Source organism: Iodidimonas sp. MBR-22, from assembly GCF_029946565.1.
Lineage (GTDB): Bacteria > Pseudomonadota > Alphaproteobacteria > Sphingomonadales > Rhodothalassiaceae > Iodidimonas > Iodidimonas nitroreducens.
On record NZ_JARKVQ010000003.1, the window covers coordinates 57,275 to 259,733 of the forward strand.

186 protein-coding genes and 1 other RNA gene (1 of these 187 only partly in view) are annotated in these 202,459 nt (G+C 57.1%); 107 read left to right on the forward strand and 80 right to left on the reverse strand.

Features of this window, described 5'->3' with window-relative positions; all coding sequences use genetic code 11:
• The 3 genes from QK300_RS03300 to QK300_RS03310 all read right to left on the reverse strand — a co-directional run.
• A protein-coding gene (locus QK300_RS03300) for a UvrD-helicase domain-containing protein (RefSeq protein ID WP_281300428.1) crosses the window boundary here: on the reverse strand, positions 1 to 1,395 show its 5' portion. Its footprint begins 1,044 nt before the window's first position; the window shows 1,395 of its 2,439 coding nt (coding positions 1-1,395); the start codon lies at positions 1,393 to 1,395; the stop codon falls past the left edge of the window.
• Positions 1,396 to 1,471: 76 nt separating this feature from the next.
• Positions 1,472 to 3,268 (reverse strand): chloride channel protein, encoded by a 1,797-nt coding sequence (locus QK300_RS03305; RefSeq protein WP_281300427.1) that lies wholly within the window; start codon positions 3,266 to 3,268, stop codon positions 1,472 to 1,474.
• A gap of 32 nt (positions 3,269 to 3,300) precedes the next feature.
• Positions 3,301 to 3,795 (reverse strand): pentapeptide repeat-containing protein, encoded by a 495-nt coding sequence (locus QK300_RS03310; RefSeq protein WP_281300426.1) that lies wholly within the window; start codon positions 3,793 to 3,795, stop codon positions 3,301 to 3,303.
• Positions 3,796 to 3,896: 101 nt separating this feature from the next.
• Between QK300_RS03310 and QK300_RS03315 the strand changes: the two genes are divergently transcribed.
• Positions 3,897 to 7,598, forward strand: a complete 3,702-nt coding sequence (locus QK300_RS03315; protein WP_281300425.1) for an AsmA family protein — start codon at positions 3,897 to 3,899, stop codon at positions 7,596 to 7,598.
• Here the strand turns inward: QK300_RS03315 and QK300_RS03320 are convergent.
• The 3 genes from QK300_RS03320 to QK300_RS03330 all read right to left on the reverse strand — a co-directional run bounded on the left by QK300_RS03320 (position 7,544) and on the right by QK300_RS03330 (position 10,035).
• Complete coding sequence (locus QK300_RS03320; RefSeq protein WP_281300424.1) at positions 7,544 to 7,825, reverse strand: ribbon-helix-helix domain-containing protein; 282 nt, start codon at positions 7,823 to 7,825, stop codon at positions 7,544 to 7,546. The genes QK300_RS03315 and QK300_RS03320 overlap by 55 nt on opposite strands.
• Before the next feature lie 7 nt (positions 7,826 to 7,832).
• Positions 7,833 to 9,260: a class II fumarate hydratase gene (fumC, locus tag QK300_RS03325; RefSeq protein ID WP_281300423.1), complete on the reverse strand. Its 1,428-nt coding sequence runs from the start codon at positions 9,258 to 9,260 to the stop codon at positions 7,833 to 7,835.
• A gap of 133 nt (positions 9,261 to 9,393) precedes the next feature.
• A complete protein-coding gene (locus QK300_RS03330) occupies positions 9,394 to 10,035 on the reverse strand; it encodes a ClpXP protease specificity-enhancing factor SspB (protein ID WP_281300422.1) in 642 nt (213 codons plus the stop codon).
• Positions 10,036 to 10,269: 234 nt separating this feature from the next.
• Here QK300_RS03330 and QK300_RS03335 point away from each other — a divergent pair, with 234 nt between their 5' ends.
• Positions 10,270 to 13,275: an insulinase family protein gene (locus QK300_RS03335; RefSeq protein ID WP_281300421.1), complete on the forward strand. Its 3,006-nt coding sequence runs from the start codon at positions 10,270 to 10,272 to the stop codon at positions 13,273 to 13,275.
• A 31-nt stretch (positions 13,276 to 13,306) separates the two neighbouring features.
• Here QK300_RS03335 and ssrA read toward each other — a convergent pair.
• Positions 13,307 to 13,724: a transfer-messenger RNA gene (ssrA, locus tag QK300_RS03340) on the reverse strand.
• Positions 13,725 to 13,768: 44 nt separating this feature from the next.
• On the opposite strand from ssrA, the gene QK300_RS03345 reads away from it, so the two are divergent.
• The gene (locus QK300_RS03345) at positions 13,769 to 14,677 is read left to right on the forward strand and encodes a LysR family transcriptional regulator (RefSeq protein WP_281300420.1); all 909 of its coding nucleotides are present in this window, start codon (positions 13,769 to 13,771) and stop codon (positions 14,675 to 14,677) included.
• A gap of 20 nt (positions 14,678 to 14,697) precedes the next feature.
• On the opposite strand, the gene QK300_RS03350 is transcribed toward QK300_RS03345, so the two are convergent.
• A complete protein-coding gene (locus QK300_RS03350; protein ID WP_281300419.1) occupies positions 14,698 to 16,098 on the reverse strand; it encodes a globin-coupled sensor protein in 1,401 nt (466 codons plus the stop codon).
• A 246-nt stretch (positions 16,099 to 16,344) separates the two neighbouring features.
• On the opposite strand from QK300_RS03350, the gene QK300_RS03355 reads away from it, so the two are divergent.
• A complete protein-coding gene (locus QK300_RS03355; RefSeq protein WP_281300477.1) occupies positions 16,345 to 17,139 on the forward strand; it encodes a thymidylate synthase in 795 nt (264 codons plus the stop codon).
• A gap of 93 nt (positions 17,140 to 17,232) precedes the next feature.
• Positions 17,233 to 17,517 (forward strand): hypothetical protein, encoded by a 285-nt coding sequence (locus QK300_RS03360; protein ID WP_281300418.1) that lies wholly within the window; start codon positions 17,233 to 17,235, stop codon positions 17,515 to 17,517.
• Between the two features lie 23 nt (positions 17,518 to 17,540).
• On the opposite strand, the gene QK300_RS03365 is transcribed toward QK300_RS03360, so the two are convergent.
• Positions 17,541 to 18,359, reverse strand: coding sequence for an alpha/beta fold hydrolase (locus QK300_RS03365; RefSeq protein WP_281300417.1), 819 nt, complete (start codon positions 18,357 to 18,359; stop codon positions 17,541 to 17,543).
• A gap of 69 nt (positions 18,360 to 18,428) precedes the next feature.
• Between QK300_RS03365 and QK300_RS03370 the strand changes: the two genes are divergently transcribed.
• Positions 18,429 to 18,932, forward strand: a complete 504-nt coding sequence (locus QK300_RS03370) for a dihydrofolate reductase (RefSeq protein WP_281300416.1) — start codon at positions 18,429 to 18,431, stop codon at positions 18,930 to 18,932.
• A gap of 9 nt (positions 18,933 to 18,941) precedes the next feature.
• Here the strand turns inward: QK300_RS03370 and QK300_RS03375 are convergent, their stop codons facing one another.
• The gene (locus tag QK300_RS03375) at positions 18,942 to 19,865 is read right to left on the reverse strand and encodes an alpha/beta hydrolase (RefSeq protein WP_281300415.1); all 924 of its coding nucleotides are present in this window, start codon (positions 19,863 to 19,865) and stop codon (positions 18,942 to 18,944) included.
• Positions 19,862 to 20,767, reverse strand: coding sequence for an MBL fold metallo-hydrolase (locus QK300_RS03380; protein ID WP_281300414.1), 906 nt, complete (start codon positions 20,765 to 20,767; stop codon positions 19,862 to 19,864). The genes QK300_RS03375 and QK300_RS03380 overlap by 4 nt, the downstream gene beginning before the upstream one ends.
• Before the next feature lie 288 nt (positions 20,768 to 21,055).
• On the opposite strand from QK300_RS03380, the gene QK300_RS03385 reads away from it, so the two are divergent.
• From QK300_RS03385 to QK300_RS03400, 4 genes are all read left to right on the forward strand, one after another.
• Complete coding sequence (locus QK300_RS03385) at positions 21,056 to 22,177, forward strand: saccharopine dehydrogenase C-terminal domain-containing protein (protein WP_281300413.1); 1,122 nt, start codon at positions 21,056 to 21,058, stop codon at positions 22,175 to 22,177.
• A 14-nt stretch (positions 22,178 to 22,191) separates the two neighbouring features.
• Positions 22,192 to 23,895, forward strand: a complete 1,704-nt coding sequence (locus QK300_RS03390; RefSeq protein ID WP_281300412.1) for a thiamine pyrophosphate-dependent enzyme — start codon at positions 22,192 to 22,194, stop codon at positions 23,893 to 23,895.
• Positions 23,896 to 23,950: 55 nt separating this feature from the next.
• Complete coding sequence (locus QK300_RS03395; RefSeq protein WP_281300411.1) at positions 23,951 to 25,468, forward strand: aldehyde dehydrogenase family protein; 1,518 nt, start codon at positions 23,951 to 23,953, stop codon at positions 25,466 to 25,468.
• Positions 25,469 to 25,579: 111 nt separating this feature from the next.
• On the forward strand, positions 25,580 to 26,080 hold the full coding sequence (locus tag QK300_RS03400) for a hypothetical protein (protein ID WP_281300410.1): 501 nt from the start codon (positions 25,580 to 25,582) through the stop codon (positions 26,078 to 26,080).
• 8 nt (positions 26,081 to 26,088) lie between these two features.
• Here the strand turns inward: QK300_RS03400 and rpoD are convergent, their stop codons facing one another.
• The 3 genes from rpoD to QK300_RS03415 all read right to left on the reverse strand — a co-directional run bounded on the left by rpoD (position 26,089) and on the right by QK300_RS03415 (position 30,816).
• Positions 26,089 to 28,221, reverse strand: coding sequence for an RNA polymerase sigma factor RpoD (gene rpoD, locus QK300_RS03405; RefSeq protein WP_281300409.1), 2,133 nt, complete (start codon positions 28,219 to 28,221; stop codon positions 26,089 to 26,091).
• A 93-nt stretch (positions 28,222 to 28,314) separates the two neighbouring features.
• Complete coding sequence (gene dnaG, locus QK300_RS03410; RefSeq protein WP_281300408.1) at positions 28,315 to 30,225, reverse strand: DNA primase; 1,911 nt, start codon at positions 30,223 to 30,225, stop codon at positions 28,315 to 28,317.
• A gap of 132 nt (positions 30,226 to 30,357) precedes the next feature.
• On the reverse strand, positions 30,358 to 30,816 hold the full coding sequence (locus tag QK300_RS03415) for a GatB/YqeY domain-containing protein (RefSeq protein WP_281300407.1): 459 nt from the start codon (positions 30,814 to 30,816) through the stop codon (positions 30,358 to 30,360).
• 267 nt (positions 30,817 to 31,083) lie between these two features.
• Between QK300_RS03415 and carA the strand changes: the two genes are divergently transcribed.
• From carA to greA, 3 genes are all read left to right on the forward strand, one after another.
• Positions 31,084 to 32,262: a glutamine-hydrolyzing carbamoyl-phosphate synthase small subunit gene (gene carA, locus QK300_RS03420; RefSeq protein WP_281300406.1), complete on the forward strand. Its 1,179-nt coding sequence runs from the start codon at positions 31,084 to 31,086 to the stop codon at positions 32,260 to 32,262.
• Positions 32,263 to 32,291: 29 nt separating this feature from the next.
• Entirely contained in the window at positions 32,292 to 35,597 is a 3,306-nt protein-coding gene (gene carB, locus QK300_RS03425; protein ID WP_281300405.1) for a carbamoyl-phosphate synthase large subunit, read from the forward strand.
• 119 nt (positions 35,598 to 35,716) lie between these two features.
• On the forward strand, positions 35,717 to 36,190 hold the full coding sequence (greA, locus tag QK300_RS03430) for a transcription elongation factor GreA (RefSeq protein ID WP_042086039.1): 474 nt from the start codon (positions 35,717 to 35,719) through the stop codon (positions 36,188 to 36,190).
• A 31-nt stretch (positions 36,191 to 36,221) separates the two neighbouring features.
• Here the strand turns inward: greA and QK300_RS03435 are convergent, their stop codons facing one another.
• A complete protein-coding gene (locus tag QK300_RS03435) occupies positions 36,222 to 36,599 on the reverse strand; it encodes a hypothetical protein (protein WP_281300404.1) in 378 nt (125 codons plus the stop codon).
• Positions 36,600 to 36,783: 184 nt separating this feature from the next.
• On the opposite strand from QK300_RS03435, the gene QK300_RS03440 reads away from it, so the two are divergent.
• On the forward strand, positions 36,784 to 37,353 hold the full coding sequence (locus QK300_RS03440; RefSeq protein WP_281300403.1) for a carboxymuconolactone decarboxylase family protein: 570 nt from the start codon (positions 36,784 to 36,786) through the stop codon (positions 37,351 to 37,353).
• A gap of 156 nt (positions 37,354 to 37,509) precedes the next feature.
• Here the strand turns inward: QK300_RS03440 and rpmF are convergent, their stop codons facing one another.
• The gene (gene rpmF / locus QK300_RS03445) at positions 37,510 to 37,692 is read right to left on the reverse strand and encodes a 50S ribosomal protein L32 (protein WP_042086163.1); all 183 of its coding nucleotides are present in this window, start codon (positions 37,690 to 37,692) and stop codon (positions 37,510 to 37,512) included.
• Positions 37,693 to 37,975: 283 nt separating this feature from the next.
• Between rpmF and QK300_RS03450 the strand changes: the two genes are divergently transcribed.
• Positions 37,976 to 39,961 carry an acetyl/propionyl/methylcrotonyl-CoA carboxylase subunit alpha gene (locus QK300_RS03450; protein WP_281300402.1) on the forward strand — a complete coding sequence of 662 codons (1,986 nt, stop codon included), beginning with the start codon at positions 37,976 to 37,978 and terminating at the stop codon, positions 39,959 to 39,961.
• Between the two features lie 50 nt (positions 39,962 to 40,011).
• On the opposite strand, the gene QK300_RS03455 is transcribed toward QK300_RS03450, so the two are convergent.
• The 3 genes from QK300_RS03455 to groES form a co-directional block, all read right to left on the reverse strand.
• A complete protein-coding gene (locus QK300_RS03455; protein WP_281300401.1) occupies positions 40,012 to 40,485 on the reverse strand; it encodes a DUF302 domain-containing protein in 474 nt (157 codons plus the stop codon).
• A 198-nt stretch (positions 40,486 to 40,683) separates the two neighbouring features.
• Positions 40,684 to 42,345 carry a chaperonin GroEL gene (groL, locus tag QK300_RS03460; RefSeq protein WP_281300400.1) on the reverse strand — a complete coding sequence of 554 codons (1,662 nt, stop codon included), beginning with the start codon at positions 42,343 to 42,345 and terminating at the stop codon, positions 40,684 to 40,686.
• Between the two features lie 69 nt (positions 42,346 to 42,414).
• On the reverse strand, positions 42,415 to 42,702 hold the full coding sequence (groES, locus tag QK300_RS03465; protein WP_281300399.1) for a co-chaperone GroES: 288 nt from the start codon (positions 42,700 to 42,702) through the stop codon (positions 42,415 to 42,417).
• Positions 42,703 to 43,131: 429 nt separating this feature from the next.
• Between groES and QK300_RS03470 the strand changes: the two genes are divergently transcribed.
• From QK300_RS03470 to msrB, 4 genes are all read left to right on the forward strand, one after another.
• Positions 43,132 to 44,178: a DUF3179 domain-containing (seleno)protein gene (locus QK300_RS03470; protein WP_281300398.1), complete on the forward strand. Its 1,047-nt coding sequence runs from the start codon at positions 43,132 to 43,134 to the stop codon at positions 44,176 to 44,178.
• A 63-nt stretch (positions 44,179 to 44,241) separates the two neighbouring features.
• Entirely contained in the window at positions 44,242 to 45,654 is a 1,413-nt protein-coding gene (locus tag QK300_RS03475; protein WP_281300397.1) for an FAD-dependent oxidoreductase, read from the forward strand.
• 20 nt (positions 45,655 to 45,674) lie between these two features.
• Positions 45,675 to 47,531 carry a signal peptide peptidase SppA gene (gene sppA / locus QK300_RS03480; RefSeq protein ID WP_281300396.1) on the forward strand — a complete coding sequence of 619 codons (1,857 nt, stop codon included), beginning with the start codon at positions 45,675 to 45,677 and terminating at the stop codon, positions 47,529 to 47,531.
• Positions 47,528 to 47,956: a peptide-methionine (R)-S-oxide reductase MsrB gene (msrB, locus tag QK300_RS03485; RefSeq protein WP_281300395.1), complete on the forward strand. Its 429-nt coding sequence runs from the start codon at positions 47,528 to 47,530 to the stop codon at positions 47,954 to 47,956. The genes sppA and msrB overlap by 4 nt, the downstream gene beginning before the upstream one ends.
• Here the strand turns inward: msrB and QK300_RS03490 are convergent.
• Positions 47,953 to 48,933 carry a glutathione S-transferase family protein gene (locus QK300_RS03490; protein ID WP_281300394.1) on the reverse strand — a complete coding sequence of 327 codons (981 nt, stop codon included), beginning with the start codon at positions 48,931 to 48,933 and terminating at the stop codon, positions 47,953 to 47,955. The genes msrB and QK300_RS03490 overlap by 4 nt on opposite strands.
• Before the next feature lie 180 nt (positions 48,934 to 49,113).
• On the opposite strand from QK300_RS03490, the gene QK300_RS03495 reads away from it, so the two are divergent.
• Positions 49,114 to 49,629 (forward strand): N-acetyltransferase, encoded by a 516-nt coding sequence (locus QK300_RS03495; RefSeq protein ID WP_348651816.1) that lies wholly within the window; start codon positions 49,114 to 49,116, stop codon positions 49,627 to 49,629.
• A gap of 11 nt (positions 49,630 to 49,640) precedes the next feature.
• On the opposite strand, the gene QK300_RS03500 is transcribed toward QK300_RS03495, so the two are convergent.
• Genes QK300_RS03500 through QK300_RS03515 form a run of 4 tightly spaced genes read right to left on the reverse strand, consistent with a single transcriptional unit; the run spans position 49,641 to position 56,586 of the window.
• Positions 49,641 to 51,710: a hypothetical protein gene (locus QK300_RS03500; protein ID WP_281300392.1), complete on the reverse strand. Its 2,070-nt coding sequence runs from the start codon at positions 51,708 to 51,710 to the stop codon at positions 49,641 to 49,643.
• A 7-nt stretch (positions 51,711 to 51,717) separates the two neighbouring features.
• Complete coding sequence (locus tag QK300_RS03505) at positions 51,718 to 54,600, reverse strand: DUF4159 domain-containing protein (protein ID WP_281300391.1); 2,883 nt, start codon at positions 54,598 to 54,600, stop codon at positions 51,718 to 51,720.
• Positions 54,600 to 55,562, reverse strand: a complete 963-nt coding sequence (locus QK300_RS03510; RefSeq protein WP_281300390.1) for a DUF58 domain-containing protein — start codon at positions 55,560 to 55,562, stop codon at positions 54,600 to 54,602. Before QK300_RS03510 ends, QK300_RS03505 begins: the two co-directional genes overlap by 1 nt.
• Positions 55,563 to 55,575: 13 nt before the next feature.
• Positions 55,576 to 56,586, reverse strand: coding sequence for a MoxR family ATPase (locus QK300_RS03515; protein WP_281300389.1), 1,011 nt, complete (start codon positions 56,584 to 56,586; stop codon positions 55,576 to 55,578).
• 126 nt (positions 56,587 to 56,712) lie between these two features.
• On the opposite strand from QK300_RS03515, the gene QK300_RS03520 reads away from it, so the two are divergent.
• From QK300_RS03520 to QK300_RS03545, 6 genes are all read left to right on the forward strand, one after another.
• A complete protein-coding gene (locus tag QK300_RS03520) occupies positions 56,713 to 57,312 on the forward strand; it encodes a DUF1285 domain-containing protein (RefSeq protein ID WP_281300388.1) in 600 nt (199 codons plus the stop codon).
• Positions 57,313 to 57,405: 93 nt separating this feature from the next.
• The gene (locus QK300_RS03525) at positions 57,406 to 57,948 is read left to right on the forward strand and encodes a CoA pyrophosphatase (protein ID WP_348651817.1); all 543 of its coding nucleotides are present in this window, start codon (positions 57,406 to 57,408) and stop codon (positions 57,946 to 57,948) included.
• Complete coding sequence (locus QK300_RS03530) at positions 57,945 to 58,265, forward strand: hypothetical protein (protein ID WP_281300386.1); 321 nt, start codon at positions 57,945 to 57,947, stop codon at positions 58,263 to 58,265. The genes QK300_RS03525 and QK300_RS03530 overlap by 4 nt, the downstream gene beginning before the upstream one ends.
• A 6-nt stretch (positions 58,266 to 58,271) precedes the next feature.
• Positions 58,272 to 59,549 (forward strand): CCA tRNA nucleotidyltransferase, encoded by a 1,278-nt coding sequence (locus QK300_RS03535; protein WP_281300385.1) that lies wholly within the window; start codon positions 58,272 to 58,274, stop codon positions 59,547 to 59,549.
• Positions 59,542 to 60,093 carry an SRPBCC family protein gene (locus tag QK300_RS03540; protein ID WP_281300476.1) on the forward strand — a complete coding sequence of 184 codons (552 nt, stop codon included), beginning with the start codon at positions 59,542 to 59,544 and terminating at the stop codon, positions 60,091 to 60,093. The genes QK300_RS03535 and QK300_RS03540 overlap by 8 nt, the downstream gene beginning before the upstream one ends.
• A gap of 121 nt (positions 60,094 to 60,214) precedes the next feature.
• The gene (locus QK300_RS03545; RefSeq protein ID WP_281300384.1) at positions 60,215 to 60,697 is read left to right on the forward strand and encodes a peroxiredoxin; all 483 of its coding nucleotides are present in this window, start codon (positions 60,215 to 60,217) and stop codon (positions 60,695 to 60,697) included.
• Positions 60,698 to 60,778: 81 nt separating this feature from the next.
• On the opposite strand, the gene QK300_RS03550 is transcribed toward QK300_RS03545, so the two are convergent.
• Positions 60,779 to 61,204 (reverse strand): SufE family protein, encoded by a 426-nt coding sequence (locus QK300_RS03550; protein ID WP_348651818.1) that lies wholly within the window; start codon positions 61,202 to 61,204, stop codon positions 60,779 to 60,781.
• 194 nt (positions 61,205 to 61,398) lie between these two features.
• Here QK300_RS03550 and QK300_RS03555 point away from each other — a divergent pair, with 194 nt between their 5' ends.
• On the forward strand, positions 61,399 to 62,775 hold the full coding sequence (locus QK300_RS03555; RefSeq protein WP_281300382.1) for an MFS transporter: 1,377 nt from the start codon (positions 61,399 to 61,401) through the stop codon (positions 62,773 to 62,775).
• Positions 62,776 to 62,817: 42 nt separating this feature from the next.
• On the opposite strand, the gene pspC is transcribed toward QK300_RS03555, so the two are convergent.
• The 4 genes from pspC to QK300_RS03575 all read right to left on the reverse strand — a co-directional run bounded on the left by pspC (position 62,818) and on the right by QK300_RS03575 (position 64,366).
• Entirely contained in the window at positions 62,818 to 63,204 is a 387-nt protein-coding gene (pspC, locus tag QK300_RS03560; RefSeq protein WP_281300381.1) for an envelope stress response membrane protein PspC, read from the reverse strand.
• The gene (gene pspB / locus QK300_RS03565) at positions 63,191 to 63,427 is read right to left on the reverse strand and encodes an envelope stress response membrane protein PspB (RefSeq protein WP_042086015.1); all 237 of its coding nucleotides are present in this window, start codon (positions 63,425 to 63,427) and stop codon (positions 63,191 to 63,193) included. Before pspB ends, pspC begins: the two co-directional genes overlap by 14 nt.
• 12 nt (positions 63,428 to 63,439) lie before the next feature.
• A complete protein-coding gene (gene pspA, locus QK300_RS03570; protein WP_042086014.1) occupies positions 63,440 to 64,123 on the reverse strand; it encodes a phage shock protein PspA in 684 nt (227 codons plus the stop codon).
• A gap of 78 nt (positions 64,124 to 64,201) precedes the next feature.
• On the reverse strand, positions 64,202 to 64,366 hold the full coding sequence (locus QK300_RS03575; protein ID WP_161760497.1) for a hypothetical protein: 165 nt from the start codon (positions 64,364 to 64,366) through the stop codon (positions 64,202 to 64,204).
• Between the two features lie 210 nt (positions 64,367 to 64,576).
• On the opposite strand from QK300_RS03575, the gene pspF reads away from it, so the two are divergent.
• From pspF to QK300_RS03590, 3 genes are all read left to right on the forward strand, one after another.
• Entirely contained in the window at positions 64,577 to 65,617 is a 1,041-nt protein-coding gene (gene pspF / locus QK300_RS03580; protein ID WP_281300380.1) for a phage shock protein operon transcriptional activator, read from the forward strand.
• Between the two features lie 49 nt (positions 65,618 to 65,666).
• On the forward strand, positions 65,667 to 65,918 hold the full coding sequence (locus tag QK300_RS03585; protein WP_281320812.1) for a hypothetical protein: 252 nt from the start codon (positions 65,667 to 65,669) through the stop codon (positions 65,916 to 65,918).
• 118 nt (positions 65,919 to 66,036) lie between these two features.
• Positions 66,037 to 67,782: an amidohydrolase gene (locus tag QK300_RS03590; protein WP_281300378.1), complete on the forward strand. Its 1,746-nt coding sequence runs from the start codon at positions 66,037 to 66,039 to the stop codon at positions 67,780 to 67,782.
• A 6-nt stretch (positions 67,783 to 67,788) separates the two neighbouring features.
• On the opposite strand, the gene QK300_RS03595 is transcribed toward QK300_RS03590, so the two are convergent.
• The 4 genes from QK300_RS03595 to pip all read right to left on the reverse strand — a co-directional run bounded on the left by QK300_RS03595 (position 67,789) and on the right by pip (position 70,549).
• Positions 67,789 to 68,613 (reverse strand): MipA/OmpV family protein, encoded by an 825-nt coding sequence (locus tag QK300_RS03595; RefSeq protein WP_281300377.1) that lies wholly within the window; start codon positions 68,611 to 68,613, stop codon positions 67,789 to 67,791.
• Between the two features lie 135 nt (positions 68,614 to 68,748).
• Complete coding sequence (locus tag QK300_RS03600) at positions 68,749 to 69,216, reverse strand: copper chaperone PCu(A)C (protein ID WP_281300376.1); 468 nt, start codon at positions 69,214 to 69,216, stop codon at positions 68,749 to 68,751.
• 45 nt (positions 69,217 to 69,261) lie between these two features.
• Complete coding sequence (locus QK300_RS03605) at positions 69,262 to 69,435, reverse strand: hypothetical protein (RefSeq protein ID WP_281300375.1); 174 nt, start codon at positions 69,433 to 69,435, stop codon at positions 69,262 to 69,264.
• 139 nt (positions 69,436 to 69,574) lie between these two features.
• The gene (gene pip, locus QK300_RS03610) at positions 69,575 to 70,549 is read right to left on the reverse strand and encodes a prolyl aminopeptidase (protein WP_348651819.1); all 975 of its coding nucleotides are present in this window, start codon (positions 70,547 to 70,549) and stop codon (positions 69,575 to 69,577) included.
• A 390-nt stretch (positions 70,550 to 70,939) separates the two neighbouring features.
• Here pip and QK300_RS03615 point away from each other — a divergent pair, with 390 nt between their 5' ends.
• On the forward strand, positions 70,940 to 73,042 hold the full coding sequence (locus tag QK300_RS03615) for a bifunctional 3-deoxy-7-phosphoheptulonate synthase/chorismate mutase (RefSeq protein WP_281300373.1): 2,103 nt from the start codon (positions 70,940 to 70,942) through the stop codon (positions 73,040 to 73,042).
• 93 nt (positions 73,043 to 73,135) lie between these two features.
• Here the strand turns inward: QK300_RS03615 and QK300_RS03620 are convergent, their stop codons facing one another.
• Positions 73,136 to 75,259 carry a methyl-accepting chemotaxis protein gene (locus QK300_RS03620; protein WP_281300372.1) on the reverse strand — a complete coding sequence of 708 codons (2,124 nt, stop codon included), beginning with the start codon at positions 75,257 to 75,259 and terminating at the stop codon, positions 73,136 to 73,138.
• 378 nt (positions 75,260 to 75,637) lie between these two features.
• Here QK300_RS03620 and QK300_RS03625 point away from each other — a divergent pair, with 378 nt between their 5' ends.
• The 5 genes from QK300_RS03625 to QK300_RS03645 all read left to right on the forward strand — a co-directional run bounded on the left by QK300_RS03625 (position 75,638) and on the right by QK300_RS03645 (position 80,659).
• Entirely contained in the window at positions 75,638 to 76,855 is a 1,218-nt protein-coding gene (locus QK300_RS03625; protein WP_281300371.1) for an acyl-CoA dehydrogenase family protein, read from the forward strand.
• A 106-nt stretch (positions 76,856 to 76,961) separates the two neighbouring features.
• Entirely contained in the window at positions 76,962 to 78,140 is a 1,179-nt protein-coding gene (locus QK300_RS03630) for an ABC transporter permease (RefSeq protein WP_281300370.1), read from the forward strand.
• Positions 78,140 to 78,952 carry an ABC transporter ATP-binding protein gene (locus tag QK300_RS03635; protein ID WP_281300369.1) on the forward strand — a complete coding sequence of 271 codons (813 nt, stop codon included), beginning with the start codon at positions 78,140 to 78,142 and terminating at the stop codon, positions 78,950 to 78,952. The genes QK300_RS03630 and QK300_RS03635 overlap by 1 nt, the downstream gene beginning before the upstream one ends.
• A 73-nt stretch (positions 78,953 to 79,025) precedes the next feature.
• A complete protein-coding gene (locus QK300_RS03640) occupies positions 79,026 to 79,973 on the forward strand; it encodes an MlaD family protein (protein ID WP_281300368.1) in 948 nt (315 codons plus the stop codon).
• Complete coding sequence (locus tag QK300_RS03645) at positions 79,970 to 80,659, forward strand: ABC-type transport auxiliary lipoprotein family protein (protein WP_281300367.1); 690 nt, start codon at positions 79,970 to 79,972, stop codon at positions 80,657 to 80,659. Before QK300_RS03640 ends, QK300_RS03645 begins: the two co-directional genes overlap by 4 nt.
• Here QK300_RS03645 and QK300_RS03650 read toward each other — a convergent pair.
• Both QK300_RS03650 and phaR read right to left on the reverse strand, forming a co-directional pair.
• Positions 80,607 to 81,848 (reverse strand): MFS transporter, encoded by a 1,242-nt coding sequence (locus tag QK300_RS03650; RefSeq protein WP_281300366.1) that lies wholly within the window; start codon positions 81,846 to 81,848, stop codon positions 80,607 to 80,609. The two genes, QK300_RS03645 and QK300_RS03650, sit on opposite strands and share 53 nt — an antisense overlap.
• 54 nt (positions 81,849 to 81,902) lie before the next feature.
• Positions 81,903 to 82,517, reverse strand: a complete 615-nt coding sequence (gene phaR, locus QK300_RS03655; protein WP_281300365.1) for a polyhydroxyalkanoate synthesis repressor PhaR — start codon at positions 82,515 to 82,517, stop codon at positions 81,903 to 81,905.
• A gap of 194 nt (positions 82,518 to 82,711) precedes the next feature.
• On the opposite strand from phaR, the gene QK300_RS03660 reads away from it, so the two are divergent.
• From QK300_RS03660 to QK300_RS03680, 5 genes are all read left to right on the forward strand, one after another.
• Positions 82,712 to 83,872: a hypothetical protein gene (locus tag QK300_RS03660; protein WP_281300364.1), complete on the forward strand. Its 1,161-nt coding sequence runs from the start codon at positions 82,712 to 82,714 to the stop codon at positions 83,870 to 83,872.
• A gap of 176 nt (positions 83,873 to 84,048) precedes the next feature.
• Complete coding sequence (locus tag QK300_RS03665; RefSeq protein ID WP_281300363.1) at positions 84,049 to 85,224, forward strand: acetyl-CoA C-acetyltransferase; 1,176 nt, start codon at positions 84,049 to 84,051, stop codon at positions 85,222 to 85,224.
• A 60-nt stretch (positions 85,225 to 85,284) separates the two neighbouring features.
• Positions 85,285 to 86,007 (forward strand): acetoacetyl-CoA reductase, encoded by a 723-nt coding sequence (phbB, locus tag QK300_RS03670; RefSeq protein ID WP_281300362.1) that lies wholly within the window; start codon positions 85,285 to 85,287, stop codon positions 86,005 to 86,007.
• A 122-nt stretch (positions 86,008 to 86,129) separates the two neighbouring features.
• Positions 86,130 to 87,836 (forward strand): methyl-accepting chemotaxis protein, encoded by a 1,707-nt coding sequence (locus QK300_RS03675; RefSeq protein ID WP_281300361.1) that lies wholly within the window; start codon positions 86,130 to 86,132, stop codon positions 87,834 to 87,836.
• A gap of 73 nt (positions 87,837 to 87,909) precedes the next feature.
• Positions 87,910 to 88,686, forward strand: coding sequence for a class I SAM-dependent methyltransferase (locus tag QK300_RS03680; protein ID WP_281300360.1), 777 nt, complete (start codon positions 87,910 to 87,912; stop codon positions 88,684 to 88,686).
• 28 nt (positions 88,687 to 88,714) lie between these two features.
• Here QK300_RS03680 and QK300_RS03685 read toward each other — a convergent pair whose 3' ends face one another.
• Positions 88,715 to 89,866, reverse strand: coding sequence for a homoserine O-acetyltransferase (locus tag QK300_RS03685; RefSeq protein WP_281300359.1), 1,152 nt, complete (start codon positions 89,864 to 89,866; stop codon positions 88,715 to 88,717).
• Between the two features lie 124 nt (positions 89,867 to 89,990).
• On the opposite strand from QK300_RS03685, the gene hisC reads away from it, so the two are divergent.
• Positions 89,991 to 91,076 carry a histidinol-phosphate transaminase gene (gene hisC, locus QK300_RS03690; protein WP_281300358.1) on the forward strand — a complete coding sequence of 362 codons (1,086 nt, stop codon included), beginning with the start codon at positions 89,991 to 89,993 and terminating at the stop codon, positions 91,074 to 91,076.
• Between the two features lie 20 nt (positions 91,077 to 91,096).
• Here hisC and QK300_RS03695 read toward each other — a convergent pair whose 3' ends face one another.
• The 4 genes from QK300_RS03695 to ftsE are packed head-to-tail and all read right to left on the reverse strand — an operon-like array spanning position 91,097 to position 94,539.
• Positions 91,097 to 92,125, reverse strand: a complete 1,029-nt coding sequence (locus QK300_RS03695; protein ID WP_281300357.1) for a DUF2125 domain-containing protein — start codon at positions 92,123 to 92,125, stop codon at positions 91,097 to 91,099.
• A gap of 22 nt (positions 92,126 to 92,147) precedes the next feature.
• Complete coding sequence (locus QK300_RS03700; protein WP_281300356.1) at positions 92,148 to 92,744, reverse strand: YdcF family protein; 597 nt, start codon at positions 92,742 to 92,744, stop codon at positions 92,148 to 92,150.
• Positions 92,744 to 93,781, reverse strand: a complete 1,038-nt coding sequence (locus QK300_RS03705; RefSeq protein WP_281300355.1) for a hypothetical protein — start codon at positions 93,779 to 93,781, stop codon at positions 92,744 to 92,746. The genes QK300_RS03700 and QK300_RS03705 overlap by 1 nt, the downstream gene beginning before the upstream one ends.
• Positions 93,778 to 94,539: a cell division ATP-binding protein FtsE gene (gene ftsE, locus QK300_RS03710; protein ID WP_281300354.1), complete on the reverse strand. Its 762-nt coding sequence runs from the start codon at positions 94,537 to 94,539 to the stop codon at positions 93,778 to 93,780. Before ftsE ends, QK300_RS03705 begins: the two co-directional genes overlap by 4 nt.
• 332 nt (positions 94,540 to 94,871) lie before the next feature.
• On the opposite strand from ftsE, the gene QK300_RS03715 reads away from it, so the two are divergent.
• From QK300_RS03715 to QK300_RS03725, 3 genes are read left to right on the forward strand one after another with little or no spacing between them, the layout of a single operon-like run.
• The gene (locus tag QK300_RS03715; RefSeq protein ID WP_281302264.1) at positions 94,872 to 96,089 is read left to right on the forward strand and encodes an MJ0042-type zinc finger domain-containing protein; all 1,218 of its coding nucleotides are present in this window, start codon (positions 94,872 to 94,874) and stop codon (positions 96,087 to 96,089) included.
• Entirely contained in the window at positions 96,089 to 96,685 is a 597-nt protein-coding gene (locus QK300_RS03720; protein WP_281300352.1) for a phosphoribosyltransferase family protein, read from the forward strand. The genes QK300_RS03715 and QK300_RS03720 overlap by 1 nt, the downstream gene beginning before the upstream one ends.
• Positions 96,663 to 97,037 (forward strand): response regulator, encoded by a 375-nt coding sequence (locus tag QK300_RS03725; protein ID WP_281300351.1) that lies wholly within the window; start codon positions 96,663 to 96,665, stop codon positions 97,035 to 97,037. The genes QK300_RS03720 and QK300_RS03725 overlap by 23 nt, the downstream gene beginning before the upstream one ends.
• Before the next feature lie 6 nt (positions 97,038 to 97,043).
• Here QK300_RS03725 and QK300_RS03730 read toward each other — a convergent pair whose 3' ends face one another.
• Genes QK300_RS03730 through QK300_RS03745 form a run of 4 tightly spaced genes read right to left on the reverse strand, consistent with a single transcriptional unit; the run spans position 97,044 to position 100,238 of the window.
• Positions 97,044 to 97,790: a 2OG-Fe(II) oxygenase family protein gene (locus QK300_RS03730; RefSeq protein WP_281300350.1), complete on the reverse strand. Its 747-nt coding sequence runs from the start codon at positions 97,788 to 97,790 to the stop codon at positions 97,044 to 97,046.
• Positions 97,787 to 98,545, reverse strand: a complete 759-nt coding sequence (locus tag QK300_RS03735; RefSeq protein WP_281300349.1) for a 2OG-Fe(II) oxygenase family protein — start codon at positions 98,543 to 98,545, stop codon at positions 97,787 to 97,789. Before QK300_RS03735 ends, QK300_RS03730 begins: the two co-directional genes overlap by 4 nt.
• 2 nt (positions 98,546 to 98,547) lie before the next feature.
• Positions 98,548 to 99,213, reverse strand: a complete 666-nt coding sequence (locus tag QK300_RS03740; protein ID WP_281300348.1) for a hypothetical protein — start codon at positions 99,211 to 99,213, stop codon at positions 98,548 to 98,550.
• Positions 99,210 to 100,238, reverse strand: a complete 1,029-nt coding sequence (locus tag QK300_RS03745) for an L-threonylcarbamoyladenylate synthase (protein ID WP_281300347.1) — start codon at positions 100,236 to 100,238, stop codon at positions 99,210 to 99,212. The genes QK300_RS03740 and QK300_RS03745 overlap by 4 nt, the downstream gene beginning before the upstream one ends.
• A gap of 236 nt (positions 100,239 to 100,474) precedes the next feature.
• Here QK300_RS03745 and QK300_RS03750 point away from each other — a divergent pair, with 236 nt between their 5' ends.
• From QK300_RS03750 to QK300_RS03805, 12 genes are all read left to right on the forward strand, one after another.
• On the forward strand, positions 100,475 to 102,271 hold the full coding sequence (locus tag QK300_RS03750) for an acyl-CoA dehydrogenase (RefSeq protein ID WP_281300346.1): 1,797 nt from the start codon (positions 100,475 to 100,477) through the stop codon (positions 102,269 to 102,271).
• Positions 102,268 to 102,981, forward strand: coding sequence for a 2OG-Fe(II) oxygenase family protein (locus tag QK300_RS03755; protein WP_281300345.1), 714 nt, complete (start codon positions 102,268 to 102,270; stop codon positions 102,979 to 102,981). Before QK300_RS03750 ends, QK300_RS03755 begins: the two co-directional genes overlap by 4 nt.
• Positions 102,978 to 104,150, forward strand: a complete 1,173-nt coding sequence (locus QK300_RS03760; protein WP_281300344.1) for an MBL fold metallo-hydrolase — start codon at positions 102,978 to 102,980, stop codon at positions 104,148 to 104,150. The genes QK300_RS03755 and QK300_RS03760 overlap by 4 nt, the downstream gene beginning before the upstream one ends.
• Positions 104,138 to 104,959, forward strand: coding sequence for an NAD(P)-dependent oxidoreductase (locus QK300_RS03765; RefSeq protein WP_281300343.1), 822 nt, complete (start codon positions 104,138 to 104,140; stop codon positions 104,957 to 104,959). The genes QK300_RS03760 and QK300_RS03765 overlap by 13 nt, the downstream gene beginning before the upstream one ends.
• Before the next feature lie 46 nt (positions 104,960 to 105,005).
• Positions 105,006 to 106,709 carry a long-chain fatty acid--CoA ligase gene (locus QK300_RS03770; RefSeq protein ID WP_281300342.1) on the forward strand — a complete coding sequence of 568 codons (1,704 nt, stop codon included), beginning with the start codon at positions 105,006 to 105,008 and terminating at the stop codon, positions 106,707 to 106,709.
• Positions 106,710 to 106,859: 150 nt separating this feature from the next.
• The gene (locus QK300_RS03775) at positions 106,860 to 107,117 is read left to right on the forward strand and encodes an exodeoxyribonuclease VII small subunit (RefSeq protein ID WP_281300475.1); all 258 of its coding nucleotides are present in this window, start codon (positions 106,860 to 106,862) and stop codon (positions 107,115 to 107,117) included.
• Complete coding sequence (locus QK300_RS03780) at positions 107,114 to 108,025, forward strand: polyprenyl synthetase family protein (RefSeq protein WP_281300341.1); 912 nt, start codon at positions 107,114 to 107,116, stop codon at positions 108,023 to 108,025. The genes QK300_RS03775 and QK300_RS03780 overlap by 4 nt, the downstream gene beginning before the upstream one ends.
• A gap of 121 nt (positions 108,026 to 108,146) precedes the next feature.
• Entirely contained in the window at positions 108,147 to 110,075 is a 1,929-nt protein-coding gene (dxs, locus tag QK300_RS03785) for a 1-deoxy-D-xylulose-5-phosphate synthase (RefSeq protein WP_281300340.1), read from the forward strand.
• A 31-nt stretch (positions 110,076 to 110,106) separates the two neighbouring features.
• Positions 110,107 to 110,853 (forward strand): TlyA family RNA methyltransferase, encoded by a 747-nt coding sequence (locus QK300_RS03790; RefSeq protein WP_281300339.1) that lies wholly within the window; start codon positions 110,107 to 110,109, stop codon positions 110,851 to 110,853.
• Entirely contained in the window at positions 110,843 to 112,222 is a 1,380-nt protein-coding gene (locus QK300_RS03795; protein WP_281300338.1) for a hypothetical protein, read from the forward strand. Before QK300_RS03790 ends, QK300_RS03795 begins: the two co-directional genes overlap by 11 nt.
• 20 nt (positions 112,223 to 112,242) lie before the next feature.
• Positions 112,243 to 112,701 (forward strand): TIGR01244 family sulfur transferase, encoded by a 459-nt coding sequence (locus tag QK300_RS03800; protein ID WP_281300337.1) that lies wholly within the window; start codon positions 112,243 to 112,245, stop codon positions 112,699 to 112,701.
• Positions 112,702 to 112,742: 41 nt separating this feature from the next.
• Positions 112,743 to 114,287: a phospholipase D-like domain-containing protein gene (locus QK300_RS03805; protein WP_281300336.1), complete on the forward strand. Its 1,545-nt coding sequence runs from the start codon at positions 112,743 to 112,745 to the stop codon at positions 114,285 to 114,287.
• On the opposite strand, the gene kynU is transcribed toward QK300_RS03805, so the two are convergent.
• On the reverse strand, positions 114,282 to 115,538 hold the full coding sequence (gene kynU / locus QK300_RS03810; RefSeq protein ID WP_281300335.1) for a kynureninase: 1,257 nt from the start codon (positions 115,536 to 115,538) through the stop codon (positions 114,282 to 114,284). The genes QK300_RS03805 and kynU overlap by 6 nt on opposite strands.
• A gap of 187 nt (positions 115,539 to 115,725) precedes the next feature.
• On the opposite strand from kynU, the gene QK300_RS03815 reads away from it, so the two are divergent.
• The 7 genes from QK300_RS03815 (at position 115,726) to QK300_RS03845 (ending at position 122,847) form a co-directional block, all read left to right on the forward strand.
• A complete protein-coding gene (locus QK300_RS03815; protein WP_281300334.1) occupies positions 115,726 to 116,751 on the forward strand; it encodes an amidoligase family protein in 1,026 nt (341 codons plus the stop codon).
• Entirely contained in the window at positions 116,748 to 117,476 is a 729-nt protein-coding gene (locus QK300_RS03820; protein WP_281300333.1) for a gamma-glutamyl-gamma-aminobutyrate hydrolase family protein, read from the forward strand. Before QK300_RS03815 ends, QK300_RS03820 begins: the two co-directional genes overlap by 4 nt.
• An 11-nt stretch (positions 117,477 to 117,487) precedes the next feature.
• A complete protein-coding gene (pgi, locus tag QK300_RS03825; protein WP_281300332.1) occupies positions 117,488 to 119,167 on the forward strand; it encodes a glucose-6-phosphate isomerase in 1,680 nt (559 codons plus the stop codon).
• A gap of 102 nt (positions 119,168 to 119,269) precedes the next feature.
• On the forward strand, positions 119,270 to 120,769 hold the full coding sequence (rmuC, locus tag QK300_RS03830; RefSeq protein ID WP_281300331.1) for a DNA recombination protein RmuC: 1,500 nt from the start codon (positions 119,270 to 119,272) through the stop codon (positions 120,767 to 120,769).
• A 277-nt stretch (positions 120,770 to 121,046) separates the two neighbouring features.
• A complete protein-coding gene (locus QK300_RS03835; RefSeq protein ID WP_281300330.1) occupies positions 121,047 to 121,640 on the forward strand; it encodes a YceI family protein in 594 nt (197 codons plus the stop codon).
• 44 nt (positions 121,641 to 121,684) lie between these two features.
• Positions 121,685 to 122,269, forward strand: a complete 585-nt coding sequence (locus QK300_RS03840) for a cytochrome b (RefSeq protein ID WP_281300329.1) — start codon at positions 121,685 to 121,687, stop codon at positions 122,267 to 122,269.
• Positions 122,266 to 122,847 (forward strand): YceI family protein, encoded by a 582-nt coding sequence (locus QK300_RS03845; protein WP_281300328.1) that lies wholly within the window; start codon positions 122,266 to 122,268, stop codon positions 122,845 to 122,847. The genes QK300_RS03840 and QK300_RS03845 overlap by 4 nt, the downstream gene beginning before the upstream one ends.
• Positions 122,848 to 122,985: 138 nt before the next feature.
• On the opposite strand, the gene QK300_RS03850 is transcribed toward QK300_RS03845, so the two are convergent.
• Both QK300_RS03850 and QK300_RS03855 read right to left on the reverse strand, forming a co-directional pair.
• Positions 122,986 to 124,602: a SulP family inorganic anion transporter gene (locus QK300_RS03850; protein WP_281300327.1), complete on the reverse strand. Its 1,617-nt coding sequence runs from the start codon at positions 124,600 to 124,602 to the stop codon at positions 122,986 to 122,988.
• A 95-nt stretch (positions 124,603 to 124,697) separates the two neighbouring features.
• On the reverse strand, positions 124,698 to 125,342 hold the full coding sequence (locus QK300_RS03855) for a carbonic anhydrase (RefSeq protein WP_281300326.1): 645 nt from the start codon (positions 125,340 to 125,342) through the stop codon (positions 124,698 to 124,700).
• A gap of 118 nt (positions 125,343 to 125,460) precedes the next feature.
• Between QK300_RS03855 and QK300_RS03860 the strand changes: the two genes are divergently transcribed.
• Entirely contained in the window at positions 125,461 to 126,441 is a 981-nt protein-coding gene (locus QK300_RS03860; RefSeq protein WP_281300325.1) for a hydrogen peroxide-inducible genes activator, read from the forward strand.
• A 34-nt stretch (positions 126,442 to 126,475) separates the two neighbouring features.
• Here the strand turns inward: QK300_RS03860 and aroC are convergent, their stop codons facing one another.
• The 4 genes from aroC to QK300_RS03880 form a co-directional block, all read right to left on the reverse strand.
• A complete protein-coding gene (gene aroC, locus QK300_RS03865; RefSeq protein WP_281300324.1) occupies positions 126,476 to 127,549 on the reverse strand; it encodes a chorismate synthase in 1,074 nt (357 codons plus the stop codon).
• 27 nt (positions 127,550 to 127,576) lie between these two features.
• Positions 127,577 to 128,413: an enoyl-ACP reductase FabI gene (gene fabI, locus QK300_RS03870; RefSeq protein ID WP_281300323.1), complete on the reverse strand. Its 837-nt coding sequence runs from the start codon at positions 128,411 to 128,413 to the stop codon at positions 127,577 to 127,579.
• A 132-nt stretch (positions 128,414 to 128,545) separates the two neighbouring features.
• Entirely contained in the window at positions 128,546 to 129,478 is a 933-nt protein-coding gene (locus tag QK300_RS03875) for a YihY/virulence factor BrkB family protein (protein WP_281320813.1), read from the reverse strand.
• Between the two features lie 11 nt (positions 129,479 to 129,489).
• The gene (locus tag QK300_RS03880) at positions 129,490 to 130,407 is read right to left on the reverse strand and encodes a DnaJ C-terminal domain-containing protein (RefSeq protein WP_281300321.1); all 918 of its coding nucleotides are present in this window, start codon (positions 130,405 to 130,407) and stop codon (positions 129,490 to 129,492) included.
• A 65-nt stretch (positions 130,408 to 130,472) separates the two neighbouring features.
• Here QK300_RS03880 and pdxH point away from each other — a divergent pair, with 65 nt between their 5' ends.
• From pdxH to QK300_RS03910, 6 genes are all read left to right on the forward strand, one after another.
• Positions 130,473 to 131,084: a pyridoxamine 5'-phosphate oxidase gene (gene pdxH, locus QK300_RS03885; RefSeq protein WP_281300320.1), complete on the forward strand. Its 612-nt coding sequence runs from the start codon at positions 130,473 to 130,475 to the stop codon at positions 131,082 to 131,084.
• A gap of 26 nt (positions 131,085 to 131,110) precedes the next feature.
• Entirely contained in the window at positions 131,111 to 132,058 is a 948-nt protein-coding gene (locus QK300_RS03890; RefSeq protein WP_281300319.1) for a cation diffusion facilitator family transporter, read from the forward strand.
• Between the two features lie 74 nt (positions 132,059 to 132,132).
• Positions 132,133 to 132,492 (forward strand): Spx/MgsR family RNA polymerase-binding regulatory protein, encoded by a 360-nt coding sequence (locus QK300_RS03895; RefSeq protein WP_281300318.1) that lies wholly within the window; start codon positions 132,133 to 132,135, stop codon positions 132,490 to 132,492.
• Positions 132,489 to 133,307 (forward strand): PhzF family phenazine biosynthesis protein, encoded by an 819-nt coding sequence (locus QK300_RS03900; protein ID WP_281300317.1) that lies wholly within the window; start codon positions 132,489 to 132,491, stop codon positions 133,305 to 133,307. Before QK300_RS03895 ends, QK300_RS03900 begins: the two co-directional genes overlap by 4 nt.
• A gap of 6 nt (positions 133,308 to 133,313) precedes the next feature.
• The gene (locus QK300_RS03905) at positions 133,314 to 134,423 is read left to right on the forward strand and encodes an ATP-binding cassette domain-containing protein (protein WP_281300316.1); all 1,110 of its coding nucleotides are present in this window, start codon (positions 133,314 to 133,316) and stop codon (positions 134,421 to 134,423) included.
• Positions 134,420 to 135,190 (forward strand): ABC transporter permease, encoded by a 771-nt coding sequence (locus tag QK300_RS03910; RefSeq protein WP_281300315.1) that lies wholly within the window; start codon positions 134,420 to 134,422, stop codon positions 135,188 to 135,190. Before QK300_RS03905 ends, QK300_RS03910 begins: the two co-directional genes overlap by 4 nt.
• An 8-nt stretch (positions 135,191 to 135,198) precedes the next feature.
• Here the strand turns inward: QK300_RS03910 and QK300_RS03915 are convergent, their stop codons facing one another.
• Both QK300_RS03915 and nadC read right to left on the reverse strand, forming a co-directional pair.
• A complete protein-coding gene (locus QK300_RS03915) occupies positions 135,199 to 135,585 on the reverse strand; it encodes a DUF423 domain-containing protein (protein ID WP_281300314.1) in 387 nt (128 codons plus the stop codon).
• A 13-nt stretch (positions 135,586 to 135,598) separates the two neighbouring features.
• A complete protein-coding gene (nadC, locus tag QK300_RS03920; protein ID WP_281300313.1) occupies positions 135,599 to 136,465 on the reverse strand; it encodes a carboxylating nicotinate-nucleotide diphosphorylase in 867 nt (288 codons plus the stop codon).
• 75 nt (positions 136,466 to 136,540) lie between these two features.
• On the opposite strand from nadC, the gene QK300_RS03925 reads away from it, so the two are divergent.
• The 16 genes from QK300_RS03925 to QK300_RS04000 all read left to right on the forward strand — a co-directional run bounded on the left by QK300_RS03925 (position 136,541) and on the right by QK300_RS04000 (position 154,786).
• Positions 136,541 to 137,308 (forward strand): cyclic nucleotide-binding domain-containing protein, encoded by a 768-nt coding sequence (locus QK300_RS03925; RefSeq protein WP_281300312.1) that lies wholly within the window; start codon positions 136,541 to 136,543, stop codon positions 137,306 to 137,308.
• Positions 137,309 to 137,417: 109 nt separating this feature from the next.
• Entirely contained in the window at positions 137,418 to 138,296 is an 879-nt protein-coding gene (locus QK300_RS03930) for a bile acid:sodium symporter family protein (protein WP_281300311.1), read from the forward strand.
• Positions 138,293 to 140,062, forward strand: coding sequence for an amidohydrolase family protein (locus tag QK300_RS03935; RefSeq protein WP_281300310.1), 1,770 nt, complete (start codon positions 138,293 to 138,295; stop codon positions 140,060 to 140,062). Before QK300_RS03930 ends, QK300_RS03935 begins: the two co-directional genes overlap by 4 nt.
• Before the next feature lie 125 nt (positions 140,063 to 140,187).
• Positions 140,188 to 141,501, forward strand: a complete 1,314-nt coding sequence (locus QK300_RS03940) for a hydrolase (protein WP_281300309.1) — start codon at positions 140,188 to 140,190, stop codon at positions 141,499 to 141,501.
• Positions 141,502 to 141,503: 2 nt separating this feature from the next.
• A complete protein-coding gene (locus QK300_RS03945) occupies positions 141,504 to 142,559 on the forward strand; it encodes an arginine N-succinyltransferase (protein WP_281300308.1) in 1,056 nt (351 codons plus the stop codon).
• Positions 142,560 to 142,625: 66 nt separating this feature from the next.
• The gene (gene astD, locus QK300_RS03950; RefSeq protein ID WP_348651820.1) at positions 142,626 to 144,107 is read left to right on the forward strand and encodes a succinylglutamate-semialdehyde dehydrogenase; all 1,482 of its coding nucleotides are present in this window, start codon (positions 142,626 to 142,628) and stop codon (positions 144,105 to 144,107) included.
• Between the two features lie 2 nt (positions 144,108 to 144,109).
• On the forward strand, positions 144,110 to 145,450 hold the full coding sequence (gene astB, locus QK300_RS03955) for an N-succinylarginine dihydrolase (RefSeq protein WP_281300306.1): 1,341 nt from the start codon (positions 144,110 to 144,112) through the stop codon (positions 145,448 to 145,450).
• A 270-nt stretch (positions 145,451 to 145,720) separates the two neighbouring features.
• A complete protein-coding gene (locus tag QK300_RS03960; protein WP_281300305.1) occupies positions 145,721 to 146,302 on the forward strand; it encodes a YfiR/HmsC family protein in 582 nt (193 codons plus the stop codon).
• 32 nt (positions 146,303 to 146,334) lie between these two features.
• Positions 146,335 to 148,371: a TonB-dependent receptor gene (locus QK300_RS03965; protein ID WP_281300304.1), complete on the forward strand. Its 2,037-nt coding sequence runs from the start codon at positions 146,335 to 146,337 to the stop codon at positions 148,369 to 148,371.
• 108 nt (positions 148,372 to 148,479) lie between these two features.
• Entirely contained in the window at positions 148,480 to 150,204 is a 1,725-nt protein-coding gene (locus QK300_RS03970) for a methyl-accepting chemotaxis protein (protein WP_281300303.1), read from the forward strand.
• A gap of 157 nt (positions 150,205 to 150,361) precedes the next feature.
• Entirely contained in the window at positions 150,362 to 151,273 is a 912-nt protein-coding gene (locus QK300_RS03975; protein WP_281300302.1) for an SDR family NAD(P)-dependent oxidoreductase, read from the forward strand.
• 119 nt (positions 151,274 to 151,392) lie between these two features.
• On the forward strand, positions 151,393 to 152,019 hold the full coding sequence (locus QK300_RS03980) for a 50S ribosomal protein L25/general stress protein Ctc (RefSeq protein ID WP_281300301.1): 627 nt from the start codon (positions 151,393 to 151,395) through the stop codon (positions 152,017 to 152,019).
• Between the two features lie 11 nt (positions 152,020 to 152,030).
• Positions 152,031 to 152,618 carry an aminoacyl-tRNA hydrolase gene (gene pth / locus QK300_RS03985; RefSeq protein ID WP_281300300.1) on the forward strand — a complete coding sequence of 196 codons (588 nt, stop codon included), beginning with the start codon at positions 152,031 to 152,033 and terminating at the stop codon, positions 152,616 to 152,618.
• Between the two features lie 36 nt (positions 152,619 to 152,654).
• Complete coding sequence (gene ychF / locus QK300_RS03990) at positions 152,655 to 153,758, forward strand: redox-regulated ATPase YchF (RefSeq protein WP_281300299.1); 1,104 nt, start codon at positions 152,655 to 152,657, stop codon at positions 153,756 to 153,758.
• 124 nt (positions 153,759 to 153,882) lie between these two features.
• On the forward strand, positions 153,883 to 154,359 hold the full coding sequence (locus QK300_RS03995) for a MaoC family dehydratase (RefSeq protein ID WP_281300298.1): 477 nt from the start codon (positions 153,883 to 153,885) through the stop codon (positions 154,357 to 154,359).
• Between the two features lie 76 nt (positions 154,360 to 154,435).
• Complete coding sequence (locus QK300_RS04000; RefSeq protein WP_281300297.1) at positions 154,436 to 154,786, forward strand: hypothetical protein; 351 nt, start codon at positions 154,436 to 154,438, stop codon at positions 154,784 to 154,786.
• 103 nt (positions 154,787 to 154,889) lie between these two features.
• On the opposite strand, the gene QK300_RS04005 is transcribed toward QK300_RS04000, so the two are convergent.
• The 8 genes from QK300_RS04005 to QK300_RS04040 form a co-directional block, all read right to left on the reverse strand.
• Entirely contained in the window at positions 154,890 to 155,516 is a 627-nt protein-coding gene (locus QK300_RS04005; RefSeq protein ID WP_281320814.1) for a hypothetical protein, read from the reverse strand.
• On the reverse strand, positions 155,516 to 156,007 hold the full coding sequence (locus QK300_RS04010; RefSeq protein WP_281300295.1) for a hypothetical protein: 492 nt from the start codon (positions 156,005 to 156,007) through the stop codon (positions 155,516 to 155,518). The genes QK300_RS04005 and QK300_RS04010 overlap by 1 nt, the downstream gene beginning before the upstream one ends.
• 117 nt (positions 156,008 to 156,124) lie before the next feature.
• Entirely contained in the window at positions 156,125 to 156,352 is a 228-nt protein-coding gene (locus tag QK300_RS04015) for a F0F1 ATP synthase subunit C (protein ID WP_042085892.1), read from the reverse strand.
• 92 nt (positions 156,353 to 156,444) lie between these two features.
• On the reverse strand, positions 156,445 to 157,191 hold the full coding sequence (locus QK300_RS04020; RefSeq protein WP_281300294.1) for a F0F1 ATP synthase subunit A: 747 nt from the start codon (positions 157,189 to 157,191) through the stop codon (positions 156,445 to 156,447).
• A gap of 37 nt (positions 157,192 to 157,228) precedes the next feature.
• The gene (locus QK300_RS04025) at positions 157,229 to 157,516 is read right to left on the reverse strand and encodes an AtpZ/AtpI family protein (RefSeq protein ID WP_281300293.1); all 288 of its coding nucleotides are present in this window, start codon (positions 157,514 to 157,516) and stop codon (positions 157,229 to 157,231) included.
• Positions 157,517 to 157,739: 223 nt separating this feature from the next.
• Positions 157,740 to 161,225 carry a chromosome segregation protein SMC gene (gene smc / locus QK300_RS04030; RefSeq protein ID WP_281300292.1) on the reverse strand — a complete coding sequence of 1,162 codons (3,486 nt, stop codon included), beginning with the start codon at positions 161,223 to 161,225 and terminating at the stop codon, positions 157,740 to 157,742.
• A 15-nt stretch (positions 161,226 to 161,240) separates the two neighbouring features.
• On the reverse strand, positions 161,241 to 161,993 hold the full coding sequence (locus tag QK300_RS04035; RefSeq protein ID WP_281300291.1) for a DsbA family protein: 753 nt from the start codon (positions 161,991 to 161,993) through the stop codon (positions 161,241 to 161,243).
• 97 nt (positions 161,994 to 162,090) lie between these two features.
• Positions 162,091 to 162,690, reverse strand: coding sequence for a DciA family protein (locus QK300_RS04040; protein WP_281320815.1), 600 nt, complete (start codon positions 162,688 to 162,690; stop codon positions 162,091 to 162,093).
• 73 nt (positions 162,691 to 162,763) lie between these two features.
• Here QK300_RS04040 and mutY point away from each other — a divergent pair, with 73 nt between their 5' ends.
• Positions 162,764 to 163,813: an A/G-specific adenine glycosylase gene (gene mutY / locus QK300_RS04045; protein WP_281300289.1), complete on the forward strand. Its 1,050-nt coding sequence runs from the start codon at positions 162,764 to 162,766 to the stop codon at positions 163,811 to 163,813.
• A gap of 18 nt (positions 163,814 to 163,831) precedes the next feature.
• Here mutY and QK300_RS04050 read toward each other — a convergent pair whose 3' ends face one another.
• The 7 genes from QK300_RS04050 to QK300_RS04080 all read right to left on the reverse strand — a co-directional run bounded on the left by QK300_RS04050 (position 163,832) and on the right by QK300_RS04080 (position 171,962).
• Positions 163,832 to 165,364, reverse strand: coding sequence for a M20 family peptidase (locus tag QK300_RS04050; RefSeq protein WP_281300288.1), 1,533 nt, complete (start codon positions 165,362 to 165,364; stop codon positions 163,832 to 163,834).
• Between the two features lie 69 nt (positions 165,365 to 165,433).
• Positions 165,434 to 166,462 carry a site-specific DNA-methyltransferase gene (locus QK300_RS04055; RefSeq protein ID WP_348651821.1) on the reverse strand — a complete coding sequence of 343 codons (1,029 nt, stop codon included), beginning with the start codon at positions 166,460 to 166,462 and terminating at the stop codon, positions 165,434 to 165,436.
• Positions 166,463 to 166,684: 222 nt separating this feature from the next.
• The gene (locus tag QK300_RS04060; RefSeq protein ID WP_281300286.1) at positions 166,685 to 167,290 is read right to left on the reverse strand and encodes a ribonuclease HII; all 606 of its coding nucleotides are present in this window, start codon (positions 167,288 to 167,290) and stop codon (positions 166,685 to 166,687) included.
• Between the two features lie 77 nt (positions 167,291 to 167,367).
• Entirely contained in the window at positions 167,368 to 169,329 is a 1,962-nt protein-coding gene (gene uvrC / locus QK300_RS04065) for an excinuclease ABC subunit UvrC (RefSeq protein WP_281300285.1), read from the reverse strand.
• A gap of 416 nt (positions 169,330 to 169,745) precedes the next feature.
• Entirely contained in the window at positions 169,746 to 170,162 is a 417-nt protein-coding gene (gene folB / locus QK300_RS04070) for a dihydroneopterin aldolase (protein ID WP_281300284.1), read from the reverse strand.
• A gap of 1 nt (position 170,163) precedes the next feature.
• A complete protein-coding gene (locus tag QK300_RS04075; protein WP_281302265.1) occupies positions 170,164 to 170,949 on the reverse strand; it encodes an SDR family oxidoreductase in 786 nt (261 codons plus the stop codon).
• 11 nt (positions 170,950 to 170,960) lie between these two features.
• On the reverse strand, positions 170,961 to 171,962 hold the full coding sequence (locus QK300_RS04080; RefSeq protein WP_281302266.1) for a calcium/sodium antiporter: 1,002 nt from the start codon (positions 171,960 to 171,962) through the stop codon (positions 170,961 to 170,963).
• A 142-nt stretch (positions 171,963 to 172,104) separates the two neighbouring features.
• Between QK300_RS04080 and QK300_RS04085 the strand changes: the two genes are divergently transcribed.
• The 6 genes from QK300_RS04085 (at position 172,105) to QK300_RS04110 (ending at position 177,460) form a co-directional block, all read left to right on the forward strand.
• On the forward strand, positions 172,105 to 173,856 hold the full coding sequence (locus tag QK300_RS04085; protein ID WP_281300281.1) for a monovalent cation:proton antiporter-2 (CPA2) family protein: 1,752 nt from the start codon (positions 172,105 to 172,107) through the stop codon (positions 173,854 to 173,856).
• Between the two features lie 71 nt (positions 173,857 to 173,927).
• The gene (locus QK300_RS04090; RefSeq protein ID WP_281300280.1) at positions 173,928 to 174,947 is read left to right on the forward strand and encodes an alpha/beta hydrolase; all 1,020 of its coding nucleotides are present in this window, start codon (positions 173,928 to 173,930) and stop codon (positions 174,945 to 174,947) included.
• Complete coding sequence (locus QK300_RS04095) at positions 174,944 to 175,600, forward strand: LysE family transporter (protein ID WP_281300279.1); 657 nt, start codon at positions 174,944 to 174,946, stop codon at positions 175,598 to 175,600. Before QK300_RS04090 ends, QK300_RS04095 begins: the two co-directional genes overlap by 4 nt.
• 92 nt (positions 175,601 to 175,692) lie before the next feature.
• Positions 175,693 to 176,172, forward strand: coding sequence for a (2Fe-2S)-binding protein (locus QK300_RS04100; RefSeq protein WP_281300278.1), 480 nt, complete (start codon positions 175,693 to 175,695; stop codon positions 176,170 to 176,172).
• Positions 176,172 to 176,975 (forward strand): xanthine dehydrogenase family protein subunit M, encoded by an 804-nt coding sequence (locus tag QK300_RS04105; RefSeq protein WP_281320816.1) that lies wholly within the window; start codon positions 176,172 to 176,174, stop codon positions 176,973 to 176,975. The genes QK300_RS04100 and QK300_RS04105 overlap by 1 nt, the downstream gene beginning before the upstream one ends.
• A gap of 11 nt (positions 176,976 to 176,986) precedes the next feature.
• A complete protein-coding gene (locus QK300_RS04110) occupies positions 176,987 to 177,460 on the forward strand; it encodes a PaaI family thioesterase (RefSeq protein WP_281300276.1) in 474 nt (157 codons plus the stop codon).
• A 12-nt stretch (positions 177,461 to 177,472) separates the two neighbouring features.
• On the opposite strand, the gene QK300_RS04115 is transcribed toward QK300_RS04110, so the two are convergent.
• Positions 177,473 to 178,171, reverse strand: coding sequence for an autoinducer binding domain-containing protein (locus tag QK300_RS04115; protein ID WP_281300474.1), 699 nt, complete (start codon positions 178,169 to 178,171; stop codon positions 177,473 to 177,475).
• Positions 178,172 to 178,499: 328 nt separating this feature from the next.
• On the opposite strand from QK300_RS04115, the gene QK300_RS04120 reads away from it, so the two are divergent.
• From QK300_RS04120 to QK300_RS04135, 4 genes are all read left to right on the forward strand, one after another.
• Entirely contained in the window at positions 178,500 to 179,417 is a 918-nt protein-coding gene (locus QK300_RS04120) for an MBL fold metallo-hydrolase (RefSeq protein ID WP_281300275.1), read from the forward strand.
• 141 nt (positions 179,418 to 179,558) lie between these two features.
• Positions 179,559 to 180,608 carry a quinolinate synthase NadA gene (gene nadA / locus QK300_RS04125; protein ID WP_281300274.1) on the forward strand — a complete coding sequence of 350 codons (1,050 nt, stop codon included), beginning with the start codon at positions 179,559 to 179,561 and terminating at the stop codon, positions 180,606 to 180,608.
• A gap of 17 nt (positions 180,609 to 180,625) precedes the next feature.
• Positions 180,626 to 180,826: a hypothetical protein gene (locus QK300_RS04130; RefSeq protein ID WP_152550402.1), complete on the forward strand. Its 201-nt coding sequence runs from the start codon at positions 180,626 to 180,628 to the stop codon at positions 180,824 to 180,826.
• 134 nt (positions 180,827 to 180,960) lie between these two features.
• Complete coding sequence (locus QK300_RS04135; protein WP_281300273.1) at positions 180,961 to 182,472, forward strand: FMN-binding glutamate synthase family protein; 1,512 nt, start codon at positions 180,961 to 180,963, stop codon at positions 182,470 to 182,472.
• A 144-nt stretch (positions 182,473 to 182,616) separates the two neighbouring features.
• Here the strand turns inward: QK300_RS04135 and QK300_RS04140 are convergent, their stop codons facing one another.
• Both QK300_RS04140 and QK300_RS04145 read right to left on the reverse strand, forming a co-directional pair.
• On the reverse strand, positions 182,617 to 183,657 hold the full coding sequence (locus tag QK300_RS04140; RefSeq protein ID WP_281300272.1) for a Fe(3+) ABC transporter substrate-binding protein: 1,041 nt from the start codon (positions 183,655 to 183,657) through the stop codon (positions 182,617 to 182,619).
• A 35-nt stretch (positions 183,658 to 183,692) separates the two neighbouring features.
• Positions 183,693 to 185,432: an iron ABC transporter permease gene (locus QK300_RS04145; RefSeq protein ID WP_281300271.1), complete on the reverse strand. Its 1,740-nt coding sequence runs from the start codon at positions 185,430 to 185,432 to the stop codon at positions 183,693 to 183,695.
• 161 nt (positions 185,433 to 185,593) lie between these two features.
• Here QK300_RS04145 and QK300_RS04150 point away from each other — a divergent pair, with 161 nt between their 5' ends.
• Positions 185,594 to 185,914, forward strand: coding sequence for a DUF4212 domain-containing protein (locus tag QK300_RS04150; RefSeq protein WP_281300270.1), 321 nt, complete (start codon positions 185,594 to 185,596; stop codon positions 185,912 to 185,914).
• Between the two features lie 5 nt (positions 185,915 to 185,919).
• Positions 185,920 to 187,716 (forward strand): sodium:solute symporter family protein, encoded by a 1,797-nt coding sequence (locus QK300_RS04155; protein ID WP_281300269.1) that lies wholly within the window; start codon positions 185,920 to 185,922, stop codon positions 187,714 to 187,716.
• A gap of 13 nt (positions 187,717 to 187,729) precedes the next feature.
• Here the strand turns inward: QK300_RS04155 and acs are convergent, their stop codons facing one another.
• A complete protein-coding gene (gene acs, locus QK300_RS04160; protein WP_281300268.1) occupies positions 187,730 to 189,685 on the reverse strand; it encodes an acetate--CoA ligase in 1,956 nt (651 codons plus the stop codon).
• Positions 189,686 to 189,834: 149 nt separating this feature from the next.
• Entirely contained in the window at positions 189,835 to 190,761 is a 927-nt protein-coding gene (locus tag QK300_RS04165) for an N-formylglutamate amidohydrolase (RefSeq protein ID WP_281302267.1), read from the reverse strand.
• A gap of 202 nt (positions 190,762 to 190,963) precedes the next feature.
• Here QK300_RS04165 and QK300_RS04170 point away from each other — a divergent pair, with 202 nt between their 5' ends.
• Entirely contained in the window at positions 190,964 to 191,725 is a 762-nt protein-coding gene (locus QK300_RS04170) for an A24 family peptidase (protein WP_281300266.1), read from the forward strand.
• A gap of 34 nt (positions 191,726 to 191,759) precedes the next feature.
• On the forward strand, positions 191,760 to 192,080 hold the full coding sequence (locus QK300_RS04175; RefSeq protein WP_281300265.1) for a DUF1244 domain-containing protein: 321 nt from the start codon (positions 191,760 to 191,762) through the stop codon (positions 192,078 to 192,080).
• Between the two features lie 35 nt (positions 192,081 to 192,115).
• On the opposite strand, the gene QK300_RS04180 is transcribed toward QK300_RS04175, so the two are convergent.
• Genes QK300_RS04180 through QK300_RS04195 form a run of 4 tightly spaced genes read right to left on the reverse strand, consistent with a single transcriptional unit; the run spans position 192,116 to position 194,613 of the window.
• Entirely contained in the window at positions 192,116 to 192,601 is a 486-nt protein-coding gene (locus QK300_RS04180) for a DoxX family protein (RefSeq protein WP_281300264.1), read from the reverse strand.
• Positions 192,602 to 192,627: 26 nt separating this feature from the next.
• Positions 192,628 to 193,440 (reverse strand): DNA-binding domain-containing protein, encoded by an 813-nt coding sequence (locus tag QK300_RS04185; protein WP_281300263.1) that lies wholly within the window; start codon positions 193,438 to 193,440, stop codon positions 192,628 to 192,630.
• Positions 193,433 to 194,329 carry a DUF692 domain-containing protein gene (locus tag QK300_RS04190; protein WP_281300262.1) on the reverse strand — a complete coding sequence of 299 codons (897 nt, stop codon included), beginning with the start codon at positions 194,327 to 194,329 and terminating at the stop codon, positions 193,433 to 193,435. The genes QK300_RS04185 and QK300_RS04190 overlap by 8 nt, the downstream gene beginning before the upstream one ends.
• 8 nt (positions 194,330 to 194,337) lie before the next feature.
• Positions 194,338 to 194,613, reverse strand: a complete 276-nt coding sequence (locus QK300_RS04195; protein ID WP_281300261.1) for a DUF2282 domain-containing protein — start codon at positions 194,611 to 194,613, stop codon at positions 194,338 to 194,340.
• A gap of 338 nt (positions 194,614 to 194,951) precedes the next feature.
• Between QK300_RS04195 and QK300_RS04200 the strand changes: the two genes are divergently transcribed.
• Complete coding sequence (locus QK300_RS04200) at positions 194,952 to 195,230, forward strand: DUF2312 domain-containing protein (protein WP_281300260.1); 279 nt, start codon at positions 194,952 to 194,954, stop codon at positions 195,228 to 195,230.
• Here the strand turns inward: QK300_RS04200 and QK300_RS04205 are convergent.
• Together QK300_RS04205 and QK300_RS04210 are read right to left on the reverse strand one after the other, a co-directional pair.
• A complete protein-coding gene (locus QK300_RS04205) occupies positions 195,210 to 196,100 on the reverse strand; it encodes a hypothetical protein (RefSeq protein ID WP_281300259.1) in 891 nt (296 codons plus the stop codon). The two genes, QK300_RS04200 and QK300_RS04205, sit on opposite strands and share 21 nt — an antisense overlap.
• 96 nt (positions 196,101 to 196,196) lie before the next feature.
• Entirely contained in the window at positions 196,197 to 197,660 is a 1,464-nt protein-coding gene (locus tag QK300_RS04210) for a sigma-54 dependent transcriptional regulator (protein ID WP_281300258.1), read from the reverse strand.
• A 202-nt stretch (positions 197,661 to 197,862) separates the two neighbouring features.
• Here QK300_RS04210 and QK300_RS04215 point away from each other — a divergent pair, with 202 nt between their 5' ends.
• From QK300_RS04215 to QK300_RS04230, 4 genes are all read left to right on the forward strand, one after another.
• On the forward strand, positions 197,863 to 199,203 hold the full coding sequence (locus QK300_RS04215) for an AarF/ABC1/UbiB kinase family protein (protein WP_281300257.1): 1,341 nt from the start codon (positions 197,863 to 197,865) through the stop codon (positions 199,201 to 199,203).
• A gap of 194 nt (positions 199,204 to 199,397) precedes the next feature.
• Complete coding sequence (locus tag QK300_RS04220; protein WP_281300256.1) at positions 199,398 to 200,540, forward strand: Re/Si-specific NAD(P)(+) transhydrogenase subunit alpha; 1,143 nt, start codon at positions 199,398 to 199,400, stop codon at positions 200,538 to 200,540.
• A 28-nt stretch (positions 200,541 to 200,568) separates the two neighbouring features.
• Positions 200,569 to 200,889 (forward strand): NAD(P) transhydrogenase subunit alpha, encoded by a 321-nt coding sequence (locus QK300_RS04225; protein ID WP_348651822.1) that lies wholly within the window; start codon positions 200,569 to 200,571, stop codon positions 200,887 to 200,889.
• 10 nt (positions 200,890 to 200,899) lie between these two features.
• Positions 200,900 to 202,321 carry an NAD(P)(+) transhydrogenase (Re/Si-specific) subunit beta gene (locus QK300_RS04230; RefSeq protein ID WP_281300254.1) on the forward strand — a complete coding sequence of 474 codons (1,422 nt, stop codon included), beginning with the start codon at positions 200,900 to 200,902 and terminating at the stop codon, positions 202,319 to 202,321.
• The last annotated feature ends 138 nt before the right edge of the window (positions 202,322 to 202,459 follow it).

Genomic DNA, 202,459 nt, shown 5'->3' on the forward strand with positions numbered 1-202,459 from the left:
GGCCAGCCGGTTGATCATCTGCAAGGCTGCCGTGCCCAGCCCGCGTTTGGGCAGATTGATGATGCGTTCAAAAGCCAGATCATCATCGGGCTGCACCAAAAGGCGCAGATAGGCAAGGGCATCGCGAATTTCCGCCCGCTCATAAAAGCGCGGCCCGCCGATCACCCGATAAGGAATGCCAAGGGTGATCATCCGCTCTTCAAATTCGCGGGTTTGAAAACCGGCGCGCACCAGGATGGCCATCTCCGATAAAGGGTCGCCCTGCCTTTGCCGATCTTCCACCAGATCGCCCACCGTGCGGGCTTCTTCATTGGCATCCCACAGCCCGCGCAGGTCGATCTTTTCGCCCGCGCCCGCCTCGGTCCACAGGCTTTTGCCAAGGCGCGATGCATTGGCGGCGATCAGGGATGAAGCGGCCCCCAGAATATGCCCGGTGGAGCGGTAATTCTGTTCCAGACGGATCACCTTGGCCCCCGGAAAATCCTGATCAAAGCGCAAGATATTGCCCACTTCCGCGCCACGCCAGCCATAGATGGATTGATCGTCATCGCCCACACAGCAGATATGCCGGGGCTCAGTCTCCGGCCTTTGCGCCAAAAGCCGCAGCCACAGATATTGCGCCACATTGGTATCCTGATACTCATCCACCAGCAAAAAGCGCGCGCGTCGCTGGATACTGGCCAGAATATCCCGATGATTTTGCATCAGGGTGATCATATGAAGGATCAGATCGCCAAAATCGCAGGCATTGATCTGTAAAAGCCGCTCCTGATATTGCCGGTAAAGGCTGAGGCCCTTGCCCTCGGCAAAGCTCATGGCTTCGGCTCGGGGTACGGTTTGTGGGGTGAGCGCCCGGTTTTTCCAGCGATCGATCAGCCCCGCCAAAAGCCGCGCGGGCCAGCGTTTTTCGTCGATATCCTCGGCCCGGATCAGTTGTTTGAGCAGGCGGATCTGATCATCGCTATCAAGGATGGTGAAATTGGATTTGAGCCCGGCGCGTTCGGCATAATGGCGCAGCCAGCGGGCAGAGATGGAATGAAAGGTGCCCAAAGCCATGCCTGCGGCCGGGCGGCCCAAAAGATGCTCCACCCGCTCACGCATTTCCCGGGCGGCTTTGTTGGTAAAGGTGACAGCCAGAATTTCCCCGGGATGGGCATGGCCGGTGGCGATCAGATGGGCAATGCGGGTGGTGAGCACGCGGGTTTTCCCGGTGCCGGCGCCAGCGAGCACCAGAACCGGCCCCAAAAGGCTTAAAACGGCATCGCGCTGGGCCGGATTGAGCCCCGAAAGCCATGGCGGCTCGCCAGCAGGATTGGCCCCAGAAGCGGCCCCAGAAGCGGCCCCGGTTCCACCAGACGGCGCATCATCTTGAAAATCAAATGGATCAGAATTCATGGATGGCTTTGTAATCATTTGCGGGGCTTTTGACTAGAGCGCATCGGCCTTATCCTTGCGGACCTGCGCCTTAAACTCAACCTTGGCCATGGCTGTGGAGCAGAGCACGGGTATAGGCTTTCAAAACATCCTCATGATGCAAAAGCCCGATCAGGATGCGATCATTGGGATCAGACAGCACCGGCAGGATCGGCTCGCCCGTCCGCTCCAAAAGCCCAAGGCTTTGTTCCAAACTATCAAAGGCATAAACCACCGCCGGATTGGCGCGCACAATCTCGGCTGCGCGCACCAGATGATCAAGCTCGGGATCAAAGGCTTCATCAGGCAGATCAGAGAGGGAGATGATGCCCAAAAGCGCCCCAGCATCATCGGTCACCATCAGCTTGCCGCCGCCCTGAGCCATCAGAACATGGCGAACCTCGAATATGCTGGCCTGGGGTTTGACGGAAATCACCTCCGTGCGCATCACTTCCTTGGTGCCGGTGGATTTCAGAAGATAGGATGCCTTGCCCGCTTCCAAACTCAGCCCCCGGCGCAAAAGCTGCTTCAGGAAAAAAGAGGGCGCATAGGAAAAATGGGTAATCATCGATGAAATGGCAGCGGCGACCATCACCGCCAAAGTCACCTCATAATCGCCGGTCATCTCGAAAATGATCAGCATGGTTGACATCGGTGCCCCTAAAATGGCCGAAGCAAAAGCCCCCATGCCCACCACCGCATAAACCCCGGGATCAGAGACCAGACCGGGAAAAGCCTGCGCGAGGCCGAGGCCAAAAGCTCCCCCCAGCATGGCCCCGATGAACAGGGATGGGGAAAAAACCCCGGTGCCGAAACCGGCAGCAAAGCACAGGGCCGTGAGCAGGATTTTGCCCCCCAAAAGCACCAGCAGGATAGTGAGTTCATAGCTGCCTTTGAGCGCCAGATCGGCCCCTTCATAGCCCACGCCGATGATTTCGGGCAGCCAGATCGCCACCATCCCCACACAAAGCCCGGCCAAGGGCGGCAAGCTCCATTCGGGGAGGGTTTTCCGAGGGCGGGAAAGCAGCGCCTGCCGGGCATCGGTCATTTTAAAGATGAGAAACATGAAGAGGATGGCCACAAGCGCCGAGACGATCCCCAAAACCCCGAAGGCGGGAAATTCCCACAAAGACATGATCTGCAGATCGGGCAAGGTGAAGGCGGGGGTATTACCCAGATGGATGCGCGAGACCACGGTGCCCGCCACACCGGCCAGAACAATGGGCGCAAAGGCATGAAGGGCATAATGGCCGACCACCACTTCCAAAGCAAACAGCACGCCCGCAATCGGCGCATTGAACGAAGCCGCAACACCGCTGGCCACCCCACAGCCGATAAGGGTGCGGGTGATGGCCGGGGTGAGATGCAGGCGATCCCCAATGAATGCAGCCAAAGCCGCTGCCAGATGCACCACCGGGCCTTCGCGCCCCACCGATGCGCCAAAGCCCAAAGCCGTGGCATTGGAAAAGGCATTGGCAAGGGCGGATCGGATGGGCATCCGGCCATCGCGCAGGGCCACCGCTTCAATCACCTCCGCCACCCCCAGCGGGCGTTTTTCGGGCATCAGAAAGCGCAAAAGCCCGGCCACCAGAAACCCTCCGGCCACGGGGATCAGCATGATCTGCCACCATGGCATCAAGGCCAGCCCGCTGATCAGATGATCGCCATCGGCGCCATAAAGGGTAAGGCTCCAGCCATTGATCAAAAGCCGAAAGCCAATCGCCCCATAGCCTGCGAGAATACCGGTGAGCAAAGCGAGGAGAAACAGGATGGAATGATCAAAGCGCAGCCGTCCCAAAAGGCGCTTTGCGCCGCCGCGCAGCTTCAGGATCGATCGTTTTTGGGACCATTTCATCCGAAACCTCATGGATCGGCGGAAAGAAGCCGTTATTTGCAGCGACCAATCGAGCCTTCGGCGCAGCGGGTGGTGCCATCCACCCACAGGCTTTCGGAAAAATCGGTTTGATAAAGATCGGCCCCATCGAGCCGGGCCCCGCTCAAATCAGCCCCGCGCAGGATGGTTTGATAAAGGCGCGCCCCCCTGAGATCGGCCCCGCTTAAATCGGCTTTGCTCAGATCCGCCTTGGTGAAATCGGCATTGGCAAGGTTCGCCCCATCAAGCCGCACCCCCAGCATGATCGCGGAAACGAATTTGGCATTGCGGGCATCCACATCGCTCATCACCGCCCCGGTGAAATTGGAGCGCGTAAAGGTGCTTTCCCGCAGGATGGCATTTTTAATATCCACCTCCTGATATTGGCTGCCGGTCATGAAGCATCGGATCCATGAAGCCCCGGGCCGGGCGGCATCGGTGCATCCCGCATGAACCGGAGCGGCCAATAGCAGGAACAGGAGGACGATAAGATATTTGATGAAGGGCATAATCAATGCAGCTCTTTCCTGATAGCCTTTGGGGCATGGGATGTGCCATTGATCACTGATAGGCAGTGCGGGGCGCGGTTGCAAGTACGAGGCGACGAGGGATGCAGGAAGACGAGCAGCAAAAACCCCCTAAATCCAGCCTGAACAGTGTCTTTTGGCGCAGGGCGGGCTGGGCAATGCTTGGCCTTGTTCTCAGCCTGCTGGCGCTGGCGATGATCGCGCCATTGTTCATCGATTGGAATGCTTATCGCCCCCGGATGGAGGCAGCCCTTGCCGCGGCCACCGGGCGGGATGTGGTGATCGGCGGGGATTTATCTGTGCGCACCGTGCCTGCTTTGGCCCTGCGCGCGGGGGATGTGCGGATCGGCAATCATGAGGGAGGTGTGGCCGCCAATCTGGTGGCGATGGATCGCTTTGATGTGGTGATCGCGCTTTTCCCGCTTTTAAAGGGTGATCTGAAAATCCGCCGGATCGCGCTTCTTGCCCCCATCGTCGCTTTGGAGCGGAGCGCGGATGGCCGGGAGAATTGGCGGCTGCCGATCTTTATGTCGCCTGAAGCCGGAGAGCCTTCCGCAGTCGCAACGCCAAGCGGGACGGTGGGCGATCGCGATCGCTTCAGCCTTGATGATCTGCGAATCAAAAACGGCGTCGTGCGCTATCATGATGATCAATCGGACAGGACTTTCCATCTGAATGAGATCGATATCGCGCTTGAGGTGCAGGCTTTGGCGGGGCCTTATCGCCTTCAAATGGCGGCGCAATCAGGCGATATTCCCCTTGAACTGGAGCTGAAAGCGGATCGCTTTGCCCCGGATCGGCGCACGCCTTTATCGGTGCGGCTCGAAATTGATGAAGCGCGGCTCGGTCTTTCAGGTTGGATCAGGCAAAAGGCCGTCCCCCTATCCGATGCCGATCCTCTTTCATCCATGAAGGCTTTGCCCGATTTTTCGTTCAAGCTCGATGCAAAAACCGATGATCTGGGCCAATTTCTGGGGAATTTCGAGGCGGTGGCCCGCGCTTTTTTGCCCATCGCATGGCTTCAGGCGATCCAGAATCTGCCCCAAACCCCCGGGCTGGACAAAGCTTTTGATCTGAAGGCCCGCTTGCTGTCGGATGGATCGCTGACACTGGATGATCTGCGCGGCAAATTTGGCAAAACCGGATTTGATGGCCGGGGCCAATATGTGCCCGGCGCGGCCCCCCGGCTGGCCGTGGATTTTCATGCCGATCAGCTTGATCTCGATCCTTTTTTCGCCGCCTCCCCGGCAAAAACCGATGGCCGCACCGCGTTTAAACCTGATGTGGGGGATGAGACATCGCTTCTGCCCACTGATCTGGCGCTCGATCTTTCGGTGGCCATCGATGCCGCACGCTATCGCGATCAGGTGATCAGCCGCATCGGGCTCAAAGCCCATGCCGATGAAGGGGCTGTGGTGATTGATCAGGCATCAGCCAATCTGCCCGGCGCATCCGATCTGTCTTTCAAGGGGCGGATGGGCGGATCATGGGCCGTGCCAAAGCTTGCGGGCGAGATGGCTGCATCCTCAAGCAATCTGCGGGCTTTGCTCGGCTGGTTGGGGATCGAGCCCTTATCCGCATCCGATGGGCGGCAGGAGGTGCTCAACCGTTTTTCAGTCTCCGCCCATGTCGCTGCCGACCCCACAATGCTGGCGCTTGATGATCTGGCTTTGGTGCTCGATGCCAGCCGCATCAGCGGGCGTCTGGCCCTCAGCGGTTTTGATGGCCCTTTGGGATTGGCCGCCGATCTCGATCTTGATCGCCTTGATCTTGATGATTATCTCGGCCCCGCCCCGGCCGATGCTCCGCCTTTCAGCCTCAAATCCATGGCGGAAATGGCCAATGAGGGCTTAAGGCTGCTTGCGCCTTATGATCTGGATATGAAGCTCAAGGCCCGGCGATTGACCATCATGGGCCAAATCCTGCGCGCTATCAGCCTTGGTGCGCAAACGCTGAATGCGGGGGGCCAACAGGCGGCATTCACCATCGAATCCCTCGATCTCAAAGGCCCGGCAGACAGCAGCCTTGGCTTATCCGGCAGCTTTCGCGCGGGCGATGGGGGGCCTCAGATCGATGGCTTGATCCGGCTCGCGAGCCCCGATCCCGCCGCCCTTCTGGCGCAGTTGAAAGCGGGGGGGGCGGATATATCCGCGCTTGAACTGATCGCTGATCTGGGGCCTGTGGCGATTGAGGGGCGCATCACCGGGCCCTTGGCTGATACCGAGATGGACATGACCGCCCGGCTGGCCGGGGGGCGGATGACCCTGCGCGGCAAGCCCGGGCCTTTGGGTCTGGCCCCGGATGGCCCCATTGATCTTGCTCTTGGCTTTGATCATCCCTCCCATCGGGCGCTGGCCGAACGCTTTCATCTGCCCGCTTATGCCACGGGCGATGCCTTGCCCGTGCATCTGGATATGCGCTTGGGCGGCCTGCTTTCAGCGGCTGATTTTGCGGGCGAGGGGCGGTTGCTGGGCGGTCAGCTGGAATTTTCGGGGCATGTTTCCCGGGGGTTTTCGACGGATCGCCTGATCGATGTCACCCTTCGCGCCCGGCATCCTGCATTGGGGGCTTTCCTGCGGCAATTGATCCCCGATCATCAGCCCCCGGCCCGGGATTTGGGCGCTGTTGATCTGGCCTTGAAAGCCCGCCACAGTGGGGATGAAGGGCTGGCGATCAATCTGCAGCCATCGCATCTGGGGCAAACCACGCTTGCGGGCAGCTTGCACATCAAACCACAGGAAAAGCGGCCTTTCTGGCAGGTGGATCTGGAATTGGGGGATGTGGTAGCGGCGGATTTTGGGGGCGCTAAGGGGGCGGGGGCTCCATCCTCAAAAAGCCCCATGGAATGGTCCCATGTGCCTTTTGATGCATCGGCACTGGCGCAGATCGATGGCCGGTTTCAGATCCGGGCGAAAAGCCTGCGCCATGGCGCTTTTCTTTTAACGAACCCGGCCTTTGATGGCCGCCTTCAGGATGCAGTTTTAACCATCGAAAGCATCGATGCCGGGCTTTTTGGCGGTCATTTTCTGGCCACAGGGCAGGTGGATGCCACAGCCATGCCCGCGATTGCTTTTGATTTCGATGGGCAATCTTTGGCGATGGCTGAAGTGATGCAAAGCCTTTTTGGCTATCAAACCTTATCCGGGCAGGCGGCGATCAAGGGGAGCCTTTCGGCACAAGGGGCCTCGCCCTTTGATCTGGTTTCGGCCCTGAAGGGGCGGGCGCGGCTCGATATGGCCGATGGGGCGATCAGGGCTTTTGATCTGCCCGGATTGATCAGCCGCATTCAATCGGCCAAAAAACCGGCCGATCTGGCGGGTCTGGCGCAGCGATCCTTTGGCGGGGGGCGCACCGCTTTCAGCCATTTGGGGGCGGATTTAGTGGCCGACAAAGGCATGATCAGCAGCGATCAGATCAGGGCCGATCTGGCGGGCGGTGTGCTCGATGGTCGCGCCACCCTTGATCTGGCGGCCTGGGCCCTGTCGATGAAGGGCAAGGTGGCATTGGGTGCTTTCCCCAAAGCGCCGGCCATCGGCTTTGATCTGGGGGGATCGCTGGCGGGGCCACGGGCGGCTTTTGATACCGATCCCTTGCAGCGCTGGCTGGCGGGGCGCTTGGTTGATGATGTGTTCAGGCGGCTTCAACTGCCCGGCAAAGGGCAATTGCGGGCGCCCGAAATCGTGGGGGGGCCAGAAGATGGGCCGGAAAGTGTCAATGACAAGGATCGCGATCAACCCCCCGATGCATCTGCATCCTCTGTTCCCGATCCATCCGGGACCGATTGACGGGCTCGCGCCTTTAATTGATCGAGCACGAACAGGCGCAGGGCGCTGGATAGATTGCCGCGCCTTTCATGATCGATGTCGGTGATGAGCGCATTGATTGATTGATGGCGGATGGCGGCGAGATTTTTCAGTTCCGACCAGAAGGCAGGTTCCAGCGAAATGCTGGTCCGGTGCCCGCTGATCATTACCGAGCGCTTGATCGGGCCAATGTCATCGCCCTCATTCATCTTTTGCTCAGGCTTTGGGGTGAACCATATCCGCCGGGCGCACCGCCTGATCGAATTCCTCGGCGCTGACATAGCCAAGCTTCAAGGCCGCTTCTTTTAAAGTGGTGCCGTTTTTATGGGCATCTTTCGCCACCTTGGTGGCCTTGTCATAGCCAATGCTGGGGGCAAGGGCGGTGACCAGCATCAGCGATTCATTGAGCAGGGCATCAATGCGATCTTCATTGGCGGTGATCCCCTGAACGCAACGATCGGTGAAGGATCGCGCCCCATCGGCCAAAAGGCGGATCGATTGCAAAAGATTATAGATCATCACCGGCTTGAAAACATTCAGCTCCATATGGCCGTTCGATCCGGCGATGGTGATGGTCATGTGATTGCCCATCACCTGCGTGCAGACCATGGTCAGGGCTTCGCATTGGGTGGGGTTCACCTTGCCCGGCATGATCGATGAGCCGGGTTCATTTTCCGGCAGGCTCAATTCGCCAAGGCCACAGCGCGGGCCGGAGCCAAGCAAACGGATATCATTGGCGATCTTCATCAGGCTGGCGGCGATCACATTCATCGCGCCCGAGGCTTCGATGATCGCATCATGGGCGGCCAAAGCTTCAAATTTATTTTCGGCGGTGATGAAGGGAAGGCCGGTGCTTTGGGCGATTTCCTGCGCCACGCGCACGGCAAAATCGGGATGCGCATTGATGCCGGTGCCAACCGCCGTGCCGCCCTGGGCGAGCTGGTAAAGGGCGGGCAGCACATCTTTGGCCCGGCGCAGGGCATTTTTAAGCTGATGAGCATAGCCGGAAAATTCCTGGCCCAAAGTGAGGGGGGTGGCATCCTGCAGATGGGTGCGGCCGATCTTGATGATCCCCTCGAAAGCGGCGGATTTTTCGCTGAGCGCCGCCAGCAGATGCTCAAGAGACGGGATCAGGCGGTGGTGGATTTCCTCGACCGCAGCGATATGCATGGCGGTGGGGAAGGTATCGTTCGAGCTTTGCGAGCGATTGCAATGATCATTGGGATGCACCGGATCTTTCGAGCCGATGACCCCGCCGAGAATTTCGATGGCCCGGTTGGAGATCACCTCATTGCTGTTCATATTGCTTTGGGTGCCCGAGCCGGTTTGCCACACCACCAGCGGAAAATGATCATCAAGGGTGCCATCGATCACATCCTGCGCCGCCTGATCAATGGCCTTACCGATGGTCGGTTCCAGCATCCCCAGCGCCATATTGGCCCGGGCGGCGGCCTGTTTGATGATCCCCAAAGCCCGGATCAGGGGCACCGGCATGATTTCGCCGCCAATGGGAAAATTCATCAGGGATCGCTGGGTTTGCGCCCCCCAATATTTATCGGCAGGCACTTTCAATTCGCCAAAACTGTCGCTTTCAAGACGCACGGCATCGGATTTTTGGGAGCCAGTGGCGAGAGGATCAATCATGGCGTTATTCCTTTTTCGTTCAGCCGTTTTTTAAAACAGAAAGAGGCTGGATTTTGAAACGATCAGGTCGCCCGGGATCAGGCGACATCAAGGATGGTCTTGGGCAAAGAAACCGGGATCAGGGAAACCGGGATCAGGGTTTTTTGCGAAAAGCATCAAGGGTGACGACATTGTCGTCGCCGCCGCTTTTGCCCCCCGTTTCGTCTGTTTTGTTGGCACCGCTTTTGCTTTTGGCCGTGTTTTTATTGGGGGCGGCTTTGGGGCTTTTACTGCTTTTGCCCGGCTTGCGGCCCGGGGCTTTGGGATCGGCTTCATCTTCGTGATTGGCGGCGCTATCGGTGGATGTTACCGCGTCGAACGCCGGGAAATCGAGCATATCCCCCGCCCCATCATCATCATGGGCTTCATCCTCGCCAATGGGATCATCCTGAAATTGCAGGGCAAATTGCACCGAAGGATCGACAAAGCCAACCACCGCAGCAAAAGGAATTTCCAGCCGTTCGGGCTTGTGATTGAACGACAGCCCAATGACAAAATGATCATCATGAACCTCAAGCCCCCAGAAGCGATGCTGGACCACGATGGTCATATCATCGGGATAGCGTTCCTGCAGATGGCGGGGGATCATCACGCCGGGGGCGCGGGTGCGAAAGGCGATGTAGAAATGATGGGCGCCGGGCAGGCCATGGTCAACGACCTGCTGCAATATCTCGCGCACCACGCCGCGCAGGGCGTTTTGAACCATTTCATCGTAATTAAACAGGGATTGTGACATAGTTTCAACTTGTTCCGAGGTCTTGTGGTCTTTTTCACGGCTGCCCATGGCAACAGTTCGCAAAAAACATCGTGTTCGGGGCCCTTATAATCTTTCAGCCATAAGCTTACCAGACGCATTATCACAGTTGCACGGAAAAGTCGGCTTGATGGTATGATTTGCCGATCAACTTTGCCACAATGCGATTGATCATCCGCCGTTTTTATATCGTTTTTTTCATCAGAGAGTTCGTTCATGGTTTTGGCAAAATCGCCCCCTCTGTCTGTTTTCGCCGCTCCCTTTTCTTGTTTTTTCCTCGTTCTTTTTTTTGTTGTGGCGGGCCTTGGTGGCGCTGTTGTGCCGGGGGCGAGGGCGGGCGACGATCCTGCTTTCTCAGATGCCGAGGCGGCTTTCCCTCATGCGCTTAATCCTTTTGGATTAAAGCCCGATCCGGCGGTGCGCTGGGGGCGGCTTGATCATGGCCTGCGCTATGCCCTGATGCGCAATGAAACCCCGCGCGATCAGCTCAGCTTTTATCTGCGGGTGGATGTGGGATCATTGGATGAAGAACCCGATCAGGGGGGGATCGCCCATTTTCTGGAACATCTGGCTTTTCAAAAATCGCGCCGGCACCCTGATGAGGGCCTTTTTTCCGAATTGGAACGCATGGGCCTGCAATCGGGGGCCGATAGCAATGCCAGCACCGGATTGGAGGCGACCACCTATCATCTGACCCTGCCCGGCAGTGATTTTGCCCGCGCAGAGCAGCTTCTGGCCGTGCTGCGCGATATTGCCGATGGCCTGCTGATCACCCCCAAGGATGTGGCGCAGGAACGCGCTGTGGTGATCAGCGAACTCATCGCCCGCGATAGCACGGCGGCCAAGGCTTCGCGCGCTTTCATGCGCTTTCTGGCCCCCGATAGCACAGCCGCCGAACAATGGCCGGGGGGTACAAGGGAAAGCCTTGAAACCATTGATGCCGATGATCTCAAAGCTTTTTATCAGGCCCATTATCGGCCTGAGAAAATGATTCTGGTGGTGGTGGGCGATCAGGATGTGGAGAGGATGGAAGCGGCTATTGTGAAGCATTTTGCCGATTTTAAAGGCCGTGGCCCGGCGGCCCCCATGGCGGATGAAGCGGCCATTGCCGATCTGCCCGCCCCGCCGCGCGCTGCCAGCCATATCGCCCCCGGGCTGCGGCCCATGGTGGCGGTCAATTTCGAGCAGGATCGAACAGCCCTTTTGCGCCGATCCATCGCCTATAGCGGGCGCTATCGGCTGGAGCCAGCTGATGCGGATCGCCGGGACGAGATATTGCGCCAATCTTTTGCCTTGGATTTTGCATTGGCCGCCTTTCAGCGCCGGGTGCAGGATTTGATGTTTGGCGCGGATGCGGGCTTCAGCGCGGGCGGGGCCTCTTTCGATCATATTCCAAGGGCGGCCTATTTTTTCGGCTTCAGTTTCACCCCGGCGGGCGATGATTGGCAAAAGGCATTGGCCGTACTTCGGCGTGAAGCGGACCGCCTGCGCCTTTATGGGATCACAGAAGCCGAGCTTGATCTGATGCGGATCAGCCAGAAAAAAGCGCTGGAAACCGCTGCCGAACGGGCGGATACCCGGTCATCGGGGGCATTGGCGTCGCAGATCCTGTCGTCTGTCGCGTCGTCTTATGTGTTTCGCCATCCCCGCGATCAATTGGCGGATTTCGCGCGGGTGGCCGATGCCATCACGACTGATGATGTAAAAACGGCGGTGCGGGGCCTGTTTTACGCTGGTGATCATGGGGCGCTGCGCCAACCGCTGATTTTTGTGCGCCAGGGTGAAAGCGCGCCCGAGGATGCCGGGGGAAAGGATCTGGATGCGGCCGGGATCATGGCGGCGTGGGATCAAGCCGGGGATCAAAAGCCCCCGCCATGGGAAATGGCCGCCCGCAGTGATTTTGCCTATCAATCCTTTGGCCCCCCGGGCACGGTGATCCAAAGGGAAGAGATCGCGGATTTCGGGATTTTTCGCCTGCATTTTGCCAATCAGGCGGTGGCCCAGATCAAGGAAAGCGATCTGGAACAAAATCTTGTGCGCTTTTCGATCCGTGTGGGGAATGGCCTTTCCCTTTATCATCCCGATGAAGCCGGTTTGATCCTGAAAACCCGGCAATTGGCAGTTTTGGGCGGTTTGGGCGCGCATGATTTTCAGGCATTGGCGGCGATCATGGCCGATCAATCACTATCGGTTTCCCTGTCCATTGATCCTGAGGGCATCAGGATTTTGGGGGCGGCCATCGTGGAAGATTTACCCTTGGCCCTGAATTATGCCACGGCGATGCTCAGTGATCTGGCGTTTCGCGCCGAAGCCGAGCCCCTTTATGAACGGGGGGTGACCCAGCTTTATACCGGGCTGCGCTCCAGCCCGCAGGCGGTGATGCAGGTGGATGGCCTGCCCTTTGTTCTGGCAGGGGATCGCCGCAAAATCGGCCTGCCCGAAAGCCTTGAAAAAGCCCTGGCCCCGGATCGTGAGGCGATCATGGCGCGGATCAAGCCTTTCCTGCTCAGCGATTTTCTGGAAATATCGCTGGTGGGGGCGATCGGGCTGGCGGAAGCGGAAACCCTTTTGGCAAGCACCGTGGGGGCCTTGCCCGAACGCGCGGCACAGCCCGCCCAAAGCCTGCCCATCATCCCCAGCTATGCCGAAAATGGTGCCAGCGCCTCGTTCACTTATAGGGGCGAGGATGCGGGATCGCAAAATGTGCTGTTCTGGCCGGTGCGTGATGAAATCCCAAGGAAAAAGGCGCTGGCCCTGCATCTGCTGACCAGCGTGCTTTCGATCAAAGCGCGGGAGGATGTGCGGGAAATGGATGGCCTGTCTTATGCGCCCCGGGCTTCGTGGCAGCTTGCCTCAGGTTTAAGCTATCGCGGGTTGATCAGCCTGTCTGCCGATAGCGATGCCCTGCGTAGCGATGCGGTGATAAAGGCGTTAAAGGCTTTGCTCGATGATGTGGCGGATCATCCCATCAGTGATGATCTGCTGGATCGGGCACGATTGCCCGTTGTGGAACAATTGAGCCGCTGGCGCGATAGTAATGAAGGCTGGCTTTTCGGGGTTTTGGAAGGGTTGAGCCATGCCCCGGATCGCCTTGATCGCTATCGCACCGTGGCGGCCGATTATAGCGCGATCACCGCCCGGGATGTGCAGGAAGCCGCCCAATGGCTGCGGCAAACGGGGGCACCGATCAAGGTGATCGTGGAGCCCGATCAGAAATCATGAGGGTGTGAAGATATAGGGGGATGCAAAAATGCGTGGAGGGCTTCTGTTGCCCGGTGCCCTCCGAACCGCGGGAATGCTTCTGTTACCCGGCGCACCCCATAAACCGTGCTGATTGCTCTGTAACTTAAACCGCTAGGTTTTTGTTACGCTGCAACAGCAAATGCCTCATTATCATTGGCATTTGTGAATATGGCCCATCAACGGCGGAACCATCCCGGGCAGAAAGTATCGTCTTTCAGCACATGTCGAGCCTATTTCGCCCCCATCAGCAAGGATCGTACTTTTGATCAATTCATGGCCACAAAGCCATTTCATGAAGCCGATCCCTGATGGTGGAGGCGCCGGGTACCGCCCCCGGGTCCATAATGCCTATTTCACGCACCGTTTACTGCCATAGTCGGTTGCCCGACAGGATCTATATAGGCATGTTTTGGTTTCTGTTAAAGAGGCAAAGACGGCAAAATCGATGGGCCGATAAGGGGAAGATCAGGCAATGGATCAATTGACCGCTTTGCGGGTGTTTATCAAAATTGCTGAAAGCGGCAGCTTTTCAAAGGCGGCGCGCAAGCTGGGGATGTCGAAATCCGCGGTCTCGAAAGCGGTGTCATCTTTGGAAGATCATCTGGGCGCCCGGCTTTTATATCGCACCACAAGGCAGGTGAACCTGACCGAAGAAGGGCGGGCCTATCGGGATCGGGCACTGCGGATCATCGAGGATCTGGCCGATGCCGATACGGCGGTCTCAAGCCTCAATGCCGAACCGCGTGGCACATTGCGGGTGAGCAGTGCGCTCAGTTTCGGGATCAGGCATATCGCGCCCGCCTTGCCGGATTTTTTGCTTCGCCATCCTGATCTGACCGTGGATATGGATTTCAATGATCGATTCGTCGATCTGGTGGAAGAAGGCTATGATATTGCCATCCGCATCGGGGCGATGGCCGATTCAAGCCTGATCAGCCGCAAAATCGCCAGCGCCCGCATGGTGATCGCGGCTGGTACGGGTTATCTCGAACGCTTTGGCACTCCTCAAAAGCCCGAGGATCTGGCCCACCATGATTGCCTGATCTATCGCGGACGCCACAGCCCCGATGAGTGGATTTTCCATGATCGCGCGGGCACGCGTGCATCGGTCAAGGTATCGGGGCCGCTTTTTGCCAATAATGGCGAAGCCCTGAAGGAAGCGGCGCGCCATGATCTGGGGATCGTGGCCATCCCCAGTTTTTTACTGAACCCCGATCTGGAGCAGGAGGGGCTGGTGGAAATCCTTGCCCATTATTCGCAGGAAGATCTGCCGGTTCAGGCGGTTTATCCCCCCAATCGCCATTTGAGCACGAAAGTCAGGCGGTTCATCGATTTTCTGGCGGATCGCTTTGCCACGGCGCAGGGCTGGTCCAATCGCTGACCGCAAAGATTTTTAGAGGATCAGGCCGGTTTCGCGCTGTCATTGGTGATGGCGGTGAGGAATTGATTGATCTTGGTCGATAAGGTTTCCGTGAGGCCGAACACATCTTCGGCCAATTGCCGCACATCCGCCATTGAATGGCCGATATTGCCCGCCGCATCCGAAACTTCGGAAATATTGCCCGAAACATCCTGGCTGCGCTCTGAAGCCACGGTCACGGATCGGGTGATTTCCTCAATGGCCTGGGTCTGTTCATTGATCATCGCGCCGATTTCTTCCGAGATCGAGGTGACCCGTTCAATCGCCGAGCCAAGGCGCTGATTGGCATCCACGGCTTCCCGCGTGGCCGATTGCACCGATGAAACCTGGCTGGCGATTTCCTTGGTCGCCTGCGCGGTTTGCCCGGCCAACGCCTTCACCTCATTGGCCACCACCGCAAAGCCGCGCCCGGCTTCCCCGGCGCGGGCGGCCTCGATGGTGGCATTCAGGGCCAGAAGATTGGTTTGGCCGGCAATATCATCGATCAGCTTCACCACATGGCCGATTTTATTGGCATAGCCCGCCAGACTATCGATTACCGAACGGGCGGTGCTCGCCTCCACGGATGCCTCGCCAGAGGCCGAAGCGGATCGCTGGACATGCTCATTCATCGCATTCACCGATGCCGATAATTCTTCGGCGGCAGCGGCAGCGGTGCGCACATTATCGGCGCTGGAATCGGCGGCGTCCGAAACGGTGGCGCTGGTGGCGCTCATCTGTTCGATGGCGCTACTCACATCAACGGCATTGGTGCGCATGCTTTGGGCGGCGTCTGTCACCTGTTTCAGGGCGCTGACCACATCCTGTTCAAAACGGGTGCCATGCTGCTTTAAAAGCGCTTCGGCTTCTTCGCGCACCAGTTCATGATTGGTGGATGACATGATTTCGTTCATCAAAAAATTATGCCGGTTCAGCGCCACAATCGCCCGGGTGCGTTCGCCGCGATCCTCGATCCCTTCGATTGATGCTTTGATGAATCGATCATAAAGGGTGGCATAAGCGGGCAGATAAAAACGCGGCCCCAAACCAATGCGGTGCATATAGGCGCCGCGCTCGGAAATGACCTGCCCATAGCGGCGATCCATCCGCCCGGTAAACATGAATGACCAGAATTCCACCTGACGGGCCTTGATCCTGGGCAGCCGTGATGTATCGATGGCCTGGCGCGCTTCTTCATGCACTAAAAGCGTGTCGAAAAATGCGGTGAGATAGTCATCGATATGGGGGGCAATGATTGGCCAGATGGGGGCCAGATCATCAGACAGTCGTCCACCATTGGCAAAGCTATCGAGCCGGGGCTGCATTTCCAGCTTTGTGGTGATGTCGCTCACTTCATCCAGAATGCCGGTCGCCGTGGAGATCGTATGTGGTTGGTCGGTCATGATGCGGTCGTGCCCCTTCAGATTGCACCCTCAATCGACCCCGACTATCAGCGCTCAGGGTTAAAAGCCTGTTAAAAAACAATGAGATTAAAATTTTATCTTTTTTATCCGCCTCATCGGCAGCGGCTTTCGAGGGTTCCCTGGTCTGGCTCTTGCCTGCGGGGCATGAGTGGGTTATTTCGACATGTGCTTGTGGTATGAAGCCCGGATGCGGCCGTGATGGCCGAGATAATCGAGATTGAAATCATGCAGCAATATCTGGATCTTTTGCGCAAAATCCGCACCGAAGGGGCGGAGAAAGAAGATCGCACCGGCACCGGCACGCTGTCGATTTTCGGGCATCAGATGCGCTTTGATCTGGCCGAAGGCTTCCCCCTGCTCACCACCAAAAAGCTGCATCTGCGGTCGATCATCTATGAATTGCTGTGGTTTTTGCGCGGCGATACCAATATCGGCTGGCTACAGGATCATGGGGTGGGCATCTGGGATGAATGGGCCGATGCCAAAGGCGATCTGGGGCCGGTTTATGGCAAGCAATGGCGATCATGGGAGGCTGCCGATGGCCGGGTGATTGATCAGATCAGCGCGGTTGTGGATGCGATCAAAAGCAATCCCGATAGCCGCCGATTGATTGTCAGCGCCTGGAACCCTGCCGATGTCGATCAGATGGCCTTGCCGCCCTGCCATTGCCTGTTTCAATTTTATGTCGCCGATGGGCGCTTGTCGTGCCAGCTTTATCAGCGCTCTGCCGATGTGTTTTTGGGCGTGCCGTTCAATATCGCCTCTTATGCCCTCATCACCATGATGATCGCTCAGGTCAGTGGCCTTGAGCCGGGGGATTTCGTGCATAGCCTGGGCGATGCGCATCTTTATAAAAATCACCTGAAACAGGCCGACGAGCAGCTTTTGCGCCTCCCGCGCCCCTTGCCCCGGATGGAGATCAATAAGGCGCGCACATCCCTGTTTGATTTTTGCTATGAGGATTTCAAACTCAAGGATTATGACCCCCATCCCCATATCAAGGCACCGGTTGCGGTGTGAAAAACGTCTCGGATTTTCCCGAAGATGAGAACTTTTGCCGCTGCCCCGGCGTTCATAAGGCATCGGATCATGATGAAGGGAAAGGGGCACGCCATGGCACCGAATGTCTATTATGAAAAGCTGAAGGCAAGCCTGGATGAATGGGAAGCCGAATTGGATAAATTGCAGGCCAAAGCCAGAAAATTTCAGGCAGGCCAGCAGGAAGATTTCAAGCGGCAGGTGGATGAGGTGCGCCGCCAGCGCGACAAGGCCCATGATCTGATCAAAGGCTTGGAAAGCTCCAGCGAAAGCGCCTTCAACGAGATGCGCAAAGGGGCGGAAAAGGCCCTTGATGATATGAATGAAGCCCTCAAAAAGGCCCGCAGCCACTATCAATGAATGATGGGTTTTTTGATCGTTCCTCAGGATGAGGAAGCCGCCAGCGTTTCATAAAAGCGCAGGATCAGCGCATGGCCGCGCGGCTCGAAAAGATCCCAGCCATGGCCCGCGCCATCGATCACATGGCGGGTGATATTGTCATTCCCCGCAGCGGCAAGCCTGACCGATTGATGGGCGGGCACGGTTTGATCATCGCTGCCGTGCAAGATCAGCACCGGTTCCGTTACATCCTTGATATGGCCGATGGAATCGAAGCGATCCGTGAGCAGGGCATCAACAAACCAGCGGGGAAACTGATCATAGCCCATTTCAGCGATCGAGGCGAAGGGGGCGGCCAGAACTACCGAGGCCACATCGCGCTTTGCCGCCAAAGGCACCGCCACCCCGGTTCCCAAAGAATAGCCATAAACATGCACATCCGCTGAGGCGATGCCCCGGGCCTCCAGCCAATCAAGGGCGCTTTGGGCATCGATGAGGAAGCCATCATCGGATAAAGCCCCCGGATTGCCGCCATAGCCGCGATATTCCAGCATCAAAACGCCATAGCCCGCCGCCACCAGGGGGGCTGTGCCCCGCAGATAGCTGCCGATGCTCTTGGAATTTCCATGCAGATATAAAATGCTGGCCATGCCATCGCGGGGCGGGCTCCACCAGGATTGCAAATCCAGCCCATCGGCGGTTTTGATGGTGATCACCTCAACAGGAAAAGGTGATTTTTCGACATCGGCGCGATCAGGGGATGGATTGAAAATGCGATCCTTGTAATAAAGATGCAAACCATAGCCCGAGGCTCCACTCAGGAAAAACAGGGCCACAAAAGCAATGAGCAGTCGTTTGAGCATGGAAAATCCTGATGGAGCGGGGTTATCGATGAAAACTGAAGGCCCTAAGAAAAGCAGGAAGCGCGCCCCTTGGCAAGATTATCACTGATTGTAGCCGCCGCCGAAAATGGCGTGATTGGCGATCAAGGCCGGATGCCATGGCACCTGCCGGCGGATTTGCGCCATTTTCGCAAGCTGACCATGGGAAAGCCGGTGATCATGGGCCGCAAAACCTACGAATCGATTGGCAAGCCCTTAGCGGGGCGCAAAAATATCGTGATCACCCGGCAAATAATGGCCGATGTTCATCCCGATATCATGCTGGCCCATAGCCCTGATGCAGCCCTTGAGCTTGCGCAAGCCTCGCTTGTCGATCCCTGTGATGAGGTGATGATCATCGGCGGTGCTGAAATTTATCGCGCCTTTCTGGATCAGGCGGATCGTATCTACCTCACCCGCGTGCATGGGGTTTATGGAGGCGATGCGGTTTTTCCCGCTTTATCGCCCGCACATTGGCGCGAGATCGGGCGCGAGGATCATCCCGCCAGCGATGGCCAACCGGCTTATTCTTTTATCGAACTGGAAAGAGCCTGATTGTGTGAATCACAGGGCAGGGAGCCGATCATTGGTCCCAAGCTGCTGATCAAGATCAAGAATGGCATCGAGCATGATCTCTTTGGCGTTCCAAGGCAGGAAATGGTCGCCTTCATCGATTCGCACCAGCTTGAAGGGCAGCGCCGGATCGATCATGCGGCGCAGGAAGGCCACATTGGCATAAGGCACCAGATCATCATCGGTGCCATGGACCATGATGGTGGGGGTGGTGAGTTGGGGCAGGCCCAAAGCCAATTCCTTTAATTCGGCCTTGAGGGCGATCAATTCGCGATTGGCATTTTTAAGGGCCCGGGGCAAAGCCCATGACAGCAGAAAACTATCGCCAAGATATTGGATCGCATACACTTTTTCGAGATCGGGATCAAAGGCCCCGGCGGCGAGCACCAGCCCCCCCACCGCATCGGGATAATCAAGCCCGGCCCGTGCCGCCACCGGCCCGCCCAGACTATGGCCTAAAATGATCGGCTTTTGGCCATTTTCGGCAACCAAAAGCGGGGCGAGAGCGGCGGCCTGATCCTTGAGCGAGACCATGGCCCCCTTGGGCTCGCTCTCTCCAAAGCCGGGGCGATCAATGGTGATGAAGCGCAGATTTTGAGCCCGGGGCTGATCCTCGGCATATTGGATGAAGTCTTTCCAAACCTTGGCCGAGCCCGGTGTGCCATGCACCAATATCACCGCGCGTCCATCATTCGGGCCAGCAGCATAGCCGTTGATCCTGATGGTTTGGGGGGTTTCACCGCCAATTTCGACACTATATCCCAAAGGGATGGCATCCCATGCCACGCGCGCAGATGAAATCCCCGGTGGTGAGGCGCAGGCATAAACGCCGCCCAGTATACCTATAATGCCAGCGATCAGCAGGGCGATTTTTCCGGCGCTGCGCCAGCCTCGGCTCCGGGCGGATCGGGTCATGATGCCAGCGGGCTTGAAACAGCCGCCTGCTGGCCCCGAAGCCGATCAAGGGTTCCGGGATCGATCAGCCCGCGCGCCGCCAGATAATCCAGATGCGCCTGCACCGATTGCGCTGCCGCCTGTTCCAGCCTTGGCGACAGACCTTCATAAATATCTGCAACAATCGCATTCGGCGTGGTGCAGCCCCTGGCAAGGCAGGTGATGATCTGCTGTTCGCGATGATGGCGATGCCGGATCAAATCCTGCACATAGGAATGCGGATCATCGATCTGCGGCCCGTGGCTTGGCAGATAGAGCCGATCATCGCGGCCCAGCAGGCGATCAAGGGAGGCCAGATAATGTTCCAGATTGCCAAGGGGCGGCGAGATGACGGTAGTGGACCAGCCCATCACCTGATCGCCGGAAAAAAGAATGCGATTATCATCAAGGGCATAGCATAAATGATTGGGGAAATGCCCGGGCGTGTGAACGGCCCGGATGATCCGCCCATCCACCGCGATTTCATCGCCATCGCCAAGAGCGCGATCGGGGGAAAATTCCAGATCCACATCTTCTTCGGTGAGGGCGGCAATGGCCGGATCAAGGGGGCGATGGCCCATGATCGGGGCACCGCATCGTTCGCTTAAAATCTGCGCCGCCGGGGAATGATCGGCATGGCTGTGGGTGACCAGAATGGCGCACACCGGGCGTTCGTCAATGGCTTTGATCAGCGCTTCAATATGGCTTTCGAGCAGCGGACCGGGATCGATGATCGCCAGTTCCTGTCTGCCGATCAGAAAGCTGTTGGTTCCTTTGAAGGTATAATCCTTGGGATTATTGGCGAGAACACGGCTGATGCCGGGCGCAATATCGATGGCGATGCCATAGGGGATGTCAAAATCACGATTGAATCTGGGAGGCACTGACTTTTGACTCTTCCGGTTTTTTACTGTTCCACCCGATTGCTTCGGGCTTCGGGCTCCTTGTGCCTTGCCATCAGGCGCAGGCACAAGATCTTGGTTTCAAACTGCATATAAGGCATCTTGTTCAGAAGTGAAATCGCCTGTGCACAGATAAGCCCAAATCAGGGGTTCACAAAGTTGTCAGGGGCAGCGTATCAAGGCTGTCTATATAATCTTGATAATCTTTGGGGCGGGATCATTGATAAACCGTAAAAGCGATGATGATCCCCATGCATTCGGGAGCACAAAATGAAGCAGATTCTTTTGCTGGGGGCGGGCAAGATCGGTGAAATGATCGCCACCATGCTGGCGGAAAGCGGCGATTATCAGGTGCGTGTGGCCGATCGCGATGCGGCGGCCCTGGCGCGCATTCTGCCTTCGGGGCGGATCACCACCCAATGCGTGGATTGCACCGATCCCAAGGATCTGGCGGCGGCCATGGCGGGCTGCTTTGCGGTGATGTCGGCGATGCCCTATCATCTCAATCCCCTGATTGGCGAGGTGGCAAAGCAATCGGGATGCCATTATCTTGATCTTACCGAAGATGTGGCCAGCACCCGGGCGATCAAGGCTTTGGCTGAAGGGGCTGCCACCGCCTTCATCCCCCAATGCGGCCTGGCTCCGGGCTTTATTTCCATCGTGGCCCATGATCTGGCGCGGCGGTTTGATAGCCTCCACAGCGTGCAGATGCGGGTGGGGGCCTTGCCGAAATATCCCACCAATGCCTTGCAATATAATCTTACATGGTCAACCGATGGCCTGATCAATGAATATTGCAATCCTTGCGAAGCGGTGGTGAATGGTGCAATGCGCGAGGTGCCGCCTTTAGAGGAAATCGAGCATTTTTCTCTGGATGGGGTGAATTACGAAGCCTTCAACACATCGGGCGGGCTGGGCACTTTGGCCGAAACACTGGCCGGCAAGGTGCAGTATCTCAATTATCGCACGGTCCGCTATCCCGGCCATCGGGATCTGGTGAAAATGCTGTTGCAGGATTTGCGGCTGGCAGAAAATCAGGGGCTTTTAAAGCAGATTTTTGAACATGCGATCCCGGTGACGATGCAGGATGTGGTGCTGATTTTCGTTACCGTTTCGGGGCAAAGGGATGGCCGTTTCATGCAGGAAAGCCATGCCCAAAAGATTTATGCCCATGCCTTGGGCGGACGGGTGTGGAGCGGGATTCAGATCACCACGGCGGCGGGCATCTGCGCGGTTCTCGATCTTTTGGCGCAGGGAAAAATTGCTCAAAAGGGCTTTGTGAAACAGGAAGATATCGGCCTCGATCAGTTCCTTGCCAATCGATTTGGCTGCCATTATGCCCTTGATCAGCCTAATGTTGCCGATGCCCATGCCGGGGCGGCGGTGGCCTGAAGGGGCAAAATTCCATGACATCGAACCCTGATGATAGCATGACCACGGGGGCGCGCCTGCTGGTCGATGCCCTGATCCATCGGGGCGCGCGCATGGCTTTTGGCGTACCCGGCGAAAGCTATCTGGCCGTACTCGATGCCCTTTATGATCAGCAGGATCGTCTGCGCTTCATCACCTGTCGCCATGAAGCGGCCGCCGCCAATATGGCTGAAGCCTATGGCAAGCTGACGGGGCAGCCCGGCCTTGCCTTTGTCACCCGGGGTCCGGGGGCGACCCATGCCAGCATTGGCCTTCACACCGCTTTTCAGGATTCCACCCCGATGATGCTGTTCATCGGGCAGGTGGCGCGGCAGATGATCGACCGCGAAGCCTTTCAGGAAATCGATTATCGCCGGTTCCTGTCGGAAGTCACGAAATGGACCGGCGAGGTGGGTGAGCCCTCCCGCATGACCGAATATGTGGGCCGCGCGTGGTCAACCGCCCTTGCCGGGCGTCAGGGGCCGGTGGCTTTGGCCCTGCCCGAAGATGTGCTGAGCGCCGAATGCGGGGCTGATCCTCATGAGGCTCGCGTTCAAGCATCCCGGCCCGCCCATAAAGCGGTGCAGGCCTCCCCCCATTCTGATGATGTGAGGGCTGTGGCCGAACTCATTTCGCAGGCGAAACGACCATTTATTTTAGCGGGTGGCGGGCCTTGGACAGAACAAGAAGCCAAACAATTGCGGCAGTTTGCGGAAAAGGCGGGGATTCCGCTGGCGGTGTCTTTTCGCGCCCAGTCGCTTGTTGATAATCGCTCCAGCGCTTATGCCGGGCATCTGGGGATCGGGGCTGATCCTGGCCTTGTGGCGCATGTGCAAAAGGCTGATCTGCTGCTGGTTCTCGGCCCCCGTTTGGGGGAGATGACCACCGATGGCTATCGCCGGTTGAAGCCGCCTTATCCGGCGCAAAAAATGGTGCATGTTCATGCCGGGGCCGAAGAATTGGGCCGGGTTTATCAGCCCGATCTGGCGATTAATGCCGCACCCGGGCTGTTTATCGATGCCCTGGCCAATGAAGGCGTGCCAAGGGATGTGGCAGGGCGTTGGGCGGATTGGGGGGCATTGAATGTGGCGCAGGAACGCGCCTGGCGGGCCCCCGTTTCCAATCCGGGCGGGGTGCAGTTGGCCGCCCTTTATGCGCATTTGCGGGCTGCTTTGCCCGATGAGGCGATCATCACCAATGGGGCGGGTAATTATGCCGCTTTTTTGCATCGTTTTTTTGAATATCGCGGCTTTCGCACCCAGCTTGCCCCCACATCCGGGGCCATGGGCTATGCGGTGCCAGCGGGTATCGCCGCCGCCCTTGTGCATCGGGATCGCCCGGTGATATCGGTGGCGGGCGATGGCTGCTTTTTGATGAGCGGCAATGAATTGGCCACAGCGGTGCGCTATCAGGCAAAGCTGGTGTTTTTAGTGCTCAATAATGGCTTTTATGGCACCATCCGGATGCATCAGGAACGCCATTATCCCGGGCGGGTGAGCGGCACCGATCTCAGCAATCCCGATTTCGTGGCCTATGCCCGATCTTTTGGGATGGAGGGATTTCTGGTGGAACACAGCGATGATTTTGCCCCCGCTTTGGCCCGCGCCCGGGCAACGGATGGCCCGGCTTTGATCGAAATCAGGGTGGACAGGGAAGCGATCAGCCCTACCGCCCGGCTTGGAAACCTTGGCCGCGCCTGACATTTTTCACCGCCACAGCGGCGCAGAACAAAACCATTAAACGGAGACAATCCCCATGACGATCAAAGAGCTTTTTTCATCCCTGCATCTGGGGCCATTTGATCATGCTGGCGATCAGGCCGGTGATCAGGCCGGAACTTTGGCGGTTACCAGCCCCATCGATGGAAGCCTGATTGGTCATGTGGAGATGGATAGCCCCCAATCCGTGGCCGAGAAAGTGGGGAAGGCGGTGGAAGCCTTTGCCATCTGGCGGCAGGTGCCGGGGCCCCAGCGGGGTGAACTGGTGCGGCTTTTGGGCGAAGAATTGCGCGCCCACAAGGATGCGCTGGGGCGGCTGGTGAGCGTGGAAAACGGCAAGATCCTTGAAGAAGGCAAGGGCGAAGTGCAGGAAATGATCGATATCTGCGATTTTGCCGTGGGCCTGTCGCGCCAGCTTTATGGCTTGACCATCGCCTCCGAGCGGCCCGGCCATGCCATGCGCGAAAATTGGCAGCCTTTGGGCCCCGTGGGGGTGATTTCCGCCTTTAATTTCCCGGTCGCCGTCTGGTCATGGAATACGGCTTTGGCGCTGGTTTGCGGCGACCCGGTTTTATGGAAACCATCCGAGAAAACGCCTTTCACTGCTTTGGCCTGCCAAGCCCTGTTTTTGCGTGCTGCCGCTAAATTCGGGGCGGCCCCCGATGGCTTGTCGCAGATTGTGATCGGGGCGGCCGATATTGGCGAAGCTTTGGTGGATGATCCCCGGGTGCCGTTGATTTCAGCCACCGGCTCCTGTGCCATGGGGCGCAAGGTGGCACCAAGGGTGGCCAGCCGTTTTGGCCGCTGCCTTTTGGAACTGGGCGGCAATAATGCGATCATCGTCGCCCCGTCGGCGGATCTCGATCTGGCGGTGCGGGCGATTGTGTTCGGGGCCGTGGGCACGGCGGGCCAGCGCTGCACATCCACCCGCAGGCTGATCATTCATCGCAGCATCTATGATGATCTGATGCCCCGGCTGAAGGCGGCTTTCGAGCGGGTGACGGTGGGCAATCCCCTGGAAGGCGCGCTGGTGGGGCCGCTGATCGATGGGGCGGCGCTTGGTGCCATGGACAAAGCCCTTGAGCGCGCCCGGGCCGAAGGCGGCGTGGTTGAGGGCGGGGGGCGTGTGCTGGCCGATCGCTATCCCGATGCCTTTTATGCGCGCCCGGCGATTGTTGAAATGCCCGCCCAAAAAGGGGTGATGATGGATGAAACCTTCGCCCCCATTTTATATGCCGTGAAATATGATGATTTCGATGCGGCGATTGCCTTGCAAAATGCGGTGTCGCAGGGTTTATCATCGGCTTTGTTCAGCAATGATGTGCGCGAGGCCGAGCTTTATCTGTCGGCCACCGGATCGGATTGCGGGATTGCCAATATCAATATCGGCACCTCGGGCGCTGAAATCGGCGGGGCTTTTGGCGGCGAGAAAGAGACCGGCGGGGGCCGCGAATCCGGCTCTGATGCGTGGCGGGTTTATATGCGCAGGCAAACCTCCACGGTGAATTATTCCACCCAGTTGCCTTTGGCCCAAGGCATCAGCTTCGAGCTTTGAGCGGGCATCAAGGCTGCCGCCGCTTCTCAATGGGGTGATCGAACACGCCAAACTCTTGTTTCAAGGCCAAAGCATCATAGCTTTAGGATGTGAAGGCGAACAGGGAGGGCTATGATGATCAGGCAATGTGGCGTATTAGGACGCTTGGAGGGTCGCGCTGTTTTTTATGGCGCGGCTTTGTCTTTCGGTCTTTTGGTCTCAAGCATGCATGGCTGGGCGCAAGAGACGGCGAAAGAGCCAGAAAGTGCACAAGAGCAAAGCGACAAGGACGAAAGCGAGCAGGCCCCGCAGGATCGCTATCCTGCGATGAAAGGCTATGTCCCGAGGGGTGAGAGCGAGAATTGCATCCGGCTCAGGCAGATCAGGCAAAGCCATGTTTTGTCGGATCGTGAGATTTTTTTTGAAATGCTGGGTGGGGGCGGCTATCTCAGCACGCTTTCCCATCGCTGCCCGCAACTGGGTTTTTATGAAAGCTTTTCCTATTCCACCAGCACTGGGCGGCTTTGCAATACCGATCTGATCACGGTGATCAATCACAGCCCGGTTGCGGGCACGACCTGCGGCCTTGGCCTGTTTCAAGCTTATGAAAAAGCCGAACAGCCGCAGGATTGAGCGGCGGATCAGGTATCGAGGAAGCTTCTGAGCTTTCTGGATCGGCTGGGATGTTTCAGCTTGCGCAGGGCCTTGGCTTCGATCTGGCGGATGCGTTCGCGGGTCACCGAAAATTGCTGGCCCACTTCTTCCAGAGTGTGATCGGTGTTCATGCCGATCCCAAAGCGCATCCGCAAAACCCGCTCTTCACGTGGGGTGAGGGAGGCCAGCACCCGGGTCGTGGTTTCGCGTAAGTTCGATTGGATCGCCGCATCCACGGGCAGAATGGCGTTTTTGTCTTCGATGAAATCGCCCAGATGGCTATCTTCTTCATCGCCGATGGGGGTTTCAAGGCTGATCGGTTCCTTGGCGATTTTCATCACCTTGCGCACCTTATCCAGCGGCATCGACAGGCGCTCGGCCAGTTCTTCGGGGGTTGCTTCCCGGCCGATTTCATGGAGCATCTGGCGGCCCGTGCGGACCAGCTTATTGATGGTTTCGATCATATGCACAGGAATGCGGATGGTGCGCGCCTGATCGGCAATGGAGCGGGTGATCGCCTGCCGGATCCACCATGTGGCATAGGTCGAAAATTTATAGCCCCGGCGATATTCAAATTTATCCACCGCCTTCATCAGCCCGATATTGCCTTCCTGAATGAGATCGAGGAATTGCAGGCCGCGATTGGTGTATTTCTTGGCGATGGAGATGACCAGCCGCAGATTGGCTTCGACCATTTCCTTTTTGGCGATCCGGGCTTCTTTTTCGCCTTTTTGCACGGTGTGCACGATGCGCCGGAATTCCGCGACCTGCAAACCGGTTTCATTGGAAATTTCGGCGACCTGATCGCGGATATTGGCCACGGCCGTGGCTTCGGCTGCGGCGAATTTGGCCCATTTCTTGTCTTTGGTGGAGACCCGGTCGAGCCAGTTTTCTTCGAGTTCCTGGCCCATATATTCATTGAGAAAATCGGAACGCGGGATTTTATAGGTTTCCGCCATGCGCAAAACCCGACCCCCCAAAGCCAGAAGCCGCTTGTTCAGGGAATATAATTGATCCACCAGTTCTTCGATGCGCAGATTATTGAACCGCACGGATCGCAACAGCGCCACCAGTTCGGCATGCAATTTCGTGTATTTGCGTTCACTGGCGGTGGTCAGTTCCTCGCCTGCGGCGGCGGCTTCAAGCCGGGCATCCTGCAGGCGATAAAGCTTTTTATAGGTGGCGGTGATGGCCTCGAATTTTTCCAGTGTTTCCGGCTTTAAATGCTCTTCCATGGCGGCCAGCGACATATTCGATTCGTCGTCGTCATCATCATCATCGGTATCGCCGATGCGGGCTGCGGGCTGCTCGTCCTCAGGGCCGCCCTCATCAGCCGATGCGGGTGCATTTTTGGCCGTGGCGGCGCTCGCCCCTTCTTCATCAGCGGCCTTTGGAGCGGCCGTCGGATCGTTTAAAGCATCGTCATCCGCGCTTTGCGGGGCATTATCTGCGCTGGCAGCCGCTACAGCGGCGTCCGGCCCGCCGCCCATGGTGGCATCAAGATCGATGATATCGCGTAAAAGCATCCGGCCTTCATTCAAAGCCTGCGACCAGGACACCAAAGCCTGAAAGGTGAGGGGGCTTTCGCACAGGCCCTGAATCATCGTTTCGCGGCCGGCTTCGATCCGCTTGGCAATGGCGATTTCGCCTTCGCGTGATAACAGCTCCACCGATCCCATTTCGCGCAGATACATGCGCACCGGATCATCTGTGCGATCGCTTTCGGATTTCACTTCCGAAACTTTGAAGGCCTCTTCCTCATCGCCCTCATCATCGTCTTCGTCGTCATCATCAGCCTCGGCGGCGGGGGTGCGGCTGCCGGGGGTTTTCTTTTTGGTGGTGAGGATGGGTTCCTGATCGCTGTCGCTGTCTTCTTCAGGCTCGTCGCCTTCGATCACATTGATCCCCATTTCAGAGAGAAGGCTCATGATGTCTTCGATCTTTTCAGATGAAATTTCATCGCTGGGCAGGGCTTTATTGATCTCGTCATAAGAGATATATCCGCGCTCGCGCGCACGGCTGATCATCTTTTTGACAGAGGCCTCGCTCATATCAAGGATCGGGCTATCACCGTCTTCGCGGGCGTCGATGGCGTCATGTGCGTCGGGGCTGGATGCCATTATTTGTGTCTCTTGTTTTCAAAAACGTCAAAAGTCGTCACGTCCATCTTTCATCCTCGATGCGCCATGAGGCCCATACCCTCATTTGCCACATCATTGCCGAAAGACATAGCCTTCCAATTCGGCCTCGGTCCCTTCGGTCCGGTCATATTCCTGCTTCAAATGAATAAGCTGTCGCAGCGTTTCATCGCTTCCATGATCCCTATAGGCTGCTTCTGCGGCAGCAATCTCATCGCTCAAAGCCAGCCGCCGCAACCGCGCCATCACATGATGCCAGCCGATGGCGGCTTCTTCAGCCGTGGCTTCGGGCCAAGCCGACCATGCCGGTCTCAGCAGTGGCGAACTCATAAGCTGCGCAACAATCCCCTTGAAACCGTTCTTTGCCAAATGGTCCTTCAGTGCGCCTTGATCAAGACCTTTCCCTGAACTCAGGGTGACTAGGATTTCCTGACGCAATTTGTCAAGCGCGCTGTCGGTGAAATCGACCAGAGCCAAAGCCTCGGCATGGCTTTCCGCCAGCAAAGGATGGTTAATGGCATAAAGACAGAGCAATTGTTCAAAAAGAATACGGTCCGGCCCGGTGCTATTGCGACCCAGACGACTCGCTTTCAACTGCGGTGATGCGGGGCCGGGAGCCATGCCCTGATGGCGAAAACGGCTCACAGAGTTGCCCAAAGACTGAGTTTGAAACCGGTTTTGGAAAGCCCCCCTGCCCGAGGCCCGGCCCGATGCAGCGGGGCGCCCTAGCCGATAGAAACGATCCCGGAAATCGCGGATATAAAAGCCCCGGATTTTGTCATCGGCGATATTTGAAAGCATGTTGAAAACCGTTTGCTCCAAACCGGCGCGGCGTTCGGGCGTTGCAATATCTTTGCCGGTGATCAGGCTGCGCCAGAGCAGTTCGGACAGGGGTTCGGCGGCATCCAGCACGGCCTGAAGGGCCTTGGGGCCATCCCGGCGCAGCAGATCATCGGGATCAAGCCCTTCGGGCAGGATCGCAAAGCGCAGGGATTTTCCCGGTTTGAGCAGGGGCAGGCAGCGTTCGGCGGCACGCAGAGCGGCCCGCTGGCCGGCCTGATCGCCATCAAAGCACAGGATCGGTTCGGCGCTCATCGTCCATAGCAGGGCGATCTGCTCAGGCGTCAGCGCGGTACCCAAAGGGGCGACGGCATGATCGATCCCGGCTTGAGCCAGCGCGATCACATCCATATAGCCTTCCACCGCTACCACGCTGCCCGCCTGATGGGCGGGTTTGCGGGCATCGGCCAGATTATAAAGGCTGTGGCCCTTGTGAAACAGCTCGGTTTCAGGGCTATTGAGATATTTGGCCGGATTATCCGGTTCCATCGATCGCCCGCCAAAGGCGATCACCCGGCCCTGACGATCGCTGATGGGAAAGATGATCCGGTTTCTGAACCATGAATAGGGCGCGCCGCCCTTCTCCGATGGTTTCAAAAGGCCCGCGTCGATAAGCTGGGGCACGTGCAGCCCCTGTGCCACCAGGGCATCTTTCAGGGCTTCATAGGAATCGGGGGCAAAGCCCAGCCGAAAACGGCGCATGATTTCGGTATCAAGGCCGCGATCAAGCAGATAGCGCCGGGCCGCGCGCCCCGATGCACCGCCCAATTCTTGCTGAAACCAATGGGTCGCCGCCTCTAAAACTTCAAAAAGGCTGGCCGATTTTTCCGCCTTCTGGCGGGCTTGGGGGTCGGGTTTGGGCAGGGCCACGCCCGCAATCTGCGCCAGTTGCTCCACCGCTTCGGGAAAGCTCAGCCCTTCACTTTCCATCAACCAGCTTATGGCATCGCCATGGGCCCCACAGCCAAAGCAATGATAGAAATTCTTGTCTTCCACCACATGAAAAGACGGCGTTTTCTCGCTATGAAAAGGGCACAGGCCCTTCAGATCGCGCCCCGCCCGGTTGAGCTTGACCTTGCGATTGACCAGATCGCCAAGGGGCACCCGATCGCGCAATTCATCCATGAAGCGGGGCGGAAAACGCATCTTTGAGTTCATCCATCGCGATGGGGAGCCAAAACAGCCCCAAGGCAGAGGCCAAAGACTAAGCGACCCGGCATTGGGGAGGCAAGATCATCGGGTCTTCATATCTTCAGGCCAGTTAATCACGCGCGTTCTTCAGGCTGACAGGATGGCCTTCACCTTTTGGCTGGCTTTGGCGAAATCCATTTGCCCGGCATGGCGTTCTTTGAGCACGGTCATGCAGCGGCCGATATCTTTGAGGGCCGTGGCCTCCAACTCATCAACCACCGCATGACAAGCGGTTTCGATTTCTTCGTCCCCCAATTGGCGGGGCAGAAACGCCGAGATGATGTCGATTTCCTCGCGTTCCTTTTCCGCCAGTTCAAGGCGACCGCCTTCTTCATAGGCTTTGATGCTGTCATGCCGTTGTTTGATCATGCGGGCCATGATTTCGCTGATGATCAGATCATCATCGCGTTCATCCGATTCTGTGCGGCGCACGATATCCCGATCCTTCACGGCAGCCAGAATCAGCCGCAGGGTGGAAAGTTTGCGCTGCTCTTTGGCGCGCATGGCATCCTTCACGGCGGCATTCAATCTTTCACGTAAAGTCATGGCTTTATTCCTGTCCCTGTTGGTCTTTTTTGGCGCTCGAAGTTCAGATCGTTTCCAAGTCCTGAGCGTTAATGGGATGGGTCTTCAAGGGGGCCCACTCCGTCTTGACCTTGGCCGCTGCATTCACTAAGGTCCGCGCCGGTTTGGCCCATCCTTGTTGCGCAGTCAGGATGGGACTCCCTAAACCTATCTGCCCGTGGCTGCAACATTCCAGTGCGGTTCTCTACCTCCCGAGCGATACCAAACCCATAAACCGGAAGTTCTGACATGGATGATCACCCGACGCCAGACCTCTCCAGCCGCCCAAAAACAGCCGTTCTGGTTCTGGCGGATGGCAGTGTTTATCATGGCGAAGGCATAGGGGCTACCGGCGAGGCGGTTGGGGAAATCTGCTTCAATACGGCGATGACAGGCTATCAGGAAATTCTCACCGATCCATCTTATGCCGGGCAGATCATCACCTTTACCTTTCCCCATATCGGCAATGTGGGGACCAATCACGAAGATATGGAAAGCGCCAAACCCGCAGCCCGTGGTTTTGTGGTGCGCGAGCCGATGCCCGCGCCATCAAGCTGGCGATCCGAACACAGCCTTGAAGATTGGGCCAAAGATCAGGGCCTGATCGGCATCAGCGGTGTGGATACAAGGCGGCTGACCCGGCATATCCGCGCCCATGGGGCCCCCAATGGGGTGATTGCCCATGATCGGGCAGGCCAATTCGATTTGCCGGCGCTTGTGGAAAAGGCCCGGGCATGGCCCGGTTTGCAGGGGATGGAACTGGCGCGCGATGTCAGCACATCCGATCCCTATCCCTGGCAGGAAACCCTGTGGCAACGCCAAGGCGGCTATGGCCAGCTTGATCAGGCGCGGGCCCATATCGTGGCCGTGGATTTCGGGATCAAGCGCAATATTCTGCGCAATCTGGCCTCGGCGGGGGCGCGGGTGACGGTGGTGCCTGCCGAGACCTCATTCGACGCCATCATGGCGCTGGCGCCCGATGCGGTGTTTTTATCGAATGGACCGGGCGACCCGGCGGCAACGGCGGTCTATGCCCTGCCGATGATCAAGGATCTGATCGCATCCGGCCTGCCGGTTTTTGGCATCTGCCTTGGCCATCAGATATTGGGATTGGCGCTGGGCGGGCACACGGTGAAGATGCAGCAGGGGCATCGCGGGGCTAATCATCCGGTGCGCGATCTTGAAAGCGGGCGGGTTTCGATCACCGCGATGAACCATGGCTTTGCGGTCGCCAAAGACAATCTGGCCGAACAGGGTGTGGAGATCACCCAGCTTTCCCTGTTCGATGGTACGATCTGCGCCCTGAAAGCCAAGGATGGCCGCATCTTTTCGGTGCAGCAGCATCCCGAAGCTTCGCCCGGGCCGCAGGATAATTTCGATCTGTTCAGCCAGTTTGTGGATCAGGCCGCCTCGGCCTCCCAAACATAGCCTTTGCGTTATTCGCTCAAGGAAAAGAAATGCCCAAGCGCACTGATATATCCTCGATCCTGATCATAGGGGCCGGGCCGATCATCATCGGGCAGGCCTGTGAATTCGATTATTCCGGCACGCAGGCGGTGAAGGCTTTGCGTGCGGAAGGCTATCGCATCATTTTAGTGAATTCCAATCCCGCCACGATCATGACCGATCCTGAATTGGCCGATGCCACCTATGTGGAGCCGATCACGCCTGAAATCGTTGAAAAGATCATCGCCAAGGAACGCCCCGATGCTTTATTGCCCACAATGGGCGGGCAAACCGCGCTCAATACGGCGCTGGCGCTGTCGAAAAGCGGGGTGTTAAAGCGCTATGGCGTGACCATGATCGGGGCCAATGAAGAGGCGATCAACAAGGCGGAAGATCGCCTTTTGTTTCGTCAGGCCATGGATAAAATCGGCCTTGAAAGCCCAAAATCGGCAGTGGCCCACAGCCTGGCCGAAGCGCAGGACATCCTGCTTGAAACCGGCTTGCCAGCGATCATCCGGCCTTCGTTCACCATGGGCGGCACCGGCGGCGGGATCGCTTATAACAGGCAGGAATTCGAGGCGATCGTGAAATCCGGGATCGATGCCTCGCCGGTGAATGAGATCCTGGTCGAAGAATCGGTTCTGGGCTGGAAAGAATATGAGATGGAAGTGGTGCGGGATCGCGCCGATAATTGCATCATCATCTGTGCCATCGAAAATCTTGATCCCATGGGGGTTCATACCGGCGATTCGATCACCGTGGCCCCGGCGCTGACCCTGACCGACAAGGAATATCAGGTGATGCGCAATGCATCGATTGCGGTGCTGCGCGAAATCGGCGTGGAAACCGGCGGATCGAATGTGCAATTTGCGGTCAATCCCAAAGATGGGCGGCTGGTGGTCATCGAAATGAATCCACGGGTATCGCGCTCATCGGCTCTGGCTTCGAAAGCTACCGGCTTTCCGATTGCGAAAATCGCCGCCAAGCTGGCGGTGGGCTATACCCTTGATGAATTGGATAATGACATCACCGGCGTCACCCCGGCATCTTTTGAGCCGACCATTGATTATGTGGTGACCAAAATCCCGCGCTTTACCTTTGAAAAATTCCCCCATACCAACAATACCCTTACCACTTCGATGAAATCGGTGGGCGAATCGATGGCGATTGGCCGCTCTTTTCCTGAAAGCCTGCAAAAAGCTCTGCGCTCGATGGAAACCGGGCTCACCGGGCTCGATGATGTGGAGATCGAAGGCTATGATCCCGAAGCCCCCGATCTGGATACCATTCGGGCGGCTTTGGTGCAGCCGGTGCCTGAACGCCTGTTGCGGATCGCCCAGGCCTTTCGTTTGGGGATGGATGTGGCCGATGTGGCCGCCATCACCCATTATGATCCCTGGGTTCTGGGCCAGATCAAGCGCATCACCGATGCCGAGGAAACTGTGCGCCGCCATGGCCTGCCTCAGGATGCCCGGGGGCTCCTGGAATTAAAGATGCTCGGCTTTTCCGATGAGCGTTTGGCGCATCTGGGCAGCCTGATGGAAGCCGATGTGCGCAGCCTGCGTCATCGCCTTGGGGTGACCCCGGTTTATAAGCGCATCGATAGCTGTGCGGCGGAATTCGATGCCCAAACCCCTTATCTTTATTCCACCTATGAAACCGGTATCCTGAATGCCCTGACCGGCAAGATGATCCCCCCCGAAGACGAAGCCGATGTCAGTGATCGCAGCAAGGTGATGATTTTGGGTGGTGGGCCCAATCGGATCGGGCAGGGTATCGAATTCGATTATTGCTGCTGCCATGCCTGTTTTTCTTTGTCTGAGGCTGGCTATGAAACCATCATGGTGAATTGCAACCCGGAAACCGTCTCCACCGATTATGATACATCGGATCGCCTGTATTTCGAGCCGCTGACCCATGAAACCGTGCTTGATATCGTCCGCGCCGAACAGCGCCGGGGCACGCTGGCCGGGGTTGTGGTGCAATTTGGCGGGCAAACGCCTTTGAAGCTCGCCAAGGGGCTGGAACAGGCGGGCGTCCCCATTCTGGGTACCAGCACCGATGCCATTGATCGCGCCGAAGATCGGGATCGCTTTGCCACCATGCTGAAAACTCTGGGCCTGAAACAGCCGCCCAATGGCATGGCGCGGTCCGCTGCCGAAGCGATCACCATTGCCGAACGCATCGGCTTTCCGGTTTTATTGCGGCCCTCTTATGTTTTGGGCGGGCGGGCGATGGAAATCGTCAATGATCATGCCCAGCTCGAACGCTATATCCGGGAAGCGGTGAAGGTATCGGGGGATAGCCCGGTGCTGGTGGATGGCTATTTGCGCGATGCCATCGAGGTGGATGTGGATGCCTTATGCGATGGTGAAGATGTGCATGTGGCCGGTATCATGGAACATATCGAGGAAGCGGGGATTCATTCCGGCGATAGTGCCTGTTCCCTGCCCCCTTATAGCCTCTCCGATGCCATCGTTGCCGCCATCGCAGACCAGACAAAAGCGCTGGCCTTGGAATTGGGCGTGCGTGGGCTGATGAATGTGCAATTTGCCGTGGTGGGCGAGGAGATTTATCTGATTGAGGTGAATCCCCGGGCCAGCCGCACGGTGCCTTTCGTGGCCAAGGCCACAGGGGTGCCCATTGCCAAGATCGCCGCCCGGCTGATGGCAGGGGCCCGGCTCGCCGATTTCGATCTCAGCCCCTTTCCCCGCCGCCATGTGGCGGTGAAGGAAGCGGTTTTCCCCTTTGCCCGCTTCCCCGGTGTGGATGTGATTTTGGGCCCGGAAATGCGCTCCACCGGCGAAGTGATGGGAATCGACAAGGATTTTGCCCGGGCCTTTTTGAAAAGCCAGATCGCGGCGGGCACCATTCTGCCCGAAAGCGGGCTGGTATTCGTTTCCGTGCGCGATTCCGATAAAGCCGCAATCATGCCGGTGGTGCGCGATCTGGTGGCTTTGGGGTTCGAGATCATCGCCACCCGCGGCACCGCCGGTTTCTTGGCCGAGCATGGGATCGAGGTGCGGGTGGTGAACAAGGTGGCGGAAGGGCGGCCTCATATCGTCGATCTTTTAAAGGATGGCGAAATCGATTTGATGTTCAACACCACATCGGGCAGTCAGTCCCTGTCGGATAGCTTTGAAATCCGGCGCAGTGCGCTGACCATGGGAACACCCTATTACACCACATTGGCCGGGGCGCGGGCTGCGGTGATGGCTTTATATGCCAGCCAGCGAGGAATGCTTGAAGTCGCGCCCTTACAATCATATTCTCAGGAATTGGGCGCAAAAGACATGAGCGCCGAGAAAACGGGTTGACTTGAAGGATCGTTTCAGGCGAAGACCCACAGCTTTGCCGGTCGCATAAGGGCAGGATGATCTGCTTTCGATGCGCCCGGCTTTTGATTTCCATCATTGCAACAATAAGAGCACGAGAGATGACCGAAAAAATCCCGATGCTGGTTTCTGGTTTTGAAAGCCTCAGGACGGAGCTTCACCGTTTGAAATCGGTGGATAGGCCCGCTGTGGTGCGTGCGATTGAAGAAGCGCGCGCCCATGGTGATCTGTCGGAAAATGCCGAATATCATGCCGCCAAAGAAAAACAGGGCCTGATCGAAGCCCGGGTGATGGAGCTGGAAGATCAGCTCAGCCGCGCTGAAGTGATCGATCCCACGACCTTGAAGGGCGATAAGGTTATGTTTGGTGCCACCATCACCTTGCTCGATGAAGATGATAAATCAACGATTTATCAGATTGTAGGGGTGGAAGAAGCCGATGTGAAACAGGGCCGGATTTCCTATAGCTCGCCGATTGGGCGGGCTTTGATCGGTCGCTCTGTGGGTGATGAGGTTGAAGTGACTACGCCATCGGGTGAGAAATATTTCGAGATCGAAAAGGTCGATTACCGCTAAGCGCCTCAGCTAAGTTCTTCAGCTAAGCTCTTCAGGGGCTGATGGGGGCGCGGGCCTGCCTGTGCGCATAATCCTGTGTCATCTTATCAAAGGCTGCCATCACGGCGGCCCGCCCATTGGGCGCAAAACCGGTTTGGCGATCAAGGGGATCGCCATTCACCGGCTGTAAAAGCCAGATCACGCCATCGGGGGCCGGGGTCAGCTCCAGCGCATAGCCATCGGCAAATCCGCCAGCCTGTGCTGTCGAATCAGGATCGCTGTGCCGGGGCCATAATAAAGCGATATGGCTTAGCCGCCAAAAGCGCGTGCGGGGCACAAGGGTGATTTCGCGGGCCAGATCATCGGCGGTGACGGGGGTGCCGTCTTCCAGCTTCCAGCCTTCCATGCTTTGCACTATTTGATGTGTCATGAAATTGACATATCACGCGGCGGGTAAAGCGAAAGCATGGATTTCGCGCTTTTTGGCCCACACATTTTTGTGAGGGGGTGGTTATCGCCGCCATAAACACCAGATTGTAGCATGACGCCGGTTCTGGCGCCTTTATGATCACCTCAGGCTTTATTGTCGAAGCTTTCCCAAACAGGAGGATGAGATGTCCGACTTCAAATTCCATGATGCCGCAAGTGCCCCGGAAGGATCGCGCCCGATTCTTGAAAAAGCCAAAGAAAAATATGGCTTCCTACCCAATATTCTGGGGGGTTTGGCAAATGCGCCTGCAGCTTTGGAAGGCTATGCCACCTTGGCCGGGATTTTTGATAAAACCAGCTTTTCACCGGTGGAACGCCAGGTGGTTCTGCTCACCGTGAGCCGCCGCAATGGCTGTGATTATTGCATGGCCGCCCATTCCGGTGCTGCCAAAATGGCAAAAATCGATGAGGATGTGCTGAGCGCCCTGCGCGGCGATAAAACGCTGCCGGATGAAAAGCTCGAAGCCCTGCGCCGCTTCACCGATGCCGTGGTTGAAAAGCGCGGCTATGCCGATGATGCGGATGTGAAGGCCTTCCTTGATGCCGGCTATAATCATCAGAATATTCTGGAAGTGGTGTTGGGCGTGGGTGTGAAAACCCTGTCGAATTACGCGAATCACATGATGGAGCCCAAGCTCGATGATCAGTTCAAGCCTTTGGAATGGACTGAACCCAAAAGCCACGCTGCCGAATAAGCCTCATCAGGCATAGAACAGAAAAAGCCGACCGGAGACACTCTCTGGTCGGCTTTTTTATGGGTCGGCTTTTTATAGGGTTGGCCATTTGTGAAGAGGCACAAAGCCCCCATGGAGACTGAATCCGTTCAGGCCCCTTAGGGGATTATTGATCCCTTATTGACCTTTGGGGGTAATCACCTGACGGCCGCGATACATGCCGGTTTTCAGATCCACATGATGGCGCAGAACATATTCGCCGGTGTGCGGATCTTCCTGATAGTTCACAGGTTCCAGTTTATCATGTGACCGACGGTTACCGCGGCGCATGGGGGACACTTTTCTTTTAGGTACAGCCATCTCGTCCTCGCTTGCTCGATGCCGCACCGTCTGTCGGCGCGAGCCAAATTCCATGGAAGTTCGGGGAACGGATTTCTGCCAAGGCAGCAATCCATATGCCGATAAGGCGCGGACAATAAGAGCGCTTTGCATGAAAATCAAGGTTGATCTTGTTTATCCCGGCGGTCTTTTATGATCAACGCTGCCAATAAGCATAACCAAGGCCCCGATAGCATTGCCTGACGGTTCAGATCAAGCTAGCAAGGGACAAGATAACAAGGCCGATCCCGGGAAAGACCGCATCATGTTCAAAAAGATCCTCATTGCCAATCGTGGCGAAATCGCCTGCCGAATCATCAAGACAGCCCGCAAGATGGGGATCACCACGATTGCCGTTTATTCCGAGGCGGATCGCGATGCCCTGCATGTGGAGATGGCGGACGAGCATGTGTTCATCGGCCCGGCGCCGGCAGCGCAAAGCTATCTTTTGGGGGATGTGCTGATCAAGGCGGCCCTTGATCATGGGGCGGAAGCGATCCATCCCGGCTTTGGGTTCCTGTCGGAAAACAAGGCTTTTGTCGAAGCCGTGGAGGCTGCCGGATTGGTGTTCATCGGGCCGCGCCCCCATGCCATTGCGGCCATGGGCGACAAGATCGAATCAAAGCGCCTGGCAAAGGCTGCCGGGGTTTCCACAGTGCCCGGCCATATCGGCGAGATAGCCGATGCCGATGAAGCCGCAAAAATCGCCGCCGATATCGGCTATCCCGTGATGATCAAAGCCTCGGCCGGGGGCGGGGGCAAGGGGATGCGCATTGCCTGGGATGATGCGGAATGTCGGGAAGGCTATGTTTCGGCCCGCTCGGAGGCAAGATCGAGCTTTTCCGATGATCGGGTGTTTATCGAGAAATATATCGTCGAGCCCCGCCATATCGAAATTCAGGTGCTGGGCGATAGTCATGGCAATCTGGTGTATTTGTGGGAGCGGGAATGTTCCATTCAGCGCCGCCATCAAAAGGTGATCGAAGAAGCGCCCTCGCCCTTTTTGGATGAAGACACCCGCAAAGCCATGGGGGCGCAGGCCGTAGCGCTGGCCCGGGCGGTGGATTATCAATCGGCGGGTACGGTTGAATTCATCGTCGATAAAGACCGCAATTTCTACTTCCTTGAAATGAACACCCGCTTGCAGGTGGAACATCCGGTGAGCGAAATGATCACCGGCCTCGATCTTGTGGAACAGATGATCGAGATCGCCGCCGGAAAGCCTTTGGGCTTTGCTCAGGATGATGTGCGCCTTCATGGCTGGGCGATGGAATGCCGGATTTATGCCGAAGATCCCTATCGCGGTTTTCTGCCCTCGATCGGTCGGCTCAAACGCTATCGCCCGCCCCATGAAAGCGACCGGGTGCGTAATGATACCGGCGTTTTTGAAGGGGCTGAAATTTCGATGTTTTACGATCCGATGATCGCCAAGCTCGCCACATGGGGGGAAACACGCGATGCCGCCATCATTGAAATGCAAGGGGCGCTGGATCGCTTTTATATTCGCGGCATTGCCCATAATGTACCCTTTCTGGCGGCGATGATGGCGCATCCCCGGTTTCGCGAAGGGCGATTGACCACCAATTTCATCGCCGAAGAGTATCCCGATGGCTTCAAAGGCGGGATGATGACCGATGCCATCAAAACCACCATGATGGCCGTTGCTGCCTATATCCATGGGCTGAGCACGGCCCGAGATGGCCGTATTTCGGGGCGGATTTCCAGTGTGCCGATGATGGATGCGGTGGATTGGATCATCCGGCTGGATGATGCGAAGGCCACCGCCAAAATCACCCCCACCACAGAAGGGGCGCGGATCGCGCTTGATGGCAAAGATCACGTGCTTGAAAGCGATTGGACCCCCGGCGCGCCGGTTTTTACGGGCACGCTTGATGGGCGCGCGATCACCCTGGAGGTTGATCGTCTGAAGTTGGGCTATGGCTTGTCCACGGCCGGGGTGCACCAGACTGTGGTGGTGGTGCCGCCGGTGATTGATGCTCTGATGGGGCATATGCCCGTGAAGGAAATCGCCGATACCTCAAAGCTGCTGTTGTGCCCGATGCCGGGGCTGATGGTTGCTTTGAATGTTGTGGTTGGCGAAGAGGTGCGGGCCGGTCAGGCGCTGGCCGTGGTGGAAGCCATGAAAATGGAAAATATCCTGCGCGCCGAACGTGATGGGGTGATCGAAAAAATTCATGCCCAAAAAGGCGATAGCCTTGCGGTAGATCAGGTGATTTTGGAATTTGCCTGAAAGTTGATTCTGAAGCCGATTTGGCGGGAATCGGCTGTTCGGGGTGAGTCTTATTGTGCGGCTTGGGCCAGCGCCTTTAAAAGTCCGGTCATTTTCTGGATCATCGGTTCGGGATCGGGCAGCCCATGGCGTTGGGCAAGGAAGCGGGGATCATTGAAAGCGATTTTGACCGCGCCCGTTTCATCCTCATAAACCAAAGCCTTGAGCGGCAGATCGATACCAAAGCTTTGCGCCGCCTGCATCAGGGGTGTGCCACCGGCGGGATTGCCAAAGATCAGCAATTGCGTGGGGCGGAGCACCTGATCGATGCTTTTGGCACCCGCCTGATGATCGATCCGGGCAAAAATTTTGAAGCCCCGAGCCGTGGCTGCCTGTTCGAGCTTATCCATGGTTACAGCAACACTGTCGCCACCTTCAAGGATCAGCAGGCCATTGGTCTGTTCATGAGGGTGGTCCTTGCCTTCGGATGTGCAGGAACCGAGCAGAAACACTATAAACGCGATGAGAATGAATACAGGACGCATGGTCTTGATCCTTGATCAATCAAAAGAAGAGCGATTATGGGGAGGCGCGGGTCATTTGTCCATGCCGCTCCTGCGCTCATTCGGCACTGAAAGTTCGGCACTGAAAGCGGGGCGCATAAAAAAACCGCGGAGCACGATGGCTCCGCGGGGTCTTGTCGGCTTGCAGCGATCCCCTGAAAGGATCGGTGAGGGCGGGGCTTAAAAGCCCATGCCGCCCATACCACCCATGCCGCCCATATCGGGCATGCCGCCGCCATGAGAATGACCGGAGTCTTTATCTTCCGGCGCATCGGCGATCAGCGCTTCGGTGGTGATCAACAGACCGGCGATAGAGGCCGCATCCTGCAGGGCGTGGCGCACGACCTTGGTGGGGTCGATGATGCCGCGTTCCACCAGATTGCAGTATTCTTCCTTTTGGGCATCGAAGCCGAAGGATGTGTCTGTTTGCTCCAAAAGCTTGCCGGCAATCACCGCGCCATCAAAACCGGCATTGCTGGCGATCTGGCGAACCGGGGCTTCAAGGGCCCGGCGCACGATGGCGATGCCTTTGGTTTCATCGTCATTCTGGCCTTTGAGATCGATCAGAACGCGGGTGGCATAAAGCAGAGCCGTGCCGCCACCGGCAACGATGCCTTCTTCCACCGCGGCGCGGGTGGCATGAAGCGCATCATCAACGCGATCCTTGCGTTCTTTCACTTCCGATTCGGTGACACCGCCAACCTTGATCACGGCCACACCGCCGGAAAGCTTGGCAAGACGTTCCTGCAGCTTTTCCTTGTCATAATCGGAATTGGTGTTTTCCACCTGTGCGCGGATCTGTTCGCAACGCGCTTTGATGTCGTCGCTATCGCCGGCGCCGCCCACGATGGTGGTGTCGTCTTTGGTGATGGTCACTTTCTTGGCGGTGCCCAGCATGTCGAGGGTGACATTTTCAAGCTTGATGCCCAGATCTTCGGAAACCACTTGGCCCTTGGACAGGATGGCGATATCTTCGAGCATGGCTTTCCTGCGATCGCCAAAGCCGGGGGCTTTGACCGCCGCAACCTTCAGGCCACCGCGCAGCTTGTTCACCACCAGCGTTGCCAAAGCTTCGCCTTCAACATCTTCGGCGATGATCAGCAAAGGGCGGCTGGATTGCACAACGGCTTCCAGAATGGGGAGCATCGCCTGCAGATTGGACAGCTTCTTTTCAAACAGCAGGATGTAAGGGTTTTCAAGCTCGGTCACCATCTTTTCGGAATTGGTGATGAAATAAGGCGAGAGATACCCGCGATCAAACTGCATGCCTTCAACGACATCAAGCTCGCTTTCAAGGCCTTTGGCTTCTTCGACGGTGATGACGCCTTCCTTGCCCACTTTATCCATGGCTTCCGAGATCATACGGCCGATCGCGGCTTCGCCATTGGCGGAAATGGTGCCAACCTGCTCGATTTCGCTGGAGGAAGAAATATCCTTCGAGCGGGATTTGATATCGGCAACGGCGGTGGAAACGGCCAGTTCGATGCCGCGCTTCAGATCCATCGGGTTCATCCCGGCGGCAACGGCTTTCGCGCCTTCCTGAACGATCGATTGGGTGAGCACGGTGGCGGTGGTGGTGCCATCGCCTGCCATATCATTGGTGCGCGAGGCGACTTCTTTCACCATCTGGGCGCCCATATTCTCGAACTTGTCTTTCAGTTCGATTTCCTTGGCAACAGTCACCCCATCCTTGGTGATGCGCGGGGCACCAAAGGATTTGTCGATGACGACATTGCGGCCCTTGGGGCCAAGGGTGACTTTAACGGCATTGGCCAGAGCATCCACCCCGCGAAGAATGCGGGCGCGGGCATCGGCGTGGTATTTGATTTCTTTAGCAGCCATGAACTGACTCCTTGATACGACATGAAATTAAATTATCGAAAGCGATCTCGGCATACAGGGTGATGGCGTTCAGCCAATGATCCCCAGAATGTCTGATTCTTTCATGATCAACAGGTCTTCCCCGTCAACCTTGACTTCGGTCCCGGACCATTTGCCAAACAGAACGCGATCACCGGCCTTGACATCGAGCGGGGTGATTTCACCCTTTTCGTTTTTGGCGCCAGAGCCAACGGCGACGATTTCGCCTTCTTGCGGCTTTTCTTTGGCGGTATCGGGGATGATGATACCACCCCGGGTTTTTTCTTCGCTTTCAACGCGACGGACCAAAACGCGGTCATGCAGCGGACGGAATGCCATGAAGTTTCCTCCTACAGGCTAAAAGGTGCGGAATGCCCCTTGAAATTATGTGTGCGGCCTATGCCGCGGATCATATTAGCACTCACCATTGATGAGTGCTAACGGGTGCCCTGTAATTACGCTGCCAAGGGCGGATGTCAAGGGCGGGAGAGAAGAAAATTTATAAAAGCCGCCAAGGGGCTGGCATTTTTTCGCCAGGGCTTTTGACGCTGTGCATGAAGACGCTTAATTCATAGCGCAGGATTTTGACGCGATCGTTACAAGCTGATGCGGATATGTGACCGGAATGGCCTTTTTTATGAAGATCAGGAGCCTCATCTATCATAAGAGGCTGACCTGCGCCACCATCGCGGGCATACAGCTGGAAATATATGGCCGGAAATATATGGTAAGCCAGAAACTTGGCCAGAAACTTGGTAAGGATGTGACATGATAAAGGCTATGACAGGATCGATGATCACCCCCCGGCAGGTCCGCCTGCTTTTTGCCAGTGCTTTGCTGGTCGGTCTTGCGGTTGTGCTCGCCCCCGTGCCGGGCTTTAGCCAAAATCTTGTGTCCCAATCATTCCAGGCATCATGGCCCGATATCGATCTGGCCAAAGAGGGGATCGACGGCACCGCCCTGCGGGTTTTGAGCGATGATGAAACGCCCCTCGCTTATGATGATCCGGCCCTGATCCCGGTGGCTATCGATGGCATAACGGGCAATCTGGAACCGGTCATCGCCGTTGAGATCAATGGGCAATTGCGGGCCTATCCCATGCGCATCGTGGCGGCGCATCGGATCGTTAATGATACATTGGGCGGCGTGCCGATTGCGGTGACCTATTGCCGGGTTTGTTCCTCGGCCATGGTGTTTCGCCGGGTGGTGGATGAGCAAAGCACGCATTTGCGGCTGACCGGGGCCTCTTATGATCAGAATATCATCCTTTATGATGAAGCGAGCCGCACATGGTGGCAGCAGATCAATGGTCTTGGCCTTGCTGGTCCCCATGCCGATGGGGCGCTGGATGTGGTGCCTTCGCATCTCATTTCTTTTGCATCCTTTCTAAAGCAGGCGGCCAAGCAGCCGGGCACCCTCATTCTTGCCGATTCCGATTATAGCCGTCAGCCCTTGAGCCTCAAACAAACCGTGGACTTGCCTCCCTTGCCCGGCATGGCCGCAGGGCTCAACAGCACGGATCGCGTAGTGATCGTGGGGAAAGAGGCATGGCCCCTGGAATTATTGCGCAAAAGCGGGCGGATCGAGCAGGATGATCTGCTGATCATCTGGGAGCCGGGGCGCATGGCGACCCCCGATTATTATGGCGCCGATCAGGGCCAGGATGTTGGCAATATCACCGCCTATAGCCGCCGGGGCGATGATCTTCTGGAGCGGGAAACGCGCATTCAGCTTCTGCATGCCTTTTTCCAGTTTTCGGATGGCGAAAAGCTTCATTTAAAGCGTGGTCAGGAACAAAATGAAGTGATCGATTGAGGGATCGATTGATAGCCAGCCCCCGTTTCTTGTGGTTTGATAAGGGATCAGGGGTTTGGGGCGATGGATATGATGAAAGAGCGGCAGATCGCCATCATCGGATCGGGGCCGGGTGGTTTCTATACCGCCCAGGCCTTATTGGATCAGACCGATAAAGCGCAAAGAGCCGATCCCGCAAGTCCGGGGATCAGGATCGATGTGATCGACAGCCTGCCCACCCCCTATGGCCTGATCCGGGCCGGGGTTGCCCCCGATCACCAATCCATCAAGCAGATCACCGGACGTTTTGATGAAACGGCCAAAGATGATCGGGTGCGCTTCATCGGCCATCTCTGTGTGGGGCGGGATATCAGCCTCGATCAATTACTGGCACTTTATGATGCGGTGGTGCTGGCCACCGGGGCGGGAAAGGATCGCCCTTTGGGCCTGCCCGGCGAAAATCTCAAAGGCGTTTATGGCTCGGCGGCCATTGTCGGCTGGTATAATGCGCATCCCGATTATGCCGATCTCGATCCTGTGGGCGAGGGCACTGCCATGGCGGTGATCGGCAATGGCAATGTGGCCATTGATATTGCCCGGATTTTTGCCAAGACGCGGGACGAACTGGCGCAATCCGATATCGCTCTGAAAGCCGAGCGAAGTCTGGCCGCCATGCCCATGCATGATATTCATATCCTTGGGCGCCGAGGCCCGGCCCAGGCCAAATTCACCATCAAGGAAGTGCGGGAACTGGGGGCGCTCAGCCATGCCATTCCGGTGGTCGATCCCGCCGATCTGCCCTCCCTTACAGAAGAACAGGCCCTGCCGCCGGGCCAGCGCAAGGTGCTGGCCACATTGCGGGAATTTTCCGAAATTGCTGAAGCCGATGCATTGGCGGCGGATGTGCGGGTGCATTTTCATTTTCATGCCCGGCCGGTGGAAATTCTGGGCAATGATCAGGGCCGGGTGCGGGCCTTGCGCCTTGAGCGCACCCGGATCGAGGCGGGCGCCGTGCGCGGCACGGGCCGGTTTTTCGAATTGCCTTGCGCCTTGGTGATCAGTTGTATCGGCTATCAAAGCAGCCCCATCAAGGGCGCGGTTTTTGATGCGCGCTCGGGCCGTTTCGTCAATGATGCGGGCCTTATCCGACCCGGTCTTTATGCCACGGGATGGGCCCGGCGCGGCCCTACGGGCACCATTGGCAGCAACAAGCCCGACGGAGCCGAGATCGCCGCTCGTATTCTTGCGGAAACAAGCCCCCGGGACAAACCGCAGCCTTCCGGTCCCGATCATCCGCCGACAAAAAGCGGGGGAGCCGCTTTGGATGCCTATATCGCGGCCCACGGGCTTCAGGTGGTGAGCTTTGAAGATTGGCTGAAAATCGATGCCCGGGAAAAAGAAGCGGCGAGGGGCGATCATCCGCGATTGAAATTTGCCCGCTTACAAGACATGCTGGATGCAATCGAGGCTGAAGATATCCCTCAGCCAAGCACCTAAATAGGGACCATGTTCATCTCATGAAAGCCATATTCCGTTTTATCTGGTCGGCCATTCGCGCGTTTAATACATTGGCGGCGCTGGTTTTTTTCATCCTGTTTTTGACCTTGATTATTTCCGTGAGCGGGATGATGGGCGATAAGCCCTCAGCTGAAATCGCCAAAGGCGGGGCGCTTTTGTTCAATCCTGAAGGCCGGATCGTTGAAGAAAAGGCAGCGCCCTCCTTCGATGACGTGCTGCGTGGTGAAAAGCCCGAAGAAATGGCTTTACGCACTGTTCTCGCAGGGCTTGATCGTGCGGCGAAAGATGATCGGATCGGCTTGATGGTCATGGATCTCGAACGCTTTAACGGGGCCGGCCCGGCGACCCTCCATAGCCTTGGGAAGGCGCTGGATGCCTTCAGGGACAGCGGCAAAAAAATTATCGCTTATGGCGATAGCTATACCCAATCCCAATATTATCTGGCCGCCCATGCTGATGAGATCTGGCTCAATCCGGCGGGCGGAATGACGATCACGGGCTATGGATCGTTCCAGCCCTATTTTGCCGAGGCGCTTTCAAAGCTGAAAGCCAATGTGCATGTTTTCCGTGTTGGCACCTTTAAATCGGCGGTGGAGCCCTATATCCGGGATTCGATGTCGGATGAAGCCAAAGAGGCCAATCGCGCGTTCCTCGATAGCCTGTGGCAGAGCTATGAAGCCGATATCACCCGCCTGCGCGGCCTTGATGATGGGGCTTTGTCGGGGCATCTGGCCAATATCGTTGAAGCCCAGGCGGCAGCGGGCGGCGATATGGCGCAAATGGCGGTGGATCTGAAATGGGTGGATGCCTTGAAAACCCGCCATGCAGCGCTTGCGGCCTTGCAGGATCTGGCCGGTAAGAAAGACGACGGCTATCGCCATATCGGCCTCAAGGCTTATTTGAAGCAGACAAAGCCCGCTACCTCCGAACAGAAAGAGGGACCGCTTCTGGCCGTGGTAACCTTGCGCGGCACCATCATCCCGGGCGAGGCGCCGGTGGGGGATATCGGCTCGGAAAGCGCCCTGAAGCTGATCCATGAAGCCCGCACCAATGATCGGGTGAAGGCGCTGGTCTTGCGTGTCGATAGCCCCGGCGGCAGCGCTTTTGCCTCGGAATTGATCCGCCAGGCGGTGCTTGAGGTGAAGGCGGCGGGCAAGCCGGTGGTGGCGTCTTTTGGCTCGGTGGCGGCATCGGGCGGTTATTGGATTTCCGCCAATGCCGATCAGATCTGGGCCATGCCGGAAACCATTACCGGTTCCATCGGCATTTTCGGTTTGGTGGCAACCTTTGAAGAGTCGCTGGCGTCATTGGGGGTGCATAGCGATGGTGTGGGCACCACCCAATTGGCCGGAGCTTTTGACATAACGCGGCCGCTATCGCCTGCAGTGGCGGCTTTGGTTCAGGGTTCCATCGAAGATGGCTATGAAAAATTCCTCTCTATCGTGGCTGAAGGCCGGGGAATGAGCATTGAGGCCGTGGATAAAGTGGCGCAGGGCCGGGTGTGGGCAGGCAGCACCGCTCGCGATCTGGGCCTGGTGGATGAATTGGGTGGGCTCGATGCGGCGATCAAGGCGGCAGCCAGCCTTGCCAGCCTTGAAGACGGGGCCTATCAAATCCGCCATATCACGGAAAAGCCCGATCCTTTTGAAGCCTTTTTGATGCAGCTGATGGCGGAAAGCGATGCGGCGGCTTTGTTGCCCCGATCTCTGCTGGCCAGCGGCAACAAGGGCGGGCTGATGCAGGCTGTGGCCGGGATTGAACAATCGATCCTGCGGCATCTGCAAAGCCTTGGCTGGATGCGCGATCCAAAAGGCGCCTATAGCCTGTGCTTTGCCTGCGAGGTGAGTGGCGGATGAGCAGGGATCAGCAGACTATCCCTGAGAGCGATTCCCAATGGCTGGCGCGATTGGGCGAAGAACGCTTTTATGTTTGTCGCCGCCATGGCACCGAGCCGCCTTTCAGCGGGGCCCTTTTGGGGGAAAAAAGGCCCGGTCGCTTTCATTGTGCGGGGTGCGATGCGATTTTATTCTCATCCGATGGCAAATATGACAGCGGATCGGGCTGGCCATCCTTTTTCGATGCCATCGAAGGGGCTGAGATCGATGAAATCCGCGATACCAGCCATGGCATGGTGCGGATAGAATTGCGCTGTGGGCAGTGCGGAAGCCATCTGGGGCATCTGTTCCCCGATGGCCCGCCGCCCACCGGCTTGCGCTATTGCGTCAATTCCCTGTCGCTGGTTTTTCACCCCGAAAACAATGCGCCCTCAAAGCAGCTTTAAGCCGCTTTGAGATGATCGCGATTATGGGGCTGCCCTAAATCCAGATCCGGGCCTTTGGGCACGATGCCGGTGGGATTGATGCTGCCATGGCTTTGATAATAATGCAGCTTGATATGATCGAAAACCACCGTATCGGCAATGCCGGGCATTTGATACAGCTCGCGCAGATAGGCTGAAAGATGCGGATAATCGGCGATTCGTTGTTTGTTGCATTTGAAATGCCCCACATAAACCGCATCAAAGCGCACCAGGGTGGTGAAAAACCGCCAATCGGCTTCGGTCAATCTGTCGCCCAATAAATAGCGCCGGGTGGCCAGCCGCTCATCCATCGCATCCAGTGTTTCAAACAAGGCATCAAAGGCCTCTTCATAAGCGCTTTGGGTGGTGGCAAATCCCGCTTTGTAAACGCCATTATTGATCGCATGATAGATGCGTTCATTGATGGCATCGATCTCCAATTGCAGATCTTTGGGATAATAATCGCGCTCGGGATGGCCGATCCCCGGTACTGTATCAAAAGCGCTATTCAAAATCCGGATGATTTCCGCCGATTCATTATTGACGATCCGGCTGGTTTTTTTGTCCCACAAAACCGGCACAGTTACCCGCCCGCTATAATGGGGATCGGACTTCGTATAAACCTGATGCAGGCGCTGAAAGCCATGGATATGATCGATGGTGGCGCCGGGGGTGCTGTCATCAAAGCGCCAGCCCTCATCATCCATATGCCAATGCACCACGGAAACGCTGATGATATCCTGCAATCCCTTTAAATGGCGCAGGATCATTGCCCGATTGGCCCAGGGGCAGGCATGGGCGATATAAAGATGATAGCGCCCTGCCTCGGCCGGGAAATCGCCACTGCCATCCGCGCTGATCCCATTGCGAAAGCGGGTATCGGGGCGCTTGAAGGCCCCGCCATTGGATTTGGTATCATACCAGGCATCCTGCCATTGTCCGTCAACCAAAAGACCCATTGTGCTTCTCCTTGATGAGATCGATCCCTGATCGGGTACATGGTTCCAAGATGGCGTCGTCCTTGGCTTTTGTCATGGGCTGTGAACGAAACGCAGTGTTGCGAAATGCCAAACAATGCCGCAAAAGGCGATCACACACTGTTATTTGGGGGGCATTTGAAAGGGGATGGCAAAAAGGTGATGCGACAGCTCGATCAGGAACATGCGGGCGATGCGCCCGCTATTGATGCTTTACTCGATGATCTTTTTGGGGCTGATCGTTTTGGGCGCACGGCCTATCGCTTTCGCGATCATTGTCCGCCTTTGCAGGATATGGGCTTTGTAATGCGCGAAGGGGATCGGCTGCTGGCCTCGGTGCGCTTTTGGCCGCTGCTGATCAGGGCTGTGGATTTTTGCCATGATGGCCTGCTTTTGGGGCCCTTGGCTGTGGCAAAGCATAGTGCAGGCACCGGGGCGGGTACTGCGCTCATGCGCCATGGCCTTGATCTGGCATCGGCCAAAGGCTTAGGCCCGGTTTTTCTGATCGGCGATCCCGGCTATTATGGCCGGGTGGGCTTTCGCCCGGTTCTGCCAAAAACATGCCATTTGCCCGGGCCGTTTGATGCCACCCGCCTGCTTTATCATCCGGCAGGCGGGCCTTTTGGCAACCTTGATGATCTGCCCGATCCTTTGGCGCTGGAGCCCGTGAAGCAATAAGCCTCAGGCGTTCAGCGGCTTTCGCGCCACCATGTGATCGCCAGCAGGCCGCCCAGCAGCAAAGCCCAGATTAAGGGCGGCAAAAGCGGCCTTTGGCTGAGCGCATCGGTGCGGCTGGCATTGCGCTTGGGCAATCCAATCCAATTCGCGCCAAAAGCGGTGGCCTTCTCAGATGGATGACGAATATCGGGCAGGCCATCCTGGAGCCAGAAAATTCCGCCGCCGGTTTTCTGCGCCAGATCCCGCACGATCTGATCGGTGGGCAGAATTTGCGACAATTCATGGCCGCCTGCAGGGCCGGTGCCCACCACCGCTTCGTCTTCATTGTCAAAAACCCGATAAAGCCCCGGATCGGGGGCGCTGATGGTGGCGCGGGCCAGCCCATCGGCATCAGGGGTGAGGGTCACGGTGCGGCGCGTGCCATCGGGGGCTTCAACCTTCACCTCGGTTTGTTCGGGCATCAGGCTGCGGCGTTCGATCCTGATCTCATCGCCATCGGCGGTGGCTTCAAGGGCGGTTTCTTCCAGATCGGGTTCTTTCATCAGCCAATGAACCGAGCGGCGCAATAATTCCTGATAGGGGCCGCCGCCTTCGATCCCCCGCGCCCATAGCCAGATATGATCCGACATCAATTGAGCGATACGCCCTTCGCCAGCATGGTTCAAAACCAGCAAAGGCATGGCATTGGGGCCTTCCAAAAGCACCTGTCCCTGATCCACATTGCTGTCGATCAGGCGAAACCAGCGCCCCCATTGGGCTTCATCCCCAATCGCCACGCTTGCGCCGGCTTCAAAGGATGCAAGGTTTTTGCTGACCGGATGGCGGCGGCCGATCATTGTGAGCGCGGGGCGATAGCCATTTTCGCTCACAAGGCCGGTGGGGCGGGCGGGCAGAACACTGGCCAGCGGGGTGTTATAAAGGCTCAGGCTTTCGGCATATTCCGGCCCATTGGCCACGAAAAGGGCACCGCCCTGTTCCACATAATCCAGCAGATTGGTGAAATAGCGGGGCTGCAATACCCCCCTCAAGGAATAGCGATCAAAAATCACCAGATCGAAATCATGAAGCTGTTCGGCAAAAAGCTGTTCGGTGGGAAAGGGGATCAAGGAAAGCTGGCTCACCGGCGTGGGATCTTGGGATGAGGGCAAGCGCAGGATGGTGAAATGAATGAGATCCACCGCCGGATCGGAATTGAGGGTATCGCGCCAGACCCGTTCCCCGGGATGGGGTTCGCCCGAAATCAGCAGTACCCGCAGGCGATCCCGCACCGCATTGATGGAAAAGAGCGCGCGATTATTGACAAGGATCGTTTCCCCCGCAGCGGGGGCGGCATCGACCTCCACCAGCATCTCGCCCCGCCGTTCGGGCATGAGGGTGATGGAAACCGGCTTGCCGGGCTCGACCATCCTTGTTTGCGCGGGTTTGCCATATTGCCGAATGGTCAGGGCCACCGGCTCGGTGCCGGCGGCGGGGTATTCTTCAACGCTCAATTCCAATGTCACCGGGCGATCCACCAGCCCGAATTCCGGGGCGCGAATGATCCTGATCCGCCGATCGATGGCGCTGCGATCCCCGGTGATCAGGCTGTGGATGGGGCGGTCGGCGGCGATCAGGCGGTGCGCTTCTTGTGCATCATCGATGCGGCCATCGCTGATGATCACAGCGGCTGAAAGCTGATCTTTGGGCACCGCCGATAAAGCTTCGGCCAAAGGCTCAAACAGCCGGGTGCGATCTTCATCGGGATTGCTCGTCACCACCCGCAATTCGCCGCCCTGTTCGCGTATATTTTGCGCCAGCGCTTCCAGCGCCCGGTCGGTTTCATCCTTGCGGCCATCCAGCCGATTGCTGGCACTGCGATCCACCATGGCCAGGGTGATATCGGGCAGGGCGGTTTGTTCTTTTTTGATCAATTGCGGGCCGGCAAGGGCCGCCAGCAGGACACTGATGAACAACAGCCGCACCCAGCGCCCGCGCGCCCGCCGGATCAGGGCATAAACACCGGCAAACCCGAGCAACAGCCCCAGAAGGATCAGGGCCCATTGGGGAAAGATGGGATCAAAGCTGAGCGATAAAGCGGTCATCACCGGATCATTCCCCCAGCCTGTCGATCAGGGCGGGCAGATGAAGCTGATCGGCTTTATAGGTGCCGGTCAGGGCATACATCACCAGATTGACCCCAAAGCGAAAGGCCAGTTCGCGTTGGCGCGCCCCTCCGGGCAGACGAGGCACGATGAAATGATCGAATTCATCGAGCGCCCAGGCCGAAGCCCAATCATGGCCGCCGATTAAAATCGGGCTGACAAGGGCATCCTTGCCAAAAGAGTCCCGGGTCGCCCATAAGGTGCGGCCAGCGAGCCGTCCGGGAAAATCATCGAGCAGATAAAAGCTGCGGGCCAGCACATGATCGGGGTCCACCGGCAATAATTGGGGCAGATCAAGCATCCCCACGGTGCGCTGCAGGGCCTCGCGGGCGGCTGGATTTTCAAGGCCCAAAGGATCGCTGGTGCTGTCATCGATGCCGGTATCCATTAAAACAATGCCGCCATTGCGCAAAAATCGGCTTAAATTATCAAGGGCTTTGGCGTCCAAAGCCGGGGCATCCGCCGTGATCGGCCAATAAACCAGCGGAAACAGCGCCAAAGGGTCGCGGGTGGGATCAAGGCCGATGGGCTTGCCCAGCTTGACCGCCGTGCGCAGGCCTAAAACACGCTGCAAACCATAAAGGGCGGCATGGCTGCGGGCATCGATTTCGGGATTGCCGGTGCGGATATAGGCAATGCGTGTGGATGTGGTGGCATCGATGGCGAATTGCTCATCCAGAATCGGGCGATCCTGCGCCTTCAATGGTGAAGACCATGATAAGCCCAGCATTAGGCCTATAACCGAAAGACCGATCACGGCCAGCACCCCCAGCCCGCGCCCGCTGAAGGCTTTGGATGCACCCCTTCTGGCCCGCCCAAAAGGCAGCAGCCCGCGCAGACCAAGGCTGATCAGCATATCGGCGATGATCAACAGGCTCATCAGGAAAAACAGCATCGGCGCAAGGGGGCGTTCCCCGCGCGCATCGCCACCAAAAAAGATCATGGGCCGGGTGCTTTCCTTGAAGCTGAAATCTGCATCCACCGGGCCATTCGCCGCCACAAGAGAGAGGGCGAGCGGAGCCTGTGCCTCCCCATAAAGGCCGGGGGGATGCTGGGGAGAGGCGGCGACATCACCAAAAGCATTGCTGGGGATAGGGGCAATGCCGGAGGCAGCCGGTTCCAATCGGCCAAAGCCATCGAGCAGAGCCTGATGGGCAAGACTGCGGTTTCCGCCGCTTTGAAAGACAGCATCAAGGCGGCCCTGAGCAAGGGGCAAAAGCCGTTCCAGCATATCCACAAACAGGCCCGATAAAACCAGAGATGACCAATCGGCATTGGCGGTGGTGTGGAAGAATACGATCCAGCCCCGGCCTTCGCGGGCGGCCGTTACAAGGGGTGTGCCATCGGCCAGCCGGGCCCATGTTTTTTCTGCCAGATCGATATTCGGGATGGCCAGCAACTGGCGGCTGACAGTGACATCACCGGGCGCGACCAGCCCATCAAAAGGCCCATCGGGATTAAAGCTGCCAAGGGACTGCGGTTTTTCCCATGAGAGCGCGCCACCCACCGCCCGATCCCCTGATCGCAAGGCAACAGGGATGAGCTGATTGCGGCTGGCCGCCATATGCGGACCGGCAAAGCGCAGCAAAAGCCCGCCATCCTCCACCCACAGCTTCAGGCTTTCGGCGGTCTGTGGCTCGATCTGGCCAATATCGGCAAGAATGATGGCCCCCGGCTTTTTCCGCAAGAGGGCGGCAGGCGGGCCTTCAGAAAGGTCGGCAAAGGGCTCAAGGGCGCGGCGCAGATAAAAAAGCGGTGATTGCAGGGGCTGAAGCGCTGATCCGCTTTCCCCGGAGAACAGCCCGATGGCGGGCCTGCCGGATCGCCCATCGAGCAGGATCGTCGCCCCGGCGCTTTGCTCATCGGCAATGTCGATGCGCGCCACCTGATTGCGGATTTCCCGGGGCAGATCAAATGTCGCCTCGGCAGTGGTTTCATTGGCGGCAAAAAGCGCCGATATTTGGGCCAGAAGGCGGCCATCAGCCCCCCGCGCTTCCAGAATGGCCCCGGCGGGCGTGGGGCGGGACGGACGCTTTATGGTGGTGGCCATCCCGCTGCCCGTTGATCTGAGGGGAGACAGCGCCAGCGGATAATCGGCAGGCTGATCGGTGAAAATGCGCAGCGGCCCCCTATCCTCGAGGCGTGATAAAAGCGCATCGCTGCCGGGATGATCCAGACCATCGCTGATCCAGATGCTTTGGGCAATCGGCCGGTCGATGCTTTCGAGAATACGGGCCAGATGGCGATGATCCGGGGCCCAGGGGCGGGGGGTGATGCCGGGCAAAGCGGCCCGCAGATCGCTGGCGGCCTGCGGTTCGATGCTGATGCTTTTGCCTTCTCCATCCCCATTCCCATCCTTATCTTGGGGCCAGCCATTGATCGGCGGGGCGGTCCGCAGCCAAAGAACCGGCCTTTGCTGCCGGGCGGCTGTGGCCAGCAGGCGATCCAGTTCAGCGATCCGAACGTCCCAGCGGCTCGCGGCCTGCCAGCCATCATCCAGCACAATCAAAAGGGCGGCTTCATCAGCCACGGCTGTTGGCGTGCTGCCATCCGCTTTCCCGGTGCTGGGGTTTAAGATCGGGCCACTGAAGGCCAGCACCAGAAGCGCTGCCAAAAGCAGCCGCATGATCAAAAGCCAGGGCGGGGTGCGGGCGGGGGGCGGGGCGCTGTGCGCCAGATCACCCAATAAAACGATGGGGGGGAAGTGATGGCGCTTGGGCTGGGGGGGCAAAGCCCGCACCAGATAATAAATCACCGGCAGGGCCAGCAGGCCCAGCAGCACCAAAGGCGCGGTAAATCCCAGCACACCAAGGGGGCCTAAACCAATCATCAGCCCCTCTTGCCGGTAAGGGCGATCAGGCCGAGCAAAGCCTGGGCCGGGCTGTGATCGGTGCGATGGATGCTATGGGTCCAGCCGGCGCGGCGGGCCATCGCCCCCAGATGATCGATCCAGGCCCGCATCCGGCTGCGATAGGCGGCGGCTTCCTGTTCGGCGCGTTCCATGATCAGGGGGGCCTCCTGTTCCATTCCCGAAAATCGGATGCGGCCTTCAAAGGGGAAATCGTCTTCGATGGGATCGATGATCTGTAAAAGATGGCCATTCACCCCCAAACCCACCAATTGGCGCAGGCGATTTTGGGTCGCATCGCTTTCCCCCAGAAAATCGCCGATCAAAATCAATTGGGCATGACGGGGCAAAGCGGTGGCGGTGGGAAATGGCGGATCATCATGCAGGCGATCTTTTTCAAGGCTTTCCAGCAGGCGCGACAGGCCAAAGCGCCCGCCCATGGCCTGATCATGCACCCCATAAAGCCCAACCCGTTCGCCCGCAGCTATGAGCAGGCGGGCGGTGGCCAGCCCTAAAAGGATCGCCCGATCCGCCTTGCTATCGGCCATGGGGCGCGATCCGAACTGCATGCTGGCGGAACGATCCATCCAGATCCAGATATTCTGGGCCGTTTCCCATTCCTGTTGGCGCACATAAAGGGTATCGGATCGCCCCGAACGCCGCCAATCGATCTGCGCTGCGTGCTCGCCTTGTTCATAGGGGCGAAACTGCCAGAAACTATCACCCGGCCCCGCCCGGCGGCGGCCATGCACCCCGCGGGCGGCGGCCCGCAGGCGCGGATCGGCGCGCACATTATGGGCGGGCAGGCGATCAGCCAGGCTTTGCGCCCTTTGCCACAGATCGCTGATCGGCACCGGATCCCGGCCGGAAGCCGCACCCAACCCATCAGCGCTTGCCGGTTGCAAGGCCGTGGCGGATAAAAAGGAGCGAAGCCATGCCATCATTTGCGGGGCCGGCTCAAAGTTTGGCCGCCAGATCGGCGATCACCTGATCATTGGTCAGGCCATCGGCGCGGGCCGGAAAGCTGAGCGCCATGCGATGGCGCAGGATCGGCACCGCCAGATCTTTTACATCATCCACCGATGGCACCTGCCGCCCATCGATGAGGGCGCGGGCCCGGCATCCCAGCATCAAAGCCTGTGCCGCCCGGGGGCCGGGGCCCCAGGTGATTTCAGGATGATCGGCGCCCGGGCGCGCCCCACGCACCAGATCGAGAATGGCATTGACCACGCTTTCGCCCACCGGCAGGGATCGCACCAGCCTTTGCAAATGCATCAGGCGCTGGCCATCGATGATCTGTTTGGGCGCATGGCTTTGGGTGCCGGTGGTGTGCAAAAGGATTGCCCGTTCCGCCTCGCGATCAGGATAATCCACATGAATTTGCATCAAAAAACGGTCGAGTTGGGCTTCGGGTAGGGGATAGGTGCCTTCCTGCTCGATGGGATTTTGGGTGGCCAGCACATGAAAGGGTTCGGGCAATTGATGGCGCACCCCGGCCACCGAAACCTGCTTTTCCTGCATTGCCTGTAAAAGCGCCGATTGGGTGCGCGGGCTTGCCCGATTGATTTCATCGGCCATCAGAAGCTGGCTGAAAACCGGCCCGGGCAGAAAGCGGAAATGGCGTTTGCCGCTTTCATCTTCTTCGAGCACTTCGCTCCCTAAAATGTCGGCGGGCAAAAGATCGGGGGTGAATTGCACCCGCTTTTCAGATAGCCCTAAAACCGTGCCATAGGTTTCAACGAGCAGGGTTTTGGCCAGCCCCGGCACCCCCACGATCAGGGCATGGCCGCCGCCGAGCAGGGTGGTCAGGGTTTCTTCGATCACCCGATCCTGACCAAAGATATGCTGCCCGATTTCGGATTTGATCTGCTGGATGGCGTGGATGGCGGCTTCAGCATCCCGCCCGCTATCGGGAAGGGGAGAGCGATGCGCGGGAGCGCTTGTTGCCTGGCTGACGTGCTCGTTCATAAAGGCGGGCCTTTTCATGGTCGGTCTGCGGAATGGCCATGCCATGAAAAACCCATGACAGTCCATTTGGTGACATGCTGTTCCCATACTATATAGAAAGGATAAGGCGCGACGAAAGGCGGAACTATGACGAGAAGCAAAATCAATCCCACAAAAGCGCCACAGGCGGAGGCCCCAAACCGGCTGAAGGATGTGTTCGAGGCGATTTCCAAGCAGCGCTATCCGCCGGTTCATCTGTGGGAGCCCGATCTGTGCGGTGAGATCGATATGCGCATCAAAAGCGATGGCACATGGCATTATATGGGCACGCCGATCAACCGGCCTGAAATGGTGCGGCTGTTTTCCAGCGTTTTGCGCCATGATGATGATGGCACTTATCTGGTGACCCCGGCGGAAAAATTGAAGATCACCGTCGAAGATGCCCCCTTTCTGGCCATATCTGTGGATGTGGAGCGGGAAGGCGATCAACAATTGCTGGTTTTTGAGACCCATGTGGGGGATCGGGTGATCGCCGATGATGAGCATCCCATCTGGATGAGCGCCGATGAAGAGGGCCATAAACGGCCCTATATCCTTGTTCGCAACCGGCTTGAGGCGCTGATCGCCCGCCCGGTTTATTATGAGCTTGTGGATTTCGCCGAAGCCCTCACAATAGATGGGAAAGAGATGCTGGGCCTGTGGAGCCGGGGATCTTTTTTCGTGCTCGACGAGATGACAAGGGACTAGGCCGTGCTTGAATTGATCCGCCAGCGATTGCAACAGGGGCCGCGCCGGGCCCTGCGCAGCGATTATGATCTTTATGAAGGCCCTGATGCCCCGATCAAACAAGGCGATGCGGTGCGCCGGGCGGCGGTTCTGGTGCCGATCATCCAAAGGGCCGAAGGGGCTACCATCCTGCTCACCCGGCGGGCCGAACATTTATCTCACCATGCGGGGCAGATCAGCTTTCCCGGGGGCCGCGCCGATGAGGGCGATGCCAATGCCATTGCCACGGCCCTGCGCGAAACCCACGAAGAAGTGGGGCTGACGCCGGATCGGATCGATATTTTGGGGCGGCTCGACAGCTATGAAACGGTCACGGGTTTTCGGATCGTGCCGGTGGTGGGGATGGTGGCCCCACCCTTTGATTTGAGGCTTGATGCCCGCGAGGTGGCAGATGCCTTTGAGGTGCCTTTGGATTTTATCCTCGATAGCACCAATCATCAGCGCCATAGCCGCATGTTTCGCGGGCAGCGGCGGCATTTTTATGCCATGCCTTATCAGGATTTCTATATCTGGGGGGCCACGGCCCATATGCTGGTCAATCTGGCCGAAGTGCTGGGCGATGAGCGGCCTTTAGAACAATCGGAACCAAAGCTATGAGCGCTTTATTGATCAGGCTGGGGCTGTTTTTACTGCCTTTCGTTTTTTTCTTTTTATGGCTTTTACTGGTGCGCCATCTCAAGCGCGCAGGGGGCAAAATCAACCCGAAGCTGGATTATGCCATCATGGGCGCGGGTTTGGGCTTTATCGGCCTTTATGGGGCGATTTTCTATCTTTATGCCCAATCCACGCCCCCGGCACAGGATGATCTGCGCTATGTTCCGGCCCGGATGGTGGATGGGGAAATGGTGCCCGGACATTTTGAAAAACGCGGCGCCGAGCCGCCCCAAAGCCCTGTGGCCCCACAAGAAAATTGATCGGGCATGGAGGTGATCACACGCCATGCGGATCGATTGAAGCGGGCCTTTGCCCATGATCGGGCGCTGGTGGCGGTGATCATGGCATTGGGGGCTGATCAGGCCCGGATTGTGGGCGGGGCGGTGCGCGATGCCCTTTTGGGCCGGGTTGTTTCAGATATCGATATTGCCACATCCCTCGATCCCCACATGGTGATGGAGAAGCTGGGGGCGGCGGGTTTGAAAACCGTTCCCACCGGGCTTGCCCATGGCACCATCACTGCGATCAGCGGTCATCGCCCGTTTGAAGTCACCAGCCTGCGCCATGATGTGGAAAGTTTTGGCCGTCATGCCCGGGTTCGCTTCACCGATGATTGGGCCGCCGATGCCGCGCGGCGGGATTTTACCATGAATGCCCTTTATGCCGATCTTGATGGCCGCCTTTATGATGAGGTGGGCGGCCTTGAGGATGCTCAAAAGGGGCGGGTGGTGTTCATTGGCGATCCGGTCCAGCGGATTGCCGAAGATGCCTTGCGGATTTTGCGGTTTTTTCGCTTTCACGCCCATTATGGCCGGGGCGAGCCGGATCGGAAAAGCTTGCAGGCTGCCATCGAACTGGCGGATCGGCTGGATATTTTATCGGTGGAGCGTATCCGCGCCGAAAGCTTGAAACTGCTGGCGGCTGCCGATCCCTGCCCGGTGATGATGCTGATGGATCGGGGCGGGATATTGGCGCATATCCTGCCCGAAAAGCGGCCCGATCCCGAATTTGGGGTTTTGCGCCGGTTGATCGCGCGGGAAACATCTTTAGGCATCGGCGATCCCCTGCGGCGTTTGGCGGCGGTGATCCGGGTTGGTGCGCGGGCGCAGGTGGGGGCGCGGCTCAAATGTTCGGGGGCAGAGCAAAAGCGCTTGGCGGCGATGGATGGGCCGGTTCCGGCGTTTGACCCCCCAGCGCTGGGCCGGGCGGCCTATGCATTGGGTGTTCCCACGGTTCTGGATCGTCTGCTGCTTGGGGATCAGGATATGAGCCTGTCGGCGCTGGCCGCAATCCGCGATCAGCTTGATGCCATTGCGGCCCGGCCCGCACCTCGGTTTCCTGTTTCGGGAGCGGATCTGGCGGCCTTGGGCGTGCCTGCCGGCCCGCAGATGGGGGAAATTCTGGGGTTGCTGCAAAAGCACTGGGTGGCGAGCGATTTCAGCCTGTCGAAAAACGCGCTTCTGGCTCTGGCAGAAAAACAGGCGGGCCTTAAATCTGAACAACCGAAGCCCGGAAAAAAAGCGGGAGACAGCTTTGATGCATAAAAAAGAGCCATGGGAATGGGCGATTTTAGGCGGGTTGGCTTTGGCCGGGCTGCTGATCCTTGGCTTTTTCACCCATGCTTATCTGAAATCCCAATGGGTCATTGAAATCGCCCTTGATCTGCCCGCCCCCCCTGAGGCTGCTTTTCATCTGCTGAGCGACCCTGAAAGTCGCGTGGCCTGGCAATTCGGGGTGACGGATATTGCCCCCCTCACCGGCGAAGGCCATGCCATTGGCGCCACCCGGATGATCTATCTGCGGGTGGATGGCAAGCCCCGACAGATCAGCGAAACCCAAAGGGTTTATGATCGGCCCCGCCTTTGGGCCGTGGTCCAAGAGGCTGCGGATGCCGAGATCGAGGTGCGGGCGCAGCTTCAGCCCGCCCCCCTTGGCAGCCATCTGATCTGGCGCGAAACATGGCGTTATCAAACCCCCATGGCCCGTTTTTTGGCCCCCTTTGAAACGGGCACCCGGAAAGCCCAGATCGAGCGCGCCCTTGATCGCTTGGCTGATAGAGCGGCCAAAACCGAGGGGCAGGGCGACTGATCCCATTTTTTCGTGGAAGATGGCTGGACAATGACGCCAATCGCGCTATCCTCCAGCCGCATTATCAGATGAATATGGTCTGATTTATGATCCCCGTTCATCATGGCTCAAGGAGAACCTCATGACACTGCAAAAAGGCGATAAAATTCCATCCGTAGAATTGGCCCATATGGGCGAAAAAGGGCCTGAGAAAATTGCCAGCGATGCCCTGTTTGCTGGTAAAACAGCCGTGGTTTTTGCCGTTCCGGGGGCGTTTACCCCTACCTGTTCGGCGCGCCATCTGCCGGGTTTTGTGGATCAGATCGATGCGTTGAAGGCAAAGGGCGTGGATCTGGTGGCCTGTCTTTCGGTCAATGATGTGTTTGTGATGAATGCCTGGGGTAAATCCGCCCATGTTGATGACAAAATCCTGATGCTGGCGGATGGGAATGGCGCCTTTGCCAAGGCCGCCGGGCTGGAAATGGATGGCACCGGCTTTGGCATGGGTATCCGCTCCAAGCGCTATGCGATGATCATCAAGGATGGGGTCGTCAGCGATATTTTCGTTGAAGAACCCGGCGCTTTCGAGGTGTCTTCCGCCGAATATGTGCTGAAGGCGCTTTAAGCTTCTGTTCGTAAAGAATGATCTGCTTCTGGCCGGTTTCTCACAAAGGGGCCGGCCAGAATTTTTGGCAGCAATATCCGCTCAGGCTTTGGCGGCTTGGGCCATATCCCTGATTCGTTCGAGCATGGAAAACAGCCCATTGGCCCGCATGGGCGATAGATGCTGGCGCAATCCCAAATCATCGAGAATGGCGCGGGCATCAATATCGAGAATGGCATCGGGGCTTTTGCCGGAAAAGATCAGCAGCATCAAAGCCACCAGCCCTTTGACGATATGGGCATCGCTGTCGCCTGCCAGATAAAGTCTTGGCCCGGTTTCATCTGCGGTTTGATCCGCACCATCCTCATCCAGCCGGGCGACCAGCCAAACTTGGCTGGTACAGCCGCGCACTTTATTCTCGTCGCGATAGGCATCCTCGGGCAATTTGGGAAGTTTGCGCCCTAAATCAATGATATAGCGATAGCGATCTTCCCAATCATCCATCAGATCAAAGCTATCGCGCACCATTTGCAGGTCCGTATCGCCAAGGGCGATGGAGGGGGATTGTGCATTTAGTGTTTGTGATTGGGTCATAGGCCTGTTCAACTTTGTTTCTCTTGAGGATTTGGCCCGCCTGAACGTCAATGTCAATGTGCGGGGGCATTTTCACTCACCGTCACTCGATCACAGGGACCAGAGGTCATAAGGAAAGGGACTGCCGCGTGACTATAAATTCGGATCATGACAGGCCAGAGGATGCCGCCGCTACAAGCGATAAAACACAGCCCATCCCCTATCCATCGCAGCCCGTTGCCTGGGGCATCGTGGCTTTGCTGCTTTTGATCTACACGGTTTCTTTCATCGATCGCCAGATATTGGCGCTTTTGGTGGGGCCGATCAAAAGCGATCTTGGGGTCAGCGATCTGGAATTCGGGTTGCTCACGGGCTTGTCTTTTGCCTTGTTCTATACATTTTTCGGTATTCCCTTTGCCCGCCTAGCCGATAGCAGAAGTCGCCGGGGTCTGATCGCCTTTGGCATTGCCTTCTGGAGTCTGGCCACCGCCGCCTGCGGCTTGGCCCGTAATTTCGGGATGCTCTTCATCGCCCGCATGGGGGTGGGCATTGGCGAGGCGACCCTTACCCCTGCGGCCAATTCGCTGATTTCCGATCTGTTTCCTCCGCATCTGCGGGGGCGGGCGATCAGCATCTATACGCTGGGCATCCCCCTTGGTTCGGCCCTTGCCTTTTTATTCGGGGGGGCGGTGATTGCGTGGGTGAGCGCCAGCCCCACCCAAAGCCTGCCTTTTTTTGGCGAGATTCGCGGCTGGCAGATGACATTCATCGTTGTTGGTCTGCCGGGGGTTTTGCTTTCGGTGGCGATGCTTTTGTTCGTTAAGGAACCCCCCCGCCGGGAAAGGCTGAACCAAAGCACCGAACCGGTCCCCATCAAAGACGTGGCCCGCTATTTTCTCGCCCGTTGGCGGGTTTATGGCTTGGGCTTCACCGGGATCGCTTTTTTGTCGGCTTTGGGCTATGGTACGATCTATTTCATCGGGGCTTTTTTTGGCCGGGTGCATGGCTTTAGCCCTGCCGAAATCGGCCTGACCTTTGGCCTTATCCTGCTGATTTTCGGCACCGCCGGGATTGTTTTTGCCGGGATTTTAGCGGATCGCTGGGTGGCACAGGGGCGCAGCGATGCCCATGTGCGGATTTTAATTCTGTCGATTGTGTTCGGCGCCCCTTTTGCGCTCAGCTTTCCCCTTGTCAGTTCGCCTGCGCTGGCGATTGCCCTGCTTTCGGGGGCGGTGTTTTTTTCCAATTGGGTGTGGGGCACGGCTTATGCCGGGGTGGCGGCGGCCAGCCCCAATGAATTGCGCGGGCAGGCGACGGCCATTTATCTGTTCGTCATCAATCTCATCGGGCTGGGTTTGGGGCCAACGCTGTTTGGCTTTCTCACCACCAAGGTTTTCGCCGATGATCAGATGATCGATTGGGCCTATGTGGTGGTGGCGCTGATTGCCATGCCCATAGCCTTTATCTGCCTGATGATCGCTCGCCCGGCTTTTGCCCGACAATTTGATGAGGTGAACAGGCTTTAGGATCTGATCCCAGCCTGGCACCCCATCATTTTACAGTCCGGCTCAGTCTTCAAGGCTTCGTAATTCGCGATCGAGCTTGAAGCGCTTTGAAGTGAGATAGGATTCCATCGATTGGATGCGCCGGTCGATGGATCGAAAGCGCTTTTTCAGATCCACGGCCATCACATCGGGATGGGTGCGGGCGGTGCGCCAGAAGCGCTCTTCTTCTTCATTGGCGTACAGATCTTTCGGTTTTTCATCGAGGACGAAATACAGCACGATATATCCGACCACGAGAGGGCCAAACCATCCAATGACACTGCCAATCACAAGGGCGGCGCGCAGGATATTGGCCTTGATCCCGCTATAATCGGCAAGACCGGCGCAAATACCCAGAATCTTGCCATTTTTCGGATCTTTATAAAGCTTGTTGGGGCTAAAGCGTGTCATGGCGACGTGATCTCCAATCTGGCACTTCATCATCAAGGATGCGCTCAAGGGTTTCCATACGATCTTCAAGCTTTTCGGAAAGCTTGCGCAGTTCATCCAATGTCGCTTCGTCCTGGGCGGTCAGCCCCTTGGTCTTTTTCATTTCGGTTGCATAATGAAATATGACGATCAAGGGGATGACAACGGCGAAGAGCAAGATGAGCGGAACTTCAAGAAACGACATGGGAGGCTCCGATCATTGGGCTGATTTTTTGCTGGGGGTGATTTTTTTCTTCAGGGCATCAAGCTCGGCTTCGATGGCATCCTCGGTTTCCAGATTGGCAAATTCATCTTCCAGGCTGTTGCTTTTGGATCGCCCCAGATCAAGGGCCTGTGCTTCACCTTCAATGCGGTCGAGGCGGGCATCCACCTTGTCGAAGCGTTCAAAGGCGGTTTCCACCCGATTATCATAAAGCGTCCGCTTGATCCGCAGATTATTCTGCGCGGTTTTATAGCGGGCCTCAATGGTCGATTTCTTGGCCTTGGCCTCGCGCAATTTCGTTTCCAGCTTCAGCGCGTCTTCTTCATGACGCCCCAAAGCTTCGCTTAAATGATCAAGCTCTTCCTGCAGATGGGTGGCAATTTCGCCCAGCTTGGCTTTTTCCTGCAAAGCGCCGCGCGCCAGATCATCCCGATCCTTTGAAAGCGCCAGTTCGGCCTTGCGCTGCCATTCGGCCTGAGCTTCGATCAAACGGTTCAACCGGCGTTGATTGTCTTTTTGATCGGCGATGGTTTTGGCTGCGGCTGAACGCACCTCCACAAGGGTGTCTTCCATTTCCTGAATCATCAGCCGGATCATTTTTTCCGGTTCTTCTGCATGATCGAGAAGGGCATTGAGATTGGAATTGATGATGTCGGTCAAACGGGAAAAAATACCCATGGTTCATTATCCTTTTTTATTGTCTCGCTGTCGTCACTCGGGCTGGTTTATCGGGCGCTTTTCACATCGCCTCTGGTTTTAGCGGCTGCGGCGATTGCGATCGCGGCGGCGTTGCCGGGGCGCCCATGTCTGGTCGGCGCGGTGGCGGTTGGTGCTTGTCAGAAACCGGGCCATGCCATCGGTTTCGGATTGCAGGCTATCGGTGCTGGAAAGGGCGGCCCCCACATGTGTCAGGATATTCATTGATCGGTTCATCCTTGTTTTATGCTCTATCGGTATCGACCGATTTGCTGTGTCGATATCACGTATTAAGCAAGGGCCGTGCCAGTTTTGAAAAAAAATGTTAATACACTGATTATAAACGAATAATTTAGAATAATCATCTTTTGCTGGTATTAAGCCAAATGGTGTAATATCCTATATTAATGGAAAAAATACTGATAATTGGTAAAGATGCCAAAAACTGATATTCATATTCTGGGCAGTGATCCGGCTTTTCTCGACCTCATGGATAAGGTGAGTGTGGCGGCAGCGCTCAATCGTCCGGTTCTGGTGATCGGCGAGCGGGGCACCGGCAAGGAACTGATCGCGGCGCGGCTGCATTATCTGTCCCGGCGCTGGGATCAGGCTTTTATCAAGCTGAATTGCGCGGCCTTGCCCGAAACGCTGGTGGATAGCGAATTATTCGGGGTGGAACCCGGGGCTTTTACCGGCGCTGTGCGGCGGCGTGCCGGGCGATTCGAGCAGGCGGATGGCGGCAGCCTTTTTCTTGATGAGATCGCAACCTTATCCATGGCGGCGCAGGAAAAGCTGTTGCGGATCATCGAATATGGTGAATTTGAACGTCTGGGCGGCACGGATACGCTGTCGGTGGATGTGCGCATCATCGGGGCGACCAATGTCGATCTGCCTGCTTTGGCCGATGAGGGACGGTTTCGCGCCGATTTGCTCGATCGGCTGGCTTTTGATGTGCTGACCGTGCCGCCCTTGCGCGCGCGGCCCGATGATATCTTTGATCTATCCGAGCATTTTGGCCGCGCCATGGCCCATGAACTGGGCTGGTCGGCTTTTCCCGGCTTTACACAATCGGCCCGGGATCGTTTGTTGGCCTATCCATGGCCGGGCAATGTGCGGGAGCTGAAAAATCTGGTGGAGCGCGCGGTCTATCGCTGGAGCACCCCGGACCAGCCGATAGATCGCCTGCAATTTGATCCTTTCGCCTCGCCCTATCGTCCGGCGGCCATGCTGCCCGAAGATGTGCTGAAGCCCTCCGCGCCCGCTCCCCTTCAATCTGAGGAAAAGGACGAAGGGCAAGCGGTTCAAAAACCGCTGGATTTACCCTATGATTATCGGCAGGCTGTGGCCGATCATGAACGGATATTGCTGCATGATGCCTTGCGTCGGTGCAAATTCAATCAGCGTGAAACGGCGCAAAAGCTGGGGCTGAGCTATGATCAATTGCGCCATGCTGCCAAAAAGCATGGCCTGCTCTAAATCGTGAAAGGCCATTATGGGGAAAAAACCGTCCGGATCTATGCTGCGCTTGGGCATCACAGCGGCTGCTTTGGGCATGACCTATGCGGCATGGCGGCTTTATCTGCGCTATGGGGCCAGCGATGTGACACAGGCGGAAACCATCATCTATGGGATGCTGCTTTTTTTATTGCTGATCATTGTGATGGCTTTTTTGGTGGTGGCGCTGCTCAGGATCATCGGGGGATTGCGCAAGCGCCGCTCGGTGTTTCACCCCGATAGTGGGCCTGATGACCCCGAGGATCGCGCCCGGAAACACTAGGGCCCGACTCTAAGCCATCCTGTTAAAATTCTTGCTAAAATTAGAAAATTTGGCACCATGGGTGCATTGGAATAAGGGGGCCATGATGCCTCCTGACAAGAAAGAAGCGGAGCAGAGAATGCAGCACGTGCCAAGCCCGAAACAAAAGAGGCAATCTGCCGCAATCGGCCTGTTCATGGCCCTGATCACGGCCTTGGTGTTTGCATCGATGGGCATGACGGCGGCCCGGGCATCCAGCCTTTTGCTTCATGGCGGGCCGATCCACACTGCCGATGATGCCCAGCCCATGGTGGAAGCGGTTCTGGTGGATCAGGGGGTGATCATTCATGCCGGTTCTTTGGCCGATGCCAAAGCTCTGGCCACGGATGAAACCAAGATCATCGATCTGGCGGGGGCGGCCCTGTTTCCCGGCTTTGTGGATGCCCATGCCCATATGCATGGCATTGGCTTGAGGGAATTAACCCTTAATCTTGAGGGGACGACCTCGATCAGCGATCTGCAAAAGCGGCTCAAGGCGCATCTCAAAAGCCTGCCCGCTGATGATCGCAGCCTTGTTATCGGGCGGGGCTGGATTGAAACCCATTGGCCGGAAGGGCGCTTTCCCAATCGCGGGGATCTTGATGCGGTGAGCACGGATCGCCCGATTGTTCTGGTGCGGGCTGATGGCCATGCAGCGGTGGCTAATTCCATGGCCCTTGAGGGGGCCGGGATCGACGCTGAAACAAAGCCGCCTTTCGGGGGCGATATCTTGAAAAACGAGGCGGGCGTGCCCAACGGCATGCTGATCGATACCGCCATGGGGCTGGTGGTGGATGAGGAGAGCGCCGATGGCGACCGCGATCTGGCGCAGGTTTTTCTGGCGGCCGATGCGGTTTATCGCTCTTATGGCTGGAGCGGGATGCATAATATGTCGGTGGTGCCCGATCATGTGCCGGTTCTTCAGCGCTTGTCCGATGAGGGGGCGATCGGGATCAGGGTTTATAATTCCATCGAACGATCCGGGGCCGAGGCCCTGATGGTCCAAGGCCCGCTGCAATCGGCGAATGGCCTGATCCGTACCCGGGCGGTGAAGCTTTATATGGATGGAGCGTTGGGATCGCGCGGGGCGGCTTTGCTCGAACCCTATGCGGATGCCGATGGCACTGGCCTTTTAATGATGAAAGAGGCGGAAACGCTGGCTTTTTTGAAGCAGGCGCTGGTGGCGGGCATTCAGGTGAATACCCATGCCATTGGCGATAGGGCAAACCGGCTGGTGCTGGATTGGTATGAACAGACCTTTGCCGCCGTGCCACCCGGCAATCGTGCGCTAGCCAAACCGCGCTGGCGGATCGAACATGCGCAGGTCATCAGCCCTGCGGATCTGGGACGTTTTTCCGCACAGGGGATCATTGCCTCGATGCAGCCCAGCCATGCCATTGGCGATCTGCATTTTGCCCCCGATCGATTGGGCATGGAGCGTTTGGCCGGAGCCTATGCCTGGCGCGATCTGCTTGCCGATGGCACGATCATTGCTGCCGGATCGGATGCCCCGGTGGAACGCGGCGATCCGATGATCGAATTTTATGCCGCCGTGGCCCGCATGGATCTTTCGGGCTATTCGGCCGAGGGTTGGCACTCCGAGCAGGCGGTTGATCGGCAAACCGCTTTGAAAATGTTGACTCTGTGGCCTGCTTTTGCCGCCTTCCAGGAAGATGAGCTGGGCAGCATCACCAAGGGCAAGCGCGCGGATTTCAGTGTTTTTTCACGCGATATTATGAGCATCGATCTCGCCGATATCCCCAAAACAAAAGCGGTGATGACCATCGTGGATGGCCAAATCATCTGGCGCGATGCGGGCTTTGCGGGGGCTGATGGGGGGCTTTGAATCTTTTTAAAAGCGATAGGCAATGGCGGCAAATAGCCCGAACTGATCTTTATCGAGGGAAACCGGGCTGTCGGCGCTATCAGAGACCAGACGGAAATATCTGATTGCGCCCACCGCATTCCAATTGCCAAAGAGCGGATAGCTTAAAAAGGCGCGCCCGCCAATGGATTGCAGGCCAGCATCGGCATCAAAGGGTCTAAGCCCCGATGCAATGCTTTGATCGGCGGTGACACTGAAGAAGCTATCCATATAATCACCCGAGCCAAAGCGAATTTGCGGCCCGATCCGAAACAGGCCCTTTTTGCCTTCCAGCCTTTGGGTATAATTAAGGCCCAGATCGCCTGTCAGCCCTTCATGGCCTTCGCCCAGCATATCTTTGGAAAGGGTCAGCTCCACCGACCAGTTATCGAAAAAGACCTCGCCAAAAACCCGGCCTTCCGCCGTCAGCCCCACGCGGGGCATGCCTGCGATATCATTGCGGCTGCGATTATCAAGGCTGGGGCCCACACTGATACCCAGCATATATTTCAGGCGGCCATTTTTATCGCCATAGAGAAATGTGCCCAAACCCCGCCCAGAATTCAGGAAAAAACGCTTTTTATAGGTCAGATCGATAAAAGGAACCGGGGTGATGATATGATTGGATGCGCCCGGAAAATCCGGCCTTAAAGCCGCTCCCATGCCTAATTGCGCATTCCAGTCTTCAGGATCGCCGGGAATAAACCATTGGGCGCGAGCCGATGGGGTAAAGCCAAGGATTAAAAAAAACGCAATCAGGGCATAATGACTAAATTGCCGGATTGAGCGGGTGCCGATAAAACGAAAAGCCATAAGGAACTCCGATAAAATCATATGAACGCACCAACGTTTTTTCGCGTTTAAAAGATCTCTAAAAAAGCTCACTCATAAAAACGGACTTATATGGCATCATCATGGCTAATGTCTGGGCCAATCTTTGGACCCATATCAGGGCTGTTCGCCCATGCCCAGAACCGGAATGCGGATCATCTGCTCGCCGCTTTCCTCGAAAATCAGATTGATGCTGATTTCATCGCCTTTCACCAATGGCTTTTCCAGCCCCATCAGCATGATATGCAGAGCCCCCGGGGCGAGGCTGATTGTTTCATGGGCGGGGATGCGAAGCGCATCAACCGAACGCATCCGCATCATGCCATCCTCTTCGCTGCTGCTATGAATCCCGGCATGGGCGGCAAGGTCCGTGGCCACGCTCAGCAGGCGATCATCAATGTCGCCTTCATTGGCTATGGTCAGATAAAGGGCGGCATTGGGCGCGCCTTGAGGGGTTTCTCGGGCCCAGGCCTCGCTGATCTGGATTTTCGCCGGAGATTGAGACGGGGCTTCGTCTTGGGAGCAGGCGGCAAGGGAAAGACTGCCAAAAGCAAGCAGCAGGATAAAGCGGGGAAGGCGCAGCATGATCGTTCCTTATATCAGGATGAACAGATCATCAGACTGACGCATTCAGCGAATGAGTGCAATCTCTGCTCGCTTCTTCGGACGCTTTTGCGGGCGATTTCGGGTACCTTTGATCAGTTTCAGATCAGGCCTTTGTCTTAAATTGTCAAAACCCTGATTATGCTGCTCCAAACTGATGAGGGCAGCAAGCTGAGCGGGACTGAGGCCAAGAATTTGCATGAATATCTCTTTCAGAACAGAGTCGCTATGGATGGACATATAATATGCTAGTGATAATCAATATCAATAAAAAACAACAGGGCTTGCAATGGAAAAATCATCCAGCCTCATCGGCTGTGTCGTCCTGCGGGAATTGGGCCTATCCGCGCCTGTTAAGCCGGGCGAAATGATCGGTGGCATTCACCAGTTCATGCACGATCCCGGGCTCAAACGCGGAATGGCCAGCCACCGGTACCAGCCGCAAATCGGCATGGGGCATGGCTTGCTTTAATTCATAGGCGGAAACTGGCGGGCAGATGGCATCATAGCGGCCCTGCACCAACACGGTAGGAATATCGGCCAGATGATGAACATTGGCCAAAATGGCCTCGCTTTGATCCAAAAAGCCCAGATGCTTGAAAAAATGGCATTCGATCCGGGCAAAGGCGAGGGCAAAGCGGCTATTGTCGGCGGCTCTGATCTGCTGGTCTTCGGGCACAAGGGTCACACAGCTGCTTTCCCAGCGGCTCCAGGCTTTTGCGGCTTTTAATTGGATATGCTCGTCATCCGATGTCAGCCGCCGATAATAGGCTTCGATCAGATCGCCCCGTTCTTCGGGCGGGATATCCGCGATGAAAGCCTGCCAGGCTTCGGGGAAAATGGCATTGGTGCCGCAGCGATAAAACCAATCGATTTCGCTTTCACGCATCAGAAAAATGCCGCGTAAAACCAGCCCGATCACATGCTCGGGATGTTTTTGGGCATAAAGAAGCCCCAGCGTGCTGCCCCATGAGCCGCCAAAAACCAGCCAGCGATCAATGCCAAGGCTTTTGCGCAAATGCTCGATATCGCGGATCAGGTGATGGCTTGTATTGGCTTCAAGACTGGCGAAAGGCTCGGATTTCCCGCAGCCGCGCTGATCGAATAAAATAATGCGATAGCGTTTGGGATCAAAAAAACGCCGCTGCACCGGCGATGTGCCGCCCCCCGGTCCGCCATGCAAAAAAACCACCGGCAGGCCATTGGGATGGCCCGATTCTTCATAATAAAGCCGATGGCCATCTCCGGTATCGAGAAATCCTGTGTCATAGCAGGCAATCGGGGGGTAAAGGCTGCGCTGGTCTGATCTGGGCATATCCATAATATGTGCGCCTGGTTCAAATGATTTCAATCACATCGTCATCTTAATATCAGCTTCGGTCCTATACAAAAACACCATTTGGTCATGAGGATTTAACGACATTGTATCTCATGACCAATCAGCCATAAAAAAACCCTGCGATCAAGGAAATGACCGGTTATTGCGTGAAAGGGTGAAAAGCTTTATTGACATTGCGTGGATATGGGGATAGTGATGCCCTATGAATAGAAACATCAGCAGCTTTTATTTTGGGTTCTTTTTTACACCCCCCATCCGGGAGGTTGCGAATCCGTTCGGCTGCTGATCAGCACACAGCATCTTTGAAACGAGCAAACCTCCCGGAACCCCCGGGAGGTTTTTTTTATGTGAAGGACACCACAGATCATGAGCACGCCATCCACGAAAGAGCCAGTCCACGGCAAAAATGCGAGCATTGGGCTGGATGATACCCGCGCCAGAATTTCAGATGTCGATCAAAAGCTGCTGGAGCTTTTGGCCACCCGGCGCGGTTTGAGCCTCAAAGTCGCTGAAACCAAGCAGCAAAGCGGCCAGCCGGTGCGCGATACATCCCAGGAACGCAAAAGCCTTGTGTCGATGATCCGGCGGGGCCGTGATCTGGGGCTTGATGCGCATCTGGTGACCAGACTGTTTCAGGGCATTATCGAGGATTCGGTTTTGTTGCAGCAGGCGAGCCTGCATGCCCGGGAAAATGCCGAAGATGGCAGCAAGCTCAAGCGGGTGGCGTTTCTGGGTGGGGCGGGATCTTATAGTCAGGCGGCGTGCCAGAAATATTTTGCCCGGCGGGCGGGAAAGATCGTGGAACTGGGCTGCGATACCTTTGAGGGCGTTTTCAAAAAGGCCGAAAGCGGCGAGGCGGATTATGCCGTTCTGCCGATTGAAAATTCCACATCAGGCAGCATCAATGATGTGTATGATCTGTTGCAGCACACTGGCCTTTCCATTGTGGGCGAGGTGACGCACAAGATCGAGCATTGCCTTTTGGCGGCCGATCCCGATCAGAAGATCGAGCAGATCAAAGCCCTTTATGTGCATCCGCAGGTGCATGCCCAATGCAGCCATTTCCTTGCCCGGCTTGGCGATGTGGAAATCGTTTATTGCGAAAGTACATCCCATGCCATGGAGCGGGTGGCCGATGCCGGCCCTGAAGCGGCGGCCATTGGCTCGCGCGAAGCCGGGGCGCTGTGGGGCCTTTATGATATCAAAAGCGATCTGGCCAATCAGCGCCAGAATCACACCCGCTTCATCATTGTGGCGCGCACCCCTGCCACTGTGCCCGAAAGCGTGCCCGCCAAAACCACGCTGGTGCTTTCGGTGGATCAAAAGCCCGGGGCGTTGGTGGATGCCCTGCTGGTCTTCCGCAATCATGGGATCAATATGCTCAAGCTGGAATCCCGGCCCCTGCATGGCAATCCATGGGAAGAGCTTTTCTATATCGATCTTCTGGGCAATGCCCGCGATAGCGAGGTCCGCGTCGCCCTTGATGATCTGGCCCGGCGCACGCGCTTTTTAAAGGTTCTGGGCTGCTATCCCTCCGAAGATGTGGCCCCCACCGAAATATCGCCCGATCAATTGCGCCATGATGTGCAGGCGGTGGATCTGGCAGCGGGGAAAGCCGCAAAAATCACCACAGAAAAAGCCCCGGAAAAGGCTAAAGCCGATGCCGCCCCGGTGGCCGCCGCGCCCAAGGGCTGGAAGCTGGCCAGCCGTCAGCATAAGCCCGATGATACCGTCATCCATGTGGGATCGGCGAGCATCGGCAAAGGCTTCACGGTGATTGCCGGGCCGTGCTCGGTGGAATCGGCAGAGCAGGTGATGGCCTGTGCCGCGCATGTGCGGGCAAATGGGGCCACACTTTTACGCGGCGGCTGTTTCAAGCCTCGCACCAATCCCTATAGCTTCCAGGGTTTGGGCTTTGAAGGGCTCGATCTTTTGAAACAGGCGGGGGATCGCCATGGCCTGCCGATTGTAACGGAGGTGCTCTCCACCGATCAGGTGCTCGAGGTGGCCAAACACTCCGATATCTTGCAGATCGGGGCGCGCAATATGCAGAATTTCCCGCTGTTGAAGCTGGTGGGGCGCACCCATCGCCCGGTGCTTTTGAAGCGCGGCATGATGGCCTCCCTCGATGAATTATTGCAGGCGGCGGAATATATTCTGTCGGAAGGCAATCAGCAGGTGATTTTGTGCGAGCGCGGTATCCGTACCTTCGAGCCGGCGACCCGCAATACCCTCGATCTCTCTGCGGTGCCTTTGCTCAAGCAGATGAGCCATCTGCCGGTGATCGTTGATCCCAGCCATGCGGTGGGGCGGCGTGATATGGTCATCCCCATGGCGCGGGCGGCCAAAGCCGTGGGCGCGGATGGCCTGATCGTGGAATTCCATCCCAATCCGGAAGTAGCCTTGTCGGATGGCCCGCAGGCCCTCACCTTCCCGATGTTTGAACAGATGATGGAAGAACTGGCCTGATCAGGTTCAGGGTAGCTCAATCACAGATGAAAACCGGCCGGTGCCCTGCGCCGACCGGTTTTTTGCGGTGGGGCTTGTGTCAGACGGGAAAGATCAGCCCTTGCCGCGCAGATTGGCGGTGACCTTGCTGACTTCGGCACGCAATGTCTCCACCTGATCGGCGACAAGCCCCGCCGCTTTGGTGACATTCCCAACAGATTGCCCTGATCGTTCGGCAAGCTTACGCACCGTTTCAATGGAATGGCCAACGCCTTCCGCACCTTGGGCGGCTTCATTGGCACTGGCGGAAATTTCTGAGGTGGCGGCGCTTTGCTGTTCCACGGCCGCTGCAATCATGCCAGATATTTCATTCAGTTTCTGGATGATCTTGTCGATTTCATCCACGGCAAGATCCGCCCTGCCGGATGCTGATCGCATGGCGTCCACTTTGCTGCTGATGGTCTCGGTGGCCTTGCCGGTTTGGCTGGCCAGGCTTTTGACCTCGCTTGCGACCACGGCAAAGCCTTTGCCTGCTTCGCCTGCGCGGGCAGCTTCGATGGTGGCATTGAGCGCCAAAAGATTGGTTTGCTCGGCGATATCATTGACAAATTCCACCACCTTGCCAACTTCAGCAGCGGCTTCGATCAGAATTTTCATCTCGGAATCGGCTGTTTTGGCCTTATCCACGGCATGTTGTGTGAAGCTGGCAATTTCAGCAATGCGATGGGCGATTTCGTTGATCGATGCCGACATTTCTTCAGAAGCCGATGCCACGGTTTGCACGGCACCCCCCGCCTGCCGGGCCGCGCTTGCCACAGTTGCCGATTGCGATTGGGTTTGCCGGGCGCTTTCATCCATGTCTTTGGCGGCGGATTGCAAGCTGTCTGTTGCATCGGCAAGGGTACGGATAGTGCCATTGATCTGCTGCTCGAAACGGTTGGCGATCTCTTCCCGGTCGGCCTGTCTTTGGAAACGCGCCTGTTCTTCCCGGGCGCGGCGTTCTTCAGCTTGGCGGGCTTCGTTTTCAGCGCGCTGCACGCTTTCGCTGGCCTTTTGCTGTTCGGCGGCTTTGCTCTGCGCCTCGCTTTCCGCGCGCAGGCGGTCGTTTTCCACCACCTGTTCCTTGAAATATTGCACTGCGCGCGACAGGCTGCCGATTTCGTCTTTCCGCCCCGCATGAGGAACGATGGTTTGAAGCGCCCCGCCCGCAAGGCTGTTTGCCGCACTTTCAATGGCCGATAAAGGCCCGGCCAAGCGCCGCGCATAGCTGATGCCGATCACCCATGCCACAATGGTGATGAAAATCACCGCATAGAGCAAATTCATATCCAGCCGTCTAACCGGGGCCATGGCTTCCGCCTGATCGATTTCAGCCAGAATGGCCCAGCGTTCACCAAAGGCATCAAAGGGAAGATAGGCAGCCAAAACCGGCATATCGCGATAATCCCAGCCCAGAATCGCCCCGGATTTGCCGCTGAGAGCGGCTTTTGTCTGCTCTGTCTCGATTTTAAGGCGCAAGATCGTGCTGCTATCTGAAAAGCGGCTGTCAGAGCGCATCAGGCCATCCCGGCCCACAAGATAGGTTTCGCCGGTTTCCCCAAGCCCTGTGGTATCATGAAGCAGATTATTGATTCGACCAATCGGCATTTGTGCGGCAAAAACACCGCGCCTTGTGCCCTCAGCATCGATGATGGGTGTGGCGATGAAGGCTGCCGGTGCATCATTGCTGGGGGCATAGGCTTCGAAATCCCTGAAGGCGATGGCCCCTCTCTCCAATGTGCGCGCTTCGCGAAAAACATCGGCTAGCCCGCTGTCTTTCCAAAGGCCACTATTCATATTGGTGGCGAAATCGGCCTCTTTTGCCGCTGTATAAAGCAGGTGTCCATCAAGATCGAAAATAAACAGATCATAATAGCCACGGCCATGGCGAAATTGATTGATCCAAGGGTGAAAGCGCGCATGAGCGGCGCTGTATGCAGACCCGTCGCGAGGATCGACCCATTGATCGCGGGCTTCAAGGGGATGGGGATTGTTCGTGATATAAAGCTCTGTCAGCCGCTGCTCGAAATCTGCACCCAAAGCATCCACGCCGCTTTTAAAGGCATCCAGCGTTTCGACCATTTGTTCCTGAGCGGCGATCAGAATCAGATCTTCGCGGATCGTCGTCAGATAAAGATCGAGCTGTGCCGCGCGGTTATCCACAAGGGCAATGAGCTTTTGCGTGATTTCCGTTTGCATAGCAGTGCGCGCCATAGTCGCAGCCAATATACCTAAAGATATGGCCCCAAGGAGGCTGATCAGTCCAAAAGCCGCAGGCAGGCTATATTTGATGAGATGCAGACGGGAAAAAACAGATCGATGCATTGTTTATCGCCCCTTGCAAGGATACGCGCATATGGTCCTTGATTGTCATCAGTCACCGATTTGGTTTTATCATTGTAATATGGGTGTCAGTAAAGATAATTCTCCTTATAGTTGAAACACTTTTTTTATTGTAAAAAGAGTCTCATCTGAAAAAGCCGTGCTTATAGAAAAGGCTCCGGTTTTTGGCGGTGGCTTTCCCGGCAGGCAGGGCCGATAATGGGGGCAGTCACATGGCTTTGAGGATCGCATATCATGGATTTTGCCTATTCGCCCCGTTGCAAGGATATTCTCGCCCGCCTGCGTGCTTTCATGGAGACGCATTATTATCCGCGTGAAGCCGATATGTTTGCCGAAGTGGCGAGCGGTGATCGCTGGCAGCCCCTGGCCATCATCGAAGAGCTGAAAGACAAGGCAAAGGCCGAAGGGCTGTGGAATTTATTCCTGCCCGAAAGCGATCAGGGGGCCGGTTTAACCAATCTCGATTATGCCCCTTTGGCCGAAGAAATGGGCCGCTCGTTTTTTGCATCCGAAGTGTTCAATTGCTCGGCGCCTGATACCGGCAATATGGAGGTGCTGACCCGCTATGGCACGCCCGCCCAGCAGGAACGCTGGCTGAAGCCGCTTCTGGCCGGCGAAATCCGCTCTGCCTTTGCGATGACAGAACCCGATGTGGCTTCATCCGACGCCCGCAATATTCAATCGAGTATCCTGCGGGATGGCGATCATTATGTGATCAATGGCCGCAAATGGTGGACATCGGGTGCCGGCGATCCGCGCTGCAAGGTGCTGATCTTTATGGGTAAATCGTCGCCCGATCACAGCGATCCCTATCGCCAGCAATCGATGATTCTGGTGCCGATGGATGCGCCCGGCGTTGAGGTGAAGCGGATGCTGCCGGTTTTCGGCTATGATGATGCCCCACATGGCCATGCAGAGATGACCTTCACCAATGTGCGGGTTCCCGCCGATCATATGCTTCTGGGCGAGGGTCGTGGCTTTGAAATCGCTCAGGGCCGTTTGGGGCCGGGGCGGATTCATCATTGTATGCGGCTGATCGGTTTGGCAGAACGCGCGCTTGAGAAAATGTGCGCCCGACTTGCCGCCCGCGAAGCCTTCGGCAAGCCGGTTTTGCGCCAAAGCATCTGGTCGGAACGCATCGCTGAAGCCCGCATCCGCATCGATAGCGCCCGGCTTTTGACCCTGAAGGCCGCCTGGATGATGGATGAGGTGGGCAATAAGCTGGCGAAAAAGGAAATCGCCATGATCAAGGTGGCCGCCCCCAATATGGCGTGCGAGGTGATCGATTGGGCGATCCAGGCCCATGGCGGCGGCGGGGTTTCGGATGATTTCGGCCTTGCCTATGCCTATGCGCAGGCCCGCACCCTGCGTTTGGCCGATGGCCCCGATGAGGTGCACCGCAATCAGATCGCCAAGCTTGAAGCGGTGCTGCACACCGGCGCCAATCGCTGATCGGAGGATGAAGGAATGATGCGGCGGGCAACTGCTGCATTGGAAATATCGGCTGGGCGCGCTAAGCTCGTTTCATGGCACCGAAAATGGATAAACCGTGAGTTCCATGGATAGAGTTGCGCCCATCGCTGAAAATCAGGATCATGAGGGTCTCAGGGCTGATCGTCCCGGTCTTGATCTGGATGGGCGGGGCGATGTTTTGCGCCTTGTGGCCTGTGGGCGTTGGGTGATTGCGCAGGCCAATGCTTTGGAAGAAATCGTCGCCGGTGTGAAACCGATGACCCAAAGCAAGGCGGAGATCGACCTCACGGCTTTGACCGGGCTCGATACGGTGGGGGCGTGGCTTTTATATCGCCTGCAAACCCAATTGGAGAAAGACGCGATCACCGTTGATTTCCGCTTTCGGGATGAGCGCCAGAAACGGATCCTTGCCCAGATCATCAAAAGCAATGTGGCGTGCGATATCGAACCCCCCGAAGAGCCGGGCCTGCTTAAATTGATCGAAGAAATCGGGCTGGCCACGGTTTTATTGGTGACCAATTTCGGCGCTTTGCTGTCGTTTTTGGGAAATGTTTTTGCCCGCATTCTCGATTCCATCCTCAATCCCTCGCGCATTCGGCTCAATCCGCTGGTTCATCAGATGGAGGTGGTGGGCCTGAGATCGCTGCCCATTGTGGGGCTGATTTCTTTTCTTATCGGGGCGGTGATCGTTAATCAGGGCGCGGTGCAATTGCGGCAGTTCGGGGCTGAAATTCTGGTTGTGGATATGGTCAGCATCGGTGTCTTGCGGGAATTGGGGGTTCTGCTCACCTCGATCATCGTTGCCGGGCGTTCGGGCAGTGCCTTTGCCGCGCAGATCGGATCGATGGTCATGCGCGAAGAAGTGGCGGCCCTCAAAACCTTAGGCATCAGCCCCATTGATGTGCTGGTTTTGCCGCGTTTCGTGGCCATGGCGCTGGTTTTGCCCCTGCTCACCTTTTTTGCCGATGTGATGGGGCTTTTGGGCGGCGGGTTGATGGCTTGGGCGACTCTGGATATCGCGCCTTTTCAATTTCTCAACCGGATGGGTGATCTGTCTTTATTGAGCGAGCTTTATATAGGCCTCATCAAATCGGTGTTTTTTGCCGGGGTGATTTCGATCAGCGGCTGTTTTCAGGGGCTGAGCGCTAAGGGTACTGCGGAATCTTTGGGGCAAAATACCACAACAGCAGTGGTGGAATCGATTTTTCTGGTCATCGTGCTCGATGCCTTTTTTGCCATTTTCTTTACAACGATCGGCTGGTGATGCCCGAGGATAAGAGCCTGAAATCCAACGAGAATGCGCCAGATGATGATCTGGTTGTTTCCGTGCGTGGCTTGCGCAATCAATTTGGCAGCCTTGTGGTTCATGATGGTCTGGATCTTGATCTCAGGCGTGGGGAAATTCTCGGCGTGGTGGGGGGATCGGGCACCGGCAAATCGGTTTTGCTGCATTCGATCATCGGCCTGCATAAGCCCAATGCCGGAAAGATCGAGGTTTTTGGCCGGGATCAGGCAGGCCTGAGCCGACAGGAAATGAAGGAAGCGCGCGGGGAATGGGGTGTTTTATTTCAGGAAGGGGCGCTGTTTTCATCCCTGACCGTGGCGCAGAATGTGCAGGTGCCCTTGCGCGAATATTTCGATCTTTCGCCCCAACTGATGAAGGAAATCGCCGCCTATAAAATTGCCATGGTGGGGCTGGCGGCCCATGCCGGGCCGAAATATCCATCCGAAATATCAGGCGGCATGAAGCGCCGGGCGGGCCTGGCCCGGGCTTTGGCGCTCGATCCCGATCTGGTGTTTCTGGATGAACCCACCGCCGGGCTCGATCCCATCGGGGCTGCGGCTTTCGATGAAATGATCCTGTCTTTGCGCGATACTTTGGGGCTCACCGTTTTTTTGGTGACCCATGATCTCGATACCCTGTTCACAAGCTGTGACCGGATTGCCGTTCTCGCGGAAAAAAAGGTGATCGTCACCGGGACTGTGGATGAATTGCTTGCCTATGATCACCCTTGGGTGAAAGACTATTTCCATGGTCCCCGATCCCGCGCGGCGCAAAAAGCCCGTGGGCGCTGAATTCGGGGTTCGTTTGTCGGCTTTTCCTGCGGCATTGGCCGGCTTTGTTATCCGAGCTTGAAAGAGATATCTGATGGAGACACGCGCACATCATCTGCTGATCGGCCTGTTCATGCTTTTGATGATCGGAGGGCTTTTTGCCTTTGTCATCTGGCTGGCCAAGGTTGATGTGGATCAGCAATATACCCGCTATGAAATTTTTTTCGAAGGTTCGGTTGCGGGCTTGAACGAAGGCAGCGCGGTGCGGCTGAATGGGGTGCCCGTGGGGTCGGTTCTGGATATTTCGATCCCCCGCGCTGATCCATCGAAAGTGCGGGTTTTGGTGCGGATCGAATCTGATGTGCCGATTTTGGATGGCAGCATGGCCCGCCTTGAATTGCAGGGCTTTACCGGCATTGCCTTCGTGCAGATCAGCGGTGGTCAGGAGGGCGAGGATATCAGGCCGCTAGAAGGTCGGGAACTGGCGGAAATTCCATCCGAACGCTCGCCCATTCAGCAGGTTTTTGAAGAAGCGCCCAATCTGATCAATGAAGCCATTCTGGTGGTCAATAATATCAAGCAGCTTTTGGGGCCGGAAACCCAAATGCGGGTCGCCACTATCTTGCAGAATATCGAAATGCTGAGCGGCGAGCTCGCAGCCCGTGCCGATGGAATTGATGCCGTTCTGGTGCGGGTGGATGAAGCGGTGCGCGATTTTCAACAAACCGCTCAGGCTTTTACCCGATTGGCCGAGACCACCGATGGCCTGATGCAAAATGAAGTGCGCGGCACCTTTGCAGAGGCTTCCGAAATGGCCAGATCAGCAGATGCCCTGGCCGATGAACTGACGCTTTTAGTGGCCGATAATCGCGAGGGCGTTTCGCGCTTTGTGAATACCGGCCTGCCCGAAGTGGCCCGGATGATCGGCGATCTGCGGCGGCTGACCCTGCGGCTCAATATGGTGGTTCAAAAATTTGAGGATCGCCCGATCGAGGCGCTTTTTGGTGGGCAACAGCCTGAATATCGGGGGGATGCGAAATGATCGTGGGTGTTTTGGGCCATTATGATAGGGATCGGCTCCATGGGCTTTTATCGCCCACGGGCTTTGCCCGGCTTTTCTTTGCCCTCAGTATCATGATGGGGCTTTCGGGCTGCGGCGGGCTGGTGAATTTAGGGCCAAGCGGACCGCCTTTGGCGATTTACGGGCTGGACCCTTTGCCCCATTCATTGGATGAACGGGGCGGGGTGCCGCTGATCTATATTGAAGAACCGCAAACATCGGGGGCGCTGGATACAGTGCGCATCGCCATCAGCCGCGATAATCGCCGATTTGAATATCTGGCCGATGCCCGCTGGGAAGAGCGCACACCGCAATTATTACAGCGTTATCTGGCGCGCTCCATCGATAATGGCCCGGCTTTGGATGCGGTGGGCAATTTCAATATCGATCTGCCGGTGGATTATCGGCTGCGGATCGATCTGCGCCGATTTGATGCGCATAGGGCAGCCGATGGGTTGATCATCGAAATCGCGCTGGTGGTCAATCTTGTGGATGCCCTGTCATCCGAACTTTTGGGCAGCCGCCATTTCATGGCGAGCCATCCGGCAGCATCAAACCAACCCGATGATATCGTGGCGGCCTATAATGCCGCCCTCGATCAGATCGCCACAAGCCTTACGTCCTGGATCGCCGACGCGGTGGAGACGGCGCGCGGGGCACCCGCCTGATTTCACGAATGGCCCATAAAACCCCCAATGAGGTAAAGCCCATGGCGGCGAAAAAGGGGGCTTTGGGGCCATAAAGCATCATCAGCCCGCCCCCCAATGTGGGGCCGATCACCCGGCCGATGGCCGAAAAGCCATTGGCCAGCCCCAGTGCTGCGCCCTGCACATGAGCGGCATTGCGCTGAGAAACCAAACTGTTCAAAACCGGGAAATAGAGCGTCAATCCCCCCATCATCAAGGGAAAGGCGATGAGCACGGCGATCAGATGCTGCGGCAGGGTCAAAACCATGATGCAGCCGGCAATGCTGGCGGATAAGGCAATCATATAGGTGCGGATTTCGCCATAGCGGTCCGCCAGCCGGGCCACGACGAAGGCTTGCAAAAACGCCACCACAAGGCCCACGCTCATCATCAAAAAGCCCACCTGCCGCTCGTTCCAGCCCCATACCGCATTGGCCCAAAAACCCGACATGGCAAAGATCATGCTTTGGGCGGCAGAGGCAATCACGAATTGCAGCATCAAAAGCCCCTTTTCCGGGCCGCGCAGAAAATCAAGAAAGCGGCGGGAGCGGATGCGCTGTTCATCATCCTGGCGGAAAGAATCAGCGTGGGCAGACTCATGCCGGGCGGAATCCGATGGCAGGCGGGTGAGGGCCAGGATGCTGGCGGTAAAGCTTAAAGCCGCGGCGGCAAAGGCGGATAAAGCCAAAGCATCGGCCCCGGCAAAGCTCGCCACAAGGGCAGCAAGCCCCGGCCCTGCGGCAAAACCAAGGCCGAAGCTGACGCCGATCATGCTCATGGCTTTGGTTCGCCCTTCATTGGGCGTGAGATCAGCCATCGCCGCCATCACCACACCCACATTCCCCGCCATCGCGCCGGATAAAGCCCGGGCGATAAACACCATGAGCAGGGAATGAGCCAGCCCTAAAACCACATAGGAAATCCCGGCCCCAACCAGCGTCATCATCAAGGCCCGCTTGCGCCCGATGCGATCAGAAAGCCGCCCCCATAAAGGACCGCTTAAAGCCGCCATGCCCGCATAAATGCCGAACAAAAGCCCGCCGGTCATCTCGCCGCCGCCAAAGGATTGCACGATAAAGGGCAGGATCGGCAGGATGATGCCAAAGCCCACCAGATCGATGAACAGGCATAAAAGCAAAACAAAGGCCGGGCTCATAAAGCCTTTGACCATAAGGCCATCATGAAGCGATCCGATGCCCCGCAAAAGGCCGCCTGGGCCATGGTTTTATTTCCTGCGCATATCGTCGAGCTGTTTTTGCATCATGGCCAATTGCTGTTCCAGATGATCGATCTTGCTATCTGCGGCGGCTGTGGTTTTGCCTGATTGCTCCTGACCGCCACTCGGCTCGCCGGTTTGGCTGCTCGATGTGCCCTGGCTTTCCGCAAAGGGATTGAACATCTTGAGGGCCTGCTCGAAAACGGCCATATTTTTTCGGGCGGCTTCATCCATGATCGACAGGGTTTGCACCGGATTGAGGCTGCCCTCGAAGGTCTGGCGGATGCGATCCTGATTTTGCGAAAAGCTTTCCATCGATGATTGCAGATAGCCCGGCACCATGGTTTGCAGGCGATCCCCATAAAAGCCGATCAACTGGCGCAGAAAAGGAATGGGCAGCATTTCCTGGCCCCGGCTTTCCTGTTCAAAAATGATCTGGGTCAGCACGGATCGCGTGATATCATCGCCGGATTTGGCATCGCGCACAACGAAATCCCGGCCATCGCGCACCAATTGGGCCAGATGATCAAGGGTGACGTAGCTCGATGTTTCGGTGTTATAAAGACGACGATTGGCGTATTTCTTGATGATCACAAGATCGCTATCGGATTTTTTTTGCGCCATGAAACTGCCTGTTATGGGGATGAATGAAAGACAAAAGCCCACTTTGAGCCTCTTCGGTCTCTTTGGCATTTCACAGATGCCACCCCCTGATTTTGCAACGGAGCATCGCCCGATGGCAAGTGTTAATTTGATGCAGGTGCGAAGGTCATTTTGCTGCGCAATAAAAACATGATCATGGGGCAGGGGGGTGCAGCATGACCAAGGGCAAACAGCCGCCTTTGCGGGTGGGGCCAAAGCCCTTGGGGCTGCATCTGGCGATGATGAGCGCGGCGGCGATGATGGCCCATGCCAAAAATCCCGCTGCGGGGGATGGCGCTGGAACAGATCAATTAGCCTTGGCGCTTCAGGGTATTGATTTGTGGCGGGCGCATCCCTTCCGGCGGCCCGATGGCAGGCTTGTGCGCCGCAGTCCCATCGGTCAAAGCAGCCTTTTGGATATTGCGGCGGCGCGCCGGAAATCTGCTGGTGGCGGTGATCATAAGGGGAAAATCCCTGCCCCTCGCAAGCCGGTTTTGCTGGTGCCATCGCTGATCAATCCCCCTACGATATTGGATCTCTTGCCCGATAACAGCCTTGCCGGATTTTTATATGATCAGGGCTTTGCGCCGATGCTGCTGGATTGGGGGCACCCCGGCGCGATGGAGCATGATTTTGGGCTGGCCGATTATTGCGCGCGGATCTTTCAGATGATTGATCATCTGGTAGAAGCATGGGGCGGCCCGGTCCCGGTGATCGGCTATTGCATGGGGGGCACTTTGGCCTTGGCCGCAGCAGGGCGCGCCGGGGCGGCGGTGGAGCGTTTGGCCTGTTTGGCGGCCCCCTGGGATTTTCATGCCGATGGTGCGGTGCATCAGGGGCTGGCCCGGATGGCGATGCCCCTTTTGCCCATGATTGCGCATCTGGGGGAGGCCCCGATGGACCTGATCCAAAGCTTTTTCATTTCATTAAGCCCCGATGCCGCCTTCAGGAAATTTTCCCACTTCGCAAGAATGCCACAGGATGGGCCGGACGCGCGCCTGTTTGTGGCGCTGGAAGATTGGCTGAATGAAGGCCCGCCTTTGGCCGGTCCGGCAGCGACAGAGGTTTTGCGCGATTGGTATGTGCTCAATAGTCCGATGCGCGGCTGCTGGCAGATGGGGAGCGAGATGGTTTTGCCGCAGGATTATGCCGGGCCGGTTTTTTGTGCGGTGCCGCAAAATGATCGCATCGTTCCGCCGCAAAGTGCCCTTGGTCTGGTCGCGGGCTTTCACCCCGATCATCTGGTGCGGCCATCAAGCGGCCATGTGGGGATGATCGTGGGGCGCCGGGCGCGCACGGATTTATGGATGCCTTTGGCCAAATGGCTGCAAGGCTGACAATGGTTTCAAATGTAACCGGGAAATCCGCAGGAAATTGTGGAAAATCAACGAAATTGTGGGCAATCAGGGTCTTTGATCTGCGCCCAAGGCGTGCCATTCTAGGATTGATCTGTCAAAAAAGAAGGCCGCATCCATGGGGCCTGTTCATCGTTTAATGAAGGAGTATCGCTTATATGTCTGATATCGTTATTGCGGCCGCCGCTCGCACTGCTATCGGTGCTTTCAATGGTGGGTTGAGCAGCGTTCCCGCGCATGAACTGGGTGAACAGGTCATTCGCGCGCTTTTGCAAAGGGCCGCCCTGCAGCCCACGGATATTTCCGAAGTGATTTTGGGGCAGGTGCTCACCGCCGGGCAGGGAATGAACCCGGCGCGTCAGGCCTCGATCAAAGCCGGATTGCCCAAGGAAACCACGGCCTGGGGGCTTAATCAGGTCTGTGGTTCGGGCTTGCGGGCGGTGGCTTTGGCAGCGCAGGCGGTTAAAACCGGCGATAGCCGCATCGTGATTGCGGGCGGTCAGGAAAATATGAGCCTCGCCCCCCATGCGGCGCATCTGCGCAATGGTCAGAAAATGGGCGATCTTTCGTTCATCGATACGATGATCCGCGATGGCCTTTGGGATGCCTTCCATGGCTATCATATGGGCACCACGGCGGAAAATGTGGCCAATCGCTGGCAGATTTCCCGCGATCAGCAAGATGAATTTGCGGTGGCCAGCCAGCAAAAAGCCGAAGCCGCGATGAAAGCCGGGCGGTTCAAGGATGAAATCATCCCCATCACCATCAAAACCCGCAAGGGCGATGTGGTGGTGGACAGTGACGAGCACCCCCGCCATGGCACCACTTTGGAAGCGATGACCAAGCTGCGCCCGGCTTTTGATCGTGACGGAACCGTAACAGCAGGCAATGCCAGCGGGATCAATGATGGTTCGGCGGCGGTTGTGGTGATGACGGCGGATGAGGCTGCGGCCCGCTCGATTACCCCCTTGGCGCGGATTGCCAGCTATGCGGTGGCGGGGGTTGATCCTGAAGTGATGGGCACTGGCCCCATTCCTGCCAGCCGGGCGGCTTTGGAAAAAGCGGGCTGGAAAGCATCGGATCTCGATCTCATCGAATCCAATGAGGCCTTTGCCGCTCAGGCCTGCGCTGTGAACAAGGATCTGGGCTGGGATACCGATAAGGTGAATGTGAATGGCGGGGCCATCGCCCTTGGCCATCCTATTGGGGCCAGCGGCTGCCGCATTCTGGTGACCTTGCTGCATGAAATGGCCCGGCGCGATGCGAAACGCGGCCTTGCCACCTTGTGCATTGGCGGCGGCATGGGCATTGCGCTTTGTGTGGAGCGCCCCTGATCTTTCAATCGCAGGCTTTTCTTTAAAAAACCCAACAAACAACCCTGAGGGGAGATGATCATGTCAAGAGTTGCAATCGTTACCGGCGGTACCCGTGGTATCGGTGCTGCCATTTCCAAAATGCTGAAAGATCATGGCTTTGAAGTGGCTGCCAATTATGCGGGCAATGATGAACGGGCCCGTCGTTTCAATGAAGAAACCGGGATCAAGGTTTATAAATGGGATGTGGCGGATTTCGAAGCCTGTGCCGCTGGCTGCGCGCAGGTGGAAAAGGATCTGGGGCCGGTGGATGTGCTGGTCAATAATGCCGGCATCACCCGCGATACCACCATGCATAAAATGTCTCATGATATGTGGCAGCAGGTGATCGATACCAATCTGGGTGGCTGTTTTAATATGTCGCATGCCGTGTTTGGCGGGATGCGGGATCGCAAATATGGCCGCATCGTCAATATCGGCTCGATCAATGGACAGGCCGGGCAATATGGTCAGGTGAATTATGCCGCTGCCAAATCGGGAATCCATGGCTTTACCAAGGCTTTGGCCCAGGAAGGCGCGCGCAGCAATATCACCGTCAATGCCATCGCTCCGGGCTATATCGATACGGATATGGTGGCGGCAGTGCCCGAAGCGGTGCTGGAAAAAATCGTGGCTAAAGTGCCGGTGGGCCGCCTTGGCAAGGCCGAGGAAATCGCCCGCGGTGTGCTCTTTTTAGTCACGGAAGATGCAGGCTTTGTCACCGGATCAACTTTATCGATCAATGGTGGCCAGCATATGTATTAATGATCGCAATAACTTTACAGGGCGTGAGGGCTGAATTTAAATTTTGTTTAGCTTTTGCGCCCTTAAGCTTTCAGTTCGGTGGCCGCACATAAGGATTGGCTCGGCCCCGGACTGGAGTTTGTATGACATCTATCCTCAATGTGCGCAGGCGTTTATTCGCTGTGGCGGGTTCGATCCTACTCTATTCTTTTCTGGTTCTGATCGCGGTTCAGATCCTGAAAAATGGCGGCATTCTTCATCGTTTGACCTTCGAGCATCTTGATCAGGCCCGCCGCATCGAACAGCTATTGGAGGCACTGCCAAGCCAGCCGGAAGCACCGCAGGCGCTGATGCAGGCCGATGGCCCCTTGGCCGGGATCAGGGAAAGCGGCGCTTTATGCCGAGCCTTGATGGAAGAAGGGCCGATCAGCTTTTTTCTGCGGCTGGCGGGATCGCCCCTGATCGCCCAAAATTGCAGCGCCACGGTTGTAAGTGCCGATGCCATGATGGCGCATCTGCGCTCTTTTGATGATCGGGGGGCAAAAGATGGCCTTGCCCGCCGTCTTGAGCCAATTGCGGCGCAATTTTTCGTCCAATCCCAGCGTTTGGATCATCCCGTTGATGCCTTGAACAGCAAGATTGTGGTGATTTTGGTGTCTTTTGCCTGTCTTTCGGGGTTTTTGGGTGCGGCTTATGGCATTTGGAATGCGGTGATCATCGCCCGTCCCCTGATGCGGCTGGAAGAAACCGTCACCGCCTTGAGTGAGGGCAATCTGGCGGTTGAGGTGCCCGATCAGCAGCGCCATGATGAATTTGGCAGCTTTGCCCGCAGTCTCGAACGCTTCAAGATCGCCGCGCATGAGCGGATGCAGCTTGAAGCGGAAAACCGCCAGCGGATTGAAAAAGAAGCCGGGATGCGGCAAAAGCTGGCCGAAGAGCGCGAACAGGCCGCCATCGCCAAACATCATGAGGAACAGGCGCAGGCCGAGCAGGTGGCGCGCCGCGAGCGGGCTTTGCAAAAGCTGATCCATGGCTTTGATCAAACCGTGGTTAAAACCCGGGCTGAGCTGGCCCAGGCCATGGATAGCCTGCAAAAAATGGCCGAACATATCGAGAAAACCACCACAATCATGGGCGATGGCACCGGCAAGGCGGCCTCTTTATCCGAAGATGCCTCGGATGCGGTGAAAGCCGCCGCCGATGAGATGTCGGGCTTGTCAAAGGCGATTTCAGCCATTGCCCAGCGCCAGACTGTGGCGGATAAAGAAGTGGGCGGCGCGGCGGATCGGGTGCGCCGGGCGATGATTTCGGTTGATGACTTTGTCAAGGTGGCGTCAGAAATCAACAGTATCACCGCATTGATCAACGACATCGCCGAGAAAACCAATTTATTGGCGCTGAATGCCACTATCGAAGCGGCGCGCGCCGGTGAAGCCGGGCGGGGTTTTGCGGTGGTTGCCCATGAGGTGAAGGCACTGGCGGCGCAAACGGCGAAAGCCACGGGCGACATTGATCATCATATTCAAAGCCTGCAGGCCTCCAGCACCGAAGCATCCGGGGCGGTCAAGCAGATCGGCGATATCATCCAACGGGTGGATCAGCTATCCAAAGAAACCGGCGAGGAAATCGCCCAGCAAAATCTGGTGATGGAGGCTATTTCCGGCCATGTGCAGGTTGCCGCAGGGGATGCGGCGGATGTGCGGCAAACCCTTGATGATATTGGCGAAAAAGCTGATGCCATGCGCCAGTCGGTGCAGCAGATCAAGCAATCGATTTTGGGGGTGAGCGGATCGAGCGCCGAGCTTGATCAGGAAATCCGCAGGTTCCTTCATGATGTGAAAAGCGTTTGATGGATGCGGGCAAGCGGGTTTTTCCCTATGCTGGCCACAGTCGATGGCTGGTTATTAAACTGTATGAAACCCCATGCGCCCTGATGTGATTGCCCTGCGGAATTTTTATGAACGGCCCTTGGGTCGGGCCGCAGCCTTGTGCATTGCCGATCAGATCGATCAGTTATGGCCCGATCTGGAAGGCCAGCATATTGCGGGGATCGGCTATGCGCCGCCTTTGCTCGATCAGCTTTCGGCGCGCCATGATGCGGCAGGGAAAAAGCCGCCAGCCAGTATGGTGGCCCTGATGCCGGCCGCCCAAGGGGTGGTGCACTGGCCCGATACCCAGCGGAACGCCACCGCTTTGATCGAAGAAGATGCTCTGCCCTTGCCTGATGGATCCTTTGACCGGCTGGTTTTGATCCATGCTTTGGAGGTGGCGGATCATCTGCCGGGATTATTGCGCGAATTATGGCGCGTGTTGTCGCCGGGGGGGCGGGTGATCATCATTGTACCCCGCCGCCGGGGCACCTGGGCCGGGTTCGAGCGCACGCCCTTCGGATCGGGGCAGCCCTATAGCAGCCAACAGCTTGAGCGCACTTTGGCCAGTTATCTGCTGCCGGTTACCCGCATTCGGCGATCCCTGTTTGCACCGCCTTTCGGGCCCTTTTCCCAAGGGCGGGGGATGCGCTTTCTCGAACGATCCGGGGCGATTTTTCTTGGCAGCCTTGCCGGTTTGTTGATCGTGGAAGCGGAAAAGCAGATCTATCGTGCGGTGCCCAATGCGCCGGTGCATCGCCCGGTTTTTGCCCCTGTGATCCGCAAGCCCGCCTTGGGATCGCTGTCTCAAAGCCATGGGGGCGACAGCTAAAAACCGCTGTTTGGCGGTGATCTGCTGTTCAGCGGAGTGCTGGCAAACCCCGCTTTGTGGCCATTTCATTGATGAAGCGGGCAAAATCGGCATCGAAAGGCTTGATTTCCAGCAAAAAGCTGTCATGTCCCGCAATGGCCTGATAGCAGCGATGGATATGCGCCACATCGGCACGCGCCATGGCATCGGCCAAAAGCTGTGTTTGTGCCGGGGGGTAAAGCCAATCGCTTTCATAAGCCCCTAAAAACATGTGGGTTTTCGCCCCCACAAAACGGGCCGCCAGATCCCCATCAGGGGCCAGATCGAAATAATCCATGGCTTTGGTGATCAGAATATAGCTGGCCGGATCAAAGCGTTCCACAAAGCGACGGCCATGATAGGCAAGGTAATTTTCCACCTGATAATCGATCCCCGGGCCATAGGCCGGCTGATCGCGATCTTGCAAAGTGCGTCCGAATCGGCTGTCGAATTCTTCGGGCGCACGATAGCTGAGATGGGCCAGCATCCGCGCCACCTCAAGCCCGGCAATCGGGGCATGGCCGGTGCCATGATAGCGGCCATCCTGCCAATGGGGATCGGCCAGAATGGCCCGCCTGCCGATGGAATGCAGGCCGATCTGCTGCGGGCTGTGGCGGGCGGCGGTGGCCAGTGCTGCGCCCGCAAATAAACGCTGGGGATAATCGCGCAGCCATTGCAATACCTGCATCCCCCCCATCGAGCCGCCAATGGCCATGAACAGATCATCGATCCCCAGATGATCCAGCAGCCGGGCTTGGGCCCGCACCATATCGCCAATGGTGATGAAGGGGAAATCGGCGCTCCAAAGCTGCCCGGTGGCGGGGTTGATGGCCGCAGGTCCGGCGCTGCCCATGCAGCCACCAATGACATTGGCGCAGATCACGAAAAAACGGTTGGTGTCGATGATCCGGCCCGGCCCCACCATGCGATCCCACCAGCCCGGACGCTTGGTCACGGGATGGGTGCCGCTGACCACCTGATCGCCGGTGAGGGCATGGGCGATCAGGATCACATTGCTTTTGGCGGCATTCATTGTGCCATAGGTGGAATAGGCAAGGGGAAACGGCCCCAGATGCCCGCCGCTATCCAGCGGCAGGGGGGTGGCATCGCCCAGAATCAGCACATGGCCGGGTGGCGTTTTGGGTGGCGAAAATTCGGTCATAGGCACTTTTAAATTTGCCCCTTGCTAACGCCTTGTGCGTCGCGCGGCAATCTTTTGCTTTTCATGTTGGCTTTGATTAAAAGCTTTTGTCAGAATTTTTGCACGAATGGGAGCATTTATGGGCATGTTGCAGCCAAATCCATGGGTTTTATCGCTGGCGCCTTATGTGGCCGGGCGGGCCAAGGCCGATGGCGTTGAAAAGGTGGTCAAGCTCTCGGCCAACGAATCGGCGGTGGGGGCGAGCCCCAAAGCCGCCGAAGCGATGGTGGCCTCTGCTGTGTCGATGCATCTTTATCCCGATCCCGATGCTTTTGATCTGCGCCGGGCCATTGCCGAGGTGCATGGGCTGGCGGCGGATCGGATCCTCTGCGGGGCCGGTTCGGATGAAATTCTGCATATGGTGGCGCAGGCTTTCGTGCGCGAAGGGGATGAGATTATCCATTCTCGCTATGGTTTCATGATGTATCCGATCATCGCCCAATCCTTGGGGGCGCGCCCGGTGGCGGTGCCCAATAAAAACTGGGCGGCGGATGTGGATGGTATTCTGGCCGCCATCACCGATAAAACGCGGATTGTTTATCTGGATAATCCCAATAATCCCACCGGTGCCTATCTGCCGAAAGCTGAAGTGGAGCGCCTGATTGCGGGCCTGCCGGAAAGCTGTGTGCTGGTTTATGATGCGGCCTATGCGGAATGTGTGGATGCCGATGATTATACCGATGGCACCGATCTCGCCGCAGCCCATGATAATGTGCTGATGAGCCGCACCTTTTCGAAGCTTTATGGATTGGCTTCCTTGCGTATTGGCTGGGGCTATGGATCGCCCGCTTTGCTGGATCCCATGAACCGGATCCGGATGCCGTTCAATGCCAATCTGCCCGCGCAGAATGCGGCCATTGCCGCCGTGCGGGATCGCGATTTCGCACAAAAGGCGACCCGGTTCACGGTGCAATGGCGGCAGTGGCTCAGCGCCCGGATCAGTGCTTTGGGGTTGGAGGTGGTGCCAAGCCAAACCAATTTTGTGCTGATCCGCTTTCCCCAATCGGGCGACCATCAGGCCGAAGCGGCCAATGCCTGGCTCACCGAGCATGGCTATTTATTGCGCTGGCTGCCCGGTCAGGGCCTGGCGGATTGCCTGCGTTTAACGGTGGGCACCGAGCAGGAGAATCAGGCGGTGGTGGCGCTTTTGGAAGCCTTCATGAATCGCTGATGGCGCGTTCGAGCGGCTTTTCAGGGCTTTAAAAGCGGGCCGATTTTTGCAACTGGAAAAGGACCGGCCAAAATTTGCCCGTCTTGCAAGGTGATCGGCAGGCGCATGGCCCGATCACCCCCCATCATGGCGATCTGATCCACACCTTCGGCCAGATAAGGCGCGCTTTTGGGATCGATCAGCCCCTGTTTTGCCAGATAGGTGACCAAAAGGCCCGGCTCTTCAAAAACCAACGCCAAAGCCCCCAATGGCCGCAACTGTTCATCGAGGGTCAGGCTTCCATCCCCCTTCAGATGCAGGCGGCCCCAATCGATCTGCAGATCGGTGATTTCGATGGTACCACCGGCATCGCGCCATTTTTCAAGGCTTTGGGGGGTGATCGGGGCGGTGATCAGGCCGTGCAATTCACCACGCAGTTCGATTTTTGAAATCACCGGAGCCGGGGCACCGGGGGCAAAAGGGCCAAGGCCCAGATTGGTCAATTGGATGGCGATATCGGCCCGCTCGCTTTGCAAAAGCGGGGTCTCATCCTGATCGGGGGCTGATGGCGGAGGGCCAGACAGGGGCCATTTGCCATTCAGCCGCATCCGTTCGGCGGGCAGGGTCTGGCCTTTGCTGGCAGGAAAATCAAAGCTGACCATCCCCAGATCCATATCCAGCATCTGTTCTTGTGCGCCCGTCAGCAGGCTGGCCATGATTTTGGGTGCATGAAGCCCCAGATCGGCCAGCCGGGCTTTGAGATCATGGGCCTGAGCCACCTGATGATCGGGTGTCCAAAGATGGCTGAAAATCAAAAGCTGATCGGCACCCGCCGCCCATGCCGGTTGGTTGTTTTGGCTTTCGATACGGGGCCGGGCGATATTGATGGTCAGGCGATAAGGAAAGCCGGAAATATCGATCTGATCATTTCGGGCGCGGAAGGCCTGTTGATCGCGATCGCCAAACCATGTGTTGATCCGATCCCGGCTTTCATTAGCGATAAAATGCCATAGCCCGCCATAGGCGAGGGCGGCGAGAAGGACGGTGCCGATCAAAATCCGATATTTCATAAAGGGCCTTTTGGGTTTCCGGTCAGAGAGGATGGTCGATGATAAATGGTCGATCCGGGCTGAAGGCCGCCCGGGTCCATGCGGCCAGAAATTTATGATATTCGATCATCAGCCGCCCCGGCCCGGCCTCGCTTTTTACCGGCAGGGCATGGATCATCAGCCCATGCCCATGCCGGTTCAGTTCGATGAGGCTGCGGCGCATATGCCAATCCGCTGTTATAACCAGAATTTTGTCATAATCACGATGGTGGGCCCATTTGATGGCCTCTAAAGCATTGCCTTCGGTATCGCGGGCCGTGCGCCCCAGATCGATGCAGCAGCGGGCGAGGTCTTCCTTGCCGCCAATCGCCGATCTGATGACGTCGGATGACAAATCGCTGTTCACCCCGGAAATCAGCAGGCGCTGGCCCAGACCCTGTTCCAAAGCGGTGATGCCCGCCTGAATGCGCCCGGCACTTCCGGTAAAAACGATGATGCCATCAACCGGATTGAGAAGGGCGATGGGCTGGCTGCGGGGGATGGACCAGGAAAAGCCCAAAAAGCCCAAAAACCAGATCAGCACGGCAGCGCTCATCAGGATCAGCACATATCGATGGCCCCTGCGCCGCGGCCTGCGCATCAGGGATACCCTGCCAATTCACGATGAACGGTCAGATGAGCGGCCATCATGGTCAGGAGGGCGGCAAAAACCGGGAGCAAAATCAAAAGCAGCCACGCCAGAGCCGAAAGCGAAAGATCGGGCACCAGCCCGCTGCCAATCTGGCTTGCGAAATGGCCCAATGTCAGCATCACCAGCAGCCCGGCGATGAGGCCGCCCAAGCCGCCCTTCAGCCCTTGCAGCATGAAACGATAGCGAAATTCATTGGCAATCAGGCCATCCTCGGCCCCCATATGATGCATGATTTCAATACTGGCCCGATGGGATGAGAGGCCGGCGCGGGTGCCAAAAGCGGCAATCGCGGCGGTGGCGCTCAGGATCAGCCCCACCACGAGAAGGGCCACCATTTGCAGGCTCGTGCTCAGCCGATTGAGCTGCACCAGCCAGCGTTCATGATCATCAAGATTGGCATCGGGTGCCACCTGTTGCACCTGCGCTTTCAATGCCGCCAGATCGATACGCGCGCCCGGGCTTGTGGTGACCTCGATCAGGATCGGCACCGGCAGATCGTCGGTCACATTGCCTGCCCCCAGCCATGGCTCCAGCAGGGCTTTGCTTTCGGCGTCCGACAGGCGCACGGCATTTTCGATACCGGGGATCGTTGGCAGCAGGGCCAGGGCGGCATCGGCCTGCTGGCGGCGGGCTTTGCCATCGGCGGTGACGATCTGAACCGAAATCTGCTGGGAGAGCTTATCGGCCCAATCGCCCATGCTTTGATGGAGGGCAAAGGCGAAAATGCTCGCCAATGTGCATAAAAACACCATGATCCCGATGACCCAAGGAAGCGTGCCCCCGGCAAGGCTGTTTTCAGGCAGAAAACGCAGGCTTTTTCGCTTCAGGGACAAAAGCCCGGCGCGAGCCGCTGGGGAAAAGGCGGCTGATCGTACCGCCGTCTGGCCCGCAAAAGGCTTGGGCGTGCGTCCAAGGCCGTGCCCCGGGCTGCGGGGAGGATTTTTGCGGCCAAACCCGCCGGGCTTTTGGGGATCATGCCATCTCATGATGACAAATCCGATGATAAATCCGATGATAAATTTGGCCGCGATGGATCGGTTGCTGAGGCCGATCCGCGCGCGTGCTCGGGCAGGTGGCGGCGGGTCAGTTGGCCATCTTGCAGATGCATTACCGGGCCGCCCATTTCATGCACCAGTTCCAGATCATGGGTGGCAACAACCGTGGTCGTGCCCAGCTTGTTCAATTCAGCAAACAGATGCATCAGGCGGCGGGCCATGTGCGGATCAACATTGCCCGTCGGCTCATCGGCCAGCAAAAGATCGGGCTTGGCGATCACCGCCCGGGCAATCGCCACCCGCTGTTTTTCGCCGCCCGAAAGGGTGGGGGGCTTGGCGTGCATCCGATCCTTCAATCCCACCCACATCAGCAATTCTTCCACATGCTCGCAGATTTTATGATCATCGCCACCGCCCGCCAAACGCAGGGGCATGGCCACATTTTCAATGGCGCTCAAGTGATCGAGCAGGCGATATTCCTGAAACACCACCCCGATGCGGCGGCGCAGGCGCGGCAGGGCCGTGCGATGGGCGGTGGTAACATCATCGCCAAACATCGAAACGATCCCCCGCGAAGGGCGATGCGCCAGATACAGCAATTTCAGCAAGGATGATTTGCCCGCCCCCGAGGCACCGGTCAGAAAATGAAAAGAACCCGGCTCCAGCACGAACGAAATATCCTGCAAAATCTCGGCACCCATGCCATAGCGCATGCCCACATTTTCAAATTTTACAAAACGATTGCTCACGATATTCTTGCTGTTCCCGATCCCGCGCCTCGATACTGGGTTGATCCGTGGTTTTTACACCGATCTGAAGCACAAAAACACCCGCCATTGTGCCGATTATAGAATGGCACAGGCGATCAGCCGACGTCCAGCATCGCTGCATCGCAGTAAAATTGGCCCGATGATTTGGCCTGATGATTTTGCCTGATGATAAAGTGGTTCGCAACTTGCACCAAAGACAGGATACTCATATAGCTCGAAAGCTGAATGCAATATCTGTGATGGCCCGCTATGCTCGACGCTGACCGATCTGTTTTGAAGGCAAGCAATCTACGAAAGAGTGCGCTCTGGCGATGATTTTGACCTGTCCCCACTGTGCGGTGCGTTTTCATGTTCCCCCCGATCTTTTGGGGCCAGAGGGGCGGCGCGTGCGCTGTGGTTCCTGCGCGCATATCTGGCATGCCATGCCTGATGAGGCCGAAGCCGAACCAAATCCCAAGGATAAGGCCCGAGCAAACCCTGCCAAAAAACAAGGGCCGGCCAGCAAAAATGCACCCGATCCTCAAAAGCCTGCACCCGATTCTGTTGATTCTGTGATCGAGGAAGAAAGTCAGGAGCAGATTCTGGCTGCTATTGCCTCGGCCATGGAAAAGGCCGGCCTGAGCGATGGCGCAGAGTCCGCCGATGAGGATCAACAGCAGGACGACCCTGCAGGCGATGAGGATAAAGATCCCTTCAGCGCCGATCTGCCGCCCATTGACGACACCCCATCGGAAAAGATCGCGCCTCAAAAGACCGAAGATGTGCCCGCCCCCAATGCGCCTCATGATGATCTTGATGATGCCGCGGACGAGGATTGGACCCATCGCGATCCGGATGATGATCCGCCTTTTGATGGGGGCCTTGATGATGACGAGGAGGATGCGCCCCGCTATCAGCCCGGAAAAACCGCTGATTTTGCCGAAGATGTTGCCCGCAGCCTGCGCCGCCTGCGCGATGAAGAAAGCATTTATGGTGCGGCCCCGGTCCCGGCCCTGCGACCAAAGCCAAGCCGCTTCGTGCTTTTTGGCTGGGCGGCCTATGGGCTGTTTGTGATCGCGCTTTTGGGGGGCTTTCTGGCCTTTGCCCCAAGCCTGACCGCAGCCTGGCCACCCATCGGCAGGCTTTATGCGCTGATCGGGATGGATGCCGCACCCAAGGTTTCAGCCGATCAGGGAACGCCTGAGGCGGCAAAGGCCGATGCGACAAGGCAACCGGCATCGCCCATCAGCCCCGATGAAGCCCTGACGGTCGCCCTTGATCCCGATCCGGAATGGCAGGCGCGGGATTATGGCTGGGATCTGCGTGTTTCGGGATCGGTTTCCAATCGCCTCGAAAGCGGCTATGAGGTGCCGGCGCTCACGCTTCTTTTGGTCGATTCTGCGGGGGAGACTTTGCAGCGCACCCCCGTGATCCTTGATGAAACCCTGTTGAACGCCGGGAAAGCCACGCGCTTTTCCGTGCAAATCGAAAACGCCCCGGCACAAACGACCGGAATCGTGCATGAATGGCAAGAGCGGAGCCCAAGCTGATGGCAGATGAAGATCTGATGGCCGGACAATCGATCAAAACCCTTTATTCAGCGGCGGAGATATCCGCCCGTATCGACGATATGGCCGATGCCATCATCACCCATGCGATCATCACTGAGGCCAAAGGGGCTTTGCTGGTTGAGGTGATCATGAATGGTGCGGTGATCTTTGCCGCCGATCTGGTGCGTGCCTTATCCCGGCGCGGGCTGGATATCGAGATCGATTTCATTGCCCTGTCCAGCTATGGCGAGGGAACGGAAAGTTCGGGCAATGTGGTTTTGGAAGCCGATGCCCGGGGGGCCATTGCCGGGCGCACTGTTTTGCTGATCGATGATATTCTGGAAACCGGACGAACCCTGAATTATGCCCGCAGCTATTTTCTGGGCAAAGGGGCGGCCCATGTGATGACCGGGGTTTTGCTGGATAAATCCGCGGGCCGCGATCCGGTGATCCGCCCCGATTTTGCTGGTTTTGAATGTCCCGATCTGTTCGTGATCGGCTATGGGATGGATTATGCATATCGTTTTCGTGAATTGCCCTATATTGGTTATATGGAGCAGGGAGCGACGGCTGATGGTGAAAATTCTTCTGGCTGAAGATGAAGACAGCGTGCGGGAATTCGTGCGCCGCGGGCTTATAGGTCATGGCTATGAGGTGACGGCCACCGCCGATGGGGGCGAGGCTTTGGAAGCTTTGTCCCGTGATCGTTTCGATCTGGTGCTTGCCGATATCGTGATGCCGGTGATGGATGGCATTGCGCTGGCCTTGAAGCTGGCCGCCGAACGCCCCGATCTGCCGGTTTTGCTGATGACCGGCTATGCCATGGAAAAACAGCGCGCTCACCATCTGGAATGTCTGGTCAGCGATGTCTTGAGCAAACCCTTCAGCCTTGATCAGCTTTTAAGGGCGGTGCGGCAGGCTTTGAAAGCCGCCCCGTCAAAAGCCTGAAAAACCTTATTGATCGCGATACCAGCCGGTGATCGAGAGCCGGGGCGCCCCGGCAAAGGGGGCCACCTGACCCACCGCGTGGGGATGGCGCGTGGCAAAAAGATTGAGCACATTAAAGCGCGGCATCAGGCCCCATGTGATATCCCCCTTCGCATCGAAAAAATTGAGATAGCCGCCCCAATCCGTGCGCCATTCGGGGGTGAAGCCAAAGACATAAGCAAGTTTGCGATGTTCTTCTTCTACGGCATCATGATGATGGAGCAAAAAATGATTCTGGCTATAGAATGTGGCCTGCGCATCCGCCTTGATGATGGCGGCAAGGCCTGAAATCTCGCGGATCAGATCAAGCATCGGCGCGCTATTGAGGAATTCCAGAAAGCGCATCAGAAGATGGTCGGGCTGCCACTGCTCCAAATAAGCCTGCAGCATGGGATAGCAGAAATAGAAATAGCTGTAATCATGGCGCGCCCGGGCCATCAGGCGGCTGTTGATCGCGGCCAATTCATCGGGCTTTTTGGCAGCAATCTCCTCGCGCCGGATGAAATGATGCGCCCCATCATAATAGGCGATGCCCCATGGAGTTTGCTGGCCCAAAATCTGATAAAGCCGGGCGGCGCTCTCTGGGCTCAGAATATCGTTGATCTGGATCCGCTCGCCCTGTTCCACGAATTGGCGGGCAAGGGCGGGTCTGTCGAGCGCGGGATTGAGGCGAAACAGATCGCCAAGATCAATGGCGGAATGGGTGCGGGTCATGATGAAGCGGGCTCCTTGGCGCGATACCAGCCCGAGATCGCATAGCGATAACCACCCGCAAAGGGGGGAATGAAGGTGACCGCATGAGGCTGGGGCACTAAAAACAGATTGAGCTTGTTGAAATCGGGCTTATAGGCGGTTTGGCCATTACCCAGATCATCGAAAAATTGCAGATAGCCGCCCCAATCAGGCCGCCAGCGCCTTGTGAAATTAAAGACATAGGCACAGCGGCGGTGGCTTTTGGGCACATGATCATTATGATAGGTCAGATATTGTCCGGGGCCAAAGCGGGTGGCCTGAGCATCGGCTTTTACCACCGTTTCATCGCCCAGAAGATCGCGGATCAGGCCGATCATCTGCGGCCCTTGCAGAAAATCGAAAAAGGAAAGCAGATAAAGATGCCGGTCGCGATCAAGGCGCACCGATTCCTGCAGGGGATAAAATCCATAGGCATAGCTGAAGCGATCCCGGGCCAGCAAAAACAGATCGCGCTGCAATTGGGTCCATTTTTCGGGGCTGACTTTTGCCATATCCTGATGATCGAGGATGCAGGCGGCTTCGCCATCAAACCATGTAAAAGACCAGGGCGTTTCTTTTTCAAGGCAATGGGCCAGCCTTTCGGCACATTCGGGGGCCAGCACATTGCCGATCTGCACCCGGCGGTGTTTGGCGAGGTCTGCCGCAATCGCCGCCCGATCCAATGCGGGGTTGAGCCGGAAAGCCGGGGCATTTGCTGCCGAAGGGGTGGTGGCCATGTTCATGGCTCCTTTGTTTCGCACACAATAGCATCCGTTGGAAACAGGCGCGCGATCACGATCCCAATAAACCGATAGGCGATCAGAAGAAACAGCATGCCCCTTAAAAAAACCAGACTATGGATGGGGGAGAGTAAAGCGAGATCGAGATCGCCACCCAAAATGGGGATCAGGCTGAAGCGCTCCATTCCGCCATGGATCACCGCCGCCCCGATCATGGCCACAACCACCAGAAACAAAGCCCTAAGGGGCAGCCTGTCAAGGCGATGGGCAGCCCAAACAAGGGCGATGATGGCGGGTACAAGCGCCAGCCCGCGTGCCAGCCCTTCCAGCATCACCGGCCCGCGCCAGCCCATGGCCGCCAGAAAATAGGGATCGAGCATATAGGCGATGGCAAACCCTGCGACCATCGGCCAGATGACGAGGCATCGCCCATGCCCTTCTCGTTTCAGGCCAAAGCGGATGGCAAAACCGATGGAGCCGCCGATGATCAGCCCCCCAAGAGCCGCGCCCGCCACTAAAAGGGCCAAAAGTGCCGCGCCCTCAAGCCACACGGGCTGCACCAGATAGCGCAGGATATTCTCACCCGCCTGGATGGCTGAGGCCAGAAGGGTGCCCACAATAAGCCCGATCAGGGCATGGATAAGAAGTCGAGGGTTTTTGATCACGGCGTTTGATCCTTGTCGGATTTTTCAGAATCGGATTTTTTTGGCCCGGATTTTTCAGGGCGGGGCGCAGCCGTCCGCCTCTTATCTGATATTGCCGGGCGGGGCGCTGCCGCCCGGCGGAGCCGATCATTGATGGCAAGGCCCAATCCGTGATCGGGAATGGGGGCGATGGCAAGCCGTGAAGCGCCGCTGTCATCCGCCTTGCGCAAAGCGGCGAAAAGCCCGGCCGCCGCTTCGATCAGATCGCCCTTGGGGCTCAAATTGATATCGCCCGCGATGGAACCGAAACCGATCATGAACTCACGATCCTTCGCCTTGATGGCATCGAGCCGCAATTGGCCGCGCGGGGCATAATGGCTGAGCAACTGCCCCGGTGCGGTGATGGCCCCGCTTTGATCCGCTTCTGGCCTGATGCCGCAGATTTCAGCGATCTGATCGGGGGTAATGCCGCCGGGCCTTAACAAAAGCAGCCGGTCGGTTCCATGATCCGGCAGCCCGATGATCGTGCTTTCAAGGCCCAGGCTACAGGGCCCGCCATCAAGGATCATATCCACATCCTTTCCCAGATCATCGGCCACATGCCGGGCCGTGGTGGGGCTGATCTTGCCGGATCGATTGGCGCTGGGGGCCGCCAATGGCCGCCCGGTCTGGCGCAGCAGGGCCAAAGCCATGGGATGGGCTGGCATCCTGATCCCGACCGAGGGCAGCCCGGCGCTGACCAGATCGGCAAGGGGGCTATCGGGCCGTTGGGGCAGCACCAAAGTCAGCGGTCCGGGCCAGAAGGTGGCGATCAATCGATCCGCCAGGGGGCTGATCCGGGCGATCTTTGCGGCCTCATCCGGTGCGGGCACATGGCAGATGAGGGGATTGAAGCCGGGCCGCCCTTTGGTGGCGAAAATCCGGGCCACGGCTTTGGGATTGGTGGCATCAGCCGCCAGCCCATAAACCGTTTCGGTGGGGATTGCCACCAGCCCGCCCCGGCGCAGGATCCGGGCAGCATCCAAGATGGCCTTGTCAGTGCTCATTTGGAAAGAGGCATCCTTAGTTTTTACTGAAAAATATGGGCAATGCGGGGCTGTCGGTCATGGCAGGGATCATCAGGGAAGCATGGCAAAAACGGTCAAAGATCTGCTAGGACATCTTGTGACATGAGCATAAGCGTGCCTATGCTTTTTCGACAAATAAAAACCAACCTTATCGATAGGGCCTTTTCGGTAGGGCTATAAAGTTTCTGCGCCTTGTTCAGAAGAAGGATCGGCTTATGACCAGCTATCGCGCCCCGGTGAAGGATATTCAGTTCACTTTGGAAACCATCTGTGATTGGCCTTCGCTGACCCGCCTTGATGCTTTTGTCGATGCCACGCCCGATGTGATGCTTGCGGTGATCGAAGAAGCGGCGAAATTGTCAGCGCAGGTGATTGCCCCCCTCAATCGCAAGGGCGATCTTGAAGGATCGCGCCTTGTGGATGGCAAGGTGGTGACGCCGGATGGCTTTGCCGATGCCTATCGCCAATATGTGGATGGCGGCTGGAACGGCCTCTCCTTCAGCCCCGATTGGGGCGGGCAGGGTCTGCCTTTCGCGCTGGCCTTGGCGGTTCAGGAAACATGGACGGCGGCGAATATGGCCTTTTCCCTGTGCCCGATGCTGACACAAGGCGCCATCGAGGCGCTGACCCATCATGGCTCGGATGCATTGAAGGCGCTGTATCTGGAAAAGCTGGTGACCGGCGAATGGACCGGGACCATGAACCTCACCGAGCCGCAGGCGGGATCGGATGTGGGGGCCCTGAAAAGCCGGGCCGAACCCAATGACGATGGAAGCTGGAAGATATTCGGCCAGAAAATCTATATCACTTGGGGTGATCATGATATGGCGGACAATATCATCCATCTGGTGCTGGCCCGTACCCCCGGTGCGCCGGCGGGCACCAAGGGGATTTCGCTGTTTGTGGTGCCCAAATTTTTGCCCGATGCGGAGGGCCGCCCCGGGGTGCGCAATGATGTCACCTGCGTGAGCCTTGAACATAAGCTGGGCATTCATGCCAGCCCCACCTGTGTTTTGCAGTTCGGTGATGAAGGGGGCGCCATCGGCTGGCTGGTGGGCGAGGAAAATCGCGGGATGCGCTGCATGTTCACCATGATGAACCATGCCCGCATCAATGTGGGGCTGCAAGGCGTTTCCATCGCCGAACGCGCCTATCAGCAGGCGGTGGCCTATGCCCGGGATCGGGTGCAATCCGCCGATATCAGCCAGCCCGGCGGTGATGGCGTGCCGATCATTCGCCATGCCGATGTGCGGCGGATGCTGATGACCATGAAAGCCAATACCGAAGCGGTGCGGGCGATTGCCTATTATAATGCGGCGGCGGTGGATCGCGCCCATTTCGGGGCCAGCGATGATGAACGCAAGGCGGCTCAGAGGCTGGCCGATCTGCTCACCCCGGTGACCAAGGCCTTTGCCACCGATCTGGGGGTGGAAACCACATCTTTGGCGATCCAGATTCATGGCGGCATGGGCTATGTTGAGGAAACCGGCGTCGCCCAGCATTATCGGGATGCCCGGATTGCCCCCATTTATGAAGGCACCAATGGCATTCAGGCGATGGATCTGGTGGGGCGCAAGCTGATGATGGAGGGTGGCCGGCATTGGCGCGAACTGTTCCAGCAGATCCGGGATGATCTGGGCGATCTGCCATCCCAAGGGGATCTGGGCCTTTTGGCCCCTTATCTGGAGGATGGGCTTGATGCCCTGCAAAATGCCGCGATCTGGCTGAGCGGCAATGATATGGATAAAATGCGCGATACGGCAGCAGGGGCGGCCCCTTTCCTGCGGATGTTCGGGGCGGTTGTGGGCGGCTGGCTGCTGATGAAGCAGGCCATGGCGGCGCAGGATAGGCTGGATGCGGGCGAAGGCGACCCCGCCTTTTTGAAAGCCAAGATCACCACCGCCCGGTTTTTTGCCGAACAGCTTTTGCCCCCCGCCACCGCCCTTTTAGGCCCGGTGACCCGGGGATCGGCTTTGCTTTATGCCCTTGACGAGGAGGATTTCGCGGCGTGACGGATGCCTCATCATCCGCCCTTGATCGCCGGGTTCTGGGCCTGTTTGAAACGCCGGTGATCGTCTCGAAGCTTGCGGGGGCGGCGGCGATCAATGCCGCGCTCATCCCGCTCATCCACGCCCGGCGGCAGGGGCATCAGGGGATTGCGCGCTCCAATATTCTGGGCTGGCATTCCGATACGAAAATGATCGAATGGGGCGGCGAAGCGGCGGCGGATCTGTTGCGCCATCTGATCAGGCTGTGCGATCTGCAGGTCCATGATAGCGGGGCCGTGGCCGATGCGCCGCCACGCTTTATCTGGTCATTTGATATGTGGGCCAATCTGTCGATGCGCGGGGCATCCAATCAGGGCCATGCCCATCCCGGGGCTTTATGGTCGGCGGTTTATTATGTCGATGATGGCTATCAGGGATCAAAGGATCCCGCCTTGGGGGGCGAACTGGTTCTTTATGATCCGCGCTATCCGATGAATGCCATGTATGTGCCCGATATCCTTGTGAAAGACAGCCGCGATGGCGTGCAGGCCCGCGAGCAATATATCCGCCCGGCCACGGGGCGAATGGTGGTGTTTCCATCCTGGCTGATGCATTCGGTGCGGCCCTATCATGGTGATGCCGAACGGATTTCGGTGGCGATCAATCTCAGCCTTGTGCCAGCCCAAACCGTTGACCAAGCCTTTGCCCAATCTTCGAACGAGCGATCTTCATGAACCCTCCCTCTGCACACGCCCGACCGCCCGATCCCGATCATCGCCTGCCCGCCGCTGATGATGAGGCGGGGGCCCTGCGCTATCCCATCAAGGATGCGCCCGCATCCGGGGGCACCCATGCCATTGCGGCGGGCATCACTTGGCTGCGGATGCCGCTTCCCTGGTCTTTGGATCATATCAATCTTTATCTGATTGATGAGGGGGAAAGCTGGTCCCTTATTGATTCCGGGGTGCGCAGCGATGAGGCGATCGCTTTGTGGCGTGATCTCTTTGCCAATCAATTACAGGGTCGGCCCATCTCGAGGATGATCATCACTCATCATCATCCCGATCATCTGGGGCTGGCGGGCTGGGTGGCCGAACAGTTCAAGGCTCCCATTCTGGCCTCGCGCTCGGCCTATCTGCTGGCCCGCAGCCTGCTGCTTGATGTGCGCGATGAAGCGCCTGCTGAAGCTTTGGATTTTGCCCGGCGCACCGGCTTTACCGAGGCGATGATCGAAAAAATCCGCCTCGGCGGCTGGGGCAATTTCAATCAGGTCGTCTGGCCCCTGCCCATCGGCTATCAAAGGATGGCGGGCGGGGATCGCCTTTCCTTGGGCGGCACATCATGGCATCTGATTGAAACCGCAGGCCATGCGCCGGGGCATATCAGCCTTTATAGCCCGGATCGCAAAATCCTCATTTCGGGGGATCAGGTGCTGCCGCGCATCAGTTCCAATGTTTCGGTTTATCCCACCGAGCCGGATGGCAATCCTTTGGATGAATGGCTCACCGGCCTTGCCCGCCTGCGGGCCCTGCCCGATGATACGCTGGTGCTGCCCTCTCATAACGAGCCTTTCTATGGCCTTCGGGCACGGCTCGATGCCCTGATCCACAAGCATGTATCGAGGCTGAATGGGGTGGTGGCATTATGCGAAAAACCCGCCACCGCCATCGATATTTTCCCGGCGCTGTTTCGCCGCCGGGTGCGGGGGATGGAATTTTCCATGGCGGCGGGCGAGGCGGTGGCGCATCTGCATTTTCTGCTGGCGCTGGGCGTTGTCTCGCGCACTGTTGAAGAGGGCGTTGCACGTTTTCAGCGAAAAGCCGATTATGATGAAACCGCTGTGCGCAAAAAGCTTGATCAGATCACCGAACAGGAAAGGAATGCGGCGCCATGGGCAGCCTGAAGAATAAAACGATTTTCATTACCGGGGCGAGCCGGGGGATCGGCCTTGCGATTGGCAAACGCGCCGCCGCCGATGGCGCGAATGTGGTGATTGCGGCGAAAACCGCCGATCCGCATCCCAAACTTGAAGGCACCATCTTCACTGCCGCCAAAGAGATCGAGGCCGCAGGCGGACAAGCTCTGCCGCTGGTGGTGGATGTACGCGAAGAACAGGCGGTATTGTCGGCGGTCGAGGCGGCGGTGGCGCAGTTTGGCGGCATCGATATACTGATCAACAATGCCAGCGCCATACAGTTGAGCGGCACCCTGGCCACCGATATGAAGCGCTATGATCTGATGCACCAGATCAATACGCGCGGCACATTTTTATGTTCAAAGCTGTGCCTGCCGCATCTTTTGAAGGCGGAAAACCCCCATGTGCTTAATTTATCGCCGCCGCTGAATATGGAAGAGCGCTGGTTTGCCCCCCATGTGGCCTATACCATGGCCAAATTCGGCATGAGCATGTGTGTGCTGGGCATGGCCGGTGAATTCCGCGACAAGGGCGTCGCCTTCAATGCCCTGTGGCCGCGCACGGCGATTGCCACGGCGGCAGTGGCCAATCTTCTGGGCGGTGATGAAATGGTCAAGGCCTCGCGCAAGCCCGAAATCATGGCCGATGCGGCGCATTGGATTCTCACCCGGCCATCCCGGGAATTGACCGGCCAGTTTCTGATCGATGATGAGGTGCTGGCCAAAGCCGGGATCACCGATCTGAGCGGCTATGCCGTTGATCCCAGCAAAAAGCTGATGCCCGATTTCTTCATCTGATTGCCCTTTTGCCCCCATCGCTCAAGACCTTTCCCGGAGACCCCTGATGACTGATAAGCCCTGGTTGCAGCATTATCCTCAAGAGATCGATTGGGGGCAGACGATCAAAGCCCGGCCCCTGCATGATCTGCTGGTGGATGCCGCCAAACAATGGCCCGATCATGTGCATATGGCCTTTATGGGGCGCGATATCACCTATCGGGAAAGCGCCGATCTGGTGGCGCGGGCGGCGAAAGGCTTTCAAAAGCTGGGGGTGAAAAAAGGCGTGCGCGTGGGGCTTTTTCTGCCCAATTGCCCGCAATTCATCATCTGCTATTACGGCATTTTGCGGGCTGGCGGCACGGTGGTTAATTTCTCGCCGCTTTATTCGGTGCCGGAATTATTGGCGCAGGTCGAAGACAGCGAAACCGACATCATGGTGACCCTTGATCTCAAAGCCCTTTACCCGCAGATGGCCGAGGTATTTTCCCAAAGCCGGTTGAAAAAGCTGCTGATCTGCCGCTTTGCTGAAATGCTGCCCTTTTGGAAATCATTGGGCTTTCAGCTTTTCAAAAAGGATATGCGCTCAGCCATTCCCAAAAATGATGATCATGTGCCCTTTTCATGGCTGATCGCTCAAGGACAGGATCCGCAGCCGATCCGCACCGATCCTCATGAAGATGTGGCGGTGTTGCAATATACCGGCGGCACCACGGGCACACCAAAGGGGGCGATGCTCACCCATGCCAATTTATCGATCAATGCCGCCCAAACCCTTTATTGGGATCCATCCTTAAAGCCCGGCGAGGATGTGATGCTGGGAGCTTTGCCCTTGTTCCATGTTTTTGCCATGACTTTGGTGATGAATGCCTCGACTTTGGGCGGTGCGAAGATCGTTCTGATGCCGAAATTCGAGCTTGAAGAGGCCCTGCGTCTGGCCGCTGAGCATAAAGTGACCCTGATGCCCGGCGTGCCAACGATGTTTACCGCCATTCTCAATCACAAGGATTTAGGACGGTTTGATCTGTCATCCCTGCGCAGTTGTTTTTCAGGCGGCGCGCCTTTGCCTGCCGAGGTGAAGCGCCGGTTTGAGGACGCGATTCCCGGGGTTATCGTCAATGAAGGCTATGGCCTCACGGAAAGCTCCCCCACGGCCTGCGCCAATCCCATACAGGGCAAGCAAAAGCCGGGCTCCATCGGCCTGCCGGTGCCGGGAACCGAGATTGTGATCATTGATCGCGACGATCCGAAAAAAGTTCTGGGCCTGGGCGAGGTGGGGGAAATCTGCGTGCGCGGCCCGCAGGTGATGAAGGGCTATTGGAACAAGCCTGCGGAGACGGCTGCGGTGATGGAAGGCGATCTGCTGCGGACCGGGGATATCGGCTATATGGATGAGGAAGGCTACAGCTTCATCATTGATCGCTCGAAGGATCTGATTTTGGTGGGCGGCTTCAATGTCTTTCCGCGTAATGTGGAAGAAGCCATCTACAAGCATCCATCGGTGCAGGAAACCACGGTGATCGGGGTGCCCGATGCCTATCGCGGCGAGGCTCCCAAAGCTTTTGTGGTGCTGAAAGAGGGGCATGATCTGGGGGCCGACAAACTTTTGGCCTTTTTGCGTGATCATCTGGGCAAGCATGAACTGCCCCGGGAGATCGAATTCCGCAAGGCTTTGCCTAAAACCATGGTGGGAAAATTATCAAAGAAAGAGCTTGTCGCCGAGGAGCGGGCCAAGTACGAGGCAAAGACAGACGCGCGCGATCAGGCCTAAAAAAGTGCGACTGCGGATTTTTGTGCCGTCCTGTCTTTTGCAGGGCGGGCTTGGGTCTTTGGTTGAACGGGGATGGCTGGTGCTCTATGTCTGATTTCTTGTTATGTCTGATCTCTTGTGAAGATGGTCTAAAACAAAGGCTGAGGCTTGATGACCGAAAAAACGGATGACATGCCTGAAGACATTGCGGCTCTGGCTTTTGAAGATGCCTTGAAAGAGCTGGAACAGATTGTCGGGCGTCTTGAACAGGGGTCGGTCAGTCTGGAGCAATCGATCGATATCTATACACGCGGGTCGTTTTTGAAACGGCATTGTGAAAACAAGCTCAAACGCGCAGAAGAGCGAATTGAAAAAATCACCCTCAATAAAGAGGGAACAGCCGGGCTGGAGGCATTCGACGATCAATGACAATGACCATGGTGCAGGATTTTTCGGGCCTTGAAGCGGCGCTTGGCGATGTGTCGCTCGCCCTTGGGGAAACTTTTGATGCATTGCTTCCGGTGCCGGAAAGTGACGATGGCCGGGTGGTCGAGGCGATGCGCTATGCGCTTTTTGCCGGGGGCAAGCGCCTGCGGCCCTTTTTGCTGCGCGCTACCGCCGATCTGTTTGGGGTGAGCCTCACCTCAAGCCTCAGGGCCGGGGCCGCGATTGAATGCATTCACAGCTATTCTTTGGTTCATGATGATCTGCCCGCCATGGATGATGATGATCTCAGGCGCGGCAAGCCCACGGTGCATAAAGCCTTTGATGAGGCAACGGCCATTCTGGCGGGCGATGCGCTGCTCACTTTTGCCTTTGAGATTTTATCGGATGAAAGCACCCATGCCGATCCCCGGGTGCGGGCGCAGCTTGTATCGGTTGCAGCGCGGGCTTCGGGCCATCATGGCATGGTGGGAGGCCAGATGCTCGATCTGGCAGCCGAGCACAAGCAGCTGACGGAACGCGACATCATTCGTTTGCAGCAGATGAAAACCGGTGCTCTGATTGTATCGGCTGTTGAAATGGGGGCGGTGCTGGGGAAAGCATCCACCCATGCCCGCCATGCCTTGGTGGCCTATGCCCGGGCCATGGGGCTGGCTTTTCAGATTGCCGATGATCTTTTGGATGCCACCGCCTCGGCCGATGAAATGGGTAAGGCTACGGGCAAGGATGCGGCTGCGGGCAAAGCTACGCTCGTTTCCCTGTGGGGCGAAGAGGCAGCCCGGGAAAAAGCTGAAATCCTGACCGATCAGGCCTTGAGTTATTTGAAAGAATTTGGAAGTAAAGCGGAACTTTTGCGTGAAGTGGCACAGTTTGCTATTCATCGCAGGCGCTGAAGCCTTTACTCTGCTGCCAGTTTTGTGGCCTGCTTTGGTCGACCGGTTATTCAGCCGACTTTAAAAGCCCATGAGATTGCAGAAGAAACGGCCCATAAATAGAGAATACAGGTGAATTGACGTGTCCAGGAAGCCCGAAACCCCGCTGCTCGACAAGGTTCATGTTCCCGCTGATCTGCGGTCATTGAAGCCCAATCAGTTGAAAGATGTGGCAGATGAATTGCGCGCTGAAATGATTTCGGCGGTCTCGACCACGGGTGGGCATTTCGGCTCCGGCCTTGGGGTGGTGGAACTGACCGTGGCCCTGCATTATGTGTTCAACACCCCTGATGACAAGCTGATCTGGGATGTGGGCCATCAATGCTATCCTCATAAAATTCTGACCGGTCGGCGGGATCGCATTCGCACCCTGCGTCAGGGCGGCGGCCTTTCGGGTTTTACCAAGCGGTCGGAAAGCGAATATGATCCCTTTGGGGCGGCCCATTCATCGACCTCGATCTCGGCGGCCATCGGCATGGCGGTGGCCAATCGCTTTGCCGGAAAAGCGGATAAATCCATTGCGGTGATCGGCGATGGCGCGATGAGCGCGGGCATGGCTTATGAAGCGATGAACAATGCGGGCGAGGCGGGTAATCGGCTCGTGGTCATCCTCAATGATAATGATATGTCGATTGCCCCACCCGTGGGGGCGATGAGTGCCTATCTGAGCCGGGTTTTGTCATCGCGGGAATATCTGTCGATCCGTGATATTGGCCGGTCGATCTTCAAACGCCTGCCAAAGCCGCTTGGGGATACGGCGCGCCGGGCCGAGGAATATGCCCGGGGGCTGGCCACCGGCGGCACCTTGTTTGAAGAAATGGGCTTTTATTATATCGGCCCCATTGATGGCCATAATATGGATCATCTGCTGCCGGTTCTCGAAAATGTGCGGGATGCAAAAGAAGGCCCGATTCTGGTCCATGTGGTGACCGAAAAAGGGCGTGGCCATCCCTTTGGCAAGGCAGCGGCGGATAAATATCATGCCGTTCCAAAATTCGATGTGGTCACCGGCGAACTGAAAAAATCCGCCTCGAACGCCCCCCAATATACCAAGGTTTTCGCCAATGCTCTGGTGCAGGAAGCCGAAAAGGACGAGCGGGTCGTGGCCATCAGCGCGGCCATGCCATCGGGCACCGGGCTTGATATTTTTGGCAAGAAATTTCCCGACCGCAGCTTTGATGTGGGCATTGCCGAACAACATGCGGTGACCTTTGCCGCCGGGATGGCAGCCGAGGGCATGAGGCCCTTTGCGGCGATTTATTCCACCTTTTTGCAGCGCGCCTATGATCAATTGGTGCATGATGTGGCGATTCAGAAGCTGCCCGTGCGCTTTGCCATTGATCGCGCGGGGCTGGTGGGATCGGATGGGCAAACCCATGCCGGTTCTTTTGATGTGACCTATCTTTCAACCCTGCCCAATATGATCGTGATGGCGGCGGGCGATGAAGCCGATCTGATGCATATGGTGTCCACCGCTGCGGCCTATGATGAGGGGCCCATGGCCTTTCGCTATCCCCGGGGCGAGGGATTGGGCGTAGAACTGCCGGCATTCGGTTCGCCCCTGGAAATTGGCAAGGGCCGCATTTTGAAGGAAGGCTCGAAAGTCGCCATCCTGTCATTGGGTGGCCGCTTGGGCGAGGCGCTGAAGGCGGCGCAGGAGCTTGATCTGCGGGGATTATCCACTACGGTTGCGGATGCCCGCTTTGCCAAGCCCCTTGATCAGGCGCTGATCCGGGATCTGGCCGCCCATCATGAGGTTCTGATCACCATCGAGGAAGGATCGATCGGCGGTTTTGGCTCCCATGTTCTGGAATATCTTTCCGCTGAAGGGCTTTTGGATGGCGGCAGCTTCAAATTGCGGACGATGAAACTGCCCGATCTGTTCCAGGAACACGATACCCCGGAAAAGCAATATGAACAGGCGCGGCTCACCGCTCCTTATATTGTTGAACTGGCCATGCGCACTTTGGGGCGCAATGATCTGGAAGATGCGCATAAGGCCATGGCCTGATCCCGGTGATGAAGGCCGGGGCTGAGGACGGATGAAACCAGGAAAAACCCGCGCCGATGTGGCCCTTGTGGATCGCGGTCTGGTCGAAAGCCGGGCGAAAGCGCAGGCGCTTTTGATGGCCGGTCTGGTTTTTTCAAAAGAGGCGCGGATCACCAAGGCCGGGCAGATGATCGGCGATGATCAGCCCCTTGAGGTGCGCGGCCAGCCCCATCCATGGGTTTCCCGGGGTGGGGTGAAGCTTGCCCATGGGATGGCGGCATTCGGCCTCACGGCAGACGGGCTGACGGCGATTGATGTTGGGGCCTCTACCGGCGGGTTCAGCGATGTGTTGCGTCAGGCGGGGGCGGCCAAAATCTATGCCGTCGATGTGGGGCATGGGCAATTGGCCTGGTCCTTGCGCAGTGATCCGCGCATCATCGTGATGGAGCGCACCAATGCCCGCCATCTGGATCAGGCGCTGATCCCCGAACCGGTGGATATTGTGGTGTGCGATGCCAGCTTCATCGGCCTTGAAACGGTTTTGCCCGCTGCTTTGTCGCTTTGTCGGCCCGGGGCGTGGCTGCTGGCCTTGATCAAGCCGCAATTCGAGGTGGGCAAAGGCCGGGTGGGCGCGAAAGGCGTGGTGCGCGATCCGGCCTTGCATGATGAGGTGTGTGCGCGGATAAAGGCATGGCTTCAATCGCTCGATGGCTGGCAGGTTCTGGGGATCAGCGAAAGCCCGATTACCGGCCCCGAGGGCAACAAGGAATTTCTCATTGCCGCACGCTATGACGGATAAGCCAAAAGGCCGAAAAAGCCCCTCATCCAAAGCCGCGAAACCCAAAGCCGCGAAACCCAAAGCCATGAAATCCAAGGCTGCCCCATCCCAAACCGCCTCAGCAAAGGGGCGGCCCATGCGCTTGCGGATCGACCGGATCGGGGCGCAGGGGGATGGGATCGCCCAAACCGGCAATGGCCCCGTTTTCGTGCCCTTTACCCTTGCGGGCGATGAGATCGATGCGTGGCTGGAACCCGGCCCCCGGGGCACCATCCGCGCCCAGATGGAGGGCCTGATCACCGCCGGGCCGGGGCGTCAGGACGCCCCCTGCCGCCATCATGGGCAATGCGGGGGGTGCAGCCTTCAGCATCTGGATGCCGATCTTTATGCCCGCTGGGTGGCGGATCGCGTGCAGATGGCGATGGCCCAGCATGGCTTGGGGGATTGCCCGATGGCCCCGCCGCAGATCAGCCCGCCGGGCAGCCGACGGCGGCTTTCCCTGAAGGCCATGCGCACCAGCCGGGGTGTTTTACTGGGATTTGCCATGCGCCAAAGCCATCATCTGGTGGATGTGCGCCAGTGCCCGGTGGCGCGGCCCTCGCTGGTGGCCCTGTTCAAGCCCCTGCGCGCTTTGCTGCACGATCTGATGCCTTTGCGCGCGGCTTCGGTGATCAGCCTGACCGAAGCGCATAATGGTCTTGATCTGGTGATCGATGGCGGGATCGCCCCCGGGCTTTCCATGCGCGAGGCTTTGGCCGCTTTCGCCCAAAGCCATGATATCGCCAGCCTTCATGTGATGGAGGATGGTTTATGCGATCCGGTGGCGGTCAATCGCCGGGTCGAAATGGTGTTTGATGGCATCCCCGTACCTCTGCCGCCCGGGGGCTTCATTCAGGCCACGGCTGAGGGCGAAGCGGCGCTTTGTGCTTTGATGCTGGAATGGCTGGAGGGCGCACAAAATTGTGTGGATCTGTTTGCCGGGATCGGCACCTTCAGCTTTCCCCTGGCCCGGCGGGCGCGGGTGCTGGCGGTTGAAGGGGCGCGCACGGCTCTTGATGCCTTGCAAAGCGGGGTGAATAAAGCGCCCCATTTGAAAGGGCTGACGGCACTGCATCGTGATCTGTTTCGTCGGCCTTTATCGGCGGCGGAGCTTGCCCCCTTTGATGGCCTGATCATCGATCCTCCGCGCGCCGGGGCCGTGGCCCAGATGGGGGAAATCGCCAAAAGCGGGGTGCGAACGGTGGTGGCTTTTTCCTGTAATCCCAACAGCTTTGCCCGGGATGCCCGGATTTTGGTGGATGGTGGCTATCAATTATGTCAGATCAGGCCGGTGGATCAGTTTTTATGGTCACCCCATGTGGAATTGGCGGCCTTGTTTACCAAAGACTGAAAACTGGAAAAGGATAATCTATGACCGATTTTCGAACCCTTGATCCCGATTTTTATGTGGCGGCGCAAATTGATCGCGATGATCTGCTGGCGGCGCGCGATAATGGGGTGCGGCTGGTGATCTGCAATCGCCCGGATGGCGAGGATGAAGGCCAGCCCGATGCGCAGACGGTGGCAGAGTGGGCCAAAGATTTGGGGCTTTCTTTTGTGCATCTGCCAATCAGCGGCGGCCGTTTCGGACCCGAAACAGTAGCGGCCATGCAAAAAACACTGGATGAAGATGTCAAAAAGGGCGAGGCTGTTCTGGCCTATTGCCGTTCGGGCACCCGGTCCGCCACCCTGTGGGCGCTGGCAAGCGTGGCATCGGGGCGGCAAAGCGCGGATCAGGTGATCGCTCTGGCGCAGACGGCGGGCTATGATCTCAAGCCTTTAAGCCAGATCCTGCATGGCCTTGGCTCTGGGAATAACTCTAAAAACTAAGGGATCAGGCAGCAGGGACGACATAAGGCACCGCAATAGAGATGATCAGCGATATCGCATCCTTTCTTCTGGCCTTTGCCCTTATTGGCGCATCTTTTGCGGCAAGTCTGCATATCCTGCTGACCAAAACCGATGTGCGGGCCGCCATTGGCTGGATGGCGATCCTGTGGCTGGTGCCGGGGATCGGGGCCTTTGGCTATCTTGTTCTGGGGGTGAACCGCATCCAGCGCAAGGCCGAGCAGGCCCGCCAGCACAAGCTGGGGCTTAGCCTTGCCGAACAAAGGCGCTATGGTGCGGTGGCGGTCCGTGTGCCCGATGATCATCGATCAGATGCCCCTGATCTGCCATCGGGCCCGGCGATTGCGCCCGCTGCTCTGCCTCATTTCGATGCCACTGCGGCCCCGCGCTTTGTGGCCCATGCCCGCCTTGCCCGGGCGGTGACGGGGATGGCCCTGATGGGGGGGAATGAGGCCGAAATGCTGGTGAATGGCGATGAAGCCTATCCCGCCATGCTCGATGCAATGGCCAAAGCGCGGCATCGGATTGCCCTTTCTACCTATATTTTTGAATGGGATTGTGTGGGCCGGGCTTTTGCCGATGCCCTGAAAGCGGCGCAGGATCGCGGGGTTGCGGTTTATGTGATCATCGATGCGATGGGCAGTTTCCGGGTGGATCGCCATTTGCGGGCCATGGGGATCAGGGTTTTGGCCTTCAATAAGCTGAGCCCATTGCATCTGGCCTTTCTCAATTTACGGACCCACCGAAAGCTGCTTTTGGTGGATGAGGATCTGGTTTTCACGGGGGGGATGAATATCCGTGATGTGCATCAATCCGGCGGCAAAACCGGGCTTTTATCCCAGGATGTGATGTTTCGCATCCAAGGCCCGATTGCTGCGCAATTTGCCCATGTTTTTGCCGAAGACTGGCGCTTTGCCGGGGGCGAAAGCTTAAGCAAGGGGGACAATCCGGCGGGCGATTTATGGAAAGCCCCAACCCTTGATCAAAAAATGAAGGGGGGCGATGATTTGGGGCGAAAGCATGCGGTGATGCGCCTTGCCCCCGATGGCCCGGATGGTAATTTTTCAAGGGCCGGCTGGATTTTTGAAAGCGCGCTTTCGGTGGCCCGCCGGTCGGTGCGGATCGCAACCCCCTATTTCCTGCCCGATATCAACATCCTGAGCGCTTTATCCCAGGCCGCCCTGCGCGGTGTGGTGGTGGATATCGTGCTGCCCCGGGTCAGCAATTATCGGGTTTTGGGCTGGGCATCGGAAGCGTTGTTTGCGCCCCTGCTATCATGCGGGGTGCGGCTTTATCAAACGCCACCCCCCCTTGATCATGCGAAAATCATGGTGGTGGATGATTATTGGGCGATGATCGGCTCCACCAATTGGGATGCCCGCAGCCTGCGTTTGAATTTCGAGCTCAATCTGGAAATTTATGATGCCCATTTCGCCCGCAGGCTGGATCAGTTTCTCCTTGATCGCATCGAAAAAGCCGAGGCGGTGACCGGGCCATCGGTGGCGGCCTTTTCCCTGCCGCGTATCCTGCGCAATCGGGCCATGTGGCTGATGAGCCCCTATCTATAAGCCGCCATCCGCCAAAGCCTGGGGGCTGACACAACATTCGCTGTTCAAGATCATGGCGGCATCATAGGCATCGATATAGCGGCAATAAAGGGCGGCAAAACCAAAGCGCATGATATCGGGCGGGCGGAAATCCACCACCACCCCGCGGGCGGCAAGGCGGCCAGCGATGGCCCGGGCATTGGGATGCGCCAGCGCCACATGGCAGCCCCGTGCCCCCCTTTTGGTGGGGGAGAGCACGCAAAGATCGGCATGGCGGGCGAGGAGCGATAAAAACACATCACATAGTGCCTGCCCCTTTTCAAAAAGAGCTTCCAAATCCACTTCGGAAAAGAGTGTGAGCGCCTGATGAAGGGCGCTTAAACCCAGAATGGGCGGTGTGCCACAGGCAAAGCGCTGGATATCGGGGGCGGGTTCATAGCCGGGGGCAAAGGCAAAGGGATCGCGATGCCCCATCCAGCCCGCCAGGGGATTATCGAGTCCGTTTTGCAAGGCTTTCGCCACATAAAGAAAAGCCGGGGCCCCCGGCCCGCCATTGAGAAATTTATAGCCGCAGCCCACGGCCAGATCTGCCCTGCTCTGATGCAGATCAACAGCAACAGCCCCCACGGAATGCGATAGATCCCATAAGCACAAGGCCCCTTTTTGATGGGCGGCGGCGCTGAGATTGGCCATATCATGGGCGCGGGCGGTGCGAAAATTGACATGGGTGAGCGCCAGCAGCGCCACATCCTCGTCAAGGGCTTCGATCAGATGGTCAGCGGAAACGGTGCGCAGATGGATCGGCCGCCCGGCAAGGGAGGCCAGCCGCGCCAGACCATCAAACATATAGAGATCGGTCGGGAAATTGCCCTCTTCCGATAGGATCACCGAGCGATCAGGGCGGGCCAGCAGCGCCGCTGCCGCCAGCTTGAACAGATTGATGGAGGTGCTGTCGCAGGCGATCACCTCATCTTCATCCGCCCCGATCAAAGGGGCAATCAGCGCCCCGGTTTTGAGAGGCAGATCCATCCAGCCTTCCGACCATCCGGCAATCAGCCGATCCCCCCATTGCTGCCGGGTCACTTCGCCCAGATGCGCCGCCACCCCCCGGGGCAGGGCGCCCAGGGAATTGCCATCGAGATAAATCAGCCCGCCGGGCAGATCGAACCGCCGCCGCATCATTATCAGGGGATCGGCCTGATCCATTGCTTCGATCTGCGCGCGGGTGGGCAGATCGGGGCCAGAATCGGAATCGGGGCGCTCCGCAATCATGATCGCTTTATCCTGATCGGTTGGGGGGTCAGTCAGAGTATCATTGTTTTGATCGGGCCGGATTTGTGCGGGCCTGTCAAGTCGGTGGTCTTGATTGTCGCTTTTTATGTCATCATGATTGCTGATCTTAGAGTTGGAAGGTTCCATCCCATCAGCGAACCATAATCAAGAAGGAGCTAGCCCCAGCGTGGCCGAGAAACCCCATCATGCCGAACATGCCGATTTGCCCGAACTCGGCCTGCCGCCCCAGCTTTATACCGAAAGCGGCGAGGAGCGGCGGCTGGGGGTTGAGATCGAATTTGGCGATCTTTCGATTAAAACGACGGGCGCGATCATCACCTCGCTTTATGGGGGCAAGATCAAAATCGATGATCCCTATCGCCTGAATGTGGAGAATACCCGGCTGGGCGATTTTCTGGTGGAATTGGATGCCGTTTATGCCCATCCCCAGCGCCCGACGCCAAAATCCGATGAGGATGGACTTTCCGCCAAAGAGAACCCCAGGAAGCCGGAATTTCTGGATTTGATCGCTGAAACCATTGGCGATCTCAGCAAATCATGGGTGCCGATGGAAATCGCCTGCCCGCCGGTGGCGATCCGCAGCCTGCCCGCCCTTGAAACGCTGGTAAAGGCTTTGCGGGATTATGGTGCCACCGGCACCGGGCGGCAGATTTATTATGCCTTTGGCTGCCAGCTCAATCCCGAACTGGCCAGCCTAGAAATCGGCCATGTTTTGGGCCAGTTCAAGGCATGGCTTTTGCTCGAGGATTGGATGCGGGAGAAAGCAGGGCAGGATCTGTCGCGCCGGCTCACCGCTTTTGCCAATCCCTTTCCGCGCGATTATGCCTGCCATGTTCTGGCAGATCGCCGCCCGCCCCAATGGGATCAGTTTGTTGAAGATTATCTGCGCGAAAATGCCACCCGCAATCGCGATCTGGATATGCTGCCGCTGTTTGCCCATATCGATGAAGATTATGTAAAATCTTTGGGAGATGTGCGGATCAAGGCCCGCCCCACTTTTCATTATCGGGTTCCCGATAGCCGGGTGGATGAACCGGGCTGGTGCCTCACCACCTTGTGGAATGATTGGTTGCGGGTGGAAAATCTGGCCGCTGATCGCCCGATGACCGAGGCGATGACCCGGAAATTTTTAGCAAAAAGCTGGACCCGCAGCCAATGGGCGGATGAGGTGAGCCGATGGATCGCGCCATGATGGCGCGCGATCAGCGTCCGCGCATCGGGGTGACGACATCAGCCCGGGGCGGCTGGTGGATGTGGATGTTCAATCGCTTCAGCCTGTGGCGGGCAGGGGCGCGGGCGGTGCGCATCCATCCCGATAGCCCTTGTGATCTCGATGATCTGCAAGGGCTTTTGGTGGGGGGCGGCGATGATATCGGCGTGGGGCTTTATCATGCCCAGCCCGAACCGATGATCGCCATCGATCCCGCCCGGGATGATCTGGAATGCGGGCTGGTGCGAAAGGCCCATGAAAGGGCAATGCCCGTGCTGGGGGTATGCCGGGGGGCACAGATGATCAATGTGGCTTTTGGGGGCAGTTTGCATCGCGATATTCATGATGTTTATCGCTCAGCCCCGCGTTTGCGGACCGTTTTGCCCCGAAAAAGGGTGCATCTTGATCCCCAAAGCCGGTTGGCGGCGATGCTGCGGGGGCAGCGCTTTCGGGTCAATGCCCTGCATCGTCAATCGATTGATCGGCTGGGGCAGGATTTGGTGGCGGTGGGCCATGATCATCATCAGATCATTCAGGCCATCGAGACCACGCGATCGGATCGATTTTGCTTTGGTGTGCAGTGGCATCCCGAATTTTTGATTTTCAATCCGCATCACAAAGCGCTGTTTGGGGCCTTGGCCAAAGCGGCACGGTGCTATACCCATGGGCATGAATCACAAGGGGCTGATAGGATCACCAAGCGATAAGGAACTTTTTCATGTCTGATCTCACATCTTCCGGCGCATGGACATCGCTGGCCGCGCATCGAGACGCGCTTGGCGACCAAAAGATCATCGATCTGTTTCAAAGCGAGCCGGATCGGGCCACCCGCATGTGGATCGAAAACAAGGGGCTGGCGCTGGATTATTCCAAAAATCGGGCGAGTGCCGAGACCATGCGTCTGCTTTTTGCCTTGGCACGATCCCGCAGGCTTGAAGAATGGCGTGATCGGATGTTTGAAGGCGAGCCGATCAATGGAACCGAGCATCGTGCGGTTTTGCACAGCGCCCTCCGCGCGGGAAGCGATCAGATCATCAAGATCGATGGCGAAAATATCATGGAACTGGTCACCGCCGAGCTTGCCCGCATGAAGGATTTTGTGCACGCCGTGCATGAAGGACGCTGGCGCGGCCACAGCGGCAAGCCCATCGATACCATTGTGAATATTGGGATTGGCGGCTCGCATCTGGGGCCGCAGGCGGCGATGGAGGCCCTTTCGGCCCATGCTGTTCCGGGCATCCGCACCCATTTCGTGTCTAATGTTGATGCCCATGATATCGCCCCGGTTCTGGCCGGGATCGATCCTGAAACCGTGCTGTTTGTGATTGCATCGAAAACCTTCACGACCCAGGAAACCATGACCAACGCGATGACCGCACGGCGCTGGCTGGTGGCCAAAATGGGCGGGGATGAAGGGGCGGTGGCGCATCATTTCGTGGCGCTATCCACCAATGCCCGGGCGGTGGCCGATTTTGGCATCGATAGCGGCAATGTCTTTCACTTCTGGGATTGGGTGGGGGGCCGCTATTCCTTGTGGTCGGCCATTGGTTTGAGCCTGGCTCTGGGCATTGGTTGGGAGAATTTCTCGCAGATGCTGGCGGGGGGTCGGGCGATGGACCGGCATTTCCAAGCCGCCCCGCTGGAGCGCAATATGCCCGTTGTGATGGGGCTTTTGGGGCTGTGGTACAGCAATTTCATGGGGGCCGAAACTTATGCCGTGCTGCCCTATGATCAGCGGCTTGATCGTTTTGTCGATCATTTGCAGCAGCTTGATATGGAAAGCAATGGCAAGCGCGTGAATCGCGAGGGCGCGCCGGTGGATTATACCACCGGGCCGGTGATCTGGGGGCGTACGGGCACCAATGGCCAGCATGCCTTTTACCAGCTTATCCATCAGGGCACGCGGCTGATTCCGGCGGATTTCATCGCCATTTTAAAGGCCGATCATGATCATCTCGATCATCATCGGATTTTATTGTCAAATGTTCTGGCACAAACCGAAGCTTTGATGATCGGCAAATCCACCGATAAGGTTTTGGCCGATCTGCTGGCGCAGGGGCTTTCAAAGGAAAAGGCGGCGCTTTTGGCCCCGCATAAAAGCTTCCCCGGCAATATCCCCACCAACAGCCTGTTGCTCGACCGCCTCGATCCCTTTCATTTCGGGCAGCTTCTGGCGCTTTATGAGCATAAGGTTTTTGTGCAGGGGGTGATCTGGAACATCAATTCCTTCGATCAATGGGGGGTGGAACTAGGCAAGGTTCTGGCCAAAACCACTCTGGCCGATTTGTCCGGCACAGGGCCGATCACGGGTCATGATCCCTCCACCAATCATCTGGCGATGATCATGCGTGAAACCCTCGATGCGGCGGCTGATAAGAAGGGGGCTGATAGCGATTAAAAAAAGCCTGAAGGGCGGTTTGGACATTTTGCACATTCGGCCTTTGCAATCTCCCTGATTTTCTTCTAGCATGTTCGCCTTGTGTTCTTGTTAGGATGTTTCATGCCGGATCTGATGCTCGATAGCCTGTTGCCTGCGCTTTTGGGGTTGCTTGTGGGGGCGGCTCTTGTGGCGCTGATGGGCCATAAAGGGCGGCAGAGCCTTACGGGCAAAATCAGGGAGCGGGATGAAGCTTTGCAGCAGGCCGATTTCGCGGTGCGGCAGGTGAAAGATCAGGAAAAACGTGTTGGCGAACAGGCCGATAAGCTGGAAGCGGCTTTGCAGGCGGCCAATGATAAGCTGGTAACGGCGAAAGCGGAACTGGCGGCGCAGGAGGCCCGGATGGCGGAGCGCGAACGGGCGGTTGAACAAGAGCGCCTGTCGCTCGTTAGCCTGCGCGGGGCATTGGAAGAAAAATTCAAGATTCTGGCCCATGAAAGCCTGGAAGCCAGCCAGAAATCCTTTCTGCTGCGGGCCGAAGAAACCTTGAAAACCTATAAAGTGGCCGCCGATGGTGATTTGAGCGCCCGGCACAAAGCCATTGAAACCCTGCTCAAGCCCATGCAAGACAGCCTAAAGCGCTATGAGGACAATCTGGGGGCCATCGAAAAAGCCCGCACCGAGGCTTATGGCAGCTTGAATAGTGAATTGAAAAATGTGCTGCAAGCCCAGGATGGCGTGCGCAGTGAAACGGCCAAGCTGGTGAATGCCTTGCGCGCCCAGCCCAAAACCCGTGGCCGCTGGGGCGAACATCAGTTGCAAAGGGTGATGGAGCTTGCCGGGATGAGCGAGCATGTGGATTTCGACACCCAAAGCAGCTTTGTCGATGAAGATCAAAAGCGCCTGATCCCCGATGCGATCATCCGCCTGCCGGGGGATCGCACCATTGTGGTGGATGCCAAAACATCCCTGTCGGCCTATTTCGATGCCATTGAAGCGGTGGATGAGCTGAGCCGCGAGACTTTTCTGGCAAAACATGCCCGCGAAATCCGCACCCATATGAAAGCTTTGGGGCAGAAATCCTATTGGCAAAATCTGAAGGACAGCCCCGATTTCGTCGCCATGTTCATTCCCGGTGAAAATTTTTATGCCGCCGCCATCGAACGCGATCCCGATTTGTTTGAGGATGCGATCAGAAGCCATGTGCTGATCGTGACCCCCACCACCCTGATCGCTTTGGCGAAAGCCGTGGCCTATGGCTGGCGGCAGGAAGCCATGGCGGAAAATGCCCGCCATGTGGCGCAGCTTGGCCATGATCTTTATGAACGCCTGTCGGTGATGGGGGGGCATGTGGCCAATACCGGAAAGCATCTGGAGCGCGCCGTGGGGTCTTATAATGCCATGGTGGGAAGCCTTGAACGCTCGGTGATGTCGCAAGCCCGGAAATTCGAGGATTTAAAGGTTGATCATACCGGCAAGGATCTGCCCGAACTGACGCCGGTCCTCACCGAAGCGCGGGCACTTGCCGCCCATGAATTCAAAGAGGCCCTGGCCGATGAAAGCGCCAAGAAAACCACGAATGCGGAGGCGACCGGGGAAAACAAGCTGGTGCACAGATCATGATCGGGGCTTTGATCGGGCCCTGATTGTTTCATCATGCGAACCAATTATTTTCGATCAGGGGCCTTTGCTTCGAACACACATGGTTTATCTTATGAAAAGCGGTGAGAAAAGTGGCCGCGAGAAAAAGGATTGAGGCGGTCTTTATAAATGTCATGATCAGGATGGATCATAACATGAAGGTATGACCCTATAAAGATGGCCGCTTTGCTTCTTCAGCGCTTGTTTTCCATGTGCTCGGAAAACGATTTGAAATTTTTAATGAACCTGGGGATAGACCATGACACGGATGAAAACTTTGATGATGGCGGCCGGTGCGGCCATGCTGATGACCGGTGCGAGTGCAAGCGTACAGGCAGCGCCCGAAACTTTTGAATTCGATGAGGCCCATACCCATATCGGGCTGGCTTGGAACCATCTGGGCTTTTCCGAAACCCGCGCCCGCTTTTCTGATTTTGAAGGGGCCCTGATCCTTGATCAGGACAATCCCGCCAATTCCAGCCTGTCGGTGACCATTCCGATCAGCAGTATCGATACGGGCATTGAGAAATTCGACGATCATCTTAAAAGCGCTGATTTTTTCGATGCCGCAACCTATCCTGAAGCCACCTTCAAAAGCACGAAGATCGAACTTGATGGCGATAAGGCCGCCAAGGTGCATGGGGATCTGACCATTCATGGCGTGACCAAGCCGGTGGTGCTTGATGTGACCCTTAATCAATTGGGCAAGCATCCGATGAATGGCAAAACCCATGCGGGTTTCACCGCCACCACCAAGATCAAGCGCAGTGATTTCGGCATCAATCAATATGTGCCGATGGTGAGTGACGACGTGGAGATCTTCATTTCCACCGAAGCATCGAAAGCCGAATGATAGAAAGCGTTCAGGAGTTTTTAAAGACCTGAAGAAGGGGGGCGATGATGCAGATGTCCAACAGCACTGACCGTTGGGGCTTCGTGAGTATGGCTTTTCACTGGATCGTCGCCCTTCTGGTTATTTTCATGTGGGGTCTTGGCTATGCCATGATCCACCTGATCGAAGATCTGCAAACCAAATTTGAATATTTTCAATTGCATAAGTCGATTGGCCTGACAGTTCTTTTATTGGCGCTCCTGCGTCTTATCTGGCGGCTCAGACATCCCGGCCCGGCCTTGCCCGGCAATCTCAAGCCCTATGAGCGGGGGCTGGCGCATCTCACGCATTATGGGCTTTATGCCATTTTGTTTTTGATGCCCCTTTTGGGGCTGATTAGCGCCGATACCTCAGAACTGACCATTCCCACCCGGATTTTTGATCTGTTTGCTTTGCCCACGATTTTTGGCCCTACGGAATGGCTCCATGATCTGGCCAAAGAAGGGCATGAACTTTTGGGATGGGCGCTTTTGGGGCTTTTAGTCTTGCATGTGGGGGCCGCCTTGAAACATCATTTCATTTTAAAGGACGAAACCCTGCGGCGGATGCTGCCCTTTGCTGGCCCTTCTGGTCATGGAGATAATCAATGACATCATCGATGCGATCCGCTTTCGTGGCAGTGGCGGCGGCTGGCCTGCTGCAGATGGCCCTGCCGGGGGCTGCCCATGCTCAGCAATGGCAGGTGATCAAGGATAAAAGCGCCATTTTATGGACGGCGAAATGGAATACCTCGCCGGTGAGCGGTGGATTCAAGGATTTTACCTCCGAGATCATCTTTGATCCCGAAGCCCCTGAAGATGCCGTGATCAGGGTCGAGGTGGATAGCGGCAGTATTTATTTGAATGGGCAGGATGCTCGCTCCACTTTGGTGAATTCCAACTGGTTTTTTATCGAAGAATACCCCAAAGCGGTTTTTGTTTCCGAGCAGATCACGCATCTGGAAAATGGCCGCTATGAAGCGCGTGGCAGCCTGACGATCCGGGGCCATGAACAGCCGGTCACTTTGCCTTTCAAGCTGACCATCGAAGACGATGTGGCGCAGGTGGTTGGCAGCATCACCCTTGATCGCAACAGCTTTTCTTTGGGCCAGAAGGGTGATGTGGCGAAGGCCGTTGCGGCCAATGTCAATGTTTCGGTCGAGGTGACGGCGAAGCGCCTCGGGGAATAGAGTTCCCGTCTTCGCAAGCCGAGCCGAATATAAGAGTTCAACATAAAATCCCGGGCTTTAAGCGCTTTTTATGGCGGTTAAAACCCGGGATTGGTTTTTTGAAGATTAGTTTTGAGGATCAGGCTTTTGCACCCGCTATCATGCGAGCCGTTTTTCCTCTTCGATCAGGGCAACGGCTTCGGTCAGGGCTTCTTTTCGGTTTGCTTTGACCTGCGACATTGGAATCTGGGTGAAGGTTCCCAGTCCTTTAAACAGATCGGTAATGCTATCGCGCATCCCGGTCATATAAACGGTGACACCACTGTTTTTGGCATCAGACAGAATGGTTTCCACCGCCGTAGCCGCCGACATATCGATGAATGGCACACGCGAGAAATCAAGGATGAGGACGGAGACTTCGCCCGCTGTGCGCTCTCGCGCCCGATGCCCCATATCGGCGGCCGCCCCGAAGCTCAAAGGCCCACCGAAATCAAAGATTCTGATCCGGTTTTCGGTATCTTTCAACAAAGCGGCTTCGGATTCATCCATATCGCGCAGGCTGATATCGCCGATGGAGGCAAGCTGGGTTTTCGCCAATTGCTGAATGAAGGCAAGGGCGGACAGCACGACACCGGCAGCCACCGCCGTGATCAGATCGACAAACACAGTGAGCCCAAGCACCATCACCATCAGCAGCAGATCCCAACGCGGGCCGCGATGGGCACGCTTGATATAAGACCAATCGATGATGTCATAGCCCACCTTCACCAGAATACCGGCAAGGGCGGCATTGGGGATGGCTTCGGCCAGAGGGCCAAGACCCAAAACGATGGCCAGCAAAACCACTGAATGCAAAGCCCCCGAAAGCCGGGTGGTGCCGCCAGAGCGAATATTGATCACCGTGCGCATGGTGGCCCCGGCGCCTGGGATCGCCCCAAAAAGCCCGGCAATGCTATTGCCTACCCCTTGGCCGATCAGCTCGCGATTGGAATCATGGCGGCCACGGGTCATATTATCGGCGACCAGTGAGGTCAAGAGGCTGTCGATCGCCCCCAGGGCGGCCAGGATCAGGGCTGCTTCCACAATAAAAAAGACACTATCAGCCGTCAGCATGGGAATTTGCAGGCTGGGCAGGCCGGTGGGGATCGATCCCAAAATGGGAACACCGGGAAGCAGCATCGCCACAGGTGTTGCGATCAAAAGAGCTGCCAGCGGCCCGGGCAGAAAGCGCCCCAGCTTGGCAGGCCATAAAAAGACCACGGCCAGGGAAATGGCGCTGATGATCAAAGCCGATAGATTGGGATTGCTGATCGCATCGGGAATATTGCCCAAAGCCATCAAGGGGCTGGAAGAGGATTCCTGCCCCATCAATTGCCCGAATTGCAAGATGATGATGATGCAGCCAATCCCGCTCATGAAGCCGGAAATCACCGGATAGGGAACCAGCCGGATATAGGTACCCAGCTTGAAGATGCCTGCCAGCACCATAAAGATGCCCGCTAAAACAACGGATGCGAAAACAAGCTCAAGCTGATCGGAAAAAGCAGCAAAAACACCAGCAAAAACAACCACCATCGGGCCGGTGGGGCCGGAAATCTGGGTGGGGGTTCCACCCAGAACCGCAGCAAAAAAGCCTACGATGATTGCCCCATAAAGGCCAGCAATCGGGCCGGCGCCGGACGCCACACCAAAAGCGAGGGCCAGTGGCAGTGCGACCACGGCGGCCGTAACACCGCCGAAAATATCGCCGCGTATTTGATCGACATTATAGGACATGAACGTTTCTTTCTATGGATGCCAAGGCCATGGATGCCAAGGGGCATCAGGGTCGTTTCATGAAGGATGCAAAGAGGATAACAAAGGATCTCTCATCAATTGACCAGTGTAGATTCATAACCCTCCTTGGTCAAAATTTTGAATTGTCCGCTTTCCTCGTCATAGGCTTTGATCGCGCCGGTTTTGATATCATAGACCCAGCCATGAAGCTGCAAACGCCCGGTAGAGAGGCGGGCCGCCACATAAGGATGGGTGCGCACATGATTGAGTTGCATCAGCACATTTTGTTCGATCAGGGCATCGAGCCGGTCCTGCTCGGAGCGCTCGCCGGATTGTTCATCAACAATCTTAAGCGCCGCTTCTGAATAGCCAAGCCATTGCTTCACATGGGGGAATTTTTCCAAACCGGCGAGATCCATGGCACCCTTCATGGCCCCGCAATCGGTATGGCCACAGACCACAAGATGCTGGATATTCAAGGCCCCGATGGCATATTCGATGGTGGCGGTCACCCCGCCAGCATCGGCAACATGGGGCGGCACGATATTGCCGGCATTGCGGCAGATAAACAGATCGCCGGGTTTGGTTTGGGTGATCATCGAAGGATCGACACGGCTATCGGCACAGGTGATGAATAGCGCCTCCGGGGATTGCCCCCCTGCCAGCTTGCGAAAGAGATCTTCATTTTCGGGATATACGGTTTTCTGGAATGTCGAAATTCCTGAAAAAATCTTTTCCACGTTTCGTCTCCTTGCCATTGCGAACCAAATCCGGGTGGTCCCCAGATATTTAATGCTGTGCAGTTTGTATAAGCCATGTGATAATGGAAGCCAAATATTTCTGAAAAGGTGATCAGCTTTGACTATCACAAAAAAACAGCCTCATCGCGAACCCGGGGTCAAACAAATCCGCTATTTTCTGGAGGTGGCGAAAGCGGGCAGCTTTCGCCGGGCCGCCAGCCGTTTGGGCGTTTCTCAGCCAACGCTTTCGGCGCAGATTTCGGTTTTGGAGGAAATTCTGGGCTGCCCCTTGCTTGAACGCGCCAAAACGGGGGCCATGCCAACCCCCATCGGCCAGGAAATCATCCCGTTGGCTGAAGAAATCCTTCATGATATCAGCCTGTTGATGGATCGTGCCCGGCTTGGCCATGGGGGCCTTGGGGGCACCCATCGTTTGGGGGTGTCGCCCTCTATCGGGCCTTATTTATTGCCTGAAGTGATTGGCGCCATTCATGATGCTTATCCCGATCTGCGCCTTTATGTGCGTGAAGAAGACCCGCGCGAACTCGAAGCCAAATTGCTCGATGGCCGATTTGATATCATTCTCACCTCTATGCCCATGGATATCGGCGGTTTGGTCACGCACAATCTTTATGATGAGCCTTTATTGCTCACGGCATCCCTTGATCATCCGCTGGCTGCGAAGGCAATGGTTGAGGGGGCCGATCTGCGCGATCAAACTTTATTGGCGCTGGAAGAGCGCTATCGGTTTTTTGATCAGGTGCAGGAATTGGCGCATCGCTATCAGGCCCGGCTTTTGCGCGAATATGAAGGCACCAGCCTTGATACCCTGCGTCATATGGTTGGCATGAATATGGGCCTGGGCTTTTTGCCGGCGCTTTATGTGCGCTCTGAAATTCTGCCGCGCAAGGATGTTGTGGTTCTGGGATTGAACGAAGAACTGGCCTATCGCACAGTGGCGATGGCTTGGCGGCCCAGCGTGCCGCATCGTCGGCTTTATCGGGAACTGGCGCAGTTTATCCGTCGCATGTGTCAGGAACGGTTGTCGGCGGATGTGCGGGTGCATGATCCATCTGCATTCGAAGCCCGCCAGGATTGAAGCGGCTGCCCGAATTGTTTGGCTGGCCCGTTTTTCAGCCACATTGTGCCCGATGCAGCATCATATGATCGGCCAGGACCAGCGCCAGCATGGCCTCGGCCACGGGCACGCCGCGAATGCCCACACAGGGATCATGGCGGCCTTTGGTGATGATCTCCACCTCATCGCCATCGCTGGTGATGGTTTGGCGGGGGATCAGGATCGAACTGGTGGGCTTGATGGCAATCCTGCAGCACACCGGCTGGCCCGATGAAATGCCCCCCAAAATGCCGCCGGCATGATTGGATAGAAAGCGCGGATGGCCATCGGGGCCCATCCGCATTTCATCGGCATTATCCGCCCCGCTCAGGCGGGCGGCCTTGAACCCCGCGCCGATCTCAACGCCTTTGGCAGCATTGATCGACATCATCGCCGCTGCCAGATCGGCATCAAGCTTGCCATAGATCGGTGCGCCCCAGCCTGCGGGCACCCCATGGGCTTCCACGGCGATCACCGCGCCTAATGAATCGCCGCTTTTTCGTACGGCATCAAGGCGCTCGGCCCAGCGTTGGGCGGCTTTGGCATCGGGGCAGAAAAAGGGGTTTTGATCCACTTCATCCCAATCGAGGGCGGCGTCATCGATGGCATCGCCACCCATTTCCACCAATCCGCCATAAAGGGTGATATTGGCGCCCAGAATTTTGCGCGCCACCGCCCCTGCCGCCACCCGCATGGCGGTTTCCCGGGCCGAGGATCGCCCGCCGCCCCGGGGATCGCGATGGCCATATTTGGCCATATAGGTGTAATCGGCATGGCCGGGGCGATAGCGTTTGGCGATGTCGGAATAATCCTTGGAGCGCTGATCGGTATTTTCAATCAGCAAAGAAAGGGCTGTGCCGGTGGTCCGCCCTTCATAAACGCCGGAAAGAATCCGCACCTGATCAGGTTCCTGACGCTGGGTGGTAAAGCGCGATTGGCCGGGTCGGCGTTTATCAAGAAACGGCTGAATATCGCCTTCGCTCAAGGCTAGGCCGGGGGGCACCCCATCAAGCACAGCCCCGATGGATGGGCCATGGGATTCCCCCCAGCTCGTGAAGCGCAGAACATGGCCAAAGCTGTTTATCGACATGGTGCAATTCCCGTGCGGGCGGCGCGATCAGCCAAGGGTGATATCGGGCGCATCGACCTGTTTCATGCCCACGGTATTATAGCCTGCATCCACATGATGAATTTCCCCGGTGACCCCGGAGGCCAGATCAGAGAGCAGATACATCCCCGCGCCGCCCACATCATCGATGGAGACATTGCGGCGCAAGGGCGAATTATATTCATTCCATTTCAGGATATAGCGAAAATCGCCAATGCCTGAAGCCGCGAGCGTTTTGATCGGCCCGGCGGAGATGGCATTGACCCGGATGCCGCGCGGGCCCAGATCATTGGCCAGATATTTGACGCTGGTTTCCAATGCCGCCTTCGCCAGCCCCATGACATTATAATGCGGCATCACCTTTTCCGCGCCATAATAGGATAAGGTGAGCATCGAGCCGCCCGCGCTCATCAACTTTTCGGCGCGATTGGCAACAGCGGTAAAGGAATAGCAGCTTACATCCATGGTATTGAGGAAATTTTCCCGGCTGGTATCCACATAGCGACCACGCAATTCATTCTTGTCGGAAAAACCGATGGCATGGACCAGAAAATCAAGCTGGCCCCATTCTTTTTCAATGATCGCAAAGGCTTCGTCGATGGAGTGCATATCCGCCACATCGCAAGGTGCCAAAAGCGTGGAGCCCAGGCTTTCAGCCAAGGGCCGCACCCGGCGTTCCAGCGCCTCTCCCAGATAGGTGAAGGCAAGCTCCGCCCCTTGGGCGCGGGCGGCGCGAGCAATCCCCCAGGCCAAAGAGCGATCATTGGCAACCCCCATGATCAGCCCCCGCTTGCCTGATAAAAGACCGGCCTGATTATCTGTTTTGAGATCTGATGCTGCGGTCATGACCTGTCCTTTTTGTTCGGCGCGTTCGCTCTGCGCATATCGTCGTCAATTCATAGTCCGTTCATTCCTGTGCCGGCCTTTATATCCAACCGGCCCGGCTGCGGAAATATCCTACACAGGCTTTGGTGCAAATCAATGCGCCGGATCATCCTGTTCATCCTGATCCTCCAAGCGTGATGGCAGATCATGATGATGGCGGCTATAGCCAGCATTGAGATGCGCGCCAAGAATAAAGGCCGCCGCAATGATATAAATGAAGAGCTGCAAGATCACCATGCCCGCAAGGCTGCCATAGATCACGTCATAGCGATCAGCATGATTGAGAAAAACCGTCATGCCCTTCCCCAGCAAAAGCCAGACAAGAACCGTGAACAGCGCCCCGGGCACATAATGGCGCCGATGCCGGGGCAGGCGCGGGGTGAAATTCTTGTAAAGGGCCAAAAGCGCTAAAAACAGCAAAAGCGGGGCGGCGATATAGCGCGCCCAGATGCTGTAATCGCGGATGGTCTGCGGCAGATAAAAAAGCTCGGATAAAAAGCTCAAAGTTACGGGAATGGCCACCAGAAAGGACATCGCCAGCAAAATCGCCAGAGCGGTGATGATGATCAGAGCGAGGTCTGCCAAAAGCCGTCGCCAGAAAGGCGCTGCATGGTGCCAGCTTCCAAAGGCATGGATCACCGTTTTCCGCGCCCCTTCCACCCCTTGCACCGCCGACCATAAAGCAAAGGCGATGGAACCGGTGAGCAGCCCACCCCCTGAAACCTTGAGGATATTATCAATCGGCCCTTCCAGAGTTTGGGCAATGCCTTGGGGCAGATTGGTCAGCAGGAAGCGGATGGCATCCTGGCCCATATCGGTTTGGCCGATAAAGCCCGACAGGGCGATCATGAAAATAAGAAACGGAAACAGGGCCATCACCCCTAAAAAGGCGAGATTTCCGGCATCTTCCAATCCATGGTTCTTGAAAAACCGCAACAGCGAAGCCCAGCAGATGCGGCCATGGGTGCTCAACTGCCCTTGGCCTTTTGCGGCTTGCTGCCCAACGAAACCGCTATTTTCGCGCACCATATCCTGCCTTATGATTTCAGGGCGGCGCGAACATCATAAGCATGGGATTTCGCCCAGCCCTTGATCGCTTTTTCCAGATCCTGATCGGGATGATCGGGCAGAACGATCTTCAATGTCACATATTGATCGCCGGTCTTGCCCCCGGCGCTGATGCCCTTGCCCTTTAGGCGCAGGCGTTTGCCACTCGACGTGTTTTTGGGGATCGATAATGTCACCTCACCATGGGGGGTGGGCACCGAAAGCCTGGCCCCTAAAACCGCTTCATCGATGCGGATGGGCAGATCAAGGGCGATATCAAGGCCATCGCGGCGGAAAAAAGGATGCGGCGCGATTTCAACCTTCACCAAAGCATCGCCCGGCGGGCCGCCCGCCTCTCCGGCTTGGCCTTGCCCTGCGAGGCGAATCTGCTGGCCATCGGCCACGCCTTGAGGGATTTTCACGTCCAATGTTTTGCCATTGGACAGGCTCAGGCGTCTGGTGATGCCATGGATGGCATCAATGAAATCCACCTTCAGGCGATAAACCACATCGCGCCCGCGCTGAGGCCGGGGCTGGGCCCGACGGCCACGGCCAAAGCCGAAAAGATCGGCAAAAATATCATCACTATCGGTAAAGGACGCTCCGCCCATATCGGCACCGGGCCTGAAACCGCCCCCGGCACCGGGCCGAAAGCCCCCCGCCGCCCCGCCAAAGGGGGCGCGTTCGGCACCGCTGGCATCAATCTCGCCGCGATCATAACGGGCGCGTTTGTCTTTATCGCCAATGATATTATAGGCCGCCGATACTTCCTTGAAGCGTTCGACGATCTTGTCATTGCCTTTATTGCGATCAGGGTGCAGTTCCTTGGCTAATGTGCGATAAGCGCTTTTGATGGTGGCATCATCGGCGGTTTTGGGAACCCCTAGAATGGCATATGGATCTTTCATGGTCAGCCTTGATCATCTCATCTGTCGTTCATGATATGTGGTTTTATCAGCTTTGGAGATTATGTATGGAAAAAATTACCCAAACCAACCCTTTCAAGGCTTTTGCGCAATGGCTGGATGAGGCCAAAGAGGCGGAACCCGATAATCACAATGCCATGACTTTGGCCAGCGTCAATGCCGCAGGGCGGCCATCGGCGCGGATTGTGCTGCTCAAAGAATGGGATGAGGCGGGCTTTGTTTTCTATACCAATCTGGCGAGCCGCAAGGCCCGTGATCTTGCAGCCTCGAACGCGGCGGCGCTTTTGTTTCACTGGAAAAGCCTGCAACGGCAAATCCGCATCGAGGGCTTTGTCAGTCCGGTCTCGGATGCGCAGGCGGATCGCTATTTTGCCGGACGCCCGCGCGCCAGTCAGATCGGGGCCTGGGCATCAAAGCAATCGGCCCCGATGCCCGGTGGCCGGGATGAATTCCAAGCGGCGATTGCGCATTATGAACAAAAATTTGTGGGCCAGCCGGTGCCAAGGCCGCCTTTCTGGTCGGGCTTTCGCCTTGAACCCGATCTCTTTGAATTCTGGCAGGAAGAGCCCTTTCGCCTGCACCATCGGGTGATTTTCAAGCCCCATGCGCGAGGGGAGCGGGCACCGGACGATTGGGAAAGCACGCTTCTTTATCCCTGAAGGGGCGAGAGAACAGGATGATGACCATGCCGGAGGCCAAAAACGCTCGGGCGGACAGCCCCGATCTCGCTTTGCGCAAGCGGGCGAAGCTGATGCGTTTGGCGGCCTATGCCAGCATGGCGGTGGGGGGCACGCTTGCGCTATTGAAAGGTGTGGTCTGGCTGCTCACCGGGTCGGTGACCATGCTCGCCTCGATGACCGATTCGCTCCTTGATCTGTTTGCTTCGGTGATGAGCTATATGGGGGTGCGCACCGCTTTGCAGCCCCCCGATGATACCCACCGGTTCGGGCATGGCAAGGCCGAGGCGCTGGCGGCTCTGGCCCAGGGTGCGGTGATGCTGGGATCGGCAGCCTTCATCATCTTGCAATCTGTGTTGCGTCTTGCCGATCCGCAGCCGGTGATGATGGCCTGGACCGGCATGGCTGTTTCGGCGGTGGCGATCATCCTGACTTTGGGGCTGGTGCTGTTCCAGCGTCATGTGATCGCGCGCAGCCAATCGGTGGCCATTACCGCCGATCATTTGCATTATACCGGCGATCTGTTGCTCAACCTTTCGGTGATGGTGGGGTTGGCGGTCAGCGCTTATGGCGGCCTTCATTTTATGGATGCGCTCTTTGGCATCGGGATCGGTGTCTTTATCGGCTATAATGCCTGGGGGGTGGCCAAAGGGTCCATCGATATGCTGATGGATCGGGAAATGGCCAGTGCCGAGCGCGAAGCCATTTTCAATATCGTTTTGGGCAATCGCGATATTCTGGGTCTGCATGATCTTAAAACCCGCAAAGCCGGGATCGACAGCTTCATTCAACTTCATATCGAAATCAGCCCCCATGCCAGCCTGCATCAGGCGCATCTGGCCGCTATCGAGGCCGAAGCGGCGCTCAGCGAACGATTTCCCGATGCCGAAATCATCATCAAGATCGATCCCATCGGCTTTGAAAAGCCCAATCTGACGATGAAAGAACTCGATTGATGCAGGTTCTTATGGCAAGCAGGGGCGGTTATCGCTAAGACCATGGTTAAAGCTATCAATCAAATCGGGGTGCCATGATCATTCTGTTTGGCCTCAAAAACTGCGATCGCTGCCGCTCTGCCCGCACATGGCTTTCGGGGGAGGGGGTTGCTTATCAATTCGTTGATCTGCGCGATCATGGGGTGAGCGAAGATCAGATGGATCGCTGGATTGATGCCCTGGGCTGGGAGCATTTGCTCAATAAACGCAGCACCACATGGCGCGGGCTGGCCCCTGCCGAGCAGGGTGAACTCGATGGCGAACGGGCGCGGCACCTGATGCTGGCCCATCCGACCTTGATAAAACGGCCGATCTGGGATCTGGGCGCACAGATCCTTGCGGGGTTTGATGATGCTGTCAAAGCACTGATCCGGGCCGGGGGGGAGCAAAAATGAGCCAGAATATTCGTATCGCTTTTTTGCAGATCGATGCGTTTACCGATCAGGCTTTTCGCGGCAATCCGGCGGCTGTTTGCCCCCTTGATGCCTGGTTGCCCGATGCAGTTCTGCAGGCCATTGCGCGGGAAAATAATCTGTCGGAAACGGCCTTTTTCGTGCCCGCCGGGGATGCCGACGAAGCGGATTTTCATCTGCGCTGGTTCACCCCGGAGGTTGAGGTGGATTTGTGCGGTCATGCCACTTTGGCAGCCGGCCATGCCATCCTCAGCAATCTGCATGGCAAGGCCAAAGCCGTGCGGTTTGGCAGTCAGGCGGGGATTTTGACCGTGACCCGCGATGGGGATCGGCTGTCTTTGGATCTGCCTGCCCGCCGGGCTGGCGATGTGGCTGTGCCTTCGGGCCTTTATCAGGCCATGGGGGCGGCCCCTTTGGCCTTGTGGGGTGGTGGGCGCGATTATCTTTTGCTTTATGAAAGCCAGGCCGATATTGCGCGGCTGAGGCCCGATTTTGTGGCTCTGAAGGCTTTGGGGCGGCATGGCTTCATCGCCACGGCCCCCGGTGATGATTGCGATTTTGTGTCGCGGTGTTTTTTCCCCGGATATGGGGTAGACGAAGACCCGGTGACCGGCTCGGCGCATTGTGTTTCTGCGCCCTTTTGGGCTGATCGTTTGGGCAAAAACACATTATTTGCCCGCCAGATTTCAGCGCGGGGCGGGGATCTGTGGATTCATGTGACCAAGGATCGGGTGCATATGTCGGGCCATTGTGTGGAGGTGATCGCCGGTGAAATGTCGGTGCCGGAAAGCGTTTGAACAGCCATGCCGATGATTGAAATCAAAGCTTTGGTGAAAACCTATTCCGGCCCCGTGGAAGCCTTGCGCGGGATCGATTTGCGGGTTGAAAAAGGTCAGATCTATGCCCTTTTGGGCCCCAATGGTGCGGGTAAATCCAGCACCATGCGGATTTTGGCCAGCCTGTCGCAGCCCACGGCGGGCCGGGTGAAGCTGGCCGGTCATGATGTTTTTGGGCCAGATGGTTTTGGCTCTGATGATTTTGGCGGGCAGGGGCATCGGGGGGCTGAGGCCGCGCGCGCCGCCCTGCGCCGGGATATGGGCTATGTGGCGCAGGCCTCAACATCGGATGAAACCCTGACGGGCCGCGAAAATCTGCGGATGCAGGGGCGTTTATTTGGCATGGGGGGGGATGATCTCGCCCGGCATGTGGCGCATTTATTAAAGCTTTTCGATCTGGATGAGGCCGCTGACCGCCGCACTAAAGGCTGGTCGGGGGGGATGCGCCGCCGGTTGGATCTGGCGATGGGGCTGATCCATGGTCCACAGATTTTAATTCTCGATGAACCTTCAGCCGGGCTCGATCCCCAAAGCCGGGCGGTGATGTGGCGCGAAATCAGGCATCTGGCCCGGGATCAGGGCATGACCATCTTATTTTCCACCCATTATCTGGAAGAAGCCGATCAACTGGCGGATCGGGTGGCGATCATCGATCAGGGGCGCATTGTGGCCGAAGGATCGCCCAAAGCCCTGAAGGATCGTCTGGAAGGCGATCTGATCAGTATCCGGTTTGCCACCGCGCCCGATCCGCAGGATCTGGCTGAGCGGCTGGCGAAAGCCGGATTGCCGACCGATCCTTCATCTGCGGATGCCGCGCTGAATGCCAATGAGCAGGATCAGGATCGCCTTGATCTGCGGGTGGCGCAGGGATCATCCATTTTGCCGCTTCTGATTGCGGCCTTGGATGGATTGCCCCTTTTGGATGTGAGCATGACACGGCCCCGCCTTGATGATGTGTATCTGCAGGTAACCGGCAGGCGGTACAAGGCTGCGGATGGCGACAGGGAAGCGAAATCATCCGCTGCATCGCCTGATATTGCGGATCATTCCGCACCCCAAGACGAGACCGTTTCATGAAATTTTTGCGCGATCTGTTCATCCTGACCGGGCGGTTGCTGGTGCATAGCAAGCGCATGCCGGTTTTTGTGATCATCTCGATCATTCAGCCGGTTTTATGGCTTTTGCTGTTTGGCCAGCTTTTTGGCGGGGTGACAGCGCTGGGCGGTTTTGGCACCCAATCTTATGTGGATTTTCTGGTGCCCGGCCTTGCGGTGATGGCGGCGCTTTTTGGCTCTGCCTATTCCGGCATGTCTTTGCTGATGGATCATGAACGGGGGATTTTGGATCGGTTTCTGGTCACCCCGGCGGCGCGGGGGGCGCTGATTGGCGCGTATGTTGCCCATTCCGGTGTTCTGGTGATGGGGCAGGCCACGGCGATCATCGGGGTTGGCCTGCTTTTGGGGGCGGGGATGACAGGGGGTGTGCTGGCCTATCCGGTGATCTTGCTCGCGGCTTTTTTGCTGGGCTCGGCCTTTGGGGCTTTATCGAATGCTTTGGCTTTGATGATCCCGCGCCATGATGCCATCATCGCGGTGATGAATTTCGTGATCCTGCCTTTGGTTTTCCTGTCATCCATGATCATCTCCACCGAAGCCATGCCCGGCTGGATCAGGGCGATCTCCGCCTATAATCCCGTGGAATGGGCGGTGCGCATGGCCCGGGGTGCTTTTCTGGGCGGCGATTGGCTGATGGTGGGGGTGAATGGCGCTTATCTTTTGCTGTTTTCTTTCGTGTGCACGGGCTTTGCGGTGCGCGCCTTTCACCGTTTCATGGCCAAATCCTGATAAACCGATCACAAGGCCGGGGCGCGAATGCCTGCCACGATCAGCAGGGCCCATCCCGCCATCAGGCACAACCCGCCCAAGGGGGTGAGCCAGTGAAAAACCCCAAGGCTGCCCGATCCCATCAAGGCCAGCCAATATAAACTGCCGCAAAATAAAAGCACGCCCGCCTGCCACAGCATCCCCGTAGCCGGGATCAAGGGCATGGTTTTGATAGAAAGTGCGGCAATGCCCAGGGCCAGCAGCGCCACCCCATGGATCAGTTGAAACTGCGCGGCCTGGGTAAACCAGCCCAGCCTTTGTTCATCAAGGCGCGCGGCGAGGATATGGGCACCGGCGGCCAGGGCTGCCACCGCCATCAGGCCATTCACACCGGCCAAAGCGATCAGGATGTTCATTCCTCATGGTCCTTCATGATCGGGGTGCGGTCCCTCGTTCAAAATCAAGGCCGATATCGATGGCCGGGGCACTTTGGGTGAGCCGACCGATGGAGATACGATCCACCCCGCTTTCGGCAATGGCGCGCACGGTTTCCAGCCGCACCCCGCCCGATGCCTCGGTGGGAACGCGGCCCTTGATGCGGGCCACGGCCTGCCGCAAAAGATCGGGTGTCATATTGTCCAGAAGCAGGCTGCCTGCCCCGGCGGCCAAAGCTTCATCCACCTGATCAAGGGTATCGCATTCCACCTGACAATCATCATGCCCTGCGGCTCTGGCGGCTTCCAATGCCGGGCGGATGCCCCCCGCCACGGCAATGTGATTATCCTTGATCATCACCGCATCATAAAGCCCCATGCGGTGATTGACCCCGCCGCCACAGGCCACCGCATATTTTTCAAGCCGGCGCAAAAGCGGGGTGGTTTTGCGGGTATCCAGAATGACCGCGCCGGTGCCCTTGATCGCCTCCACATAGCGATGGGTGAGGGTGGCAATGCCCGAAAGATGCTGCACCAGATTAAGCGCCGTGCGTTCAGCGCTGAGCAGGGCGCGGGCCCGGCCATCAAGGCGCAAAAGCACGGAACCCGCCTGATGCGCTGTGCCATCATCGGCCATTGCCTGAAGCCCCACATCGGGATCAAGCGCCCTGAAAATCGCGCAGGCGAGCGGCAGGCCAGACAAAATCATCGGCTCGCGTGCCCGCATGGTAGCGATCAGCCGGGCATCATTGGGGATCACCGAAGAACTGGTGAGATCGCCGCTCCCTATATCCTCGGCCAGGGCGGCCGCGATAAAGTGATCGCGTGCATCATCGCTAAGGGGAAAGGGCAGGTTGGGCATGTTTTTTCCTTGAACTTTACCGGCTCTTTACACTGCATGATGCAGAATTTGAAGCCTGTCTGAAGGAGATGGGTCATGCAAACGCTGAAATTAAAGCCCGGCGATCTGGTTTATGCCGAAGGCGATGAAGCCAAAGCAGTTTATCTGATCGAAGAGGGTGCGGTCGAGGTTTCGCGCCAAGCCGCCGGGCGGGCGGTGCGGTTGGCGGTTCTGGGGCGGGGTGAGATATTTGGCGAAAGCGGGGTCATCCGCAATAAAGCGCACAGCACCAGCATGAAGGCGCTCACCCCATGCAGCCTGCTTGAGGTGACCAAGCCGCAATTTCTGAAATTGTTCAGCGATCAAAATCCTTTGGGCCTGCCGATGCTGCGGATGCTGAGCGAACGGCTGGAAAAGGTGGATGAACGCCTGCTTTCGGGGGGCGGAAAATCCCGCGATAAAGCCCTTTTGACACAGATCGGGATGATCCGGCTTTTGCCTGCGCATGAAGCCATGATCAAGCAGATGGGCGAAGATGGGGTGATCATTGAAAAGCTGCCCTTTACCCTGGGGCTGCGCACCGGCCAAAGCGATGGGGGCAAGACATCGGATCAGCATCTTTTGCTCGGGGCGTTGAAGGATTATGCTCTTTCGCCCGAACATTTCGAATTGGAAAAACGCGATGGCTATCTGATCATTCGCGATATGGGCAGCTATCTGGGCACCATCGTCAATGATCAGCCTTTATCGCGCTTTGGTCAGGAAGCCACCGCCATTTTGCATATGGGGGCAAACAGCGTGATTGCCGGACCCAAAAGCGCCCCCTATCAATTCCGCATCATGGTCGAACCCAAAGCGTTGTAAGATGGGCTTTGGGGGCGATTGAACCTTATAGATCCTCGACATCGTCCTGCATGTTCAGGCAGGAGATATTTCCCTATCCGTTTTGTAAAGTGGACAGGAAAGTGAGGATATGAACAGCGTTACTGATATCATCCTGCCGTCGATTGTGGCTCTGATCATGCTGTCGATGGGGCTGGCGCTGACGACTGCCGATTTCACCGCCGTGGCGCGTCAGCCGAAAGCGTTTGTTCTGGGGCTCATGAGCCAGCTTCTTTTCCTGCCCGTGATCGGCTTTGCCCTTGCCAGCCTGTGGCCGATGTCGCCTTCGCTGGCCGTGGGGTTGATGATCATTGCCGCCTGTCCGGGCGGGCCGATGTCCAATCTGCTTACCCATCTGGCGCGGGGGGATACCGCTTTATCCATTTCGCTGACCACCGTGGTCAGCTTTGTCACCATCTTCAGCCTGCCGATCATCCTGCGCTTTTCGATGGCTCATTTCATGGGTGATGATGCGCCGCCCTTGTCTTTGCTGGGAACCATATCGGGGCTGGCGATGATGACGCTGATCCCCTTGTCCTGCGGCCTTGGGATCAGGGCCATGGCTCCGGCTTTCGCAATGGCCGCCGAGCCGATCACCCGGCGGGTGGCGACGGTGGTATTTTTCCTGTTCATCCTCGCCGCCATCGCGATGGAATGGGAACGGGTGCAAAATGATCTGGGGGCCATCGCTCCGCCCATTTTGATCCTTAATCTGGGGGCGATGAGCCTTGCTTATGGTCTGGCCCGGGCCGCCCGCCTCAGCCCGCCCCGGGTGGTTGCCCTTACCCTTGAATGCGGCATCCAGAATGGGTCGCTTGCGATGTTCGTTGCCGCCACCTTGTTGCAGGATCAGATGATGATGTTGCCCGGTGCTGCTTATGGCCTGTTGATGTTTCCCACGGCCTTTTTGTTCGTCTTCGTGTTTTTGCAGAAAGACCGCCGCTCCGCCCTTAAAAGGATTGTGCCATGACTCTGGATTTAAAGATCACCGGCGGACTTATCTATGATGGCAGCGGCGGCGCGCCCTATCATGGGGATCTGGGGATCAAGGATGGCCGCATCACCGACATTTCGCGCGATCAATCGCTGGGCAGCCCGGCGCATCAGGTGATCGATGCCGATGGGGCCATGGTGACACCGGGTTTTGTCGACATCCACACCCATTATGATGGGCAGGCCTGCTGGGATGAAACATTGGCACCATCCTCTTGCCATGGGGTGACCAGCCTTGTGATGGGCAATTGCGGGGTTGGCTTTGCGCCCCTGCGGCCGGGGGCGCAGGATCAGCTGATCGCCCTGATGGAAGGGGTGGAGGAAATCCCCGGCGTGGCCCTGAGCGAGGGCGTTAGCTTTGATTGGGAGGATTTCGGCAGTTATCTCGATGCACTGGACGCCATCCCCCACAGCATCGATTTTGCCACTCAGATCACCCATGATCCCCTGCGGCTTTATGTGATGGGGGATCGTGGGGCTGCGGGTGAACCTGCGCAGGCAGATGATATCGCCCTGATGCGGGCACTGGCAGCCGATGGCCTGAGGGCCGGGGCTTTGGGGATCAGCACCGGGCGTTCGGCGGTGCATAAAACCAATAAAGGTGAAGATACCCCGGCGCGGTTTTGCGGCCTTGATGAGCTTTTGGGGCTGGCCGGGGCGTTGGCCGATGTGGGAAAGGGGGTTTTGCAGCTCGTTTCCGATTTTCGTCTTGATGAAGGTGAGGCCGCTTTCGATCCCGAATTCGATCTGGTGGATGCCATGGCCAAGGCCTGTGGGCGTCCGGTTTCCCTGTCGCTTAATCAGCGGGATATGGCCCCTGATCAATGGCGGCGGATTCTGGCTCGGGTGGAGCAGGCCAATGACCGGGGCCTGCCGATGAAAGTTCAGGTGGCCGCGCGCGGCATCGGGGTTTTTTTCGGGCTTGAGACCACGCTCAATCCTTTGATGGCTTATCCCGGCTATCGGGCGATCATGGATCTGCCGCTGGCAGAGCGGGTGGCGATCCTGCGCGATCCCGATTTCAAGGCGCGGCTGCTGGCCGAGCCACGCATCAGGCTTTCGGGGGCGGATAGCGCGGTGCCGCCCCTTGCCGATATGGTTCTGGATCGTTTGGAATTTTTCTCGCTTCGCATGTATCGTTTGGGCGATCCGCCCGATTATGAACCGCCCATGGAAAAATCCCTTTATTATATGGCCCGCGATGCCGGGCTTTCGGTGATGGAAGCGATCTATGATCTTTTGCTGGAAGAAGATGGCCAGCAATTGGTGTATTTCCCGATTTATAATTACAGCCGTTTCGATCTTTCGGACTTGCGCCAGATGATGATCCACCCCGCCGCCTTGTTTGGGCTTTCGGATGGCGGAGCGCATGTGGGAACGGTGTGTGACGCCAGTTTTCCCACATTTCTGCTTACCCATTGGGGGCGGGATCGCACACGCGGCGAAACATTGCCCCTGCCATGGCTGATCAAAAAGCAAACCGCCGATAATGCCCGGCATATGGGCTTGCAGGATCGGGGCCTGATCAAAAGGGGGCTGAAGGCCGATCTCAATATCATTGATCATAGCGCCCTTTGCCTTCCCCGCCCACAGATGCGCTATGATCTGCCCGCTGGCGGCAAGCGCTTGTTTCAAGGGGCGAAGGGCTATGTGGCGACAATCGTTTCCGGCGTGCCGGTGATGCGCTATGATCAGCCCACGGGGGCGCGCCCCGGTCGGCTCATTCGCGGTCCGCGCGGATAGGCTCTTATCTGCAGGGCCGCATCCGGAAAGAACGCCTTTGTGATTGTTCTGCTTTTGCCTTTTTCCCTATGAATGGGCTTTGTGCGATCATGAACGGGCCGATGGCTTGGGATATGGAGTGTTTTGTGACCCCACAGACGATGAATGCTGGGCTTTCCGACCGGCTTTTTGAGATCAAAAAGCGCCATGCCGATGCCTTTTCATGGCTGGATGGCCAGCAGGCGGCGATGGTTGATCAGGTGATTGCCTGGTCAAAAATCAATAGCGGCAGCGGCAATCTCGATGGCCTTCAGCGCATGGGTGAAACGCTTGAGGACGCCTTTGCCAAAACCGGGGCCGATTGCACCCTTTTGCCCCTGTCGCCGGTCCGCATGATCAATATGAAAGGCGAGGAACAGCCTTTGGAACTGGGGCCATGCCGATTGTTCAGCATCCGCCCCCAAGCCCCGCGCAGGATTTTGCTGACCGGGCATATCGATACGGTTTTTGCCGCCGATCACCCCTTTCAAACCCCGCGCTGGCTGGATGATCAAACGCTCAATGGGCCCGGTGTTGCGGATATGAAGGGCGGATTGATCGTGATGCTCTACGCCCTTTTGGCGGTGGAACGATCCGGGGCGTGGAAAGATTTTGACCTCAATGATTTTGACCTCAATGATTTTGGCTGGGATGTGCTGATCAGCGCCGATGAGGAAATCGGCTCTTTGGGATCGGCGGCTTATCTCGCGGAGCGGGCGGCTTTTGCCCGGATTGGCCTGACCTATGAACCGGCTTTGGCCGATGGCACCCTGGCCGGGGCGCGCAAGGGATCGGGCAATTTCAGCTTTGTCATCCGGGGGCGGGCGGCCCATGCCGGGCGCGAATTTGCCCTTGGTCGCAATGCGGTGGTGATGATGGCCCAATTGATCACCCGGCTTGATGCCTTGAATGGCCAAAGATCGGGGGTGACCATCAATCCGGCGGTGATAGCGGGCGGCGCGGCCCCCAATATCGTGCCCGATTGTGCTGTTATACGCTTTAATGTTCGGGTGGAAACGGATGCGGATGCCCAATGGGTGCGCGAAGGGCTCATGGCGATCAGCGAGGATATCGGCGCCCGGGAAGGGTTTCAGATCAGCCTTCATGGCGATTTCAACCGTCCGCCCAAACCCATCGGCCCGCGCAATCAGGCGCTGTTTGATATTGTCAGCGCCTGTGGCGAGGCTATGGATATCGGGATTTCCTATCGCGCCACCGGCGGTTGTTGCGAGGGCAATAATCTGGCGGCCGCAAACTTGCCCAATGTGGATACTTTAGGCGTGCGCGGCGGCGATATTCACAGCGCCGATGAATATGTGCTGGTGGAAAGCTTTGCCGAACGCGCCCGCTTATCGGCCCTTATCATCTTTGGCTTCGCCCATGGGGCTTTTGATGATCTGCTGATTGGCGAGGGGGCCTGATCATGCTGCTTTTGCGCCCGGCCCGGCCTTTGGATTGTGATGATCTTTATGAATTGGCGCTATCGACCGGCGGCGGGCTCACCACCTTGCCGCCCGACAGGGAGATATTGGCCAGCAAGATCGAACAATCCGTGAAAAGCTTTGCCTGCGTTTCGGGGCTTGATGGCGATGATTATTATCTGTTCGTTCTGGAAGATGTGGATCGCGGCAAGGTTGTGGGAACCTCGGGGATTTTCGCCTCCGTGGGCCATAGCAAGCCCTTTTACAGCTATCGCATCCTGCATCTGACACAACTGAGCCATAATCCCGATATGAAGGTGGATACGAAGCTGTTGCAGCTTGTGAATGATTATGCCGGCACCACCGAATTGGGGACCTTGTTTCTTCACCCCGATTATCGAAAAGGGGTCACCGGGGCCTTGTTATCAAAGGCGCGCTATCTGATGATCGGCGCCTTTCCCGAGCGGTTTTCCCAAAAAATCATGGCGGAAATCCGGGGCTGGACCGATGAGAACGGACGCTCGCCATTCTGGGAGGCCATCGGGCGGCATTTTTTTGGCATGGATTTTCATGATGCCGATCGCATCAATGGCATGGGCAACAGCCAGTTCATCGCCGATCTGATGCCGAAATTCCCGATTTATACCAATCTTTTGCCGCAAGAAGCCCAGGATGTGATCGGCAAGCCCCATGATGATGCCCGGGGGGCCGTGCGGCTTTTGACCGAAGAAGGCTTCAGGGCCGCGGGGGCGGTGGATATTTTCGATGGTGGCCCTTGCTATGAAGTGCCCGCGCGCGATATCCGCACCTTACGCAAGGCCCGGCGGGTGCATCTGGCCGGGATCAGCGGCCATGAAGATGTCGGGCCGCAGAACCCGCCGATGATGCTGGTGGCATCCTTGCAATGGCCCGATGTGCGGATGCTGGCGGTGCCGGTGGTGCAGGCGGATCATGCGGGGATCATCCTGCCGCCCGAAGCCGCCCGGGTTTTGGGGGTGAAGATCGGCGATCCCTTGACGATCGCCCCCCTCAATAAGGTCAGAAGCGGCAAAAAATGAGCCATGGATCAGAGTGGTTGGCAAGACGGGCAAGACAAAGAAAGACGAGAAGGCATGACACAAGGCATGACACAGGGCTGTAATTATATCGATGGCGCATGGGTGCCGGGCAATGGGCCTTTATTGCAAAGCCATGATCCCGCCTATGGCACGGTGATCTGGCAGGGCCAGCAGGCAAATGCCGATGATGTGGACCGTGCGGTCAAATCAGCGCGCGTGGGTTTTCGCCACTGGTCGGTGCAATCCTTGGACGAACGGCTGGCGGTGATCGAGCGTTTCGGGGCGCTTTTGGCCGAGCGCAAGGAAGGGCTGGCGCGGATGATCGCCTCCGAAACCGGCAAGCCTTTATGGGATGCCCTGGGCGAAGCCGGGGCGATGGCCGCCAAAATCGCCATTTCGATCCGCGCCTATCATGAACGCACCGGTGCGCGCAGCAGTACCAATGATGGCGTGCGGCAAAAGCTGGTGCATCGGCCCCATGGGGTGCTGGCGGTGTTTGGCCCCTATAATTTCCCCGGCCATTTGCCCAATGGCCACATCGTACCGGCGCTGATCGCGGGCAATAGCGTGGTTTTCAAACCCAGCGAACAAACCCCGGCGGTGGCCGGATTGATGCTTGCGATCTGGCAGGAAGCGGGCCTGCCCGAAGGGGTGCTCAATCTGGTGCAGGGGGCGCGGGAAACCGGCATGGCGCTCTCAGCGCATGAGGATGTGGACGGCATTCTGTTTACCGGCAGCGTGCCCACGGGCAAGGCCCTGCATCGGCAGGTGGCGGGCCAGCCGGGCAAGATCATGGCACTGGAAATGGGCGGCAATAATCCCCTGATCGTCAGCAATGTGGCGGATCTGGAGGCGGCGGCCTCGGTGATCATTCAGTCGGCTTTCATCACCTCGGGCCAGCGCTGCACCTGCGCCCGTCGCCTGATTTTACCGTTCGGTTCAGAAGGAGATCAGGTGATCGATGCGCTGGTGGCGATGATGGACAGGATCATCATCGGCGCATGGGATGAAACCCCCGAACCCTTCATGGGGCCGGTGATCGGTGCGGCGGCGGCTGATCGGGTGCTGGATCAAAGCGCCCGGCTTCTGGCAGCAGGGGGGCGAGCGATCCGCCCACCTGTGCGGCTGGAACGCGGCGATGCCTTTCTCGCCCCAGGGCTGATCGATAGCACCCCCATCACCACGCCCGACGATGATGAAATCTTCGGCCCGGTTTTGCAGATCATCCGGGTGGCTGATTTCGATGCTGCCATCGGCCGCGCCAATGAAACCCGCTTTGGGCTGGCTGCCGGGCTGTTATCGGATGATCGCAGCCTTTATGAACGCTTTCACGCCCGCGCCCGGGCAGGCATCGTGAATTGGAACAAGCCGCTCACGGGCGCTTCATCGGCGGCTCCTTTCGGGGGGATCGGCGACAGCGGCAATCATCGCCCCAGCGCTTATTATGCGGCGGATTATTGCGCCTATCCCGTTGCCAGCCTTGAACAGGCCGATGATCGGCTCGTCGCATCCGCGCCCCCCAAGGGCATCAAGCAGGAAAAGGCCTGATCATGGTCGCTCGGGAATTTAATTTCGATGGGCTGGTGGGCCCAACCCATAATTATGCCGGATTATCCTATGGCAATGAGGCGGCGCAAAGCCATGCCTTGCAAATTTCCAACCCGCGCGAGGGGGCACTGCAAGGGCTGGAGAAAATGCGCAGCCTGATGAAAATGGGGCTGGGGCAGGCGATTTTGCCCCCCCATGAACGCCCGCATATCAAAACATTACGCAGGCTTGGGTTTTCGGGCAGCGATCAGCAGATATTGGAGCGGGCCATCGCCACCGCCCCGGAATTGGTGCGCAATCTCAGTTCCGCCTCGGCGATGTGGACAGCCAATGCCGCCACCATCACCCCCTCATTCGATAGCCATGATGGCCGTTTGCATATCACCCCGGCCAATCTGGTGGCGATGTTTCATCGGTCCATCGAACATCCGGTGACGGCGCGGGTGCTTCAGTCGATTTTCCCTGAAGGTGCGCGCTTTGGTCATCATCCGGCTCTGCCATCCTCGCCGCATATGGGGGATGAAGGGGCGGCCAATCATAATCGCTTTTCCCGCTCCCATGATCAGCCGGGATTGCATCTGTTTGTTTATGGGGCCCATGCCTTTTCCCGCGATGGCGCGCCAAAGCGCTATCCGGCCCGGCAAACGCGCGAGGCGTCAGAAGCCATTGCCCGCCAGCATGGGGTGAAATCGGCGGTGTTTGTGCAGCAAAATCCAGTGGCGATCGATGCCGGGGCCTTTCATAATGATGTTGTGGCGGTTTCGAACGGGCCTGCGTTCTTCTATCATGAACAGGCGTTTGCCGACCCTGCGGCTTTAGAACAGAATTTGGTGAAAGCCGCGCCCGAGATCGATTTTTCCTTCATCAGGGTTCCTGCCGCTGAAGTGAGCTTGAAGGATGCTGTCAAATCCTATCTCTTCAATTCCCAGCTTTTAAGCCTGCCTCATGAACCGGGGATGACCCTGATCCTGCCGATGGAGGTGGCGGAAACGCCATCCGCCAAAGCCTATGTGGATCGTTTATTGGCGCAAAATAAAGTGATTGGCGCGGCGCACTATCTGGATGTGCGGCAAAGCATGCGCAATGGCGGTGGCCCGGCCTGTTTGCGCCTGCGGGTGGTGTTGAGCGAGGCCGAATGTGCAGCTTTGGGCGCAGGGGTGATTTTGGATGATGCCCGCATCGATGCTTTATCCGCCTGGGTCAATCGCCATTATCGGGATCGTTTATCAGCCGATGATCTGCGCGATCCGCATTTGCTGGATGAAAGCCGCACGGCTCTTGATGACCTGACGGGCCTTTTGGGGCTGGGCCCGGTTTATGATTTTCAGCGCGAGGCGGATTGAGGCGCTGCGCGGTAAATGCCGGAGCGTGGGCGCCTCAAAAATAAACTTCTTAAAGTTGTAATGGTTGTTTAGTCTTTCTGCAATTATGAATATATCTATTCGTTTTTTGAGGTCATTTTTCATCTATATATTGCGTATATTCTGTCATATTTACCAAAATAATGTCATTAAGCGTATTATCATGCACGTATTTTAAGAAGTTTTTAGGAATTCCCTGCGAATGATCAATCTCACGACATTGTGATAATTCATTAGAGCGGGAGGGGCGGCATGATTGATGCCACCACGGGAACATTTTCTGATCTTTATCGGGGTAAACGGCCGATGCGCCATGCCCTGAGCTTGGTTTTCTCGCTTGTTCTTGGCACTTGCCTTGCTTCGCAGGCATTAGCCACCAGCGAAAAAGATCTTCAGGTTGCAACGCGCGCCCTGTCTTTCGTCAGCGATTTGCCACCGGGGTCCCTTGATACCGCCATCATTTATGATGCGGGCAATGGTGCATCCAAAAGCGATGCCGATGCCATTCTTGCCTTCCTCACGGCAAATCCCGCAGCGGGAAAATCGAAGCTCGTGCCCAGATTGCTGCCAGCGGGCGACCTGTCCGCTTTGGCAGGGGCAAAAATCGCCTTTGTGGCCGATCAAACTACGGCATTTCTCCCCGCCATTGCAGCTGAAGCAAAATCCAAAGCGGTGATTACCGTTTCGTCGGATCGGGCCTGTGTTGAAGGCGGTGCCTGCGTGGTGGGGGTTTCTTCTGCGCCGCGCGTTGAAATTCTGGTCAACAAGGCTGCCGCCGAGGCAACCGGAACGAGCTTTGGTTCGGCCTTTCTCATGCTCATCAAAGAAATCTGAGCCGGTTCACATCAGTTTGCAGGATGACTAATATGCTTAAATTCAAAAAATACGCTCTCACTGCCTGTGTGTCCGTTCTGGCGATCAGCAATAGCCAGATGGCGGCGGCTCAATCCGTTGATTATGGGTCCCTTGAAATGCTGTTTGGCGAGCCGGTGACGACATCGGCCACAGGCAAGCCCCAACGCGCATCCGATGTGCCGGTTCCCATGGAAATCGTCACCTCAGAAAATATCGCCCGCACCGGGGCCACCAATATTCCCGATGCCCTGCGCCATGTTCTGGGGATCGATGTGATCCGCTGGACAACGGAAGGCGCCGATGTTTCAGTGCGAGGGTTTAATTCCCCTTATAATCCGCGCCTTTTGGTTCTGGTCAATGGCCGTCAGGTTTATTCCGATCATTTCGGCATGGTGTTCTGGAATGCCATTCCGGTGCAGATGGCGGAAATTCGTCAGATCGAGGTTGTGAAAGGCCCCAATACAGCCCTGTTCGGTTTTAATGCGGCCATCGGGGTGATCAATATCGTTACCTATAACCCGATGCATGATGACGTGAATGATGTGCGCTTCATCGCGGGCACTCAAAACAGCAAGGAAGTGTCCGGTGTTTTGACCAAGCGCTTCAATTCCGGCGGCATTTCCCTGTCAGGCAGCTTTCTTGATGCGGATGCTTTTGATGCCGGTGATGCGCCGCGCATTATTCCAGAGGTTGATCCCACAACCAGCGCTTTCAGCACGCGCGGGCAGTTCAGGCTCGATGCGAAATCTGAAATCGGCTTTGAAGGCTCATGGTCATCGACCGAGCGCGCGGCTGTCGTTCCCACTTTTTCCGGTGCAACACCCGATGTGGAAACATGGTCTTTGCGCGGCTCATATTTGCGCGATAGTTCCATCGGCACCTTAAAAGCCAATGTGTATTTCAATGCATTGGATCATGAAACCGTGGTTTCGGGCTTTGGGGCCCTGAATTATGAAAATGAAGTGCTGGTGGCGCAGGTCGAAGATCTCTTTAAAATCGGCAATAATCACGCTTTCCGCATTTTTGGAGAATATCGGCATAATGTGTTTCGGGGCGATTTTCCGGCCAGCCCGATTGGCGAAGGGGTGAAGGCGAATTTCGATTCTCTGGCGATCAGCGGGATGTGGGATTGGCAGATTGCCGATAATCTCAATTTCGTTGGCAGTAGCCGGGTCGATACCATCGATTTTTCGCGTTCTGGTGAAGAAATTCCCGGCTTTCCGCTGACCAATGACGATTTCGACAAAACCCTGACCAAGATTTCCTATAATGCGGGCCTTGTGTGGCGGGCGGATGCCGATACCTCGCTGCGTCTGTCGGCGGCGCGTGGGGTGAAGATGATGAGCCTTATCGAATTTGCGGCGGTGGGCGTCGGCCCCGGTCCTTTGCCGGGCACCAGCTTTTTCGTTACCGGAAATCCCGATCTGGGGGCCAGCATCACCGAAGGCTATGATATAGGTGTCGAACGGCAATTGCCGATGCTGTTTTCCAGCTTCAAAGCCAATCTGTTTTACACATCTTTATCCAAGAATGTGGCGGTGGCGAATTTTGCGCCCAGCTTTGTCAATCCGCCCTTTTTCGTGTCCCAGCCCGTTGATGTGGGCGCATCAGAGCAGGTGGGCGTTGAACTGGAATTCAAAGGCGAGAGAGATAATCTGCAATGGGGTGTGAATTACGCCTTCATTGATGTGAATGACAAATTCGACCTTTTTTCCCAGGGTGTGAGCTTTGTGGGTCTGGAATTCGAGCGTTCGACGCCCAAGCACAAGGTCAATCTGCATGGTGGTTATAGCCTCGATGGTTTCAGCATCGATCTTTATGGCCAATTCGTATCCTCGTCGGATCGGATCGTGCCCAATGCGGGGGGTGGTCTCACCCTTGATCGTGTGGATGATTTTTTCACCCTTTCGGGTCAGGCCTCTTATGACATCACCGATTGGTGGAAAGTGACCCTGTCGGCGGTCGCGTTTGACAGTAAAACCCATCGTCCCAGCCAAGCGGATGCTGCCGAACGGCAGGTTTATCTGCAAACATCGTTCCATTGGTAAAAAAGCAAGGTTAGCATCATGATGACTGGGCAAGACAAATCCCCCGGACCAATGGGCCCAAGGCGTTGGAGATCCATCAGGAACTGGCCGTTTGCGGCAAAATTCGCGATGGCTCCGATCCTTGCGCTTTTGGGGATTGGCCTCATTCTCGGCATCGCGGTGCAGGCCTTGACCGCAAGCAATCAGATCATGAGTGAAATCATCACGCGCGGTTTGAAGGGCAGCGTTATGGTGAGCGATATCGGCAGTGATTTCAAAACCGCAGAAACCCGCCTTTATCGCTTCATGACCGCGACAGCCGCCGGAGAGCCGGGGGTTGATCCTGCGGAAATTGAAGAGGTGGCGGGCGATATCGGTCAGGTGCAAAATCGTCTGGCCGCTTTGGCCAAAACACCGGATGGTGAAGCTGTGGCTGTTCAGTTGGAACAGGTGGCGGTGGAATTGCAATCCTATCGCGATGCGCTGGCGGTGGTGTCGGCTATGCTCGAAATCGATTTTGCCAGCGCTGCATCCCTCCTCACCCCTTTTGGGGCTTTGGGGGATCGGGTTTCGCAAACGGTTGAAGAACTTGTTGCATCCAGCGTTGGCAATGCAGATGCCAATGCGGCCATGGCGCAGGATAATGCGGCATCCACTTTGCGCAATCTGATCATGATCAGCCTTTTGATCGGCCTGCTTTTGCTCGGAGCATCTTTTGTCGTGGGGCGTGAAGTCGTGAAAGGCACACGCACGATTGCTGCGGCCACGGTTCGGGTGGCCGATGGCGATCAATCCCTTGATATCGGGGCCTTGGCGCGGGGCGATGAATTGGGCGGCATCGCCACGGCTCTTGAAACCTTCCGGGCGGCACAATCGGAAACCGAACGCCTGCGTGCCGAGCAGGAAGCCAATCGACAAAAGGCCGAGGAACAGGCCGCCGCCGCCCGGGAAGCTGAAGCCCGCCGGGAAGCCGAAGATCGCGAGAAAGAGCAGAAAAGACAGCAGCAGGCGGCGAGCGAGCGCAATAGCCTCGCCTCCCATTTCGATGAAACAGTCTCGAACCTGATGCGCGGTCTTGAAGATCAGGCACGCAAGGTTGAAGAAAGTGCCAAGGGCATGAAGAACCGGGCATCAGACAATCATTCCTGGAGCCGGGAATTGTCTGGCTCATCGAAAGCGGTTCTGGACAATATTCAGGTGATTTCAGCCGCTGCCGAAGAAATGCGGGCTTCGGTGGAGGAAATTTCCCAGCAGGTTCATCATAGCTCGCGCAATGTGACAGAGGCGGTCTCGGCAACAGATGAGGCATCCGCAACCGTCAAAACGCTCGAAGACTCGGTTCATCAAATCGGTCAGATCGTCACTTTGATCAATGATATTGCCGATCAGACCAATCTATTGGCCTTGAACGCCACCATCGAGGCAGCGCGCGCAGGCGAAGCCGGGCGGGGCTTTGCCGTGGTGGCCAGCGAGGTGAAAAATCTGGCGGCGCAAACGGCCAAGGCCACCAATGATATTGGGGAGCGGATCAATCAGGTGCAATCGCTGACCCATAATGTGGTGCAGCGCATGGTGATGAGCAAAGATATGATCGGCAAAGCGGAAGAAAGCGCTTCGGCCATTGCCTCTGCCGTTGAAGAACAGGCCGCAGCCACGCAGGAAATCGCCAGAACCGTTGAATTGGCGGCCTCGGAAACGGATCGATTCTCGGAAAAGGTTGCGCAGATGACCAAAGCCGCCAGTGAAAATGGTGCGGCTTCAGAAGAGCTTCTGGTCGTGATCACCAATCTGGGCCATGATTTCAAGACCCTGGGGGGTGCTGCCGATAATTTCGTAAAGCAGATCCGAGCCTGATTTCGGAGGCGAAACGAAAATTCAAATCTGATACCGCCACTATCGAGCCAGCCCCCTGTTGCGGCGGTTGTCTTGGTGGTGGCGTTCTTTTATGAACAGGTTCGATCAGCAGGCGGCCCGCACGCATTCGGGGCCATAATATTCAGGAGAGCAGAATATGACGATCCGTTTTGATGGCCGTGTGGCGATTGTGACCGGTGCCGGGGGTGGGCTGGGGCGCAGCCATGCTCTGGAACTGGCGCGGCGCGGGGCGTCTGTTGTGGTGAATGATCTGGGCGGCAGCGTGGATGGATCAGGGGGATCATCGGATGCCGCCAAAGCCGTGGTGGAAGAAATTCATGCGCTTGGTGGCAAGGCCATTGCCAATGGTTCGTCGGTGACGGATGAAGCCGGGGTGGCGCGCCTGATGTCCGAGACAATGGAGGCTTATGGCCGGATCGATATTCTGATCAATAATGCCGGAATTTTGCGCGATAAATCCTTTGCCAAGATGAGCCTTGATGATTTTCGGCTGGTGGTGGATGTGCATCTGATGGGCGCGGCCATTTGCAGCCATGCGGTGTGGCCGATCATGAAACAGCAGAAATATGGCCGGATCGTTATGACCTCGTCATCCAGCGGGCTTTATGGCAATTTCGGCCAAACCAATTATGGCGCGGCCAAGCTGGGTCAGGTGGGTTTGATGAATACGTTGAAGCTGGAAGGGGCGAAGGATAATATCCATGTGAATGCGATTGTTCCGATTGCCGCCACCCGCATGACCGAAGATCTGTTCCCGCCCCAGCTTCTTGATCTGTTTCGCCCCGAACTGGTGACCCCGGCGGTGATGCTGCTGGCCGGTGAGGATGCCCCCAATGGGCAGATCATCAGCGCTGGCGCCGGGCATTTTGCCAAAGCCCATATCGTTGAAACCGAAGGGGTGTATCTGGGGGCGGGTGCAAGCCCCGAAGCCCTGCGCGATCAATGGGATGATCTGGTGGCCTGTGATCAGCAGCAGGCTTTGGAAATGGGATCAAAGCACACCGAAAAATTTGCCATGAAGGCTTTGGCGGCCATGAAGAAAGGCTGATCGGGGATCAGGTTCTTGCTTTTTCAGGCTTCAGGCGTTACACCCTCGTGCGAGCACAGAGTCCGAACATCCCTGGAGGTCGGCTGTGCTCCATGAATGAAATCAATGGAGATAAAACGATGGCTCAGGCTTTGACCCTGAACGTGCAATCGCGCGAAAAGGCCGGAAAGGGATCCGCCCGCGCAGCGCGCCGAGAAGGTTTGGTTCCCGCGGTGGTTTATGGGGCGAAAAAAGCGCCCGTAACCGTGACGATCAAGCGCAATGAACTTGTGGCAATTCTTAACCGTGGCGGTTTTCTGTCGCATCAGTTTGAATTGGTGCTGGATGGCAAAAAAGAACGTGTTCTGCCCCGCGATATTCAATTGCATCCGGTCACTGATGTGCCTTTGCATGTTGATTTTCTGCGCTTGTCCAAAGGCTCGAAGGTGACGGTGGAAGTGCCCGTTCACTTCCTCAATGAAAGCAAATGCCCCGGCTTGAAGCGCGGCGGTGTGCTGAATGTGGTGCGCCATGAAATTGAGTTGAGCGTGCCGGCTTCGGATATTCCCGAAAGCATCGAGATCGATCTGAGCGGTTTGGATGTGAATGATTCGGTGAAGATTTCCACGGTGACGCTGCCTGCCGGCTGCGAGCCCACCATCACCGATCGCGATTTTACCATTGCCACCATTGCCGCGCCGTCTGCCCTGCGTTCCGAAGAAGGGGGCGCGAGTGCCGATGCTGCTGAAGGCTCATCTGAAGACTGAAAGACAGTTTGATGCGTCTTCTGGCCGGTCTTGGTAATCCGGGCAATCAATATGCTGATAATCGGCATAATATAGGCTTCATGGCGGTGGATGAAATCATCCGCCGCCATCTGTTTACGCCTGATCGTCCGCGCTTTTCCGGTCTGGTGAGCGAGGGCAGCATCGATGGCGAAAAGCTGATCATCATCAAGCCCCAAACCTATATGAATGAAAGCGGCCGCGCCATTGGCGAAGCCCTGCGTTATTATAAGCTCGATCCATCTGATCTCATTGTGTTTCATGATGAGCTGGATCTGGCACCGGGGCGGATGCGGGTGAAGATTGGCGGCGGTCATGCCGGTCATAATGGCTTGCGCTCGATCATATCCCATCTTGGCAGCCCGGATTTCGTCCGGGTGCGTCTTGGCATTGGCCATCCCGGTGACAAGGATCGGGTGGTGCCTTATGTGCTGTCGGATTTTGCCAAGTCCGAATGGCCCTGGGTGGATGATCTGTGCGAAGCGATGGCCGCTCATGCGGGTGATCTGGGGCGCGGGGATTGGCCGCGTTTCATGACGAATGTTGCACAGAGCGTTTCAAAGTCGCGGGCCGGGGGCTGATCGCCCTTTTTTGTAGCCCGACAACGGGAAGATGACATGGGTTTCAAATGCGGGATCGTTGGTTTGCCGAATGTGGGAAAATCAACACTTTTCAATGCCTTGACCAATAGCGCTGCGGCTGAAGCGGCGAATTATCCTTTTTGTACCATCGATCCCAATATCGGTGATGTGTCTGTTCCTGATCCCCGTTTGCAGCAGATTGCGGCCCTTGCGAAATCAAAGCAGATCATCCCCACACGCTTGTCATTTGTGGATATTGCCGGGCTTGTGCGCGGGGCTTCAAAAGGCGAAGGGTTGGGCAATCAGTTTTTGGGGAATATTCGCGAAGTGGATGCGGTGGTCCATGTGCTGCGCTGTTTTGAAGATGATGATGTCACCCATGTTGATGGCAAGATCGATCCTATCGCCGATGCCGAAACGGTTGAAACCGAATTGATGCTGGCGGATCTGGATTCGCTCAACAAGCGCATCCCCAATCTGGAACGGCGCATTCGCGGCCAGGACAAAGAGGCCAAGGCGATTTTGGGCCTGGTGCTGCGGGTGATCGCGCTTTTGGAAGAAGGCCTGATGGCACGCACCCTTGAACGCGCCGATGCCGAGGAAGAGCGCCTGTTCGAGGGGCTGCAATTGCTGACCGGAAAGCCGGTTTTATATGTGTGCAATGTGGATGAAGGTTCTGCTGCCGATGGCAATGAATTTTCGGCAAAGGTGGCCAAAAAGGCTGCAGCCGAAGGCTCTGGCTGTGTGATCATTTCGGCAGCCATCGAAGCGGAAATCTCCCAGATGGATAGTGATGCGGAAAAGCGCGAATTTCTGGCCGATATGGGATTGGAGGAAACCGGGCTCGCCCGCATCATCCGGGCCGGTTATCAGCTTTTGGGCCTGCAAACCTATTTCACCGCCGGACCAAAAGAAGCCCGGGCCTGGACCATCACCAAAGGCACCCGCGCGCCGCAGGCGGCCGGGGTGATCCACACGGATTTTGAAAAGGGCTTCATTCGTGCCGAAACCACGGCTTTTGCCGATTATATTGCCCTTGGCGGTGAACATGGCGCAAAGGATGCGGGTAAAATGCGCCTTGAGGGCAAGGAATATGTGGTTCAGGATGGCGATATCATGATGTTTCGCTTTGCCAATTAAGGGCATCCCGGGCCTTTATCGGGCTGGTATTCGGGGCTGTGTATGGGGCCTGCCTTTAGCGGTGGCAGGCAAAAAGGCGTCTTTGGACTATGATCAGTGATCGATCCAAGGCAAAGGAACAAATATGAGCCAGCAACAGCAGACGGTTTTTTTTGAAGATTTCAAGATCGGGCAAGAGGATCATTTCGGTCGCTATGAAGTGACCCGGGATGAGGTGATCGATTTTGCCCGGCGCTATGATCCCCAGCCCTTTCATGTGGATGATGAAGCCGCCCGATCCTCATTATTTGGGGGATTATGCGCTTCGGGCTGGCATACGTGCGCCATGACCATGCGGATGATGGTGGATCATATGAAAGAGAATGGTGTTGCCTCTTTGGGTTCACCGGGGGTTGATGAAATCCGTTGGTTGCAGCCGGTTTTCCCCGGGGACGTGTTAAGCGTGCAGATGAAGATTACGAACACGCGTCGCTTGAAATCCCGGCCCGAAATAGGCAATATCCAAAGCGACTACACAGTTCTCAATCAAAAGGGTGAGCCTGTGCTGACCTTTAAAAGCAATGGCTTTTTTGCGGCTCGATCTGCTGGGGATAGCATCTGATCGGCTTTGGCTGCGATGGCGCTGTCTGACTGGGATTGTGTTTTGTTTGTCTCGTTTTTTTTCAGGAGTTAAATATATGCGTTCTTTGTCCGTCATCGCTTTGCTGGTTGCCACAATGGGGATGAACACGGCTCTTGCACAGGTCATGAGCGTTGAAAGCGCTCAGGATCAGCTGCGCAATGCCTGCAAGGCCGAGCGGGGGACCGATGCCGAGACCTGTGATTGCTATGTGGACTCACTGGCCCAAACCCTGCCCAAAGACGATTTTGAAAAGATGGTTGTTTTGGCTGCCATCGCCATCAGTGGCGATGATGAAAAAATGACCCAATTCGTCGAGGAGCAGGAACTGACCTATGATGTGCGAAATGAAATGCTGCTGGATACCCGGGAGGCGCTGACAGCGGCGGAGAAAAGCTGCGGTCTCTGACGCCATCGCAGGATCTGACCATAACGAAAAAGGGCACCCCTTTCATCAAGGCGGTGCCCTTTTTCGTAGCTTTAAGGAAAAGATGCGAAAGCCGAGAGAGCGATTATGACTCCAGGCTTTTGATAGATTGGGCCATGGCGGTGGAGCCTTTTTTCCCGGCCAGTTGCTCGCGCATCACCCGGCGGGCGGCCTCAACAGCGATATGGGCGGCTTCGGCCCGCAGGCTTTTGATGGCATCAAGCTTGGCTTGATTGATTTTTTGCGCGGCCATGTCTTCCCGCCGACCGGCCATGCGATCCATAGCGATCACCGCATCATCCATCAACAAACGCGAATCTTCTTCCGCTTGATTGAGGATGGATTCGGCTTCGGCCGTTGCTTCTTTCTGACGGCGCTGCCGCTGGGCCAGATCGGCCTGCGCTTCCTCGCGAAGTTGGCGGGCTTCTTCGATCTGCCCGGCAATGCGATCCGACCGATCATCAAGGGCCTTGGCGATCATTTTGTGGACGCCAAGCCAAAGCATCAGCCCGACAAAAATCAAAAAACCAGCGGCAACAAAAAATTCAGCCGATTGCAGCAAACTCCCATCATGATGGGCTTCAACCTCGACCAGTTCCTGCTGAACCGTTTCCTGAGCGCTCTGGCCGCCCTGGCCGGCCTGACCGTCTTGTGCGGCCAGATCATCCGCCGCAAAATCAGCCATTATGAAAAATTGAAGATCACGCGCCATCATGCTGCCTCCGAACGGACTTGTGAAACGACGGCCTCAAGATCTTTGGCGGCAAGCTCTTCGCCCGCTAAACGCGCGATGATCGATGCGGCGACCTCTGCCGCTACCCCATCCACTTCGGATAGTGCCGATCTGAGCTCTTTATCAATTTCGGCTTGAGCCTCGACCATTCTGGCATCGAGCTTAGCTTGGGTTTCGGCCATCAACTGATCGGTCCTTTGGCGAATATCCGCCTTGGTCCGTTCGGCGATGGCTGCTGCCTTGGCCCGCGCTTCTGAAAGGGTCGCTTCATAAGCCGCCGTTAGCTCATCCGATTTCGCCGACATCTGCCGGGCGGCATCTAGATCGGCTTCGATCTGTTCTGATCGCTCGACCATCGTGCGTTCCACGCGGGGCAGGCCAATGCGGGCCATGACCAGCCAAAGCACGCCAAAGGCGATCATCAGCCAGATGATCTGTGGTGCAAAAAGCGCCGGATCAAACTGTGGCATCTTGCTTCCTTTTGATCGAACAACGGTTCAGATCACGCCCCGGCCATTGAAGGACCCCAATCCGGCTGATCCGAATTCGGGTCGAATCATTGGCCGGGCGCAATCACGTTTGCTGCCTTAAGCGACGAACAAAAGAATGAGGGCAACGAGGAACGAAAAAATGCCCAGAGCTTCTGTCACCGCGAACCCGAAAATCAGTGTCGGGCGGAGTTTATCGGCGGCTGCCGGATTGCGCAATGCGGCCTGAAGGAAATAGCCAAAGATCAGGCCAAGGCCGATCCCTGCGCCACCCATGCCCAAAGTGGCAATTCCGGCGCCGATCAATTTTGCGGCTTCTGCGTCCATGTGTCAGTCCTTTCGAATGAGGTCGGTTGATGATGCAAGAGCGTCACACCGGTTGGCGGTTGGTGATTTGGGATGAAAGAGCCTTTAGCCGATCAATGCTCAAGATTGACGGCATCATTGAGATAAACGCAGGTCAAAAGCGCGAAGACATAAGCCTGCACAACAGCAACAAGAAGTTCAAGGGCATTGAGGATCACAATCATCAGCGCGGGCAGGACCGAAATGCTCGATAAAAAGCCTCCGGCCAGCAAAAGGCTGACAATGAAACCCGCAAACACCTTCAATAGAATATGCCCCGCCGTCATATTGGCGAACAAACGCACCGAATGGGTAACGGGACGCGACAAAAACGAGATGACCTCGATCACGACGATCAGGGGCAGCAAAACAACCGGCGTATCCCGGGGGATGAACATCCCAAGAAAATGCATGCCATGATTGATGAAGCCGATGACGATAGTGGCGAGGAAAATCAATCCGGCAAAGGCGAAGGTGACCGCCAGATGGCTGGTCACCGTGAAGGAATAGGGCAAAAGACCGATCAGATTGCCCGCCAGAATGAACATGAACAGGGTAAAGACGAAGGGCACATAAGAGCGCCCCTTCTGGCCGATATTTTCTTTCACCATGCCCGAGATGAATTCATAGCACATCTCGACCATCGACTGCCAACGCCCGGGGACGAGGCTGCTGCGGCGCATCCCCATCAGCACGAAAAATACCACACTGACACTGGTGGCCAGCATGAAAATGCCGGCATTGGTCAAGGAGGCATCGATCCCTGCAATGCTCAAGGGAGCGGTCGGATGAATTTCAAATTGTTCGAGCGGGTTTGCCACGCTTCCATGCTCCGGTGAAAGTCTTCCAACTATCGGGTTATTTCATGTCGTCTCGGTCGTCAGTGTCGCTTTGGTTCACCAGCAAGCGCATCAGATTGCGAATACCCGTAACCGTCCCCACCAGCAACAGCGCAATCAGAAAAATCGGCGTGGTTCCAAACCAGCGATCCAGCCAGTAGCCCAGAAAGGCCCCCACTGCAACCGCCGAGACGAATTCAAGACCCATTCGATAGCCCTGCGACAGGCTTTGGCCCTGTTGTCCGTCGTCTGATCCCGTGCCGTTCTCTTTTTGATCGAGACCCTGTTTGGCGCGCGCTTCATTCAACCTCTTTTTGAAGTCGTCTTTTCGATGCGGTTGCTTCTTTGAATCCACGATCATAGCCGTTTCTGAGTGGCATCCGCGCCCGGCACGTGCCTGACGCGATCAAATGCGCGCGCACTATAGAAGCGGGTCCGAGGCCTGTCAAGAAAAGGTGATCATTATTTAAGATACTGAAAAATATAGGTTATTTGTAGTTCAATGGGGATGTGAGCCGGGCCATCCGCAATTATTCGGCAGCCACCATCTGCTCGGCCCGTTCCAGATCCACAGAAACAAGCTGCGACAGGCCCCGTTCGGCCATGGTCACGCCAAACAGGCGATGCATCCGGGCCATCGTCACTTCATTATGGGTGACGATCAAAAACCGCGTTCTGGTGCGGCTGATCATATCATCGAGCAGGGTGCACAGGCGCTCCACATTGGCTTCATCAAGGGGGGCATCCACTTCATCGAGCACGCAAATCGGCGATGGATTGGTGATGAAAACGGCAAAAATCAGGGACAAGGCTGTCAGCGCCTGTTCGCCCCCCGATAAAAGAGACAGATTTTGCAGGCGCTTGCCCGGCGGGCTGGCCATGATTTCCAGTCCGGCATCAAGGGGATCGTCCGATTCGACGAGTTCCAATTGCGCATGGCCGCCGCCAAACAGCGTTTGAAACAGCGAGGTGAAATGCCCGTTTACCGCATTGAAGGCGGTGAGCAGGCGATCCCGCCCTTCGCGATTGAGGCTGCCAATGGCATGGCGCAGGCGGCCAATGGCGGCTTCCAGATCCCTGCGCTCGGTTTCTATGTGATTGAGCTGTGCGGTGATGTCGGCCAGTTCCTCTTCGGCGCGCAAATTCACCGGCCCCATCCGATCGCGATCGGCCTTCAGATCTTTGAGATTGCCTTGCAGGCTTTCGATATCGGGCAAATCCTCAGGCGATCCCACAGCCAGCGTGTGCAGCAGATCAGGGGGCGGGCATTGAAAGCTTTCGCCGCACAGCCGCGCCAGGGCGGCCCGGCGTTCCCGGGCGGCTTCAAAGGAGGATTCCATCCGCGCCCGGCTTTCACGCACATCGAAAAGGGCGGTTTGGGCGGCTTTGAGGGTCTTGTCTTTTTCTGTAAAAGCGGTTTCCGCCTGCGCCACTTCATCGGCGGCACCGCGCCGGGCTTCTTGTGCCTTCTTCAGTTCATCGGCCAGTGCCTGATGTTTGGCGGCGCTGTCCTGATCGGGAATGCTGAGCTTTTGCTGCTCAAAAAGGGCGCTTTGGCGGCGTTTATCCAGATCGGCCAGTTGATCTTCGGCGCGTTTCAGGCGGCTTGTCCAGGCGGTGATTTCGCTATCGATGGCAAGCAGACGGTGCTGCCGGTTTTCGGCCTCACGCTTTTGGGTTTCAAAGGCAGAGCGGGCGGCGCTCGCCTCGCGCCGGGCTGTTTCCAGCTCGGTTTTTTTACCCTCAACCAGGCGGTCCAGATCAGCAGGATCGGGGAGGGCTGCCAAAGTGCCTTCAAGGCTTTCCTTGCGGGAAAGCGCAGCCCTCAGATCCTGTTCCAGAGTTTTGCGTGATTCTTCAAGGCCCGCAAGGCGCGAGGCCCTTTTGCTGGCGGCGAGTTCCTTTTCCGATAGCTGCTTGCGCAGATCGCGCAGCCGCGCTTCGGCTTCATGGCCAATCCGGCGCTGATCGAGTTCATCATTGCGCGCCTCATCAACAGCGGCCTGGGCCGTGCGATAATCCATCTGGGCGGCTTCCCGCCGCTTTTCATGGGCGGCTTCCTCGATCTTGAGGGCCGCAAAGCGATTTTTCTGTTGCAAAAGCACCGCTGCGGCAGAGGGGGCCCGGGCTGAGCTATAAAGCCCATCCCAGCGCATCATCGCACCATCAGGGGTCACCAGCCTTTGGCCGGGGCGTAATTGGGGGGCAAGGCGATCAAGCTCTGCCCGGCTTGGAACCAGCCCGATCTGTGCCAGGCGGCGGCTGAGAACAGGCGGCGCCTTCACCCATTGGTTGATTGCCTGTGCCGCAGGGGGCAAAGCGGGGGTATCGGCATAAGCGGGCAGATGACGCCAGATCCGATCCGCGTCCTCTGGCCTGAGGGGTTTTTCCTGATCATCGTGGGCGGCGCCCAGATCATCGCCCAAGGCTGCCCCCAAGGCCTGTTCATAGCCGGGTTCAACGCTGATTTTGGTGGCCAGCGCGGCGGTCGGTCCGGGGGCTTTGTCCTTCAGGCGTTTGTCCAGGGCAGCGATTTCGCCGGTGATATGGGCCATCGCACTGCTGATTTCCGAGAGGGCCGCGCGCTTTTGATCCATCAGTTCGTGGGCGGCGGCGGTGCGGCGGGTGGCGTCTTCAAGGGCCTTATTGCGCTGTTCCACGTTTTCGATCTGTTGGGCCAGATCGGCTTCAAGGCGGGCGATATCGGCCTGATCCTCGTGATCTGCCGATAGCAGATCGATGGCCTTTTGATTTTCCAGCACATCGGCCTGCCCGCGATCAAGGCGCCGCATCAGGGTCGCCAGATCGCTGCCAAGGCTGGAACGCCTGCCTCGCGCCTCGATCATCTGCTGATTGATCGCATCATGGGCTTGTTCGGCCAGCCGATTCTGCTGATCGGTCTCAATCAGGCGGGCTTTGGCCTCGGCTTGGGATTTTTGCTGATTTTCAAGGCCCGCGATCAGGTTTTGCCGTTCCTGTTGTAGGCGGTCCAGCGCCTGCCGGGCATCATGGCGGCTTTCACCTTCCCGTTCCTCATCGCGGTTGATCTGTTCGATCTGCCGGGCGATGGTCTCCAAGGCATCGGCCCGCCTTTGATCTTCATGGCGCAATTGATCGGCAGCCTGGCTCAGCCTTTGCACTCTGGCGGCACAATGGGCTTCGGTCTGGCGCAATTCAGGCAGAAGGGCCGCCAGTTTTTCATGGGCGGCTTCCAGTGCGGATAATTGCAAATTAAGGCTTGCCACCTCCTGATCGGCTTTGCGGATCGTCGCCTCATAGCCTTCGCTTTGGGCGCTGACCATGCGCCATTCCTGATAGAGCAGGCAGCCTTCGGCCTGACGGATGCGATCACTGATCTGGCGATAGCGTTCGGCCTGCTTTGCCTGCCGCTTCAGGCTGGCGGCTTGGCTTTCAAGGCGGCTGAGGCTGTCTTGCAGGCGCAAAAGATTGGCTTCGGTGGCCTTTAATTTCTGCTCGGCTTCCCGGCGGCGGCTATGCAGCCCGGAAATGCCTGCGGCTTCTTCCAATATGGCCCTTCGATCCCGGGGCTTGGCGGAAATCAGCGCCCCCACCCGGCCCTGGCTCACCATCGCCGGGGAATGGGCCCCGGTGGCCGCATCGGCAAACAAAAGCTGCACGTCTTTTGCCCGCACATCGCGACCATTGATGCGATAGGATGAGCCCTGATCGCGCTCGATCCGGCGGGTGATTTCCAGCCGGTCTTCATCATCAAAGGCCCCGGGAAGCACACGATCGGGATTTTCAACGACCAGCGAGACTTCTGCCAGATTGCGCGCGGGCCGACGATCGGTGCCGGCAAAAATCACATCGTCCATGCCCGATCCGCGCATGGATCTTGCCGAATTTTCGCCCATCACCCAGCGCAGGGCTTCTACCAGATTCGATTTGCCGCAGCCATTGGGGCCCACGACCCCCGTGAGTCCGGGTTCGATCCGAAGTTCGGTCGGATCGACAAAGGACTTGAAGCCGGTCAGTCGAAGCCGTGTAAACTGCAAGGCAGGAGCCTCGGGCTAGAGTTTGTCATTGATCATTTTGGCCAGACCTTCATAATTCTGGGCTTCTGCCCCCCGCTTTTTACCATCAACGATGATGGTGGGCGTGCCGGTGATCTGCCAGCGCGCTTGCCCGCCGCTGGTCATTTCAACCAGATGCTGCTGCAAATCGCGCTCAGCAAGGCATTGATCGAATTCGGTGCGGCTGATCCCCGCCCGGCGCACCAAAGCCGCCATATCATCAATCACCTGCCCCTGATCCCGGGCATTCGCCAGCCATTCGCGCTGGCGGGAAAAGAAAAGATCAGACAGCGGAAAAAACCGCTCCGGGCCAAAACAGCGGGAAATGCTGGAAGCCGCCAGATCGATGCGGTTCATCACATAATTATAAAACACATAGCGCACCTTGCCGGATTGGATGAAATTTTCCTTCAAACCGGGCAGCACGTCCTTATGGAAAGCGGCGCAATGGGGGCAGGTGAGGGACGCATATTCAATGATCGTGACCGGCGCATCGGGATTGCCCATGGCCACACCGCCCAGGGCGAAGCCCTTTTCCGATGCGGTATCGGTGGTGATGACATCAAGATAATTGGGGCCATCGCCTGATGCGCTGGCCGCCGTTTGCGCCGGGCTTTCGGCTTTGGACGATGAGGATTGAGACGGCTCATTTTCATTGCCGCAGGCAGAAAGCGTTGCTGCCATCAGGGCCAGAATCGAAAGGGCGGCACTCCGCTTATAGGCGCCAAATTGCTTTAAATTGTGCTTCATATGTCTTCACCTTACCAGATATAGTGATTTTAGGGCGTTTATAGCCTGATGGCTACACGGAATTTCGGCGATGTTATACTTTATTGTTGGGCTTTGCCTAAGGATGTTTTTTGGCCAATAGATCCGCGCCCCAGCGTTCCAGCAGGCGGCGCAGATCATCATCGGCCACCCCTTTGGCGAGATGACTTGACTGTGCCACGGCTTGTTGATCAGGGGGGGCCTGTTGATCAGGGGGGGCTTGCGGATTTTTTGCAGGCGCGTATGTGGGTTTCGGGGGCAAAGGGCCCTGCCGCAAGAGAATACGGTTCACCGCCCGATAGCCGAAAAAGCTGTTCACCCGTTCGATGATCAGCGGTTCCTGATGTTGCAGGATCGGGGCAAAGGCCGGGGTGACCCGAATTTCAAGGCTGGCGCCCATGCGTTCGCCACGCGGAAAGTTAAGGCGCAAGGGCACGGATTGCGAGGCGATGGCGGTGCCTGTGATCATCGCCCAGCGGGCCACGATTTCCTGATTGATGAACCCCCGCGACCGCCAGACGGATCGCGCCAGATCCGGCATCAGCCGCGACAGGGGCATGGCATGGCCGCGCCGCCCGGGGGCCCGCGTGCCCGCTGATCCGCCGCCCGATGAATTTGGGGACGATGATCGTTTGACGCTTCCGGCTTTGGCTGCCACTGTGCGCGATCCGCTTTTCATCATTGGGTTCTTGTCATTGACGCATGACAGCTTAGGTCATCCTGTGGGATCACGCCAGACCTCCATCAGGAAAGTGATTAAAGGATCGCCGCCGATCAGCCGTGATCTGCTTATCTGGTATGATCGCCACCTGCGGGATTTGCCATGGCGGGCAGCGGCGGGTGAGCGGCCCGATCCCTATGCCGTGTGGCTTTCCGAAATTATGCTCCAACAAACTACGGTTACGGCGGTGAAGCCCTATTTCGAGCGCTTCATGGCCCGTTGGCCGGGGGTGCGGGATCTGGCCGCAGCGCCGGTTGATGCCGTGCTCGATCAATGGGCGGGGCTTGGCTATTATGCCCGGGCGCGCAATCTTCATGCCTGTGCCAATATCATCAGCCGCGATCATGATGGGCTTTTCCCCGATAATGAAGCGGCTTTAAAGCGCCTTCCGGGGATCGGCGATTATACCGCCGCCGCCATCGCCGCCATCGCTTTTGATCGCCCGGCGGCGGCTGTGGATGGCAATGTGGAACGGGTGATCAGCCGCCTTTATCACATCACCCAGCCTTTGCCCGCCGCCAAAAAGCCGATCAGGGCGCAGACATTGGCGCTTGTTCCCGATGATCGGCCCGGCGATTTTGCTCAGGCCCTGATGGATTTGGGGGCAGTGATCTGCACCCCGCGCCAGCCCCGCTGCCCGGCCTGCCCATGGCGGGCTCATTGCCGGGCTGCCGCCAAAGGCGATGCTGAAAGCCTGCCGGTAAAGGCCCCAAAAAAACAGCGCCCCATGCGCCATGCTTTGGCCTTCTGGCTGGAAAAACATGGGGCGGTTTTTGTCCGGCGGCGGCCCGCAAAAGGGCTTTTGGGGGGGATGCTGGAAATTCCCACATCCCCTTGGCTTGATACGCCGCCTTTGATGGCTGAGGCCATGGCCCATGCCCCCTATCAAGCCCAGTGGGGCACCCTGCCGGGCGAGGTGCGGCATGTTTTCACCCATTTTGAATTGCGGATCACCGTTTTGCGGGCCGATCAGCCGATCGGCGCGCCAAAAGATGGGCACTGGCTGGCCCGGGATCAGCTTGATGGCCTGCCCGGGCTGATGCAAAAGATCGCCCGCCATGCTTTGGCCGCTCAACCCTGATCACGATCAGGGCTTGCTCTAATTCTGATCAGCCGCCTTGATCAATTCGGCATAAAAGCTGATCATTTCAAGATAATTATCGACGCCCAGCCGTTCATTGGTGCCATGGAGCCGGGCGAGATCATCGGGATGAAGGCGCATCGGGCTGAAGCGATAGACATCATCCGCCGCTTTGGTGAAATGGCGGCCATCGGTGGCGGCAATCACCAGCCCGGGGGCCAGCAGGGCATCGGGAAAGCTTTTGGCGATGCTCCTTTCCAAAATCGCGAAAGCTGCCGATTGCGTGGATGAAATGGGCGAGGCCGGCTGCGCCTCTTCGTCCGTGCCATGGATGGTGATCGCCTCATCATCGATCACCCGCCGCACATGATCGAGGATATCCTGCCCGCTATCGCCGGGGCGCAGGCGGAAATTGATGGTGGCTTCGGCAGTTTGCGCCAGCACATTCGATTTAAAACCGGCCTGCAGCATGGTGATGGCGGTGGTGGTGCGGATCATCGCATTGCTTGAAGGGGCGGCAGAAAACTGATCGATCACCAAAGGCTCGGTGAGCCATAGATTGGCGGTGATCAGATTGAGGGGAAAATTCATATGCGGGGCCAGCCGCACAAGCATCTGCGCGGGGATGCCATCAAGGCTGGCGGGCATGGGATTGCGTTCCAGCCGGGTGAGCGCCTTGGCCAGCCTGCCGGGGGCGGAGATGCGCGGCGGCATCGAAGAATGGCCGCCATCTTCCCGGGCGCTGAGGCGGATGGTCATCGATCCTTTTTCCGCCAGCCCCACCATGGCCACCGGCGCGCCGACGCCCGGGGTAATGCCATGCAGAACGGCCAGGCCCTCATCAAGGGCAAAGGCAATGGGAATGTCATGCTCGGAAAGCCATGTGGCGATTTTCACCGCGCCATTTTCGCCGCCCACTTCTTCATCGGCGCCAAAAGCCAGCCATAAACTGCGCTCGGGCTCAAAACCATCTGCCAGCAAAAGCTCCAAAGCCTCCAGAATGGCGAGCAGGGCGCCTTTATCATCCATGGCCCCGCGACCCCAGATATAGCCATCGGCAATCGCCCCGGAAAAAGGCGGATGCTGCCAATCTTGATCGGTGCCCGGCTCGATGGGCACCACATCCTGATGCGCCATCAAAACAGAACCCGGTAGTGTGGGCTGGCTGCCCGCAAGCTTGAAAAAAAGCGCATCGCTGCCAAGATCGATGCGTTCCGCCCGAGCATGAACCAAGGGGAAATGATCCGCCAGAAAGGCATGAAAAGCGGCAAAGGCACTGGCATCGCGATCAGCCGGATTTTCGGTGGATATGGTTTGATATTGCAGGGCCTGCGATAAGCGCATCAGGGCGGCTTCGCCATCGATCGGATGAGGATAGGCCCCCGCCATGGCCCCCGTCATGGCCCCCGCTATGGCCTGTTGCTTTTCCGAATGTGCAGTATCGGGCAGCAGCATCAGCCGCAGCGCCATCAAAGCCAGCAGCGCGAGAAGGCCCGCAAAAGGGATCGACAGCCATAAAATCAGAGAGCGCCGCTTCCTGCCTTTGGCCATGGTGCCGATCCTTTTCGCTATGCCATCGTTATCTGGTCGTTGAACGGCAAGGCCGCTGATCTTGCGCGATCAGGCGTGAGACGCGGCCCGCATTTCTTCGCGCAGGCGATCAAGAGGCACCAGATCCCCGCGTTTGTCGATATGCCAGAATGTCCAGCCATTGCAGGCAGGCGCGCCCTGCACATGGGCGCCGATCTGGTGGATCGAGCCGGTCATATCCCGGCAGACAAGGGTACCATCGGCCCGCACCCGCGCCGTGTGGCGGCGGCGGCTGTCATAAAGAGTGGTGCCGGTCTGGATCAGCCCGGCTTCCACCAATTGGCCAAAAGGCACGCGCGGGGCCTGACGTTTGGAGATGCTGTAGCCCAGCGCTTCTTCATCAAGCTTAGCGGCTGTGGCGATCCGTTCACGGGCGATGGCGATATAGCCGTCATCGCGCTCGATCCCGATGAAATGACGGCCCAGCTTTTTGGCCATCGCCCCGGTGGTGCCAGACCCGAAAAAGGGATCGAGGATCACATCACCGGGCCGGCTGGCGGCCATCAGGATGCGATAAAGCAGGGCTTCGGGCTTTTGGGTGGCATGCGCTTTTTTGCCATTTTTTTTCAGGCGTTCCTTCCCCGTACAGATGGGGATCAGCCAATCCGAGCGCATTTGCAGATCATCATTCATCGCCTTCAACGCATTGTAATTGAAGGTGTATTTGCGCTGATCGGCGGTTTTTGCGGCCCAAATCAGGGTTTCATGGGCATTGGTGAAGCGGGTGCCGCGAAAATTGGGCATGGGATTGGTTTTGCGCCAGATGATATCATTGAGCAGCCAAAAGCCCCGATCCTGCATGGCGGTGCCCACGCGGAATATATTGTGATAGGTGCCGATCACCCAGATCGTTCCAGTTTCCTTCAATAGACGCTGGGCTTCAAAAAGCCATGCCCGGGTGAAGCTGTCATAGGCGGCAAAATTATCGAATTTATCCCATTGATCATCCACACCGGCCACAAGGGATTGATCGGGCCTTTGCAGATTATCCTTCAATTGCAGATTATAGGGCGGATCGGCGAAGATCATATCCACCGAAGCATCCGGCAGGGCGCGCATCTGCTCGATGCAATCGCCTTTGAGGATGCTATCAAGGGGCACATGCGCCCTTTTGGGCGAAGCCTGTGCGCCCGCATTTTCATCTGAACTAAGCGATGGCTTTTTCAGGTTTTCTGGTGATTTCGTCATGATCTTCCCTCATTGAACGCCGCCAGTTTGGAAAAAACAGCGACTCGGGTCAATCAGATTCTTCATTTTGAATCAATATTTTGCAAGATTATACTAGAGTCGAATCTTACGAACCGGGGCAAAGCTCTTGCGATGATGGGGGGATGGACCCACAAGCCTTAGCGCTTCGAGATGCGCTGGCACGCCATATCCTGCGTTTTTCTGCCATTCATAGTGCGGCCAATCCCGGGCCAATTCCTCCATGATCCGGTCGCGGGTGACCTTGGCCAGAATGCTCGCAGCAGCAATGGAAAGGCTTTGATGATCGCCTTTTATGATGCATTGGCTGGGAAAAGGCAGGCCGGGATCGCGATTGCCATCCACCAAACAGGCGATCGGAGCCGGTTCCAATTGGGCCACCGCCCGGCGCATGGCGAGCAGGCTGGCCTGCAGGATATTGAGGTGATCGATTTCTTCGACCGTCGCTAAAGCAATAGCATGGCTGAGGGCATGGCGCTTGATGGCATCAAACAAGGCGAGCCTTTTGCCTTTGCTGAGTTTTTTGCTGTCATCAAGCCCGATGAGGCTGGGATCAAGGGGGCGGGTGCGATCAAAAATAACCGCTGCGGCCACCACCGGCCCGGCCAATGGCCCGCGCCCGGCTTCATCGATCCCGGCGACAAGCCCTAAGAAAGCCTGCTCATGGCTGAAATCAGGCATAGGCGTTCGCTCCCGCTTGGGAACAGTCAATCTCTGTGAGGTTTCTCCCTGTGAGGTTTGGCCCTGTGAAGTTTCGTTCAACGATCATGGAAATGACCATAAATGCGCCGGGCCATGGCCCCTGAAATACCATCCACGGCCTCAAGATCCTTCAGGGCTGCATCGGCCACCCCCCCCGCCGAGCCGAAATGATGCAAAAGCGCCCGCTTTCGCCCCGGACCAATGCCCGCAATATCATCAAGGGGATTTTTGCTGATCGCCTTTGATCTCCGGGCGCGATGGCCGCCAATGGCAAAGCGATGGGCCTCATCCCGCAGGCGCTGCAGATAATAAAGCGCCGGATGCCCTTCCCGTAAAATGAAGGGGGGTTTTCCCGGCTTGTGGAATTGTTCGCGCCCGGCATGGCGATCAGGGCCTTTGGAAATGCCGATGATCGCCACATCATCGCCAATCCCGAAATCCTGAGCCACCGCCAGAACCGCCGATAATTGCCCCTTGCCCCCATCAATCAGCATCAGATCGGGCCACAAACCACGGCTTTGATCAGGATCGTCCTTTAAAAGCCGGGCAAAACGCCGGGTCATCACTTCGCGCATCATGGCATAATCATCGCCCGGGGTGAGGCTGCTGTCTTTGATATTGAAACGCCGATATTGGCTTTTATCAAATCCTTCCGGTCCCGAAACGATCATGGCTCCCACTGCGTAGCTGCCTTGGATATGGCTGTTATCATAAACTTCGATGCGGCTTGGGGTCGTCTCCAGATCAAGGGCCTGTTCCAGATTGTGCAGTAATTGCCGTTCATTGGAGCGTTCAGCCAGCCGACGATCAAGGGCGAGGGTTGCGTTCTTTTCCACCTCGGCCAGCAGATCGCGTTTGATGCCTTTTTGGGGCAGGATCAAATGCACTTTATGGCCCGCCGATACGCTCAAAGCTTCGGCCAAAAGCGGCAGATGCGCTGGCGCTTCATTCAAAATGATCTGGGCCGGCGGGGGTTTATTGTCATAAAACTGGGCGAGAAAAGCCCCCAGCACATCATCGATGGCCGCATCAGGCTCATGACGTGGGAAATAGGCGCGATTGCCGCGATTTTGTCCGGCACGATAAAAAAACACCTGAATGCAGGTGGCCCCGGCCTTATGGCTGGCGGCGATGATATCGGCATCGCGCAAGCGGCTGGTGGCCACGCCCTGATGGCTTTGTACATGGGCCAGTGCCTTGAGCCGGTCGCGCAAAACGGCGGCGGCTTCATAATCAAGGGTTTCAGCCGCCTTCATCATATCGGTGGCCAGTTGTTTCTGAATGCCGGTATCGCGGCCCTCCAGAAAAGCCCGGGCATCGGAGAGCAGCTTTTGGTAATCTTCATGGGAAATGCGCCCCACACAGGGCGCGCAGCAGCGTTTGATCTGGTAAAGCAAACAGGGCCGCGAGCGATTTTCCAGCACCTGATCGCTGCAGGTGCGGAGCAAAAAAATGCGCTGCATGGTGTTCAGGGTTTGATTGACGGCGCTGGCAGACGCAAAAGGCCCGAAATAATCCCCATCCTTGCCCCGTGCCCCGCGATGCTTGGCGATCTGGGGCCATGGATGGCCGCGCCGGATGACGATATAGGGGAAGGATTTATCATCGCGGAGTAAGATATTATAGGGCGGCTTTAGCCTTTTGATCAGATTGGCTTCTAAAAGCAGGGCATCGGCTTCGGTATGGGTGGTGACAAATTCCATCCGCCGGGTCAGCATCACCATGCGTTTGATCCGGGTGCTCAGCCCCGTGACCCGGATATAGCTGCTCACCCGTTTTTTGATATTTTTGGCTTTGCCCACATAAAGCACATCATCGCGGGCATCAAACATCCGATAAACGCCCGGCGCATGGGGGGCATTGGCCAAAGCCGCGCGGATGGCATCCGCGCCTTTCACCCCGGTATCGGTTAAGGGATCATTTGGCAGATCATCATCGCGGCCATCCCCCAGAAGGGGATTATCAGGCGCGCTGACCCCCTGATGGGATGGGGGATGATTTTGCTGGTGTCTGGCCATGGATCGATCCGCTGCTTTCATCTGCTCAATAGCATGATCTTCTATTATGGACAGGTCATTGCCTGCGCAAAATTTTGCCCAAAAGGGCCTTTGGGGCAAAAAATCATGTCATCTCAAGGGGCTGGATGGGGCGGATTTGAGTCGGCAAAAACTTGTCCACGGAGCCTGTGGATAACTATGTGGGTAAGCTTTGGGCCGAGGCTGTAACATGGCGGTAACCTTTGAGTCACAGGGCTTTGCACAATAAATAGGCAATTTCATCAACATATTGATAATAAAGCATTATTATTAAGTCAATGAACAAATCAGGAAAGATCATTAAGGACATGGAACGGCCATCAGAAGCCGCTTGACGGCTTTGGTGGGCTGTGCAAAAGCCCTATGAGATTCGCGACCAAAGCCGGTCTTTTAAGCCTTTATAAAGGGCGTATCCGCTCGATTTCCACGCCCACACTGGCGGCATCTGCCACGATGTCGAGTTTTTCCACCCGGATGCGTGCCGAAGAGACGCGGGGATCGGCCAGCGCCATGCGGGCGATCTCTTCGGCCAGGGTTTCGGCCAGATGGATATGCCCCCCCGCAATGATGGTGCGGATGCCTTTGATCACCTCGTGATAGCACACCACATTTTCGATGCGGTCTAGATGGTCGTCCCGATCCTCGACCCCCAGATCCACATTGACCCGGATGCGCTGGCGGGCGGTTTTTTCCTTCTCCCACACGCCAATTTGGGCTTCGATGATCAGATCACGGATGAACACATGGCGGATTTTGCGCCAGGCATTGGCGATATCGGGAGCAGGTCGCGCTGTGATGTCGTCGCTGCCGTCCATATCATTCTCCTGTGCCTGCATCCACATCGGGGGTGCGCCATGCCAGATGCTGGCCACCATCCAGCGCAATCATCTGACCGGTGATCGAGGGTGTTTCAAGCAGAAAGCGCACGGTTTGCCCGAATTCCTCAAGCTTTGGGCCATGGCCAAGGGGGGTGGCGCTGGCTTCATTCTCGAAAATTTCGGCATTCTGATGGATGCTGGGCAGCACCGGACCGGGGCCGATGGCATTCACCCTGATATGGGGAGCCAGCGCCTGCGCGGCGGTTTGGGTGAGGGTCCATAAAGCTGATTTCGATAGCGTATAGCTGGTGAAATGCGGATTAAGCTTCCACACCCGATGATCGATGATATTGATGATCGATCCCGATGCATCCTCCCCGCTTTGTTGGCCCAGATGCGCGGCCATGGCCTGTATCAGCACGAATGGCGCCCGCAGATTGATCTGCATATGCCGCGTCCATGTCTCGCGGGTGGTGCTGTCCAGATCATCTTTCAAAAAGATCGAGGCATTATTGATCAGGCCGCCGATCAGGCCAAAGCGTTCGATGGCGCGCGGCCATAAGCGTGCCAGATCATCTTCATCTTCCAGATTGGCACAAAGGGCGTGCGCCCGGCCCCCGGCGGCACGAATGGCATCAACAGTTTCATCGGCATCCTGTGCGGACCGGTGATAATGCACGGCGATGGGATAACCGGCTTTGCCCAGATCAAGGGCCATGGCCCGGCCGATGCGTTGGGCGGCCCCGGTGATCAGAATGGCTTTTTTAATGGGATCTATGCTCATGCAGGCTGCTTTCAGGAAAGCTGGGCGGCGGCATTCGCCATATGCACCCCATTATAGGCAATCCAGCCGATATAGGCGCTATAGAATAAAAGCAGAAACAGGCCCGCCACGCGCCCCACCGAACCGCGCCGCAGGGTAAAGGGGAAAACCGCAAGGCTCGCTGCCAGCATCACCCAAAGATCGACCTCGAAAAAGCTATCGGGCACGGGCACGCTGCCGACCATGACCGTGACGCCCATCACCCCCAAAAGATTGAAGATATTGCTGCCGATAACATTGCCCAAGGCCACATCGCAATGCCCACGAAAAGCCGCCATGATCGAGGTGGCCAATTCAGGCAGGGAGGTGCCCAGGGCCACTAATGTCAGTCCGATGATGGCCTCGGAAACGCCCAAGCTTGTGGCAATAAACACCGAACCGCTCACCAGAAGATCAGCCCCGATCACAAGCCCGGCACAGCCCCCGATAACGAACAGGAGTGATTTGAGCAATTTTTTGCGCGGGTTGGCCGCATCATCGGTTTCAACCTCGGGAAGATCGAGAAATTCAGCCGCCACTGCGGGATTGCTGCGGGCGCGCAGGCCGGAATAAACCAGATAACCAGCCAGCCCCGCGAACAATATCAGGCCTTCATAGAAAACCAGAGCGCCGCCCGCCGACAGGGCAATGAATAAAATGGTCGCCCCCAGCATGATCGCCATATTCCGGTTCAGTCGCGGGGCGGAACAGGCCAGCGGTGCGATCAGCGCTGGCAGGCCCAGAACCAGAAGGCTGTTGGCGATATTGCTGCCCACCACATTGCCTAAGGCCAAGGTGGGGGCCCCGCGCAAAACGGCATCAATCCCAACGAAAAATTCCGGGGCGGACGTGCCAAAAGCCACGATGGTGAGGCCAATCAGCAAGGGCGGCAGGCCAAAAGTTTCGGCCAGTGCCACAGCACCTTTGACAAGATAATCACCGGCAATCACCAGAAGGCCAAGGCCGATGATCGCTTGAAGAAGGGCAAAAAGCATATGCGTTCTTTATATCCGGTTCAGATGACAGGAAAAATTGACAGGACAATTGTTCCTTCGCGATGATTGGTTCATATAGGGCTTGATAGGGCCGATTAAAAGCAGTGGCCAGCGTTAATTTCAGGCAGGGAGACAGGCACGGATGGAGGCTGAGCTTTCACAGATCGCAACCATTGGAAGTGAAAGCGCCCTTCTCGATGCGCTGGTCTTTCTTCTGGCGGCCATTCTGGCGGCTTTGGGAGTTCAGCGATTAAGCTGGAGCCCGGTTGTGGGCTATATGATCGCTGGTATGCTGATCGGGCCGGGGGTTTTGGGGTTGGTCGAAGAAACCGATCAGATCCATTCCCTGGCCGAATTTGGCATTGTTTTTCTGATGTTTACCATTGGGTTGGAGCTTTCTCTCCAGCGCCTGCGAGCCATGCGCGGCTATATTTTTGGGTTGGGCGGGCTTCAGGTCTCGCTCAGTGCTTTGCTGATTGCTTTGGTGCTCATGGCCTTTGGGGTATCGTCTGAATCGGCAACCGTGGTGGGGCTGGCCCTTGGTTTATCCTCTACGGCTGTGGTCATGCGTTTGATGATCGATCAGGATGCGCTGGCCAGCAAGGTGGGGCGGCGGACATTTTCGGTGCTCTTGTTTCAGGATATTGCGGTGGTGCCGATCCTTTTGCTGGTCTCGGCCATGGCCAATGGGACGCCGCGCATTTCCATGGCCGCTTTGTCGGCGGTGGGGGAAACCATCCTCGCCATCGGCGCGGTGATCCTGCTCGGGCGCTATGCCGCCCAGCCCTTTTTCCGGCTGGTGGCACGATCCCGCAGCGCTGAGCTTTTCACCGCCACCACCTTGCTGATCGTTCTGGGATCGGCTTTCCTGATGGAGCAGGTGGGCCTTTCGATGGAATTGGGGGCTTTTCTGGCCGGTATGCTGCTGGCTGAAACTGCCTATCGCTCGCAGGTCGAGCTTGATATTTCCCCTTATCGCAGCCTGCTTTTGGGATTGTTTTTCCTCACCGTGGGGATGGCCATCGATCCCATTCTGGTGCTGAAAAATCTGGGCTGGATTGCGGTTTTATTGTTCGGAATGCTGATTTTGAAGGCGGTGGTGGCGGCCCTTTTGGGGCGCTTGTTCAAGCTGCCCACCGGATCATCTTTGCGCTTTGGGCTGTTATTGTCGCAGGCCGGAGAATTTGCCTTCATCGTTTTTGCCGCCGCTTTGGCCTTGGGCCTGCTCGATGATCGCGCGGTTCAAATTCTGAGCGTGATGGTGGTTTTGTCAATTGCCCTTACCCCGGCTTTGGATTGGCTGGGGCGCTTGATCGAAGGCCGGATGCGCACCCATGCGCTGATCCATGATGCCCAATCCGCCAATCCGGAGAATCTGGAAGACACCGGGCATGAATTGGAAGGCCATGTGGTGATCGCCGGTTTTGGGCGGGTGGGCCAGATGTTGGCGCGGGTGCTGGCCAGCCAAAGGATCGCCTATGTGGCGCTGGATTTGAATGCCGATACCATCGAAAATGCCAATCGCGCGGGCCTGCCGGTTTTCTATGGCAATGCGGCCAGCCCGGAAACCCTGAAAGCCGCCGGGTTACACAAGGCTTCAAGCCTCATCATCACCCTTGATAGTGCCGCATCCGCTGCCCGCACGGTGCGCACGGCCCGCCGGATGAACAGCGATATTCCGATCATTGCCCGATCCCGCGACCATCGCCATGGTCAGGAACTGGAAAAGCTGGGGGCCACCGCCTGTGTTCCGGAAACTTTGGAAGCCAGCCTGCAATTGGGGGCGCAGGTTTTGCGCAGCCTTGGCCTGCCCCATGGAACGGCGGATGATATTATTGATAGTTTGCGCAGCGAAGATTATGCCAATATTCGTGATCTTGAAGGCCGGGGCTGAAGGTTTCCAGGGCCGCGGCCGCCTTTGCACGATAGAAACAATAAAGCGGAAAAAATCCATGCAGGAGGCTTATGTTTGCATTTCCCGTGCCTGAGATGATCAAAACCAATGATATTCATCTGGCTGTTTACCGCGCGGGGCCACCCCCTGAAAAAGCCCGGGCGGTGGTGCTTTTCCTGCATGGTTTTCCTGATCTGGCCTTTACTTGGCGGCATCAGTTCCCCGCATTGGCGCGGGCGGGCTATTGCGTGATCGCCCCCGATATGCGGGGCTATGGCCGATCCGATAAGCCCCGTGATCGCGCGGCTTATGGCATGGGGGTGCTGGCCCGGGATATCACCGGCCTGCTCGATCATTATGGGGTGGAGCGGGCGATCATCATCGGCCATGATTGGGGAGCTTTGATCAACTGGTCCTTGCCTTTTTATTGCCCGGAGCGATTGCAGGCCATTGGCAATCTCAATGTGCCCTTTATCCCGCGCGGCTCGATTGCGCCTGTGGCCCTGTTTGCAAAAGCCTTTGGGCCGCAGATGTATATCGTGCAATTTCAGGATGAGGGGCTGTGCGAAGCGATTTTCGAGGACGATATCGAACGCACTATGCGCTTTTTCATGCGGCGGCCAAAGCCGCGCTCCGGCAAGGGCGGCGGGGCTTTTTCCACCCCGGATCTGGATCTGGTGCGCTGGCTTGAGGGGCCGATTGAAAAATGGCCGGGCGAAGATTTTCTGCCTCCACGCGAATTGGCGGTTTATACGGAAGCCTTTCGCGCTGGCGGGATGCTGGGGCCTTTGCATTATTACCGCAATATGGATGCGAACTGGGCGGATATGGAACGCTTTCAGCCCTTGGGGGGCAAGCCCTCCATCGATATTCCGGCCCTGATGATCACCGCCGATCTGGATGGCGTGTGCCCGGCCCATCTGGCCGATGGCAAGGAAGCATTTTTCACGAATTATCAGCGCATCGATATGCGCGGCTCGGGGCATTGGATGCAGCAGGAAAAACCACAGGAGGTGAATGACATCCTGCTCTCGTGGCTTGATGGAATCGTCTCGCGCAGGTCGCGCAGGCCTGCCGATACCATCAGATGACGCTCTGGTCTTTCCTTGAAGGCTTTGTGATCTCGATCGGTTTGGTGATGGCCATCGGCCCGCAAAATGCTTTTCTTTTGCGGCAAGCGGTCCATCGGCAGCATCCCATGGCGGTGGCCCTTACCTGTTTTCTCGCCGATGCGGTGCTGATTTCCCTCGGGGCATTGGGGGCGGGGGCCTTTTTCGCCTCGCACCCCCTGTTGCGCCAAAGTGCGACAGCCATGGGCATTTTGTTCATCAGTTTTTATGCCTTTCTGGCCTTCCGGGCGGCGGCCCGGCCATCCCCCGGCCTTGAGGATAAGACGGCAATGGGCAAGGCGAACATGGCTCGCCCCACAGCGCGCCGGGCCGCGCTGGTGGCACTGGCCCTCACGCTTTTCAATCCTCATGCCTATGTGGATACGCTGGTTTTGGTGGGGGGCTTGGCTTCGGCCCATGCGGCGGGGCTCGATCGTCTGTCTTTTACGGTGGGGGCCGTGCTGGGTTCGGCGGTCTGGTTTTTTGGTCTTGCGCAGATGGCAGGGCGCGCCGCGCCGTTTCTGTCGTCGCCCCGGGGCTTGCGGCGTCTCGATCTGGCCATCGGCATCATCATGACGCTCATCGCCCTTGCTTTGGCCTTTCGGGCCATCAAGGAAGTGACGGCCGATTTTTAGGAAAAATCGATAGGGGGCTTGCTCTTCATCGCCGGTCGCGCAATGATCTGCGCATGGTTTTACCCACAAATTCATGCCAGCGATGAGGCTTCATGACCTATCCCATTCATCTGAAAGTCAATGGCGCGCCGGTCTCGCTATCGGTGGAGCCCAATCGCCTTTTGGTCGATCTTTTGCGCCAGACCCTGGGGCTGACCGGCACCCATGTGGGCTGCGATACCAGCCAATGCGGGGCCTGTTTGGTGCAATTGGATGGACAGGCGGTGAAATCCTGCACCCTATTGGCAGTGCAGGCCGATGGTTGCGATCTCACCACCATCGAGGGGCTGGCCACGGGCGATGATCTGCATCCCATGCAGGCCGCTTTTCATGAACATCATGGCCTGCAATGCGGCTTTTGCACCCCGGGGATGATCATGGCCGGGATCGATATTGCCAAACGCCATGAAGCCCCCGATGAAGCCACCATTCGCCATGAGCTCGAGGGCAATCTGTGCCGCTGTACCGGCTATCAGAATATCGTGAAGGCCATCGATGCGGGCGTGCGCAGCCTCAATCAGGCGAAAGCATGATGTACAGCTTTACGTATCAAAAACCCGATAGCGTCACCGCCGCCCGCTCCGCTTTCGAAGCGGCGGATGATGCAAGCTATCTGGCGGGCGGCATGACCATGATCCCCACGATGAAGCAGCGCCTTGCCATGCCCTCAGACCTTGTGGACCTTTCGGCGATCCCTGATCTGAAGCAGATCACCATGGCCGATGATCATCTTGTGCTGGGGGCGATGTGCAGCCATCATCAGGTGGCCATGGCGCCGCAGGTTTTGGGATCGATCCCGGCGCTGGCGGCTTTGGCCGGGGCGATTGGCGATCAGGCGGTGCGTTATCGTGGCACGATGGGCGGCTCGGTGGCCAATAATGATCCGGCGGCCGATTATCCGGGGGCGGTGCTCGCCCTTGATGCCACCATTATCACCGACCGGCGTGAGATTGCGGCGGATGATTTTTTCACCGGCATGTTTGAAACCGCCCTTGATGCCGGTGAATTGATCACCGCCATCAGGTTCAAAAAACCCCGGCGCGCGGCTTATATGAAATTTCATCATCCGGCTTCGCGCTATGCCATTGCCGGGGTTTTCGTGGCGGAATTTAGTATCGGCGTGCGTTTGGCGGTCACCGGGGCGGGGCCGGTGGTGCATCGTCTCGATGATTTCGAGCAGGCCTTGCAAAAATCGTTTTTGCCCGAGGCACTGGAGCCGCTCAGGGTGGATGAGGCCGTGCTCAATCATGATCATCGTGCCAGTGCTGCCTATCGTGCCCATCTGGTGAAGCTGATGGCCCAAAGGGCGGTGAAGGCTGCCGGGATCGCATCTTGAGCAGGTCAGATATGCAACCGGACACTCAGCAGCCGGATCATCAGCAGCAGGCCGATCTCGATCATTTTCGCAGTCTGTTCAAAAGCCCGGCTTTCGCCCTTTTGGGGGGCGAAGTGCTGGCGCTGGATCGGGATGCGGGCACCAGCCTCATTGCATTTTCCCCTAAGCCCGAATTCTGCAATCCATTCGGGCAGGTGCAGGGGGGCTTTGTGGCGGCGATGCTGGATAGCACATCGGGGATTGCCGCCATTGCCAAATCGGGTTTCACCTGTTTTGTACCTACGCTGGAAATCAAGACCAGCTTCATCGCCCCGGTGCGTTTGGGGCGCCTGATCGGGCGGGGCCAGTGCCTGCATCTGGGGCGCAGCATCGGCTTTCTTGAAGGCTCGCTTTATGATGCAGATCATCGCCTGCTGGCCCGCGCCACGGTGACCTGCAAGCCGGTTTTGATGGAAAAGGCGCTGTCCAGACAGTCTGAAGCCTGAAAAAACCGGCCTTCACCAAGGCACGAACAGGCCGCGCTTGATTGCTTCCACCACGGTTTGGGTTTTTGTATGGCTATCGAGCTTTCTGGCTGCGGTGGCCAGATGCGCTTTCACCGTATGCTCGGAAATCGACAGGATGATGCCGATTTCCTTGTTGGTCTTGCCCTTTGCCGTCCACAGCAGGCATTCGCGTTCGCGCTCGGTAATATCGGGGCTATCGATGGGGCGATCAGCCTTCATCACCGCTGATACCGCTTCATGAAGCCGTGTGGCCAGCATTTTGATCTCGGCGCTTTTTTCCCGCAGCCTTGCCTTCACGGATGGGCGATCATCGCCAAAGATCGAAAAGACCGAAAAATCAAAACCGCCCTGATGAAAGGGAATATTATAGCCCGAGGCGCAGCCAAAAGGCCGCGCTTCATCCATGATGCGGGCCTGTTTTTGGGTGAGCTGCGTTTTTTGGAGAATATCATCCCAAAAGAAGGCGGTATTTTCCGAATAGGATGCATAGGCAATGGGATCATAATAAAGATAGTTCGATTGATGATAATGCTCCATCCACGCGGCCGGGCGCTGATCGATGGCCACGCAAAGCCGCCCCTGGCAGGAGCGGATATAATAAGTGCCCCCAAAGCCATTCAGGCGAATGAAAGATTGGATGTCGAAGGTGATTGGCAGATGAGCAAAATCATCCCAATCATAGAAAGGCATTGTCAAAATAAACTACCATTTTTTTCATAAACATGACAAGAATACACGCATAAATTATGTATTTATAAAATGATGCAGCCACTGGGTGTTTTCTTTGGGTGCAACTGTTATCATACAACCCTATTTATACAGTTTTGGCTAGCCATTCTTGTATATTTGCCCATTCTTTTTGCATGAATGCCGGATTTTTTAGCATTCATGTCAAACGTTTCTAGTATTTATGATTGAATAATTCAAATAACTACAACTTTTTTACCGGAAAAAGCCCGCATGATCCTGCAAATCATCCACGCTTGATCCATCCCCGTGCCTATGCGAAAGCTTTTTCATGTCAGATGCCTTTAAAGCCTTGCGTTTCATCAATCCGCGCCATGGCCTGGCGGTGCGGATGAGCCCCATGGTGCGGCGGCTCATTGCGCCCAATCAGGGGCCCTTCACCTACAGCGGCACGGGCACCTATCTGATTGGCGAGAAGCAGCTTGCGGTGATCGATCCCGGCCCGGATGATCCCGACCATATCGATGCCATCCTCCATGCGGTGGGGGCGGCCCGGGTGAGCCATATCCTGATCACCCATACCCATCGCGATCACAGCCCCGGCGCGCGTTTATTGCAGGAGCGGACCGGCGCGCCCTGCTATGGCTTGGGCCGCCATGGCACAGCGGCGCGGGATGATCTGCCTGCCGGTTTGGTGGGGGGTGCGGGCGAAGAAGGCGCTGATGTCGATTTCGTGCCCGATCATCATCTGGCTGATGGAGACGAGATCAGGGGAAGGGGGTGGACCTTGAAAGCCCTGTGGACACCGGGGCACACATCCAATCATCTGTGCTTTGCCCTGATGGCGGAAAACGCCATTTTTACCGGCGATCATATCATGGGCTGGTCCACCAGTGTGATATCGCCCCCCGATGGCGATATGGGCCGCTATATGCGGTCCTTGCAGCTTATCAAGGATTGCAATGCCGCGATTTTATGGCCCACCCATGGCCCGCCGATCCTGCAGCCGCGCGCGCATATATCGGGGCTGATCCAGCACCGGGTTGATCGCGAAAAAGGGATCATCGGTTGCTTGGAAAACAAGCCCTGCGGGGTGGAGGAGATCGTCGCAAGCCTTTATGTCGATCTTGATCCCCGGCTTTATCCAGCGGCCCAAAGATCGGTTCTGGCGCATCTGGTGGATCTGGCTGATCGCAAAATCATCAAATTTGAGGGATTATTTGACCAAAGCGGTCGCTTTTTTGTATGAACAAGCGAGAGCGGTCTGGAAAGTCAGAGAGTGTGGGAAAACGCGGCCTCCCCCTGCAATTTTCCAATTTTTTTCTTATATCAGGATGAAAGCCGGTGCCTGTGACAGATACCAGCACCAAGCCGAATGGAATGAATTGCCATGGATGATGTCGTCTTTGATCCGTTTCAGCCCTCTGAGCAACCGCTGATCGATCCCTCGATCGATATCGAGGCGGAAATCGATCGCCTGCGCCATGAACGCAAGGCGGTGATTTTGGCCCATTATTATCAGGACCCGGCGATCCAGGATATTGCCGATTTCGTGGGCGATAGCCTTGATCTTTCGCGCCGGGCGGCGGCAACACAAGCGGATGTGATCGCTTTTTGCGGGGTGCGCTTCATGGCTGAGGTGGCGAAAATCCTGTCGCCCCAAAAAACCGTGGTGCTGCCGGATATGCGCGCCGGATGCAGCCTTGAAGATAGCTGCCCGCCAGCCGAATTTGCGGCCTTCCGCCGGGCCCACCCCGATCATCTGGCGCTGACCTATATCAATTGCTCGGCGGCGGTGAAGGCGGAAACCGATATCATCGTCACCTCATCCAATGCCGAGGCGATCATTCGCCAGATCCCCCTTGAGCAGAAAATCCTGTTTGCCCCGGATCGCCATCTGGGGGCCTATCTGTCGCGCATCACGGGCCGGGAGATGCTTTTATGGCCGGGGAGTTGCATCGTTCATGAACGCTTCAGCGAACAGGAATTGATCAAGCTGAAAGCCGCCCATCCCGATGCCCCGGTGGCGGCGCATCCGGAATGCCCGGCCCATATTCTTGATCTGGCCGATCATGTGGGATCCACCAGCGCGATTTTGAAATTTGCCAGCGAAAGCCCGGCTCGCACGATCATCGTGGCCACCGAGCCGCATATCATTCATCAGATGCAAAAAGCCCAGCCCGATAAGATTTTCATCGGCGCGCCGGGGGCGGATGGTAATTGCAATTGCAATATGTGCCCCTTCATGGCGATGAACAATTTGGAAAAGCTTTATGTGGCCCTGCGCGATTTGCAGCCGCAAATCGAACTGCCCGAGGACGTGCGGCTGAAAGCCCTGAAGCCTTTGCAAAAGATGTTGGAAATGAGCCCCAAATCCGCCCCGGCCACGGATGTTTCAAATATTGCCACAGCCGCTGAAGATGGGCGGTTGTCGGCGTGAAGGCGCTGGAACCCGGCATGATGCGGCTGATGATGCGCGCGGCCCTTTTTTTGTGCGCCGGATTGCTGCTTTTATTGCTCGCCAGCAGCGGATGGTTGGGCCATGAGGGCTGGATTTTGCAATTGGCGCTGATGGGGGCGATTGCCATGAATGCCGCCGCCGCCTGGTATTTTCTGCGCTATTTTCTCAGTGCCGTTCAAGATATCTGGCGCAAATAGGCGGGAAGTCCGCCGCAGTATCATGGCGCTCACCGCTCTTTGATCGCCGCTTTTCCCACATCATCAAATCTTGCATGGGCGGTGAGGGCACGATCCCCTAGGATGGCCTTCTTTGTCGAATGTTGAGGTGCGTGATGCCATCTGGTTTCGTTGTGGATGCTTTGCTGTTTCTGGCGGCCCTGTTCATTTTCACGGTGGGCCTTGGGGCCATGGCGGTGGTGATTTTATATATCATCGATCGCACCCAAACCAGCCATGCCATCCGGCGGAATTACCCGGTCATCGGGCGAATGCGCTATGTGATGGAGCATATGGGCATTTTCCTGCGGCAATATTTCTTTGCCATGGATCGCGAGGAAATGCCCTTCAACCGATCCCAGCGCACCTATGTCTATCAGGCGGCGAAAAATGAGGATACCACCAGCGCCTTTGGCTCGACCCGGGATATCCACACAGTGGGTTCGGTTTTGTTTGTCAATTGCCCCTTTCCCACATTGGAAAGCGATGCGGCGGAAACCTCGGCGGAAACCATCGGCGCCGGGATGTGTCGGCAGCCCTATACCACCTCCAGCCTGTTCAATGTTTCGGCCATGAGCTATGGCGCCATTTCAAAACCGGCGGTAAAGGCTTTATCAGCGGGATGCGGCATGGCCGGGGCGTGGCTCAATACCGGCGAGGGGGGCTTGTCGCCTTATCATGAAGGGGGTGGGGCGGATATCGTTTTTCAACTGGGCACCGCCAAATATGGGGCCCGCACCCCTGATGGGGCGCTGAGCGAGGAAAAACTGCGCGAATTGGGCGCGCATGAGCAGATTAAGATGATCGAATTAAAGCTGAGCCAGGGTGCCAAGCCGGGCAAGGGCGGCATTTTGCCGGGTGGCAAGGTGACCGAAGAAATTGCCCGGATTCGCGGGATCCCGGTGGGTGAGGATTCGATCAGCCCCAATCGCCATCCCGATATCAATAATGCCGATCAATTGCTCGATCTGATCAATCGGATGCGCGATATCACCGGCAAGCCCGTGGGGTTTAAATGCGTGGTGGGCGCTTATGGATGGTTTGACGATCTGTTTGAAGCCATCCATCGCCGGGGTATTGAAAGCGCACCCGATTTCATCACCATCGATTCCTGCGAGGGCGGCACCGGGGCCGCGCCGATGAGCCTGATGGATTATGTGGGCCTGCCGATACAGGAAAGCCTGCCGATGGTGGTGGATATGGTCAATGGCTATCAATTGCGGGATCGGATCAAGATCATCGCTTCCGGCAAGCTGATCAATCCTGCCGATGTGGCCTGGGCTTTATGCATGGGGGCGGATTTTGTGGTTTCGGCCCGGGGCTTCATGTTTGCGCTGGGTTGTATTCAGGCCATGCAGTGCAATAAAAATACCTGCCCCACCGGCATTGCCACGCATGACAAACGCCTGCAACGCGGCCTTGATGTTGAGGATAAATCCCAAAGGGTGGCGAATTATATTCGCAATATGCATAAGGAAGTGGGGATCATCGCCCATAGCTGCGGGGTGCCTGAACCGCGCCGCTTGAAGCGGATGCATGCGCGGATCGTGATGCAGAATGGCCGCTCTTTGCCTTTGAACGAGATTTATCCCGATGTTTTGCCCGGAGCGACGCGACCAAACCACTAAGAGCGACGCGACCAAACCACTAAGAGCGACGCGACCCAACCATTAAGGGCGACGCGACCAAACCACTAAGAGCGACGCGACCTAATCATTGAAGCTGCGGCAGGCATGGCATGGCGGTGCCAGCCGCAGTTGCCTCAGCCCTTTTTAGCGCCAGCCCGCCCGATCGAACAAGCGCTGGGCGGCGGGCTGGTTGATGCCCAATTGCGCCACATTCAGATCATCGACCTTGAAGCGGCCCAAAGTTTTCAGGGCATCATTGTCGATCGCCACTTCGGTCACCGGATATTCATTATTGCCTGCCGCGAAATAGATCTGGGCGCTATCGCTGGCCAGATAGTCGAGAAAGGCAATGGCTTCTTTTTTATGGGGGGCAAATTTCAAAATCCCGGCACCCGAGATATTGACATGGGTGCCCCGGCCGTCCTGATTGGGGAAAATGGGGACCAATTGGGCGATCACTTCGCGATCGGCTTGATTCTCAGACAGCATCAGGCGGGCGAAATAATAGCTGTTGGCCACCGCAATGGCGCATTCCCCGGCGGCTGCGGCGCGCAATTGATCGGTATCGCCACCTTGGGGCGGCCGGGCGAAATTCGCCACCACGCCCGTTGCCCAAGCTAAAGCATCCGCCTCACCATGATGGGCGATCATCGAGGCCATCAGCGACAGATTGTAGATATTGGAGGATGAGCGGATGCAGATCTGCCCTTTCCAGCGCGGATCGGCCAGATCTTCATAGCCTGTGATCAAGGCGGGATCGGCCAGATCGCGATTGACGAAAATCATCCGCGCCCGGGATGAAAAGCCAAACCACAAGCCATCGGCATGACGCAGATGTGCGGGGATTTTCGCCGTCAGTTCATCGGATTGGATGGGCTGAAACAGGCCCGCTTCTTCGGCCCGCCACAGGCGCCCGGCATCCACGGTGAGCAGAAGATCGGCGGGGCTGTTCCGCCCTTCCTGTTTCAGCCGGGCGATCAGGGCATCGCCTTCGCCCTCCAGCCGATTGATGCGGATGCCCGTGGCTTTTTCAAAATCCTCATAAAGCCGTTCATCAGTTTGATAATGGCGCGAGGAATAGATATTCACCTCTTGCGCGGCCAGATCGGGGATCAGGAAAGGCAGGACCATCAAGCCCATCACGGCGGCGAGCCGGTTTGACCTATTTTGGAAAAAGCTGCGCATGATTGCCTCCCGATCAATGAAAATAAGAATTATTATTATCTAATAAGCGATGGCGGCGGTGCATTCAAGAGCTGTTTGCGTGGCATCGGCGCATGGCCGGGCCGGGACCGGCTGATCAAGCGCGTGAGGATAATCACCGGCAAAAGGCCGACCAGAACGATGGTCAGCGCCGGTGTTGCCGCCTCGGCCAGGCGCTCATCAGCGGCCAGATTATGGGCCTGCACGGCCAGCGTATCGAAATTGAACGGGCGCATGATCAAGGTGGCGGGCAATTCCTTCATCACCTCGACAAAAACCAGCAATCCGGCCGTGAGCAAGGGGGCCTTGAGCAAGGGCATATGCACCCTGCGCAAAGCTTCGAAACGGCCCACCCCAAGGCTTGCGGCGGCGGCATCCATCGAAGGGGTGATTTTCAACAGCCCGGCCCAGGTGGTTTGCTGGGCCAAAGCCAGAAACCGTACCAGATAGGCAAAAATCAGGGCGGCAATCGATCCGGTGAGCAAGAGGCCGGTGGACTGATCGAAGGTGTTGCGGAAAAATGCATCCACCCTGTTATCGAGCCACGCAAAGGGGATCAAAACCCCCACGGCGATGATCGAGCCGGGAATGGCATAGCCAATACCGGCAATTGCGCTGGTTGTGCGGCTAAGGGGGGTGCTATCGGTGCGCCGGGCATAGGAAATCAGTAAAGCCAGCATCACAGCGAGCAGGGCGGTGATGAGAGCAAGGCTGATGCTTTTTTTCGCAAGGTCCAGATAGCGATGGCCAAATTGCGCATCGCCGCCCGCATAAGCCAAATGCAAAAGGATCAGAACCGGCAGCAGGAATCCGGCAAAAAAAGGCAGGGCGCATAAAAAGGCGGCCAGCCATCCGCGCAGCCCGGTCAATCGCTGAATATTGAGCGACCGCATTTTCTGGCTGGTTTGGTAATAGCGCGCCCCGCGCCGGCTGGTTTTTTCAAGGAAAAGCAATAAAACCACGAAGCCGAGGAGTAAACTGGCCAATTGCGCCGCCACAACCCGATCCCCAAAAGAAAACCAGGCGCGATAGATGCCCGTGGTAAAGCTTTGCACGCCAAAATAGGATACCGCCCCGAAATCGGCCAGTGTTTCCATCAAAGCCAAAGCCACCCCTGCCGCCAAAGCCGGGCGGGCCAAAGGCAGGGCCACCCGGTGAAAAGCCGCCCATGGGGTGCAGCCAAGGGTGCGGCTGGCTTCCACCACACATTCCGATTGCTGCAAAAAGGCTGCCCGCCCTGCCAGATACACATAAGGATAAAGCGCCAGGATGAAAACCGTGATCGCACCGCCAAGGGAGCGGATTTGGGGGAACCAGTAATCGCGCGGCCCCAAGCCGGTGAGATCACGCAACAGGCTTTGCACCGGGCCCGAGACCTGCAAAAAATCGGTATAGGCATAGGCCAGCACATAAGCCGGAGCGGCCAAAGGCAGGATCATCGCCCATTCAAAAAAGCGCCGACCGGGAAATTCATAGATGGTTACAAGCCATGCCGCCCCGGTGCCGATCAAAAAGGTGCCAAAGCCCACAGTCAGCACCAAAATCAGCGAATTCAACACATAGCGCGGCAAGACCGTCTCGCTGAGATAAGACCAGCTTTCCCCGCCGGGCATAAACAAATGCCCCACCACCACCGCCACTGGCAGCCCGATCAGCAGCAGCACGCCTGTCAGCAAAAACAGATTGAGGCTGAAAAAGCGCGACACGGCAATCATCCCTTCAAGGGCGCGTGGATCTGACGACAGATTAAAAGCCATCCATAGCCGATGCCTTTGCCCGCGCCCAAGAGGAAAATGCGAACCCCATGCAGGATCGGCCACCACGGGTCGGCGGAATCATTTTTTTGAAATCATGGAAAATCAGGTTATGGTTTTTTGGAAAGAAACAGATATCGAACCGGATCATGGGGAAAAAGCAAATGCATAGCAGGGATTTATCCCTCTCAGACAGCCGCATCAATCACTATTGGGCGGCGAATATTTCCCTTTTGGCAAAGCTGATGGCGATCTGGTTTATCGCATCCTTTGGCGCGGGGATTGTGTTTGTCGAACCCCTTAATCACGTTCAGTTTTTCGGTTTCAAGCTTGGTTTCTGGTTTTCCCAGCAAGGGGCGATTTATGTGTTTCTGGGGCTTGTGCTTTATTATGTGCGGCGGATGAACAGGCTGGAACGGCAGTTTTCCAAGCCGGAAAAATCTGGCCCCGAAAAATCTGGCCCGGATGAAAGCGGATCACATTAAAGCCTATGGAAACGCAAACCCTGATCATCATCACCGTCAGCCTCAGCTTTGCCCTTTATATCGGCATTGCCATCTGGAGCCGGGCGGGAAGCACCAAAGATTTTTATGTGGCGGGTGGCGGCGTTCATCCGGTGGTCAATGGCATGGCCACGGCTGCCGATTGGATGAGCGCGGCCTCCTTCATCTCGATGGCCGGGATCATTGCCTTTGCGGGCTATGATGGCTCGGTTTATCTGATGGGTTGGACCGGCGGCTATGTTTTGCTGGCCCTGCTTCTTGCCCCTTATCTGCGAAAATTCGGCCAGTTCACCGTGCCCGATTTTGTGGGCACCCGCTATTATTCCCGCACGGCGCGGGTGGTGGCGGTGATCTGTTTGATCTTTATTTCCTTTACCTATGTAGCCGGGCAGATGCGCGGGGTGGGCGTGGTTTTCTCGCGCTTTCTGGAAGTGGATATCACCTATGGCGTGCTGATCGGCATGGGCGTGGTTTTTTTCTATGCGGTGATGGGCGGTATGAAAGGGGTAACCTATACCCAGGTGGCGCAATATTGCGTGCTGATTTTTGCCTATCTGGTGCCCGCCATTTTCATGTCGATCCTGATCAGCGGCCAGCCGGTGCCGCAAATCGGGCTGGGGGCCCAGATGGCCGATGGATCGGGGCTGTGGGTTTTGCAAAAGCTGGATCAAACCCTCGTTGATCTGGGCTTTGCGCCTTATACCAGCGGCAGCAAATCGATGATTGATATGATGGCCATCACCGCCGCGCTGATGGTGGGAACGGCGGGGCTGCCCCATGTGATTGTGCGGTTTTTCACCGTGCCCAAGGCATCGGATGCCCGGCTTTCTGCGGGCTGGGCGCTGTTTTTCATCGCCCTGCTTTATACCACGGCACCTGCGGTGGGGGCCTTTGCCCGGATCAATTTCATCGATCAGGTGAATGAGCAGCCCTATGAAAAGGCCCCCTTCTGGCTTGGGAATTGGGAAAATATGGGGCTGATTGCATGGCATGATAAAAATGAGGATGGGATCATCCAATATCGGGCGGGCGAGGCTTTCGAGGGCGCGCCCCTTTATAAAGATACGCAGCGCGGCCAATGGGGGGAGCGGCTGACCGCCAATCCATCCGATGGCCCCAATGAAATCTATGTGGATCGCGATATCATGGTGCTGGCGAACCCCGAAATAGCCCAGCTTCCGCCCTGGGTGATCGCCCTTGTGGCGGCGGGCGGATTGGCGGCGGCTTTATCCACCGCAGCCGGGCTTTTATTGGTGATTTCATCGGCGGTGAGCCATGATCTGATGAAAAAGACATTCCTGCCGGATATGACTGATAAGCAGGAATTGATGTTTGCCCGGCTTTCAGCGGCCACGGCCATATTGGTGGCGGGTTATCTGGGGATCAATCCGCCGGGATTTGTGGCCGAAGTTGTGGCCTTTGCTTTTGGCTTGGCGGCGGCATCCCTGTTTCCGGTGATTTTCATGGGCATTTTCACCAAGCGGATGAACCGCGAGGGGGCGATTGCCGGCATGATCAGCGGCCTTCTTTTCACCTTTGGCTATATCCTGTTTTTCAAATTCGTGATGCCGGAATGGAACAGCGCCGCCCACTGGCTTTTCGGCATCTCCCCCGAAGGCATCGGGATCATCGGGATGCTGGTGAATTTTGCCATGGCCATAAGCGTTAGCCATTTCACCGCCCCACCCCCCGCCGAAATCAATGATCTGGTGAATGATATCCGCCTGCCCAGCGGCTATGCGGGGGCCCATGCCATGCGCCATCCTGCCGATGAAAGCTCATAAAATTCCAATGTGCTCAGCGGATCTGGCGGCCTTCGATCAGGCTATCCACCACCGAAGGATCGGCAAGGGTGGAGGTATCGCCCAGATTTGAAAAATCATTCTCCGCGATTTTGCGCAAAATACGCCGCATGATCTTGCCGGATCGGGTTTTCGGCAGGGATGGGGTGAAATGAATATGATCGGGGGTGGCGATGGGGCCGATATCCTTGCGCACCCATTGGCGCAATTCCTTGGCCAGATCTTCCGTGGGCTCCAATCCGGCATTCAGAGTCACATAGCAATAAATGCCCTGGCCCTTCACATCATGGGGAAAGCCCACCACCGCCGCTTCCGCCACAAGCTGATGGGCGACAAGGGCGCTTTCCACTTCGGCGGTGCCCATGCGATGGCCTGAAACATTGATCACATCATCAACCCGACCGGTGATCCAATAATAGCCATCCGCATCGCGTTTGCAGCCATCGCCGGTGAAATAGGTGCCGGGATAGGCGCTGAAATAGGTTTGGATGAAGCGTTCATGATCGCCATAAAGCGTACGCGCCTGCCCCGGCCAGCTATCGGTGATCACCAGATTGCCGGTCCCCGCGCCTTCGATGATCTGGCCCTCGGCATCCACAAGGGCAGGTTTTACTCCGAAAAAGGGCCGGGTGGCCGAGCCGGGTTTCAGATCGGTGGCGCCGGGCAGGGGGGTGATCATCATGCCGCCGGTTTCGGTTTGCCACCATGTATCCACAATCGGGCACCGGCCCTTGCCCACCACGCGATGATACCACAGCCAGGCTTCGGGATTGATCGGCTCGCCCACCGATCCCAAAATCCGCAGGGAAGAGAGATCATGGCGCTCCACCGGGGCGTCGCCTTCGCGCATCAGGGCGCGCAGCGCGGTGGGGGCGGTGTAGAAGATATTCACCTTGTGCTTGTTGATGATCTGCCAGAAACGATCCACATCCGGCCAGGTGGGCACGCCTTCAAACATCAGGCTGGTGGCCCCATTGGCCAGCGGCCCATAGATGATATAGCTGTGGCCGGTGACCCAGCCCACATCGGCGGCGCACCAGTAAATTTCGCCCGGCTGATAATCAAAAACATAATCATGGGTGATCGAAGCCCATAAAAGATAGCCGCCGGTGGTGTGCAGCACACCTTTCGGCTTACCGGTGGAGCCGGATGTGTAAAGGATGAACAGGGGATCTTCGGCGTTCATCACTACCGGTTCGCAATGGCTGTCCACCTTCAGCGCCGCTTCATGATACCAATAATCGCGGCCATCCACCCATGAAACCGTGGCCCCGGTATGGCGCACCGCCAGAACCGCTTTCAGCCCGGGACAGGAGCGGGCGGCCTCATCGAGATTGTTTTTGAGGGGGATGGATTTTCCGGCGCGCACGCCCTCATCGGCGGTAATCGCCCATTGGCTATCGCAATCCTTGATCCGATTGGCCAAAGCTTCTGCGGAAAAACCCGCAAAAACAACGGAATGAACAGCCCCGATACGGGCGCAGGCGAGCATGGCATAGGCCGTTTCGGGGATCATCGGCATATAGATGGTGACCCGATCCCCTTTTTTGACGCCCATATTTTTCAAGACATTGGCAAAGCGGCAGACATGATCATAAAGCTGGCCATAGGTGATGGCATGGTGATAGGCGGGATTATCGCCTTCCCAGATCAGGGCAATATCATTGGCTTTTTCGGGCAGATGCCGATCGATACAATTAACGCTGGCATTGAGGGTGCCATCCTCGAACCATTTGATCGAAACATCCCCATCAAAGCGGGTGTTTTTTACTTGGGTATAGGGAGTTTCCCATTGCAGGCGTTGCCCCTGTTCACGCCAAAAGCCATCGGGATCATCGATAGAGGCACGATAAAGCCTTTGATAATCATCCGCATTGCACCGGGCGGATTGCGCCAGCGTTTGAGGCACCGGAAAGCGTGTTTGATCCTGCTCGGTTTTTTCTTGTGTCATGACATGCTCCTGCTACCCAAAAATGGAATCCGATCCGGTTTTTATGCCCAAAGGCTTTATCTGCCCTTGATGGCATAGACGAGGCCGGGGCCGCAAGCGGGGAGGGAATGGCCCCGTTTTTCATGAGGTCTTTCATGATGCCGATGGGATCATTCGGCGGCCAGATGGCGGGGGGGCTCGCTTTCGCTCAGGTCTGCATCGGCATGGCCCAGATCAAGGCTGAAAAGTCCCTTTAACAAACGCCCCATATCGGCGGCTACAGCCTCGAAAGCGGGCTTTTTCAAAAGCCTGATCTCATCCATATAAAGGCCGCGATTAATCTCGATCTGCAAAGCATGGCGGCCCTCATCGGGGCGGCCATGATGCTGGGTGCAATAGCCCCCGGCATAGGGATCATTGCGGGCCACCCGATAGCCCAGATCATGGAGGATGTCCTCGGCCCTGTTGATCAGGCGGGGATCGCAGCTTGCGCCATGGCAATCCCCCAAAACGATATCGGCATCAAAGCCATGCTGATCGCTCTCGCCCGCCCGCAGGGGTTTTGAGGGCATGGAATGACAATCGAGCAATACGCTCCAGCCATGATGCTTGTGGGCGGCAGATAAAAGCGCATCCAAGGCCTGATGATAGGGGGTGTGAATGCGTGCGATGCGGGCTTTGGCTTCGGCGAGCGACAAAGGCTCGTGATAAATCGGCATCCCGATGGCCACGACCCGCGCCAAAGTGCCCAGACCCGCGGCCACCCGTTCGCTGATCATGGCGCTGCTTTGGGGCAGGGGATCGCGGATCAGCAGGGGATCAAGCTCGTTTTCCGCGCGATTGAGATCCACATAGGCGCGGGGATAATGGGCCATAAGCAAAGGCGCGCCAAAATCCGGGGCCAGTTGAAACAGTTCATCCACATGAAAATCTTCCGAGCGCCGCAACAGCAGTTCATCAAGGCGCGAGGCCCGCTTGAAATCATCGGGATAATAGCGGCCGCTATGGGGCGATGCGCACAGAAAAGGGCCAGCCTTGAAGGCCGGGCGAACAAGGCGATAAGGCGCCGGATAAAGGCCAGAGGGTTCAGATGTCATAAAGGCTTGGGCCTTGTTGAGCGGTGAAGATCATGACAAAAGCAAACTTGGCAACCCCCGCAGTTTTGCCCATTGCAGCATCAGGATGCAACAGGCACAATCTGATTGCGGTGCATTTCCTTGCCGTTTTTTATGTGATGAGGCCTGATAATGGCATGTAAAGGCAACCCCGATAGGGGCGTTAGGATACGGGCGTTAGGAGGTGATTGAGCCTTTTTGGGGCCTTTCAGGGCTTTTCATTGCGCCCTTTTTGGGCAGTTTTTTTGCCCTGTTGGCGGATCGCCTGCCGCGGGATGAGCCGGTGGCTCTGGTGCGTTCGGCCTGCCGAACCTGCGGCACCCCCTTGGCAGCCTATGATCTGGTGCCGATCCTTTCTTTTTTGATATTGCGCGGGCGCTGCCGAACTTGCGGCACCCCCATTCCCCGCCACACGTTGATTTTCGAGCTTTTGGCCCTGCTGATTGCCGCCCAATCCGTTCTGGCAATGGGCTGGGGGATATCATCCCTTGCCACCCTGTTTTTGGGGCTGATTCTGCTGACCCTTGCGGTGATTGATGCCCGGCATTTCTTTTTGCCCGATCTGCTCACCCTGCCTTTGATCCTGATGGGGCTTTTTGTGGCGGGCTTCATTGGGCCGGTGGATCTGCTCTCGGCGGCCTTGGGGGCGATGGCTGGTTATGGTCTTCTCGCCGGGATCGCATATGCCTATCGCCATCTGCGGGGGCGCGAGGGTCTGGGCCTTGGGGATGCCAAATTGCTGGCTGCCGCCGGGGCGTGGATGGGCTGGCAGGCTTTGCCTTATGTGCTGTTGCTCGCCAGCCTTTCCGGGCTTTTTTATGTGCTGGGGCAAAGGCTGCGCGGGCACCATCTGGGGGCGGGGGATGCCATTCCCTTTGGCCCCTTCATTGCCCTGTCTTTCTGGTTATTATGGCTTTATGGCCAAAGTTTTTTTGGCAGGTTTTAAGCAGGATCAAAGCAAGAGAAAGAGGAGCGTGTGAATGAGCAACCCCACTCAGCAGCAGCGCGAAAAGATGGAGGCCGCAGCCTTTCGCAAGCTGGTGCAGCATTTGCGCCATCGCACGGATGTGCAGAATGTGGATCTGATGGGCCAAAGCGGCTTTTGCCGCAATTGTTTGGCGGATTGGTATGCCGAAGCGGCGGCGGATCTGGGGCATCCGATGGATAAGGATGCGGCGCGCACCGCGATTTACGGCATGTCGCCCGCCGAATGGAAACAGCGCCATCAAACGCCTGCCAGCGAAGCCCAGCTTGCATTGATGGCCGAAAGCCTGAAGAAAAACGAAGGCCGGGGATTTTAAACCCCCGGCCCTATGGCTTTCAGGAAAAAAGCGGCTCAGCGGGCGAACACGGTTTTCTTCAAAAGGGCATCAACAGACAGGCTACCAGCGCCGTATTTCATGATGACCAGCATAGGCACGGCCCAGAAAATATGGGTTTGCAGCATCATCAGCCAGAAATCATCGGCACTCCAGAACACATAAAACTGGATCAGCAGGGTCATGAACAAAATGCCCGCAGCGGCAAGGCGGCTGGCCAGCCCGATCAGCAAAAGGAAGGGCAAAGCATATTCCGCCCAGCCTGCCAATAAAGCCGTAACCTCGGGGAAGGGCATGCCGAATTCGCTTTCAAACAGCATGGCCTGAAAAGGCTTCAGTTCGAATAGACCTGCCAGCTTATTGCCAGCGGATGACCAGAATGTGTGGATGATGGCGATCCGGGCCACCAGCAAAACCAGCCATTCGGGGGTGAGATTGAACAGGCCATAGGCGGATCGGGCTTTATTCACAAGGCTGCCTGAGCCCATGTGCGAGTTGGTCATATGCGGTCTCCTGATGATGACACGGGTTATTTTTCCGTGAAGGATGCAAAAACACCCATTGATAGCGCTTGGCTAAGGGCTGAAGAAAGATCGAAATCATTTTGTGATGCAAAGGCAGCCGCCGCACTTTCGCCCAGAGCCGCCCCAGCATCGAGGCTCATGAGAAACGAGAAGTCCCCATAGGACAAGGGGATAATCTCAACATCTCCGTGAAGTCGGATAATGAGCAGGCGGGCAGGATTATCGGCAAGGCTGGGCGCGCTGGCGCTGTCATCGCCCTCAGCCGCCGCCATGGCCATTTTATAGATATCAAGAACAGGCCAGGGGCTGGCCAGAAGGCAGGCATATGGGGCCAGATCAAAATGCAGGGATTCCACATCTTGCGGGGGGATGTTGGCCAGAAAGGCAGGGTCCAGCGGGGCCATTTCGGGGGCGCTGAGCATTTTGAAACTGGCGAGTTCGAGCCGGGCAATATCGGCAAAATAGGGGTGGCGGTTCGCGGCTTCATAACGATTGCGAAAATCATCGCTTTCCAAAAATGCCGGCAGATCATGGCCATAATCCACCATGCGCCCATGTGTTGGGCGGTGGAGGCGGTGATAATCGCGCATCATCTGGTGGAAAAAACCTTCGCCCACAAGAGCATAAAGGGCGGGATACAGCCCCTGACAGGATCGGGTGAGGGCGGCATGGATATTATTGCGATAAATATCGAGCTGGATGCCCGCTGGCACCCCATCCATCGGTTTGATCATCGCCGCGATGGCGTCATCTCCGCGCCCTTCAAGGGCAGCGGCAAAAGCCGATTGCACAGCCGCTAAAGACCCGGTTTCAGCCATGATCCGCCTCAGCCAAATGGTGGGACTGCTTAAAAGAGGAGGATGGCTTGCCCGCCATGATGCGTTCGGCCTTTTGGGCTTCGGCCAGAAGATCGGCGAAGGGCGGCAGATTGTCATCGCGCTCGATCAAGGTGGGGCGTGGGCCGAAAAGCCCGATGGCATGATCATAAAGCGCCCAGACATCATCGCAGATCGGCGCCCCATGGGTATCGATCCGAATATCGCGCGCGCCATAGCGATCAATGGCATGGCCCGCCATATGGATTTCGCCGATGGCAGAACCGGGGATGGCCGCCAGATAGGCATGGGGATCAAAGCCGTGATTGCTGGCGCACACATGGATATTATTGATATCCAAAAGCAGCCCGCAGCCGGTTTCCTTCACCAGTTCATTTAAAAAGTCCGGCTCGCTCATCTCGGCATGGGCAAATTCAAGATAGGTGGAGGGGTTTTCAATCAGAATCGTGCGGCCAAGGGCATCCTGCATCCGGCCCACATTGGCTGCCATGGCCGTCAAAGCATCGCGGGTGAGGGGCATGGGCAGCAGATCCGACAGGAAATGATCTTCAAAGCGGCTCCAGGATAAATGCTCAGAAACCACAAAAGGCTCGAACCGATCCTGCAGGGCCTTGAGGCGCTCGAGATGATCGCGATCCACCGGATCTTTCGATCCCAATGACGCCCCCACACCATGGAGGCTGAGGGGATAGTGGGCGCGAATACCCTCAAGAGCCTGTAGGCGCGGACCGCCCGCAAGCATATAATTTTCGGGATGAACCTCGAAAAAACCGAGATCGGGACGTCCGTTGAGAACGTCCCGATAATGCTCGACCTTTAAACCGACGCCAGCGCAATGCGGCATCGGTTTTTCAGGCTGTGCCAAAGGCATTAATGGCCTCAGGCTTTGGGCTCTTCAAGGCTGCCTCCGGCCAGCTTGTCGCACACGCCTTTAGGAACGAACATCCATGCATTTTCCTGGCCATCCACTTTGGACGTGCCCTGGCATGAGGTGCCGGGACCGGCCTTGCAATCATTCTGGCCGGCTTTGGCAACGCCATAGCATTTTTCGGCCTTCTTGGCCCAATCCTGAGCCTGCACGGTGGTGGCGGAAACGGCGGCGGCAAGCGCACCGGCAAGGGCGATGGTGGTGGCTTTTGACGTCAGCGTTTTCATAAGATCTTCTCCAATATAATAGGCATATCAAACCTGATTATCAGGTTATCTGTTGCCGGGTATGGCAAAGGGCACGCAATCCCTTTGCTCCGACACAGTGTTAAACTAAGGTGTTAGGGGCCGAAGTTGAAGAGGAATCGATTTCACATTGTTGTCAGCAGTAAAATGCCTGTTCTCACAAAGACTTCAAGTCGCCTCTTTGTACCTCATCATGAACGCGTTTTATGCATGGCATTGCATGTCTTTGGCCATGTCGCTATGGTCCCCCGCCATTATGGGATCGGCAGCGATCCTTTCTGGCCGTAAATGGCAAAGCCCCTCATCAGGAGATTCCCTTCATGGCGACCAATGCAGGCGGAATAGCAGGCGATATTCTGCGTTCTTTCATTGAACGAATCGAGCGTTTGGAAGAAGAAAAAAAGGGAATCGCCGACGATATCAAGGATGTTTATGCGGAAGCCAAATCATCCGGCTTTGATCCGAAAATCATGCGCCAGGTGGTGCGGATCAGAAAAATGGAACGCCATGAGCGCGAAGAGCTCGAAGCCCTGCTCGATGTGTATATGCACGCTTTGGAAGGTGGATCGGCTGCCCCGTCAAGCGGAGAGGACGCCTGAGCCGAGGGCCGTGGGCAAGGCTTCAAACCGGCGCAGTTCGGCCGGCAGGCGCGAGGCCAGCCCATTGAGATGGAGCGGATCGGTGCTTGTTAAAAGCCGCAGACGGCCCGCGCCCCGATCATCGATATCGGGATGGCGTTTGAGATAATCCGCCAAGGCCAGCGCCACCATCCGGGGTTGGGTATGGATGGCGATGGCAGGCGATAGGGCCGCGCGAAATTGCTTTAAAGCAAAAGGATAATGGGTGCAGGCCAGCGCCACGCTGTCGATGGCATCAGCCCCCGGCTGCGCCATTAACTGATCCACATAGCCACGCACCAAAGCTTCGATCCGATCATCAGGGGCATGGGCTTCGATGGCATCGGCCAGCCCGGGGCAGGGCTGTTGCAGCACATGGATGGCGGGGGCGCGGGATTTGATCTCGGTTTTAAAGGCGCCGGAGGTCACCGTACGCGGGGTGGCGAAAATGCCTAAGGTACGCGGCCTGATTTCAGTTGTGCAGATCGCGCCATGGTCGGCAATGGGATTGATAGGGGCATTCCACCCCAGCCCTGTGATGCTTTCCACCAAAGGCACATGCACCCCCAAAACCCGGGCATGGGGGGCGGTTTGGGCAAGCCAGCCCTGTTGCAGCGGGCGCAGGGCCACGGCGGCCGCGGTATTGCAGGCTAAAATGATCAATCGGCAATTTTGCTGCAAAAGATAATCCACCGCCTGGCGGGTGAATTCATGGACTTCGGCCCCGTCTCGCTCGCCATAAGGGGCGCGGGCGTGATCGCCGATATAGAGAAAATCACGGTCGGGCAGGGTTTCGCGCAAGGCCTGCAGGATGGTGAGGCCACCCGAACCGCTATCAAAAACACCAATCACAGGATTAGACTTTCGGTTCGATAGAAGAACGATGCTTCAGCATAGGCTGATTTTGGGTGCATTTAAGGCAAAAATCATGATCGGGCTTGAAAAAGATCATCGCGATAATTTTTCAGGGTCTTTTGATAAGCCCAATTCATCCAGCCGCCGGTAAAGCGTGGAGCGGCCAATGCCCAAACGCCGGGCGATTTCAGAGAGCTTGCCATCATGAAGCCGAATGGCGGCGGCGATGATCTCGGCTTCCAGATCAGCCATGGGGCGAAGGCTGCCGCCATGATCGAGCAGATTGATCGAAAAAGCCGGGGTCGATGGCTCGGGATGGCGGTCTGTGGGCGGATTGTGCGGGGCTTTATCCGCTGCGGTTTTGGGGGCGGATGGGCTGGCCGGGCGCAATTGGGGGAAATCATCGGCGGTCAATTCCGGCCCATCGCTCATCACCATCGCCAGAAACACGGCATTTTGCAATTGGCGGATATTGCCCGGCCATGAATTATGCGAAAGCAGCGTCAGGGCATCGGCCGACAAGGGCTTTTCTTCGAGATTTTCCGCGCGGGCGATCTGCCCCACGAAATGCCGGGCCAGCAGGGGAATATCCCCGGCCCGATCCTGCAAGGCGGGGATGGTCAGGGGGAAAACATTGAGCCGGTAGAACAGATCTTCGCGCACATGGCCATTTTCAACCAGTGCGGCCATATGGCGATTGGTGGCGGAAATCAGCCGGATATCCACGGGCACCGGGCGCGCGGCGCCGATGGGGTCCACTTCATTTTCCTGCAAAACACGTAAAAGCTTGACCTGCACATCGAGGGGCAATTCCCCCACCTCATCAAGGAACAGCGTGCCGCCCGAGGCTTCCTGGAATTTGCCGATATGGCGGTCGCTAGCGCCGGTGAAGGCCCCTTTTTCATGGCCGAATAAAATGCTTTCCACCAGATTTTCCGGGATCGCCCCGCAATTGACGGTGATGAAGGGTTTGGCCTTGCGATTGCTGGCCTGATGAATGGCCCGGGCAAAGATTTCCTTGCCCACGCCCGATGGGCCTTCGATCAAAACCGGGATCGACACGGCGGCCGCTTTCCGGCCCAATCGGATGGCATCGAGAAAGGGCGGGCTTTCCCCCACCATATTTTCAAAACCGGGAAAATCTTTTTGCGATGGTTTGATATGGGGCAGTTCGCCGGTCATGCTCACATGGCTGAGCGCACTATCGATGGCGGTGCGCAGGCGTTCAGCGCTGGCGGGCTTGACGATGAAATCGCTGGCTCCGGCTTTCATGGCTTCCACCACCCGGCTGACCCCGGAATGGGCGGTGAGAATGATCACCGGCAGGTGGGGATGGCGGGGGCGCACCGCTTGCAGCACATCCAATCCGTTCATCCCCGGCATCTGCATATCCAGAATGACACAGGCGATGGCCGGTTTTTCGGGGTCATCGATCCGCGCCACGGCTTCTGATCCGTCCCCCGCATTTTCAACATGATGGCCTGATCGGGCGATCATGGCGGTCAAAAGATGCCGCTGGGTCGGCTCATCATCAACGATAAGGATCGTTTCGTTCATAAGCTGCACCGCGCTTGGCGCAGCCCTCGTTCGGGATGCGCAGGAAAGATTTGTATCATATCGGGACAAATCTTAAAAAAGGGTTTGATTGCCTGCGATCCGACCACAGATGAACGGCGTATGCTGGTTTTAAAGCCCCGATCATGCCACATATCCAAAGCCGCATTTCCTCTTGCCCTCTCCTTTAGAAACAGGCCCCATCATGACGGATGACACGGAAAGAAACAGATTGAGCGCGCGGGTGGGGCGTTATGCCCGGGTGGGGCGTTCCATGGGGGGTGTTGGGGCGCGGATGGTCAGTGGCCGGATGCTGGGCCGGGCGGTGGATCAGCAGGCTTTGGGGGCCGATCTGCGGCAGGCGCTGGGCAGCCTGAAGGGGCCGGTGATGAAGATTGCCCAGATTTTATCCACCATCCCCGATGCTCTGCCCCGGGATATGGCGGCCGAACTGGCGCAATTGCAGGCCCAGGCGCCATCGATGGGGGCGCAATTCGTGAAACGCAGAATGCGCGCCGAATTGGGGTCGGGATGGAGCGAACGCTTCCAATCTTTCGAACGCGAAGCCTGTGCCGCCGCTTCTTTGGGGCAGGTGCATCGGGCCATCGGGCCGGGGGGCGAGGATCTGGCGGTCAAGCTGCAATATCCCGATATGGCGAGCACGGTGGAAGCCGATCTGGCGCAGCTCGATTGGCTGCTTTCCCTTTACAAGCGCTATGATCGTTCCATCGATACCCGCCATATTCGCGAGGAACTGGCCGCCCGCCTGCGCGAAGAACTGGATTATGGGCGCGAGGCCCGGCACATCACCCTTTATCGTGCCATGCTTGCCGATGAACCGCAGGTGCATGTGCCCGCCCTTTATCCCGATTTATCCACTGATCGGCTGCTCACCATGGGCTGGCTTCAGGGTTCCCCGCTTTTGCAGTTCAAGGATGCCGATCTGGAAACGCGCAACCGTTTGGCGATCAATCTGTTTCGCGCCTGGTACATTCCTTTTCATCGCTATGGGGTGATCCATGGCGATCCCCATCTGGGCAATTATACGGCCCGCGATGATCTGGCCATCAATCTGCTGGATTTTGGCTGTGTGCGGGTGTTTCCCCCGGCTTTTGTGGGCGGGGTGATTGATCTGTACCGGGCCTTGCGCGATGGGGATCGCGATCTGGCGGCTCATGCCTATGAAAGCTGGGGATTTCAGAATCTGAATGAAGATTTGATCGATGTGCTCAATATCTGGGCGACTTTTCTGTATGCGCCTTTGATGGAAGATCGCCCCCGGCTGATCAATGCGGCGGAACAGCCCGGCCAATACGGTGCCGAAACCGCAGCGAAAGTGCACCGAAAGCTGAAAGAGCTGGGCCCTGTGACCCCGCCCCGGGAATTTGTGTTCATGGATCGGGCGGCCATCGGCCTTGGCGGGGTCTTTCTGCATTTGCGGGCCGAGGTCAACTGGTATCAGCTTTTTCAGGAGATCATCGAGGATTTTTCGGTGGAAAGTCTGGCCGCCCGGCAGGCCCGCGCTCTGGCCGAAGCGGGCCTGTAAGTCCCATCCTTGCTTGTAAAGACGGAATGGCGATCTTTATCAGATCGTTTCTTTTGCGGCGCAGCATCATTTGCATTTTGTGCTCATAGCCGGGCTTTGCTATGGTCATCGTGCGTTCTGCTTTGGGGCTGGCTTGATCTGAGCGCAGACTGTTGGCGACATTCTACAGGCGATTATGAGGAGGACTGGCGACCGTGACACTCAAGCTTTGTATCGTGAAAGAAACCACTGCCGATGAAAAGCGCGTGGCGGCATCGCCCGAATCGGTGAAGAAGCTGACGGCACTTGGCTTTGATGTGCATGTGGAAATGGGGGCCGGTGCCGCTGCATCGCTCACCGATAGCGCCTTTAGCGAAGCCGGAGCCACCCTTGCCGAAAGCCGGGCCAAAGCGCTGGCCAATGCCGATGTGATCCTGAGCGTGCGCGGCCTTGATGCCGATAGCCTTGGCGACGTGAAAGCCGGGGCCTTGATGCTGGGGCTGCTCAATCCTTATGGCGACAAGCCCCGGATCGAGGCTTATGCCAAAGCCGGTATCCGGGCCGTGGCTTTGGAACTGGTGCCCCGCATCACCCGCGCGCAATCCATGGATGTTTTGTCGTCGCAGGCCAATCTGGCAGGCTATAAAGCGGTTCTGGAAGGGGCGCGCTTTTTCACCCGCGCTTTTCCCATGATGATGACTGCGGCGGGTACCATCGCCCCGGCGCGCGTGCTGGTGATGGGCGCGGGCGTTGCCGGATTGCAGGCGATTGCTACGGCGCGGCGGCTGGGGGCGATTGTGTCCGCCACCGATGTGCGTCTGGCGGCGAAGGAACAGGTGGAAAGCCTGGGCGCAAAATTTGTCATGGTTGATGATGACGAGGCCAAAAACGCTGAAACCGAAGGCGGCTATGCCAAGGAAATGAGCGATGCCTATAAGCAAAAACAGGCGGCCCTGATTGCGGAAACCATCAAAAAGCAGGATATCGTCATCACCACGGCCCTGATCCCCGGCCGCCCGGCACCAAAGCTGGTGAGCGCCGAGATGCTGGCGACCATGAAACCGGGCTCGGTGATTGTTGATCTGGCCGTTGAGATGGGCGGCAATTGCGAAGGTTCAAAGCCCGGGGAAATCATTCATAAAGATGGGGTGATCCTTGTGGGGCATCGCAATCTTCCCTCTTTGGTGGCGACCGATGCGTCCACCCTTTATGCCAAGAATCTGCTCAATTATCTCACCCCCCTGATCGATCAGGAAGGGGGGGCGCTCAAACTCGATCACGAGGATGAAATCATTCGCGCATCTTTGATAACGCAGGATGGCGAGATCATCCATCCGCAGCTCAAATCCGCCGCCTGAAGGGGAATGTTCCATGTTTGAAACCGTTATGATGGCGGCCGCAGGCGCAAGCGCTGCGACCACCAGCCCGATTGTGCAGCAGCTTTCCATTTTCGTGCTGGCTGTTTTTGTCGGCTATTATGTGGTGTGGAGCGTGACACCCGCCCTGCACACGCCCTTGATGAGTGTGACCAATGCCATTTCCTCGGTGATCATCGTGGGGGCGATCATCGCGGTGGGGGGCGAAGGCATGCATCTGGCCACATGGCTGGGGTTGGCGGCCATTGCACTTGCATCGGTGAATATCTTTGGTGGCTTTGCCGTCACCGCGCGGATGCTGTCGATGTACAAGAAAAAAGAAAAGAAATGAGGGTGGGGCTATGAATCAGCAGTTCATCGATCTGACGGCGGTGGCTTATCTTGTTGCCGCAGTGCTTTTTATCATGGCCCTGCGAGGGCTGTCGAACCCCGAAACATCGCGCCAGGGCAATGTTTATGGGATGATCGGGATGCTGATCGCGGTGGTGGCCACCGTCTCTCGCCCCGATGTGTTTGCTTTTGGCTTATGGCCGGTGCTTGCGGCGATTGTGCTGGGCGGTGGCGTGGGGCTGGTGATCGCGCGCCGGATTGCGATGACCGCGATGCCCCAGCTTGTGGCGGCTTTTCACAGCCTTGTGGGCTTGGCGGCGGTTCTGGTGGCGGCGGCGGCCTTTCTCAATCCCGGCTCATTCGGTATTGTTGATGAGATGGGGCGGATTTTTGCCGCCAGTCGCATTGAAATGAGCCTTGGTGCGGCGATTGGCGCGATCACCTTTTCCGGCTCGATCATCGCTTTTTTGAAATTGCAGGGCACGATGTCGGGCACGCCGATCATCCTGCCGGGGCGGCATCTGATCAATAGCCTGATCGGGCTGTCGATCATTGGCCTCATCATCGCTTTTGCCTTCAGCGAGGGCGCGGCCTCGGGCGGCGGGCATTTGATGTGGACTATCATCGGCCTCAGCTTCGTGATCGGTTTCCTGCTCATCGTACCGATTGGCGGGGCGGATATGCCGGTGGTGGTGTCCATGCTCAACAGCTATTCCGGCTGGGCGGCGGCGGGGATCGGCTTTACCCTTGGCAATAATGCCCTGATCGTGACCGGGGCTTTGGTCGGCTCTTCGGGGGCGATCCTGAGTTACATCATGTGCAAAGGCATGAACCGTTCCTTCATCTCGGTCATTGCCGGTGGCTTTGGCGGTGATGAGGCGGGCGGGATCAAAGGCGCGCGGCCCGATCGTCCGGTCAAATCCGGCTCGGCTGAGGATGCCGCCTTCATCTTGAAAAATGCCGGTTCGGTGATCATCGTGCCGGGCTATGGTCTGGCGGTGGCGCAAGCCCAGCATGCGGTGCGGGAAATGGCCGATGCCCTGAAGGCCGAAGGGGTGAGCGTGAAATACGCCATTCATCCGGTGGCCGGGCGGATGCCGGGCCATATGAATGTGCTGCTGGCCGAAGCCAATGTCCCTTATGACGAGGTGTTCGAGCTAGAAGACATCAATAATGCCTTTCAAACAGCCGATGTGGCTTTTGTCATCGGGGCCAATGATGTCACCAATCCGATTGCCAAAACCGATCCCACAAGCCCCATTTATGGGATGCCCATTCTGGATGTGGAAAAGGCGAAAACGGTGCTGTTCGTCAAGCGCTCATTGGGCAGTGGCTATGCCGGGGTGGATAACGAGCTTTTCTGGCGCGATAACACCATGATGCTGTTCGCCGATGCCAAAAAGATGGTGGAAGAAATCATCCGCAATCTGTGAAAAATGGCCGGGGTGGGTGTCCTCATCCCGGCCTTGCCATTATCGTTTATCCCGGGCTTGACCCACTGCTGTCCGGTTTAAATTCACTGCCATTGCAGCACCATTTGGTTCGTGTTTTCCGGTGGGCTATGCGCAGTT

Coding starts and splice junctions, on each gene's coding strand:
- QK300_RS04005 (WP_281320814.1), bottom strand. CDS start 155,516: ATGGCGCGTGATCTTCAATTTTTCATAATGGCTGATTTTGCGGCGGAT.
- carA (WP_281300406.1), top strand. CDS start 31,084: ATGGATGATCACCCGACGCCAGACCTCTCCAGCCGCCCAAAAACAGCC.
- QK300_RS03625 (WP_281300371.1), top strand. CDS start 75,638: ATGGATTTTGCCTATTCGCCCCGTTGCAAGGATATTCTCGCCCGCCTG.
- QK300_RS03330 (WP_281300422.1), bottom strand. CDS start 10,035: ATGTCACAATCCCTGTTTAATTACGATGAAATGGTTCAAAACGCCCTG.
- QK300_RS03790 (WP_281300339.1), top strand. CDS start 110,107: ATGAAACCAGGAAAAACCCGCGCCGATGTGGCCCTTGTGGATCGCGGT.
- QK300_RS03705 (WP_281300355.1), bottom strand. CDS start 93,781: ATGAGATGGCATGATCCCCAAAAGCCCGGCGGGTTTGGCCGCAAAAAT.
- QK300_RS04000 (WP_281300297.1), top strand. CDS start 154,436: ATGCGTTCTTTGTCCGTCATCGCTTTGCTGGTTGCCACAATGGGGATG.
- QK300_RS04210 (WP_281300258.1), bottom strand. CDS start 197,660: ATGAACGAAACGATCCTTATCGTTGATGATGAGCCGACCCAGCGGCAT.
- QK300_RS03775 (WP_281300475.1), top strand. CDS start 106,860: ATGACCGAAAAAACGGATGACATGCCTGAAGACATTGCGGCTCTGGCT.
- QK300_RS03600 (WP_281300376.1), bottom strand. CDS start 69,216: ATGCTGCGCCTTCCCCGCTTTATCCTGCTGCTTGCTTTTGGCAGTCTT.
- QK300_RS04075 (WP_281302265.1), bottom strand. CDS start 170,949: ATGAGCATAGATCCCATTAAAAAAGCCATTCTGATCACCGGGGCCGCC.
- pth (WP_281300300.1), top strand. CDS start 152,031: ATGCGTCTTCTGGCCGGTCTTGGTAATCCGGGCAATCAATATGCTGAT.
- QK300_RS03575 (WP_161760497.1), bottom strand. CDS start 64,366: ATGAATATCCTGACACATGTGGGGGCCGCCCTTTCCAGCACCGATAGC.
- QK300_RS03840 (WP_281300329.1), top strand. CDS start 121,685: ATGATGCAGATGTCCAACAGCACTGACCGTTGGGGCTTCGTGAGTATG.
- QK300_RS03320 (WP_281300424.1), bottom strand. CDS start 7,825: ATGAATGAGGGCGATGACATTGGCCCGATCAAGCGCTCGGTAATGATC.
- QK300_RS04055 (WP_348651821.1), bottom strand. CDS start 166,462: ATGCGCGCCCTGCCGGATGCTTCGGTGGATATGATCTTCGCCGATCCG.
- QK300_RS04095 (WP_281300279.1), top strand. CDS start 174,944: ATGACGCTCTGGTCTTTCCTTGAAGGCTTTGTGATCTCGATCGGTTTG.
- QK300_RS04225 (WP_348651822.1), top strand. CDS start 200,569: ATGATGGCGGCCGCAGGCGCAAGCGCTGCGACCACCAGCCCGATTGTG.
- QK300_RS03660 (WP_281300364.1), top strand. CDS start 82,712: ATGACCAAGGGCAAACAGCCGCCTTTGCGGGTGGGGCCAAAGCCCTTG.
- QK300_RS03620 (WP_281300372.1), bottom strand. CDS start 75,259: ATGCAAACGGAAATCACGCAAAAGCTCATTGCCCTTGTGGATAACCGC.
- greA (WP_042086039.1), top strand. CDS start 35,717: ATGACCGAAAAAATCCCGATGCTGGTTTCTGGTTTTGAAAGCCTCAGG.
- QK300_RS04140 (WP_281300272.1), bottom strand. CDS start 183,657: ATGCGCAGCTTTTTCCAAAATAGGTCAAACCGGCTCGCCGCCGTGATG.
- QK300_RS03520 (WP_281300388.1), top strand. CDS start 56,713: ATGACGAGAAGCAAAATCAATCCCACAAAAGCGCCACAGGCGGAGGCC.
- QK300_RS04090 (WP_281300280.1), top strand. CDS start 173,928: ATGTTTGCATTTCCCGTGCCTGAGATGATCAAAACCAATGATATTCAT.
- QK300_RS04105 (WP_281320816.1), top strand. CDS start 176,172: ATGTACAGCTTTACGTATCAAAAACCCGATAGCGTCACCGCCGCCCGC.
- QK300_RS03715 (WP_281302264.1), top strand. CDS start 94,872: ATGATTTTGACCTGTCCCCACTGTGCGGTGCGTTTTCATGTTCCCCCC.
- QK300_RS03595 (WP_281300377.1), bottom strand. CDS start 68,613: ATGGCTTTTCGTTTTATCGGCACCCGCTCAATCCGGCAATTTAGTCAT.
- QK300_RS03725 (WP_281300351.1), top strand. CDS start 96,663: ATGGTGAAAATTCTTCTGGCTGAAGATGAAGACAGCGTGCGGGAATTC.
- astD (WP_348651820.1), top strand. CDS start 142,626: ATGACACAGGGCTGTAATTATATCGATGGCGCATGGGTGCCGGGCAAT.
- QK300_RS03915 (WP_281300314.1), bottom strand. CDS start 135,585: ATGAACATCCTGATCGCTTTGGCCGGTGTGAATGGCCTGATGGCGGTG.
- QK300_RS03780 (WP_281300341.1), top strand. CDS start 107,114: ATGACAATGACCATGGTGCAGGATTTTTCGGGCCTTGAAGCGGCGCTT.
- QK300_RS03770 (WP_281300342.1), top strand. CDS start 105,006: ATGACTGATAAGCCCTGGTTGCAGCATTATCCTCAAGAGATCGATTGG.
- QK300_RS03995 (WP_281300298.1), top strand. CDS start 153,883: ATGAGCCAGCAACAGCAGACGGTTTTTTTTGAAGATTTCAAGATCGGG.
- QK300_RS03935 (WP_281300310.1), top strand. CDS start 138,293: ATGACTCTGGATTTAAAGATCACCGGCGGACTTATCTATGATGGCAGC.
- QK300_RS03440 (WP_281300403.1), top strand. CDS start 36,784: ATGTCCGACTTCAAATTCCATGATGCCGCAAGTGCCCCGGAAGGATCG.
- QK300_RS03795 (WP_281300338.1), top strand. CDS start 110,843: ATGACGGATAAGCCAAAAGGCCGAAAAAGCCCCTCATCCAAAGCCGCG.
- hisC (WP_281300358.1), top strand. CDS start 89,991: ATGTTGCAGCCAAATCCATGGGTTTTATCGCTGGCGCCTTATGTGGCC.
- fumC (WP_281300423.1), bottom strand. CDS start 9,260: ATGATTGATCCTCTCGCCACTGGCTCCCAAAAATCCGATGCCGTGCGT.
- QK300_RS03455 (WP_281300401.1), bottom strand. CDS start 40,485: ATGCGTCCTGTATTCATTCTCATCGCGTTTATAGTGTTTCTGCTCGGT.
- QK300_RS03515 (WP_281300389.1), bottom strand. CDS start 56,586: ATGAACGAGCACGTCAGCCAGGCAACAAGCGCTCCCGCGCATCGCTCT.
- QK300_RS03450 (WP_281300402.1), top strand. CDS start 37,976: ATGTTCAAAAAGATCCTCATTGCCAATCGTGGCGAAATCGCCTGCCGA.
- QK300_RS03835 (WP_281300330.1), top strand. CDS start 121,047: ATGACACGGATGAAAACTTTGATGATGGCGGCCGGTGCGGCCATGCTG.
- QK300_RS04135 (WP_281300273.1), top strand. CDS start 180,961: ATGCCATCTGGTTTCGTTGTGGATGCTTTGCTGTTTCTGGCGGCCCTG.
- QK300_RS03590 (WP_281300378.1), top strand. CDS start 66,037: ATGCAGCACGTGCCAAGCCCGAAACAAAAGAGGCAATCTGCCGCAATC.
- QK300_RS03435 (WP_281300404.1), bottom strand. CDS start 36,599: ATGACACATCAAATAGTGCAAAGCATGGAAGGCTGGAAGCTGGAAGAC.
- QK300_RS04010 (WP_281300295.1), bottom strand. CDS start 156,007: ATGCCACAGTTTGATCCGGCGCTTTTTGCACCACAGATCATCTGGCTG.
- QK300_RS04185 (WP_281300263.1), bottom strand. CDS start 193,440: ATGGCTGAAACCGGGTCTTTAGCGGCTGTGCAATCGGCTTTTGCCGCT.
- QK300_RS03745 (WP_281300347.1), bottom strand. CDS start 100,238: ATGAGCACTGACAAGGCCATCTTGGATGCTGCCCGGATCCTGCGCCGG.
- QK300_RS04195 (WP_281300261.1), bottom strand. CDS start 194,613: ATGAAAACGCTGACGTCAAAAGCCACCACCATCGCCCTTGCCGGTGCG.
- pspB (WP_042086015.1), bottom strand. CDS start 63,427: ATGTCGTTTCTTGAAGTTCCGCTCATCTTGCTCTTCGCCGTTGTCATC.
- QK300_RS04155 (WP_281300269.1), top strand. CDS start 185,920: ATGGAAACGCAAACCCTGATCATCATCACCGTCAGCCTCAGCTTTGCC.
- fabI (WP_281300323.1), bottom strand. CDS start 128,413: ATGACCGCAGCATCAGATCTCAAAACAGATAATCAGGCCGGTCTTTTA.
- QK300_RS03335 (WP_281300421.1), top strand. CDS start 10,270: ATGGTTTTGGCAAAATCGCCCCCTCTGTCTGTTTTCGCCGCTCCCTTT.
- groES (WP_281300399.1), bottom strand. CDS start 42,702: ATGGCATTCCGTCCGCTGCATGACCGCGTTTTGGTCCGTCGCGTTGAA.
- QK300_RS03540 (WP_281300476.1), top strand. CDS start 59,542: ATGCATAAAAAAGAGCCATGGGAATGGGCGATTTTAGGCGGGTTGGCT.
- QK300_RS04050 (WP_281300288.1), bottom strand. CDS start 165,364: ATGGCCAAAGGCAGGAAGCGGCGCTCTCTGATTTTATGGCTGTCGATC.
- pspC (WP_281300381.1), bottom strand. CDS start 63,204: ATGACACGCTTTAGCCCCAACAAGCTTTATAAAGATCCGAAAAATGGC.
- QK300_RS03665 (WP_281300363.1), top strand. CDS start 84,049: ATGTCTGATATCGTTATTGCGGCCGCCGCTCGCACTGCTATCGGTGCT.
- QK300_RS03395 (WP_281300411.1), top strand. CDS start 23,951: ATGACGATCAAAGAGCTTTTTTCATCCCTGCATCTGGGGCCATTTGAT.
- QK300_RS04015 (WP_042085892.1), bottom strand. CDS start 156,352: ATGGACGCAGAAGCCGCAAAATTGATCGGCGCCGGAATTGCCACTTTG.
- pgi (WP_281300332.1), top strand. CDS start 117,488: ATGTCTGATCTCACATCTTCCGGCGCATGGACATCGCTGGCCGCGCAT.
- QK300_RS03910 (WP_281300315.1), top strand. CDS start 134,420: ATGAAATTTTTGCGCGATCTGTTCATCCTGACCGGGCGGTTGCTGGTG.
- QK300_RS03545 (WP_281300384.1), top strand. CDS start 60,215: ATGACACTGCAAAAAGGCGATAAAATTCCATCCGTAGAATTGGCCCAT.
- QK300_RS03400 (WP_281300410.1), top strand. CDS start 25,580: ATGATGATCAGGCAATGTGGCGTATTAGGACGCTTGGAGGGTCGCGCT.
- nadC (WP_281300313.1), bottom strand. CDS start 136,465: ATGCCCAACCTGCCCTTTCCCCTTAGCGATGATGCACGCGATCACTTT.
- carB (WP_281300405.1), top strand. CDS start 32,292: ATGCCCAAGCGCACTGATATATCCTCGATCCTGATCATAGGGGCCGGG.
- QK300_RS03305 (WP_281300427.1), bottom strand. CDS start 3,268: ATGAAATGGTCCCAAAAACGATCGATCCTGAAGCTGCGCGGCGGCGCA.
- QK300_RS04215 (WP_281300257.1), top strand. CDS start 197,863: ATGACGGATGACACGGAAAGAAACAGATTGAGCGCGCGGGTGGGGCGT.
- QK300_RS03680 (WP_281300360.1), top strand. CDS start 87,910: ATGCGCCCTGATGTGATTGCCCTGCGGAATTTTTATGAACGGCCCTTG.
- uvrC (WP_281300285.1), bottom strand. CDS start 169,329: ATGGCCAGACACCAGCAAAATCATCCCCCATCCCATCAGGGGGTCAGC.
- QK300_RS03535 (WP_281300385.1), top strand. CDS start 58,272: ATGGAGGTGATCACACGCCATGCGGATCGATTGAAGCGGGCCTTTGCC.
- QK300_RS03355 (WP_281300477.1), top strand. CDS start 16,345: ATGCAGCAATATCTGGATCTTTTGCGCAAAATCCGCACCGAAGGGGCG.
- rpoD (WP_281300409.1), bottom strand. CDS start 28,221: ATGGCATCCAGCCCCGACGCACATGACGCCATCGACGCCCGCGAAGAC.
- QK300_RS03470 (WP_281300398.1), top strand. CDS start 43,132: ATGATAAAGGCTATGACAGGATCGATGATCACCCCCCGGCAGGTCCGC.
- QK300_RS04130 (WP_152550402.1), top strand. CDS start 180,626: ATGATGCGGCTGATGATGCGCGCGGCCCTTTTTTTGTGCGCCGGATTG.
- sppA (WP_281300396.1), top strand. CDS start 45,675: ATGAAAGCCATATTCCGTTTTATCTGGTCGGCCATTCGCGCGTTTAAT.
- QK300_RS04145 (WP_281300271.1), bottom strand. CDS start 185,432: ATGGCTTTTAATCTGTCGTCAGATCCACGCGCCCTTGAAGGGATGATT.
- rpmF (WP_042086163.1), bottom strand. CDS start 37,692: ATGGCTGTACCTAAAAGAAAAGTGTCCCCCATGCGCCGCGGTAACCGT.
- QK300_RS03390 (WP_281300412.1), top strand. CDS start 22,192: ATGACATCGAACCCTGATGATAGCATGACCACGGGGGCGCGCCTGCTG.
- QK300_RS03385 (WP_281300413.1), top strand. CDS start 21,056: ATGAAGCAGATTCTTTTGCTGGGGGCGGGCAAGATCGGTGAAATGATC.
- QK300_RS03960 (WP_281300305.1), top strand. CDS start 145,721: ATGATTGATGCCACCACGGGAACATTTTCTGATCTTTATCGGGGTAAA.
- QK300_RS03845 (WP_281300328.1), top strand. CDS start 122,266: ATGACATCATCGATGCGATCCGCTTTCGTGGCAGTGGCGGCGGCTGGC.
- QK300_RS03750 (WP_281300346.1), top strand. CDS start 100,475: ATGACCAGCTATCGCGCCCCGGTGAAGGATATTCAGTTCACTTTGGAA.
- QK300_RS03895 (WP_281300318.1), top strand. CDS start 132,133: ATGATCATTCTGTTTGGCCTCAAAAACTGCGATCGCTGCCGCTCTGCC.
- pdxH (WP_281300320.1), top strand. CDS start 130,473: ATGGAAAAAATTACCCAAACCAACCCTTTCAAGGCTTTTGCGCAATGG.
- QK300_RS04165 (WP_281302267.1), bottom strand. CDS start 190,761: ATGACATCTGAACCCTCTGGCCTTTATCCGGCGCCTTATCGCCTTGTT.
- acs (WP_281300268.1), bottom strand. CDS start 189,685: ATGACACAAGAAAAAACCGAGCAGGATCAAACACGCTTTCCGGTGCCT.
- QK300_RS03930 (WP_281300311.1), top strand. CDS start 137,418: ATGAACAGCGTTACTGATATCATCCTGCCGTCGATTGTGGCTCTGATC.
- QK300_RS03890 (WP_281300319.1), top strand. CDS start 131,111: ATGCCGGAGGCCAAAAACGCTCGGGCGGACAGCCCCGATCTCGCTTTG.
- QK300_RS03685 (WP_281300359.1), bottom strand. CDS start 89,866: ATGACCGAATTTTCGCCACCCAAAACGCCACCCGGCCATGTGCTGATT.
- QK300_RS03700 (WP_281300356.1), bottom strand. CDS start 92,744: ATGCGCAGGCCGCGGCGCAGGGGCCATCGATATGTGCTGATCCTGATG.
- QK300_RS04200 (WP_281300260.1), top strand. CDS start 194,952: ATGGCGACCAATGCAGGCGGAATAGCAGGCGATATTCTGCGTTCTTTC.
- folB (WP_281300284.1), bottom strand. CDS start 170,162: ATGGACGGCAGCGACGACATCACAGCGCGACCTGCTCCCGATATCGCC.
- QK300_RS03820 (WP_281300333.1), top strand. CDS start 116,748: ATGATGGCGCGCGATCAGCGTCCGCGCATCGGGGTGACGACATCAGCC.
- ychF (WP_281300299.1), top strand. CDS start 152,655: ATGGGTTTCAAATGCGGGATCGTTGGTTTGCCGAATGTGGGAAAATCA.
- QK300_RS03900 (WP_281300317.1), top strand. CDS start 132,489: ATGAGCCAGAATATTCGTATCGCTTTTTTGCAGATCGATGCGTTTACC.
- QK300_RS03360 (WP_281300418.1), top strand. CDS start 17,233: ATGGCACCGAATGTCTATTATGAAAAGCTGAAGGCAAGCCTGGATGAA.
- astB (WP_281300306.1), top strand. CDS start 144,110: ATGGTCGCTCGGGAATTTAATTTCGATGGGCTGGTGGGCCCAACCCAT.
- QK300_RS03760 (WP_281300344.1), top strand. CDS start 102,978: ATGAACCCTCCCTCTGCACACGCCCGACCGCCCGATCCCGATCATCGC.
- QK300_RS03720 (WP_281300352.1), top strand. CDS start 96,089: ATGGCAGATGAAGATCTGATGGCCGGACAATCGATCAAAACCCTTTAT.
- nadA (WP_281300274.1), top strand. CDS start 179,559: ATGGATGATGTCGTCTTTGATCCGTTTCAGCCCTCTGAGCAACCGCTG.
- QK300_RS03495 (WP_348651816.1), top strand. CDS start 49,114: ATGCGACAGCTCGATCAGGAACATGCGGGCGATGCGCCCGCTATTGAT.
- QK300_RS04040 (WP_281320815.1), bottom strand. CDS start 162,690: ATGAAAAGCGGATCGCGCACAGTGGCAGCCAAAGCCGGAAGCGTCAAA.
- phbB (WP_281300362.1), top strand. CDS start 85,285: ATGTCAAGAGTTGCAATCGTTACCGGCGGTACCCGTGGTATCGGTGCT.
- QK300_RS03945 (WP_281300308.1), top strand. CDS start 141,504: ATGCTGCTTTTGCGCCCGGCCCGGCCTTTGGATTGTGATGATCTTTAT.
- QK300_RS03675 (WP_281300361.1), top strand. CDS start 86,130: ATGACATCTATCCTCAATGTGCGCAGGCGTTTATTCGCTGTGGCGGGT.
- pspA (WP_042086014.1), bottom strand. CDS start 64,123: ATGGGTATTTTTTCCCGTTTGACCGACATCATCAATTCCAATCTCAAT.
- QK300_RS03965 (WP_281300304.1), top strand. CDS start 146,335: ATGCTTAAATTCAAAAAATACGCTCTCACTGCCTGTGTGTCCGTTCTG.
- QK300_RS04080 (WP_281302266.1), bottom strand. CDS start 171,962: ATGCTTTTTGCCCTTCTTCAAGCGATCATCGGCCTTGGCCTTCTGGTG.
- QK300_RS03980 (WP_281300301.1), top strand. CDS start 151,393: ATGGCTCAGGCTTTGACCCTGAACGTGCAATCGCGCGAAAAGGCCGGA.
- QK300_RS03475 (WP_281300397.1), top strand. CDS start 44,242: ATGGATATGATGAAAGAGCGGCAGATCGCCATCATCGGATCGGGGCCG.
- QK300_RS04100 (WP_281300278.1), top strand. CDS start 175,693: ATGACCTATCCCATTCATCTGAAAGTCAATGGCGCGCCGGTCTCGCTA.
- QK300_RS04060 (WP_281300286.1), bottom strand. CDS start 167,290: ATGCCTGATTTCAGCCATGAGCAGGCTTTCTTAGGGCTTGTCGCCGGG.
- phaR (WP_281300365.1), bottom strand. CDS start 82,517: ATGGCGCAAAAAAAATCCGATAGCGATCTTGTGATCATCAAGAAATAC.
- QK300_RS03800 (WP_281300337.1), top strand. CDS start 112,243: ATGACCGATTTTCGAACCCTTGATCCCGATTTTTATGTGGCGGCGCAA.
- QK300_RS04175 (WP_281300265.1), top strand. CDS start 191,760: ATGAGCAACCCCACTCAGCAGCAGCGCGAAAAGATGGAGGCCGCAGCC.
- QK300_RS03365 (WP_281300417.1), bottom strand. CDS start 18,359: ATGCTCAAACGACTGCTCATTGCTTTTGTGGCCCTGTTTTTCCTGAGT.
- QK300_RS04180 (WP_281300264.1), bottom strand. CDS start 192,601: ATGACCAACTCGCACATGGGCTCAGGCAGCCTTGTGAATAAAGCCCGA.
- QK300_RS04035 (WP_281300291.1), bottom strand. CDS start 161,993: ATGAAGCACAATTTAAAGCAATTTGGCGCCTATAAGCGGAGTGCCGCC.
- QK300_RS04110 (WP_281300276.1), top strand. CDS start 176,987: ATGCAACCGGACACTCAGCAGCCGGATCATCAGCAGCAGGCCGATCTC.
- QK300_RS03650 (WP_281300366.1), bottom strand. CDS start 81,848: ATGGTCAAAGGCTTTATGAGCCCGGCCTTTGTTTTGCTTTTATGCCTG.
- dnaG (WP_281300408.1), bottom strand. CDS start 30,225: ATGCGTTTTCCGCCCCGCTTCATGGATGAATTGCGCGATCGGGTGCCC.
- pip (WP_348651819.1), bottom strand. CDS start 70,549: ATGCCCAGATCAGACCAGCGCAGCCTTTACCCCCCGATTGCCTGCTAT.
- QK300_RS03500 (WP_281300392.1), bottom strand. CDS start 51,710: ATGACCGCTTTATCGCTCAGCTTTGATCCCATCTTTCCCCAATGGGCC.
- QK300_RS04115 (WP_281300474.1), bottom strand. CDS start 178,171: ATGCCTTTCTATGATTGGGATGATTTTGCTCATCTGCCAATCACCTTC.
- QK300_RS03615 (WP_281300373.1), top strand. CDS start 70,940: ATGAGCACGCCATCCACGAAAGAGCCAGTCCACGGCAAAAATGCGAGC.
- QK300_RS03605 (WP_281300375.1), bottom strand. CDS start 69,435: ATGCAAATTCTTGGCCTCAGTCCCGCTCAGCTTGCTGCCCTCATCAGT.
- QK300_RS03315 (WP_281300425.1), top strand. CDS start 3,897: ATGCAGGAAGACGAGCAGCAAAAACCCCCTAAATCCAGCCTGAACAGT.
- QK300_RS04085 (WP_281300281.1), top strand. CDS start 172,105: ATGGAGGCTGAGCTTTCACAGATCGCAACCATTGGAAGTGAAAGCGCC.
- QK300_RS03735 (WP_281300349.1), bottom strand. CDS start 98,545: ATGGCCACCACCCCTTCGGCAGCAAATGCCCCGGCTTTCCGGCTCAAC.
- QK300_RS03925 (WP_281300312.1), top strand. CDS start 136,541: ATGCAAACGCTGAAATTAAAGCCCGGCGATCTGGTTTATGCCGAAGGC.
- QK300_RS04230 (WP_281300254.1), top strand. CDS start 200,900: ATGAATCAGCAGTTCATCGATCTGACGGCGGTGGCTTATCTTGTTGCC.
- QK300_RS03640 (WP_281300368.1), top strand. CDS start 79,026: ATGGAGACACGCGCACATCATCTGCTGATCGGCCTGTTCATGCTTTTG.
- QK300_RS03415 (WP_281300407.1), bottom strand. CDS start 30,816: ATGACTTTACGTGAAAGATTGAATGCCGCCGTGAAGGATGCCATGCGC.
- QK300_RS03345 (WP_281300420.1), top strand. CDS start 13,769: ATGGATCAATTGACCGCTTTGCGGGTGTTTATCAAAATTGCTGAAAGC.
- QK300_RS04190 (WP_281300262.1), bottom strand. CDS start 194,329: ATGCCTTTGGCACAGCCTGAAAAACCGATGCCGCATTGCGCTGGCGTC.
- kynU (WP_281300335.1), bottom strand. CDS start 115,538: ATGATTGCGGAGCGCCCCGATTCCGATTCTGGCCCCGATCTGCCCACC.
- QK300_RS03970 (WP_281300303.1), top strand. CDS start 148,480: ATGGCTCCGATCCTTGCGCTTTTGGGGATTGGCCTCATTCTCGGCATC.
- msrB (WP_281300395.1), top strand. CDS start 47,528: ATGAGCAGGGATCAGCAGACTATCCCTGAGAGCGATTCCCAATGGCTG.
- aroC (WP_281300324.1), bottom strand. CDS start 127,549: ATGTCGATAAACAGCTTTGGCCATGTTCTGCGCTTCACGAGCTGGGGG.
- QK300_RS03510 (WP_281300390.1), bottom strand. CDS start 55,562: ATGATGGCATGGCTTCGCTCCTTTTTATCCGCCACGGCCTTGCAACCG.
- QK300_RS03905 (WP_281300316.1), top strand. CDS start 133,314: ATGCCGATGATTGAAATCAAAGCTTTGGTGAAAACCTATTCCGGCCCC.
- QK300_RS03635 (WP_281300369.1), top strand. CDS start 78,140: ATGCCCGAGGATAAGAGCCTGAAATCCAACGAGAATGCGCCAGATGAT.
- QK300_RS03695 (WP_281300357.1), bottom strand. CDS start 92,125: ATGAAATATCGGATTTTGATCGGCACCGTCCTTCTCGCCGCCCTCGCC.
- QK300_RS03375 (WP_281300415.1), bottom strand. CDS start 19,865: ATGACCCGATCCGCCCGGAGCCGAGGCTGGCGCAGCGCCGGAAAAATC.
- QK300_RS04150 (WP_281300270.1), top strand. CDS start 185,594: ATGCATAGCAGGGATTTATCCCTCTCAGACAGCCGCATCAATCACTAT.
- QK300_RS03490 (WP_281300394.1), bottom strand. CDS start 48,933: ATGGGTCTTTTGGTTGACGGACAATGGCAGGATGCCTGGTATGATACC.
- QK300_RS03505 (WP_281300391.1), bottom strand. CDS start 54,600: ATGATTGGTTTAGGCCCCCTTGGTGTGCTGGGATTTACCGCGCCTTTG.
- QK300_RS03350 (WP_281300419.1), bottom strand. CDS start 16,098: ATGACCGACCAACCACATACGATCTCCACGGCGACCGGCATTCTGGAT.
- QK300_RS03530 (WP_281300386.1), top strand. CDS start 57,945: ATGAGCGCTTTATTGATCAGGCTGGGGCTGTTTTTACTGCCTTTCGTT.
- rmuC (WP_281300331.1), top strand. CDS start 119,270: ATGCCGGATCTGATGCTCGATAGCCTGTTGCCTGCGCTTTTGGGGTTG.
- QK300_RS04120 (WP_281300275.1), top strand. CDS start 178,500: ATGTCAGATGCCTTTAAAGCCTTGCGTTTCATCAATCCGCGCCATGGC.
- QK300_RS03550 (WP_348651818.1), bottom strand. CDS start 61,204: ATGGTGCGCGATAGCTTTGATCTGATGGATGATTGGGAAGATCGCTAT.
- pspF (WP_281300380.1), top strand. CDS start 64,577: ATGCCAAAAACTGATATTCATATTCTGGGCAGTGATCCGGCTTTTCTC.
- QK300_RS03630 (WP_281300370.1), top strand. CDS start 76,962: ATGGATAGAGTTGCGCCCATCGCTGAAAATCAGGATCATGAGGGTCTC.
- QK300_RS03310 (WP_281300426.1), bottom strand. CDS start 3,795: ATGCCCTTCATCAAATATCTTATCGTCCTCCTGTTCCTGCTATTGGCC.
- QK300_RS03645 (WP_281300367.1), top strand. CDS start 79,970: ATGATCGTGGGTGTTTTGGGCCATTATGATAGGGATCGGCTCCATGGG.
- QK300_RS03730 (WP_281300350.1), bottom strand. CDS start 97,790: ATGACCCGCACCCATTCCGCCATTGATCTTGGCGATCTGTTTCGCCTC.
- QK300_RS03850 (WP_281300327.1), bottom strand. CDS start 124,602: ATGTCCTATAATGTCGATCAAATACGCGGCGATATTTTCGGCGGTGTT.
- groL (WP_281300400.1), bottom strand. CDS start 42,345: ATGGCTGCTAAAGAAATCAAATACCACGCCGATGCCCGCGCCCGCATT.
- QK300_RS03805 (WP_281300336.1), top strand. CDS start 112,743: ATGATCAGCGATATCGCATCCTTTCTTCTGGCCTTTGCCCTTATTGGC.
- QK300_RS03975 (WP_281300302.1), top strand. CDS start 150,362: ATGACGATCCGTTTTGATGGCCGTGTGGCGATTGTGACCGGTGCCGGG.
- QK300_RS03880 (WP_281300321.1), bottom strand. CDS start 130,407: ATGAAAGATCCATATGCCATTCTAGGGGTTCCCAAAACCGCCGATGAT.
- QK300_RS03765 (WP_281300343.1), top strand. CDS start 104,138: ATGGGCAGCCTGAAGAATAAAACGATTTTCATTACCGGGGCGAGCCGG.